We start from the raw sequence: 230,686 nt of genomic DNA on the forward strand, positions 1-230,686 counted from the left end.
AACCTTGCAGCAAAGGGGCAATAATCAAGCTCCAACTTAATACCGCTGTCGTCGACATAAAAATCGAAGCATCCAAAAAATATTGCATCAAACGAAAACTTTTGAGACGTTGATAGACAACAGTCAGCATTCCGATAAACAAAAATGCCCCTTGGGACACCCAAAAGAAATCAGCCAAGCCCGGAGAACTTAATGTGATCTGTGGTGAAATCGTATCTGCAAAAAGGAACACCAACGACATTAAATAAAAAAAGCTGCTTAATGTCGCAAACATCCAAAATATTCGATTTTGCGAATTTGAACGTAATGTCACCTTCAACAGAAGAAACGTACACAACACAACCGGTATGATATTGGAATGACCGAGCCAAGTTAACGCGGACCCATTCTCTCGATTTATCGTCAATAAGACAAGTAATAGAATGAGATAACCCGCAGAGAATCCATAAAAGAATTGTTTGTTTTTCATTTCTGCGGCCTCCATCAAAAAATTCAAGATATTGTATGTATCGGTTGCTATATGGATCTTGCTTAGTGTTTTTTTACTTTTTATTACAAAAGTTGATGACAAAGTAAGAAGTGAGCACAAAAAAAAGACCGATGCCTAAGCATCGATCTTTTTTACATCTATTCTGGATCAAAAATCAAGATTAGTTTTGGCTTGTATTGGCTGTTGTACCTAAAATACTCCGAATAGCGCCTAAATCGCCTGAAGACTCTTCCAACAATACTAAGATCGAACCGGCTTTCACCGCTTCATTGTATTTTTCCGCTTCTTCGTTGTCGAATCCAAGTGCAGTGAAATCTTCTTTCCAGCCGTTGCCACCATAATACGTGTCTGAACCCACGAATCGATGTGCCAATGGACCTACAGCTACATAAGGACCCACATTCGTGAACTCGCTGTCACTTGAAGAAGTGAACGTATCGCGAATGCTATGCAAAAATCCTTTGGATTCTTCTGGCTGGGTATTCGCTTCTGGAGATTCCAGATTTGTGTCTTCCGCAATCTGTTCAATCGGCTCGGGATTTTTTCCGATGACTGTAATCTGATCGTTTTCGACCCCTGATGTTTTCAATTGATGAATAGCGTCCAGCGCCGCCTGTTCGGTCGGGAATACGCCAATAATTGTTCGATTCGTCATGATGTCGTCCTCCTATATGTTTCTATTCTTGTCGAATGGCATCCTGCTTTCTTTTTCTTATTAACCGTTTTGAAGTTGTTCTAATCCCGTAGCTATTTTGAAAAGGCTTCGTTATAATAAATCGTCAAGCTTATTGAAGGAGGGCTTCTTTGTGGAAAAAATCAAAACGCTCGTCGTAGAAAACGAAAGTCAATTGCAGCGGTGTCTGGCTATTCGCCGAGAAGTTTTTATCGAAGAACAACAAGTACCTGAAGAACTTGAGATCGACGAATACGATGTGATCGGCTCTGCGACTTCTCATGTACTCGTGACCGATTCCGAGCAGGATATGGCGACCGGACGTTTGACAAAATATCCGGACGGTTCGGCTAAAATGCAGCGTATTGCGGTACGTTCTGCTTATCGCGGAACAGGGCTAGGTCGCGTGCTTGTACAAGCTATGGAACAAGCCGCTACTGCCATCGGTTGCCAACGTTCAGTTCTAGATAGCCAATGCCATGCGGAAGGTTTTTATCGTTCGCTTGGGTATCGTACGCTTCCCGGTGAACCCTTTTACGATGCAGGCATTTTACATGTACGCATGGAAAAAGATTTATAATCGATAGATGAAATGATCAAAGCCCCAAGATCGATCTGCTAGAGATCGTGATCTTGGGGCTTTTGAATTAGCGGTAACAAAGTGAAATGAATTATCCTCGAAACGAACGTACGATAAAGCGATGCTCTCTTTTTTCTAATACCGTGCCGTCTTCAAGGGTAACGGTCTGATCATTATGCTTCACTAGACGTGCTTTGGAAGAAAGCAACGTATTGCCGTGCCAAATCATCACTTCGGAATGAAATAATATAGCATGTTCAAATTGCCGCATCGATCTCATCACATATCCGATTGGATTCGAACGTCCTGCGGCTTCGCGAGTTTCTTGCGGAAGCACAGACAATTCTCGAATCGACATTATATCTTTCATGCCGATACGAACGCCACCCGGGCTTAAGACAATATATTGTTCTTTGTCGTTCCAGCGGATCAAGGTCCCGTAGCGCTTCGTCTGATACGGACCGCCGTTGTCGACAACCACTTTTTTTCCTATCCAATGTTTCAAAGCGCGCACCTCCGGGAAGTCGATTTAAAGCGGCGATATTTCCCAATTTATCGGCTGAATGCCGTGTGAACTCAAATAATCGTTTGTTTTTGAAAACGGTTGGCTGCCGAAAAATCCTCCGCGTGCCGATAATGGGCTCGGATGTACCGATTTCAATACCGCATGATGCTGGGTATCGATCAACGCTTCTTTTTTCTGAGCATGAGCCCCCCACAACAAAAATACAACAGGCTGATCGCGTTTCCCTACAGCTTCTATTACTGCATCAGTAAAACGCTGCCAACCTAGCTTTTGATGCGATGCCGCTTTGCCCTCTCGTACAGTTAATACCGTGTTAAGAAGCAAAACCCCTTCTTTCGCCCATTGAATCAAATAACCGTGATCCGGCGGCTGAATATTCAGATCCGTTGCCAATTCTTTATACATATTTCGCAAAGAAGGCGGAATTCGAACACCCGGTAGCACCGAGAAGCTCAATCCATGAGCTTGATTGGCTCCATGATAAGGATCTTGACCAAGTATTACCGCTTTCACATCAGCATATGGAGTTAATTTAAGCGCCTCAAATAAAAGCGGCTCCGGCGGATATACCGTATGGTTTTGATACTCTTCTTTTACTTTAGCCATCAACTCTTCAAAATAGGGCTGGCGAATTTCGTCTTTGAGCACCTCATCCCAATCGTTGCCAAACATTCGTTTCGCTCCTTTCCAAATTTCGATCATATGGTCAAAAAAGCCGACTCTCGCGCACACAAGAGCCGGCATGAAAGCCCGGTAAACGTTAGCCATTATACTAACATGTTTGGTTACAGGTCGCAATTTGATACGTCATTACGGACTTTATTTTCGACCATAATCGGCTTTGATCTCGCCCCAATCGCGCGTTTCCCATTTCATGATCTTCGTCCGATACGGATGACTTTCTAGCCATTGTACCGCTCGATCTACAAGTTCCCATATTTCTTCGGTAGACTTGTCACGCGGTAACGTCGAAGAAACTCTACGTTGCTTTACCCATTTCATGGCATTGACCGAGTCGCTATAGATCGATTTGTCGCTGCCTTGTTTTTGGATGTAAGCTAACGCATGAACAATCGCGAGAAACTCGCCCAGATTGTTGGTACCTTTGGCAATCGGTCCGTGTGAAAAAATCACTTCTCCTGTCGCCGTATCGACCCCTTTATATTCCACAGGACCGGGGTTTCCGCGTGTTCCTACATCGACCGATATGCTATTGTAGTCGATGTCGCTTGTAGATTTGGCGCCGGCTTTGGGAGTTGTTGCTTTTTTGGAAGTTCCGGCAGAACCGGAGCGTATGTAAGGTTTTGCACCTTCGGCGTATGCAGCTTCAGCTTCGGATCTGGATTCGAATGATTTGTACCTAGCACCGGGAAATCCGTCTACTTGAGCTTTACATTCTGCCCACGTTGCATAGATCCCAGGTTGTTGACCTTTCCAGACCACATAATATTTTGACTTACTCATGCGCACCTCCAACCTTTTGACACGTTTTGTGTAACACTTTATTATACGTGGTTTTTTTGTGCAAATGCAACCGGAAAGCTTGTTTTTATGGTTTGATTAAAGAGATACAAATATTCAAAAAAGTGGAGGGCTTTAGAATGTTAACTGCGGAAAATCGTTACACCCAACGATATTTAATTGTACATGCCGACGATTTCGGGATGTGTCATGCGACCAATCAATCGATTATTCAACTATGGGAACAACAAGCGATTACTTCGACTACACTGATGGTAAATTGTCCCTGGGCATTAGAAGCGGTAGTAGCAGCGAAAACCTCTTCGAATTGGGATATCGGCGTACATTTAACGTCAACAAGCGAATGGAACGTCTACAAATGGGGACCGATTCTGAATCAACCCGGCGCACAAGCGTTAACCGATACGCAAGGTCATTTCCCGGCAGATCCGTCTTATATGCCAGATGTAGATACGGACATTGTCCGCGCTGAAATGAATGCACAGATCACGCTTGCAAAATCAATGGGCATCGATCCGACGCATTTGGATAATCATATGGGCAGTCTACGTAATGTGCATCATCGTCTATTGATCGAATTAGGCGCTGAGTACGATTTACCGGTTCGGTTTTCGGTCAATCCGACTTATCCAACAGGGGATGAGAACGAAATGGCTGCATTGGCTGCTGAACTTGGCGTTTTGTATCCGGATCGCGTCATTGGTCTGCCTTTCACTTACGAGATGGATCAAGATTATACGTTCGCTCGAAATCTTCTCATTGATCACTTACGCAGTTTGCAGCCCGGTATCACAGAAATGTTATTTCACCCTTCCAGCGATACCGAAGAACTCCGAGCCATCACAGATAGCTGGCGTTCTCGTTTGTTCGATGCGCAGTTTTTTGTCGATTCGCAAGTCTTGAAAGTATTGAAAGAGCAAAATATTCAATTGATCGGTTGGCGCGAACTTCGTGATTTACAGAGAAAAAAAGACTGAGAAGCTTAACGCTTTGCAGTCTTTTTCCCATATCCAACTCTTGAAATCAATGAGCAGTAGGCGGCGACAAACGAAGCGTAAACACTTTGTCTACAGGCGTCATGACATTGACCAATACGACTTTGCAATTGCTTGGAAGATTCGCTTCGCGAACAGAAGTCGATCGATGTGCAGCTTCGCCGCCTTCTAATTCGATCCATTCTTCGCCACTTTCATAACGCAGTGTGCCGCCGCTCCATAGAGCGCGATCTTGTCCAAGATCTTCATATTCGCCAGAAACGATATGCCCTTCGCTACCGAATACAAAAGAAAGCTGCATCATCACATCAGCTGGTTCTTGAGCTTTGATATGCAGTTTCCATGTCTGAAGATCATCAGACGGAATCGCTTCAATCTCAACGCGGAAAGTCTGCTCGTGCGTTAGCTCGCGTTCTTGATGCGGCAATAAGTACCACGGGCTAATCGGCGTGCTTGCGGTAGCCGGAAGAAGCTCGGATTTAACAGGTCCGTAATAACCTTTTTTCTGCTCGCCATACAACACATAACTTCCGTCTTCGTTGACTTTCATCTCGTCCATCGGTACATATCCTGGATAGAAATACGAAGAGACTTGAAGCGCCAATAATCGCACGGCACCATGTCTCAAAGCGAAAAATGATGGCGTTTCAGTCATCAAGGTTACGCTGATCTCTTCTTCACGAATACGGGCGATCGGAGAACCGAAGTCCAAATGCAACCGGCTATGGAATATACGACCTTGATGACCTGCCGATTCGATCTGATCCAAATATTCACTACGCACGAAATCTTGGTTCAATATTTTTTTGTAACGCGTAGGTACGACCTGCTGCATCGGAATGCCTTCCGCTACAAAAGGACCTTGAAGCGCGGGGTCAAGCAGCATCTGCACCAATACATGAACCGAAGCAGCACCCGCATTCTCCAAAATTTTCCCAGAAAGTTCTGCCATACCCGCAAACAACGAATCATGATCTTGTACAGCTAACATAGCATACGGCAAGTAATACGAAGATAAGTCGTGAATATGTCCGAGATCTTGACGACCGGAATAATCGGTAACGACTTCACCAGAAGGGTGAATCAGATAGACCATCATACGCAAATTTTTACGCACGGGTTCTACTAATTCAGGTTTGTTCAACATTCGCGCTGCATAGATCAGCATAATGTCGCTCACCGCATTGTAAATACCGTTACTGCGCTCTGTCCATTCTCCGTCCGGTGTAATATCGATGCCTTCAGCCAACCATTGATTGGCACGCTCAATCAATCTTGGATCGCCGAACAATTCATACAAACATCCCAATGCCGCGCATAATACCCAGCGATGGTTCGGTGTATGACAGCCTCCTGTCAACATAACCGAGATACTTCGACTCAAAAATTGCTTCATATTATCGAGGGTCGGTTGCAAAGGTGCCCAGCCGGACTTTTCCAACACTTTGTACAGTTGCGAGTAGCCGACCACAACAAATGCGGTATCAGGCGGAGAATGATAATTTGTCCAGCCCGGCGAGATCGAACCATCTTCATGCTGCGCTCCGAGCACAAATTCCGAAGCTAACTGCAATCGCTCTAACAACGTCTCATCTTGATAAAAAGCTGATGCGGGATTAACCAAAGCGGTTCCCCAGTTGCACATATCTGTAGGCGTTCCAGTCGTATGGTTGACCCAAGCAATGCCCGTTGCCGGATCAAGCGTCCCCCCGTAATATCGGCTTTCTTTATCCAGCACTTGTCTCGGAAGCCCACTTCTCACTGCTTCATCGTTTTTCTGTACAATTTGTTCAAAAAGCATCTATTTGTCCCCCTCGTATGTTCCTGCTTTTGCTCCAATCCCGTTGCTTCTTATAAAAGTAGCCGTCAACCGATTTACGGCGACGGCATACGTTTGCGATCATTTTAAAGCCGCAAGTTTTTGGAGTAACAATTCGTGACTTTCGTGAATTTGCTGAGTCTCACAAGCCGCTTTCAGTTCGTACACTTTCACTCCAGCACGCTGGATCATTGGCAAGTAAGCATCGTAAAAGTGAGGATCGCCGCTATGTACATACGGGCACCAATGATCGGATAATCCGATCGTTTCGTGAATATGAACTCCGACGATATGATCCATCAATCCTTGCATTTCTCCGACGCTGTCATAAAGACCCATTCGATCCATCATAATGGCATGACCCGTATCGTACCAAATACCGACAGGCGCTCCTTTTAAAGCATCAATCACTTTTTTCGCTTCTGCGAGTGTCGGCATTTGATTAGGACGTGAACGCGTCTCAATCCCGAACTTCACATTTAACCCTTTGGAAGCGGACAAATTGCAGACTTCATCCAGACTATGAATGATACGCTGCAAATACCCGTCTGCCGCACTTTCCCGGCGTTCGATAAACGAAGCCCATGCTTCACGATAAGCTTGAGAGTCTTTACCTTCATCGTGATACAGCTGTTCAAGTACTTTGACATCTTCATGGGCAATTGGAACTTCGCCGGGATGTACGACGACAGCTTTTGCTCCATAACGATGTGCATATTCCGCAGAACGAACAAGCAATTCGACCGCTTTGACACGGCGTTCTTCGTCTTCGAATCCAAGCAGTACCGAATCTGTTCCATAGTCAGGATCGGGCGTATGCGGAAAAGTGTTGTGTACACTCGATACCCCGATCTCACCACGTTCGATCATCGGTTCGATCTCAGTCAGCATTTCTTTGGTTACATTGTAGTTCAATTCGACATAACGGAAACCAAGTTCAGAAATTTCGCGGATCATCGCAGCACCGCTCGGCTGCCGGCGAATATTCCAACAGGTAGAGAAGGAATATTCGCCTTTGTCTAGGTTCAAACTTTGACTCATTCGATGTACTCCTTCTGGATTTTTAGTTGTAGTTGCTTAACCTTTGACCGCTCCAAGCATTACGCCGCTAACGAAGTACTTTTGCAACCATGGATAAACCAGCAAGATCGGTACGGTTGCGAAGATAACCGTTGCCGCTTTGAGTGCTTCTGGAGTCAGAGCCGCACGGCTGCCGCCTTCCATTTGCGTAAGTTCCGATACCATGTTGTTTTGTACCATTTGGAACAGCTTCAATTGAAGTGGATAGATTTCCGGATTTGTGATGTAAATCAAGGCATCTTGGAAACCATTCCAACGTCCAACTGCATAGAACAAAGCAAGTGTTGCCATAACGGGCATCGACAACGGAAGAACGACTTTGAACAGCGTATGCAAATGCGAGCTGCCGTCAATCTCTGCCGCTTCTTCCAAGCTCGGCGGAATATTTTTGAAGAAAGTAATCAAGATAATCAAGTTGAACGGACTTACAAGCCCTGGCAAAATCAGTACCCAGACCGAGTTGATCAGATGAAGATCGCGCATCAACAAATACTCAGGAATGATACCGCCGCTGAAGAACATCGTAATGATGATGATGTACATGAAGAACTTACGGCCTTTCAAGTTTCCTTTTGTGAGCGGGTATGCAGCTGCAATCGTGAAGATCATACACAGCACTGTTGTAGCTACAGTCAACATCACTGTAAATCCGAGCGACTGCAACATCGACTGATCGGCAAATACTTTGCCATAAGCGTCCCAGTTTAATTCAACCGGCCACAGTGTAACTTCGCCCGACGTGATTGCCCGGTTCGAACTTAACGAAACGGCGATCATATGGACGAACGGAGCGAGACAGAAAATTACAAAGAGCGAAACGAATATAACGTTAACAATATCAAAAATTCGATCTGAGGCACGTGCAGTCATGATAAAACGCTCCCTTCTTCTGTAGAAAATCTACAAGATGCCGTCTCCGGTTACTTTTTTGGAAATGTAGTTGGAACCTAAAACGAATACCAATCCGACAACTGCTTGGAATAAACCGACAACTGTCGCTAGCGTGTATTGCCCGGATTCAAGACCGATCCGGTAAACGAACGTGCTGAGCACGTCGGAATATTCGCGAACCGCAGTATTACCGATGATATAAGGACGATCAAATCCGATACTTACCATGTTGCCCAAGTTGAGAATCAACAACGTTACGATTGTCGGTCTAATACTTGGCAATGTAATATGCCAGATTTTTCTCATTCTCGAAGCTCCGTCTACATCAGCAGCTTCAAACAACTCTCTGTTAACACCCGTTAGTGCAGCCAAATACAAGATGGTTCCCCAACCTGCGCTTTGCCATACGCCAGCGAACAAGTACGTAATCAGCCATGAATTTTTTTCAGTCAAGAACGGAATTGCTTGGAATCCTAATGTACGTAATACTTCGTTGACCATACCGGATTGTGTACCAAACAATTGATACACGATACCGCCGATGATCACCCAAGAAATAAAGTGAGGGATATAAAGAATGGTTTGCGAAATCTTTTTGAATCGTTTGGAACGAATTTCATACAACATGATTGCCAAAATAATCGGCGCCGGGAATGAAACGATCAGATCGAGAATATTAAGCATGAATGTGTTTCGAAGCGTCGTATAGAAGTCGTTCATTGCAAATACTTCGCGGAAAGCTTGAAGCCCGATCCATTCACTACCGTTGATTCCTTGGAATAAGTTAAAATCTTTAAACGCGATCTGCACGCCATACATTGGACCATAGCGGAAGATTAAGAAGTATACGATCGGCAGCGTAAGGAGCGCGTATAATTGCCAATACCGTTTCATATAAGACGAGCGACGTTTCATTTCACTCGTGCCGTTTAAGTAAGTTGCTTTCGCTTTGGTCACGTCATTCTCCTCCTGGCGGGTGAGGCCGCTCTGCCGCACCTTGATCTGGGTGGTGCGGCGGAGCCGTCTCCCGATAAAAATATAACCGAGGGTTGTACCGGGTAGAAACTGAGCTTCTACCCGGTACGTCAGGGGGAAAGCTCCATCCCCTTTCACCCCGGCTTGTTGATGTTGTGCTTAAAAGAAATTATTGTCCTTGCAATGCTGCTTCCAGTTCTTTTTTCAGCTCCGAACCGCCAATGTTCATGAAGTCTTGCATTTCACGATCATATACCGCTTCGAATTGATCTGTAGGAGCCATTGCGCTTTGAACGATCAGAACTTTAAGTTTATCGTTCAACGCTGTGCCGTATTTCGACTCAGCTTCGATCGGACGATCGAATACGATAGGACCTACAGTATCTGTGTTCGAAATTTCAAGCGATTTTTTCAGCATTTCTTGGTTGTTTACAGGGAAACCTGCAACCCAAGCTGCTTCATTTGTTGCTTCGTCGCCGATTGCTTTACCGTTAGAGATAATCGCCATATCGCCGCCGTTGTATACGCGGTCTTGCAGTTCTTTGCTTACATCCGGTTTCGTAACTGGGATACCGTCTTTCATGTCGTAGTTTTCGCCTTCAACACCGTTGTAGATCGTAATGATGTTGTTGCCTTGCGACATCCAGTTCAGGTATTTAACCGCTTCATCCGCACGTTCGCTGCTTTTCGGAATCATGATATACATACCATTCGAACCGTAGCGGGATTTGATGTGTTTGTTGCCTTCGTTCGGGTTGGAGTAAGCATCGATTGGTTCAACTTTGCTATCAGGTACGTTAGCAGTCAAGTTGTCGAGCGTTCCATCTTCATAGAACAAGTTGTCCACGTCTTCCGACCAGTAGCCAACGTTGCCGTTTTGAATATCTTTAGTCAATTGTTCTTTTTCTTCATCGATACTGAAGTCTTTGCTGATCAGACCTTCATTGTAGAGTTTGTTCATGAACTGCATTGCATCTTTGAATCCGTCATGCAGCGGCAGTTCATAGCGTTGACTGTAAGTCAGATCGCCTTTAATCGGTTTGATGAAGGAATAGATCAGTGTTTCGTACTGAGCTGGCGCTAAAGCCATACCCATAGGAATGTTTTTGTCACCAAGACCTGCTGGGTCTTTTTCTTTGAATGCTTTCAATGTGTCATACAATTCGTCGGTTGTTGTTGGAGCTTTCATTCCCACTTTGTCCAGCCAATCCTGACGGATATAAGAAGCATAACGTCCAGTGATTGCGCGTTTACCCGGAATCGCGAACTGTTTACCTTCTAATTGACCGAATTTCAGTGTGTCCTCACCCAGATACTTTTTGAGATCGGCGCCTTCTGTGTTCAGCAATTCGCCAACATCAGTCAAGCCGCCTTGTTGTGCATAACGGAAGAATACGCTGGAATCGTAAACGAATACGATATCCGGTACGTCGCTTGCACTTGCCATCAACACGTTTAGCTTGGTCGTTTCTTCGGAACGTTGTACAGGTACGAACTCGACGTCGATATTATTCGGATCGCCGAACTCCTTTTGTACATATTGCGTCAACCAGTTGTTCGTGATTGTGTACGGTGCCGGGCTGTTACCGCGGTCGAACACTTCCACCTTTAATGTAACGCGTTTCCCATCTGTGCCTGTTGCGCCTGTTGCTGCTGAATCATCTTTAGCAGCCCCGCTACAACCTGATAGTAGTGCAACGCCCATTACTGTAGCGAGTGCAGCCCCCATCGCTTTTTTCATGACCCCTCTGCGCGTGTTCCGTGTCATCGTCCCATCTCCTTTTTCTGTGGTATGGCAGGAATGCGGAAAAACTTGTACTCCGTGTGACTGACGTTTAATCGTTTGCCTGTCGATTAGGAGTGACCCAAGTATTCCACACGACTCGCAAATCTGGCAATAAACCTCTTTCGGATTTCGGTTTTTAGGCAAAAACTACCTTTCGGTTTATTGAGTTGCTCTTTTTCGTCAAACTGCTCTTTTTCGTAAAAAAGTGACTTTAGAAATCGCTTACATGATATGTGATCCTAAACAGAGCAAACTATTTTCGTCTAATAAACTATAATCGCATTACATTTTATGATAGATTTGTGGCACAAAAAAAACCGCATAGGTAAGGGTTTCTTAAAAAAGAAACACATCCTCTACGGTTTTTCTTCTTACGAAACGCGATTACACCTGCTTTTTCATGTCACTAATTAGTTAGCTTTCAAGTGGGGACTGATTTCGTTTTTGTCTGCGATAATCACCGGGTGTAATTCCCGATATTCGCTTGAATACACGTCCGAATGTGATCGCATTGGCGTATCCAACCTGAAGCGCAATATCTTGAAGCGGACAATCGGTTTCGACCAATAATCGCTCCGCTTCTTTCATTCGAAGCTCCGTTACGAAATCTACAAACTTCATATCAAACTCCGTTTTAAATAAATAACTCGCATACTTTCCAGAAATCTGAAAACGATCGCTAAGATGCTTCAAAGACAGATCTGGATTTGCAAAGTTCTCTTCGATGTACGTTTTCATTTCGCTGACCATCGCCCGATAACTTTTCGTTTCGCTTGCGGATACGTAGAGTCGGAATAGATCGGTCAGATGCTCTTCTAACGTGTCTTTGACTTCAGACAAGGTTCCTGCGTCTTGCACCCGGCGTTCAAGCTCTGCGACACGCTCACTCGATAATCCTTGTTCTAATTCTTCAGACATGACTGCGACTTCACGACCCAACATTTGCAGCAATGCTTGGATCAAGGAACGAATCGCTTCGTCTTTAACAAAATCTCGTTCGAACGCATCGAACAACAATTCCAATTGCTCGCGCCATTGTCCATTAGACATTCTAAATTGTTTGACGAGTTCAGCAATCGTTTGTAGATACCGATACGTTTCTAACAATTTAGGTGCTGAATCTTCGGCATCTGCTAACATTACGTCTTGATTCAACAATAACTTATGGCGCATCATCGATTCAGCAGCTTCATACGACGTTTGAATTTGTTCAGTTCCTTGAACAATCGGTCCGATTGCACAGCTCATCGATAAACGTAAATGTTCCGCTACCCATTCTCGATAACTTTCTGCGAGCTGACGCAGTTCTTCTTTGGTCTGAGTAGCCGCTTCTTCTGTTAACACGATGACAACCAGTCGATCACCGCCTACCCACTCCGCCCAAGCTTGAAGGTTAAATCCTCTGACTAGCTCTTGGAAAACGTTAATGAGTGCGTATTTCAGCGTATTTTGATCGCTTCTTGTATATCGTTCTTGAAAAACATGTTCGTATCGTTCGATCTCGTTCACTACGACTGCAAAACGCGAATCCGGTACAACCTGAATCAATGGTGAAAAATTCACCAATCGATCAATCGTTTGTTCAGAACTTTCGCCTCGAAGCAATTCGGTAAACAAACGACTTCGCTGTAGCAATTGATTCTCGCGGTTTTTCTGTTCGTAATCTTGTGTATGGTGAATTAAGTTTTCGAGTACATCGTCAATTAGCTTCAGTTCATCGGTTCGCTTGCCATTTTGATCCATCGCCCGAATTTGATACGCTTCGATCCGGTTCATAATGACTTGAACCGGCTTGTAATTACGGCGGGTAATATAAATAAGATATAAAATAGCGCACACGACGGTTCCGATCGCTACAGCAACCCAAAGATACGAGATCACCGATACCCATCCGAATAAGCCTGCCGCTTTGATTCCACTAGAGAATGTCCAACCTAATCGATTCAATTGCAATTCATTTAGCGGTTTACCATGTGAAGATTCTGAATGGGCTTGGTACACGGTTTCACCATTTGCATCTTTAATCGTGACAAATGACAATTGTTCGTTTACTCGATTGTCGACTAATTGTTCCAATGCACTCATTTTCAAGTTAATGACAAGTGCACCTTCCGTTCCGAACGGAAGAGGCATTCCTTTATTGATCGTGAGCACGCGAATCGGCCGCGATCCAAGTCCAGGCATATAGTCGCGAAGAGGCTGCCAACCACTTTTTAATTTGCCAGAGTCTATCTGTTTTAACCAATCGGCATCAAAAAATCCGGAAGCTTGCGTTCTTCCGCTTTGCGTTAAGACCATATTCTTTTTGGGATCATACAAATAAACAGACTCAATGTAATTTGAAGCATCGCTCAAATTGCGTAAATTACGTGCGATCGTATAAATATTTGTATCGATCGTTCCCGCACTTTGATTTTCGCTGAAATACATTTTGTATGCCGAGACATTTTCCACATTATCCAAAACAAGCATTTCGGTCTCACGTACCACTCGATCTATATTGTCTACGAGATAACGAGAAGCCACGGCATCTGCTTTTTTTGTTTCTTGCCTTGAAATATCGTTGACGAATACGAAAGAAGCAAAGATAAGAATACTTACAGTAAATAAAAAAATCGGAAAATAAGACAGCAGCAGCCGTCGATACCAAGTTTTAGACAAAGGTCGACTCCCTTCTGGCATGGTACGATCCAAATCCATTTGAATCGAAGACAGCGTCATATAGACGGCAAACCTTAAAGAAGACGAGAATAGCCAAAGCTTCGTCTTCTTTCTGAATAGGTTCCCGCCATTATATCATAACCATTTAAACCGTGGACAGTGACAAAAGGGGTAATCAGCTTCGGTACAGTGCTTCACCAAGCAAAGCAATGGTCAGAGCCTGGCCATATGCCATTGGTGCCGTAACGATGTTCGCATAATCTTCGCGAAGCTTACCGATCGGCGTGCCCGCAGAAACCCCTTCGACGGAACCATCTTCCCCGATTCTAGACATGACCGCCGACACGGTCTTCCATGCTGCTTCAGCAAATCGCTCATCTAGCAAGCCTCGGCGTACACCAAACAGCATACCTGCCGCTATAGCCGCAGATCCGGATGTCTCGGTATAACTACTTGAGTCATCTAACAAGGTTGACCACAAGCCGTCTTCATGTTGCAACGAAAGCAAGCCTTCACTTTGCGAACGGAAGGTTTGCGTTAAATACAGCAGCACACCTTCGTCTAAATATGGACGCATCAAGTCAATATATTCCGGTAGTCCTAGCGTAAACCAACCGTTACCGCGACACCAAAAAGCTTCGCTGAAATTATGACGCCCCGTGAAGTTCCAACCGTGGAAAAAGAGTCCGGTTTTGCGATCATACAAATACTTGATATGTAGCAGCAATTGATGGAGGGATGTTTCTCTCCAATCGGCGCGATCATACTTCACACCCATTCTTGCGGTGAACAAAATCGACATGAATAAGGTATCGATCCAAATTTCATTTTCATTCAATGTCAGTTCTTGCGCAGTAGCACCTGTAGTGACATGCTGGTAACCGTCTTCTTCGGTACGTGGTAGCGTGCTCATCAACCAGTTTACCCAATCCAGACTTAGCTCTTCGGCTTCTGGTAAATCCATTAACGATAATAGCGGCGCTGTCGTATTGATGTTACGGCTAGGAAGCCCTTCTTTTAGACGATCCGCCATCCACGGCTTGGCATAATTCGAAAAACGGTCGTCTTTGAAAAACACACCGACTTTAGATAATCCGTAAAGACCAATCCCTTGCGGCCAGTCCCAGACATCCATTCCAAAATCACGCGCAAAATATCCCCGCTTTTCCGGGTCTCCATCCATTGCTTTTAATTCTTCTTCGTTATCGGGACGTTGCAAATTCATGAGTCGTTGAGTGACTTTATCTAATGCGGCAATGATGGTTTGTTGATCGGTCTCGTTGGACGTACGTACTGAATTGAAGTTTTCCTGAGCATGGATGTCACGATTCATAATTAAGCTTTCATCCCCTTGTTCTATGTAATTAAGCGCTTTCTCACTTATTTTTATTATATCATTTTATTAGTTATTTCACACAAAAAAAGCGAAGCTTCCAAACTGTTTTTGATAAACAGTCTGGAAGCTTCGCTTACGAATTCGGATGCCGAGGACCGGACTCGAACCGGTACGGGAGTACTCCCGGCAGATTTTAAGTCTGCTGTGTCTGCCATTCCACCACCCCGGCTCACTCAAAACTTTCTTTGATCGCCGACTTCAAAGATCATATCACGTGGTTACTGACTATGTCAACAAAAAAACCATATCAATCAACTCTTGTTTTCAAAGAAACCATTATTGAACAAGAGTTGACTGATACAAATTCATTCAAACAGACAATTTTTAGATTTTAAAACGGCTTACGTTATTGTAAAGTTGCTCCGCCGTCTCAGACAAAGAAGACGACGAGGACGCGATTTCTTCCATCGAAGCCAATTGTTCTTGAGTCGCTGCGGATACTTGAGTCATTCCAGAAGAAGCTTCTCCTGCAATCGTCGAACTTTGCTTCACATAGTTCAAAATCTCAGTCGTGCTTGCGGACATTTGCTGCGCGCCCGCCGAAACTTCTTCGATGTCTCCGGCAACTTTGCCAACCGACTCCAAAATGTTTTCAAATGCTTCGCCAGCAGCCGAAACCATTTCGATCCCTTTGTACACTTCGCGGTCATTGGACTCTGCTGCATCAATAGCACTGTTCGTATCGGCTTGGATCAAGGAAACGAGATCCGTAATCCGTTTTGCCGATTCCGACGATTGTTGAGCCAACTTACCCACTTCATCCGCCACGACCGCAAATCCTCGTCCAGCTTCGCCAGCACGAGCGGCTTCAATCGCTGCATTGAGCGCAAGCAAGTTCGTTTGCGAGGAAATGGCTGTGATCTCATTCGTGATCATGCCGATCTCGCTTGAACGTACGCTCAGTTCTTTGACAACAGCACTCATCGAAGTAACAGACTCGCGAATCGAGTCCATTTGCGTGATCGCTTCACGAATCGCCGCATTACCACTTTCGGACTTCGTTGCGGCTTCAGCAGCAGAAGTAGATACCGTCTGCGCTCTTTCTGCGATTTGATCGGCTCCGATCGACATTTCTTGCATCGCTTGCGCAGATGTTTCCGCAATATCAACTTGACGCACCGTACCACTTGCTGTTTGCTGAATCGTAGCCGCAATTTGTTCAGAAGCTTGTTTGTTTTGCTCCGCGCTTGCTGTAAGTTCTTCCGAAGATGCAGCAACCAATTCAGAAGACGCCGCAACAGCTTCAAGTAAATCGCGCAGGCTTACACTCATCGCGTTAAACGATGTAGCCAATGCGCCAATCTCGTCGCGGCTGCGGACTTGGATCGGTTCCCCTGTCAGATCGCCATCTGCAATCCGCTCTGCGGCTTGTTGAACGCGTTTCAAAGGGACAGAAATCATTCGACCCAACACAACCGCAATCAATCCCGCAAGCACAATCGCAATGATGCTTGTGACCAAAATAATTACGCTTGCGGTAGCAGCTCTTTCAGAAGCGGCTTGCGTCATCTCTTGCGCTTTTGTGTTGTCTAATATAATTAACTCTGTAATCGTACTATTTGCCGTATTCCATGCTTCAAAAATTTCACGATGCGTATCGCGCGCTGCTTCTGCGTTATTGTTTTGCGAAGCGCTCATCAACCCAGGTACTGCATTGATATAAGCATCATAGTTTGTCGAAAACTTTTCGTATAATTGTTTTTCTTCATCGCTAATCAGTAGTTTTTGCAGTTGTTCTCTTTCTCCTGCGATTTTAGTCAAAAGAGCTGTGAATTGATCTTCAACTTCTGAATAATTGCTTGAACGGCTTTCTACCATCATATTTAATACCAATCGTTCTACGTCGGAAACGTCGCCGTTCATGGTTCCAAGAAGCGTAACGCTAGGCATCCACTTTTCATTGATTGCTTTCGATTGGTCGCCCAAATTATTCAAATTACTAATTGCCAAAACCCCAACCACAATAAGCAAGATAATAACGCCTAGAAAACCACTTAATAACTTCGTTTGAATCGAACGTTTCATTTGTTTCTCTCCCTTATTATTCTCTATTTATTCAACATAGACTTTATTTATTATCGACGAAATTCGTCATTTTTTTATAGCTACTTTCAAAAAAAGAATGAGTGTTGTTTGTTTATATGTATGTAATTCGTTCTATATACTTATTGTGAATTTTTCATCTTTTTACATCTTAATAGTTTGAACAAAATATTGGAAAACTTTATTAAAAAAAGGGTTGTTTTTTGTAGTCAGTATGGTAATATAACTTCAAACGAAAGGAGGTGCGTTCACATCTGTAACAGTATGCTGAGCGTATCCCTTACCCAAGCCGGAGCAGCTCTTTAAGTAGAGATCGCACGGTGGCGCGGGATACGAAAGCAAAGAAAGCAATAGCGCCACGGGTAGAAAGACCGTCCTCCGGGACGGTCTTTTTTATGTGTATCTATAGAATGAAGCTCTATTTACTTACCGCTACTTTTGGCAACTTGCCGTTGCCGAGTCTGTTCACTTCTTCGAAATGCGGAAGGTCGACAAGCCAAGATCCGATCTTGACGAAATGTACGACGTTCTCCGCTTCTTAAACAAGTTGAATATACTCGATCTCCTCGAATCCCATGCACCTCGATACGCCGCTGCGTTAACCGCCCTTCTTTGTCCATGTATACAATCTCTACGACTTCGCCTACATATTTCGTTGGCATCATCAACCCTCCGTTTCAATACGAACTTGTGTTCTACTTATATTATATGCGAACGTTTGTTCTTTTACAAGTTTTAAAAAAAGCCGCTGAACGAAGTTCAACAGCTTGCTTAAGATCATTTATTTGTGCAGATGGAAAGGAACTGTCGTTACAATGACGTCTTTATAATTCAGCAGATAAGCGCGCATCATGATACTGGTCTGATTGTGCAAAACAGCTTCCCACCAATGCTTCGTAATAAATTGCGGGATCAGCACCGTGATATTATCATGTTCGCCTTTTTTCCACTCTACGGTATCAATAAACTTACGCAGCGGACGTAAAATGCTCCGATAACGCGATTTGAGCACGATCAAGCGAATACCCGGGTCCCATTCTGCCCACTTTTCTTCCATCTTCCGAATCGATTCATCATCAAATCCAATATAGACGGCGACTACGCTGTCCGACAGTGTTTTGGCATAACTGACCGTATGACGAACAACTTGCGTAATGCCCGATACCGGAATAATGACCGTGTTGCCTTTTACACAAGGTTTGTCTACAGCCAGATCGATCCGAAGTTGGTCCGCAGTGTTCGCGTAATGACGATAAATTTTGGCAAATAGATAGACGACAATCGGCAAGAAAATAAAGATAACCCAAACCTGCGCAAATTTAGTGAATACAAAGATCAACGTAATCGACAAGGTTGTCAGCATCCCGATCGTATTGATGACAAGTTTCCCTTGCCAGCCTTTCGGCTTGTGTTTGATCCAACGGATCATCATCCCAAGTTGCGACAACGTAAATGGAATAAATACGCCAACCGCGTACAAAGGAATCAAACTATCCGTATTTCCTTTAAAAGCGACCACAAGAATCGCAGACATCACACTAAGAAAAATGATTCCGTTCGAAAATCCGAGACGATCGCCGCGCACCATAAACATATGCGGTAAATATTTATCTTTTGCCAACATAAAAGCAAGCAGCGGAAATGCCGAGTAAGCCGTATTCGCAGCCAAAAACAAAATCAATGCGGTTACGCCTTGTATCACGAAGTACATCCAGCCTCTACCGAATGTCGCTTCTGCAATTTGAGAAATAACCGTCGACTTTTCGTCCGGAGCAATTCCGTACCAATAAGCAAGTAACGTAATCCCTGTAAACATTCCGCCTAAGATCAGGCCCATCATAATCAGCGTTGAAGCTGCGTTTTTGGGTGCTGGATCGCGGAAGTTGGGAATCGCATTGGAGACTGCTTCTACGCCGGTCAAAGCCGAACATCCGGAACTAAAAGCTTTTAATAGTAAAAACAAACTGACATTCGATACCGTCGCTTCAATCTGCGGAGCCGCCGCTGCAGCACCTCCGGCCAAATAATTGATCGTTCCGACGATAATCAATAAGAAAATAGCAACGACGAACGCATAGATCGGAATCGCCAATACCGAAGCCGACTCCGTTACACCGCGTAGATTCATTAGAGTTAAAAATACAATCATCGCTAATGCGATCAGGACCCGGTCATCATGGAGAATTGGGAATGCCGAGGTGATCGCATCCGTTCCCGCCGAAGAACTAACCGCTACCGTTAAAATATAATCAACGAGCAACGAACCGCCGGCAATCAGACTTGAAAATTTACCGAGATTGTCTTTGGCAACGATATAAGCGCCGCCACCGGTTGGGTAAGCAAAAATTGTTTGACGATAAGACACGATGAGAATAGTCAATAAAGCCAGAACCGCCAATGCAATCGGCAGTGAGTACCAGAGCGCAGCGGCTCCAGCCAGAACGAGGACAAGCAAGATTTGTTCGGTTCCGTAGGCAACGGAAGATAATGCGTCTGACGAAAGAATCGCCAATGCTTTGAGTTTACTGAGTTTTTCGCCCTCAAGTTCATTCGACTTCATCGGTCTACCGATCAAAAGTCTTTTAATTTTGCCTGTCATGGTTCGTGACTTCCTTCTTTAGGTTGATGTTGTAAATTGTAGTGTGATTTTTGTTGAATCTACCGCTTTACTTTAAGGATTTTACATCTATTTAGCAATCTGAAAAGAAAGCCGTTTTCGCGCATTTTCGCCCCTTTTGTCACACTTTGAAACTAAGGGATATATTCTTCAAAGCCCAGCGCGTTCAATCTCATTCGCACGCGAGTATACGCCATTTGTAAAAAGACTGGAAACCATTTTTACATGATGTTTCATTAAAGCTTATAACGTGTATGGTTTTAATAATCCGTTAGAAAGGGTGAGGAACATGAGCAGAGATCCAAAAGCCGATATTATAGACAAAGGACCCGGTCCTGATGGTATTCCTGAAGCTGATCCCCGTTACGAGGATACCGATCCCGGCGCATTCCGAAAGTTGACCAAAGACAATATGACCAGCGATGAAAGCCTGATTGTCGATCCCGAAGATTCGGAAGAATACGATAAGTAAACTTTCATACGCAATACAGCCTCCTTTCCGGTATAATGAAGCTTCACTACCGGATAAGGAGGCTTATTCATTTGAGCAACAAAAGATCACGCAAAAAAAAGAACCGTGCCCCTTCGTTACTTACGATTGCACTGGCTATTGTACTCGCTATATTCGCGCCTCAACTATATAAAGTCATCGGTCCTATGTTGGATACTTCTATTGATTTCGGTGGATCAACTTCGCCAAGCGGTGAAGTCGTTACTGTTGAATTTCCGGTAGATCGCTATCCAAAAACAGCGGCTCATATTCAAAAAGCAATCCGTGAAGGCGAAGCAGCGGTATGTACGATCGATCGCAATGGTGCCAAGCAGAACCGTCAAGAGTCGCTGCGCGGCATCCCGACGAAAAAAGGCTATGACCGCGATGAATGGCCGATGGCAATGTGCGAAGAAGGCGGTACAGGCGCAGATATCGAATATGTCACGCCTTCAGACAATCGAGGAGCCGGTTCTTGGATTGGCAACACCTTAGAAGACTATCCAGACGGAACAAGAGTGAAGTTCAAGTTCAAATAATTTCTTAGTCTTATGCTTATTGCTTTAATCTTGACGCTTTTTTGGCTTTTACCCATAATAAATAGGAACGTATATTTTGATTTTCGGAAGGAGGTCGTTTCATGAATCGTAGGCGAAGCGGATTTGCTGTTTCATTTATTGTGATCTTATTATGCCTGCTTTTTGTGCTACTTCCGGATGTTCGTCTGTCCACTTCCGAAATCATTGCTTCAGAAGCTGAGTTTCATCATACCGCTTACACGAAGCATCATTACGATATGCCGTCCTCTTCTTATCCTCATCTGTTATCGACTATTATAAGCGAAGCTTCGACTTTAGTATGGCTTCTTGTATTTGGTTTTGCGTTGTTATGCAGCTATGCCGATTCGCGAATTCCGATCCTATATAAACACCGGATGCTCAGGCCACTGAAATTCAGGTGTTCTTTCCTTGATTTTTTTAGCGAAAGTCACCGAATTTAACTGCTCCGGAAAGGAGGAATTTTCGATGTCTAAAGGGACACTGGATCGTACAGAAGAACACCACAAGCAAGAAGGCCTGCTCATGTTCCGCGAGTTACGTACGATTATGTACTTCACTCTCGGCTCCGTTGCTGTAATTGTTGGTCTTTCATTCTTCTTATAAGTATTTTTCGATAAAAAAGCAAAAAAAGAGCCCCGGTGCCTAGGCATCGGGGCTAAAGTCTATGTTACAGAGGGGTTGTATCGTTAATATATCCACTTAAGCTTAAATCCACCTGATAGAAACCTGAAAATCCGATTAAAATTTAAAAGCTTGCTTTCTTTTTAAAAACTATTGACACTTACCTTTAATTTGTATACTATAATTAAGAAAGTTAATACAAAAGATATTGTTCAGGAGGAATTTATTCATGTCCCACGTTCTTTTCGTTAAAGCTAATAACCGCCCAGCCGATCAATCGGCAACGGTACAACTGTACAACAGCTTCGTAGAAAGCTATAAAGCTGCTCACCCAGAAGATATGGTTACTGAACTGAACTTGTTCGAAGCTGATCTTCCTTACTACGATAATGATATGATGACTGGTCTGTTCAAAGCAGCTCAAGGCATGGAAGCAACTGCTGAAGAACAACGCCTTGCGGGTCTGGCTAACACTTACCTGGATCAATTCCTGGGCGCTGACAAAGTCGTATTCGCATTCCCGCTGTGGAACTTCACGATTCCAGCTCAATTGCTGACTTACCTGTTCTACCTGAACCAAGCAGGTAAAACGTTCAAGTATACAGCTGAAGGCCCTGTAGGTCTGGTTGAAAACAAAAAAATCGCTCTGCTTCAAGCACGTGGCGGCGTTTACTCCATCGAGCCTATGAACGGCATGGAAATGTCTTTGAACTATGTTCAAAACGTTCTGGCATTCTGGGGTATCCAAAACCCAGAAGTTGTTGTGATCGAAGGACACAACCAATTCCCAGATCGCGCAGCTTCGATCATCGAAGAAGGCGTGAACAAAGCGGCTGAATTGGCTGCAAAATTCTAAGACCTCTTTTTTACAAAAAGCTCCGCTTCGGCGGGGCTTTTTTTGAGTTTTTATGTTTAGAAATCATAAAAAAAGCTTCGTTCATAAAGAACGAAGCTTTCAAAATAAAGCTGCATCTTCCCAAAAAAGATGTCGAGCTAACTATATAAGACAAAGGTGTCATTGAGTTTGTGAATTACAGGTGGCCAGGAATTTCTGTGCTAGAGATGTCTTCAATAGAAAGTTCCTTCAATTCTCCCCATTTGCCAATCGTCAGCTTGCCGCCTTCAAGATCGAGTTGCGTAATTTGTCCCACAAATAATTCGTCTGAATGAAAAACTCGAATCACGACGAAATATCCGTTCGTAAAAATGCGCTGCAAATCCGCGTGCACCTTCATTACGTTCCGTTCTTCAATTTCCATATGAGTCTCCTTAATAAGGATCCACAAACGGACAGTCCGAACTGTTGAATAAGCACGGCTATCAAGTTGTACTCCTTTTGCAATATCCTAACTGTAGCACTCCCTTACGACAAAAAGCAAATTTATTTCGTACGAAAAGCGTTTCGAACTTCTAAAATCGGGTATATTAATGGGTTATAATCAGCAAGCAACACACTCCAAATATTCTAAATCGACAGGAGCGAAAAGAATGAGCAGATGGGGATCAAGGCGACGTAGAGGTTACAAATCCGGAGAAGACGATCGCGTAGAATGGATCCAGCTCTTGATCGAACTTTTCATGTGGGCTCCTAAACTCATCTTCGGCATCTTTCGTCTGATTTTGAAGCTTTTCAATTAATTAACTTCTATTCATACAAAAAACCTGTATCTACTAGGATACAGGTTTTATTTTTATTTAATTTTGAAAGTTTTATTCGCTTTTGAGTTCGCGTACCTCAATAGGAATCAGCGATTGCACAAGTTGCTCGCGATACCGTTCGTATTGTGCCGGTAATTTCAATTCAGTGCCCATCGTCTCAAACGTTTCATCGTGAGCGAATCCCGGTGGGTCGGTCGCGATCTCAAATAAAATTTCGCCGTGTTCCCGGAAATAGACCGCGTTAAAATAATTGCGATCTTGTACCGCGGTCACTACGTATCCATGATCGGCAACCCAATCTTGCCATTCACGTTGGTTGGCATCGTCCGTCGCTCTCCAAGCGATATGATGTACCGTTCCTACGCCCATCGTACCTCGCGCAGCAGGAGTCAACTTCAAGTCGATCACATTGCCTATATCCGACGTTGCACGGTAACGAGCCAAATCTCCTTCTGCTCCGATATACTCAAGTCCCATCACCGAAGTCAATAATTCCGCTGTTTTCTGTGGTTGTGTAGAAAGTAGCGTTGCTCCGCCAAATCCTTTGATAGCCGTCTGCGGCGTTACGCCTCCGAATGTCCAGCTATTGAGTTCTCCGCCTTCCCGTTCTACCAGTTCCAGACGCAGACCGTGCGGATCTTCAAATTGAAGAACCTGCTCATTGAAACGCTCTTGTTCTTGGACTTCGATTTCGAAAGAACTCAATCTTGTTTTCCAAAAAGGCAACGAACCAACTGGCACGACAAACGAAGTGACACCTACTTGCCCTGAACCGATCTGCCCTCGATACGCATTCACCCATGGGAAAAAGGTAATGATCGTTCCCGGTTTTCCGCCTTCATCGCCAAAGTACAAATGATAAGTTTCGGGATCATCGAAATTGACCGTTTGTTTAACCAAGCGAAGTCCAAGTACTCCCGCGTAAAAATCAACGTTTTGCTGAGGATGCCCGACAATCGCTGTAATATGGTGAATCCCTGCAATCTTTTGTTCCATGTTCAAAACCTCCATTTATTTTTATATAAAGAATCTTTAATTAAAAGTATTATCTTTGTAATTATACTAGTACGAATCATAAACACTGTCAATACATTCCCCGGGAAATATAGGAAAATGTCGACAAACCCGAAAAATCGGCTTACAATTTACGCAGATCTGATTATAAAGGAGCAAATGACTGACTATGCTGGAATCTTCTATAGCTACACGTTTAAAACAAGCGTTACGTTCAAGTATTGAAAATCACGAAATTGCAGGCGCCAACTTGATGGTTCTTCAGGACGGCAAAGAAATCTTTTATCATGAAGACGGGTTTGCCGATCTTAGCGACCATACTCCGATTCGGCGCGATACGATTTTCCGTCTATATTCGATGAGTAAACCCGTTACCGCAACGGCTGTTATGATGCTGATTGAACGCGGACAACTTGATTTGTTTGATCCGGTGAGTCTATACATTCCGAGTTTTAAGCAGGTTAAGGTTGAAAAACACGGGCAAACGGTCGCTCCTATGCGAGAAGTTACGATTCAAGATCTACTACATATGACTTCCGGTTTAATGTACGGCGGAGAAAATCAAACAGGTCAGTATACCGAAGCTTTATTCCAAGATACGAATGCACGTCTTCGCAGCGATACACCGGTCAGCACGTTAGAATTCGCTTCGCGTCTTGGACAAGGAACATTGGCTTTTGAACCTGGTTCTAGCTGGACTTACGGGACTTCCGCTGACGTATTAGGTGCCGTCGTTGAAGTGGTAAGCGGACAGCGTTTTGGGGAGTTTTTGCAGCAAGAACTTTTTGAACCTTTAGAGATGAAGGATACTGGATTTTGGTTATCTGAAGAACAACGCAGCCGTTTAGCGAAAACGGTTCAAAATGATGGCTCAGGCAAACTCAAACTCTATAGCGACGACCATTTAGGGATCAATCATCATTTCGATCGCGAACCTGCTTTTGAATCCGGCGGTGCGGGTCTGGCTTCGACTTTAGGCGATTATGCGAAGTTTGCGACGATGCTGCTGCAAGAAGGTCGCTGGAACGGGCATACTCTTTTACAATCGAAAACGATTCAAAAAATGACAGCACCTAGTTTGACTCCTGCTCAGCAGCAAGCTTTTGACAGTGGATATTCGGCAATCGGACATAGTTATGGCAACCAGATGCGTATCTTGACCCATTCTGGGCAATCGGGATTGATCGGGCATCAAGGCGAATATGGCTGGGACGGTTGGTTGGGCGCTTATTTCACGAATAGCCCGCAAGAAAAGCTTACTTTCTTATTCATGATCCAAAAAAGAGATGCGGGTACGCTGCCGATCACAAGAAAGTTACGTAATATCGTGTTTTCAGCTTTTTAAAAAATCAGTAAAACGCAAAAAGCTCGCTATAAGAAACGTAACGTTTCCAAGCGAGCTTTTTTTATAAGTCTGAACGTTATTTCACCAATACACTTTGGTTACGTCCCGACTCTTTGGCTTCGTATAAGGCATGGTCTGCTTTTTCAAACAATCGATCGGCAGTTACTTCCTGATCGCGTGCGGCAACTCCTAAAGAGATCGTTATTTTTTGCGGAACCGGCATTTCGCTAAGCTCTACAATAAAACGAATCTGCTCGGCAAGAGCAAAAGCTTCAGCTTCGTTATCGTGTGAAAGCAAGATGACAAATTCTTCCCCGCCATAGCGGAAACAATGACCATGCAAACCCACTTGTTCAGATAAGATCATCGCGATTTTTTTAAGCACTTCGTCCCCTTTTTGATGCCCATACGTATCGTTGATCGATTTGAAATAATCAATATCGAGAAAAACGATATAAAACTTTTTGTTTTGCTGCATCCACTCGTTCGTTAAACCTTCCAACGTTCGACGATTTAACAGACCTGTTAACGGATCATGATTGGCTTCTTTGAGCAAAAAGGCTTCCGCTTCGCGAGTTTTATTTTCCGCAAGTAAGATTGCTTCTTTGAGCATTTTCGTCTCATAGTTCCAATCTTGCACGTTCGGTACTTCTTCCGGCGCTCGACGGTTCGCCATATGCTCGATATATCGGGCAAGTGTGTAGAGCGGCATCGACAACTTATGAGAAACATACAAAGTCAACAGTAATACGAGCACGATTCCAGGCAACATGTAGAGACTCGTCTCAAACGTCGAAAGTTTTGCCGCTTGCACGACATTCTCGTACGGAGTTTGAAAAATCACACACCACCCCGTCTGATCGATCGAAGCATGACCGGCTAAATATCGATTGCCATCTGACTGCACAATAGAAGATGAACCCACGCCACCGCTTGAAAAAATATCCTGAATCGCTTGATCTGTAATTTCTTTGCCAATCAGTCTTTCGTCGGGATGGTAAATGTATTTGCCGGAGTCGTCGATGACATAAAAATAAGAACCGTCGCCTTTGGGGCTTTGCGTGCCGAGAATTTCACCTAACCGATTTTCTTCTTTTAAATAGATCGAACCGGCAAGAATCCCTTGATATACCCCGTCTGTTGAAAATAAAGGCTCGCTTACGGTCACCAAATAACGTCCAGTCGGCGCGATATAAGGAACCGAGATGGTCGGAATTTTAGCAGATAATGCTTGTAAAAGTTGCGGCGTCTTGATCCGACCATCTGTAATTCCAAGATTGGGTGAACTGTACGTTAAAATCCCGCTTGCATCGATAATAACGACTGAATTAAAAAAACCGCTCGACTTTCTAAAATAATCCAAATTGCTTTGTGTCATCTCCGGTGTTAAAGGCATAGACATCGCATAAGAAGCCGATTCTGCTAAAGATCTTTGCATATTGGCAATCGATGTGGTTCCAATTCTCGCTAGTTCTTGAGCATGGTATTCGTTTAACTGCAACGTCTGCGTCGCCAAAGCATCTCGTCCATTGATGTAACTCACAAACGAACCGACTCCCGCTGCCGAAAGCAGAATAACTACCGATAATAACCCGATCACCGTAGACATTTTGATTCCTTGTGTGACTTTTCCCGAACCCCTTTTCATAATCACGTTCTCCTCGACAGCAAGATAGCCGCCAAAGCGGTCTTTTCTTATATATCGGAAATAAAAGGTGATTTAGTTCAGTAATAGAGGAAAAAATTTCTGAGAAGGTAGTTATAAATAAATAAAATTGTTGCTTCAAGAATAATATGTATATTGTCATGTATGGTTTAAATGATCAAGTTATCCAAAAACACAAAAAAACCCTTGCGCCGCAAGGGTTTTTACCATGATGGGCCCTACAGGACTCGAACCTGTGACCAACCGGTTATGAGCCGGTAGCTCTAACCAACTGAGCTAAGGGCCCTGGTTCCAAATGCGACTGCAAAGTCGATTTGGGACAGTCTAACTGTAATTGCGGGGGCAGGATTTGAACCTGCGACCTTCGGGTTATGAGCCCGACGAGCTACCGAGCTGCTCCACCCCGCGACATTGTACAAGCTGAACATTTTGAACAGCGACAATGAATAGTATAACTTTTTTTGCCAACTTGGTCAAGATTTTTTTGAGTCCTGTAACTGTAGAACTTGAATATTAGGCGATAACGGATCGACAAAGGTCAGTGTACCGTCATCGGTGAAAGGTCCTTTTAACCAACGACTTCCATCGTTTTCCCATTGTTCTAAAGCTTGTTTCGGCGAAATCTGTCCTTGCAATACGCGTTGGAACAATTCTTTGCCTGTATTGCCGATCTGCCATAGTTGCGAATTGCTTTGCACCGCTTCTTCTTCTCGTTTTGCAATCGGCTCGGACGGACGCAGCTGGGTAAATGCTTGGCTCCGGTACCCACGTTCTTCCGCTTCCAAATCAATCGCTTGCAAACGACTTGGCATCCGGTAGACGTCATGCAGCCCCATTTCCTGAATACGCTCGCTTGTCACGAACCGGATAAATTCCCATGCTTGTTCTTTGTGTGTACTGGATGAGGCAATCGAGAACGTATCGCCAAGTTGCACGCCTGAACCGATGCCTTCTTTGCCCGGATGTACAGGTAAAGTAACCGTGCCCCATCGGAACGGCTTAAAATCGGGTATCCGATCGGCATTACGCGTTGCGGTTTGTAGATTCGCAGCATAACTGCTATCTGCAATCGTCATTGCGGTTTTTTCACCTAAAAATAGATCTCCGCCAAAAACATCATAGTGATCCGGATCAGTGCCCGGACGCAATGCCAGCGGAATCGCGCCTTGTTGACTGAGATTAGTAAGCACTGTCCAAGCGTCCAGCCATTCCGGTGTATCTACCGTCATTTGCTCCGATTCCAGATCAAAAGTCGATAATCCTAAAGGATCGGTGTAGGCACGGATCGCCCATAACGGATCTTCTTCCAATGTCTGTGTAAAAGATAAACCATATAGCGGTTCTCCTTGCTCGTCTTCGCCACTCGCTGCTCTTGCCAAAGCAAAAGCTTCATCCCATGTCATTCCGTCTTCCGGTAATTTCACATTATTTTTTTCAAACCAATCGACATTGTAATACAAAGCCGACGAAGCGTAATCTGGCGTCAGCGCGTACAGTTCCCCGTCTCCGAGATCTTTAAGCCCATTGATTGCCGCAGGAGCGAAGTCCGATTCCGACTCGCCTGTACGCTGCATATAAGGAGCTAGAGGTTCTGCCCAACCTTTTTGCGTCACAGAACGAAGCATCTCAGGATCAAGAATCCATACATCGACTTGTCCGTCCGCTAGCTTTTGTAATTCGCTTAAAGGCGTTTCTTTTTTGTAATCTTGAGCATCCGGGTCCAAATAACGGTAACGATCCGTATCAATCGCAGGAACAATCTCTATGTTTAAGTCAGGATTCATATATTCATAAATATCGGTATAGGTTTCTCGGTAATAACGATCGTCGGCGGCACCCGTCAAAATCCCGATTCGTAGCGTGCCTTGTTCATTAGATGGTTTTTGCTCTATTCCATTAGACGGTTTGCTTGGCGTTTTCCCAGACGGTTGTTCGCTACCTCCCGAAAAGCATCCCGGTAGCAAAATTACTGTCGCAAGGGCAGCCGCAATTTTTTTCCAAGAAAAATTTTTCATTCTCTTCTGCCCCTTTCATCGTCTAGGTCACATCCCCTTCTATTGGACGCATTATTTAGCAAATTAGTTGCGTAGCGAAGAATTCCATAAAGTCAGCTTACCTGATCAAGAAGATAGCGTCCAGATACCGACTAACCAAAAAAGCCGAAATCTTAAGATAAGATTCCGACTTTGGGACTGTTATTGTAGATTCGCTTTTTATTTTCCAAATTCACTTGGATTTTCGCGCCAAGATTTTAGCAGATCCATTTGGCTAGCTTGAATGGTTCCTAGTTCGAGTGCAGTCTGCATCAGAGCCGTATAATTCGATAAGGTCTGAAGCGGAACTTGTTCTTCAGCGAAAGCTTGCGTCGCAATATCCAGCTGATAACTGAAAATCGCCAGTACCGCCAGTGGCTTCGCTCCAACTTCGCGTACAGCCAAAGCCGCTTTCAGCGAACTGCCTCCGGTAGAGATCAGATCTTCGATCACGACGACTTTTTTGCCGCTTTCGATGATGCCTTCGATCTGATTTTGCTTGCCGTGCCCTTTGGCTTTATCTCGAATGTATGCCATAGGCAAATTCATTTTTTGCGCAACCCAAGCCGCGTGAGGAATACCGGCTGTTGCCGTTCCTGCAATAATTTCTACATCCGGGTAATGAGTTTTGATCAATTGGGCAAAACCGTCTGCAATCCGATCGCGGACTTCCGGGTAACTCATCGTCAAGCGGTTATCGCAATAAATCGGAGATTTGATCCCCGATGTCCAAGTAAAAGGCTCATCCGGCTTTAAAGCTACGGCTCCGATATTCAGCAGATCCGCTGCAATTTTCGCTTCCAATGTAGACTGTGTATTCATCGTGATCATCCTCCGTTTGTCGATATAAGATTAGTTCAAAGCTTGGCTCATTTGCTCTAAAATCTGAAGCGTCGCTTCTTTTGGATCGGCGGCAGCGGTAATCGGTCGTCCGACTACGATATAATCGCTGCCTCCTGAGATGGCTTCGCCCGGCGTTTTGGTACGCGATTGATCGTCTGCCGCACTTCCGGCAGGGCGAATCCCTGGCGTTACCGTTAAAAAGTCTGCTCCGCAAGCTTTCTTGATCGCTTCAGCTTCCAGAGGGCTTGCGACCACGCCATTTAGCCCGGCTTGCGCGGTCAACTGTGCATACCGAATCACGGCGTCTTCCACGGTTCCCGGAATCCCGATTTCTTGATTCATTGTCTGCTGATTCGTACTCGTTAATTGCGTAACGGCAATCACCCACGGGCGATTCAGCAAAGGGTGCGCGGCAAGTGCTTCTTCTACGCCTTGCATCGCTGCCGACATCATTGCCGACCCGCCTGCCGCGTGCACGTTGAACATATCGACGCCAAGTCTGGTAATGCTATTTGCACCGCTTTTGACGGTATTCGGAATATCGTGCATTTTCAGATCCAAAAAGACCGAATAGCCTAACGATTTGAGTTCTTGTACAAAGGTTGGACCTGCTTGATAAAAAAGCTGCATCCCGACTTTCATATAACACGGAATGCCTTCCAATTTGCGAATCAGTTCGCGCGCGGATGTATCGTCCGGGTAATCAAGTGCAACCATTAAGCGCTGCGCCAGTTGCGTTGTCGATATTGAAGTCATCAGTACCTCCATTGAATGTAAAGAAGTTTTTGCGAAAACGGATCTCTATACGCATACGAGAGGCGCCCGCAATATGCTGCATGGCGCCTGTATTCTCGTTATGCAATTAAAGGGTTTAAGACTGAACGCCTACCGGCATCGCGCGGGATGTGAAGCTCACCGTTTCTAGCATATCCAGCAGTGCAGCAACCGTGTCAAGCGACGTCATGCAGACTACGCCGTTTTCGACCGCTTCACGGCGGATACGGAATCCGTCGCGTGCTGGCGTTTTGCCTTTCGTAAGCGTGCTGAATACGAAGTTGGCTTCGCCGTTACGGATTTTGTCCAAAATATTCGGTTCGCCTTCGCTTAGCTTGTTCACTCGCGTTACCGGAATACCTGCTTCTTCGAGAGCTTTAGCCGTACCGCCTGTTGCCATCAGCGAGTAGCCAAGCGTGTAGAAGCCTTGCATTAGCTTAACTGCTTCTTCTTTGTCTTTGTCGGCTACCGTCACAATGATCGAACCGGTAGAAGGAATCTTCATTCCGGCACCAACCAGACCTTTGTACAGGGCTTTCGCATAATGCTTATCGCGTCCCATGACTTCGCCTGTCGATTTCATTTCCGGTCCAAGCGTAGGTTCTACGCGGCGCAGCTTCGCGAACGAGAACACCGGAACTTTGACCGCGACTTGTTCGCTTTCTTTCCAAAGACCTTCTGTATAATTCAGATCCGCAAGTTTCACACCCAGAATCGCTTGAGTCGCAAGATTCGCCATCGGAATATCGGTCACTTTGCTCAAGAAAGGTACGGTACGCGACGAACGTGGGTTAACTTCGATCACGTAAACTTCATCTTGGAAGATGACGAATTGGATATTCACCAAGCCGATTGTTTTCAGTTCTTTTGCGATACGAATCGTAGTATCGACCACTTTGTCTTTCAGAGCTTGCGACAAGTGTTGCGGCGGATACACAGCGATAGAGTCGCCGGAGTGAACCCCTGCACGTTCGATATGTTCCATGATGCCCGGAACCAGTACCGTTTCGCCGTCGCAAATCGCATCGACTTCAACTTCTTTGCCCAGCATATAACGGTCGATCAGTACCGGATGCTCTGGGTTGACTTTAACCGCTTCTACCATGTAGCTCAGCAACTCTTCATCCGAGTATACGATTTCCATCGCGCGTCCACCCAAGACATACGAAGGGCGCACCAGCACCGGATAGCCCAGACCTTGAGCCGTTTCTACGGCTTGATCGATCGAAGTGACCGTTTTACCTGCAGGTTGTGCAATATTCAATCTTGAGAGCAGCGCTTCAAAACGTTTGCGATCCTCGGCTTCGTCGATGCTATCCAGCGAAGTACCAAGAATGTTCACGCCTGCGTCTTGCAGAGGCTTCGCTAAGTTGATAGCAGTCTGACCGCCGAATTGTACGATAACGCCGATCGGTTGTTCTTGCTCAATCACGTTCATTACATCTTCGAAGAACAGCGGCTCGAAGTACAGACGATCCGAAGTGTTAAAGTCTGTCGATACCGTCTCCGGGTTGTTATTGATAATAACCGCTTCGTAGCCGGCTTTGCGAATTGCCCATACCGCGTGTACCGTCGAGTAGTCGAATTCGATCCCTTGACCGATTCGGATCGGACCCGAACCCAGCACGATAATTTTCTTTTTATCGGTTTGAATGACTTCGTTTTCTTGCTCGTACGTCGAGTAGTAGTAAGGCGTCTCGGATTCGAACTCCGCTGCGCAAGTATCGACCATTTTGTATACCGGAACCAGTCCGATTTCTTTGCGGTATGCACGGATTTCTGCTTCTTTGGTGAACTTGCCGCCTTCGCGGTTTTGAGCACGCAGCTCTGCAATCGCGCGGTCGGTGAAGCCCATTCTTTTTGCGTCGTACAGTAATTCGTCTGTCAGTTCGTCTGTTTCTGCAAGGACAGCTTCGTAAGCAATGATGCGTTCGATTTTATCAAGGAACCACCAGTCGATTTTCGTCAGATCTTGAATCATTTCCAGGTTATAACCGCGGCGGAAAGCTTCGGCAACCAAGAACATCCGCTCATCGTCCGGTTTCATCAGGCGCGAATCCAATTCTTCTTGCGACAATTCGTTTGCGCCTTTGAGCAAGATGCGATGGGTTCCGATCTCCAGCGAACGAACCGCTTTATGAATCGATTCTTCGAAGGTACGGCCGATTGCCATCACTTCGCCGGTTGCTTTCATTTGCGTACCCAGTTTACGGTTGGCGCGAGTAAATTTATCGAACGGCCAACGCGGGATTTTCGAAACGATATAGTCCAAAGTTGGCTCGAAGCAAGCGTAAGTTTGACCGGTTACCGGGTTAACCAGTTCGTCAAGTGTGTAGCCCATCGCGATTTTCGCTGCCATTTTTGCAATCGGATACCCTGTTGCTTTGGAAGCCAGTGCCGAAGAACGGCTGACACGTGGGTTTACTTCGATGACATAGTATTGGAAACTGTGCGGATCGAGTGCGAATTGAACGTTGCAGCCACCTTCGATATTGAGCGCGCGGATAATTTTTAGCGACGCAGAGCGCAGCATTTGATATTCGCGGTCAGACAGCGTCTGACTTGGTGCTACGACGATGCTGTCGCCGGTATGTACACCGACCGGATCGAAGTTTTCCATATTACATACGACGATACAGTTATCGTTCGCATCGCGCATCACTTCGTATTCGACTTCTTTCATTCCTGCGATACTGCGCTCTACCAGACATTGTCCGATCGGGCTGTAACGCAGACCCGAAGCGACGATCTCGCGCAATTCTTCTTCGTTCGCGCAAATACCGCCGCCGGTTCCGCCCAATGTGTAAGCCGGACGAACGATGATCGGGTACCCAATCTCATTTGCAAAATCAAGCGATTCTTGAAGCGTAGTCACGATCACGCTATCCGGTACCGGTTGTTCCAATTCGCGCATCAGTTCGCGGAACAAATCGCGGTCTTCCGCTTTTTCGATCGAATGAAGCTGAGTGCCGAGCAATTTCACGTTCTCGCTTTCGAGTACGCCAGCGCGTGCTAATTCGACTGCCATGTTCAGACCTGTCTGACCGCCGAGTGTTGGCAGCAAGCCGTCTGGGCGTTCATGACGAATGATCTGAGTCACGAAATCCAATGTGATCGGTTCGATATAGACTTTATCCGCCATATTCGTATCGGTCATGATCGTAGCCGGGTTGCTGTTGATCAGAATAACCTCGACGCCTTCTTCTTTTAACGCCTGGCAAGCTTGTGTACCTGCATAGTCGAATTCAGCGGCTTGACCGATCACGATCGGCCCGGAGCCAATCACCAGAATTTTTTTGAGTTTATCATTTTTAGGCATAATTAACGTGCTCCTCTCATGGCTGCCATCATCACGGCTTGACGCGGTTGCTTCGGACTGCTCTTTTGATGTTCGTGAATCATATCGATAAAGCGGTCAAACAGATAGCTGCTATCAAAAGGACCCGGTGCTGCTTCTGGATGGTATTGTACAGAAAACGCGGGGAAGCGCTTGTGGCGCAATCCTTCAATCGTTTTGTCATTGTTATTAATATGCGTAACTTCGAATTCAGTGTTTGCCAGCGAATCTTCTTTGACTGTGTAGCCGTGGTTTTGCGAAGTGATGTAACAACGTCCGCTTTCCAGTTCTTTGACCGGGTGATTGCCACCGCGATGTCCGAATTTCAGCTTCTCGGTATCCGCACCGCCTGCCAAAGCCAGCAGTTGATGTCCGAGGCAGATTCCGAAGATTGGATATTCGCCAAGCAGTTCTTTGATCGTCTCAACCGCTTGTGGTACGTCTTTTGGATCTCCAGGGCCATTGGAAAGTTGAATCCCGTCCGGGTTCAAGCGACGAACTTGTTCCGCTGTAATATCTTGTGGAACTACGACGATATCGCATCCGCGTGCGCTAAGTTCGCGTACGATTCCGCTTTTTGCGCCGTAGTCGATCAGTACGATTCGTTCACCATGCCCAGGGCTGTTATACGTATGCGGAGTCGAAGTTTTTTGAACTTGATTGGTGACGATCTCCGAACTTTGCAGCATTTCTTTCAATTCTTCTACCGAATGATTACCAGCTGTCAAAATACCGCGCATCGTGCCGTGGTTACGCAATTTGCGGGTCAGCATCCGAGTGTCGATATCGCTGATTCCGACGATGCCATGTTCTTTAAGCAACTCGTCTAATGTGTATTCAGCGCGCCAGTTGCTTGGAACCGGCTCATATCGGCGTACGACGAAGCCGTTCACGAAGGGGCGAACCGATTCGAAGTCGTCGCGTGTAATGCCATAGTTTCCGATCAGCGGAAATGTCATGGTCACGATCTGATTGCAATACGATGGATCGGAAAGCACTTCTTGATAACCGGTGATGCCTGTATTGAACACAACCTCGCCAGTCGTGTTACCTTGAGCGCCGAACGAGCGACCTGTGAAAAGTGTGCCGTCTTCGAGCAGAAGTTTTGCCTGCATGGGTGAATCCTCCTCAGATATAGTTGGGTGGGAGCGGATGAAAGGTACTGATGAAAAACTTTTAGAGATTTAGTCAGCTTATTTATATAGAAGAAAAAATTCTTCGGGTGGTCGGTTGATGTAGCTAAAGGATCAGGTTTAGCAGATTCCTTGAGCAGATGACCAAACTTGAGTTGGCACGGTCGAAGATGATCGAACTTGTTCATCGACCGCGCTTCAAGCCGGTGGTTAAGCTTGTACCGGTTGCACCAGTTCGGCGCCATAGACTGGGCGACCGGCGACTAAGGTCATGACTGGCCAAGCGGAAAGAGTTCTTCCTGTGAACGGTGTATTGCGGCCTTTTGTTGCAAATTGATTCGGATCGACTGTTTTTTGTAGTTCCAGATCGATCACAGCTAGATCGGCGACTGCGCCAACTTCTAAGGTTCCGGCTTGTAGACCGAACACTCTAGCCGGGTCTTGCGTCATACGTTTGACTAGGAATTCAAGCGTCCAACGCCCGGTTTTGACAAACTCGGTATAGAGCAGTGGGAATGCCGTTTCAAATCCGACGATTCCGAAAGGTGCGGTTTCCATCCCTTTTGCTTTTTCTTCGGCGCTATGCGGAGCATGGTCGGTTACGATAATGTCGATCGTTCCGTCTTCCAGCGCTTCGATGCAAGCTGCGACATCGCGAGGTGTACGCAGCGGAGGATTCATTTTCCAGTTCGTGTCCATGCCCGGAATGTCTTCGTCGGACAAGACCAAGTGATGCGGGCAAATCTCAGCGGTTACTTTCACGCCGATCGATTTTGCCAAGCGAATCAGTCGAACCGATTGCTCGGTACTGACGTGGCACACATGGTAATGAGCGCCTGTCGCTTCGGCAAGCAGTACGTCGCGTCCGACATGAATCGCTTCGGACTCGTTTGGAATCCCTTTGATGCCGTGTTTCTTGGCAAAATTGCCTTCCGATACATACAGACCTTTGACTAGCGATTCGTCTTCGCAATGAGCGATAACCGGCATCCCAATTGCAGCAGCTCTAGTCATCGCGTCTTTCATCATTTGAGCGCTTTGTACGCCGACTCCATCGTCAGTGAAGCCGATTGCGCCTGCCGCTTTGAGCGCTTCAAAGTCTGTCAATTCAGCACCTTGCTCGTTTTTGGTAATCGCGGCGTAAGGCAGTACGTTGACCAGATTTGCTTCTTTCGCTTTATCCAGTACAAGCTTCACGGTATCTGGATTGTCCGTAACCGGATTGGTGTTTGGCATACAAGCGATTGTCGTGAATCCGCCTTGCGCCGCCGAACGTGCTCCAGTCTCGATTGTTTCTTTATGTTCAAATCCCGGTTCACGCAAATGAACGTGCATGTCGATCAGGCCCGGTGTTACCAGTTTTCCTTGTGCGTCGTACACGGTTAGTGCTTCTCCGCTCACTTCACTGGCTTGCGGACGCTGTTCTTTCGACAGAATCGCCAGCACCTTGCCTCCTCCGATCAAAATGTCGCGGCTTTCGGCTTCGCCTGTTACGCTAGCATTTTGAATCCATACCTCTACGTTTGCATAATTGGTCATGATTTACATTCCCTCCGGTTCAATTCGTTTAGATCTTGACTATCTCAAAGCCCGTTCAATGACTGCCATGCGAATCGGTACGCCGTTGCTCATTTGCGAGAAAATTTTGGAATTCGGTGCTTCGACCAAATCTCCGTCGATTTCTACATCCCGATTGACCGGCGCTGGGTGCATGATGATCGCGTGCGACTTCATCGTTTTGGCACGATCTACAGTCAGTCCGTATTGAGCGCGGTATTCGCTTTTCGATTTCAGCAGCCCTTCGCCGTGGCGTTCCAGTTGAGCGCGTAGCATCATGACGACATCTGCATTCAATGCTTCTTCCATCGAGACGTACGGTGCATAAGCTTCAAGTTCCGGTGCTTTCATACTGTCTGGTGAGCAAAACTGTACGTTCGCTCCCAGTGTACGCAGCGCCCAAAGGTTGGACCTTGCAACCCGGCTATGCTTCACATCTCCGATGATCGATACCGTCAGCCCGCGAATTTCGCCGAACTCTTTGCGCATGGTGTAGATATCCAGCAGCGCTTGCGTTGGGTGCTCGTTGTTGCCGTCTCCTGCGTTGATGAGCGGAACTCGCACTTGCTTCGCCAGTTCATCCAGTACGCCGATTGGTTTTAACCGGATCACGCCCGCGTCGATGCCCATGCTTTCCAATGTGCGTACCGTATCGTAGATCGACTCGCCTTTTTCCATACTGGAAGCGGCAGCCGCGAAGTTCAGCACTTGCGTACCTAGACGTTTTTGCGCCATTTCAAAAGAGAACCGGGTGCGCGTACTATTTTCGAAAAACATGTTGGCGATAAAACGATCTTCGAGAATCGGTGCGCGCTTTTCCGTATGGCTTTCCCAGTAAGCGGCGCGAAGCAAGATCGAGTCGATTTCTGCTGCGCTCAACTCTTTGAGTCCGAGCAATTCACGCTCGCGGATAGAAGAACGATATGCGATCATACCAACACCTCCCGGCGACTGCTAATGCGGACTTCTTCGCTACCATCAATCTCAGTCAACGAAACTTCGATTTCTTCGGTTTTGGAAGTCGGAACGTTTTTGCCTACATAATCCGCTCGGATCGGCAGTTCGCGGTGTCCACGGTCAGCGAGTACAGCGAGCTGAATCATTTGCGGGCGTCCGCAATCCATAAGCGCGTCCATTGCGGCGCGAATCGTGCGACCCGTATAGAGCACGTCGTCGAACAAAATAACTTTTTTATCTTCTATAGAAATTCCGGTTTCGCCGAACAACTCTTGGCAGTTCACAGTCGGTTCATTGTTTTTGCGATCGTCCCGGTAAGAGCTGATATCGATCTCTCCGCAAGCCACCGGCGTGCCTTCGATTTCGAAGATTCGTTTTGCGATTCGCTGCGCCAGCGGTACACCGCGTGTTTTGATGCCGACCAGAACGCAACCTTCGATCCCTTTGTTCTTTTCCAAAATTTCGTGGGCGATCCGGGTTAAAGCTCGGCGAATAGCGGCTTCATCCATAATGACATGGGTTTCGTTCATGTGTGTAGCCTCCTCAGGCAAAAGGTTGGTGTCACCTTTCGGCCCCGTGAACGTCGGTTTCTTTTTTCGCGCATAGACGCAAAAAGACTCCTTGCCCAGGCGGACAAGGAGTCGAAATCGACATGTTGATTCGACGAAGAGCGCTAAAAATCGTTCCGCTCTCGGCGGACGTATTTTCAGTGAATCGTCGTTCACGTTACCTTGCCAGTCTCACGGGACTGAATTAAAGGTGCTATTCATTGGGCGCAAGTTCCGCCTCTGTTGCAATGAATTATGACAGAAGGAATATAGCCTGTCAACCACCTTTGTGTTTTTCACACTTGTGTCATTAAAATTTGATGTTTGGACAAATATTTATTCGAGTCTTTTTTTATACACTTTTATTTATATTTTATACATGATTACTTTTATATAATTTATAATTATACACTTAATATAATATTCATTCAATGCTTTTTTGTCTTTTTGCTTCTTCTTTTCTTTTTATCCCGTAATGCTTGCTTTAGTTTTTTGCTTAAAAAACCGAAATACATAAGAGATCAAACAACAGAATCCGACTATGTCAGAAACGAAATATACAGAGAATAATCGTTTCTATTTTTTGCATAGCTACTTCAGAGAGGGGACTACTTCAAATGAATTTTTTCACTAAAAAACGCTTTTCATTATCTTTGGGCAACAAACTGCTGTTCTTTTTCACCGGAATTTTAATCGTGTCTTTGCTTACCTCCGCTGTCCTTTCTTATGAATCTGCCAAAACAGAACTCGGACGGGAATTGATGACAAGCGCTTCTTCCAGTGTCAAAACGATGAATGCGATTGTCGAACGCGATTTGCAATCTCGAATTGAAGCGATCAATTACTTGGCGGACGTATTGGATCGACAATCTTTTACGAATGCGGGTTCCAAAACGGGCGTAACGAACGCTTCGCTTGAAACCTATGATCTAGCGCAAAATGATGTCGATCTCGCTTATGCAGGTTCGGAAAATGGAGTCTATATCGCTTCGACTTATGATAATTTGCCTGACGGCTACGATCCGCGCACACGCGATTGGTATAAAGAAGCGATGCAATCTCCTGATCAAGCGATTGTCACCGATCCTTATATTTCGGCTTCGACGGGCACAACAGGCATTACCATTGCCAGACGTCTAGCTGACGGCAGCGGTGTAGTCGGGATCGACCTTTCTGTAGATTCATTGCTCAAAACAACAGAGTCGATTAACATCGGTTCAGAAGGATATGCGTTTATTACGACCGATACAGGGGCTTATATCTCTCATCCAACCATCGAACTGGGTTCTAGCGATAGTATCTCTACCCGCCTCGCCGGCGAACAAGCGACGACTGGAACTTTCGATTATTTATTTGAATCCCAACCTAAAGTACTGGTATACGACAAAAACGAAGTAAGCGGTTGGATTATCGCAGGCAGTTATTATGAAAATGAAATCCAAGCCGCTGCACAACCGATATTACATCGCATGTTGCTTGTTCTTGTAGGGGCATTGATTATCGGGGGTCTGATCATCTGGCTGTTCACACGTTCGATTGCTAGACGTCTTCGTCATGTCGCACAAGCTGCGGAAGCGATTAGTTCAGGCGATCTGACAGGTAAAGTTGAAGACAATAGCGGCGATGAAATCGGAAAACTTGCGGCTTCGTTCCGTGAAATGAATATTTCTTTAAGCGGTCTGGTACGCTCGATCACCGGATCGGTATCCGATGTTGCGGCTTCGTCGGAAGAACTGAGCGCAAGTGCCGAACACACGGGCAAAGCTAGCCGTCAGATTACAGGAGCGATTGAAGGATTTGCGGATGTCAGCGAACGACAAAGCGAAAATGTTCAAGCTAGCTCAGAGCGACTTGCTCAAGTATTTGATTGGTTAAAAGAAATCCGTGACGGTTCGGAACGGTTGGCACAATCTTCGCAACAATCCGCAGAAATGGCGGAAGAAGGCGATGTATTGGTAGACCGGACATTGGATCGGATTCGCGAGATCGATGGTTCGGTACGCGAAGGCGATCGGGTCATTTCCGGCTTGGCACAAAAATCGGAAACGATCACCGGGATTTTGCATACGATTGACGAAATTGCTTCGCAAACGAACTTACTTGCACTTAATGCGTCGATCGAAGCCGCAAGAGCGGGCGAAGCTGGTCTTGGATTCACCGTCGTGGCAAGCGAAGTGAAAAAGCTTGCTCAGCAATCCGCAGATTCTGCTAAAATGATCGAAACGTTGATTCAAGACATTGTTGCCGATATTCAAGCTTCCCTGCATACTTTCGTGAAGATTCGTGCTTCGGTAACAGGCGGATTAGAAAGCGCAGAACTCACAGCTGAAAATCTTCGTCAACTCAAAACGGTGTCCGAAGACGTAGCAAGCGATCTGGGCAGCATGAATGTTAGAGTCGGCGAGGTTGCAGGTCATGCCGAAGAAGTGGCTCAATCCGTACGCGAGATTGCCAAAGCTGCTGAAGCGAATCAGTCCGGTACACACGAAATTGCTGCCGCTGCCGAAGAACAACTGGCTTCGATGGAACAGATCGGCGAATCTGCTTCTTCGCTCGCCCATCTTGCTGAGCAATTGCAAGGCGAAGTGGAACGATTCAAAATTGATTAAGCTCGGTACAATTTAAAAATTCAAATCAAAAAAAGGCTGTTCATCTTCCCTCTTGTAGGGTGATGAACAGCCTTTTTATCAATCTTTATTTGCTTGCATTAAAATTCGAATTCAACGTCGCTCAGACGACTTTTGATTTCTTCGATCACGCGTTTTTCTTCGGCTTCGCCTTTTGCTTCAAAAGTAACGGAGAAACGTACGAACGAACCCGCATCATCCCACGGTACAGTCGAAATCAGCTTTTCGCGAATCAGGAATTGCGAGAATGCTTCGCCGCTTCCGAATGTCTCGCCGCCTTTGATGCCTTTAGGCGCTTGAACATACAAGAAGAACGAACCTTTCGGTTTGCTTGCTGTGAAGCCCAGATCGTTCAATGCTGCAACGAGCATATCGTGACGACGGGAATATTTTTCAGCGATTTTTTCAGTGATCGATGGATTTGCAAGCCCGTAAGCTGCTGCTTTTTGAATCGCGATAAATTGACCGGAGTCGTTGTTGTCTTTTACGTCGCTGAATGCTTTGACGATCAGTGGATTTCCGGCTACAAAACCGATTCTCCAACCTGTCATGTTGTACGATTTCGACAACGAATGAAGTTCGATACCGACGTCTTTTGCACCTGGTGTGCTCAAGAAGCTCAGTGGCTTCAAACCATCGTAAGTCAATGCCGCATACGGAGCATCGTGTACGACGATCACTTCGTTTGCTTTTGCCCATTCTACGACTTTTGCGAAAAATTCAGGAGTCGCGCTAGCGCCTGTCGGGTTGTTTGGATAGTTCAGGTACAGCAATTTTGCGCGCTTCGCGATATCGGCTGGAATCGAATCCAGATCCGGCAAGAAATCATTTTCTTTTGTCAATTGGACGTTGTACACTTCTCCGCCTACATATTTCGTATGCGTGCCCATTACCGGGTAACCCGGAACGGTCAGAATCGTTACGTCGCCTGGGTTGATAAATACCGATGGCAACATCGCCAGCGCCGGTTTCGATCCGATCGAGTGTACGATTTCAGTTGCAGGGTCAATACCTTCAACTTTGAATACGTCTGCCAAATATTGAGCAGCCGCTGCTTTAAATTCTGGAATACCGTTATCGGCATAACCACGGTTTTCCGGTTTTGCAGCTTCTTCCGCAAGTTTTGCTACGATGCCTGCATCTGCCATCTCATCCGGCTCGCCTACGCCCATATCGATCAATTCAACGTCAGGGAAAGCTTGGCGTGCTGCCGCTTTCGCACGTTTGATTTTTTCGAATTTGTAGATGTTGGTGTCTTTGCCGTAGTTGGCTCCGCCGATCCGCTCTGCGAATTGTTGTTGTACGTATGTGTTTTGGTAATGTTCAGTCGTCATGATTAAAGTCAGCTCCTTGGACAGTATGTTCTATATTCCATGATGCCTGAGATTCAGGCGGAGGAACATGGATTAAGTGGATGGTGATTTGTGTTGTGACGCAGTTGGGCTTGGGCTTCTTGCCGCTCTTGAGACGCTTCGGGGTGGAAGGGCCTGCGGATCGCTGTTGTTATTCGGTTTTCTCTGATTGGAATCAAACATTTTACTGGTGGTAGAAAACCGAATAACAAAGGCGAACGCTACGCTTCCTCCGGCTCCTTCCACCCCTCCGCTACGTCGCACGCATCCGAATCCCAACCAACAGCGTTGGTGAGATGGAGGGTGGAGAGAAAGGCGCAGAGTGCTCTGCCTTTTGGATAGGCAGAGTGGAAGGCAAATGCAAAAGAGGACTAAGGGCTCCGCTTTGCGAATCGCCAACACCCGGGAATCTACAAGCTTAAAAGAAAAGATTAGAAGAGCTCGATAAGTTTTGCTTTTATCGATTGCGCAAGTAGTTCAAGAGATCTTCCATGTCGTCTGGCATCGGAGCGGAAAACTCCAAGCGTTCGCCGCTTGTAGGATGTGTGAATCCAAGGGTAGCGGCGTGGAGAGCTTGACCTTGCATTTTAATACCGCCGCTATTGCCGTACATCGGATCGCCGACTAGAGGGTGACCGATAAATTTCATATGGGCACGGATCTGGTGGGTACGACCGGTTTCGAGTTTCAACTCAAGCAAGCTGTAATCGCCGAACCGCTCTACGACATTGAAATGCGTGATCGCGTGTTTGCCGCCGCTCGATACGACGGTATACATTTTGCGGTCTTTGGTATCGCGGGCAAGATTGGCTTCGACGGTGCCGTGATCGTGCGCGATATTGCCGCGTACCAAAGCTTTGTAGATGCGGGTCACGGAGTGTTCTTTGAGCTGCTCCGCGAGCGACGTATGCGCTTTGTCGTTTTTAGCCGCCATCAGCAGACCGCTGGTGTCTTTGTCGATACGATGTACGATACCGGGGCGGATTTCGCCGTTGATGCCGGACAGGTCTTTGCAATGGAACATAAGTGCATTGACCAATGTACCGGAAGAATGACCAACCGCAGGATGTACGACCATTCCTCGTGCTTTGTTGACGACGATCATATCGGAATCTTCATAAACGATTTCGAGCGGAAGATCTTCGGCGACGATATCGACCGATTCGGCTTCGGGAATACGGACTTCTACGTTTTCGCCTACAGATACTTTGTGATTGGATTTAACGGTACGATCATTGACGGTAACATGCCCTTGTTCGATCCAAAGTTGAATTTGCGAACGGGAAACTTCGTCATTCATCATTTCAGTTACATATTTATCGATACGTTGCTTGTTATACTCCGATGTGACTTCCCATTGCTGGGTTTCTTCTTCTAGCTGATCGTTCATGATTAATCCTCCGTGCGTTGTTCGGATTGCGCTACAGGTTGTGACTCTTTGGGACGACGCGTATCCAATAAAGTATCAAGAATAATGAGCGCGACCCCTACGACGATGCAGGCGTCTGCGACATTGAAAATCGGGAAGCTGTAACTGCCGAAGTTGAACAAAAAGAAATCGACCACTTCGCCCATACGTACCCGATCCAAAAAGTTACCTAATGCGCCGCCAAGTACCAAACTAAGCGCGATCGGTAACATCCGTGCTGAACCTTTGGCTTTTTTGACCCGTTGCAAATACCATACGATGCCCGCGACCACGATCAACGTGACGACGATAAAAAACCAACGTTGTTCTTGTAAAATGCCGAAAGCGGCGCCTTTGTTGCGGTGCGATGTCAAGACAAAGAAATCGCCGATGATCGGAATTTGATCCCGAATTTCCATCCGTGTGGCTACGAGATATTTGGTTCCTTGGTCGATCAGAAAAGCTACAAGCGCGATCACATAATAAATCACGTTAATCCGTCACCTCGTATTTAAGATACGTTCAACATTTGAGCCGATCAGGCGGCGACAAATGCTCTTTTTCCAGCCCGTCTATTGTATCACAGCGCTGAATCCAGCGTCTATTACGCCGGAGTATCAAAACTTACAACCTGCTTCTACACTCAAACAAAAAGTGCCTGTCTACCTCGCACAGGCACTTTTTGCTACGTCAATTGAACTTGTTTAATGAATTTTGATACCCACTTCTTTGCCGTTAAGCGTGACTTGCTCCATACCTTCTGCTTGACCGAACGATACGTTGTTGACCAGCACGTTTTCGCGAAGTACGGAATCGAAAGCATTCAAAGCCGCTTGCAGTTCAGCATCGACATCGAGCGTAAGGTCGACACGCTGCTCGACTTTAAGGTCCAGCTTTTTACGTGTATCTTGAACCGCACGCACGATTTCACGCACCCAACCTTCTTGTTCCAGTTCAGGCGTGACATCGGTGTTCAAAGCAACGGTAAGCCCGTAACCCGATGCGGAAGCGAAACCTTCTTTTGCTTTTTTCTCGATCAGCAATTCTTCGCTTGTGACTTGCAGTTCTTCACCTTCTGGCGACGCGATATGGAATTCACCTTTTTCGACCACAGAACGCGTTTCTTCGGCACTCATGCCTTTGAAATGATTTTGCAAAAATCCGACGTTTTTACCGTATTTTTTGCCGGCTACTTTCAAGTTCAGCTTGAGCGTGTAATCGACGAAGTCGCTGTCTCCGGTTTCGATACGAATTTCTTTGACATTGATTTCGTCTTTGATGATTTCCGCGTAGTCTGCGACATGCAATTCACCATCAATCGAAACGATCAGCTCGGATAATGGTTGACGGGTTTTGAGACTATTCTCGTTCCGTACGTTACGCGCAAGTTCAACGATCTGCTGAGACGTCTTCATATCGCGCTCAAGTTCTACATCAATCAGTGCTGCATCGGCTTCTGGATAATCGGTAAGATGTACGCTACCCGTACCGCCCAGATTGCTGTACAGATCTTCTGCCAATACAGGCATGAACGGCGCGATCAGACGCGACAACGTGCTAAGCACTTCTGTCAGTGTACGATACGCATCGAGTTTGTCTTCAGTCAGCCCGCTGCCCCAGAAACGGTCACGCGAACGACGGATATACCAATTACTCATACCGTCAACAAATTCTTCGATTGCTTTTGCAGCGGTCAAGAAATCATTGTCGGACAAAGCTTCATTCGCGATTGCCACAACGCTATGCAGTCTCGACAAGATCCAACGATCCAGACGTCCGGTTGGAACTTGGAATGGATGCGCAGCTGGATCGAAACCGTCGATATCCGCATACAACGTCAAGAACGCGTGCGTGTTGACGATCGTATCCACGACTTTCGACTTCGCTTCGCCAACGACTGTTTTCGAGAAACGTTTGGTATTCCACGGCGCGCTATCGGCAAGCATTACCCAACGGAACGCGTCCATCCCGTACTCTTCGAGCACTTCCCACGGATCAACGACGTTACCTTTGGATTTAGACATTTTTTGTCCGTTTTCATCCAGGATATGACCGGTTGCCATAACCGATTTGTATGGCGCTTCGCCTGTGATCATTGTCGATACTGCGAGCAAGCTGTAGAACCAACCGCGCGTTTGGTCAATACCTTCGACGATCATATCCGCCGGATATTGCGCTTTGAACGCTTCGCCGTTTTCGAACGGATAATGTTGTTGAGCAAAAGGCATCGAGCCGCTATCGAACCAGACGTCGATGACTTCCGGAGTACGCGTCATCACGGCTCCTTCAGCGAACGGCGATTTCAGCTTGATTTCATCCACATATGGCTTATGAAGTTCAATGTCTTCCGGTACGAAGTCCACAGCGCGCTCACGCAGATCGGCAATACTTTTCGGTGCGTACTGCTTGCCTGTTTCTTCGCAGACCCAGACGTTCAGCGGCGTGCCCCAATAACGGTTACGGCTGATATTCCAATCGATCAGATCTTCAAGGAATTTACCGAAACGACCGTCGCGTACATGATCCGGGTACCATTTTACGTTTTTGTTGTTTTCGATCAGTTTGTCTTTGACCGCAGTCGTTTGGATAAACCAGCTGTCTGTTGCATAGTACAGAAGCGGTGTGTGGCATCTCCAGCAGAACGGATAACTATGCTCGTATTTTTCTTTGCTGTACAGACGTCCTTTTTCGGACAAATATTTTACGATTTCGATATCGGTCTCGCCGTCTTTTACAAAACGACCTGCAAAGTCTGTCACTTCAGCAACAAAACGTCCTTGCGAATCAACCAGATTGATAAAGCTGATTCCGTTTTCGCGGCATACGCGGTAATCGTCTTCGCCGTGGGCAGGCGCAAGGTGAACGACACCTGTACCGCTAGAATCGGTAACGAAGTCGGCGCCCAAGACGATATGCCCTTTTTCCGGTGTAAAGTAATGGAACGGCGCGTCGTAGCTCAGTCCAACCAGTTCGGAACCTGGCAGCTCAGACAAAGTCTCGTACTCGCCTTTCAGTACACTTTCAACCAAGTTTTTCGCCAAGATCAGCACTTCGCCGTCTTGTTTCACTTTGACATAAGTCATGGTTGGATTCACTGCCAATGCGATATTCGAAGGCAAAGTCCAAGGCGTAGTCGTCCAAGCCAATACGAACTCGCCGTTTTCCAACTTGAATTTCGCTGTAGCGCTCAGGTCTTTAACATCTTCGTAGCCTTGAGCCACTTCGTGCGAACTCAGTGTAGTCTGACAAGAAGGGCAATACGGGCTTACGCGGTGACCGCGATAGAGCAAGCCTTTTTCGTGAATCGTGCCGAGCAAGTTCCAGACTGTCTCGATATATTGATTGTCCAATGTGATATAAGGGTTATCTAGATCTGTCCAATAGCCGATCGCTTCGGTCAGATCACGCCATTGTTTTTCGTAGGTGAATACACTTTCTTTACACTTCTTGATAAACTTCTCGACGCCGTACTCTTCGATCTCGTGTTTACCGGAAATGCCCAGTTGTTTTTCAACGCCCAATTCAACCGGCAGACCGTGAGTATCCCAACCGGCTTTACGCACGACATGGAATCCTTTCATCGTTTGGTAACGACCCACGAAGTCTTTGATTACGCGTCCAAGGACGTGCCCGATATGCGGAACTCCGTTTGCCGTAGGCGGCCCTTCGTAAAAGACGAAATTCGGTTTGCCTTCGCGGTTTTCGATCGATTTTTTAAACGTATCTTCTTCATTCCAACGGTTCAGTACACGCAGATCGCGTGCACGCGCTTTTTCTTTCACGTCGACTCTTTGCATCGTGATTGGCTCCTTTTTAGTTCAAAATAAAAACCCCGCCCCTGAAAAGGGACGAGGTTAGCTCGCGTTACCACCCTTGTTTCGCTTGTTGCACGTTCTGTCCGAAAAACGCCTGAGCAAGCCGCTTTTCGGGCATCGCGCAATAAAGCGACACCTTAGTCACCGTATCGATAAATACGGGTCCGAGATAACGGTCGGCTGCCGGTACGGCCTACTGTCTATTTGCATCTATGCGTTCATATATGCAAAAGAGTTCGAGCGTACTTCTCCGGGATGATATTCAGTCAACGTATCGGACGCCGGCTTTCAGCATAGAACTGCACGGCTCTCTGAAGAACGAATTGGATGACTTACTGTTCCCATCGTGGAATTTTCATATACATACCTGTATGTTGCTTATTACACGCCTGAGGCGTCTTTTATTTATAGCGTTATATTGACTTATTGTCAATAGTTAGCCGAACCCATACACCGATCCGGGCTTTTAGTATAATTCACTAGAGCGGCGCTCTGCTTGCGCTTGTTCCATTTCCCGATCCAGTTCGCGGCTTTGGCGATCCAGCGCATCCCAGCCGTCTTGAGCAAGCAGTTCAAGCTGTGCTTCGATCAGCGTACGGAAACGAGTGCGGTAGATTGAAGCTTGTTTTTTCAACTCTTCCATCTCTACAGCCACTTTGCGCGATTTCACGAGCGACTCGTTAATGATACGGTCCGCGTTTTTCTCCGCTTCTTTTACGACCAGTTGAGCTTCTTTTTTCGCATTGCTACGAACTTCGTCTGCCGCTTCTTGCGCGACAATGATCGTCTTGCTCAGCGTCTCTTCCAAGTTCATAAAGTGATTCAGACGTTCTTCCATCGAACTCATGCGGTGCAGCAGATCTTTGTTTTCCCGAATCACGCTTTCGTAATCTTTGATCACTTGATCCAAAAACTCGTTGACTTCATCTTCATCATATCCGCGAAGACGCCGGCTGAATTCTTTATTATGTATATCCAGCGGTGTTAATGCCATGCTATGCACCTCCAATGTATTAAGCACGCTGCCAACCCCTCGGCGAAAGCTTAGGCTGTATCACGTTCGTGCATCAGATCGCTGCGTAATCCACGCAAAACGAATCTTTTGGTTTTATCGGAATTTCGACGTCGAAACGTAAATCCCTTCTTTTCAAGCCGTAAATGATCAGACAAATTTGCCGACTCGGACACGGTAACGTCCTTTTTTTGTCAGATCGCCAACTTCCAATACGCGAAACCGCCCGAACCCTTGCAAAGAAACCGTATCTCCGGCTCGAAGCGTTTTGGAAGGATCTTCTTCCACTTTCCAGTTCACCCGGCAACGTCCCGCTTTGATCGGCGCCAATATTTTCGCTCGGCTGATTCGGTATACGTCGCTTGCAATCCCATCAAGTCTGGGTGAAGCTACGGTAAGCTCCATTTCTGCAAGCTCGGATTCTGACGACTGCAACTGATCAATCGGTATAATTTCGGTAAAAACGCTAACCCGATGAACTTGTCTCAGCTCCACATGAAGAAAATCCGCGATCTCGGCAGCTACCACGATATGGCAGCCGTCTTCGCGCGGATGGATATCGCCAATTTTGGAACGTTTCATACCGAGTCCAAGTACAGACCCCATATAATCGCCATGCGAAAGTTCAGTGAATTTGCTATCCGCAGGCGTGATCGACAATACCGCAAGTTTTGTATCTTCGTCATCAAGGTCGCGGTAATCCGGCGCAATCAGTGCTCGGCACCGCTCGGCGCCTGAACCGCCGCCGTCCAGACGAATCGTAACATCCGGCTCCGAATTGGCTAACATCGTTAACAGTTGTAGCTGACGCGGATCGAGAAAATCGGTCAACTTCATTTCGTGATAACGAGCCGCACCTTCTAGCCATTCGGAGGCACGATCCACAAACTCGCGTTCATCGGGATGAACATGCTCGTGTATAGGTTTGGACATGGTTTGCTCCTCTAACTAATCGCAAGTCTTAACAATTCAACCAGATACGATGCTCCGCCTGCCACAAAACGCAAAACGAAAAACGCAACGATTGGAGAAATATCCAGCATGCCGCCAATCGGAGGAATAAACCGACGGAAAATAGACAGATACGGCTCGGTTACTTTGCCTAACAATACGCCGACTTGGCTTTCACGCAGGTTCGGTATCCAAGACATCAAAATATAAATGATCAGAAGATAAGAATAGATCGTAAATAAAGCCGGAAGCCATTGAACTTGCAATTGCCACAAAAAGTTATCTAGCAAGCGATCTTCACCTCATTTGATTAAATTCGTGATCCTCTCGAATCAGATCCGCAATCGTTCCTTCAACTTCCACCGTATCCGGTGTACAAAGGAAAATATCGCCGCCGACTTTAGAGATATTACCGTTAATCGCATAGACCGTTCCGCCAAGAAAATCAATAATGCGTTTGGCATGATCACGGCGTACTTGTTGCAAATTCACAACGACAGAGCGGTGTGCACGAAGATGATCCGCAATCTGCTGAGCATCATCGTAAGTGCGTGGCTCCACCAAAATCACCTTGACACTTTTTTGCGAATGGATACTGACGACATTGTTGGCTTTGCCATTTTTACGCGAGTCTTGATTGGCTACAGCTTCATACGGTTGATCGTCCGCGTCTGCTACTTTTTCGCGCTCCACGATCTCCTCTTCTTCCTGCAGTCCGAGAAAATTCATAAAACGGTTCATAACACCCATCTTCAATCCTCCTCTTTTCCTACTAGAATAGAACCCAGTCGAATCCAGGTTGCGCCTTCTTCGATCGCGACTTCAAAATCGCCCGACATCCCCATCGATAAATGTTGGATCGGCTGCTCTTGAGCGCCTTTGGCATTCAGCTCGTCGCGTAGCTCTCTTAATTGACGAAACACAGGACGTGCCGATTCGGCATCGGAATCTAGCGGAGCCATCGTCATCAAGCCAATCACTTCGATATGAGGAAACTGCTTCATTTGCCCAATAAAATCAAACACGTTCTCCGGCTCCATACCGGACTTCGATTCTTCGCCCGACACATTGACTTGAACAAAAGCTTTAATGTGTATATCGGTTGCCGAAGCTTGTCGCTCCAGCTCTTTTGCCAAAGACAATCGATCCAGCGAATGAATATACGCGAATTTTCCGACGACTTCTTTCACTTTGTTGCTCTGGAGTTGACCGATAAAATGCCAAATGCCTCGACTTCCTAGCGCTTCCCATTTCGGTTTGGCAGTCTGCCAACGATTTTCTCCCAAATGTACGATGCCGCTATCCAGAACGTTTGACGTTTTTTCGACCGATACATATTTGGTTACCGCAACGATATTGACTTCTTCAGGCGATCTGCCTACACGTGCACAAGTCTCTGCTACGCTCTGATTGACTTGCGCGATCCGTTGTTCTAAGGTCACCGGAACGTGCCTCCTTCTTTCAGTCCGATCCAGCTTGCCATTCTTCCAGTCTTTCCATGCTCTTGCCTATGCGAAAAGAACAGATCGGTCCGGCTGCTCGTACACCATTGCGTACAGGCAATACTTTCTGGACTTATTCCTGATCTTATCATAAGGTGTCGATTCAATTCTTTCAAGTTTAGACGGGCTTTGCCGCCTCCTAAATCTACGGAAAAGTCCGATAAAGGACGGAAATCGTTAGATTTGTAGGCTTGAAGCACTTCTTCCACTCGATTTAGTACCGTTTCGTCGACTTCGTACCGATTTTCACCGATTGAAGGTCCAATTGCTGCTAACAGGTCTTGAGGACGACTGCCGTACTGCTCCGTCATTTTTTTGACCATAAGCCCTGCAATGTCTGCCACTGTCCCTTTCCACCCTGCATGCGCTAAACCTACAACTTGTTGAATCGGATCGAAAAAGTATAAAGGTACACAGTCGGCGTAAAAGGAAGTGAGCAGTATACCCGGCACATTGGTCAACAATCCGTCGGTATCTTGAAAAGCACTTTCCCGATCCAAACGTCCTTTTCCGCGATCTTCCGCAGTCACAATCGCAATATTGGCAGTATGGACTTGTTCGCCGCTTGTCCAATCTTCGAAACGAAACCCAGCGGCTTCGGCAACTTTGGAACGATTCATGCTTACATCAACTGGATCGTCTCCGACATGCAGCGCGCAATTGAGCTGGGCATGATACCCTTTGCTTACCCCTCCGGAGCGTCCGGTAAAACCAGAACTTAATGTATCAAAAGATTTCCACGGCTCAATCTCGAATATTTCGGCTCCATTATCGGCGATCCGACGTACAAATGGTTCTTGCAAAAGACTCATATCTTTAAATCCTCCTTGCATAGTACTTAATTGAAAAAAAGATCCGCTTCCGAATGACGAAAGCGGATCTGCTGTAATTCTAATCGTTATTTTGACGTGAACGATTACGTAAAAACGTTGGAATATCTAATTGGTCGCCGCCTTGTTGTGGATCAAAAGCCGGACGTTGTGGTTGTGAACGATCCGTTTGAGCTTCAGGCTGTTGCGCCGAAGGCTGACGTACCGAAGGTTTTAGTGGTGTAGGCTTGTGTTCGAATCCTGTTGCAATCACGGTGACTTTAATATCTTCTTTCATATTTTCGTCGATGATTGCACCGAAGATCATATTCACTTCTGGATCAGAAGCTTCGATTACGATCTCTGCGGCTTCGTTCACTTCATACAGCGACAGATTCGATCCGCCTGTGATATTCATGATTACGCCTCTTGCGCCTTCGATTGAAGTCTCAAGCAGTGGGCTCATGATCGCTTTGCGAGCTGCTTCGGTTGCACGATTTTCACCCGAAGCTTCGCCGATCCCCATCAAAGCAGAACCACGCTCGGTCATAATCGTTTTAACGTCGGCAAAGTCAAGGTTGATTAGACCTGGAACTTTGATCAAGTCAGAGATACCTTGTACCGCTTGACGAAGTACATTGTCCGCTTCGCGGAAAGCTTCGAGCATCGGCGTCTTTTTATCGACGATTTCGAGCAATCGGTCATTTGGAATCACGATCAGTGTATCGACTTTTTCTTTCAAAGCTTCGATACCCAATACCGCTTGACCTGCACGTTTGCGTCCTTCGAACGTAAATGGACGTGTCACGACCCCAACGGTCAACGCGCCGCATTCACGTGCAATTTCAGCAATCACCGGAGCTGCACCTGTTCCTGTGCCGCCTCCCATACCTGCGGTTACGAATACCATATCCGCGCCTTTTAGGGTGTTGCTGATTAACTCGCGAGATTCTTCCGCCGCTTTTTTGCCGACATCAGGATTAGCTCCTGCGCCAAGACCTCGGGTTAATTTATCGCCGATCTGTAATTTATGCTCCGACTTTGCCAAATGCAATGCCTGAGCGTCCGTGTTAACTGTAATAAACTCTACACCTTGCACGCCGTTCTCGATCATTCGGTTGACTGCATTACTACCGCCGCCACCTACACCAATTACTTTAATGCGTGCTAGGCTCTCCATTTCGAAATCGAATTCCAACATATTCCTCCATCTCCCCCTCGTTTTCCTTGGATGGGCTCGTTTTTGTGTAGATCATATAAATTCGCTAAACATATTTTTGAGCTTTTCTAGGAAACCGGTTTTCTCGCCTGTCTCCGGTTTAGGGCTAGACTGAGGGCGATTCACAGCTTTTTTGCTTGGAACTGTGTTGACACCCCGACCGCGATTTTTACGAATCACACTGTGTAAAATACCAATGCCGCTCGCAAAAGCCGGATCACGAACACCGATGTAATCCGGAACGCTAAGTCTGACCGAAGCTGCAAGTTCACTTTGCGCGACTTGTAAAACACCTGGCATTGCGACAGTTCCGCCGCTCAGTACATAACCTCCGGAAATATCCCGGTAACCCATACGATGAATTTCTTGATGAATCAGTTGGAATATTTCTTGAACACGAGGTTCAATGATTGCAGCTAAATCTTCTTGCGTATATTCCTTCTCTACGGAACTGCCGATTCGGTTGACTTTGAATACAACGTCTGCCGCAGCATCCGCCATCATTGCGCAACCGTATTTCAGCTTCACTTTCTCCGCTTGATCCGTTACCGTACGCAAACCGTAAGCAATATCGTTCGTGACATATTCTCCGCCTATAGGAAGCGTAGATACCGCAGCGAGATGGCCGTTTTCAAAAACCGAAATCGTCGCTTGTCCCGCTCCAATATCAAGCATAGCCGTGCGCATCGTTTTCTCATCTTTGGTAAGTGCCAGCTGGCCAGCCCCGAGGGAAATCAGCACCAGTTCTTTTGCCTTGAGATCGGCTTTCTCCACGCAACGCAAGAGGTTATGTATAGCCGTCTTGGCGCCTGTCACGATCGTTGCTTCTACCTCTAGGCGAGACCCGATCATACCACGCGGATCCTGAATTCCCTCCAAGCCGTCAACCACAAATTGCTTGGCAACGACGTCGATGATTTCACGCTCCGGCGGAAGGGCAATCACTTCAGCAGCTTTTGTCACGCGGTCCAGATCGTCTTCTCCGATCTCTCGATCTTCGTTCGATACCGTTACGACGCCGCGACTTGGCTGCAACCCGATATGACTACCTGATATGCCGACATAAACTTCCGATATTTGAATGCCGACCATACGCTCGGCGTGCTCAACTGCACTACGAATCGATTGGACGGTTTGATCGACGTCAACAATGGCGCCTTTTCGGATTCCTTCCGAATCGGCTGATCCAACTCCAATAATATTAAAGGTTCCGTTATTGACTTCCCCAATAATAGCACGAACTTTGGATGTACCGATGTCCAAACTAACAATGATGTCATTGTTGCTCAAGCCCCTGGCACCTCCCATGTACAAAAATTAATCAATTGGTTCGTTTAAAACCGGGCACTATTCTACTCTTATATAGAATAATTCAACACGGCTTAAACTATCCCTCTTTCATTTCGAATTTTTTTATGCGAATGATGTATATTTTTTATCCGAATACAGCACATAGTATAGCACCTTTTATAATCTGGGAGTAGCAGGCTTCAAAGCTTTTATTCGCTTTTTTCGGTATCGGTTTCTGTTTCCACAAAAGGAACAAAATTACTGCCGTCCAAAAGACTTACGAACCCTGGCGTCTGCGTTTCGGTGATTCCGCCCAAAATTTCCAAACGATCCTTCAGCAAGGAAACTGTGGTTTGTACTTCGAAACGAGACCTTGTATAGATCCGAATCTTATCTGGATAAGCAGCACTTGGTGACGGCGTGATCTCAGATAAATCTGCTAACAAGCTATCCGGTACACCAGCCAATATCCGACAAAGCTTTGCCTTCTCTTCTTCTTTCCCCTCCCATTCAGTCAACAACGGCTTTTCGGCAGACAGCCCTTGATCCCGAAGCGAAATCTCGGCGCCGCTCCCCAATAATGCCTGTATGCTACCGTCTTTAAGTAGCTCGTAGGCAACCGGACTGTACTCGTCGACGCGCAGCAGAATCTTCCCGGGAAACCGCTTCTCCACTTGGACCGATTCGATCGCATTCAAATTAGACACGATTCGCTGTTCCACACTGGTTGCGCTCGACGCGAAAAATTGTCCGCCTATTCGTAGCCCCGCCGCTTCGATAACCGCAGAGCGATCAACGTACACATTGCCTTCAACTTCGATCTGCTGAATCTGACTCAGCGTAGAGCGAAAAAATACAATGCTCAACGTTGCGACCAGAAGCACGATCAGGATCGTCCAAAGTTTCCAGCGTCCTCTAGGCTTAGGCTTGCGCGAATCTTGCTCTTGATTTTCGTTCGGTCTGACAACTTTTAGCATGACGATTCTCCATCCGGTCGCCAGGCATTCATCCGAAATCCAAAAAAGGACGAAGCCAAGCGTGTAATTGCGCAGTACTTAGCATTCACGTCTGCTGCATCGAAGCCCGATCGGATAACCGATTGCCTCCGCAACGTAAGTCGACGGAATTTTGTATTACGTTCATTATACACGTGGCAGGCTCGATGGCAAAGACAGAGCTGATTCACAAGGCGCCCCGCCTAATTGCTTGAGCACGTACCGACAATTTTCGAAGCTCTGCACTGATCACAGAAGCTGAATCAGGCTTGCCTAATTTAGAGGAGCACTCCGCCATTCTTTGCCTTAAATACTCGTCTCCAATTACGGCTTCTACGGCTTCAAGTAATTTGTCACCGTCTAATTCCGACTCCGTGATTACAATTGCCGCACCGTCGTCTTCCAACGCTCTGGCGTTCACTTCTTGGTGATTATTCGTAACGTTCGGCGAAGGAATCAACACAGCCGGAATACCAAGCGATGTGACCTCTGCCAAAAAAGAAGCGCCAGCTCGGCTGATAACAAGCATGGAAGCAGCCAATACTTCTGGCATACGTTCAATATACGGAAGCACATGCAGATTGGCTGGTGTCACCCACGGTGCTTCATCCAGCCCCCGCTTCGCTTCTTCGTAATACCGTTTCCCTGTCACATATACGAAATGAACATTCGGCATCCGAACAAGATCGGTCACCATATCCATAACGGCTTCATTGATCGCTTTGGCGCCGATACTTCCGCCCACGATCAAGACAATCGGTGTTCCTTCCGGTAGACCTAGCAATTGAAATCCTTCGCTTGCTTTTGCCCGGTGAACGGTAGTGGCTCTCGGATTACCGCTGTACATGACTCGTCTCGCTTTTGGAAACTGATCTTGCGTTCCGTCAAAGCTTACAGCAACGGTACTGACATACCGACTCAAAAATCGGTTCGTCAATCCCGGTATCGCATTTTGCTCATGAATCAAAGTCGGAATACGCAATTTATGAGCGGCATACACGACAGGCCCACACACATAACCCCCTGTCCCAACCACGACATCGGGTTTGAATTTCTCCAATAAACCGGAAGCGACTTGTACGCCTTTCATAAAACGCAATACCGTTTTGATATTATCGGCAGACAAACTTCGTTTAAAACCGGTAATATCCAACGTTTCAAAAGGAATTTCACTTTGAGGCACAATTGAATTTTCCAGACCGCGCTGACCGCCGATATATAAAAACTCAGTATCCGGTCGATCTGTTTTTAGTTGTTCGGCAATCGCCAGAGCGGGATAAATATGTCCGCCGGTTCCGCCTCCCGTCAATACGACGCGCATACGACGTCCTCCTGTCTTTTACGATATGGAATGAACGGCTTCTTTGAACACTTTTCCTCGCTCTTCAAACGACGCAAACATATCCCAGCTTGCACATGCCGGAGAAAGCAACACGGTATCGCCTTGGTCAGCGAGTCTTTGCGCTTCACGCACCGCTTTACGCAGCGTTTCGGAAGGGTCTTCCAAAGATTCGACTACTGCGATCTGCGAAACGCCCGCCTGTTTTGCGACTTCTGCAATTTTATGGCGCGTTTCGCCCAATGTCACAATCGATTTCACTTTGGTTTGCAGCGCAGGAATCAGTTCGGCGTAATCCGAGCCGCGATCCAATCCTCCTGCAATCAATATGACCGGATGATCGAAAGCAGACAATGCAGTCAGCGTTGCTTTGGAATTGGTAGCTTTGGAGTTGTTGTAGAACAACATGCCGCCATGTTCTCCCAAAGCTTCCAAACGATGCTCGACGCCGCCAAAGTCGCGCAATACGTTTTGCAGATCGTCAGGACGTACGCCTGCTGCAATCGCCGCCGCACAAGCTGCCATCGCGTTAGCCGCATTATACGCCCCGGGAATGCCAATATCCGCTGTGTCGATAATACGATGCACGTCTCCGGCAGCATCGCGATATACGATATAACGCTCCACCTTATCGGCTTCACCCTCGACTGGATAAGCCGGAGATGCGTAGACACTCTCCAACGTTAATTCTTCGGTCATCGAGAAGGGTACGACGCGACCTTTTAGATACGGAATCAAATCTCGGCAGTACGTATCATCCCAGTTGACGATACTGATGTCTTCCGGAGTCTGATTCGCAAAAATTTTCGCTTTTGAAGACGTATAATCCTCCATCGAACCGTGATAATCCAAATGCGTTTCCGCAATATTCAGCAAACATGCGATACGTGGCGCAAAATCTTGCGTGCCTTTTAATTGAAAACTGCTAAGTTCAACGACTAACCAGTTATCGGCTTCGGCTTCACGCGCCGCTTCACATAACGGCGTACCGATATTTCCGGCAACGATTGGCTTCAATCCGGCATGTTCCAACATTTTGCCGATCCATGTCGTCGTCGTCGTTTTGCCATTAGAACCGGTAATTCCGATCATTGGAGCTGAAGACAAATGGTACGCGACTTCGACTTCCGTAACGACTTCGATCCCTAGCTCTAAAGCTTTGGCAATCGGAGGAGCGGTGTACGGGATACCCGGGTTTTTTATAACCAAAGCAACGTCCGGTCGAATCAGATCATCGGGATGTTCTCCGCATATGACGGAAATCCCTAAATCTTCGAGGATACTCGCTTCCGGGCTTTCTTCGCGCGGCTTGCGATCGTTGACCGTAACTTTGGCTCCGAACTCGTACATCGTTTTTGCTGCGGACACGCCGCTTCTAGCAAGCCCCAATACGACAACTTCTCGATTTGCGTAATGTTTTGGATGTTCCATGTCTACAACCCCTTATTCAGATACAGTCCGAGTGCCGCCAATACAAGCGATACCGTGAAGAAAACAAAAACAATTCGCCATTCCGACCAACCGGATAACTCATAATGGTGATGGATCGGGCTCATTTTGAAAATGCGTTTACCGCGTGTTTTAAAAGAAAGCACTTGGATCACGACCGACAGCATCTCGATTACAAAAACACCGCCGATAATCACAAATAAAAATTCTTGTTTGGTTAAAATCGCAACCGTGCCGATCGCGCCGCCGATTCCAAGCGAACCGGTATCTCCCATAAACACTTTTGCCGGGTGTGCGTTGTATACGAGAAATCCAAGCGCAGCTCCCGCCATCGCTGATGAAGCAATCGCCGAAGGAAACTGAGTCGCCTGCATCGCAATCAGCGCATACGCACCGAATGCCGGAATACTCACTGTCGAAAGCAATCCATCTACGCCGTCTGTAAAATTCACAGCGTTCGAGATCGCAAGCAACATCAAGACGATGAACGGATAGTAGACCCATGCTCCTCCGTCAAAAGAAATCGAAGTTCCCGGAATCGATAAAGCGGTACTATGTTCGGCATCAATAAGGAACCAACAAGCGATTGCAGAGAAAAAGATTTGCCCGATCAGTTTTTGCAATGAAGTTAATCCCAGCGATCTTTTTTTGACCACTTTGATCAGATCATCCAAAAAACCGACGAACCCAAACCCAAGCGTAACAATAAGCAGAACATAAAATTCAGTATTAATAACCGAAAACTTAACGAAAGCCAGCGTAAAAGCCAACAAAATAATGATGCCGCCCATTGTTGGCGTTCCTGCTTTTTTCAAATGTTCTTGCGGCCCTTCGCCGCGCACCTGCTGTCCGAGCTTGAGCTTTTGCAAAAGCGGAATACATAAAGGCCCTGCTAACAGCGCAAGAACAAACGACACCGCAGCGGTCACAAATAAAAGCTGTAAATCCATAAGTCTGTTAAACCCCTTTTTCCAAAACCAACGGTTCGTCTCGTAGTGCATAGACGACTTCTTCCAGTTTCATCCCCCGCGAAGCTTTAACCAGTACAGCATCGTCCGGTTTTAAGTTACGACGTAGATGGTCAATCATTTCCGATTTATCCACAAAAGCATGAACGTGTCCGTTACTCATTTTTTCGCGCGCACCTTTTGCTGACTGCGCCGACAATGTTCCGTACGCGTAGACTGTAGTGATTCCTGCTTCAGCAGCGTATTGTCCAACTTCAAAATGATATTGCAGTTCTTGTTCGCCCAGCTCAAGCATATCGCCTAATACGAGCACTCTCGATGAATAACCGTCTAATCCAGCCAATACGTCGATAGCCGCACGTGCCGATGTCGGGCTTGAATTATAAGCATCATTTAAAATAGTAATTCCCGATACGCCAACCACACGCTCTATACGCATTCCGGTTAATTGCATATGTGCCAGACCTTTTTTCATTACTTCCGGATCAACGCCAAGCGTTCGAGCCGCAGCGATTGCGGCAAGTGCATTCGTCACGTTATGACTACCCAGCACCGGAAGCGAAAATAATGTCTCGTCTTCGAGTTGTGAAGAAAACATCATGTCACTACCTCGGCGCATCATCGCGATCGGATAATCGTCGTTCGTATTTTCGAGTCCGAATGTAAACTTACGCAGCCCTTCGGGCAGCGACGAATCAATTTCTTGCAAAACCAAAGGCAGCAGAGGTTCATCTCCGTTATAGATCAGCAGCCCGCCTGGCTTCGTTCCCGAAGCAATCTCAAGTTTGGCACGTGCAATGTTTTCGCGCGTCCCTAAATTAAGCAAATGGGATTCACCAATATTCGTGATAATCGAAATATCGGGCGGTGCAATTTGAGCCAATAAAGCAATCTCGCCCAAATCGCTCATGCCCATTTCAAGCACAACGATCTCGGTATCTTCCGCCATCGATAGCAATGTCAGCGGAAGCCCTAGATGGTTGTTAAAATTACCTTGCGTTTTGTGTACGCGAAAAGTCTCGTGAAGTAGCGCAAAAACCATATCTTTCGTTGTTGTTTTTCCGTTGCTTCCGGTAATCCCGATCACTTTGGCGCCACTTTCGATTAAATATGCCGAAGATAATTTTTGCAGCGCTTCAAGCACATCATCCACTTCGATCAAAGCTCCAGTAGGCGCTCCTTCTTTGCCGCGTTGCCAAAACGAACCTGCCGCTCCAGCTGCCAAAGATCCTTCTACAAAAGTATGACCGTCTACATTTGCGCCGCCCAACGGAACGAACAAAACATCCGGTGCGATTTTTCGGGAATCGATCTGAACTCCGGAAATTTTCTGATCCGAAAACGTGGCATCCCTTAACGTTCCGCCGCACATCGCAGCAATTTGGCTTAATGTCCGTTGAATCACTTGAGAACTCCCCTTACCGCTTCTGCCGCGACAAGTCGATCGTCGAAGTCCAGCACTTGTTTACCTACCAGTTGATACGTTTCATGCCCTTTACCCGCAATCAATACGACGTCGCCGGTTTGCGCTTCAGCAACAGCACGCTTAATCGCTTCTGCGCGGTCTACAACTAATGTATACCGAGAAGCTTCGACTCCTTCTTCAATCAAGCCGGCTTCGATATCTTTCAAAATCGCATCTGGATCTTCGGTACGCGGATTATCCGAAGTCACATAGGTTAAGTCGCTATATTTCACCGCAATTTTGCCCATAATCGGACGTTTGGTACGATCGCGGTCACCGCCGCAACCAAATACGCAAATCACACGTTTCTCGGCAAATTCGACGACTGTTTTTAACACATTTTCCAAACCGTCCGGGGTATGCGCGTAATCGACAATAATCGCAAACGATTGACCCGCTTCTACAGCTTCTACACGTCCATCTACGCCAGGAACAGACTCCAGGCTAGTTTTGATAGCTTCCAATGGAATCCCTTCGATCAATGTAGCGGCAATCGCTGCAAGAGCATTATACACATTGAACTTACCAACCATACGCAATTGAATATCTGTAGAACCTTTGAAAGTCTCCACATGGAACGACGTTCCTTTGGATGTAATCCGAATATTTGAAGCCCGTACATCACAGTCTTGATCAACGCCGTATGTAATCACTTCCGCCGATGTCACTTTGATATATTCAGCCGAGGCTTCATCGTCGATATTCAATACCGCATACTTACGCTCAGACAAATCTGCTGGCAAGTTGTTACCTAGACGCGAGAAAAACAATCCTTTTGCCGCTCTATATTCCTCCATGGAGTGGTGATAATCCAAATGATCTTGCGACAAGTTTGTAAAGACCGCTGTCCGATAATCGGTTCCTTTGACGCGACCTTGTTCCAATGCGTGCGAAGAGACTTCCATCACGCAAGATTTAACACCTCGGTTAACCATATCGGCAAGCGAACGTTGCAAGCCCAACGATTCCGGTGTCGTACCGGACATTGGGAAGGTCTCGCCGTCATATCGCATTTGAATCGTTCCGATCAGACCGGTTTTCACACCATGATCCAACATCACTTTTTCGATTAAATAGGTTGTTGTCGTTTTGCCGTTCGTCCCAGTAACGCCGATCATACGCATCTTGCGGCTAGGCTCATCGAAAAAGGTATTCGCGAGTACTGCCATCGCAACGCGGCTGTCGCGTACAACAAGTTGTGGAAGCGTCGTATCCAATTCACGTTCAACGACCAACGCGACGGCACCTTGCTTTTCAGCTTGCTGCGCATAATCGTGACCATCTACAGTAAAGCCAGGCAGACAGATAAACAAATCGCCGGCTTTCACTTGGCGAGAATCAATCTCTATCCCGGTAACTTCTGTTTCTCCATTTCCGATCAAGCGTGACGTAATCAATTGCTGTGCAAGTTGGTTTAATTGCATCGTATATTCGCTCCTTCTATTGAATTTACTTGTTGAATTTATAGAGTTCGTCTTCCTGATCTGCCCGAGCTGCAAAATGCCCGAGCCCGCCAATGGCAAGCCCGGGCATTACTTCCGCTAATTGAGCGGAGCCGCGTCGCTTTCCGGAGCAGGATCTGCCGGTGCTACGGTCCCACCATTGATTAACGGATCGCTACTTTTTGACTGCGTATCGTCGGTTTCTGAATCATCTGCGACGGCTTCGCCGCCGGTTGAGACATCTTCGTTTTCTGGATCTTCGATCCCGGTTGCCATCACTTTTGCAGATTTAAGCGTTAAGACGACAATGCGATTGCCTTCTGCATCTTTCGTCAACTTCTGCGCTGTAACAAATCCCGAACCTTTGGTACTAATCGATACGTCGAGCAGTGACAAAATATCGACCGCATCCCTTAGCGATAATCCAGTCAGATCCGGAATATTCATCGTGTCTTTCTTTTCCGTGAGCAGATAAATCTTCTGCCCGGCATACATCGCACTACCGGCAGACGGATACTGTTCTAACACGGTTGTCCCTGAACCGATCTGCTCGTAAGCGACGCCTTCATCCAACAATTTGGATTTGGCGTCTTCCAGATTCATTTTGACCAGGTTAGGAGCCGTGACTTTAAGCAAGACATCGCCCGTTTCGGCATCTTTGCTTTCACTTTGAATATCGGTATCCGAGAATTGCTTCGGAATGCCCATATACTCCAGTGTTTGCGACAAAATTTCTTTCGCGATTGGCGCTGCATGTCTGCCGCCGCTAGCATTTCCCTCAGGTACATTCGGTTCGTCAAGCATCACGAAGATCGCGACTTTAGGATTGTCGGCAGGCGCATAACCGATAAAAGAAACCGCGGAACGCGTTTTATCATACGCGTTGCCATCAGCATTCACCGTACCTGCTTTTTCAGCCGTACCTGTTTTGCCCGCTACGCGGTATCCTGGAATATAAGCATTACGTCCTGTACCAATCACTTGGTCAGACACGACTTGCTCCAGATAACCACTTACGATTTTTGCTGTTTCCGGCGAAATCACATCTCGAATTTTTTTCACTTCATTCTTTTTGATTACTTCTCCGGTTTGCGGATTGCTTTCGGATTTTACAATATGAGGGGTTAGTAGATGCCCTCCGTTTGCTACAGCCGAAATCGCTACGATTTGTTGAATCGGTGTAACGTCGACATTGTGCCCAAACGTGATTGCGGCTTGATCAATCAGTGGGCTATTCTCCGTTACGTTCATCGTACCTTTCAATTCACTAGGAAGCTCAATGCCCGTTTTTTCGCCAAAACCGAAGTTTTTAATATATTCGGTTAGTTTTTTCGTACCGACTTTTTCTAGCCCGAGCTTAACAAAAGCAACGTTACTGGAATGTTTTACGCCATCCAGATACGAAATAGTTCCCCAGTTACGACTAACGTCATGAACCGTGCTTCTGCCAACCTTGATCGCTCCGGATTGATATTGCTCATTTGGATTGAACTTGCCTTCTTGAACTGCCGCAGACAAAGTCACGATTTTGAACGTAGAACCCGGCTCATACATACCCGATACCGCCAAAGCGCGGTACGGATCGTTCTCCGGGTCCGCATATTGCGAATAGCTATTCGGATCAAAAGTCGGCATATTTACCATCGCTAAAATATCCATGGTGTTAGGATCAGCAACGACAACCGAAACGCTTTTTGGCTTATATTCTTCAAAAGCTTTTTTTGCTGCTTGCTCGGCATAAAACTGGATCGTGCTATCGATGGTCAACTCAATCGAAGTTCCGTCTTTTGGAGCTACGACTTCGCTTTTGCCTTCCGGAAGTTCTACACCTTTGGCATCGCGTTGATACGCGATTTTTCCGTCTACGCCTTTAAGTTTATCTTCATAAGACAGTTCCATTCCATACTTCGGCACACCGTCATTATCCACAAACCCCAGAATATTGGCTGCAAGCGTATGCTGCGGATAGAAGCGCTTGATTTGATCATCAAATACAATGCCTATATCTACATTTGAACTTAAGCCTTTTTCTTCGCGTACTGCGGCGATCGACGTTTCGATCTCGGCTTTGAGATCACCGTCGATTTTCCATCCTTGCGGACGAACTTCGACCCATACCGAATAATCGCCTTTTTTGTGTCCGCCTTTTTCCGTATCTTTTTCATACTTACGGACAACCAGTTCACGTAACTTTTCTTCCGATACGCCTAATTTTTCATGCAAAATTTTCACAACATCGTCTGCGGTTCCGCGCTGATTAATGATATTGGGTTCAACGACTACTGAATAAGCAGGCGAATCGACCGCAAGTTCTTTACCGTTGCGATCCGTTATAGCCCCGCGCTCTGCGCGCAATACTTTGGAAGCTGCCCATTGATCGACTGCCATATCATGCCAGTAACCATTTTGCACGACTTGCAGGAAAAAAATTCGTCCGACCAGAACGAGAAAAAAGAGGGTGATCCCCCCTCCAATTAACAATGTGCGCATTCGTACTCTTTTTGTCAGCATGGCGATAGAACCTCCTGCTTATTTCGAACCTTCTGTTCAAAACGCTAATTATTCGTATCTGTTGTCGGTGCTGTAGATGATTCGCCGCTTTGGCGTTTTACGAAAATAGGCTCATGATCGGTAGCCTGCACAAGTCCCATAGCCAGCGCTTGCGGTACGATGGTTTCACGCAGTTCTTGTTTTTCGCGCTCGGATTGAGCAATATTTTTATTGATTTGGTTGGTTTGAGTCTGAACCGATGCGATCTGATGATTCAAATCATAGATATGTACATAGCGCCAAGCTACGATACTACATAATACGACTGCAATCATTACGCTGGTGAGATATAGCATTTTTTCGCGCATCGGAAGCTCGGCGCGCCGAGTTACGACTGTCGTTTTTTGCCGGTACTGCTGTGAAGTTTGTTGCTTCTCCCGTTCCCGGATCGCCAGATTGCCGCGTGTCTGTGCCATTGACCAGTCTCCTCATCTTAAAATAAAATTCTTATTTGATTTTTTCTGCGATTCTTAGTTTCGCTGAACGCGCACGCTTGTTTTGCTCGATTTCTTCATCGGTAGGCAAAATCGGCTTGCGATTGACTAACTTGATACTGTTAGGTCCCTCGTACACTTCGACCGGAAAGCCGGGAGGCGCTACGTTTTTCCCTGTGTAGCCTAACAAAATCTGTTTACAGATTCTGTCTTCGAGCGAGTGGAACGTGATCACGCTGATCCGTCCGTCTTTTGCCAGACACTTTACAGATGAATGTAACGCATCTTCAAAAGCAGAAAGCTCGTCGTTGACGGCTATGCGGAGTGCTTGGAAACTACGTTTAGCCGGGTGGCCGCCTGTTCGTCTTGCCGCTGCCGGAATCCCGTCTTTGATAATTTCTGCAAGCTCTGTTGTCGTCTCGATCTGCTGTTTGGCGCGATATTGTCCGATTTTCCCTGCGATACGTCGAGAAAATTTTTCTTCTCCATACCGGTATAAAATTCGGGCAATATCTTCTTCCGACCATTCATTCACGATGATTTTCGCCGTAAGTTCGGAAGATTGATCCATACGCATATCGAGCGGTGCTTCAAGATTGTAGCTAAAGCCGCGAGACGCTTCGTCGAACTGTGGTGAAGAGACGCCGAGATCAAACAAAAAACCGTCTACTTGCGGAACGTCGTCTTCATTCAACGGAACGCCTGCTTGTTTGAGCGCTTGCTCAAGTTCTCGGAAATTGGTTTTGACGAGTGTGACGTTGTCGCTATAAGCTGCCAATTTCTCGCGAGCATTATCGAGTGCCCAATCGTCTTGATCCAACGCAATTAATCGTCCGCCTGCTTCGAGTTTCGAAGCAATCAATGCGCTATGCCCTGCTCCGCCTAATGTACAATCGACATAAATTCCGTCAGGCTTCATATTCAGCCCTGCGACTGCTTCTTCTTTGAGCACCGTGATGTGATGAAACAATTTCGTATCCCCCAGACGTACACTGTCAAATTAATTAAAATTCTGTTTAAAAGTCGATGTCAAAATCGGATAACTTCTCGGCAATTTCACCGAAAGACGCTTCGGATTGTGCATAATAGCGATCCCAACGTTCTCGGCTCCAAATTTCTACCCGGCTGCCTGCGCCGATTACCACGCATTCTTTGTCCAAATGCGCGTATTCGCGCAAGTTGGAAGGTAGATTTGCTCGTCCCTGCTTGTCCCATTCGCATTCCGCTGCACCTGAAAAGAAAAACCGGGTGAACGCTCTTACATCTGATTTCATCAAAGGCAGGTTGTTTAGCTTGCTTTCGAGAAGATTCCATTCCTGCTGAGAGTAAACAAAAAGGCACTGGTCCAGTCCCCGCGTAATGATGCAGGATGTCCCTAGCTGGTCGCGGAATTTAGCCGGCATGATGATCCGACCTTTGTCATCGATGTTATGCTTGTACTCCCCCATAAACATCTTCTGACCCACTCCTCGCCTTTTGTCCTCCACTTCATACCACTTTCCACCACCTACAGCATAATAGATTCGACAAGCAAAATCAAAGTCCTTCCGCAAATTTCACGTTTTTTCAGCGGATTTGACGTTTTTTTCGAATTTTTTGGTGGTTTTTTCAAAAAAAGACCGCTACTTCCGAATAAAACGGAAGTAACGGCATGTGTAGAGAACAATTAAACGTTCCAGCTTTGCAGATATTGCTTTTGCATATCACTTAATTCATCGATCTGAATCCCCATGCTTTCGAGCTTATACCGAGCGACTTGCTCATCCAATTCGAACGGAACTTTGATCATATGGTTGCCGATTTCTTCGTAATGCTCGTTCACGTAACGAAGCGACAACGCTTGAAGCGCAAAAGTCATATCCATGATTTCTGCCGGATGACCATCAGCTGCACCGAGGTTCACCAGTCGTCCTTCGGCAAGGAGATACATTTTACGTCCGTCTTTGAATTGATACTCTTCGATATTTTTACGCACCGTGCGAATCGAACTTGAACGTTCTTCCAGATCCGGTTTATTCACTTCGACATCGAAATGACCCGCATTGGATAAAATCGCTCCGTCTTTCATCACATCGAAATGTTCGCCTGCGATTACCGCTTTATTGCCTGTCACCGTAATAAAGAAGTCGCCGAGTGGCGCTGCTTCTTTCATCGTCATGACGCGGAAGCCTTCCATATGTGCTTCAACCGCTTTGATCGGATCGATTTCGGTTACGATAACGTTGGCGCCTAAGCCGCGAGCACGCATCGCCATCCCTTTGCCACACCAGCCATATCCAACAACGACAACTGTTTTGCCGGCTACGATCAGGTTAGTCGTACGCATAATGCCGTCCCATGCGGATTGACCTGTTCCGTAACGATTATCGAATAACGATTTGCAAAAAGCGTCATTGACCCCGATCATCGGAAGTTTAAGCGTTCCTTCATTTTCGAGCGAGCGCAGCTTAATGATACCTGTTGTCGTTTCTTCCGCGCCGCCGCGAATCGTTTCCAACAGTTCCGGACGTTCGCCATGCAAAATCGTTGCCAAATCTCCACCATCGTCGATAATCAGATCGGGCTTCGCTTCCAACGCTTTAATATTGAGAGCTTTCAGCTCACCTGGAGCAGGTTGGTATTTGGCGTAGACCGTAATCCCGTCTTCAACCAGTGCCGCACATACATCGTCTTGCGTAGAAAGTGGGTTACTGCCCGTAATCGTTACTTCTGCACCGCCGGCTTTGATGACTTGCGCCAGATAAGCTGTTTTTGCTTCAAGATGCAGACATACCGAGACTTTCAGCCCTTTAAAAGGTTGATCTTGCTCGAACTGTTCGCGAATCCGATTCAAGACCGGCATATGTGCCGCTGCCCATTCAATCTTCAAACGACCTTCCGGTGCCAAGTTAATGTCGGCAATGATGCTGTTTTGTTTGGCTAAAGTACTCAAGATAACGCCCCCCGTAGATAATAATCACATTTAAACTTCGATAATGCGATGCGCTCCTGTCAGATCTGGTTCTACACTCATCAACGTATCGATCCAATCCAACCCGAAACGATTCAACATATAAAAGACATTGTATACACGTTCTTGCGGCCGATCGAGCGGGAACAACGTTTTGTAAATCCGATCCCATCTGCGAAGTTCCGCTTCATTTTGCTGTGCAATCGTCTGCTTCGTTTTCGTTTGCAAAAAAGTGATTTGCTCAACAATTTTACTTTGATTTTTTTCCCCGAGCTGAGTAAGACCCGGTTGCAACTGTCCCAAGCGTTCCAGAAGAGGCGCATACAATTTTTCAAAATCGGCTTTGGATTGTTCGAATAACGTATCCATTCCAAGCGTATCTTGTTCTCGAAGCCAAGCTTCTTTACAAAGTCCAAAACGTTCCATCACATCTTCAAAAGTTAGTCCGTACTGCTGCATATGTTTTTTGGTGACCGGATCAAGCAATGTAAAGGACATACGCGGTAGCAAAATCGGCATTTGCATACCCGCGATATCAAAACCGTCTTTGGTACCTGCCCAGTAAGCAACCTCGCCTAGACCGAGTACCGCTTGCAGCACAGGGAATAAATAATCTTGCATCAGCGGACGAGTCAATACATTGTTGCTGAATCGCTCGGGACATCGTTCAACTAGATCAAGTAATTCTTCTTTGGTCAAAATCAATGTACCGCGACGATCCATAAACTTGCCGTCTTGTTTATAAAGCAGCAATCGCTGACCTTCGTGAATATAAAATAAGTTTGCAGCGCCTTCTACCGCTTGTGCTTGCTGATCATAGCCTGCCGCTTCGATTCGAGCCGCTGCGCTCAGATACGCTTGCTCAAACTCATCATTTCGTTCAATGAGTTCTTTGAACATCGGACGTTCCAACCGGCGCAGCGCCGGATCTGCGGAATCAACCAAGATCAAGCCGTAGCGACCAAATAAACGTCCTAACAGACGTGCAAATCCGTCGCTCAAGTTCAAAGCTTGCGAAAGTTCGCTGCGAAGAATATTCAAAATTTCGGTTTTGGATTCGGAATCCGCCAAGACTTTTTCAAGTTCCGTAATTACGTCTTGCCATTTTTGCGTAGGTACGTTCACTTGGCTCACCGAAGACTTGCCATCATGCCAAGCTTCCATGCGTACACGACGTACTTCGAGTTCTGAAGTCAATACATACGTATGATCGGCTTCGTCCCAGTCATGGTCTTCCCCAGCAATCCAGAACACCGGCACCACTTCACGACCTAGCTTTTGCGAAGAAAGACGAGCTGCATGAATGATCGTTGCTGCTTTATAGACAACAAGCAGTGAACCTGTAAACAATCCGCTCTGCTGCCCTCCTACAACGACAAGCGATGATTCCTTTTTCAGCGTCTCCAAAGACTGCTGCACAGCAGGATCATGATTATAGCTTTCATTGTAGGATCGCAAAACTTCAACCAACTCATGTCGATCTGCACTCGGTCGGTTGGCTGTATCCAACCATGAAGCACGGCGCTCAAGACTTTTCTGATCGCCTAGATCGTATTCATATAATTCATGTGCATGTTCTCCACGCACGTAATCTTCTCCCAAGACCGAACCCTTGCGAAGCGACTGCAAAATGACATTCATGTCTGGCCTTGCCTCCTGTCTAAATCTGCTTAAACCCTTCTTGATTGTACCCAATCGTTCTCAAGTCGTCAAAATAACTTTCATTCCTTATCAAAAGAAAGAGGATGAAATAAAAAAAGAAAAAGCCACCTTTTCGAACGTTATCCGTTCGAAAAGGTGGCAAAATGACTTCTGCTTGATTCGCAGATTAATGAGGCATAGCTACCCAGTGCCCCGGCGATACTTCGACAAGCGAAGTTTCTTCGGTTTTTTCGTCAGCCGAGCGAATCGGACCGCCGCCTTCTGCGGACAGTAAGATACGCTTTTTCTGCGACTCGATTTCCGGATCGGGAACCGGAATCGCAGACAGCAACGACTTTGTATAAGGGTGGATAGGATTGCTGTACAGTTCTTCACTGTCCGCAAGCTCAACCATTTTACCCAAGTACATTACCGCTACGCGGTCACTGATGTGTTTAACCATCGACAAATCGTGAGCGATAAACAGATAAGTCAATCCAAGGCGATCTTGAAGCTCTTGCAACAAGTTTACGACTTGGGCTTGGATCGATACGTCCAATGCAGAGATCGGTTCGTCGCAAATGATAAATTTAGGATTAACCGCCAAAGCGCGTGCAATGCCGATACGCTGACGTTGACCGCCGGAAAATTCGTGCGGGTAACGAGTCGCGTGGTCCGTGTTCAAACCAACCAAATCCAGCAATTCTTCGATACGCTTTTTGCGTTCGCCCGAAGATCCTGCCATTTTGTGAATATCCAACGCTTCTCCGATAATATCGGATACGGTGAACCGCGGATTCAGCGAAGCGTAAGGATCTTGGAAGATCATTTGCATATCGCGGCGCATTGCCTTCATTTTATTCGGAGACAATTTGTAGATGTCGGTTCCGTTGAAACGGACACTACCTGCTGTTGGCTCGTATAACCGAAGAATCGTACGGCCTGCTGTCGATTTACCACAGCCCGATTCACCTACCATGCCAAGCGTCTCACCTTCGCGAATAAAGAAATTCAAGTTGTCGACCGCTTTGAGAACTTTACCGCCGCCTACGTTAAAATACTTTTTCAGCCCATCGACTTCAATCAAATTCTTACCTGTCATGGTTCCCATGGCTGACGCCTCCTTCTTTATAAAATCTGCGAATTATTTATTTTTGAGCGATGGATCCAATGCGTCACGCAATCCGTCCCCAAGCAAGTTGAACGCGAGCATGATAATACTGATCAATACAGCCGGGAAGAACATCCGCCATGGATAGTACATCCAACCTGTCAATGCGTTCTCGACCATCGAACCGAGCGACGATACTGGAGCTTGTACGCCCAGGCCCAAGAAACTCAGGAACGACTCTGCAAAGATCGCACTTGGTACAGACAGGGTCAATGTAACGATGATCGGACCACTTGCATTCGGCAACAGGTGACGGAATAACAATCTGCCTGTTCCTGCACCCATCGAACGGGAAGCGAGTACGAACTCGCGGTTTTTCAACTTCATAATTTCGCCCCGTACGATCCAAGACATATTAATCCAGCCTGTAATCGTCAGAGCCAAGATGATCGTTCCCAAACTTGGTTTGAATACAACCAACAACAAGATTGTAACAAGCAAGTAAGGAATTGCATACAAAATTTCAGAGAATTTGTTCATGATCGTATCAACGCGGCCACCGAAGTAACCCATGATTCCGCCGTAAATAACACCAATGAACAAATCGATCAATGCTGCCGCCACACCGACAATCAACGAGATGCGTGCGCCAGACCAAGTTCTTACAAACATATCGCGACCCAGATCGTCTGTACCGAACCAGTGTAAAGCCGAAGGCTTTTGGTTCGTTGCAAGCAAATCATTCGTCTGATAATCATAACCATGCACCCAATACGAAATCCAAGGTCCAACGATCGAAGCAATAACGATCAGAATGAGAGCGAAAAGACCCGTCATCGCGACTTTATTGCGACGCAGACGTTCCCAAGTATCGCGCCAAGCCGTAAGACTTTCGCGCTTGATGACTTCGGATTCACGTTGATTCACATCAACTTGTTCGAAATCAGCCGCTGTCACAGCGGGAAGAGACTGCTTATTTATGTTGTCATTCGCCACTTGCTTAGCCCTCCTTACCCGAAGTCAGTTTGATCCGAGGATCAACTAATACGTAAACGATATCGGTAACAAAACGTGCAGCCATCAAAATGATGCCGTAGAACAACGTAATACCCATAATCAACGTATAGTCCCGGTTTGTGATACTTTCGACAAACACTTTGCCGATACCGCCAATACCGAAGATCCGTTCAACAACGACCGAACCTGTGATGATGTTAGCTGTCATAGGTCCAACATAAGTGACGACCGGAAGAATGCCGTTACGGATAACGTGCTTCCATAAGATCGCCGGCCATTTCAGACCTTTGGCTTTCGCCGTTTTGATATAATCGGCGTTCAGAACTTCAAGCATACTCGAGCGTGTCAGACGCGCAATATACGCAATCGGACCTGCCGACAACGCGGCTACAGGAAGCACATATCCAAGTGGGCTTCTTAAGCCTGTAATCGGTAATAACTTGAGTTCAAGACCAAATAAATATTGGAGTAGCGATGCCATAACGAAACTCGGCACGGCTATCCCGATGACGGCTAGCACCATAACTAAACTATCGATAAATTTCCTATGATACAATGCAGCGAGTAAACCTAATGCCACACCGACAATTGTCGATACGACAACCGCGATCATACCCAAGCGAAGCGAAACGCCGAAAGTTTGACCGATAATTTTACCTACGTCTTGGTTCAACTTTTTCATCGAAATACCAAGATCGCCTTGAACGATATTACCAAGATAATTGACGTATTGAGTCATTAACGGTTTATCAAGACCGTATTGTGCTTCCAATCTTGCTCGGATCGGAGCAGGCACTTCTTTTTCGGACATAAATGGATCGCCCGGGATTGCTTTCATTAAGAAAAACGTCGCTGTGATCAAAATAAACAGCGAGAGCAACGTATATATAAGTTTGCTAGTTATATAGCGTGCCATCTGCGAACCTCTCCTCCTCAATTGTGATTCTTAAATAGTAACCTACTTAATTTATAATTGCACATTCATTATTTTCAACCCTAATTATTAGACATTCAAGAGCAAAAATGGAAGTTTGACGAACATGCAAAAAAATCGGGATATATATGTGATTCCATATATATCCCGAGCTGTTATTAACTTGGGTTACACCTATTAAGATCTTCGATCTTAGTGTTCTTCCAGGTAAGCGCGAGTGAAGTTGATTGCGCCGGAGAAGTCAGTTGTTACACCTTTCAAGTAAGGCTTAGTCAGCGATGCTTGAGTGTAGTAGTAGACAGGCATGATTACCATGTTGTCTTGAACCAACATTTTTTCTGCTGCAGCCATATCTTGCATACGTTTTTCTGGGTCGTTACCGCCTTTGTAAGCTGAATCGATCAGAGCATCGTACTCTTTATTTGCGAAACCAGTGTTGTTGTTACCGCCACCGCTTACGAACATATCCATGAATGTCATTGGATCGTTGTAGTCAGCAGACCAACCTGCACGAGCGATTTGGAAGTTGCCTGTTTTTCTGCTTTCCAGGAATACAGACCATTCTTCGTTTTTCGTTTGAATTTCTACGCCCAATGTGTTTTTCCACATATCAGCTACAGCCAGAGCCAGCTTTTGGTGGTTTTCACTTGTGTTGTAGAGCAAAGTGATCGGAGGAAGAGTCGTGATTCCTTCTTCTTTCATACCTTCTTCAAGCATTGTTTTTGCTGCTGCTGCATCTTCTGTGAAGTAACCGGAATCCGGGAACTCATCACGGAACGATTGGTTGTTCAGACCTGCGATCGAAGTTGGTACGAAACCAAATGCTGGTGTTTGACCTGCTTTTGTTACGTTCTCGATCAAAGATTTACGGTCGATAGACATTGCAAATGCTTTACGGATTTTCTCGTTGTTGAACGGTGCTTCTTTTGTGTTGAACTCATAGTAGTAAGTCGAAGCGATGTCAGTCAATTTGAATTCTTCTGGCATTTGTTCAGACAGTGGTTGAATTTGGTCAGTTGGGATTTCACCAGTTGGTGCGCCCGCATAGTCAATTTCTCCACCTTGGTACGAAGCTGTTTCAGTTGCGCCACTGTTTACGATCGAAGCTGTAACGTTAGTCAGCTTGATGTTTTCAGCGTCCCAATATTTGTCGTTTTTAGTCCAATCCATCTCAGAACCTGTTGTCCAAGTTGTCAGAGTGAATGGTCCATTTGTAACCATTTTGCTTGGGTCAGAAGCCCATGCTTGGTCAGCTTCAACAGAAGCTTGGTGTACAGGGTAGAAAGTGTAGAACGAAGTCAGACCCAAGAAGTAAGGCGTTGGATTAGCCAGTGTTACTTCCAGTGTGTTTTCGTCAACTGCTTTAACGCCTACAGTCGAGAAGTCTTTTGTTTTACCTGTGTTGAAATCTTCAGCACCTTTGATGTAGTACAATTGGTAAGCATATACTGGAGCCGGAGTTGTTTCTTGGCTCAGTACGCGTTCCCAAGCATATACGAAATCATTAGCTGTTACAGGGTCACCGTTACTCCAAGTTGCGCCTTGACGCATTTTGAAAGTGTAAGTAAGACCATCTTCGGAAACTTCCCAGCTTTCAGCAGCGCCTGGAGCAGGGTTGCCGTCGCCGTCGATTGTTGCAAGACCTTCATACATGAAGCGCAGCGCAGTGTTCGACTGGCTGTCTTGAGCTTGTGCCGGATCAAGTGTCGGCGGCTCTGCACTCAAGTTCAGGTGCAGGGTTTGGTCAGCTGCTAAGTTAGCATCTGTCGGTTCGGTAGTTGTTTCTCCACCCGTCGAGTTCTCGGTTGGTGTTGTCGAACCTGTAGTTGGTGTTTCAGCACCACTTCCACATGCAGCCAAGACCATACTGATTACAAGAACCAGCGTTACAAGCATCATCCAGCTTTTCTTTTTCATCCTGCAACTTTCCCCCTAAAAAAGATTAATTTTTTTATTGATTATACCCCGCACTGCAAAAAAAATCTATAACCTTTTTTCAGAATTTTACGTTTTTTTTCATTTTTCGTTCTTTTTCTGTCACATTTCCTGTCTTGAAGCACGATTTTTCAGTAAAAAACGATCCCATTTCAAAATTATCTTTTATGTATATAACATCACAATGTCAGCTATTTATTAAATACGAAATAAAGCCGATTATCCCGAATAACACATAACAAGGAACCAATAATAAAAAACTGATTCGCCAAAATCCTTTCAACAAACGGCTCAACTGTACCTGTCCGCGCTTGCGGTTTTGCAAAGCTCCAAGAATGCCAAGTAACAAAAGCAAAATTAATAACCAAACATAAAATCCAATAGTAGAGTTAAATACGGTGTTATAAAGTGCAGCTACAGCCACAAAAAGAAAAGGCATCGTCACATTTATAGCTTGATAAAAAGATTGTTGCGAAGTTTTTTTAAGAATTTTTTCAAATATGTAAGTCAAAATAAACGGCACGAAAGGCAAAATGCATAAAGTAATCAATACGCTGGAAAAAGTTTGGATCATCTTTTGCCTCCTGCTCGCTTATTTTCAACAACTTTCTGTTTCGTTCATACCTTCAATTAAGTTCAATAATTTCTGATTCCAGGGAGCAGCTACGCCAAACCGATGAGCAAGTTTTACGATCCCACCGCTGATCCATGCCACTTCTGTCGAATCTCCACGCGTCACGTCTTCCAGCATCGAAGAACGATTGGCCGCTGTAGATTCACAGACTTGAAGCACATCATCCCACCAAGACAAAGGCGCTGACAGACCCGAAGCCTCATAAATCACTACAATTTCATCGAAAATTTCTTTCATGATCGATATTCGGTATTCATTATGTAGCAAAGCTCCGTTCTCAATCTTCCATATAGCCGTTAGCGGATTGATAATCGCATTAATCAACAACTTTCGATAAATAACCGTCTCAATACTATTCGACGTAGCCAGTGGTAATCCTGCTTTTGTGAAAACTTCAATCAAGAATTGTTCAGCTTGTTTATCTTCTTCCGAAGAAAAGCTTGTCGAGTTCGTTTGTCCAAATCTTGTTGTCCCGACCCCAGCCCTTCTGATGGAATAAGATTCTAATTTTCGAGCTCCTTCTGTCGTAATCGCTGCATACACCGGAATATGAGGTAATGCTTGACTAAGTCGTTCAATATGCCCGATTCCGTTTTGCAAACAAAATAGTCGATCTCCGATTCGCACATTTTGTTGTAACTTAGCAATCAGCTCAGCATCTACATGTTTTTGCTTAACCGCAAGGATGATCCAACGTCCTTCTTCATTAGACGGAGAAAATTCGTTTATAGCACGTGCTTCAAGCTTTATACCTTCCGTAACTAAGTCATGAGTGTCGTCTACATATTCGATCCCGATTCCTGAAGTCGAAATTTGCTCCGCCTGCTGAGAGGTTCGGGTATAGAGCAGAACGTCAGCACTTCCTTTTGCCGCTATGGCTGCAAATAACAAACCTAGCGAACCTCCGCCTATCACTTCAATCTTCATTGGTGTGCCTCCTGTTTTACTTTTTCAGTTCAACCTTCGTTTACATCAGAGCCGACAGCTTTATAATAAAGTATGAATCATTTTAGCCAAACTCATTTCACAAATAGCTTTATTTTATCATAGCAAAGCCAAATAACAGATGATTCTACATAAAATATGCCGAAAGACGTGCTGGAAAGCGAGGGATTTACATTGTCAAAACGTTTAACCGTCAGTCTGCTCGCTACAGCGTTATTATGCAGTGGAAGTTTACAAATGAGTGCTGCGCAATCTTTGCCTAGCGAATGGACGCCGGAGCAACGCCAATTGCTGCAAGACACCCTTTCTGTCAATGAATTAAAACGTGATACGGAGCGGATTGCGAATGAACAACAAGAATTAGCCAAACAGCGCGATCGATTGAACGAAGAAATTAAGGACTTAGAGACGCGTATTGCAGAAAACCAGGAACGTACAGGTACAGTCGTGCGCACTCAATATATGCAACAACAACGGCCTTTTTTGCTATCGTTACTGAATGCCCGATCATTCGGCGAATTGAGTCGAGTCTACATGTACTATCGCTTAGCGATTTCGCATGATCAACAAATCTTAGCCGGTTTTCAAAAAGATACGGATGAATTACAAAATCGTCGAAATCTTTTGGCAAAAAATTCAGAACGTCTGGCTCAAGTGAAAAGCGGAATCGAACAGCAACAACAACGATTAGCCTCTTTGCAGCAAGATATTGATGAAGGATTACTTTCAAGCGACGATCCGCAAAGTTTAACGCGTCTAGCCGATGAACTAAATGTGTATTGGAATAATGTCGGTCTTTATGAAGTAGATGAATATTTTGCTGAACTCGCTGCTGCCAGCAACGAATTGCCGAATTACTTACAAGAAAGCGGCAAAATGAAAGTCTCGGGATTCGGAACGAAATATACGATCGAATTGACGGATCAAGAACTCAATGAATTTTTACGTTCTCGAAATCCAGACTTTAAAGACTTTGCTTTTACATTCGAAAATGGTCTGGTTGTAGCCGAAGGACGGCGCGATCGATTAACGTTGCGAATTGAAGGTCGTTATACGTTAGAAAATGAACCTCAAAATGCTGTACTTTTTCATGTAGATCGCTTGGTATTTAATGGGTTGGAACTTCCTGCAACGACTACAACCGAGTTGGAACAAAAATACGACCTAGGTTTTTACCCTGGGCAAGTAGCTCCAGTCAAAGTCAACGAAGTCAATATGGAACAAGGGCATTTAACTATTGCTTTGCAATTAGTTTTATAATTTTATAAATCCACCGTACGCAAACAAACGCTCTGTGTCTATTGGACAGGGCGTTTGTTTATTTAAAGCTTTTAGGATTGAAAAAACCGTAGTAAACTTTGATAATTTTCGTCTCCAGCATAAAAACTTTTTAACGAACGGCTCCAGGAACTTTCGAAGTTCGCTGTTATTTGAGATTCGATCGCTGAACGTTCAATCGGTTCTGTAGGTAACCAACGTTGAAAAGCGGTAAAAGACGGTTGTTCATAAATCGCTCGTAAAACAGGAAGATGTCCCGTAGTTTCATACCACGATTGTTGCGTTTCTAACTTAGTCATGTAGGAAATCCATAAAGAAGCTTCGCGTGAACGATCGGTACTGGCGGTAATACTCAAACCACGCAAAGAAATTGTTTCTATAGAAGAAATCGGCATTACACGCATCGTGGAAGTTTCTTCATCCGATATTCGGGATAAAGGTTCTACAGCCAAACTCAATTCTCCAGACTGTACGGCATATTGAAAAGAAGAAGGCATTTGTCTTTCCTGAGCGGACATTTCTTCGAATTGCGTATACGGTCTTAATTGATCTGCCAATTCCAAAGCTGCTAATCCGGATTGCTTCGCTTCTTCTGATTTGTGATTGTTCCATAACGAAACCAAAGCTGCAAATGCACGCACGTCACCATCTGGAAAACCTAAAATCGACTTAGATACAGATTCTGACTGCGATTCTGATCCAGACTGTGCGAGCCGCGTCACTTGTTGCTCTGCCCACACGTTCCATGCTTCTGTATCTTCAGGCAAATCTCCGGAAGTTTCTGCAAAATGTTCAGGATTCCATATGACTCCGTAAGGATCGAGATCCAAGGGTACTGCCCAACGATACCCATTCCATTCTACCGAAGCATTGGAAACAGACAATGAATCCGAAGCGGCTGCCATTCCGCCTTCATACAAATCAATAGGCAATAGGCGACCCGATGAAGCAAAATCTGCGACCCAAGTTCCATCCAGCATCAAAACATCCGGTTCACGTCCAGCCGCAAAAGCTTCACGGTATGTTTTGTAAGCTTGCTCCGAAGCAATATTCACCAAACTCACGACCGTATCGGTTTGTTGCTCGTAATTTTTATTCAAAGTCTGTAGCGCTTGGAATTCTTGATCGTCCATCATGACATACACTTCAATATCACGTAACGGCTGTTCAGACTTTGCTTTTTGGATTTCGTTTTCTTTTTCAGATGGTTGTTGCCGTAGACCGGTTTGCGATTTATCCGGTAACGACGGTGACAGATTAATGAGTGCAAGTAATAATATGCCGAATAAGATGAAATGTTTTTTCCGCTTCAGATCTGTCCCCTCCATTCCTCACTTTCCCTATTGTACCAAACGATCCTTTTTTCAACCAAAAAAAGAATCCGGTAGCAACCCCGGATTCTTCATGTTTTTTCTTATCTATTTACAGCAAATCTGCCGCCAGTTGAGCAAGTTTCGAACGTTCTCCTTTTTCCAGATGAATATGACCGGCTAATTTTTGAGATTTGAATCGTTCCACTGCGTAGGTTAATCCGTTGCTTGCCGCGTCTAGGTAAGGATGATCGATTTGATCCGGATCTCCGACCAATACAATCTTACTGCCTTCCCCTACGCGGGAAATAATCGTTTTGACTTCATGCCGCGATAAATTTTGCGCTTCATCGATAATAATAAATTGTGCGGGAATCGAGCGCCCCCGAATATACGTTAACGCTTCGACTTGAATACTGCCCATTCCCATCAAAATTTTATCGATGTCTCCAGCATTTTTGGTATCGAATAAAAATTCCAGGTTATCGTAAATCGGCTGCATCCACGGACGCAACTTTTCATCTTTTTCGCCCGGTAAATATCCGATATCTTTGCCCATTGGAACGACAGGGCGTGCGACCAGTAACTTTTTGTATTTACGCTCATCTTCCACCTTCGTCAGTGCTGCCGCCAAAGCCAGTAATGTTTTACCTGTTCCGGCTTTGCCTGTAATCGTCACTAGCGGAATATCATCGGTTAGCAATAACTCCAATGCCATACGTTGCTGCGCATTACGAGCCATAATCCCCCATACTGGATCGTGCGCTTGGAATAAAGGTTCTAATCGTTTACCTTCCGCATTCAATTTTACCAGTGCCGATTTACTTTCGCTTTCGTCTCTCAAAATCGCAAACTCATGCGGATGAAGCGATGGTGCAAGCTCTCCCAGATCCGAGACGAACAGATATTTATCACGGTAAAATTGATCGACGTAATGATCCGGTGCTTTGAGCGGAATATAACCGGCGTAACCCGCATCGGGGTCTGAAGCACGATCAGTCATATAATCTTGAGCAACCAAACCAAGGACATCGGCTTTGACGCGAACCAGAACGTCTTTACTCACCATAATGACTTGACGCGCTTCTTCTTCTGGCAACTCTTCTTGTTCTTTATGATAATTAAGCGCAACTGCCAAAATACGATTATCGTTCGAAGCTTCTCCGAACATGTCCTGCATATTTTGGAAACTGCGGTGATTGAGTTCAACTCGGAGTGTGCCTCCCGATTCCAGTGGCACTCCGTCGTGCAAATGCCCTTGTTCCCGTAACGCATCTAATTCTCGGGATACACTGCGAGCATTGCGTCCAATCTCATCGGCAAGCCTTTTTTTCGAATCGATTTCTTCCAGCACCGTAGCCGGAATAATCACTTCATGTTCTTGAAACGAAAAAATGGATCGGGGATCGTGCAGCAGAACGTTGGTATCGAGTATAAATAGCTTTTTCACGAAAAATCCCTCCCGAGGCTTAATCAAACCGTGAGCCCTTAACGAACCGTCATGAGGTTCATTAAGTGTCTATACCAAGAATGCACCACCTCCTCTCGTGTTAAATGTGTACAAAAAAAGCCCGCGGTAAACCGCTAGGCTTTTTTCATGGCATTCATCACTTGGCTATCAAGCAGCTCGGCAGCATACGCATCAAGCTTCCGTGTAAATGCAGGAGGCGAAGACAGATGAGCGCCGTAAAACAAAGCATTTCTCACCGCTTCTACATCCATATCAAAACAACACATTTTAAAAGGAACATCTTCGAGCGGATTTTGCGTAACGCGGACGCTGCCGTTGATCGCAAACATTTTTTCTCCGCTAAAGACGGTTAAGGTTACTTTCGGATTGACTAACATATTACGAACCAGACGCGAACGATGATCGACCGCAAAACGAATGGTCGAAGGCGTCGCAGCGTACATCCATGAAATTGCCGTAGAAGTCGGACCGTTTGTTTCAGCATCAACGGTAGCCAGCAGCGCAAACGTATCGCTTTGCAGCTGCGTAAACAAAAATTCGGTCATTTGCGTAACGGCTTCGGACATCACATAGCCCCCTATACGGCGTCTGATACTACGATTAGACTGGATATACTTTGGATTATAGCATACCGTCAATCAAGCATTCAATCACTCGCTTGTCGCCGCAGCGGCAGGTTGGTGTTTACCCGCAAGTTCGTCTTGCAACGCTTGTTTTGCCGCGGCAAGCTCACTATCGCTAATATACACGTAAGGGCTTTTCCAATTTCCTGTGACTTTCGGGAAGCTGATATTTTCTTTGGGAATATCCCAATAGGTTTTAACCAAATTCAAAATCTGCTTATTTTCCAGATCGGTCTCGGTGTTATCTGCTACAGCATCAATCAACGAACCGGATTTAGTGAGTACGTTAAACGATTGAACTTTTTGCATAATCGCACCGATCACTTGCTGTTGACGTTGATTACGGCTGAAGTCGTCAGAAGGTGCCGTCGGCGGATTACAGTTCGTTTTCCGATAACGTACATAATCCAGCGCATTTTTGCCATCCAACTTTTGCGAACCGGCTTTCAAATTGATATCTGTACCGTCAGCGGTATCTTTGTAACACATATCCATCGTCACATCGACATCGATCCCGCCTACTGCATCTACGATGTCACGCAAACTTTGGAAATTCACGACGGTTACGTAATCGATTGGGATATCAAAATATTTGCCAAGCATCCGCTGCATCGCGCCTTTGGCTTCCGGTTCTCCTTTTTTCTCTTGCGCAAGGAAAGTTGGATAATACGCATTTACTTTACGAACTTTATAACCTTCAAGTTCGATCCGTGTATCCCGAGGAAGCGATACAATCGTAGCAGTATCCGTGTTCGGATTCATTGCAGCGACCATCACGACGTCCGTGAGATGCGAACCCGTTTCCGAACGGAAATCGGTACCGAGTAATGCCATCGCAATCGGTTGCGAATCAGCAGGTTTGACCGGTTCTCCGGCTGTGCCGATCGATTGCGTTTTTTGATATACCCATCCTAAGTAAACACCGCCTCCGACCAGCAAAAGAACAAAAAAGATCGCGAAAAATTGCCAAAACTTTTTCGCTCCGCTTTTTTGACGCTTGGGAGCTGATTTACGTCCTTTATTGTTACTGCCTGAACCTCCGTCACTTCGACGAGGCGCAGATGATTCTGTCGAACGTCCTCGGTTTCCAGTTGAACGCGGTGGCAAACCGCCACCTGTTGAGTTAGCCATATAATTTCCAGCTCCTTCTCTTGTACGATCGGCACGAAAAACGCAAGCGTTCTTTCGCACAAATGAAAACAGGGTCCGCACGCCACCCCGGCGGCGGACCCTGTTCACCGAACTGCGCTATGTCTTAAGACGTAGGCAGAACGGGAAAAGTTACCGATTGTTTGGATGATTTCAAAAAATTAAGCGTTAGCTTGAGCTTGTTTGCGTTGTTTCTCCGCACGTTCGCGCTCGCCTTTTTGCAGTACTTTTTTACGCAGACGAACGTTTTTAGGCGTGATTTCGCAATACTCGTCGTCATTCAAATATTCAAGCGCTTGTTCCAGTGAGAACAAACGAGGCGTTTTCATTTTGACTGTATCGTCTTTTGTTGCCGAACGAACGTTAGTCAATTGTTTTTCGCGGCAAATGTTTACTACGATGTCGTTATCGCGTGTATGTTCGCCAACGATCATACCTTCGTAAACTTCTGCACCCGGTTCTACGAACAAAGTACCACGATCCTCAACGCCGAGGATACCGTACAAGGTTGCATTGCCATTTTCAGTCGATACGAGTACGCCTTGGTGACGTCCACCTACTTGACCGCCGATCAGAGGACCGTAGCTGTCAAACGCGTGGTTCATTACGCCGTAACCACGAGTCAGAGTCAAGAAGTTCGTGCGGTATCCGATCAGACCACGAGCAGGAATCAAGAACTCAAGACGTACTTGACCTGTACCGTTGTTGATCATGTTGACCATCTCGGCTTTACGCATACCGAGACTTTCCATAACCGCGCCCATGCTTTCTTCTGGCACGTCGATCAGCAAGCGTTCGATTGGCTCCATTTTTTTACCGTCAACTTCGCGAACGATAACTTCCGGTTTCGATACTTGCATTTCGTAACCTTCACGACGCATGTTTTCGATCAAGATGCCCAAGTGAAGTTCGCCGCGACCCGATACGATGAAAGCATCCGGGCTGTCGGTTTCTTGAACGCGCAAGCTCACGTCAGTTTCCAATTCGAAGAACAGACGGTCACGCAATTTACGGGAAGTTACCCATTTGCCTTCGCGACCTGCGAATGGACTGTTGTTCACGAGGAACGTCATTTGCAGTGTAGGCTCATCGATTTTCAGAACTGGCAAAGCTTCCGGTTTTTGTGGATCGGCAATGGTTTCACCGATATTGATATCTTTGATACCCGCGATTGCAATGATATCGCCTGCGCCGGCTTCTTCGATCTCAACGCGTTTCAGACCTTGGAAACCGAACAGTTTCTCGATACGAGCTTGCTTCATGCCGCCTTCGCGCGTCATAACCGCAACCGATTGACCTTGACGAATCACCCCGCGGTTAACGCGACCAATCGCGATACGACCGAGGTATTCGTTGTAGTCCATCAATGTTACGAGGAATTGCAGCGGATCTACTGTGCTTTCTGTTGGCGATGGAATGTTTCCGATAATCGTATCGTACATCGCTTGCATGTTGTCGTCTTGTTGCGCTGGATCAAGACTCGAAGTACCGTTCAACGCCGAAGCGTAAACAACAGGGAAATCAAGTTGGTGATCGTTTGCACCGAGTTCGATAAACAGGTCAAGAACTTCATCGATAACTTCGGAAGGACGAGCAGCCGGACGGTCAATTTTGTTCACAACTACGATTGGAGTCAAGTTGTGCGCCAGTGCTTTGCCCAATACGAAACGAGTTTGCGGCATGCAACCTTCGTAAGCATCGACAACGAGCAATACGCCGTCAACCATTTTCATGATACGTTCCACTTCGCCGCCGAAATCGGCGTGTCCTGGAGTATCTACGATATTGATCAAGAAGTCTTTATAAGTAATCGCCGTGTTTTTCGCCAAGATCGTAATGCCACGTTCTCTTTCGAGATCGTTGGAGTCCATGGCGCGCTCCTGAACCTGCTCGTGGTCGCGGAAAATACCGGATTGTTGCAGCAGTTTATCAACCAGCGTCGTTTTACCGTGGTCGACGTGGGCGATAATCGCGATATTACGGATTTGTTCTCTAGAATGCATGAATGGAATGTTCCCTTCTCTATGAAAAATATTAAAAAACAAATTCAGGGGTTTCTCACAAAAGAAGCGTGCGGCACCTCCGCCGACGCTCCTCAATCCCTTTGATTATACATGGTTTTCATGAAATTTCAAGCTTTTTTACATTTTGCGCCACCCATTTTGTTTGCCGCTTTTTGGCGGAGGCCAAAATAACAGCCAAGCTCCTGCGAGAATCAGGATAACGGAGAACGCATAAAGAAAAAAGGGGCCAAGTAAACTGAAAATGAATAAAACAATCGACAAGCCAATCAAAGCGAGCGAAACGTAATACATCCCTTTCTGACGTTTGGCTTCTAAAAGCGAATATTCGCACAACCCTATACCAGGTCCCAGAATAAACGCCGGCCACAAAAACTCCACCAGATGAAATCCCCATGTATTAAACAAAGAAAAAACGATGCCGTATACAGTAAGCGTTCCTCCGGGAATCAATACCCAAGCAGGAAACGCCCGCGTCGCAAAAGCCAAATGCAATACAACGCCGGGAATGAAGATGAGAAGCGGCCAGAACACCTTACCCAGAAAAGTAAACACACCCCATTGCCCTAAAAGAATAATGAGTCCGGCAGTTAAAATAAAAATCCCGATCGCCTTTTTGTCGTTATTGGGCATCTCATTCTCTCCTTGCGGAATTCTCCTGTTACTCTGTGGATAAAAAATAATAGCTTTGCTGCTTTCAAGTTTGTTATCGGATTTTTGTCGTCATTTATGCAGTGATTCAGCAAACTTTACCGACAATTCTTAAAACCACTCTTGTTTGATCTCCGCTTTGGCATCTTCTTCTTCCCGGCGCTTGACGCTTCCTCCGGCAAACAGTTCTATCGTTTCTGTTCCGTCTGCCGCTTCTTGGATCAATTGTTCCAAAGTCGGCATCACCGATTCTACTTTATTTACAATCCGAAGGTTCGGGTTAGTCGTTGGTGATTTCGGGATAAACAATGTACAGCAATCTTCATACGGTAAAATAGACGTCTCATAAGTCCCGATCTGGCGCGACAAACGAATGATTTCGTCTTTGTCCGTCATGACAAGCGGGCGCAAAATCGGAAGTTCGGTTGCACGCTCGATCACGTTCATGCTCGATAAGGTCTGACTCGCGACTTGACCTAAACTTTCACCGGTAATAAGCGCCAATGCTTTTTCGCGTTCAGCCACTTTCGTCGAAATCCGCAGCATCGCCCGGCGCATAAGCGTAATCATCAGATTATCTTGCCCCATTTGGGTAAATGCCGTCTGTACTTCGGTAAAAGGAACGATATGCAATTTGATCTTACCCGCATACTCCGCTAGACCTTGCGCCAAATCGATGACTTTTTCTTTGGCTTTGTCGCTGGTGAACGGATAACTATGAAAATGAATACATTCGACTTCAAGCCCTCTACGAAGTGCCGACCAACCGGCTACAGGGCTATCGATACCGCCGGATAACAACAGCAATGCTTTACCATTCGTTCCAAGTGGGAATCCGCCAACACCCGGAATGACTTCGCCATAAATATAAGCGATATTGTCTCGAATTTCGACGCGAAGTTCGAATTCAGGATCGCGTACATTCACTTTAAGCAAAGGGAAACGTTTGAGCAGAGGCGTAGCAACCAACGGATTACTTTCTTGCGAAGAATGCGGGAAACCTTTCCAGACGCGGCGTACATTCGTTTTGAATGTCGTTTCTTTTTTCAACTCCATCGCTTCAATCAATTCTTCCGAAGCACGAACGATTTCGCCAAGTTCGGGTTGCACCGCTCGGACAGGGCTAAGCGAATTCATACCGAATACATTCGTCAAGATTGGAATCAAAGTCTCGACTTGTTGACTACCCGGATCGACATAAATACGTCCGAATTCTCGGCGCACTTTGACATCTGGATATGGACGAATTAAAGCTCGAACATGTTCGACCGCTGCTTTTTCGAATCTCGCGCGATTGCGCCCTTTTAATGAAACTTCGCCAAAACGAAGCAATAAATAATCGTATTTCTTTGTCATGTTATCTTTTTCTCCCCTCAAGCGGTTGCAATACATCTATAGCCTGATGCAGTATTTTCGATAATTGTTGAATATCGTAGGCTTCGTGTTCATCGCCCAGACTGATCCGAATGCCAGATAATGCTTCTTCGGATGTTCGACCCATCGAAAGTAACACCCGGCTCGGTTTTTCTGTTTTTGCTGAACAAGCAGACTGAGCCGATACATACGCGCCAAGCCCTTCCAGCGTATGCAGAATCACCTCGGATTTCAAGCCCGGAAATGTAAAATGTACGATATGCGGCGAAGGATGTTGTGGATTTGTTACAGTTAGGGTCGGATGTTGATTCACTGCTTCTATGATCTGTTCTCGCAGCAAATTCATTTTTGCCGCCCGTTCCGTTCGACTTTCAGACACTAAACGAAAAGCTTTGGCTGCGCCAACAATAGACGCAACATTTTCGGTACCTGCACGAAGACCTTGTTCTTGATCGCCACCAGACAAAAGCGGGAACAAAGTGATTCCTTCCCGAATATACAACAGACCTACACCGCGCGGACCCCGAAGTTTGTGTGCAGACAAACTATATAGATCAATGCCCGCTTCCCGAAGGTCAAGTGGAACTTGAGCAAAACCTTGTACACCGTCGACATGAAAACGGACATGCGGTTGAATCTTTTTGAGCTGGCGACCTATTTCTGTAACAGGCTGCACCGCTCCGGTCTCGTTATTAACGTGCATGACGCTCACAAGCACTGTATCTTTACGCACCGCAGCAAAAATGTCTTCGGGCGATAATGTTCCATCCAATTGGGGCTTTACATAAGTGACTTCAAACCCAAGCTGCTCCATTTGTTTGCAACTCTCATAGACGGAAGCATGTTCGATTGTAGTGGTCACTATATGTCGTCTGCCATCGCTTCGTCCAAGTAACATTCCTTTTACCGCTAGATTATTACTTTCTGTAGCTCCAGATGTAAATATGATTTCTTCGGGTTTCACGCCTCCAAGCGCCCCTGCACAAACTTCCCTTGATCGTTCAAGCAACTTGGCAGAAGCTTCGCCGTTACGATGAATAGAAGATGGATTTCCGTTATGCACTTGCATCACTTCGGCGATAGTGCGAATCACATCCGGATGGACCGGCGTCGATGCCGCATGATCGAAATTCAACATGCTTTGAACCTTCTTTCATTTCTTCGATTCCTCTAGCTTAACGCGTATCGATGATTTTTCCAAACAACAAAAAGATCAAAAAGGGAAGAAAACTCTTCTCCTTTTTGATCTTTTCCTCTGTGCATACGCTTAGATATATTTGGCTTGAGCCGATTCGACTCTACCGATATATTTCTGCGTTTCGCGTGGCAAGCTGTCGAATTTCGCATTCAGATCGGCTTCGGTTGAAATGCCAAGACGCTGCAATGTGCCAGGTCCCGCATTGTAAGCCGCCAGTGCCAATCGCTGCGAACCGCCAAAACGAATCAGCATCGAAGCGATATAACTGGAACCGCCATTGATATTTTGCTCGGGATCAAATGAATTTTTTACACCTAGACCCGCAGCCGTTCCATCCATCAATTGCATCAGACCTTTGGCACCTGCGCCAGACTGCGCATTCGGATTAAACGAAGACTCTGCATCGATGATGCCATTAATCAAGGATTGGGGAATCCCGTATTTGGCACTAGCGGCTTGTACCATATCCGCATACTGCGCAGCTCCGGAATTCGGTGTCCCTGAACGAACTGTAGGTTCCGATACTTGCGGCATTTCAATCTTCGCTCCGGAACTTTCGATAGACGAAGTAGCTGACGATGCACCGCCAAGCGATGTCGCGCCTTTCGTCAAAGAATCAACCTGATCCGCAGGAAGCGAGATTGCCGCAAGCGTTTTGAGCAATTCTTCCGCAGAGATCGAAGTGGTTCCCGACTGTTCCATTTTTTGCTGTAATAGCGATGCAAAAACCGACGAATCGATCTTGCCTTGCGCCATATTGTTTAGCGAAGATTTATCGAGATTCATACTATCGATCCATTGGAATTCAATTAACTGCTTGGCTGTCTTCGGTTCAATAATCATCTGTTCGCACTCCCTTTCTTCGGTGTTCAATCCAACTTAGCTCCGGTTAGCCGGATAAGCGAAAGGATCTAGGAACCGCTTCTCCGGGAATTCACTCAATTGATTAAGAACGCGGAGCGCTCATCCGGCGCTGACTCAAGTAATCGCTCTCGTAATAATCCAGATCGTCACGAAGTTCTTCATATGTTTTAGTTACGTCGAGAATGATCTCACGCGCCGGAGCGGCAACTTGTTTGCGGAAGCGAATCGCTTCTTGCCCCGTATACGCGTAACGTCCGTCTTCGGCATAGCACTCATTTTTTGGATAAAAGAAGCTATTAATTACGTTATGGTACACCTTGTACAGAGTATCTTCCGCAGAATTCACATCGAAATTGGCACGGCGAAGCAGCACTCCGATTTTTTCGGAGGACGTTTCCGAGAACACAAGTAGATGGCGAAGATCAGATAAAAATCCTTTGTAGTAAGCGACTTCTTCCTCGTCTTGTGACTGTGCAAGCTGAGGTAGCGAATACTCATTCAAAAAAGCTTCGACTTTCAAGATGGCGGCTTTCAACTTTTCTCTGGTCGATTCACATAATTTCTGTACGTTAGGCCCTGACATAACGGCGTTTCCCCCTTGATATTTGATCGCGCACTCGGCGCGAATCGAGCTTCCTTGCAAACCCAATTCTTGCTCCGTCCATCGTAGCATAAATTTAAACCAAAAGCATCCAAGTAGAAGCGTTTAAGCGTAAGTGATAAATAATAATGATCACTTGTATTTATGATCAGGATGCAAAACGGCGTCCGCTTTCTTCAAAAATGAAGAAAGCGGACGCCGTCGATCGGATTGTTCGTGCAAACAATTCTCACGTCTTCTGTATCAAAGCCGATTACTCGGTGATCCAGAATTTTGTTGGGTTGCGTTAGTTCGGAAAGTTTACCGTAAGCCGGGTTCTGTGCTACTTTGCGGTGCAGCCGGGAACTACCCTCCCGCTTTGAGCGACAATCATCTGTCTAGGCCGTTTATTGCTAAACGGCTCAAGCGACCAACCTAAACGCACCCCGAGCAAGGGCTGTCTTCGGCAAGCCGAAAACTGCGTTTCATTAGGTCTTGCTCCGGATGGGGTTTACCAGGGACGAAGTCACCAGCGCCCCTCGGAGTCTCTTACACTCCGGTTCCACCCTTACCTGTGCACGCCTTGCAGCGGCCATCGGCGGTCCATTTCTGTGGCACTAATCCTTCAGCTCGCGCTGACTGGACGTTATCCAGCATCCTGCTCTACGAAGCCCGGACTTTCCTCCCGTGCCGCCATTACGCGACACCGGCGATTGTCTGTTAAACTCCCCTTAAGCAACGGCACTTAGTATATCGCAAAAACCAACAGGTGACAAGTCTTTTTTCTTTACAGGAATCTAAAAGGTTCTGTATTCGGCTCCGATGCGTGAACGGTCGTTTCGCTACCGGTTGCCGCAAGATCTGCCGCGATTTTGTTCGCGACTCCAAGCTTCATGATTTTTTCGGAATTATGTCCCGGATCGATGATCGTAAGCCCCGCCATCAACGCATCATGCGCCGTATGATAGTCGATATCGCCCGTAATCAATACGTCTGCACCTTGACGAATCGCATGGTGAATATAGCGACTACCTGATCCTCCGAGCACGGCTGCTTTTTTGATCGTTCGCTTTGGATCGCCGACTACGCGTGCCATCGGGACGTCGAATCCTTTTTTCACGACGTCTGTCAATTCACCCAAAGTCATCGGTTGCTGCAACTTTCCGATTCTGCCAAGTCCAAACGATTTGCCTTTTTGCTCTAACGGATAAAGATCATAAGCGACTTCTTCGTAAGGATGAGCTTTCAGCATTGCTTGAATCGCTTTGCTGCGGATACTTTCCGGCAATACCGTCTCAAGTCGAACTTCTTCGACTTGTTCAAGCTTCCCTACGCTACCTTGAAAAGGCTTCGTAGACTCCCCTGGAAGAAACGTTCCTGTCCCGTCCGCGCTAAAACTACAATGCGAATAATCGCCAATGGCTCCGGCTCCTGCATTGAGCATCGCATTTAACACCTGCTCGGCATGAGTTTTCGGTGCATACACGACCCATTTATATAACGATTCGCTTTGCAATTCTTCGAGCGGCTTAGGTTCTACGATTCCAACCAGATCCGCCATCCAATCGTTAATCCCGCCCTCGGCAACATCCAGATTCGTATGACTGATATAGACCGCAATATCGTTTTTGATTAATTTTTCGTATAAAGCGCCCATCGGTGTATCGGTTCGCAAATGAGGCAGTGGACGGAAAATAATCGCATGGTGCGCAATAATCAAGTTCGCGCCTAGCTCAATCGCTTCATCCACAACTTCCGGTGTCACATCAAGCGCGACCAATACTTTTTTGATTTCTTTATTTAACGTACCGAGTTGCAAGCCAATTTTGTCATTGTCGACAGCTAGCGATTTCGGTGCGAATTTCTCCATTAATTGAATAACGGTTTGTCCTTTGGCAAACATGCCAGCACCTCCTTCAGACTTTCGATATAACGTTCAAGCTCTGCTCTTTTTTCTTTGGCGTCTTCATTTTCGGAGCGCTCCATCGAACGTGCTACACGCTCGAATTTCGCGATTTCTCCGATCCATTTTTCATGAAAAACGGGTGAAGCTTGTTGCACAAGAAAAGGCCCGAACTGAAGCAACTGTTCGCGGCTCAGCTTCACAGGCGGTTCTCCGATCGTCGTTTCCGCATACAGTTTGGCATTTTCGGATTCTGCAACTTTACTGCGGTCTCCCGTCAATACTTCGTAAATCTTACCGTCTTCATGCAAAATCTGTTCGCTTCGCAGCAACCAGCCTTCTTCCAGCAGCCAACGACGAACCAAATCTTCGCCGACATTAGGTTGCAAAATCAGACGTTGGACACCTATAAGCTTTTCGCGACCTTCGGTAAGGATTCGTACGATCAACGCACCGCCCATACCGGCAATCGTAATCACATCGACTTCTCCGGCTTGAATAGCGGCTAATCCGTCTCCAAGTCGAACTTCGATTTTGTTTTGAAGCCCCGCTTCGGCAACTTGCTTGGTTGCGGCATCAAAAGGCCCTTGGTTCACTTCTCCCGCGATTGCCGAAACGACAACTCCATTTTGCACCGCATAAGTTGGAAGCAGCGCATGATCGGAACCGATGTCCGCCAGACGACTGCCCGGCGGAATTAATTTGCAAATCGTATTCAAACGTTCAGATAATTTCATACAGACACCCACGCAATCCATTTTTTTCGCCAGATAAATAACAAAACAAACGCTACAGCCAATTTCCCCAAAATATATAACACAATACCTTCCGGCGCTTGTTGACGCAGCAGCAGATCATCGACTTCCGGCATAAACCATAGTGTAACACCGACTGCAAAATAAATCGAAGCAAACCGCTTTGCTTTGTGATGAGCCAGCCAACTTAACCAAAGCAGCAGCGCACTAAGCGGAAGCCAAAGCAATTGGAGCATCGACCAAGATACAGACGGATTCATTTGTCCGAAAAACTTAGCGTACAGCAAAATCAAAGCTCCCCAACCGCTGTAATGCAGCAGCCCACTCGGTACGATCATTCCAATCGCCAACCATACGACGGCACACACGGCGATTAAAGCAAGCATTGCCATCTCGGTCGGCCATCCGTTAAGTCGAATCATCCATGCACCCAGCGCAAGCAACACAAGGCTTCCGATTGCATACAAGATCTGCCCACCCATACCGCCCATCCAAGCTTTTCCTCTGGCGTATGTACCGAGCCCGTAACAGAATGAGACAAGCGCTGCAATCGCTGCTGTTTGAAACGGCCAATCCAAGATCGGAAAATAAAATCCGATCAGAAAAATCAACGCGATACTGACAAACGACAATGCCCACAATTTAAAATTGCCTTGCTGCAATGCCGAGACAGATAACGTGCTTTTTTTCTTTGGCTGCGTTTGTTCGTCATCATATAAGTTTAACAAAAAATCGCAGTAATGCTCGGGCAAAAGTTTACTTTTACGCCAATTTTCGATTTCCATAATGATGACTCTCTTTTTTTCCCGTTCCAAAAGTGCTCCTCCTTATAGAAACCCCGTGTTTGTATCGCAATCTATGCGGATACTCTTCTCATTTTTTATATCGGCAGGTTGCTTCACTACGATTACGCATACAAACGACTCAGCATCAATTTGTGTTTATTGTACCGAAAAAAAACGATTCCGACTATCCAATGATTCCCTATATGAACAAAAAAAGACCGCCGAAGCAACTCTTCGGCAGTCTGATGTCTAGTCTATTCAAGAAAATCTTTGAGTCGTTTGCTTCGACTTGGATGACGAAGTTTACGGAGCGCTTTGGCTTCGATTTGGCGAATGCGCTCGCGCGTTACGCCAAACACTTTACCTACTTCTTCAAGCGTACGCGTACGCCCGTCATCCAGACCAAAGCGAAGACGCAGTACATTTTCTTCCCGATCGGTCAACGTATCCAAGACGTCTTCCAATTGTTCTTTGAGCAGCTCATAGGCAGCGGCATCTGCCGGCGCTAATGCTTCCTGGTCTTCAATAAAATCACCGAGGTGGGAGTCATCTTCTTCGCCGATTGGAGTTTCCAGCGAGACCGGTTCTTGAGCGATTTTCATAATCTCTCGAACTTTTTCTACACTGAGTTCCATCTCGGCAGCAATTTCTTCCGGCGAAGGCTCACGTCCGAATTCTTGCAACAATTGCCGGGAAACCCGAATCAGTTTGTTGATCGTCTCAACCATATGAACCGGGATCCGAATCGTGCGCGCTTGATCGGCAATCGCACGAGTGATGGCTTGACGAATCCACCATGTCGCATACGTACTGAATTTGAATCCTTTTTCGTGGTCGAACTTTTCTACGGCTTTGATCAGACCCATGTTGCCTTCTTGAATTAAATCCAAGAACAACATGCCTCGTCCGACATAGCGTTTGGCAATACTTACAACGAGCCGAAGATTCGCTTCCGCCAAGCGGCGTTTCGCTTCTTCGTCGCCTTCTTTAATTCGTTTCGCCAATTCAACTTCATCGTTAGCCGACAGCAAAGGGACGCGTCCGATTTCTTTCAGATACATGCGGACAGGGTCGTTGATCTTAATGCCCGGCGGCAGTGCGAGATCGTCTTCAAATTCCGATTCTTCACTGCTGTCTCGGTCACCTCTTGAACGTGGACGTTCTTCTTCGTCGTCGCTTTCGTCTCCGACTTCGATCCCAAGATCCCCCAATTGTTCGTAAAACTCCTCGATTTGCTCAGGGTCTTGATCGAACGGCGATAACTTCTCAGCAACCTCTTTATAACTAAGATGCGATCTTTTTTTGCCCAGTTCGATCAGTTGTTCTTTCACCTGATCAAGAGTTTGTTCGCCTTCCAATCCCGTAAGTTCCTCGTTCGCCATTCTGAGACCCCCTCCTCCCTGGAATTTGAACCTAAGACTCGTTCGTTATTGCCGTTCCAGGGCTATGATTTCACTTGCGATTTGAGCAGCCAACAGAAAATCGCCGTCTTTTTCAGCACGTATCATCTCTTCGCGTTTACGCTCGATTCCTCGTAATTGAGGAACTTTGCGAACTTCTCTGATGCAATCGTCAAGAACCTGCTCATTCCAGTCGCGTGGACCTTCCATCATCGCAATTGCGCTCACTGTCTTCTCTAACTTCTCGTCTTGCAAAGAAGAAATAAAGCGACTGCTGTCAGGCTCGCGATCCTGTGCGTAAAAAGCATACAGGTAAGCCGATATCGCGGCATGTTCAGGCATATTGAACTCGTTGCCAAGCCTGCGCTCCACATAATCGGAAGCTTGGCGATCTTGAAGCATCAAGAACAGCAAGCGGCGCTCTGCGGTCTGATAAGCCGGTGACAGATCGCGATTGACACGTACACGACGTTCTTGAGGAAAGAAGTTATCTTCGGCGTTTTGCTGATTGCGATTGCCGCCGCCAAAGTTTCCTTTTTTCCCATATCCACCTTTGTTGGCATAATCGTTGCGTTCTCGGCTTTTGCCACTATACGATCCACCGTATCCTCCAGGTTCGGAGCCGGAATACATAGGGCCGGGATCTTCTTGACCCGGAGCCGGTCTACTCTGTTCTTGACGCATCAAATTGCAATCTTGTTTCAAACTTTCGAAAGAAACATCGACTTCGGAAGAAAGTTCGCGCAGGTAGACTTCGCGTTCAGTCGGTGAATTCAAAGCCGCAATGACCGGCAAAGCCGCTCTGACATAATCGACTCTTCCACCTTCTTCGGAAAGTCTTTGACCGCGCCGCAGATTCGATAAACGAAACTTTGTCGTCGATGCGGCTTCTTCTACGATTTGGCGCATAAAACGCTCGCCGCCGTTCGAACGAATATAATCGTCGGGGTCTACGCCGCTTGGAAGCATCGCAATCTTAACTTGTAGACCTGCCTGCTCCAAAATCGGAATACTTTTCAGCGTAGCTTGTTGACCGGCATTGTCTCCGTCATAACAAACCAGTACTTCATCTGCCGTGGTTTTGATTAATGCCGCATGCTGATCCGTGAGCGAAGTGCCCATCGTAGCGACACCGTTATGCACGCCGGCTTCCCACGCTGCGATCACGTCGCCGTATCCTTCGAACAATACAGCTTGCCGCTGCTTACGGATCGCGCTTCGCGCTTGACCGAAGTTGTACAACACCCGACTTTTATTGAACAATCGACTTTCCGGCGAGTTTACATATTTGGGATGCCCTTCACCGAGTATACGCCCGGCAAAAGCAATCGTTTTCCCGCTTCGATTGGCGATCGGGAACATGATTCGTCCGCGAAAACGATCGACGTATCCGTCTCCGTTTTGCTTTGCCGAAATCAGCCCGCCTTTTTCCATCTCCGTCAAATCGAACGAACGCTTATCCAAAAATTGAACCAGCGTATCCCAACGATCCGGCGCAAATCCGATACCAAACTGGTCGATCATTTTGTCGCCGATACCGCGCCCGCGCAGATATTCCAGCGCCGGACGGCCGTGCTCTGTGTTTTTCAACAAAAAATGATAGAATTTTTCGCTCCATTCATAAGCTTGAAGGAGACGTCCAGTTTCTCGGTCTTGAGGCGATTCCGCTTTTCCTTCACTGCTTTGGAAAGGGATATGAACCTCTTCTGCCATAATCTTCACAGCTTCGGGGAAAGAAAGTCCTTCGATTTCCATCCTGAATTTGATGGCGTTGCCCCCCATGCCGCAGCCGTAGCAATAGAAGATTTGGCGATCCGGTGTCACCGTAAAAGAAGGGGTCTTTTCGGAATGGAATGGGCATAGGCCTTTCATATACTTCCCTTGTTTGGTCAAATGTACATGTCTGCCAACCGTATCGACGATATCGTGCTGCGTGAGCACCGCATCAATCGTTTCCTCCGGAATATTTCCGTATTCCGTACTCATGATAACCACCTTCTAATGAAAATAATATTCGCTGTACCTAATGCTTATCCTGCAAATCATGTAAAAGTTTTAAAAATTTTTCCGAAAAAGTATCTCGATCTTCTGTCGTGAATTTCTTGGGACCCTTCGTTCTGCCACCTCCGCGCCGTATTTTAGCGCTAGTATGACGGCGATCGAGCAAAAATTCGATATTATCTGCATCGTAGATGACGCCGCGCTCGGATAACGCGTAAGCACGTTTTGCCAGCACAAGAGCAGCCAATCCATAATCTTGCGTGACGACCACATCGCCTGCCCGCAGATGATTCACGATATACAGATCGGCACTTTCTTTGCCGCGGTCGACTTTCACGACTTGAATCCCTTCTTCTTCGCGTAGTGCATGATCGTAAGAAGAAACGAGAATAACGAGGACGTCAAACTGCTTTGCCGCAATTTTGATTTCATTTTTGACCGGGCAAGCATCGGCGTCTACCAAAACGCGCATCTTTGGGCTGTCCAAAGCATCCTCCTTCCGTAATCTGCAAGTGCACGTTGAGCTATGCGAAAAACGGAACGTTTCCCGCTAACTGCCGATCCATAAGCGAAGAACACTTTCTTTGCTTTGAATCAGGCAAAAGAGAAACAGGGGTTCCGGTGCTGATGTAAAAACGCCGGTCTTGCTCTCTGCGCGGGAAAAATTCCGTATCGATTCATTATTCAATTGGCGCAAAAAGCAAGAGGCTACTTTTATTTTACACGGTTCTTACTGCCAAACCAACTTTCCAAAGTCAGCAAACTGCTTCAGATCGCGATCAATGTTCCCAAGCAGAGCCAGTCGATTGGCGCGTACTTGCGGATCTTCTGCCATTACCATTACCCGGTCAAAGAAAGCCGTAATCGGTTGCTTCAAGCTCGCCAGCGCTTCTAATTGCGACTTCGATTGATCTTTTTGTCCAAGCTTGCTTTCCATCGACAACTGCTTCGACACTTTTTCATAAGACTGATAAAGTTCACGTTCCACTTCTTCTTCGAACAGCTCCGGTTTCACTTCCAGATGCTCGGCTTTTGCCGCCAAGTTGCCGGTACGCGTAAAGGACTCGACCGTCGTTTTGAAGTCGTCCATATGCTCTACAGCGTCCATCAGCGCGTGACCGCGAGCCACGACTGCGGCAATATCTCCGAAGCCTCCAGCGATAACCGCATCAACTACGTCATAACGCAGCGAATCCGACAGCAATTTTTTCACACGAAGTTCGAAGAAATCATGCAGGTCTTGACGAACTTTATCGGCAGGATGCTTGAGGTTGCCCGCTTGTTCATGTACCGAAATCGAAATATCGAACAATTGATCCAGCGTCAACTCCAAGTGATGATCGAGCAAGATCTGAACGATACCTGCTGCTTGGCGACGGAGCGCGTAAGGATCTTGCGAACCCGTAGGAATGATGCCGATACCGAAAAATCCGACGATTGCATCCATTTTATCCGCCAAACTCACGACAGATCCGACGATCGAAGCCGGAACCGATTCGCCTGCAAAACGCGGCTGATAATGCTCAAATACAGCGCGAGCGACTTCTTCTTTTTCTCCCGCTTTGCGTGCATAATCTTCACCCATCATGCCTTGAAGCTCAGGGAATTCGTAGACCATTTGCGTAACCAAATCGAATTTGCAAATATCAGCAGCGCGGCTAACGGATTGCGCGGCATCTGCATCCAGATTCAGCTTCGAAGCGATCACGTCTGCGGTCTGGCGAATCCGGCGCACTTTATCGCCTGTGCTACCTAATTCTTCATGGAACACGACATTTTCAAGTTTTGCTAATGCGTCGCTAATCGCGACTTTCTGGTCTTCCTCATAAAAGAACTGAGCATCGGACAGGCGGGCGCGCAGTACTTTTTCGTTACCTTTTGCGATAATATCCAGCGATTTGGCATCACCGTTACGCACGGTTACGAAGAATGGAAGAAGCTTGCCTTCAGCATCCAACACCGGGAAATACCGTTGGTGTTCACGCATCGATGTAATCAGCACTTCTTGCGGAATATTCAAGAATGATTCTTCGAAAGTACCGAACAACGCTGTAGGCGTTTCGACCAGGAATAATACTTCTTCAAGCAGATCTTCCTTGATCGCGATATTCCAGTTGTTTGCTTCAGCAAGATCACGAATTTGTTTGAGAATCAAAGCTTCGCGTTCTTCCACATCGACCAGAACATGCTGAGTGCGCAGATTTTCGACATAATCGGAAGCTTTCGCAATCGAAGTCTCGCTTCCGAGGAAACGATGTCCGCGAGATACCCGATTCGTTTCTACGTCTGTAATTTCAAAAGGCACGATTTCTTCGCCAAATAGCGCTACCATCCAGCGGATCGGACGGATAAAGCGGAAATCGTAAGCGCCCCAACGCATATTTTTGGGGAACGTCAGCGACGAAATGATACTTTTCAGACCTTCTGGCAGCAACGCGGAAGCTTCTTGTCCATTCAGGCTTTTCGTTGCGTAAATATATTCAACACCGCTTAGTTCTTTGAACGTGAAGTCGCTGGCATCGACGCCTTGGCTGCGAGCAAAGCCCAGAGCGGCTTTTGACCAATCGCCGTTTGCATCTTGTGCAATTTTACGCGAAGGGCCTTTGACTTCTTCATTCACGTCTTCTTGCTTTTCTGCGACGCCGCGTGCCAATACAGCCAAACGGCGAGGCGTTGCATAAGCTTCGACTTTATCGTAACTCAGACGCGACGCGTCCAACCATTTTTCCGTTTTCTCGCGCAATTGGTTCATCGCAGCGCGCAGGAAGCGAGCCGGTACTTCTTCAAGCCCGATTTCAAGTAGCAGATCTTTTGCCATTACGCTTCCTCTCCTTTCTTAATAAGCGGGAATCCCAATTTTTCGCGTTCTTCCACATAAGCCGCAGCGACTTTACGTGCCAAGTTACGAACTCTTGTAATATATCCGGTACGCTCGGTGACGCTGATTGCGCCGCGCGCATCCAATAAGTTGAACGTATGCGAACATTTCAATACATAATCGTAAGCCGGGAACACCAGATTTTCGTTTGCCGCACGCGCCGCTTCTTGCTCGTACATATTGAACAACGTGAACAACATCTTCACATCTGACAGTTCGAACGTGTATTTGGAATGTTCGTATTCCGCTTGACCGTATACGTCGCGGTACGTCATGCCTTCTACATATTCCAAATCAAATACGTTTTCTTTGTCTTGAATATACGAAGCCAGCCGCTCCATACCGTACGTAATTTCGACAGCTACCGGATTTGTTTCGATCCCGCCGACTTGTTGGAAATAGGTGAACTGCGTAATTTCCATACCGTCCAGCCAGACTTCCCAACCGAGACCCGCACAGCCAAGCGTCGGGTTTTCCCAGTTATCTTCAACAAAACGAATATCGTGGATCAACGGATCAACGCCAAGCGCTTTGAGACTTTCCAAATACAACTCTTGGATATTGTCCGGCGAAGGTTTGATAATGACTTGGAATTGGTGATGCTGATACAGACGGTTCGGGTTTTCGCCATAACGTCCGTCGGAAGGGCGACGAGAAGGTTCAACATAAGCCACTTTCCACGGTTCCGGTCCAAGCGATCTCAAATACGTCATTGGGTTCATCGTGCCAGCGCCTTTTTCTGTGTCGTAAGGCTGCGCGTTAATACATCCTTGATCCGCCCAAAACTGCTGAAGCGTCAAGATCATGCGTTGAAAATTCATTATAAGCACTCCTTTGCAAATTGGATCGGCTGAGCAGACGGGTTAATTTTTTGAAAAGTTAAAAAATGCACAAAAAACTCCCGTCCTTACGCCTGATTAGACAGACGTAGGGACGAGAGTTGGTTGCATCTTCGATGCATTCCCTTTTGCTTAACTCCGTCACACGTTCAAAGTTGAACGCCAGTTCGGACTCAGTTAAGCAAATTACACCCGCGGTTCCACCCTACTTGAATGCGCGGTGACGATCAAACGTCACGATTCGCATTCCTCTTTTCCGTATGCCGTTATTTGACTCGCTCCTGGAAATGCCGAATCATAGAAATCACGGTTTGTCCGGGCTTACACTCTCCCCGGCTCGCTGCTCAAAACCGCAGTTCGATCTCTATGCTTTCCATTCAACGCGTTGCCAAACACTCAGCAATAATTTCTTTATTGTACGGTCGCAATGCTTATTTGTCAAAGCCGTAATTGTCCAGTTGATCAAGAAATCGCTTCGATTTCAAATTCATCCCGATATGCTCGCGCATAAACGCTTCCAGCACTTTTTTAAGCTCGGCTTTCGTTTCCGGTTTTACGTCTACATTCCCGAGACGCCGCAGATCAAGCTTGGCGAAAATACGCAACAAAGACAACGTTCGCGCTGTAACCGGAACCGCATACGGGTCGGCAGCTCGAAACGGCACGCTCAGCACACCGCCAAGCCGGGGACTGATATACGCATCGCCTTCGACAGGTCGTTGACTGGCTGCGCATATTTCAAGTTCAGGCGCATAACCCGAAGCTTGCAAAATCTTCATTTCAAATAGGCGAATCATGACTTCGGGGTCTTTGCCTTCACGCATTCCATTCAAAAAAGCATGAAGCTGCTCAAACCAGAAGCTACCGGTATCTTCGTCTTGCAAGCCGCGATCGATCAACTCACACGCATAAGCCCCGTGAGCCGCCATCACTAAATCTTCGCGAAGTTTATGATTGGATTCGAAGATTTCGCCGTCGTTCAACGTCCCCAGCCCGCTTCCGCCTCGAAAAAAACTAAAGATGCCGTACGTAAAAGGCTGCGTTAACGAAGCGTGACGACTTTTGACTTTTTTCGCGCCGCGTACCATCACGCCGATCTTGCCATGTGTTTGGGTACAAAGCGTGATGATTCGATTGGTTTCCCCATAGTCCATCGCCCGGATTACGATTCCTTCGAGCCGGTATAACATCTAGGCGTCCCGGTGGAAGCCCAGATCGCGGAGTACGCGGTCTTGGTTACGCCAATCTTTTTTGACTTTAACCCATAGTTCCAAGAAAATTTTCGAACCGAGCAAGTTTTCGATATCTTGACGTGCGCGTTTACCGACTTCTTTTAGCATCGCGCCTTGTTTGCCGATCACGATCCCTTTTTGCGAGTCGCGCTCGACGAAAATAACAGCACCTACATCGACTACGCCGTTATTTTGTACTTTCATGCTTTCGATGGTCACTGCGATCGAGTGCGGGATTTCTTCGCGTGTCATTTGCAGAATTTTTTCACGAATCAATTCGGCAATAACGAATTGCTCGGGGTGATCGGTAATTTGGTCTTCCGGATAATACTGAGGGCCTTGCGGCAAATATTTGCCTAATTGCTCCATCAACGTATCTACATTGCTGCCGAACTTCGCAGAAATCGGAACGATCTCCGCAAATTCGTACAATTTACGATACGTGTCGATCAGAGGCAACAGAGCTTCCGGTTCAACCAGATCGATTTTATTCAAAATCAAAAAGACAGGAGTTTTGATCTTGGCAAGCTGCTCGATAATGTAACGGTCTCCGCCGCCGATTCCTTCTGCTGCATCGATCAAAAACATCGCCGCTTCTACTTCACCCAGTGTATTCAGCGCCGTATTATTCATAAAATCGCCGAGCTTTGACTGACGTTTGTGGATACCCGGCGTATCGAGGAAAACGATCTGTTTTCCTGCATCGGTGTAGACCCCGTGAATTTTGTTACGTGTGGTTTGCGGCTTGTCGGACATAATCGCAATCTTTTGCCCGATAATTTGGTTCATCAGTGTCGATTTGCCGACGTTAGGTCGACCGACAATCGCGACGAATCCGGATTTGAATCCTTTTTTGTTTTCCATAATAGCCCTCCTTGTTATTTCTCTAAATCCCATGGTCCAAAAGCATCCGGCAACAATTCTTTAATCGTCGTTTGACGAGTATCGCCTTTTAGATTACTTAACCATACCGGCATATCCGGTTTACACAATTCCACCAGTACTTGCCTACAAACGCCGCAAGGCGCAATCGGGCCATCTGTATCTCCTACGACAGCAAGCATCGTAAAACTGCCTGGCTTATGACCGTGCGCAACCGCGCTGAACAATGCTGTTCGTTCTGCACAGTTGGAAGGGCCATAAGCTGCATTTTCAATATTACAGCCGTGATGAATCTGCCCTTGATCATCAAGCAAAGCTGCTCCCACTTTGAACCCTGAATAAGGAACATAGGCTTTTTCTCGAGCGAGAATCGCTTCTTGAATCAAAGCGTTTGAATCGATCGTCATAGTTGCGTTGCCCCTCTCGGCTTGTTGCTAAGCTTATTCGTCTTCCCGCTTTCGATCTTATGAAAGGGAACTCTATTGTACATCCGTACAGCGCCTACGACCAGTCTCTATTGCAACTTATCAGACCTTTAAACAGCATTCTTATCTGATTACATCCAATTCAATGCTTTTGCCAAACGCAAAAGAGGCGGAACAAACACAATTAAGCCGATCAGAGCGGCAAAAAACGCGGAAGCCAATACGGCTCCCGCGGCAGCGTCTTTCGCTTTTTTCGCTAGCGGATGAAGCCGATCTCCGACCGTTAGATTCACAGCCGCTTCTACAGCTGTATTCATCAATTCGGCAGAAAGAACAAGACCGATTGCCAAGCATAGCAGTCCCCAGTCCAATCGGGGGACACGCAGCAGCGCACCTAGAAGCAATACAGCTGCGCATAGCGCCAGATGCACTTTGAAATTCCGCTCTGTCGAAGCTGTTGCCCGAACCCCATCCCAAGCATTCCGGAATACATCTCCCCAAGTACGCCGCTTATCCATCAGCGTGTCAATCCAATTTGCTGGAGCACGGCTTCTTGCTTACCCATCATTACGGCTTCATCTTCAGCTGTCTGATGGTCATATCCAAGCAAGTGTAAAAATCCGTGTACGAACAAGAAACCCAGTTCTCGTTCAACCGAATGTCCATAATCTTCGCTTTGCGCAATGGCGCGCGGCACAGAAATAATAATATCGCCTAGCATTTCGTCAAATTCAGGACCCACTTCATCTTCTTGCTCGACTTCGTACGTAATTTCTTGCTCGTCTTCCATCGAATCGCGCATAGCAAACGAAAGTACGTCAGTCGGACGGTCGATATTCCGAAACTCTTTGTTCAAACGGTGAATTTCTTCATCATTGACAAAAGTCAAAGCGACTTCGCCCTCGGTCACGCCTTCCGCTTCACCTGCTGCAGTCAGCAATTGATTGAATTGGGCGATCAGCGCATCGCTGATTTCGTATTGATTTTGCTCGTTACTCCATTCCAGTTGCAGACCCATACGTCAGTTCTCCTTTGTTTTGGGTTTATCTTCTTCGGGATATTCGATCCGCGAATGGAAAATACCCATGACCGCTTCTTTAAGCGTTTTGGCGATCACGTCAAGTTCTTTGAGCGTAATATCACACTCATTGAACTGTTGATCGTCCAAACGGCTTTTGATGATTTTTCCGATCATCGATTCGACTTGATCAATCGTTGGTTTGTGCAGAGAACGCACCGCAGCTTCGACGCTATCCGCAATACCGACCACAGCCGCTTCTTTCGACTGCGCTTTTGGACCCGGATAACGGAAATCAGCTTCCGTAAAATCAGGTTCTACGCCGCGTTCTTCCGCTTGCTTCATCGCTTTTTGATAAAAGAAGTACAAGAACGTCGTTCCGTGATGCTGCTCGGCAATATCGCGAATCCGCTTCGGTAACTTGTATTCTTTTTGCATCTCGACGCCATCTCTGGCATGCGCGACGATAATCGACTTGCTCAGCTTCGGATCGATCGAATCGTGCGGGTTTTCAATATTATTTTGATTTTCGATAAAGTAGCTTGGACGCTTCGTTTTGCCAATATCATGATAATACGATCCCACTCGGCAAAGCAGACCATTTGCACCGATCGCTTCGGCTGCCGCTTCCGATAGATTCCCGACCATTACGCTGTGATGGTAAGTACCTGGCGTTTCGATCAACAATTTACGCAGTAGCGGATGGTTCGGGTTCGATAATTCGACCAATTTGAGTGCGGACAAAATCCCGAAAGTGACTTCGAAAAACGGCATCAAACCTATCGCCAAAATAGCTGTTAGCAATCCCGAAGCCAGTGCAAAAGCAACCGGATACAAGATCGTTTCGCGGTTCAAATCGGCATCTCCGATCAGCGATAACGCCAGCACGGTGATTGCGCCAAACAAACTTACCATAATCCCTGCTTTAAGCAAGGTTGAACGCTGACTGGCACGATGAACCGTGAAGATCGCTGCATACGATACAACCAATGTATACAAACCAAAATGGAAATCAAAGATTTCGCTACCGGACTGCCCGGCATTCAGCACGATACTGGATAAGATCGCAAAAATGATAGCGCTGAAATAAGCAAACGAATTGTTAAGCAGCAATGCGATTAACGTACAGCCAATCGCCACAGGAGCCAGATACCCGACGAACTTCGACGTGTCGCTTTGTACCAAAGCCGTTAAGTGCATCGCAATGAGCATAATAAAATAAATAAGCGCAATCATTAGCAGCTGCGGGTTTTCGTAACGGAATTCGGTTCCGCCTTGACGCGTAAATAAAAACAATCCAAACGAGAGCAATACAGAAAGAAGCAACAGACCGAATTGCGGCCAATAATTAATTTCGGTTTTGAGCATTTCGTTTTCTTTTAACAGATTGTACATATCTTGCGTAATCAACTCGCCGCGCTGCACCAATACCTCGCCTTGCTCGATATAGACGGTTTCGGTGTTTTCCCGAGCTTGCACCGCCGCTTCTTTCGTCGCTTCTTCATCGTAAAAACGGTTGGGTGTAATCGCAAGCTTGATAAGTTCTTGCACGACTTCGCGCGAAGTCCGATCCGTAAGCGTACTCCGACTTACAAACTCCGCCACTTGGGCTCTTGCTGTCTGCGCATCGGTAATTTGATCACTCATCAGACGAGAAACGATTCCGGTCGCTTCCGATTTCATCTGCTGGATCTGCGAAGACGTCAGCGAAGGAATCTTATAGAACGTTTCTTCCGGAATATCGTATTCTTGTTCATTGACACGTGTTCGAACTTCTTGCAGCAAAGCCGCGGAATAAGCGCCGTTATTACCGCTGTTCCGAATCGAATTCGTCATAAATTGACTGACTCGCTGCGGCAATTCTTCTTTGTAGATATCGATCTTGTTCGCTTCCGTCAATTGATCGTCTTGATTGAGTGTATCAATACGATCCAATAGCTGACTGACTAGCGTGTCGTTACGAAGAGAAAAAATCCGATAGACTTGTTGAACTTTGTCTGCGGCTTCTTCTTGCGCTTGCAACGTCGCTTTGCTATTGGGAATCTGGGAAGGAGCCAAAATTTCTTTATCGCTTGGCATGTTGACCTGAATATCGTATTTCTCAGGCATCAGCTTAGGATAAAGCCCTACAAAAAACATCAGCGTCAAAAGCAAAAATAAAATCAGTTTGAAAACGCCGCTGTTTTTCCAGCCAGTCGATGTAGGATTAGTTTTGCTTTTCCATTTTTCTTTTGAAGCCATAGGGAAGAACCTCCGGTATTAGACTCCTAAAACAGCCTTTTACTCGATGCTTTCTGCCGCTTGTTCATAAGCCACAATGATTTTTTGAACCAACGAGTGTCGGACAACATCTTCTTGAGCAAAACTCACAAAACCAATGTCCGAGATGTTATTTAATACCAGACGTGCTTCCACCAGACCCGACTTTTTGCCACGTGGCAAATCGATTTGTGTGACGTCGCCTGTAATGACCATTTTCGAGCCAAATCCAAGACGCGTTAAAATCATTTTCATTTGTTCAGGCGTCGTATTTTGAGCTTCATCCAAAATGATGAACGAATCGTCAAGAGTACGTCCACGCATATACGCGAGCGGCGCGATTTCAATCAGACCCCGCTCCAGTGCTTTAGCGACCTGATCCGTTCCCATGATGTCGTAGAGTGCATCGTAAAGCGGACGTAGATACGGATCGACCTTTTCTTGTAAATCACCCGGTAAAAAGCCTAAACTTTCGCCAGCTTCAACAGCCGGTCGACTCAGTACGATTCGCTTAACCAAGCCTTCTTTGAGTGCAGTTACTGCCAATACAACAGCCAAATATGTTTTACCCGTACCGGCAGGGCCGATTCCGAATACGATATCTTTTTTCTTGATTGTCGTTACATAATGCTTTTGACCGATTGTTTTCGGACGAATAGGTTTTCCACGGAACGTCACCGCAATCTCGCCTTTGAATAAATCCAGCAATTGATCGGCTCGGAAATCTTTTGCCAAATCAAGTGCATATTGTACATCGCGTTCCGTCAAGTTATAACCGTTGCGTACCAATTGAAGCAGTACGTCAAACAGATGCTCTAATTGATCTGTATCCTGCGCAGGTCCGTGCACCGAAATTTCTTCTTCTCGGCTGTCGATACGCGCTTCAAATTGACGCTCGATCAGCTTGAGATAGGTGTCTTGCGGGCCAAACAGGGCCAAACCTTCCCCCGCGTTGTGTAGCGGGATCTTAATACTTCTCGTCTGTTCTGTCAAAAGCTCTCAGTCTCCTTAATCGATGTAGTCAGTGTCGTTCCCCGTTTTGAGATAGATGGTTATGCTTCAACTTTACCATTGTCGGACTCCCCATGCAAAAGATTTCGGGCAGGCTTTTTAGCTTTGTGTAATAAAAAACCGACCTTTCCGTTCGTAACGGAAAAGCCGGTAAGCAAGCCATATCAAAATCGCAACTTTACCGTATTAGGTGCGTCCAGAGGAATGCTTCTTTTTGGCGCGTGGTTCGCCCAACACTTCTGCCCACAAAATACCTTTTCGAAGATCATTGGCTGTCGGATTAGACAGAAGCGATGAAGCTGGCGCTGTGTTGGAAGTCGATTCTTGTACTTTTAACTGAGAAGAAGCGCGACTCGTTAAGCTTGATGTTCGTTGATTTTGACGACGAGGACCTTCTTGCTCCGAGCGTCGTTGCTGCATCGAAGGCTGTTCGCGCAAGCGTTTTTCAACCTCATCATTCATTTGACGAGAAGCTTGCTCCAAGTTCGTACGTTCCGCGCCCATATTGCCGCGGTCTTGAGGCGCAGGGCGACGCTGATTACCTGTATTTGTCGGCGCACCAGAGAACGGCGATTGACGCTCGTTACTTGGAGGTTGTACACGTCGTTGTTGCGGATTGCCTGGATTTCGCGGTGTAGCATTACGACCTCCGAAAGGTTCTCCACCTCCGTTTGCCGGCTTGTTCTTTTTGCTAAACACTGAAAACAGCACACCGATAATAACAACGACGATAAAAAAGTTACTTGCGATCCATTCTAAGAACTGGGGCATGGTCTCCCCTCCTGTTCTGCCGTTTGCTTACTTCATATCTTTACTTGTTTGGATCTTGCTTGTCTACATGTGTTACATTCATCCCGCCAAGCGATCCACGCATTTCGGTGTCGGCTTCGATGTTTTTCATGTTCATGTAATCCATGACGCCGAGTTTACCGTTACGCAATGCTTCTGCCATTGCAATCGGAACTTCGGATTCGGCTTGTACCACGCGCGCTTTCATCTCGATTACGCGTGCGTTCATCTCTTGTTCTTCCGCTACCGCCATTGCGCGACGTTCTTCCGCTTTCGCTTGCGCGATCCGCTTGTCGGCTTCGGCTTGCTCGGTTTGCAAGAAGGCACCGATGTTTTTGCCTACATCGACATCCGCAATATCGATCGAAAGGATTTCGAACGCTGTACCTGCATCCAAACCTTTTTCCAATACCGTACGCGAAATTTTATCTGGATTTTCCAAGACTTCTTTGTGCGTGTCACTTGAACCTACAGTCGTAACGATACCTTCACCTACACGGGCGATAATCGTTTCTTCACCCGCACCACCGACAAGTCGATCGATATTGGCACGTACCGTTACCCGTGCAATAACGACAACTTCGATACCGTTACGTGCAACTGCCGATACACTAGGCGTCTCGATCACACGTGGGTTAACGCTCATCTGTACGGCTTGCAACACGTCACGACCTGCAAGGTCGATCGCCGCTGCGCGCTCGAATTCCAATGGAATATTGGCACGGTGAGCAGCAATCAATGCGTTTACTACCCGGTCAACGTTACCGCCTGCCAAATAGTGACTTTCAAGCTGGTTCAGCGTTAGTTTCAATCCTGCTTTATGCGCTTTGATCATTGGGTTAACGATTCGAGCCGGCGTAACGCGGCGCAGTCTCATTGCCACGAGCGTAATAATTCCGATTCTCAGACCGGAAGCGAGAGCGGAAATCCACAATGCCACCGGGAAAAAGCTAAAGAATACACTCAATACGATAATACCAACAACGATAATCAGCAGCGGTCCAATCCAAGCTGCATCTGCCATAAATACCCCTCCAAATGTACGGTTCAGGACGCGGTTAAGATATGCTCAACGTTCTGAACGCCTTAATAGTTTTCATCCTCACAATTCTGGCGGATCTGATCTTTTTTAGATTGGTTCGATAGGTCCCAGCCCACTGTGCCACTTTTCTTGTACCACAACGCGGCTTCCTTCGGTTTTGACAATGACAACCGCTTTGTCCCGTTCGATAAAAGATCCTTCGCTTACGACGTCGATTCGTTCGCCATCGATCAAGACTGTACCCGATGGGCGCAGTGGCGTTAACGTTACGGCGTCACGTCCAACCAGTTCATGCCGCGTTACCGCAGAATTATATCCGGCTTCCGACGTCAAACTGTCGCTAAGAATAAAGCGATTCCATATTCCGCGTTCTTTGAATACAAAGACGACGATACCTACCGCTGCCGCAGCCAGCACGAAAGCGATCCCGAGCGTTTGCATAGCATGTCCCGTTGCCCATGCTGCCATAACCACTCCCCCTATCAGCGAGCCGGCTCCAAGCAGGCCCAGTATGCCGAAACTTGGTACGAACACTTCGATTGCCATCAAAATAATCCCTGCCGCGAACAATAACCAAACGTAAGGCCCGGCAAGCTGTTGGAACGTGCTTGCGAAAAAGTACAGTACGAATGCACTTACGCCAAGCACCCCCGGGAAAATAAGCCCCGGAACGAGCAATTCGATCACAACACCCGCCAGTCCAATAAAGAGCAGCAAGGTCAGCATCACCGGTGTCGTTAGAAAATTAGAAACGTTGTCTAAAAATCCGGATTGCTTCGCAGCCACTTCCGTCGCTGCGGAAGCAAAAGCTGACGATGCAAACGACGTGAACATAACCATTGGAATGCCAACGAACCAAACGGCGCTCCACAGCGCTGCTGCCAGACCTACCCACCATTTGGAACGCGCTTGTGTATTCATCAGATCTCCCTCCTTCTTCTGAATGTTCTCACATGCACCCAAATCCTTTTGTCTAACTCCCTCTGTTTGTACACATGCGAAAGTGTCTCACTACTTATATACGCACAAACAAGCATCACGTTTCAAAAAAGTCAGGGTTTTTTAAAAAGAATTTCAAAAAGATAACAAAAACACCTTTTCGAAAGTTCGAAAAGGTGTTTGTTTATTTCTTTATTGCAGGTACTGCTGAACCACTTGGTTAACCAATTTCCCGTCGGCGCGTCCTTTGACTTTCGGCATCAGAGCTGCCATGACTTTGCCCATATCGGCTTTGGAAGAAGCACCGGTTTCCTGGATGGTCTGCTGTACAATGGCTTTAACTTCTTCCTCAGTGAGCTGAGCGGGAAGGTATTCAGCAACAATAACGATCTCGGCTTCGACAGTCTCAGCCAAATCGTCACGACCTGCTTTTTTAAAGTCTTGGAGGGAATCTTTGCGCTGCTTGATTTCACGACTCAGAATATCAAGCACTTCTGCATCATCCAAAGTCCGCTTCAAGTCGATCTCTTGATTCATGATCGTTGCGCGAATCATTCGTATGGTCGAGAGTTTGAATTTATCTTTACTCCGCATGGCTTGTTTCATATCTTCGTTCAATCGTTCGCTAAGATTCATTTAAAATAAAGCCTCCTACTCGTGATGTGTTTACTGCCGAATACTCGGCAGAAATGTTCCAAACACATCGCAATGATGCAATCGAATACATCTTTAGAACTTTCTTTTGCGAGCCGCCTCAGACTTTTTCTTACGTTTTACGCTAGGCTTCTCATAATGCTTGCGCTTTTTGACTTCCGCCAACACGCCGTCTTTTGCAATAGAGCGTTTGAAGCGGCGAAGAGCAGCATCAATAGTCTCATTTTTGCGAACTTTAGTTTCAGACACCAGTTTCCCCTCCCTCCGACCAGACCGTCCAAGAGCATAACACGGTTAATCAACTTTCATTATAGGCGAAAATTCAAGCCCGTGTCAATGCTTATAAAAAAGGTTATAAGGATATCTTTAAACTTATCGATGCGATTCGGAAATTCCGGTGAGCGCGCCTAGCTTCGCGCCGCCGAGCAAATGAAAATGGAGATGATGCACCGTCTGTCCGCCATCCGAACCGCAGTTGTTAATGACGCGATACCCGCTATCCGCAATTCCGAGTTCTTGAGCCAATTGCACCGCAACTTGGTGGATTTCTCCGATCACTGCCAAATCTTCTGCCTGAATGTCATTCAAAGACGGAATTGGCTTTTTCGGTACGATCAACACATGGACGGGAGCCGCTGGCTGGATATCGTGAAAAGCGTAAATCCGTTCGTTTTCAAAAACTTTATTGCTCGGAATACTGCCTTCGATAATTTTGGTAAAAATCGTCTCGCTCATGAGTATGCCTCCTCGATTATGTACACGTAACAAGTGCTGGAATAAAGCCATTGTACAAATAAATACGAAAAAAAACAAAAGTAGCCTCTTCGCATGCAAAGAGACTACTTAAGCTATATAATTTCGGAACCGTGATTATACATTCCGTTTACATTTTCTCTAAAACAACCGTGGAACCTGCGCCTGTCGCTTCCGCAGGTTGAATCAGAAGTCTTCGCGGCAATCGAGCACGCAACTCTTGCACGTGGCTAATAACGCCTACCGACAATTTATCGTTATGCAGGTGTTCGAGCGACGTAATAACGGTATCGAGAAGCTCTGGGTCAAGCGTTCCGAACCCTTCGTCGAGGAAGAAAAATTGCAGCGGATATTCGCCTCGCAGTTGAATTTGCGCAGATAATGCCAGAGCCAGCGACAAAGAAGTCAAAAACGTCTCGCCACCTGACAACGTCGATACAGGTCTGCGCACCCCGCCGTTCGCATCATCGCAAATCACAAATCCACCGCCGGAATCTACTTCAAGCGAATAACGCTGCTTGGTCAAAAAGCGTAATCGGTTCGATGCAGCCCGGCTGATTTGAATGAGTTGTTCTTCCGCTACATACTCGACAAACGCGTTGCCTCGGAAACAGCTTTGTAATTTGGATAATCGGTCTAGCTCCGTAGCCGTAATGATTCGCGATTGTTCCAATTGCGACCAACGACCATGTCTCGTCGATACGTCTTCCAAATCCCGCTCGGCTCTGGCTTTGCCCGCAAGTGCTTCTTCATCCAACACTTTCGCTTCTTGCAGCTTGGTGACGCAGTCTTCCCATTGTCGCTCCGAAATCTGCACGCCTTCAAGCAAGTTGTCCAGTTCGCGTAGACGAGCTGACCATTCATTTTCGCGTTCCCGATGAAGCCGGACTTGATTTTCGGCTTCGACCATCCGGTCTTCGTTCATATGAGCGGATTCGGCTTCTTCTGCATTTTGGAACACCGATACGGCAAGCGCAGTCTGCCAAGCCGATTCCGCTGAAGTCGCATATTCGGCTCCCGACAAAGCCGCCTGATCGGCAGTGGCGGACTGATTCCCTGCCGTCTGCCAAGCTTCTCGCGCCGATTCTTGCTTGCGGCGCGTTTCTTGCACGGCTGCACGTAAGTTAGCCAATTGCTGTTCAGCGCTTTTTAAAAGTTCGGCAACCGAAGATTGACCTGCGATTTCGCGTACACGGCGTTCTTTTTCTTGCAGCATCTCGGTTCGCCCTTCGGCTTGCGCCGTCCATTGAACAAGATTTCGCTCTGCTTCCGCAGCGGCTTCTTCATGAGATTTAAGCGTATTTTCCATACCTTGAATAACAGGTACGCTTTTATCTAAGCGAAGCTTTAATTCTTCGGCTTGCGCATCTCGTTTGCGGATCTCTTCGCGCTGATGTTCCAATTCGTTTTTTTGCAGCTGAGCAAACGATTGGTTCCACCGTTCTTCCGCTTCGCGAATCCGCTCTTCCAGCTCAGTGAGCCGCTCGGCGGCGCGCTGACGCTGCTGCATGGCGCCGTCCAGGCGAATGCGAGGCGCAGCTGCCTCTCTTGCAGCTGCGCTATAAGCGCGCTCCGCGCTTCTTGCCTGCGCTTCGAGCCGGCTTCCGGCTTGCTCGAAGCTCTCCGCCGCGGCTTGCAGGCGCGCCCATCGGTCGGCGCGAGCCTGCGGCGCAAGCCCTGCGAAGTCGCCGTCTATAATCGGCGACTTTGTAGCAGGCGCCGAAGAAGGCGCCTGCTCCGCGGCTTCGCCCGCGGGAGCGCTATTCGCTTGCGCCAGTTCTTCGCGCAAGCGAATAGCCAGAGCTTCGCTGCTTTGCCGCAAGCGAACAGCGGCAAGGCGCAGCTCGCGCGCCCCGACCTGCTGGGCGCGCAGCGGTTCAAGCTCCGCCGCAGCTTCGGCGGCGGAAGACTCATCATCCGCGAGCTGTGGATGATGAGTCGCGCCGCAGACAGGGCAAGGCTCGCCTTCACTCAAGCTATGCGCGAGTTCCGATGCCATACGGCGCTTCGCCGAATCTAGCTGGCTTTGCTGCAAGCGAGCTTCTTCTTCTGCAAGAACTTCGATCCATTGACTAAGTTCACTTTCGAAGGAAATCAGATCTTGAACCTGCTTTTCCGCTTCGGCAATACGTTGCTGCGTTTCTTTTTCGGTTTGCTGCTGATGCTCTAGTGCAGCACCAAGTTCCCGCTGCGATTCTTGCTCTTGCCGCTCTGCTTGCTCCAGATCTCGGCGAATGACGATGCGTTGTTCATCCAATCCGTTGATCGTATCGGCAAGTCGCCCAGCGGCGTCGAGCCGTAAACGATCCGCGCTTCGTACTTCGCAAGCATTCAACTGCTGTTGCAGATCATGACGCAGAGTATTAGCTTGTTCTAATTTTCGCCGAAGGTCACTAGCCTCTTGCCGTGCTTTTTCAAGCCTTGAAGAAGCTTCATTTCGACTATGTTCCAATCGCTGACTTTCTTCGCGTAGCGTATGTAGCTCGCTTTCCAGTTGCAACGCTTGTTCAAGCTCCGTCGTTCGGCGAAGCCATTTTGGTTCTTCATCGGACAAAGCTTGATAGGCAATCTGCTCGGCAGCCGCCGCTTGCTCGTGAACCGTTTTGGCTTGAGCCAGTGAAGCGCGTAAAGTCTCCGCTTGAGCATTCAGTTGCTCAGAGCGAGCAATCGCTTCGCGGAAACGTTGAAGCGACGGCAACAATGTCGCGGAAACCCGAGCGCGCTCAGCGCGGTTTTTCAAAGCCAGCATATCTTCATTCTGGGCTTGCAGTTGTTCCAATGTCGCTTTTACCGTATTGCGTTCTTGACTACGCTCGCGAATACGAGACAACTTTCCGTGTTCGTCGACTGCAAGTTCCAATGTTTTTCGCCGCTGATCGGCAAGTTTAACTTCTTCGCTTAATCGCTGCCTGGCTTGTTCGACCGCTTCGGCAGAAGCCATACCCAGCCCTTGCTGCTCCGCTTCCACTTCACGCAATCTATTTTCTGTATCGCGTGCGCGTTTATTTAGCTTTTGGATCAACCGATCTCCATACTGCTCTAAATGAAAAAGACGTTGCAGCATTTGTCTGCGGTCGCTACCTTTTAACGATAAGAATTCTGCAAATTTCCCTTGAGGCAATACGACTGCACGCGTGAAATCGTCCATTTTAAGCCCGATCCGTTCTTCGACTGCTCGCGTTACATCCGCAAGTTTGTCGGCAACGACATCGTCGCCTTCCGGCTTCACTTCGATAAATCGGCTTAACGTATTGCTAACCGAGACTTCTCCGGTACGTTTGAAGCGTCGCTCCACACGAAAACGCCGCGTCCCGGAAGACGACTCCAATTCGAACGTGAACGAGACGAACAACGTATCTTCCGAATGGTTCATAATACCTTGCGTTCCGCCGTAAGCACGTTCGACTTTGCCGTACATTGCAAGCGTGATCGCATCAAGCACTGTCGATTTTCCGCTTCCGGTCGGACCGAAAATACCGAACAGCCCGGTTTCGCACAACTCCGTAAAATCGACTTCTTGCATGTCCCGATAACTTTGCAGCCCCGATAATTTGAGCGTGATCGGCTTCATTCAGCTTCGCCTCCTTCCGCTGACAAATCAGCATCTTCAGAAGCGAGTTCCATAAATAGATTTACCAGTTCGTCTTCCGGGTCTGCACCGCCGGTTTGCTTGCGATAAAAAGTCTTGAACAACTCGTGCATCGGCAATCGTACTCGCTCTTCAGGAGTATCGGCTTGTTCCAGTTGCGGATACACCGGACGAATATGCACAAGCCCTTCGCAAGATTTTCTTAACGATTGAATATCGCCAAGCGACATCGCTTCGGTCAACGTGATTTTCAGATCGATAAAAGCTCCGGCATCCCGACCTTCTTCCAACCATCGATACACTTGCTGCACGCCTTCTTTGGCATGCCATTCCACTAATGATCGACCGCAAGACAAAAAGATTTCTTGTATTTCGGGTGGTTTACCCGGCTCAATATCCATCAACATGACCGATTTAGCTTGCCCGGCTTCAGAAAAACTGTAAGCGATCGGCGAACCGCTATAACGAATAATGCCTTCGCCTTTGACCGATTGCGGACGATGGAGATGCCCAAGCGCTGTATATTGAGCACCGCAAGACAATGCGGACGGATCGACCGTATACGCCCCGCCGACTTGGATCGGACGTTCGGAATCGGATTCCAATCCGCCCAATACATAAATATGGCTCATCGCCAAATTGACGGTTTTCGGTGAAAATTCGGCTGCGAGTTTGCGCATCAGCAATCCGACGCGCTCACTGTACGCACGGCGCAGCAAATTCTCATCGGTTCCGTCAAGCGTTAACAACTCATTTAGCCGGGCTTCGGATGGATAAGGAAGCGCTGCAATCACCGCTTGTTCTCCGGTACGAGCAATATCCATTTTCAACGCTTGTTCCATCGGTAAGCCAACTAATGAAATACCGCTACTTTGTACCAAAGGTCGTACAGAAGCGACCCGTTCTGGATGATCGTGATTCCCAGCGATTGCAGCAAGCTGACAACCTTCAGCGCGAATACGAGCGACACTTTCATAAAAAAGTTGTTCGGCCGCCGCTGGAGGATTGACGGTATCGTATACGTCCCCTGCCATCAAAATCAAATCCACTTTTTCGCGCCGCACGATATCGACCAGTTCTTCCATAAATTTTTGCTGTTCTTCGAATCGACTTCGACCTTCCAGCGTTTTGCCTAAATGCCAGTCCGCCGTATGCAGCACACGCATGGTTCGCGCTCCTTTCTGATCTTTATTTCTGTCTATCTACGGCTTACAATCGAACGCCTTGTTTGGCATCAAAGAAGTATAACCATTTTTCCGCAATCGGTTCGCCGATCATCTCTTCGACCGCTTGCGCATAAAAATCAAGTTGGAATCGGTAATGTGCCGATAATTCCTCAATTCCTTTTTGCGGAGAAAGACGGTCTGTTTTGTAATCGAGCAAAATTAATTTTCCGTTCTCGCGGAACAGACAATCGACCACGCCTTGAACGAGCACACGCTCATCTGACAATTGCTCGACTCGAAGTTCTTCACCTTTTGAAGAAGAATGCCCGATCGCGGTTTCCCAAGCTCCAGCAGCTTCCCGCCGAACAGGCAATACTAGCGAACCTAATGCTTCTTGCGTACCGATTCCGGTACTGAAAGGCAATTCACGGCGTAGCCACTTTGCAGCAATCATCCGCTGCCCAATTTCGCTTCGAATAAACTCTGCAATATCGGCAGGATTCACCGTATCGGCTTCGACTTGAAGTAAACTATTTTTTTCGACCAGCACAGCCAACGTCTCTGAAGCTTCTCGTTCTCCGGTCTGCGAATCCAACGGAATATGCTGCATCAGCGTATGATAAGCGGTTCCGCGTTCGGCTCCTGTCAATCGACTACGCTCCATAAAGCGTGGACGACGAAGTTGCAAGGTCGGAGAAGCCGCTGGTTCCGATTTTTCGGAATCTACAGGTCGCGTCGATTGTTCGGAAGAACGCAATGCGGCTTCTAACGCATCAGCAGCCGGATAATCGCCTCCGGTAAAACGAGATTTGATCTCGGTTACCGATGTTTTGGCTGCGGCTTTTCCTGCTTCTGCATAAGGGTATTTCCAATTAAAACGCTCTGTGTATGCTTTGCGAGTTCCTTCGACTTGCTCGCCGCTCAAGATCGCTTTGAGTTGCTGAATACGCTCTGCGTACAATTCTTCTTCGGCGATTCGTTCCGAAGGGGTCGTATGATCGCTGCTGCGGATCGCAAAGCTCCAACCCATATCGGAAATCGGCGTGCTGGCGTCTACGACCCCATCGACCGTTTCTCGAAGTTCTTGCGCCCCAGCTTCAAAAATCAGTGCAGGGCCAACCCAATCCAGATAAGAGCGCGCTTTTGCCAATGTATAGTCGGCTATACCTTCTGTCCCGCTTGCAGATTGCATCCAAGAAGCGATCCGCTTAGGAATATCTTTGACTGCTGCGGTCAAAATCATTTTATCGCGTGGGCGAGTTAACGCTACGTACAGCACTCGCATTTCTTCCGCCAACAATTCCATATGCGCACGTCTACGAATCGCAAGCGCAGGCAACGTCGGATAACTCACACGAACTTTTTCGTCGACAAAACGGGGTCCGAAACCTAATTCTTTGTGCATCATAAAAGGCGCGTTCAAATCTTGCATATTAAAGTTTTTGGAAAGCCCTGCGACGAATACGACCGGGAACTCCAACCCTTTGCTTTTGTGAATCGTCATGATCCTGACCGAATCTTGCCCGACTTCGGACGGAGCTTCTGCAAGATCGCCTCCGTTTTCTTTTAAGCGCTCCACAAATCGCAAAAAGCGGAACAACCCTTGCGCCGAAGTCGATTTTTCAAATTGTGTCGCGCGGTGATATAACGCGAGGAGATTCGAGCGACGTTGCACACCTCCCGGAAGACCCGCTACCCAGTCCGCATACCCCGTTTCTCGGTATAACGTCCAGATCAGTTCGCTTAGTTCACCGCTTCGAGCTTGATCTCGCCAACGTTCTAAATTTTGCCAAAAGACTTGTAATTGCTGAGTTAACGGCGAACCTTCGGATTGCGCCGCTGCATAGACGGCTTCGTAAAATGACGATTTCGGTTTCACTAATCGAATTTGAGCGAGCTGGTCTTCGTTCAAGCCTACAATCGGAGAACGAAGTACAGAAGCCAGCGGAATATCTTGCTGCGGATTATCGATGATTCGCAGCAGCGACATCATAATCTCAACTTCGGTCGCATCGAAATAACCGCGCGCCGCATCGCCGACAGCTGGGATTCCGGCAAGTTTTAATTCTTCGATCATCATGGGCGCCCATGAACTTGCTGAACGAAGCAGAATCACGATATCTCCGTAATGGACCGGGCGTAATCCTCCGGCGGCTTTATCATAGATCGACAAAGCTTCACTACCCGCCGCGGCACCTACCAATTCGTGAATCCGATTGGCGATAGCTCTCGCTTCGATCCTCGCTGTTTCTAGTTCTGCAACTTCTGCGGCAAGCGGGCTTTCTTCTGATTCTTCCGCATCTGCCGGGTCTTCGCGCTCAATCAATAATAGCTCCGGTGCGTATTCATTATGTGTTGCATCCGTATAAGATTGTGCGCCGTAGGTTAGCTCTGCACGGCTATCGTAAGCAATCTCCGCGACGCGTTCGTTCATAATCCGGCGAAAAATTCCGTTGACCGCATCGACTACTTCTTGGCGGCTTCGAAAATTTCGTGCCAAATCTATACGCAGACCATTCTCCGCAAAATCTTCTCCATACACTCGATATTTTTGCAAAAACAATCCCGGTTCAGCCAAACGGAAACGATAAATACTTTGCTTGACATCGCCGACCATAAAACGATTGCCTGCCCCTTCACGAGCAATCAGCGAAACAATCTCTTCTTGTACCGAGTTCGTATCTTGATATTCATCGAGTAACACTTCATCGAAACGTTCGCGATATTCCAAAGCAACGATCGAAGGAACCGAGTTTCCTGGTTCCGACGAAGGATCACGCAAAATCCGCAAACAATAATGTTCAAGGTCTGAAAAGTCGACCATCCCCCGTGCTTTTTTCGCTGCGGTATAACGCTCTCCGAATTCGATCGTTAATGTCGACAGTTCTTCCATTAGCGGCGCGGCTTCATTCAACTCTGCCAAAAAAGCTTCGGGCGAACGTCCGAAATAAAATTCGCGGATTGCGGTTAATTCTTCTTTGGCTGCGTCACGCAAAGCTTTGGTCTGATCTTTGATCTGCGGATCGCATTGATCTTTCCGCACGGCATTAAGTTTGCCAAAAGTAATATGTTCAAAATGGGTATATAGCTGTTCCCAAGATTCATGTTGCGCTGCTGCCTGTAATCGTCGTACTTGTTCCAGATCATTTTGCACCGTATCCAAATAAGGCGCTGGTCCCTCTGGCGATGCTGCCAAATCGTAAGCCCGCAGCAGCAGATTTTCCGTACCCGCCAAAGCCAGACGCGCATCGTAAATGAGGCTACGCGTCCACTCGGTATTTCCAAGCGACTGAATATCCGGCACCCGAAAATCATTAGCGGACGTCTTCAGCCAATGTTCCGGCCACGGATGACTACGAGCAAAATCGTATAGCCGCTGCACGAGTGCAAAAGCTGGATCGTCCGAACGTTCGCCGCCAAACCAATCAATAAACTGTCGGAATGTTTGTCCGTCTTCTTCGCGTGCATAATATTCTTCGAACAACTCTTCCAAAATTTCTTGACGCATGATCTCGCTCTCATGCTCATTCGCGATCCGAAAAGCCGGATCGAGTGGAATCAACGTATAATGCCGACGGATTACTTCAAGACAAAAAGAATGGAGCGTCGTAATCGAAGCTTGCCCAAGCAGCGATAACTGACGCCGAATAGATTCATTTTGCGGATCGGCGCTCAGTTGTTTATTCAAAGCATCCCGAATCCGTTGACGCATTTCGGATGCAGCCGCTTTGGTAAAAGTCGCAATCAACATTCGATCAATACTGGTGCCTTGATCGGAATCGGTGATTTTACGGATGATTCGCTCGACGAGTACAGCCGTTTTGCCTGAACCTGCGGCTGCCGCAACCAACATATCGCCGCCGGAAACAGCAATCGCTTTCCATTGGTCGTCACTCCATTGGCTGCCTTCAGGCTTCTGTGCGTAAGTCATGCCCATTTATGAATTCTCCTCCTTTTGCTCTTGTGGATCTTGCTCGTCGAACATCTGCCAAATTTTATCTTTGCCTGGTTTACCCAGATGATTGTATCCGGCATGGTCCAGACTTTCATCGAACTGACAAACAGAATGATAAGGACAAAAATCGCAAGCGGTCTCTTGTTGAATCCGGTACGGACGTGCTTCCGATTCACCTTCTGTAATCCGTTTGCCGATACCGACGATGTTTCTACGCACGCCTTTGAGCAAAGAATCCCATTGATTCGGATCGGCAACAGCGGAACTTGCGTAAAAACTTCCGTCTTTTTTGATTGCTACAGGAACGACTGGCGATTGACCGCTAGCCAGCGTCCGATCCATTTTGGCAACCACATCGGAATCGGCAAGCACCAACCCTTTCATTTTGAATCGTTTGAGCATTTCTTGGACTGCCGCATCTTGCGCCAACCCGTTCGAAGAATTTAGCAATGGATTTTGCACATGGAAATACAACGTTCCCGCTGGCAACGCAGGAGCTCCGATCCATGCTTCCGCATGCGTTAAAATCACATCCAGATACGTCAGCATTTGCAGCGATAGCCCATAATAGACTTCATGTAACTTCAAATCTTTGGAACTTGATTTGTAGTCGATGACTCGAAGCAACAATCCTTCTTCGCCTTCTGCGACGTCTACCCGGTCGATGCGACCGACGATTTCCATCGTACAGCCGTTATCCAATTGAAAGGACAATGCCGGAATATCTTTGCCGGGACCAAAATCGACTTCGATTCCGATCGGTTCAAAATCGCCTCGCCGCGCATGTTCGCCCAAAATAACCGAAGCACGTCCGACGATATCCATCAGCTTACGCGAAATATATCCGTATCTTTTGGTACTGAACAAAATCTCGCCTTGAAGACTTGGCGCAATCTTATCGACAGATTCCCGCGCTTCCGCCAGACATTCTTCAACGGAAAGCGACCCCCAGCTTCGATTTTCAAGACGCAACCGCGTCGCAATATCGCTCAGTGCCGCATGGAACAATTGACCGATATCCGGCGCGTTTAATTTGTACACTTGACGTTCTTTAAGCTTAAGTCCATGCGACGCAAAATGAGAAAACGCGCAAGCCGTAAATTTCTCCATGCGCGAGACGCTAGAGCGCACATGCGTACCGTACAATTGCACACTGGTACTTTGCGTCAAACGATCCGACTCATTCGTATATACAAGAGAAGCCAACCGGCTTTGCAGCAGCTTTTCCAATTCTCCGCGATCTTGATAAGCGCCAAGTACATCCCACCATAACGAATCGATCGAAGCACCCGTTTTCCATAGTCGAAGTTGCGAGAGCAAATGCGGCAAGGTCGATTCCGGCAACGTAATAAAACGCTCGTAATCGTCGCGATCCATACCCGCTACGGGCAAGCTATGTTCTCGGCACTCGCGAATAAAAGGGAACGCCGCTCGAATATTCAGCACGATTTCCGAAGGAAGTAACGGCTTATCTTCATCGTCATTAAGCGCGTAGCTCAACCATAACTTATCTTGCGCGCTGGTCAGCGTATGGTAAATCAACAACTGTTCATCGAGTAATCGACGCTCTGCTCCCGGAGACAACTCCAAGCCGCTCTCGGCAAGTCGCACACGCTCCGGCTCGCTCAGTAATCCACTTTGCACAGGAGGAAGCGGAACGATCCCTTCGTTAAGTCCCAATACAAAAGCATATCGAATATCAAGCGGACGTGTCCGTTCGAAATCACCGACCAGTACTTGATCCAGCGCAGGAGGAACAAGCCCAAGTGTCAATCCGGCAATCCCGGTTTCCAACATGCCTGCAAATTCTTCGATCGTCACTTCTTCGTCGTCAATCAGTTCCGCAATCTGATCCAGCAGATCCAACAAAGCTCCCCAGATTTGCCGATCAATATCACCGGCTTGCGGATCTCCGGCGGCTACCGCTACATTCGCCAAACGATCTAATCGCTGTGGCACTTCCGCTTGCTCCAACATCCGGTATACCGCTTCGCACATTTCGCGGGCTGTTTTGGATTGCTTCAGCTGTGATTCGAAAGAAGATAACGGCAACACGACTCGGTTGCGGCATGCTTCCAACCGATCCATACGCGCTTTTGATTCATCGGCGGCTTCTTGCGGAACCGGGCGACCTTCGTCATCGAGCGACAACTTCGGCGCTTCACGCCACGGATTTCCGTCTGTCCATCGACTTCCTCGAATCCCAGAAGCGAGCACAAAGTTTTCTAACGTATCCAGATCAGCGCGTGTGATACGATCGTCTTCCGGTAATAGCAGATCGGTTTTGATACAACGAAAAACATCTTCGTATTGCCAGCGACGTAGCACGACATCCAGCGCGGCACGTACAAATTCAGCGAGCGGATGATGCAAAACGCCTTTACGTCGGTCAGCAAAAACCGGAATGCCATAGTCCTCAAATACCGGAGCTACAATCGATTCGTAATCGTCTAGATTACGCACAAATACCGCCATATCCCCGTAACGGGCGCCTTTTTCTCTAGCGAGCCTTAACATCTCGCGCGCCGCCGCATCGACTTCCGCTCGTCGGTTGTCTGCCATATGGAGCGAGATTGCTTGTTCGCCTTCTGCATTTAGTTTTTCTTGCTCGTTAAGAACACGGCGAGCCAAACGAGGTTCTCCGCGCAGCTCATTTTCAAGTCTGCCGAGCAAAGGGCTGGTTGCAAATCTAGGCAGTTCTGATTGTTCGGGTACGATTACTTCGCATTCCTGCTCCAAAGCTTCAGCTAGCTGGCGTAATTTTCGGTACGTACTTGCTGTCTGATAAAACAAATTGAGATCGCTGAGCGTTTCGCCTTCGTCATAAGGACGATCCAAGGTCAACGAACAAACGATCGACTTCGCCGCTTCGAGCAAAGCTCCGATGACTTCATATTCACGGGGCGTAAAATAATCGAACCCATCGATCCAAATCTGTGCGCCTTGAACAAGCGAAGATTGACCGGCTTGCTGGGCCAAAGAGATCAGGGTATCTTCGGAATCGACATAAAGCTGCGATAATTTCTGTTCGAAATCTTGATAGATCGGCAGCGCGTCTTCCAATTTTTCGCGAAGCAGCGGCGAATGTCCGACCGAAATCAAATCTTGCATATGTTCTTGCAACGTTATCGAATCAATCTTATATCGTTTAAGTTCCGTATATAAATCGTTTAGTTTAGCGATAAATCCGGGTTGTTCGCTCGAAGCACCGAACAAGCGAAGATCGCTGCGGCGCTCACGAAGCAGACGGTACAACAACATCCGCTTTCCTTCGTCTCCGATCGCCGTAAGTGCCGAACCGCCTGTTTCTTGCATGACGCGGTAAGCGAGTCGATGAAAACTAGCGACTTGCGCACGTAAACTCCCGCTGCCTTGTTGCTTGGCAAACAGCGCATATTCACTTTGAAAAGTCGCTTGTTCAGGCACGATTAACAAGATCGGTGGTCCTAACGGGTCGGCTTTCATTTGGGTACGAATTTCTTCCATCATTGAAGTCGTTTTGCCGCTGCCCGAACATCCGAGTCTGATTTGTAGCGTCATCCGCCGATGACCTCCTTATTTTGCAAACTTTAGCAGTCGCTTTATATGGTTTATTATACCTGATTTGCACAAACAAAAAAAGAACATGCGTTCTTATCTTTCTTTTTACAGATTCTTTTTAGAAAAAAGAGCTTGCTCCCGCTTAAAAGCGAAAAGCAAGCTCTATCTTTTTCTTACCCATCAATGTCTACGGTAATTAGCGACTGCGAACTTCAAAAATCGCAAATTTCAAATAATGGCTTTCTTCGACGCCAAGAATTTGGGGATGGTCTTTACCCGCAGCGCGCCATTCGATCAGACGTAACGTTTTGCCTGCATCGCGGGCGGCTTCTTGAATCGTCTCCAAAAAGAGTTCAGGGCGCATATGGTACGAGCAGCTTGCTGTAACCAGATAACCGCCTTCGCTCACCAGTTTCATCCCGTGCAAGTTGATGTCTTTGTATCCACGAACCGCACCTTTGACCGCAGAACGGCTTTTGGCAAAAGCAGGCGGATCGAGAATCACAACGTCCCAACTACGACCGCCTCCTGCCGGAATCGGTACAGACGTATCGACTTTGGATAAACCTTCTGCGCGGCGTTTGCGTTCTTCAAGACCTTTGACATTTTCACGCAAATAATCAAAAGCATCGGCAACGACAAATTCAACGCGTTCATCAAAACCGTTCAAGCTGACATTTTCGCGTGCGCTTTCGATCGCATGTGCCGAAATATCCAGACACGTTACTTTTTTGGCGCCATATTCACAAGCATGAAGCGTAAAGCTTCCGGTATGCGAGAAACATTCCAGAACGGTTGCGCCGTCCCAATATGGGAACTCAACGACTTTGCCTTTTTTATTCACCGGGCGGCTTTCGCCTTCGATTTCTTGCAGTTCGATCCCGCTACGTTCGCCCCATCCTGTCATCAATGGAGCTATCGAAGCGCGGTTTTCGCGTTGGTCGAAAAAGTATCCGGTTTTCTGACCTTGCTCGATATCGACTTTGATCAGCAGACCGTTTTCTTTGACCGTTACATGACGCGGACATTCGCCGTATAGAACCCCTGTCGTTTCTTCCAATCCTTCGAGCTTACGTACCGATACGTCGCTACGCTCGTAAATGCCAACCGGACGCATCACTTCAACCAACGCATTCACGATTTCGGAGCGACGACGATCCATGCCGAGCGTCAAAATTTGAACCACAAGAATATCGTCGAAACGATCTACAATGAGTCCCGGCAAAAAGTCGGCTTCTCCGTATACCAAGCGATAAGCTGTTCCATTTACAAAACGATTGCGATGGCTGAGGCAAGCCCGGAAACGCGATACGAAAAATTTCTCATCCATTTGCTCGATCTGACCATGCGACAGTAAGCGAACCGTAATTTGCGATTGTTCGTTATAATATCCGTTTGCGAGATATTTGCCTCGATGATCGGTCACTTCGACCACATCACCGGGTGTGATTTCTCCTTCTGTACTTGCGATCTCGCTTTTATAAATCCACGGATGACCTTCTTCAAGGCGCTTTTTCCGATTTTTATCTAAAATAACTTTTGCCAACTTGCTTCCTCCTCTATATCTTCAACCCTAGCATCTCCATTGCCGATTTCAAAATCGGATGGTTATTTTCGTACCCTGACTTTTTATGCAAAACGAGCGCTTCTTCTGGCGAAAACCATTCGACGCCCCGAATTTCTTCTTGCTGAGCGCGAAGTTCGCCGCCTAATGCTTCAACTAAATAATAACGGACTTCTTTGTCGACCAGCCCGTACTTTTCGTTCTGGTATTGATAGCGGATGATGTCTACAAGCTGAACGATCCGCCCTTCGATCCCTGTTTCTTCACGGATTTCGCGCAATGCTGCTTCGCGAGGAGTCTCGCCCGGCTCCCGTTTTCCTTTTGCCAGCGAGACTTTGCCGTACCGATCTTGGATTAGTTGGATTTGCAGTTTGTCGCCTTCTGCGCGATAGACGACACCGCCTGCCGATATTTCCGTTCTGCTCACCGTCTTCTCTCCTTATCCTACAGTAACCTTGCCGCAAGCAAAAAGACTTCGCAGTGTTCGGCGAAGTCTACTTTGCCCACGCGCTGCACACGGTTTATCGAATTAAACTTAAGATACCGATGTCGCAGATACTCCGTCCAGAACGCGCAGTAATTGGCCGCGACATTCATTGGCGTTCGCTTCTGTAATTTTAACACGGCACAACTGACCTTGAAGTTCTTGCGAACCTTCGAAAACAATCGTCAGATAGTTATCGCTATGCCCACCGACAAAACCTTGCGGATACGTGCCTTTTTCATTTTTCTCAGGAATCACATCAACGACTTCGCCGACAAATTTTTGAGCATAAGTCAGCTGCATCTGTTCAGACAATTCGATCAATTCGTGTACGCGTTGGTTTTTGATTTCGTCATCCACTTGATCGTCCATCCGCGCAGCCGGCGTACCGGTACGTTGCGAATATGGGAAGACGTGCATTTCGGAAAAGCCGATCTGCTGCATAAAAGCAAACCCGTTGCGATACATTTCGTCCGTTTCTCCCGGGAAACCTACGATCACGTCGGTTGTAATCGCCACATCGGGCATCGCTTGGCGAATACGGGCAATCTTCTCCGCAAATTCAGCAGTCGTATATTTACGGCGCATTCTTTTGAGTACCGAATCATCGCCGGCTTGCAGCGGAATATGAAAATGACGGCACATTTTAGTCGAACGATTCAACACGTCCAGCATTTTGTCATCGATTTGGCTCGCTTCGATCGAACTGATTCGAATCCGCTCCAAGCCTTCGACTTTATCCAGTTCTTCCATCAGATCGGACAATCGATAATTTTCCATATCGTCGCCGTATCCGCCGGTATGAATACCAGTCAGCACGATCTCTTTGTAGCCCGCAGCAACCAACTGACGCGCTTGCGAAAGGACGCTTTGCGGCTCACGGCTGCGAGACAATCCGCGTGACCACGGAATGATGCAGAATGTACAGAAGTTGTTGCAGCCTTCTTGAATTTTCAAAAAAGCACGGGTATGCCCGTTAAAGCTAGGCACGTCGAGTTCTTCGAACGTACGGGTTTTCATAATATTGCGTACGGCATTAATCGGCTCGCGCTTCGCGTGAATCTCGTCGACAAGCGGCAAAATCTTCTCGCGGTCCTGCGTACCGATTACCAGATCAACGCCCGGAATTTCCATAATCTCTGCCGCAGACGTCTGTGCGTAACATCCGGTTACCGCAACAATTGCGTTCGGATTCCGGCGTACGGCGCGGCGAATAATTTGACGGCTTTTTTTATCGCCCGTATTCGTTACGGTACATGTATTAATCAGGTAGACATCGGCAGTCTGGTCGAACTCGACTTGCTCGTATCCTTCGTTTTTGAACAATTGCCAGATAGCTTCCGTATCATAAAAGTTGACTTTGCAGCCCAGCGTATAAAAAGCAACAGATGGCATTATTGATTTCCTCCCATTTCTCCAGACTCGTATAAGATACAAGACAATGCGGTCATGCCCGCTGTCTCTGCTCGTAAAATACGTTTGCCTAGACCTGTAATTGCTGCGCCCGCAGCTTCCGCTTCAAGTGCTTCTCGTTCCGAAAATCCGCCTTCCGGCCCTATAATCAGCAAAATATTCGCTCCAGCCTCCGTATGGCTTTGCGCAAAAGGACGCACCGCATCTCGCAGTTGTAATCCGTTTTCTTTTTCGTAGCAGAACAAGATCAGATCATAATCGCCGAACCTCTTAAGCAATTGCTTGTACGTAAGCGGCTGAGATACATTCGGAATCCGGCTCCGGTGACTTTGCTCTGCGGCTTCTTTGGCGATCTTGCTCCACCGCTGAAGACGCTTTTCTTCTTTTTTCGCATCGTATTGAACGACGGTACGCTCCGATAAAAACGGTATAAATTCATGGGCACCGATTTCGGTACACTTTTGAATAACCGTCTCTAGCTTGTCGCCTTTCGGCAAACTTTGAGCAATACTTACTCGAAAACGCGCTTCGCTTTTTTCTGCGATTTCTTCGATAATATCCGCGATGACTTCGCTTTGTTCGACGGTCTCAAGCTCGGCAAGCACGACGAGATCCGCTCCATCGCATACGATAATCTTGTCGCCTGGACGACCTCGCATCACGCGGCTGATATGACGTGCATCTTCACCGAGGATACGCACTTTGTTGGCTTCGACTTGCTCTTTTTCCACAAAATATCTTTGCATCGCTCATCACTTCTCTTCCGTTTTTGACCAGATTCCATCATACACAATTTGCTCTCTGCTGACCAGTAGATCGACGCAAAAACCGGCGATTCCCTTAGGGAACGCCGGTCTGTAATCTTGCGCAGATAAACTCATTATCATCCGAAAATAGCGGCGCCCCAACTTAAAAATAGCTGCATGAGATCGCCGATCCATACATACATCCGTCCAATCGTATTTTCCCGAAGCGGCGGGATAAAGACCACCAGCAAAAAGATAAAGATCGAATACGGTTCGATTTGTTGCAGTTTGCGGCGAATCCGTAGCGGAGCGATATCTTCAATAATTCGGTACCCGTCAAGCGGCGGCAGCGGAATCAAGTTGAAGAAGAACAGCAGCAGATTCAATTGAATCAGATAGTTGAAGAAAATCAGCCCAGCTTCGGCAAGGCGCGAAGAATCCGCGTTTAGGAAAACGCCGTTCATATTCAATGCTTGGAAAACTAACGCGCCGATCAACGCAATCAGTAGATTGCTGAGCGGACCGACTGCCGAAACGATAATGCCCATCAATCGCGGCTTGCTAAAATTCTCACGCGTAACCGGAACGGGACGTGCCCAACCGAAGCCCGCAATCAGAATCAAAATCATACCTAGAAAATCGACGTGCTTTGCTGGATTCAACGTGACGCGTCCAAGCAATTGAGCCGTTGGATCACCGAATTTGTATGCCGCATACGCATGGGCAAATTCGTGAACGGTAAAAGCAATAATCAATACAATAAGGACAAACGGAAGTACATCCCATGAAAAAGCCAGAAAATTCATTTAAACCACCTTTTCCGCTACAAACGCTAACCATTCTTCTTCGCGGTGTACGTGGCGGATTGTCAATCCTGCGGCAATCAATCCATCATGTACGGCTTGTTCTTTGTCTTTATAGATCCCTGACGCCAAATACAGCCCACCCGGTTGAAGTGCTTCATACACATCATTTGTGAACAGCAAAATGATTTCTGCCAAAATATTGGCTACCACAATCTGTACCGGAAGTTGAACGCCAATATCTGCCGATGCGCCGTGACCTTCCGGACGAAGCACAGACAACAGATCGCTTTCTTTGACTGTGACTTGCTCAGACAAACCGTTTAACGCTACATTTTCTTGCGCGCTTTTTACAGCTACAGGATCAAGGTCGAGTGCCAGCACTTGCTTCGCGCCCAGCTTCATCGCGCCAATCGCTAAAATGCCTGAACCGGTACCGACATCAATGACATCTTCGCCGCCTTTGACGATACTTTCGAGTGCGCGCAAGCACAAAGCCGTTGTCGGGTGAGTCCCTGTACCGAATGCCATTCCGGGATCAAGTTCGATAATACGCTCGCCTTCGGACGCTTCGTATTCTTCCCATACCGGCTTAATAGTCAGCGTATCCGATACTTTGAGCGGCTTATAATAAGCTTTCCATGCTGTCGCCCATTCTTCTTCGTCTACGACTCTGGTTTCATACGTAGGATTGCCTGTGTCGATATTGTACGTCGCAAGCTCGATCGTCCGCGTTTTTACTTCTTCCAACACATCTTCAATATTCACATCATCGGAAAAATAGCCTTTGATCTCTGCGCGACCTTCTGGAATATCGTTCAGCGGTTGGTCGAACCATTCGCCATACGGACGTTCGCGTTTTTTATTCAAATTGCCTGATTCTTCGATCGAAACGCCGCCAGCTCCTGCTTCGTGCAAGAAGTTCGAGATCGCTTCAGTCGCTTCCTCAGTCGTATGTATAGTCAGTTCATGCCATAACATCGTATATCGCTCCTCAATAGTTAACTTTCACACCACTTTCATTGTACTATAGAGTGAGAAACAGTACAAAACCTTAACTTTTGCGAAAAGAGGATGAGTGCATGATCTATTGTACACACTGTGGATCCGCCAATTCGGCAGATGCCAATTACTGCGAGAAATGCGGGAAGCCACTACGTAGCGAAGGAACGATTTTGCCAACCCAGTCTTCAAGTCCAAAAATCACACATCAAGATGACCATACGGAACAAATACTCTGGGAAGGTCGTCCATCGGATCTTGGCGATCAAATTCGCACCGGTCTACTGATGAACAATATCCGTTACAAAATTACAAGTCAGCGCCTTATTATTACGACTGGGTTAATGAATAAAAAAACCGAAGAAATCGAACTGGTTCGTATCAAAGATATTTCGATGGAAAAAACGATGATGGATCGTATGATGGGTGTCGGTACAATTACAGTCGTGTCCAGCGATCCGACTACGCCAGAAGTTCTTTTGGAAGATGTGAAAGACGTGGAGACCGTCAAAGATCTGCTCCGAGATGCGGTTAGAGTCGAAAAAGAACGGTATCGTACGCGATATCGTGAAGATTTGTAGATATGCGAAGGTTATAATAAGCAGATTAAAAAAGCCCGCTCTCCAGAGATTGGAGAACGGGCTTTTTTATATACTTTTTGAAATTATAGGCTGAATCTTAATTACGCTTTTGCATTTTCGGATACCGTCGTGTGCACTTTGCTTGGAACGGTTCCTTTACGCTCAATCGCTACGCGTTTGATAAAGAACGCGAGTACGAATGCAGCCGCAGTCATCCAAGTCGCAACGACGAAGGAATGGTTAATGCCTTCAACCATCGCTTGCATACCAACCGTTTGCATTTGAGCCGCATTTTGCGGATCAACGCCCATGCTTACTACGAGTTGCTTCGCGACTTCAGCCGATTTGTTCGACATAATCGATACAAGAAGCGCTGTACCCAAAGCACCGGCAATCGTACGGAGTGTGTTCGACATTGCGGTACCGTGTGCGTTCAGGCGAGCCGGAAGTTGGTTCAGACCTGCGGTTTGGATCGGCATCATCATCAGCGACATCCCGAACATCCGAATTGTATAAACGGTGATCAGATGTGCATAAGTGGTATCAACCGTCAATTGGCTAAATTCGTAAGTGGTTACGGTCATGATTGCAAGACCTGCAACCGCCAGCCAACGCGCACCAATTTTATCGAAAATATAACCTGTAATCGGCGACATAATCCCCATCAAAATTGCACCTGGCAACAACATCAGACCCGATTCGATCGGTGTAAAGCCGCGAACATTTTGCAAATAAAGCGGCAGCAAAATCATACCGGAGAACAATGCCATTGTCGCAATCACGTTAATGATTGTCGTTAAGGTGAAGACATCGTATTTAAAGACGCGCATTTCCAAAATCGGAATATCCGATCTCAGCTGACGGATTACGAAAATCAGAAGCGCTACAGCGCCAATCGCGAGTGTCCACAATACTTCAGCTGATTGCCAGCCTTGCGAACCTGCTTGGCTGAAGCCGTACAAAATACCGCCAAATCCGATCGTCGACAACACAACAGCGAACATATCGAATTTCGGACGGGATGTCTCCGTTACATTACGCATAAACAGAGCACCTAAAACAATCGACAAAATACCGAAAGGCAAGATCAGATAGAACAGGTAATGCCAGTTGTAATGCTCAATCATCCAACCCGACAGTGTAGGACCGATAGCTGGAGCAAAGATCATCGCTACGCCGACCAGACCCATTGCGGAACCACGTTTTTCAATCGGGAAAATCGTCAAGATCGTGAAGGTCATCAGCGGCATCAAGATCCCTGCGCCTGCTGCTTGTACCATACGTCCTGCGAGCAGCAATCCAAACGAATCACTGAATGCACAAAGTATTGTACCTAATGTAAACAAAATCATTGCGGTCATAAACAAATTTCTTGATGTGAAGCGTGCCATCAGATAAGCCGTTACCGGTACCATAACGCCGTTGACCAACATAAAGCCGGTACTCAGCCATTGGATGACGGTAGTATCGACTTGAAGGTCATTTGCCATAGTCGGCAATGCTACGTTCAAGAGCGTCTGGTTCAACAGAGCGACAAAGGCGCCGATCAACAAAGCAACAAGGATCGGACCTTTTTTCAAATTTTGAATGTCTTGCACAGCAGTTTTACTCATGGTGGTTTTCATCTCTCACTTCTTCTAATTTTTTGATGATTTTGCGATGCGCTTGAAGCATCACTTGCAATTCTTCGGGATCAAGTTCTTTCAAACCTGATAAATGCTTGCGGTAAGCCGTATCCGCATCATGGAGTACCTGACTGCCTCTTTCCGATAATTTCAATACCAAAATACGTCGATTATTGGCTGGACGTTCTCGAATCACGAGTTCGGCTTTTACGAGTCGATCAATCACACCGCTGACCGTACTGCTTCCAAGCCTCATATGATCCGCTAATTCTCCAAGCCCTATCTCTGGTCGATCCCGCAAAGCTTTTAGCGTCATCAGTTGAATCCCTGTCACACCAAAACGACACGACATATCCGACATCAGTTGAAAAAAGAGCTGCTTCACTTCCCGAAACGAATCGACAATCTCATGCAATTCGATTTCTGTATTCGTACTCAAAGGTATCGCTATCCTTTCTGGTAACTAAACCGTTCTTCTGCGAATCATTCGCCTGTAAACATTTCGTATACGAACTATTATACTGCAAATTTTAACAATGTCAACATATACATATAAGAGAGACGCAGGATTTTCTGTTCTTCGCTCCGGCTTGGTTTCTGCTCGGGACTCTGGGAGTCCGCGAGTAGAGGAAATTCAAAAGTCGCTCAGCCCAGAAAATCCTGCGTCCAGCAGGGGGTAGAGATGGCGAACCCTCGGTTCGGTTCGCCTCATAATTAAAGGCGAAAGAAAGGCAGCGGCTTTGCCGACTGCAAGGGCGCTGGTAGCGGCTTTGCCGGCTACAAAGGATAACAGCAAGAGCAAGTTCGTAGTCGGGCTCCATTGGCTACAAGAGAGCTTACATTTCAGTTTTCCAGAAGTGTAGCGCCCCAACCATAGCACCTTAACTAGCTCTAAAACATAAAGCTCATACACACGAATACACGGATTGCTAGCGTAAAGAGATCGTTTTCGGAAAGTTGTCGTACTTTATATTTAATCCAAATAGAAAATTTTAATCTCTTCTCCAAAAATCGTAACCCAAAAAGACCTCACTTTTTAGCCGGAGGTCTTTTGGGATTGGAAAGATTTATTTTCGAATGATGCGTGGTGGCGAAGGCGGAGGGGGAAATTCAGTGGAGGAATGGAATGTTCGCCTTTGAAATTGGGAATATACAAATAAAACTTCAATCTCTTTTCCCAATTTCAACAAGCGACCGAAACGAATTTTCCCCGTAGCCGTAGCCACCCTCTCCAACGCTTCATACAACAATAAAAACTTTCCAGACGAGAAAAAAGACCTCCGGCTATTAACCGGAGGTCTTCCCCCTCTAATCAGTCGCCGCGAAAAGCACGCTTCATCCGATCAAAGAAAGATTGTTCTTGCTCATGAGTGTGTTCACCGCTCAGACCTGAGAATTCACGCAACAAGTCTTTTTGCTCGTCTGTCAATTTGCTTGGCGTTACCAATACGACCTTCACATGCTGGTCGCCTTGACCGGTTCCGCGCAAGCGAGGAACGCCTTTGCCGCGCAAACGGAAATACGTACCCGTCTGTGTGCCCGCTGGGATCTTCAACTTTACTTTTTCCGTCAAAGTCGGGATCTCGATTTCATCGCCCAAAGCTGCTTGAGCGAAAGTCAAAGGCACTTCGCAATAGATATCGTCGCCTTCACGGTCGAAGAACTCATCCGCTTTGACGCGAATCACGATATACAGATCGCCCGCAGGGCCACCGCGTAGACCGCCATCGCCTTCGCCGCTCATCCGAAGTTGAGCGCCGTCGTCCACGCCGGCAGGAATACGGATATGCACTTTGCGTTGTTTTTTCACATTGCCGCTACCGCTACAAGTTGGGCATTTTTCTTTGATAATTTTGCCGTTACCGCCGCAGTTCGAACAAGCTCGGCGATTCACCATACGACCGAAAGGCGTATTTTGAATCACTTCTTCTTGACCGCTGCCGTGGCAGACCGAACATACTTCGGGTTTTGTACCTGGTTTTGCACCGCTGCCGTCGCAAGTATCGCAACTTTCGGTACGTGGAATCGTAATATCCAATTCTTTACCGAACACCGCTTCTTTGAATTCAAGCGTCATCGTGTATTGTAGATCGTTACCGCGCTGCGGAGCGTTCGGGTTGCGACTTCTGCCACCGCCTCCACCACCGAAAAACATATCGAAAATATCGCTGAATCCGCCGCCGCCGAAGTCACCGCCGCCGCCAAATCCTTGATTTGGATCTTGGTGTCCGTATTGATCGTATTGCGCGCGTTTTTGTCCGTCGCTTAATACGTCATACGCTTCTTTGACTTCTTTGAACTTCGTTTCAGCATCGTCCGCCTTGTTGACGTCCGGGTGATATTTACGCGCCAGCTTGCGGTAAGACGCCTTAATATCTTGATCGCTCGCGCCTTTATCGATGCCGAGCACCTCATAGTAATCGCGCTTGTCCGCCATTGCTGTACTCCAACTCCTTTGTTTGATCTCCTATCGCATATAAAGAAAAGACGCAAAGCGCCTTTCCGCTGCTTCCTCTAACGAAAAGGGAAGCCGGATCCGGGATGACCCGGCCTGACCTCCCCAGCCGGCCCGTCCACCGCTCGGTAGAATCGGGCTCTTGTTGTATTGAGTGACGCGATCGCTAGAAGCGATTAGTCTTTTTTGTCTTCGTCTACAACTTCGTAGTCTGCATCTACAACGTTGTCGCGATTTTGTTTAGCGCCTGCTTCTGGTTCGCCTTCAGCTTGCGCACCTTCTGCATTGGCTTGCTCATACAATTTCACAGACAATTGTTGTACGATTTCAGTCAACTCGTCTGTAGCTGCTTTGATTTCGTCCACGTTTTCGCCTTCCAGCGATTTTTGAACTTTTTCTTTTGCAGCATTTGCTTTTTCGATCTCCGAAGCGTCAACTTTATCGCCCAGATCTTTGATCGTTTTATCTGCTTGGTAAATCAATTGGTCAGCGTTGTTTTTCGTTTCAACCAATTCTTTACGTTTTTTATCTTCTTCTGCATGCAATTCAGCGTCTTTCATCATTTGCTCAACTTCAGCATCGCTCAAGCCGCTCGAAGAAGTGATCGTGATTTTTTGGCTTTTGTTTGTACCTTTGTCTGTTGCCGATACGTTAACGATACCGTTGGCATCGATATCGAAAGTAACTTCGATTTGCGGTACGCCGCGCGGAGCCAAAGGAATATCGCCCAATGTGAAACGTCCCAGCGTTTTGTTGCCAGCAGCCATTTCGCGCTCGCCTTGCAAGACGTGGATTTCTACGCTTGGTTGGTTATCTGCATAAGTCGAGTAGACTTGGGATTTGCTTGTTGGGATCGTTGTGTTGCGGTCGATCATTTTAGTGAATACGCCGCCTGCTGTTTCGATACCGAGGGACAGCGGTGTTACGTCGAGAAGAACGACGTCTTTCACTTCGCCTGTCAGAACGCCGGCTTGAACCGCTGCACCCAATGCAACAACCTCGTCTGGGTTTACGCCTTTATGCGGGTCTTTGCCTGTCAGCTTTTTGATCGCTTCTTGTACGGCAGGGATACGTGTCGAACCGCCTACAAGCACGATTTTGTCGATTTCATTAGACGACAGACCGGAGTCTTTGATCGCTTGACGGGTCGGAGCCAATGTACGTTCAACGAGCGAAGCCGAGATTTCTTCGAATTTCGCACGAGTCAGGTTCAACTCCAAGTGTTGAGGAACGCCGTCAACCATTGTGATAAACGGAAGCGAGATTGTAGTTGTCATAACGCCCGACAATTCTTTTTTCGCTTTTTCAGCTGCGTCTTTTAGACGTTGTACAGCCGCTTTATCTTTGCTCAAGTCGATGCCTTGTTCTTTTTTGAATTCAGCAACCAAATAATCGATAATCACTTGGTCAAAGTCGTCACCACCGAGGTGGTTGTCGCCGCTTGTTGCTTTTACTTCGAAGAAACCGTCACCCAGTTCAAGAATCGAGACGTCGAATGTACCGCCGCCAAGGTCATAAACGAGGATTGTTTGGTCTTCGGATTTCTCTAGACCGTAAGCCAGTGCCGCAGCTGTAGGCTCGTTGACGATACGCAGAACTTCAAGACCTGCGATTTTACCCGCATCTTTAGTCGCTTGACGCTGAGCATCGTTGAAATAAGCTGGAACTGTGATAACCGCTTGAGTTACCGTTTGACCCAGATATGCTTCTGCATCGGATTTCAATTTTTGCAGGATCATTGCCGAAATTTCTTGCGATGTATAGTCTTTACCTTCTACTGTTTCTTTGTGGTTCGTACCCATATGGCGTTTGATCGAAGCGATTGTACGATCCGGGTTTGTGATCGCTTGACGTTTTGCTGTTTCGCCGACGATACGCTCGCCGTCTTTTTTGAAGCCTACGACCGAAGGGGTCGTGCGTGCGCCTTCCGGGTTAGGGATAACGACAGCTTCGCCGCCTTCCATAACAGCCACACAAGAGTTTGTTGTTCCTAAGTCGATACCGATTACTCTACTCACAGTAAATATCCTCCTCGATTAAATACATTTAATTTTTTAAAAAATATAAGTTTTTCGCGCTGTGTCCTGTAAACAACCTGCGGACCCTACGCTTTATCATAACGGTTTGAGACGTGTTTTCAAACTTTGCGTCGCCGAACGCATTGTTTAACGACGTAAAGTTTTCGATCCGTATCAATTAACCGCTGACTTTCACCATTGCAGGGCGAAGCACTTTATCTTTCAACATATAACCTTTTTGAAGTTCTTCAACCACGATTCCTTCTTCATGCTCGTCGCTTTCGACTTGCATTACAGCTTGATGGAATTCAGGGTTGAAAGGTTCTCCAACCGTATTCATAGCCGTCAATCCTTCGGCTTGAAGCACACTTTCGAATTGACGATGGATCATTTGCACGCCTTTCACAAACGATTCAGAACCTTCGCCTTCAGCAGGCGTGTCCAGCGCACGACTAAAGTTGTCGATTACCGGTACAAGCTCAGAAATCAACTTCGACGACGCATATTTTCCGAGTTCTTCTTTTTCGCGAATCGTGCGTTTGCGGAAGTTATCGAAATCAGCGTGCGCACGCGCAAGACGTTGATTATAGTCTTCAAGCTGAGCGGTCAACGCTTCAATTTTGGCTTGCAGCTGGTCTGCACTTTCTTCAGTCAAAATTTCAACATTCGATTCCTCTGTTGTTTGTGCACCTTGCTCTTCTTCCATCACTTCAACCTCTTCGTTCTCTGTATGCTGCGTTTGTTCCTTACTCAAGATGCGTTCACCTCCTTGTATAAATACAATCTGACAACTGTCTATGCGTGATTACGTTCCGTATCGACCTGTTAATGCTCGGCTCATTGCACGCGATAACAAATCGAGTGTTCCAATAACTTTGGCATATTCCATTCGGGTCGGACCCAGAATCCCGATCGTACCAAATGATTCGCCTTCAAGCGAATACGTCGCAGTAATCAAACTACAATTGGCAAATCCTTGATGAATATTTTCGCTCCCGATTCGCACATGGATTCCTTTTTGTTCGGAATTGAGCAACCGGGTGAGCGTCGGCGTTTCTTCCAGCAGATCCAAGACTGTTTTCAACTTGCCAATATCTTTGAATTCAGGCTGGATGAGCATATTGGTTGTTCCACTAAGAAAGACCTTTTGATCTTTACCCGAAATCAGGGCATCGTCAAGCAGTTTCATCAATTGCTCATAATGTTCGGCATGACGCTGAATTTCTTGTCCGATCTCGGAATAGATCCGAGGTTTTAGCTTGTGCATGGGCACACCTGCGAGTTTCGCATTCAACAAGTTCGCTGTCCGTTCCATATCCGAAGCAGAAACGCCCGATGGAATCGAAATTGTCTTGTTTTCAACTTCGCCCGTGCTCGTCACGATGATCGCGACTGCCGTTGTTTCATTTAGCGGAAGCAACTGAAAATGTTTGAGCGACGTATTGAACATTTCCGGTCCCAGCAAAATCGATGTGTAATTCGTCATCGAAGCCAAGATCGTCCCGGCATGTTGCACGACTTCTTCGACCGCGTTTAACTTTTCGGCAGCTAACTGCTTCAATAATTTCAAATCTTCCGCTTTGAGCGGCTTCAAAGGCGCCAGATGATCAACATAATAACGGTATCCTTTATTAGAAGGAATCCGCCCTGCCGACGTATGCGGCTGCTCTAGAAAACCAAGCTCCTCCAAATCCGCCATCTCGTTACGAATTGTGGCAGGACTGAACGCTACATCGCCCCGTTTGGAGATACTACGGGACCCAACCGGTTCAGCTGAACGGATATAGTCGTCGACGATAGCGTTTAGAATCATACTTTGACGTTCGCTTAACACGAAATCCCCTCCTGTCGGATCGATAAGAGCCAATCGGAACATTCTTCCGTTAGCACTCTATCTGAATGAGTGCTAAACTCTAATACAAAAATACCAAACCATGCTCGACGTTGTCAAGTTTGGTTTGGCAAGGTTGAATCCATTTTAAAATTGAAATCGATACCATTTATCCGATCATTTTGAGCACTGCGATTTCATCGCAACGATCGCGTTTGGCGCAATGGATACAATCTGTCCATACTTTCTCCGGGAACACGTCCATCGGTACAACGGTAAAGCCGTTTTTGACAAAAAACGAGACTTCATACGTCAGCGCAATAATTTTAGGAATGCCTTGCTCAATCGCAAGTTCGATCAATCGATCGACTAATTTCGATCCAACGCCTTTTCCTTTATTGCCGTCCATAATGCCAAGCGAACGGATTTCAACCAGATCAGGGCCGAGCAAGCAAAGTGAACCGCATCCGATCACCTTACCGTCTTCTTCGGCGACGACGAAATTATGAATTTGGCGTCGCAGCACTTCTCTAGAGCGTGGAAGCATAATTCCTTTTCGCGCATATTCTTCAATCATTAAATATAGCGGTTCTACATCTTCGAGATTAGCTTGTCTGCATACAACGGTAACGGCGGGCATCTGCCGTTCACCTCCTTATTCATTAAATGACGTCTTCGCGTCAGATTATACATATTTAAGATTGGATAAATATACATCAATACGTATAGTATTTCAATAGTTTTAACGATAAATGTTCAAAAAACCGAAAATTTTTTAGCATTTATTCACTTAGATACCTTTTAAACGTCGGTAATTAAATCAAAATACGAAGCTTCTGTCCGAAAATAATTTAAATCTTTTTCATTAATTTTTTTGTGCTTCATTGCCCCATAGCCACAATTCAGTAATCAGAAGTCTTTTTCTTTTTAAATATATCGGAATTTAGTTGTTCATTTATAAAAAGAAAAAACCGCTGAATAAATTCAGCGGTTCAATGTATAGAAAAACTTCATAGTAGCTAGAATCAAGCCTCGACCGTCAAATACCCAATAAATTCACCAAACACATCATTCCCAAACAAAATCCCTTTTTCACTCAAACGATAACCTTCCAGATCGTCTCGACGTTCGATCAGACCCAGATTCATCATCTTGTTAAGCGGCGTAGCAAAAATCTCTTCCACCGGTACACCGAACTGTTCCAAAAAGCGTTGGCTTTCCATCCCGTCCAGCATCCGAAGCCCCACCATCATAAAGTCTTCCATCGCTTCTTCGCGCGGGACTTCGAATTGATCGAGTCTTGGCAGACCTTTGGCAGCCGCTTCGTTATAAGGGTTCACGCCTTTGATATTGATATGGCGTTTACGACCTACGTAACCGTGCGCACCTGCACCAAATCCGTAATAATCTTCGTTTTTCCAATACGTGATATTGTGCTGACTTTCTTTACCCGGTTTTGCAAAGTTGCTGATCTCGTATTGTTTATATCCAGCTCCGCGCATCCGATCCATCAGCAATTTGTACATCGCCAACTCGTCATCTTCATTCGGAAGCGGTAATTTGTTTTTATTAAAAAGAGTATGGAACAGCGTGTTTTCTTCAACTTTTAAGCTATAAATCGAATAATGCGGCAAATCCAACTCCAATGCTTTCGTAATCGTTTCATCCAGCATTTCAACCGTCTGGTTAGGCAAACCAAACATCAGATCGATCGACAGGTTATCCAGCCCGCTTTTATGAGCGTTCTCCAGCGAACGATAGACATCGTCCGTATCATGAATCCGTCCGATTTCGCCAAGCAGCTTGTTCTGGAACGCTTGTACGCCAAAGCTCACCCGGTTCACGCCGCCGTCTTTCATCACTTTCATTTTATCCAGATCCGTCGTACCCGGATTGGCTTCCATCGAAAATTCAATATCGTCCGACCAATTCGGAAAATGTTTGCGAACCGAAGCCAAGAAAAATGCCATTTCGTCAGGCTTCAATACGGTAGGTGTGCCGCCGCCTACGAAAATAGTTTTGATCACACCTGGCGGCGTAATCGCAACGGTCTGCTCCATCTCCAAATCAAGCGCCCGCAAATAATCCATCACCGGCTGATCTTTGAGCACATAGGAGTTGAAGTCACAGTAAAAACATTTATTCGTACAAAACGGAATATGAATATAAACGGCTTCCGGCGCCGAGCCCGAAGTTCCGTGATTTATCGTAGTCATGGTATTCCTCCTAAACAACCTCAATACTTCAAAAAGGAAGCCGGAGTCCGACTTCCCTGAGTAACAAACCAATCTCGATCTTGAATTTCACTTCCACCCATCCCTACAAGGGACGAGTCAAAGGTTTGTAAAATGCGGATGTGCCCTATTCGTCCAACTTCAACACAGCCATAAACGCTTCTTGAGGCACTTCGACGTTGCCGACTTGCTTCATGCGCTTTTTACCTTCTTTTTGTTTCTCCAGCAATTTCCGTTTACGCGAAATATCGCCGCCGTAACATTTGGCAAGTACGTTTTTACGCATCGCTTTAACCGTCTCACGCGCTACAACTTTTGTACCGACCGAAGCTTGAATCGGCACTTCGAACATCTGACGTGGAATCAATTCGCGCAGCTTCGCACAAATCACTCTACCACGTTGGTACGAACGATCCCGGTGTACGATAAATGACAACGCATCGACTTGTTCGCCGTTGAGCAAAATGTCCATTTTCACGAGATTCGATTTACGGTAACCGGAGACCTCATAGTCAAACGAAGCATATCCTTTTGTACCGGACTTCAACTGGTCGAAGAAATCGTATACGATCTCAGACAATGGAATTTGATACGTCAGCGTTACACGACTTGTATCGAGGTATTCCATGTTGACGAACTCGCCGCGTTTATTTTGACACAGTTCCATAACCGTACCTACAAAATCATTCGGCACGATAACGGCTGCTTTTACATACGGCTCTTCTACATAATCGATACGACCTACTTCCGGGTAATGCGAAGGGTTATCGATCTGAATCTCCGAACCGTCTGTCAGTCCGACTTTATAGATAACGCTTGGCGCAGTCGTAATGAGCGGAATATTAAATTCGCGCTCGATGCGCTCTTGAATAACGTCCATATGCAGCAATCCGAGGAATCCGCAACGGAATCCAAAGCCCAGCGCGCTGGATGTTTCCGGTTCAAAAGTCAGCGACGCATCATTCAATTGCAGTTTTTCCAAAGCTTCGCGCAGATCGTTATAATCCGACGATTCAATCGGATACAGACCGCAGAATACCATTGGGTTGATCTTGCGGTAACCCGGCATTGGCTCAAGTGTAGGATTTTTGGCATCGGTAATCGTATCGCCGACACGCGTATCGCCAACGGTCTTGATTCCTGCAACGACAAAACCTACATCGCCGACATTCAGTTCGTCTACAATCGTCATACGCGGCATGAATGCCCCAACTTCGATAACTTCGAACGTCGTATCTGCTGCCATCATTTTAATTTTAGAGCCGGCTTTGATCTTGCCATCGAGTACACGAATGTATACGATAACGCCTTTGTACGGATCATAGTGCGAATCGAAAATCAGCGCTTTCAAAGGTTGATTCGGATCACCTTCGGGTGCTGGGACTTTCGCTACGACTTGTTCCAAAATGTCTTTGATCCCGATGCCTGCTTTTGCAGAAGCCAATACCGCATCGCTTGCATCCAGACCAATCACGTCTTCAACTTCTTGCTTTACGCGATCAGGCTCTGCACTTGGCAAGTCGATTTTGTTGATCACCGGCAAGATTTCCAAGTTATTGTCGAGCGCCAGATACACGTTTGCCAATGTTTGCGCTTCGATCCCTTGCGCAGCATCGACAACGAGCAACGCGCCTTCACAAGCCGCTAGCGAACGCGATACTTCGTAAGTGAAGTCGACGTGCCCTGGCGTATCGATCAAGTTGAGCAAATACTCTTCGCCGTCATCGGCTTTGTACGTCAAACGTACCGCTTGAAGCTTGATTGTAATACCGCGTTCTCGTTCGAGTTCCATCTGATCGAGTACTTGTTCTTGCATCTCGCGAGAAGTCAAAGCACCCGTGTATTCGAGAATCCGATCGGCAAGCGTAGATTTGCCGTGGTCAATATGCGCTATGATGGAAAAGTTCCTTATCTTCTTCTGTCTTGCTGCAATATCAGTCATTCCTTACCTCCGCCTCAATTTGACAAGCCGAATCAATCCATTCATTATAGCAGTTGGTCGAAATCCCATCAATCCCGCATTAAGCGAAAGCTTGTACTTTGGTACATTTTTTGTTGCCAGATTTACGTTTTTTTATATGTTAGAATAGTTGCTTTTTTGTCGCTCTCATGCTAAGATACTTTAAGTTGTGAAACTTTCGATGTTTCGTATATGCTTTACAGGAGGTGAATGCAATGCCTAATATCAAATCCGCTATCAAACGCGTTAAAACGAACGAAAAGCGCCGTGCGCTTAACGCTTCGCAAAAATCCGCACTTCGTAGCGCAGTGAAAACTGCAACGACAGCGCTGGAAAGTAACGACGTGGAAACTGCACAAACTGCAGTTAAGAACGCTTCGCAGAAGCTGGATAAAGCCGTAACTAAAGGTCTGATCCACAAAAACGCGGCAGCGCGCAAAAAATCTCGTCTTGCTAAAAAAGCGAATGCTCTGAAAGCTGAACAAGCTTAAGAACCGCTATTTGCGATATAGTCGTATGACCCCGGGATCCTCAGGATATCGGGGTTTTAAATTTGTCCGCCTTTTTTTTCATACAAAAAAAGAGGCGGCTTTTTTCTGTCCGAAAATCCTCGCCTGTCCTCTTTCTCATTTTTTATTTTATGCGCCCAATCTCAATAAAAACATCTCTAACCCAAACACTTTATCTACTGCGCCTGTTTTAATTTCATGATCCAGTTTGGCGATCGACGCCAAAATATGCCGCAGACGGTTCGATTCAAAACGCTTCGCTTGTTCAGACGCAATTTTGACCGCATAGGGATGAAGCCCAAGTTGCCCTGCCATCTGCTGTTGCGAATAATTTTGTCCCGACATTTCTTTCACTTGAAGCATAATTCGAAATTGCCGAGCGATCAGCGATACGATCTTAATCGGTTCTTCGCGTTGCTTCAGCAGATCATAGAAGATTGCCATCGCTTGTTGAAGCTTGAGATTCGCGATATGTTCCACCAAAACAAATACACTTTGCTCCGTTCCAATCGATACAAGTTTTTCGACATCACTCGGTTCGATTGAACCGCCATTCCCTGCAAATAAAGATAGTTTCTCAATTTCCACGGATAGCCCTGCAAGCGAAGTTCCAGCCCGTTTCAACAGCATTTCTACGGCACTAGAGCCAATCGATACCGAGTGGTTACCAAACTGCTTAGTGATCCAACCCAACAATTCGTTTTCGTTCATGGGCGCAAAAGACAGTACAGGAGCCGCAGCTTTGAACGCTTTGACTACTTTTTTGCGTTCATCCAATTTATCCGCATAAGCCAGAAAAACAAGTACGCTATAATCGGTAGGATTGCCCAGATACTCTAACAACTTTTCGACGCGATGCTCGATCTTTGTTGATTCTTTCCCCGCTATAAAAATCGTACTGTCTCTCACTACAATCAATTTACGATCGGCTAAAAAAGGAGCCGTTTCTGCTTCTTCCACCACAAGTTCGACCGGCGTTTCTGCCAAATCATAATGAATGATTGCAAAATCACGTTGATCTTCTTCAATGAGTTCTTCTTCAAGCAGCGTCACGAATTCTTTGATTCTGTATTTTTCAGTGCCGTAGCATAAATATAAAGGAGCTACTTCTCCGGCACGTATTTGTTTGACTGCTGTTTTTGTATCTGTCATCGTTTTAACCTCTTTCTGCGCGATCAATTTGAATCTTGTACTTCGACATACCAAATCCAAGCGACTGCCGAATTGAACATCGCTCTTGTGTTTCTATTGTATCGAATTTTGCTGAAAAAGGCACAAAAAAAGACCAATTCCTTAATTTTCATCTCCATGTTAGGGATCGAAAACCAGCGAATCGGTCTATTTGATATTGGATTATTTACTGCCTTGCTCAAGAGAAACATCTTCGATGTTCCAAATTCCTTGTGCAATCGTACCATCAGGTTTCACCCAATCATAAGTGAACGTTTTGCCGTCAGCCGACCATACGCCGTCTATCACGTCGCCGTCTACTTTACGGGTACTGATTTCTTTGGCACGATCTCCCGAAAGCAACTTGAGCGTGTTACGCGAATACGTAACAAGATAAGTTCCATCCGCAGATTTCCAATCAGAAGGCATCATCGTGATTCCGAAAGTCGGATTCGGTGCATCCATACTTGCAGCATCATCGCCAGAAGTATCGGTACCTGTTTCGTTTTCTTTCGTAGAAAGAGTATTGTCTTCTTGATCAACCGGATTTGCTTCGTTACTTTCTTCCGATTGTGAAGTAGCCGCTCCCTTTTCTGGAGTCGTCGGCGCTACTGGAGCTTTTTGGATATTCGTGCCGGATGAAGTTTTGCCGTCTTTCGATGTATCGCTTGCTTTTCCGGTATCTTTTGCCGAATTGGTCGTTTTGTCCGAAGATGGAGTGTTCGACTTTTGTGTTTCTTTCGATTCTTGTGGAGCTTGGGTCTTATTCGACTTATTGCTCGCACTTTCAGACGGTGTATTCGTTGCAGTTGATCCAGCTTGCGGTTCGTTGCTGGAAGGAATGTCCGCAGCAGATCGATCTTGATTTTCGACTTTTTCTGAAGGGTCGTAAGAAGGGATCTGCGTATCAGCTGACGGTTCTTCATTCTGAGGTACCGTAGAATCAGGTTGCGCCTGCTTATTCATATTGATTTCGCTATCTTCTGGCGCCAGCCTGGTTTGCGGTTGACCTTCATCCATTTTTATACTTGGGCTTGCTGTGTCTGTTGTTGATTCTTCGGCCGATTCTTCATTCGAAGGAACTAAGGTACTGTCCATCGCTCCACTAACCGACGTGCTTGGAGACATTTCTGCATTCGGCATTTCTTTGGGTTCATAAGTGGCAACAAAAATACCCAATACCGCAGCAGCAACCGCAGTCCCGCCAACGGTACGTCCCAGCGTCGAACGCCAGAAAGTAGAAGCTTTGCGACGTTTCGGTACTTCTTCGCCAAACATTCGCTTACTTTCCATTTCAGATAATTTTTCGGGTTGTGGTGCTTCCGGCGCGGCAGCGCCTCCCAACCGATCGATTTCATTCAATCTAGGCAAGATCGAATCGACAAGACTGATCGGCGGCTGAACATCAGGAAAAGATTCTAATTTATCGGATAATGCTTTTAGAAAGTCAAAATCTTCCCGTGCTTCGGGAGACTCGCCGAGATGGCGAAACAGCGTATCCGTTTCTTCTGCGGTGAGATCGTGGTCTAGGTAACGGTTCATCATTTCTAACGCTTGCTCGCGTTTCATCTACAGCGCACCTCCTTTCTGATAATCTCCTAACAATTGTTGTAATTGACTTCGGGCTCTAAATAAATACGATTTTACGGTATTGAGCGGCAATTCTAACGAGTCCGCGATCTCGCCATACGACATATCTTGTACATAGCGAAGAATGACGACCGTTCGGTGATGTTCCGGTAGCCTATTTATCGCTCGATCAATATCTTCGCGAGTATAAGCACGCATGACTTCACCTTCTACACTTTCATTGCCTTCGAAAACCATCTCATGTTCTTCGATCGACACCGTAGGTTTGGCACGTCTAAATTTATCGATACAAATATTCGTCACGATCCGCTGCACCCAAGTCTTGAACTGCGCTTTCTCTTCGTAAGAACCGATTTTAGTGTAAATACGGATCAGCGCTTCTTGCGCCGCATCCATCGCGTCCTGTTCGTTGTTGAGCGTATAATAAGCCGTTTTGTAGACAGCCGGTTCAATCTCTCGCAATAGGGTGACAAGAGCGTCGCGATCGCCCAATTGAGCGGCTCTAATGAGTTCCTGCTCGACCACTAAGGGTCCCCCTCTCTTGCAACCTCTCTGACGAGTCTTCTTTCGAAAAGGTTGCATTCTTTTTCTGTTTTTTCAAAAAATCGTTTCAAATTCAATTTGATCGTTCCATTGAAAAGCAGGCTCCCCAAAAAGCGGCTTTTCCGGGGCTTGCGCGTATCTTCAATCAGTCTACCAGAAACCGATTTACTCGTCATCTGCGTCTTCTTTTCCTGATCAAAACTTACTTCGCACGTGTAGCGGTTCTCCCGGCAAAGCTTGAATTTGTATCTCTCCATTCTGGTCCGTTCGACGAATTTCCGACCCCGATTGTTCAAGGCGATCGATCACGTCTGAATTTGGATGCCCATATGTATTTTTGGCTCCGACTGAAATAATCGAGAGCTGCGGCAACCAGCGCCGAACCCAAGCCTCCGTCGTCGAATGTTTGCTACCGTGGTGCCCTACTTTTAACACTTCGATAGGCTGTATATCGTCTCTTGCTTGTAAACGTTCCAAAATATCTTGCTCAGCACTTGCGCCAATATCTCCTGTAAACAAAAAAGAATGATCGTTCATCATTAATCGAAAAGCAACCGAGTACTCGTTCTGGTCTTCGAATTCAGGTAAATGCCCGGTAAATACATCGGATGGATTAAAAAATTCAAGTTCCGTATGATCATCCAATTGCCAACGATCTCCGTCTTGAGGCGCATATACTTCAGCACCCGAACGAAGCGTCGCCGCAAATAACTCATCCAGATCAAGATTGCCGCTGCGCGTGCCATTCATAATAAATCGTTTGACCGGAATCTCATCGATTACGGCAAGTAAACCTCCATAATGATCCCGGTCGCCATGTGTCAAAACCAAAGCATCCAATCGATGAACCCCGCGCTTTTTCAAAATGGGAACAACGACGTCTTGACCCACTTCATAAGGATCGATTCGTCTTTTCCACTCTTCCCCGGGACGTTCAAATGAGACTGTACCTCCCCCGTCTACCAGTACGTGTTTGCCTTCCGGTGTCGTAATCAAAATCGCATCGCCTTGACCGACATCGAGCATTTGCACCCAACCAACTCCCGATGTTCGCGGGTGATAAGCCGCAACAAGCAGTACTCCAATTAAACTTATCGACACTGCAATGCCCCACGGTCTGAAGCGATGCCGGAATGTATCCGGTATGCCACCGTAACGAACAGCCGTCTGATTAACTGGTGTTGAAGTCAAAGGACTACGCTGTGCTAAAGAACGAATCTTCATACCTTTATCTAACGCAAAAATCGCGATGCACAGTAAGATCAGATACATCGCAATCCAAAAGACCGAAGGCGTCGCCCATAAGGTTCGCGCCCAAATGATCGAAGACGTATGATCCGCGCACCAAAATACGAAAGCATTAACCAATCGAACAGGATACGCGATCCACTCCGCGCCTTGTATCCAAAATGTACCGATAATAAGCGAGACCGTTCCTAATGGAATCGATACAAAAGTGATAAACGGGACCAAGATCAGATTCGCAGCAAGCCCCAATAACGGATACTGATTAAAGTAGTACAAGCTAAGTGGAAAAGACACCAGATCGGCAACAACAGAGATCGCGACTGCTGCTGAGAGTGCTGTAGGCAAAAAAGATAAAATCCGCTGCATCGGACGCGACAACAAAATAATTCCTGCGGTCACGGCAAAAGACAGTTGAAAGCTGATCGACGTCAAATAGTACGGATTCACCATCAACATCAATAAAGCTGCCAAACATAAAATATGTAGACCGTCTTTGAGCCAACCTCGCCTTGCCGCGTATAAAGCAATCATACTCATAATCCCGGCGCGAACCGCAGACGGTGACGAACCTGTCAAAAGCACATACGGAGGTACAAAACAAAGCGCGGCAACCAGCGACGTTTCTTTGGTCAGACCGATACGCCGCAAAACCAACAATAAGGCGCCTACGTACAAGCCGACGTGCATACCCGAAATTGCTAACACATGCGTCATGCCTAAGCGAGCAAATTCAGTAAATGTCTCTGGATCAAGTTCGTCTTGCAATCCAAGCAGAAGACCTTGCATATAGCCCGCTCCGACACCCGGATACAGCTGCTTTAATACATCTGCTAATCTTGCTCGCAAATCGTCGTTGCGACGCAAAATTTGCAGACTTCCTTCATTTTTTTGTATCGTCACGACATTAGAAATGCCTTTCACCCGAGCGACCCAATGAATTTGTTTTTCCCGCAAATAATGACGATAATCGAAAGACCCGAAGTTGCGCGCAGTTGCAGGTCGTTCTAAATCAGCGGTGATCACAACATGGTCTCCTCTTCCTTTTGAAGAAGCGAGATCTTGTTCGGCTTTTGCGGCTAGTTTCACACGAACCACGACTTTCTCGACTTTAGGCAAAGCAATAAATGAATCTAAAGACGTCGAAACTTGTTCGACTTTCATCTCAAACATCGCTAAATCTCCGTCGACTTTGACCGGATCTGCAACTACTCCTTTCAATGCAATGCCTGTATACTTTTCATCGATTGGAGCACCTAACCGATCGGGAAGTACGGATACGTTACCCGCATCGCGAAATGTAGCGTAACTGACCGAGATCCATAAAGCTAAACCAAAAAGAAGCAATAGCTTGCGTTGCAATCGACCCAAGATGCCAAATGCGGTTAGCAGCAAAGTCAGCCCGATAGATACTGCAATCATTTGTATCCCTTCATATAAATGGGCAACCGTAGTTCCGATGATCCAACATGCGGTAAATCCGACAAGAGTTCTTTTATTCATTCAAGCCCCTCCTTACAACGCTAGATACGGCATCATTTTCTCTAACATTTTGGCGCCGATTCCTTTTACTTTCACAAGATCGGTCACATTTTGAAAAGCCCCGTGCTGAGTGCGATAATCTAAAATAGCTTGCGCTTTCTTCTCGCCAATTCCCGGTAGTTCCATTAATAATGTACGATCGGCTGAATTGATATGAATTTTTCCGTCGTTTACTGGAGCTACAGGTGGAGATTCAGCGGCTTGAGCATTGGATGTAGTAGGCTGCAGTGTGGCTGAGACTTGTGGTTCAGTCGAAATAGGAGTAATAGTCGGTTCAGAGGCGACTGGCTGAGTTTGAGAGACTGGTTCTTGAGGTGGACTGATCTGTGAAACCTCTGCTTGAACAGGTTGCGGCAAAGAAGCTTTTGAATCAGAAAGCGAAGGTTCCAGTGTCTTTTCTTCCGTAGCCAAAGCAACGCTTAACTGATCGTTAAGCGCTGTCCACGGCTCGCCTTCTGCCTCGCGATCTCCTGCAAAAAGAAGCACGCCTACGCCAAGTGCCGCCGATACACAAGCTGCCCACATTAATTCTTTTTTCATTATTTCTACCTCCCAAGTTGATTTTTATCAAAATTAAAACCAAAAAAGCCTTGCGTCTCCGGCATAATCGCCGGGGACGCAAGGCTTTAATTCCTACGTATAACTCCCCAGTTCGCAGTCTAGCGTGCTTCGCAGACTGTTCCCTTTCATCCGATAACGGAGATGACCCGATACATGTTAGAGCTATTATAAAGAAAGCAAGCGAGCGAAGTCAATGTGGAGAAAAAGTAATTTTATGTATATATTTTTATTTATTCAAAAAAAGTATTTTATTCCTATAAAAAAAGACGTAAGGTATAACTATATTCTGTTTTTAAATCCATCAAAAGAGAGGACTTACACATGAAAAAATTTGGAATTCCCCTTTTAATCTTTTCATTACTTTTGACTATGACCTCATTTTTATTTCCTTCCTATGCAAAAGCAGCAGCTACAGCGGATCTTACTGATATTAATGGCGCTCAAGGAACGATAACAGTAAGCAATGCGGAACCCGGTCAACTTATTCGAGTCTACGATAGTAACGATAATTTTTTACTTGTTCAAAAAGCAGCAAATAGCAGTGGTGAAGCCACATTGGACTTTACATTCCGGAACTCAGACGGCGATCTAGTGATTAAAAGTGTATCCAATGATGTAGAGTCGTTAATTGTCAACCTTCCATATAGCGGTGTAGACATTCCAGATCCTCCTCAACCTACGGCAGCCTTAACCGATATCACAGGCGATCAAGGAACCGTAACCGTATCCAACGTCGCTTCGGGGCAAGTCGTTCGGGTTTATAGCGACGTTAACGTGGAGCTTGCCCAAAAAACTGCGGATAGCGGTGGTTCGGCGACGCTTACTTTCACCTTCCCAACAAGTAACGGAGAATTGTCGATTCGCACCGTAGCAAACGGAACTGAAACTGAAATTGCAGCATTACCTTATAGCGGTATTACGATTCCCGTCATTCCTCAACCTACGGCAGTTATAACTAATATCGACGGCGATCAAGGAACTATAACTGTATCTAATGTCGCTTCGGGGCAAGTCGTTCGGGTTTACAGCGACGCCAACGTGGAGCTTGCCCAAAAAACTGCGGATAGCGGTGGTTCGGCGACTCTTACTTTCACCTTCCCGACAAGTAACGGAGAATTGTCCGTTCGTACCGTGGCAAACGGAACTGAAACTGAAATTACTACATTACCTTATAGCGGTGTTACGATTCCCGTCATTCCTCAACCTACGGCAGTTATAAACAATATCGACGGCGATCAAGGAACCGTAACCGTATCCAACGTCGCTTCGGGGCAAGTCGTTCGGGTTTATAGCGACGCCAACGTGGAGCTTGCCCAAAAAACTGCGGATAGCGGTGGTTCGGCGACGCTTACTTTCACCTTCCCGACAAGTAACGGGGAATTGTCGATTCGCACCGTAGCAAACGGAACTGAAACTGAAATTACTACATTACCTTATAGCGGTGTTACGATTCCGGTGATCCCTCAACCTAATACTCCTACAGCTGTTTTAGAATCTATCAATAGCAACCAAGGAGTCATCAAAGTAACTTATGCGCTAGACGGTCAACGTGTTCGAGTCTACAGTGATACCAATATTAAACTTGCTGAAAAAGTAGCAGACATCGATGGAAAAGCTACACTATCATTTACTTTCCCTAGTGCAAACGGAGAATTGTCGGTTCGTGTAGTTGATCAAATTACTGAAGTCGAAACACAAATTAAAAAACTTACGTATACCGGTATTGTGTTCCCGAATCCGGTTCCAACAAATCCGAATCCTAGTGTTCCAAATCCGCCGATAACTTTTATTCCGCCAGTAACCGAATCACCTAACGTGACGCCACCTGTAGTCATTCCAAATCCACCAATCACTTTACCGCCGGTTGATCCAGAACCAACTACAGGTCCGAAATCGATCACACTAACAATGTCTAGCCCTCAACTATTCGTAGATATAAATGGGCACTGGGCACAACAAGATATTCAACGTCTTCAAAGCCTAGGTGTACTCGCTGGTATCGGCAATGGACAATTTGCACCTTCAGCTCCAGCCACGCGCGCTCAATTTGTGCAAATGATCGGCAACTTATTAAAACTACAAGCCGGTTCTTCATCTACTTCTTATTCGGATGTATCGAACGACGCTTGGTACCTCGGTGCGATTCAAGCAGCAAGCGCCGCAGGCATCATCTCTGGTTATGGAGACAATTCCTTCAAACCAAATCGTCTGGTAAGCCGCGAAGAAATGGTTCAGATCATTGGAAATGCAATTCGCTATATCGATACAAATGCACCTTTGTTAGCAAATGCTAATACACAATCTTTATCTACATTCCGTGATGCTTCATCGGTTGGTAATTGGGCACGTAATAATCTTTCACTGGCGATCAATGCTGGATTGATTCAAGGTAAATCAAGTACAACACTTTCACCAAAATCGAGTACAACACGAGCTGAAGCAGCGGCTGTTCTTTCCCGCTTGATTGATCGAATGAATAACTATTTTAATATCAATTGATTAGAAAAACAAAAAGAACCTTCAACAGACAATCATCACGTCTTGTTGAAGGTTCTTATTTCTAGTTGAACGAATCTCCTAAACTACACAACCGGCTCTGTCGCCGGAGCGGGAGGACGATAATGCTCGATGCAGCGGAATAGGATTCCTTTTTGCTTCATCATCGTATGCACTTTACCGCTATCTTTTGGATAAGCTCGGCAATAAACGACTTCCGTAATCCCACTATTCGCTAGCATATTGGCACAAGTCCAGCACGGCTCATCGGTCACATACACCGTCGAACCTTCACGATCGGCGCGATCGGTGAACAGCAACAAGTTTTGCTCGGCATGAATCGTACGCACGCAACGTTGCTTTTTGACCACAACTTGCTTGCCGCCTTCATGAACCAACTCATACTCTTCCGCAATCATACAACCGTCTTCCGAACAATCCGGTACACCCATAGGCGCACCGTTATACGCGGTACCGAGCAACTTTTTTCCTTGTACTAATACAGCTCCGACTTGACGCCTCGGACATTGAGAACGCGTTGACACCATAAAAGCAATATCCATAAAGTACGTATCCCAATCTTTACGTGGATGGGTGCCCATCGTAATCTCCCCCGTATTTCCGTGAATGACGATTAGTTCGCGACGATGTTGACTAACTTGCCTGGTACTGCGATCACTTTGCGGATCGTTTTGCCGGCAAGTGCTTGCTGTACAGGTTCCAGACCCATCGCATGATCTTCCAATGCTTTAGCATCCCAATCTTTTTGAACATTGGCACGTTGTACGATTTTGCCGTTTACTTGAACAACGATTTCGACTTCCGATTCGGTTGTCCAAGCTTCGTCGAATGAAGGCCAAGTTGCATACGTTAAGCTGTCTGTACGCCCCATCTTCTCCCATAATTCTTCGGCAAGGTGAGGAGCCAGCGGCGACAGCAATTGAATAAAGTCTTGCATCGCTTGACGTGGCAACGTCTCTTGCTTATACGCATCGTTGGTAAAGATCATCAATTGGCTGATCGCCGTGTTGAACCGAAGGGCTTCCATATCTTCCGTTACTTTTTTGATCGTTTTATGCCAAGTGCGTTTGAACTCATCTGTACCTGCATCATCCGAGATTTTAGCGCTCAATGAACCGCTATCGTCTACGAACATCCGGTATACGCGAGACAAGAAGCGGTGCGAACCTTCGACACCATTGGTATTCCAAGGTTTTGTCGCTTCCAGAGGTCCCATAAACATTTCGTAAATACGCAGGGTATCCGCGCCGAACTCGTTCACGATCTCATCCGGGTTGATGACATTACCGCGAGATTTACTCATTTTTTCGTTATTTGGACCCAAGATCATGCCTTGGTTCACCAATTTTTGGAACGGTTCTTTGGTGCTCACAACGCCGAGATCGTACAACACTTTGTGCCAGAAACGTGCATACAACAAGTGCAGTACCGCGTGTTCCGCACCGCCGATATACAGATCGACCGGCAACCAGTAATCGGATTTTTCTTTGCTGCACAGATCTTGATCGTTGGTTGGATCGATATAACGCAGGTAATACCAGCAGCTTCCCGCCCATTGCGGCATCGTGTTCGTTTCGCGGCGTGCTTTCATACCTGTTTCTGGATCAATCACGTTCACCCAGTCCGTCGCGTTCGCAAGTGGCGATTCGCCTGTACCGGATGGTTTGATTTCGTCCATTTCCGGCAGTACCAACGGAAGACTTTCTTCCGGTACAGCTTTCATTGTGCCGTCTTCCAGATGCAGAATCGGAATCGGCTCGCCCCAATAACGTTGGCGGCTGAACAACCAATCGCGCAGACGGTAAGTCGTTTTGCCTTCTCCTTTGCCGCCTTCTTCCAACCATTCGATCATTTTTGCAATAGCATCTTCTTTGTTCAAACCGTCCAAGAAGCCGGAGTTTACGTGTTCGCCTTCGCCGGTATACGCTTCTTGTTCAATATCGCCGCCTTTAACGACTTCGATAATTTGAATGCCGAACTTTTTGGCAAATTCCCAGTCGCGTGTATCGTGACCCGGAACCGCCATGATCGCGCCTGTACCGTAAGCCGCAAGTACGTAATCCGCAATCCAGATTGGCAATTTCGCTCCGTTCACCGGGTTGACTGCGTAAGCGCCTGTGAATACGCCGCTTTTGTCTTTATTCAGGTCGGTACGTTCCAGATCGCTTTTATGCGAAGCTTTTTCTTGGTACGCTTTTACCGATTCTTTTTCATGCTGCGTCGTAATCACTTCAACCAGTGGATGTTCAGGCGCCAACACGCAATAAGTGGCTCCGTATAGCGTATCCGGTCTAGTCGTGAACACTGCGATGCTCTCGTCGGTTCCTTCGACTTGGAATGTGACTTCCGCGCCTTGCGATTTCCCGATCCAGTTACGCTGCATATCTTTCAAGCTTTCCGGCCAATCCAGCTCGTCCAGATCTTCTAACAGACGATCCGCATAAGCGGTAATTCTGAGCATCCATTGACGCATCGGTTTGCGGATAACGGGATGACCGCCGCGCTCGCTTTTGCCGTCGATGACTTCTTCGTTCGCGAGTACCGTTCCCAGTGCCGGGCACCAGTTGACCGGAATTTCAGCCACGTAAGCCAGATCACGCTTGTACAATTGCAGGAAAATCCATTGCGTCCATTTGAAATATTCCGGATCTGTCGTACTGATCTCACGATCCCAATCGTACGAGAAACCAAGCGATTTAATTTGACGACGGAAGTTTTCGATATTCGTCAGTGTAAATTCGCGAGGATGGCCGCCTTTGTCGATCGCATATTGCTCCGCAGGCAGACCGAACGCGTCCCAACCCATCGGGTGCATAACGTTGTAACCTTGCATCCGCTTATAGCGAGAAACAATATCCGTCGCTGTGTAACCTTCCGGGTGACCGACGTGCAGACCTGCGCCCGACGGATAAGGGAACATATCCAACGCATAAAATTTAGGTTTACTTTGATCGGTATCATCCGTTTTGAACGTTTTTTCTTGATCCCATTTTTGTTGCCATTTCGGTTCGATCGTCTGAGCGCGGTAACCGCCTACTGCCGCGCCTTGTTGTTGCTCACTCATCGTCATCTGTCCCTTCGCTTCTGAAATCAAAAAAGCCTCTCGTCCTCCGGCGTCGTTAAAACGCCAGGGACGAGAGGCATTGCTTCCCGTGGTACCACCCTGATTAGCGGACAAGCCGCTCACTCCATATCCGATAGCGGGGATGAGCCGATGTGACCGAACGCGTTGCTTCACGCAGCTTCGTCTGTCTACATATATCTCCGAGGCGAGTTCGTACAGGGTTCGTTACCGGGCTTGCACCAACCGCCGGCTCTCTTCAAAACGTCTACCTGCCTACTGTTCCTCTTCATCGACAATTTAATCTTTAAATCTTCGCAATGCCCTTATTATATAGAAAACAAAAGGAAAAAGTCAATGACTACGCGCCTTCTTCATACAAGCTGTGGTATACTGATAGGCGCTCCCGGTCGTGGTTCTTTTCTTGATTTTTTTTAAAAAAAGCTACGCCTATAGCCGGAACAAGTCTGACACCACAAAAATCAGACTTTTTATTACGAGGAGGAATCTCAAGATGTTCAATCCCGATCAAGTCAAACCGTTTATCACGCATGCCGATCCTTTGGTTAGCAATGCAGCGATCCGGTTTTTGGCAGAAACGTATAAATACCCGCAAGATATTTCCGCATTGGTCTTAGAAAAATTGGTTGCCGCTCCGCGCAAAGAAGATGTCTATTTGCACCGCGCGACCGCTTTTCCGCAAACCAAAATTACGGTCCAAGCGATGCTTCATTTATTAAGCGCAGGTATGGTGACAGGAAATGCTCGAATTTTCTTATCACGTATGCTGCTGAGCAGTAATCCTGATTTACTTCAACCGGTGTTGGAGCAGATTCAATCGCTAGATGCAGATTGGTATGAAGAAGCCAAACAACGCGTAGAAATCTCCAACCTAAGCGATGCTGAAGTTCGGAATGTATTTAATGAAGAAACACAAAAAAATACAGGATTAGATTATGAAGATATCGACTATGATCTGCTTGATTTACTGCTGGGCGAACTGATCGAACGTGAAATCCTGCAACCTCGCGAAACGATGGACGAATTGCAAGAAAACTACACGTTAGATCCGGAATCATTGCGTACCGTTTACCTTATTCAAGCCGCAGGAAAACTGAAAATTTCTTACGCTCTACCTTTATTTTATGATGCGCTTACATCGGATAACGATCTGGTTGCCGAGCAAGCAGCGGACGCTTTGGTTCGAGTCGGTAACGAAGAAGTGATCGAGAAATTAGTGCAAATGTATGTCGAAGAAAAAGACGGATTTTTGCTGCTGAATATCATCGATATTTTGTCTCGTATCCTGCTTCCTTCTGCGGAAGAAGCTTTGATTGCGTTGCTTGAAAAAGAAGACCATTTCACCCGGATCGCCAAACTCGCGGATGGTCTATGCCGCCTCGGCTCCGAACAAGCTTTGCCAGTCGTACAAGAACTGGTCAAAATCGGATACGATAAAGATTACGTCGAGTTAAAAGAATCGATTTACGCGTGCTGCGTCATGCTCGGTCGCGTACTTCCGGAACTTGACGAATGGCGTAGAGAAATCGCCAAAGAAGACGAAGAACGCGCAAACAAACTGCGCGGTTAATATTCGTCTTCTGCTTTCTTCTTCACAAAAAAGCCCTGAGATTCCATATTGGAACCTCAGGGCTTTTTCTTTTACCGCTACGCTGCTAATTACTGCTGTGCGTCCATTTTTGCTTTGTAGGCATCCAATTGTTTTTGCAACTCTTCTTTGACTTTGTCGTAACCCGCTGTTTTCAATTTCGCGCGGAATTCTTCAACTGCTTGTACAGGGTCGCTGACTTTACCGAAGTTGATCGCTGGGCCCAATTCGCCCGCAACTTGAGAGATTGCTGTCAGTTCGCTTTCTACAGGTGTTTTGTCGAATACGAATTGACCGTAAGGATAAGGGATTTTGATTTTGTCGTATTCTGCATACAACGTATCGATCTTATCCCAAGTCGTGTCGCTTGGAATTTCGAACTTGTCTACGCGTCCACCCCAGAAGTCGGAATAGAATTGATCACTTGCTTCATTGTAGCTTGCCGGCAATGTACGTTTGCCGTCTTTGATCTCGTATTGTACGCCTTCCATACCGTAGTTGATCAAATGATAGATTTCTTCGTTGTTACGAATCAAGTCATAAGCCATCAGTGCACGTTCTGGGTTTTTGCTATGTGCGCCAAGCGATGTGCCGCCGTGTGTGATCGACAGTTCGGTCAAGTTTTTGCCGCCTGTCATATTGAATGGGAACATTTGCAGTTCCGATCCCGGTTGATCGCGATCCATTTCAACGCGAAGACTAGAGAACGTTTGCGTGTGATGCTGATCCAAGCCCGACAGACCGGCTTTCAGTGCTACGCGGTTATCGTTTTTGTTGTTCAGTGCATCTTCACGCCAGAATCCTTTGTCCGCCCATTCTTTCATAAGTTTCGCGTAGTTCACCATGGTATCGCTAAATACAGGCTCAGCTACCGTATACTTTTCGTCATTGGAGACAGCCGTGAATACCGGCATATAACCTGTCGAGATCGGCAGATCCAGATTATCCGTATAAGACTGAACATAACCGCCCCAAGTCATTGCGCCCGAAGCCATATCCCAAGGGATTACGTCTGGTTTGTTGTCTTTGATATATTGCAGGTAATCACCGATTTGTTCCCAGTTTTTGATCGGTTCAGTAATGCCAGCGGCTTTTGCCCAGTCTCCGCGATAGAAGAAACCGTGGTTAACCCACTGCGTGTAATCGTTTTCAGGAATCAGAACGATTTTGTCGTTGTACTTACTTTCGTTCCAATCTTCTTCTGGAATCGATTTCCATGTTTCCGGTGCATATTTCGGCAGCAATTCATCCAAGTTCATGAAAGCGCCGCGTTGTGCGTTTGCCCAAGTATCGAGCCAATCCGTACCGATCGTAATCAAATCAACCGGTTCGCCGGAAGCTAACAGCAAGTTGTATTTCGTTTGCCAGTCTGCCCACTCGACCCATTTCCAATCGAGTTCGGCATTGATTTTTTCTTTCATGATGACATTGACTTTTTCCATTACTTTTTCGAATTGACCATTTTGCGGCTTGTCGCCTAATACGACATAACTGATTTTGACGAATTTCGAAGTGTCGCCGCCATCAGCAGAACCCGATCCTCCTGAACCTGTTGTTCCACCGCCGCCACCTCCACAAGCTGACAACACAACCAACATCGTCGCCATCAATAAAGCCATACTCTTTTTCTTCCATTTAAACATCTGTATACCCCCTCTGAACGATTTGGTAGATGCCAAAATCTTAAAACGGGTTGCCGATGAATCTGTAAAACTTGAATCTGGATTACGGTATGACCATGTATATGACGGGGAAGCGATCAGCCTTTGACCGCACCTACCGTAATACCTTTGATAAAGTAACGCTGAACGAATGGATAGAACAAAATAACAGGCCCTGTCGCAATAACCGCTATCGCCATTTTCATCGTCTCGATCGGCACATCGCTGAGCGGTACGTTGGAAGCAGCGGCGGAATTTCGGATCGCATCGGCTTTGGTGACGACATTATACAGATACAGCTGAAGCGGCCTATACTGCATATCGGAGGAAAGGAACAACATCGAGTTGTACCATTCATTCCAGTAACCCAGTGCGATAAACAATCCGATTGTCGCAAGCGCGGGTGTCGTCATAGGCAAAATCAGTTTGACGAAGATCGTAAAGTCGCCAGCGCCATCGATTTTGGCAGATTCGGTAATCGCGTGGGGAATCGAACGAACAAAACTTTTCATCATGATGATTAAAAATGGACTAAGTAAACCCGGTAGCAGGACTGCCAGATAGTTGTCTTTCAAATGTAAGTATTGGGTAATCAGCAGGTAGAACGGAACCAACCCGCCGGAAAACAACGTTGTAAAGTAGATGAAGAACGAGATTTTGTTACGGAAAAGAAAATCGGGACGTTGCAGTGCGTAACCGGTCATCGCGACGATCAGCAGACCAATCGCTGTACCCACCACTGTGATTCCGATCGTCACGATATAGGAACCCAAAATCTGTGCCGGGTTTTCGAATACGATCTTGTACGCGAACGTACTGAATTCTTTTGGCCAAAAGTTAAAGCCGCTTTGTTTGACGGAAGCTTCCGATGTGAAAGAGGTTCCGAGTACAAGCAGAAACGGTAGTAAGCAACAAAGTGCAAATGCTCCGATAAACACGTAACTGAATCCGCGAATAAACAAACTGCTTTTATCCGTCGTTCGACGTGTGCTTTGCACTTTTTCATCCATAACGCCCATGGCATGTTCCTCCTTCTTCTAGAAGAGTGAATTTTCTGGTGAGAGTTTGCGTACCAACCAGTTGGCACCTAATACGATCGCGAATCCAAACAAGGACTGATACAAACTAACTGCGCTACCGAGTGAGAAGTTGAAGTTCGTCATCAGCGAGCGGAATACGTAAGTTTCAATAATATCGGTTGTTGCATATAGCGCGGTGTTGTTGGCGCCGACTAAGTTGTAGATCAGACCGAAGTTGCCTTTGAGTACACCACCGAGAGAGAACAGAAGCAAGATAATGAAAGTTGGTTTCAACCATGGAAGAACGATATAGCGGATACGTTGGAAAGCATTGGCTCCATCAATTTCGGAAGCTTCGACGACTTCGTTATCCAAGCCCATGATTGCGGCAAAGTAGATAATCGAACCGTAGCCTGTCGCTTGCCAAAGATACGTCAGTACGATGATGAATGGCCAAGCATTAGGCGTGGAGTAGACTTTGAGAGGTTCCATCCCCAGCGATTGCAGAATTCCGTTCAGCAGACCGTAATCGTAACTCAAAATGTTGTACGCGATCAGACCAATCAGAACAGCGGAGATGAAATGCGGTAAAAACATAAGCGTTTGCGAAATCTTTTTGAACCATTTGCCTCGAAGTTCGTTTAGCAAGACGGCAACCATGATTTGCAAAAAGTTACCCAGCAGGATAAATGCCAAGTTGTACGCGACCGTATTAAAAGTCAATTTCCACAAATCGCCGGTGATTACGAGGAATCGGAAGTTTTCGAAACCTACGAATGGGCTGTTGAAAATCCCGTCGGAGTAATTGTATTTGATAAACGCTAGATACAATCCCGGCATCGGCAGATACGCGAATACGACGAAAAATACGATAGCGGGCAGACACATAATCAGCAACGTGCGGTTATTTTTGAACTTTTTCCACCACGTTCCCGTCCGCTTATCGGCAAGCTCCATCGTCGATTCTTTTTCGGTCAATACGGACAATACAATCCCCTCCTTATGAGATCGAGCAGCATTTCTCAAAATGAAACCGATTACATTTTGCTGTGATAAAAAAGGGAGCTATCCGATTAGGTTTATGCGTTATGCTCATACAAATATACGAGTTAAGCGATATTCCTGGATAGCTCCCTGATCGATCACGGCTTTTAGTGAAATGGGTTTCACTACAATCCGAAAATGTAAGGGCTTTCTTTTGACAACAGAATAATACTACTGCGTTATGGATGTCAATCATTTTTCGAAAAATATCTGGAAATTTATTTATGGAACTTGCGCCGTTGTTTCTCGAATAACCAACTCCGGCATCATCGATTGGAACAACGGAACCTTTTTCCCTGCGATCATTTTGTCTAACGTTCGAGCCGCTTGGCGTCCGATTTCTTGTGACATCAAAGACACGGTGGTAAGTTCTGGGATACTATAAGTCGCTTGCGGAATATCGTCATAACCGACAATCGATAACTGCTTTGGCACTTCGATTCCGGCGCGATGCGCGGCTTTGAGCGCTCCGATAGCAAGTAGGTCGTTCATACAAAAAATAGCGGTCGGACGATTTTTACCACGTAACAGCTGAGCGGCGAATTCTTCTCCTTTTGCCACAGAAAATCCTTCGGTCAGTACCCATTCTTTGCGCACAGGAAGCCCGGCTTCTTTCATCGCACTCCGAAATCCGGCTAGGCGTTGCTGCGTATTGGTCATTTTGGAATAGCCGCCGATTACCGCGATATCTCGGTGTCCGAGTCCAATTAAATGCTGCACCGCAAGCTCGGCACCGAACTTTTGATCCGCAGAGACCCGATTGAGCTTTGTCTTGGGTAGACTGCCGTTCAATAACAAAATCGGTACACGCTTCGCAAATTCTTCTAACTCTTGCGTCAGCTCTGGAGCGGGTTTCGCCAAGTCGACGCGCCCTCCGATCATGACGATCCCATCGACCTGTTTTTCCATCAACAGACTCAAATATTGCGACTCGCGTTCATACTGCCGATCATATAGACGCTCATTTTCTTCATTCGTCGAGATCGTATCGCACAAAAAATAGGTGTATCCCAGTTTACGCGCTTCGTAATCGAACCCGGATAACACCTCAGGGAAAAATGGATTGGTGATGTCCGGCAAAATGAATCCTATCGTTCCGGTTTCTTTGCGTGTCAGACTTCGAGCGAGTGCGTTGGGTTGAAATTGGTACTTCCGTATCAGCGCGACAATTCGTTCTCTTGTTTCTTTTTTGACGGGCGCGGTGTTGTTCAACACCCTTGATACGGTAGCTACCGACACATTGGCTTCCCTTGCAATATCGTATACGGTCACCGTTCGCATCTGCATTCCTCTTTCCCCGTGGAATCATCGATTTGTGAAATGGGTTTCATTATGGCTCCGATTATACCTTTGGAACTTGCCGGAAGCAATTGAAATTGTTTAGGACTTTTGAAAGAGAGGAAAAGTTTGGATTAAAGGGCTTATGCCTAAATAAAAATAATTAGATTATCAAAAAAATGCTTGACGACTGGCTTTGCCACGCGTATAATCTAATTTTGTAGGAAATGACTTTGACGGGATGTAGCTCAGCTTGGTAGAGCACCTGCTTTGGGAGCAGGGGGTCGCATGTTCAAATCGTGTCATCCCGATATATAGCTACACAACGAAAACGCGATCCTTGGGGATCGCGTTTTTTCGTCTGTGTATTTGCTTATTTATACCGAGTTTTCTTGTACTTGCGCTGCCTTAATGCGATCAATCTGCTGGATATGCCGATCCACATGCGCGGAGAAACCTTTGACGATATCGGTAATAGTAACGGGGTTGCCTTGCGGATGAATCCCGCTTTTTTGCCAATGATCGGCTTCCAGGCGTTGTAGCAATGCTCCGTTATACGTAAGCTGTGCTTGGAAAAAAGCTAAAATCGACGCAGCAGACTGAGCATGGCTATGTTGGCTGGTTACCCATTTTTCTTGATCAAAAGCAGGCAAGATCGATTGCGATCCCGCCAGTACAGCGCGAATCCGAAACGATACGACAATGCTATGATCGGCAAGATGACCCAACACTTCGGTCACGCTCCAACTGCTTGGCGAAGCTTTCCAGGATACATCAGATTCATCCAGCCCTTCGATTGCTTGAAACAGACGATGATGGGTATCCAAAAAATCATCGATAATAGGTTGGCTCATGTAACTCTCCCCTTTTTCACCATTTGTATTTTTTTCTATTTCGAATTTTTCATCATCTGTTTGATGTTTGGGTGATTTCTAGATCTATAGTCTTTAAATCGTATAATTCGCTTCCGGCGTAATCCGGCGAAGAAATTGCTTTGTCCGTTCTTCTTTGGGTCTTTGAAATACATCGTCAGGTGTTCCTTCTTCGACGATAACGCCGCCGTCCATAAATACGACGCGGTTCGCGACGTCTCTCGCAAAGCCCATTTCATGCGTCACGACAATCATTGTAATGCCTTCGCGAGCGATCGAACGAATGACTTCCAGCACTTCACCGACTAATTCCGGGTCGAGGGCAGAAGTAGGTTCGTCGAATAAAATCACTTCCGGTTCAAGCGCCAAAGCGCGAGCGATCCCTACACGTTGCTGCTGCCCGCCCGATAACCGGCTTGGATATTCGTCCAACTTTGCTCCTAAGCCTACTTTTTCGAGTAATGCCACGCTGCGTTTGCGGGCTTCGGCAAACGAGATCTTTTTGACCACCAATAAAGCTTCCATCACATTTTCCAAAGCCGTTTTGTGTCGGAACAAATTATATTGCTGGAACACCATCGCCGTTTTGCGGCGCAATTGCAAAATATCGCTACGCCGAGCTTGCGCGCAGTTCACTTTGAAATCTCCTACCGCGATCTCTCCGCTACCCGGCTTTTCCAGATAATTTACGCAGCGCAGCAACGTCGTTTTCCCCGAACCGCTCGGTCCCAAAATTACGACAACTTCTCCTGTATTCACGGTCAAACTAATATTTTCAAGCACCTGATGGCGTCCGAATGATTTGGAAATCTGGTTCAATGCAATCATGACACGCCTCCTCGATTATACGCTCCGACTCTTTTTTCAATCCCGGCAGCGACTCGTTCGATCAAGATCGTAAGTCCCCAGAAGATCAAAGCCGCTGCTAAATATGCCTCAAAAAACTTCCAGTTCGTCGAAGCCACAATCTGTGCTTTGGCATTGATATCAACGACCGATACCGCAAAAGCGAGCGTCGAACCATGTAACATACCGATCACGGAATTCGCCAAATTCGGCAATGCAGCAGCTAAAGCTTGCGGAAAAATAATGCGGCGTAGCGATTGAAAAGTCGTCATGCCAACAGATTGCGCAGCTTCCACTTGACCGCGATCTACCGCAAGAATACCGGCACGTACCACTTCCGACATATACGCGCCTGCTGTAATCGAGAACGAAATATAAGCAAATCCGATCATTGGAATGTCTACCGAACGGAAACTCCAACCGAGTTGCTGCGAGATGCCATCGATCAATACAGGTAAGCCAAAATAAATAAGAAGCAGATGTGTAAGCATCGGAGTGCCTCTTATAAAGGTTACATATGCTGAAGAAATCTGCGCCAACACCGGCACCTGGTACATACGAAGCATCGCAGTGATCGCGCCGATAATCAGTCCTGCTGTTACGGACACGACCGTGATCGACAAAGTCGTCGGAATCGCGCCAAGCAGCTGCCAAAAGGCGCTTCCGATAAACGAAAAATCAAGCTGCATCAGCGTATCCCTCCTTTTCCAATATCGATATCTGCCATTACCGTGCGTAACGATCCTCGTTTTTTCAATCGGAATAGCGAATTTGATCTAGATTCACGTATTTCATGGCGCGTCAAATGCCGTTCGGCGACGACCAGCAATTTTTCCAACGTAAAGCTGATTGCCAGATAGATGAGTGCAAGAGCCAGATACGTCTCGATAAAATGCTGAGTCAATGTCCCAAGCGTCTGCGCTTTGCCCGTCATTTCCATGACTCCAAGCGTGAAAGCGAGCGACGTATCTTTGAGCAATGCAATCACCAGGTTTGAAAAGACAGGAACGGCAATCGCCAAAGCTTGCGGCAGTACAATCCGGGAAAAAGCTTGATAAGGCGTCATCCCTGCCGCGTAAGCCGCTTCCACCTGACCTCGGTCAACGGCTGCGACGGAAGCTCGAATCATTTCCGCTGCGTAAGCTCCAGTATGTAAGCCATAGGTGAGTATGACGAAAAACATCACAGGCGCACGCGTCAGATCAAGCCCGACAAGTTTTAAAATCTCCGGTAGACCGTAATAAAATAAAAACAATTGAATCAAAATCGGCGTTCCGCGAAAAAAAGATAAGTAAATTCCGGCTAGCGTTCTGAGCACCGGAATTTTGTACATACGCGGAAGCGCCACAAGAAAGCCGGCTAAAATCCCGTTTAATAGCGAACCTGCAACAATCATCAGCGTTACGCCTAGAGTATCGAGCAATTTTGGCAAAAATGAAAAGACGTAGCTGATGTCAAAAGGCGCACCCATTGAAACTCTCCTTTCTTTCTGTTGGTTTAGAACCAAAAATCATTTTATGTTATTGTTCGTCCTTATTTGTCACGTCGCTACCGAGCCACTCTACGCTTAATTTGCTGATCGTACCGTCTTCTTTCAATTCTTTGACTACGCCGTCGATCGCGTCGGATAATGCTTTCTCATCCGCGTCGTCTTTACGTAGAACATAAAGAATTTCGCCGGATGTAAGAGCTTTGCCCGTTTGTTTTAATTGTTTTTGCGGATCAATAATCGGCAATACAAAATCTGCGGCGAGAGTTGCTTCTACGCGTCCTGAAGTCACTTGGCTTGCTGTATCGTTGGCTTGCCCACTTTGATATACGATATCGATCTTTTTATCATGTTCGTTGTTATAATTTTCTAACAATTGCGCTTGAGCGCTTGTCGCGCTTGTTAGCACTTTTTTGCCTTGCAGATCGTCTAACGTCTGAATGGAATCATTATCTTTTGCCACGACAATGCGGTTGCTCCAGTACGCATAAGGCTCAGAGCTAAACGCATATTTTTGTTCGCGTTCTGGATTTTTCTCCATAACGTGAGCGACCAGGTCGATTTTGTTCGTTTCCAAGCTGAGAAGCAAGTTGCCAAAATCCATCGTTTTGAATTCAAATTCATATTGCGGCAAACGCTCGTCGATCTGGCGCAACAACTCCACATCGAAACCTGTCAACTTGCCATTTTCATCAATAAAGCACACTTGCGGAAACCCTGTGCCGGTTCCGATTAAAATCTTCGTTACTTTTCCATTCGAGCCCGAAGTTGAATCCGATGCTTGAGCAGTTGGTTCTCCGTTTGCTCCGCATCCCGAAACCAAAATCATCAGACCCAGTGCAGAAGCGATCAAGCGGTTTTTGTTTTTTTGAAGTTTCATTGTTTTATCCCCTTTTGTTTTTCTATTTTTTGAAATCTTATGCTTGATTCAAAACTCCGCCTGAATACGCGTAATCCGCTATATTTTTGCGAAGTAGATACATAATTCCGTCTCCATTTTGCGTATCGATCTCCAAGATGATTTCGTAACCTCGACGCTCGTACATATTGACAAGCCACGGATGTTTTTGTGCGGTAGCCAGTGTCACTTGACTATGCCCGTGCAGATTTTGAATAATTTCTTGTTCGACCCAGTCCAGCAATTTACCGCCGTAGCCTTGGTTGGAATAGCTTGGATCTACCGCAAACCATTTCATGAAAGGAAGATCGGTAATGACTTTAGCTTCTCCACTCGTCGAATACGTGACGGTCGCGACGACCACTCCGTCTTTTTCAAGCACGTAACACTCGTTGTCCTCCATATTTTGCAGCACCATCGGATAGTCCGCGTGAGCTGCGGGCCATTGCAATCCCAGCTCACGAATCAGTGCATAAGCGGCATACGTAACTTCTACCAAACGCTCAATATCTTTAACTTCAGCTTTGCGAAAAACCTCACTCATGTTTGGCACCACCTTTTAATTTTACATTACCTATTTGTTTACTCGGGATTGATTGCTGTTAACTTTATCACGTGAATTGAACTTCGACTAATAGAGTTTTTCGATGCACATATATAAAATATTGATAAGCAAATAAAAAAGCGGCAGTAAGCTTTCGCTCACCCCGCTTCGAGTCCGTCCAACATCTCCAAATACATCACTTGCAAAAACTTTTTGATACTGACTTTGGTACGGCCTTCGCTTTGTTCTTCGTCGATTTCTTTCATTTTGGCACGCACATCTTCAAAATCGAAATAGAGCGGCGCATAATGTTCGAACTTTGGATTGCCGTAATCGGTTAGCCCTATAGAAGCCATATGACTCAGCGCCACGATAACGGTACGCCGAATCCGCTGCTCGACCGCTTTGATTTCCCGTTCGCTTCCTTGCATTTCTGTACCACGCTGCGCAGCCGCTTCTTCATACAATTGGCGCAGCGGCGGAAAATCACTTTGCTCTCCTCGCTGCACCAAATACTCCATAATTGCGGTAACATCGGTGCAACCCGCTTCGCCAAGAATACCAAGATTCATATAAATCGGACGTAGCACTTCCGCTACGCTTCGTCGTTTGGCAACAGGTGTACCTGAACGCCCTGCGGCTCCAATCTGATCCAATCTCGACAACGACGTTTTGAGTTCGTTCAAATATTGACTCAGCTCTGCATGTTCGCTCACCCGAGACAATACAGATTCGACTTCGATCCGGTTGATTGGCTTACGGATAAAAAATTCAATTCCTGTCCGGTAAGCTTCACCCACCATTTCCCGATCTTCGATCTGCGAAATCATGACGTATTTGCCGCGAAAGCCTTCCGCTTGCAGTTGTTGCAATGTCTCTAACCCATCTTGGTCAGGCATTAACCAATCAATCAAGACGACATCCGCTGATGTTTCGAGCGCAACGCGAACACCTTCTTCTCCACCTTTTGCTGTGCCTACGACCTCGCCTAGTCCACTATGTTCGATAATATTCGTCAGCATGGCACGGACAGCCGGATCATCGTCGATAATACAAAAAGACGCCATGCGTCTATTCCCCCTTTTTTAGCTGATCCGTCGGAAAATTCGCTTCAAATGCTGTACTCCATACTTCGCCTTCCGGTTGAAACCAGCGAATGGCTCCGCCTAATTCATGCACAATATCATGCACGTGCGATAATCCGATCCCTGTCGCCGCGACTCCGCTATCCCCAAATTTCGTTGTAAAACCCGGATCGAAAACATGGTCGCGGTCTTTAATCGAAATGCCTCGTCCGGTATCCGTTACCGTGATCCACGTTCGATCGCCTTCTACGCGAACTTCCAATCCGATCGCTCCAGCCCCTTCAATCGCTTCTACCGCATTCGCAAGCAGATTGTTCAGTAAAGAAAGCAACGGCAAATGTTGCGGCGTAGCATAATCCGTATAGACTCGAACATCAAATACAATTTGCTTATTTAACATTAACGCATATTTTCGATTGCCACGCACCGAATAATGAACGACTTCTTTGAGTGACAACAACACTTTGGACTCTTGATCGAATAACTTGAGCAATCCTGCGGCGATCCGCTGCGAATCTTTTTTGACTTCGTGCATTTCTTGCGTGATTCCGAGTTGCCTTTTGCCAAATTCGTCTAGCCCTTCCCGCTTCAAGTCTGCATATAATCGATAACTATTGCCGGTAACACGTTCAATCGTATCCATCGACTTATGCAGATAAAAGACTTCGCCATACAGGCCGGAACTAATCGCCAACATCTGCTCCATACGTTTGTTTTGTTCTATATTTAAAGCTCGGATCTGACTGACTGCGATACTGCTGTATAGCCCAGTCATAAAAAAACCTCGAACTCCGCCAACCAAAACAATATAACCCCAAGTCGCCAGATTGCTGATATCCGACCCTCCAAGCAACCAACGCGCCAACATCTCAGTCGTATTCGAGCCAATATCGATACATGCACAGATCACGCCAAGCAATAGCAGATTGATTTGGTGAATCCGGCGTTGAACGGTAAGCATGCCGCAAGCAAACACGAGATAATATAGACCGCTCGACGTATGCGTGCGCAGACTTTCCAGCCAATCAAAAGACTGAACCGGAAACAAAAAATCGAGTAAGGTTCGAATACCGATCACTGCCACTGCGGTCCATAATCCGGCTTTGATATAAGACAACCGATTCATCAGCAGCAAAAACAACAAAAACGTACTGCCGCCTAACGCTATTCGAAATAAATCGCCAGGCACCGGATTGATCTTAAACTCTCCAGCCGCTGCTGTACCTAACGCTACCGCGAGCAATTGAATTTTTTCGTTGCGGAAAAAAGCATACACAGCCCGCTGTTCCTCCTCGTCGATCTTTTGCGTGTTTCGCTTAGTGTCTGTCATTTAGCATCTGTCTATTTTATCATACGTAGCCTGATGTGTGGAGCGTTTGCTTTTATACCGTGCGAGCTTCAAGTCTGCGCGACAGCAAAGACAATGTATAGTTGATCACAAAATAGACGACAGCGATCAACAGCAAGATCGGAATCGGATATTGGTGATTTTGCGCCATGACGATCTGCGCGTTGTGCATCAGCTCGGCAAGTGCGACAATCACCGCAAGCGAGGTGTCTTTTAACAATGAAATAAACTGACTGACTAACGGCGGAACCATCCGGCGAAGCCCTTGCGGCAACACGATATGAATTAACGTCTGCAAAACGCCAAGTCCCGATGATCTCGCGGCTTCCGTCTGCCCTTTTGGAATCGAGGTCAAGCCTGCACGCACAATTTCGGAAATCATCGCCGCTTCGAACAACGTTAATGCGGTAATTACGCCAGCGGTAACCGTAAATTTAAACCCGATCTCGGGTAAAGCAAATTGAATAAAGAAAATAATCAGGAGCAGTGGCAAATTACGTAATGTCTCGACGATCACTGCCAGGATTGGCGACAAGATCGGAACTTTCATATACCGAATCGTACCGACAATTGTCCCGAATACAAAGCTCAGCACAATCGATACCGCTGCCACGTACAACGTGATTTTTAATCCTTCTGTCAAAAAGCGCAAATTATCCGGTGAATAAGCTCCTACAAAATCCATTCAGCACCCTCCTTTTGTGTTCCAACGTCTACCGAGATTACTGCTTATGCACTTCGAGCCAATCTTTTTTCCAAAGCCAAAGCAGCAAAACTAAGAGGCAACGTCAGCACTAGATAAAAAGCAGCGGCAAAAATATAAGTACTGAATGTTACATACGTATCGCTACTGATAATATCCGCAAAGTACATCAGATCCAGCCCAGCAACAATAGTTAATACGGATGAGTTTTTGATCAGATTGATAAATTGATTGCTAAGCGGCGGTATAACCAATTTGATCGCTTGCGGCAAAATGACATGTTGCATCGTCTGCATATAGCTCATGCCCGAGGAACGCGCGGCTTCGCTTTGCCCTTGGGGTACAGATTGAATCCCTGCTCGTATCGCTTCGGCAATAAAGGCGGCGGTATATACGGTAAGCCCGAGTGTCCCGGCAGTAAACCCATCTAACCGTACACCTAACGAAGGCAGTCCGAGGAAGAAAAAGAGTACGACGATCAAGATCGGAATATTACGAATAAACTCGACATATACCGCTCCGACTGCCCGCAATACTCGATACTTGCTAATCCGCATGACCGCAATGATCGTACCGAGTATAAAACTACCGATCAAAGCGAATACGCTCGCTTTGATCGTGTTCAGGAAGCCTGCCATATAATCAGGAAAATGTTCGGTCAAAATGGAGAAGTCCAGCATCTTTCAGCACCACCTTTTATCCTTTTGCTTAGTTGGTTACAGGTTCTTTTCCAATCCATTTCTTATAGATTTCGTTGTATTGTCCGTCCGATTTCAGATCAGCAAGCCCTTTGTTGACCGCTTCGACTAATGTCGTTTCGCCTTTTTTGATCGCAATTCCGTAAGGTTCGTCCGAGAATGGCTCACCTACGACTTCGTAATTTGGATCTTGAGCTGCCATACCGTATAAGATCGCATCGTCTGTCGTCAGTGCGTCGCCTTGTCCAGCTTTTAAAGCGTTAAACGCATCTTGGTAGTTGTCGAACTGAAGGACTTTGACGCCCGGTACTTTCGCTTCGATATTGTCGATCGAAGTCGCGCCTTTAGCTGCCATAATCGTTGTATCGGCTGTCACGTCGTCGATACCCGTAATCGAGCTGCCTTTTTTGACAAGTAGCGATTGTCCGGCTTGGAAATAAACGTCCGAGAAATCGACTTCTTTTTTCCGTGCATCCGTAATCGTCATCGTGGCAATGACCATATCAATGTCTCCGTTGTTCAGCATCGGAATACGCGTTTTGGACGTCACTTCTTTCAACTCGACTTTGCTTTCATCGCCCAAGATACTTTTAGCGAGTGCATGTGCCATATCGATATCGAATCCTTCCACATCGCCGCTTGCCGGATCTTTCAAGCCGAATAATTTCGTATCGTATTTTACGCCAACGACCAATGTTCCGCGTTCTTTGATTGCATCCAGTTGCGAAGCGGCTGCATCTGTACTTCCACCCGAAGCCGAAGTTCCTCCACCTGTGGATGTACAAGCACTCAGTAAAGCTGTGACAGAAACAATACCGGCAAGTAGAGCGGAAGACATTTTTTTCGAACGTTTTTTCATAGTAAAAACCCCTTTTAAGTTAGATTAGTGGTTAAGCAATCGACGAAGAAACAATTGCGCCCGTTCTTCGCGAGGCTGTGAGAAAAATTGCTCAGGCGGTGCTTCTTCGACAATTTTGCCTTGATCCATAAATACGACTCGATCGGCAACTTCGCGAGCAAATCCCATTTCATGCGTGACTACGACCATCGTCATGCCTTCTCGCGCCAATGTCTTCATGACGTCCAATACTTCGCCGACCATCTCCGGATCAAGCGCAGATGTCGGTTCATCGAACAACATAATTTGCGGCTTCATCGCTAGCCCTCTGGCAATCGCAACACGTTGTTGCTGTCCTCCCGACAATTGAGACGGGAACGATTGGGCTTTGTCGGCAATGCCGACTTTTTCTAAATAATGTAGAGCGGTCTTCTCTGCTTCGGACTTGGACACACCAAGTGCTTTGATCGGAGCGAGTGTGATATTGTCGATGACTTTTTTGTGCGGATACAGATTAAAATGTTGAAAAACCATTCCGATATTTCGTCTGAGCTTATTAAGGTCGGTTTTGCGATCATCGACCCGTGTTCCATTGACCGTCAATTGCCCCTTGTTCGTTTCTTCCAACCGATTGATGCAGCGCAGCATCGTACTTTTCCCTGAACCGGATGGCCCTAACACAACGACTACTTCTCCCGTTTCTACATGCAGGTTAATATCCGACAAGACTTGAAAATCGCCATAAAATTTGTCAACTTTGTGGAAGGTTATCATCTATATCCTCCTTTTCTGTATGTAATCTAAATTTATTTGTTAGTTTATCTAACATTTTTATTCATCTTAAATAAAACCTACAGAAAACTAGAGTATCCGACGTAAAACCTTTTAAATTCAGGACTATCGTTTAAATTTTAAGTCAAAATATACAAAAAAAGACGAACTAAGAGTCCGTCTTCGGTAAAATAAAGTATATAAACTAACATTTATCTAACATCCGAATTAAGTTACTACTATTTCGGAAAAAAAGTTGGATTCTTGTTTTTCGCTTTCTCCGAACGGATCAAGCAAACCGTCGAATTCCAGTAGTATTTTTGTTCCGCTCGAATTGGTATACAAAAACATCCGATCTGCCGAAGCATACATGACGCCAAATCCCCGACCTAAAGAACGTTTACTGCTGTAACCAGATACGACGAACGTTTTCGGTAATTCATGCAAAGAAATGCCCGAACCTTCGTCACAGATCAAAATTTGCAGAGCATCTTCCTGAGTGAAAATCGAAACTTCTCCGCCCAGCGCATGCTTGAGTAGATTGGTTGCCGCTTCGGATACCGCCAGCTTCACTTGCATAATTCGCTTAGGTTCATGATGAGAAATATAACTTGCCGCCAGATCGCGGCTGCGCGAAATATCGCTTCGTTCGCTGATCACCATACTTTCGCTAAGTTGCCCAAGCCGTGCCAGCAATTCTTGCGGAGTTAAACAAAGCGAGACTTTCCCTTCGGACAAAGCCGACATAATGCCTTGATACGTATGCAACGTCTCACTATTGAGCTTGTCTCGATACCGAATCGCCGGCGTAATATCTGTCAAAGCAATACGAACTTCTCCGTTTTCCGGATAAAAATGAGCTTCGTACGTCCGTTCTTCGCTAGAGATCAGCTCGTAAAAAGAAGTCTGCTCGCTATCGGCACGCTTCGCTAACCGAACAATTGCAGCTTCGAGCGAAGGTTGCTCTAAGCCGTATAATAAGCCGTCCGATGCAAATTTAAGCATCATACTAACGCCGACAAAAGAACCTTGTTCTTCTTCTTCGATGTTGTCAGATTGTGCTTCAGCTGTTAAAAAATAGGTAAGTCTTTTATCGACTTCCGGAACTTCTTCCGGTGTCCATCCATGCTTCTCCAGCTTTTCTCGAACCAATTGAATAAAGCTTAGATCCACCACACTTGCAAATTCCGGATCGCTTTCACGTCCAGATAGTCGCTGAACATACGCATAGACGGCTTCATCATTGCTTTCTTTTTGCAACACATGATCCAGCCGACTCGCCAACGATAATAATCTTGCTTCATACGGGATATTTTTGCCTTTGAGCGCATGAGGGAATCCTTTGCCATCCCAACGTTCATGATGATGACGCACCCATGAAGCGATTCGCTCATCTTGGGTCAACGTCAACATGATTTCCGCTCCTTTTTCACTATGGGAACGGTATTCGTCTTCTTCGGACAATGACAAAGCGCCGCGTTTATTGAATAAATAAGCAGGCAACGTCGATTTTCCGATATCATGCTGAATCGCAACTTGCACAAGCAGCCTTTTTTTCTCCCGAGGATACGCCAATCGATCGGCAAGTTGTTCTGCGATGACGCCGCTTCGAATTCCATGCCCTTCCAGACCTTTGGACAGTCGAGATTCGAACAACACACTGAAACGCTCGAATGTCCGTCGCCATCCAGTAACTTCGCGAACATAGATACGAGAAAAGTATAAAATAAAAAATAGCAATAAACCGGTATAGATCATTTCGTAAAACGTATCGTCTTCCAATATATTTCCGAGAAAATGAGGAATCACGACCACACATAAAAGAATCGGAATAATAGTTTCCTTGAGACGATCCAAAATCCCTAACCACCACGACGTGCCGGTCATCGCTTTTAAAATACCCGAGTCTAGCGGAAGTTTTGCGGCTTTGTATGCCAATGCAGCTAATGCCGCTTGAGCATACAAAGGCATACCGGGAAACCAAGTGATTCCGATCCCTAATACGATAGCCGCGCCGCATGTACTTAGCGTACTGATCGCAAGCCGAATTAACCATCGCAGTGGATCGACGTTTTTGAATCGGAATTCACTTTGCCGGGCTTCGTTCACTACAGCGCTAATAAATACCCCAAGCAGAGCCGTGTACAGACCAAATCCGATGAGTAACGATAAAAATCCGATGATGCTGGCTCCAAATTCCGTCCCGCTAATCAATCGAATCGGAAACAAATCCAGCATCAGCGTCAGAATCAAAATCGGCAAAAGTTCGACCCAAGAAATATGCCCGGCGCCGACAGCAAGAACTGCCCCGTACATAAATCCTGCCAAAGCCAAAAATAGATAAGGCGTCGAATTATTTAGATTAGGTGGTGTGTTCAAGCTTATCGGTTCCTTTCTTGTGAAGTACGATCCTACATCTTTTATTCACACTTATTCAAAAATATCTTCGCCCAGAATATCTCGGATTTGCAATAAGTCGAACACTTCCATCACTTCCGGGCGTACGTTCTGAATGTTCACAAGGCGTCCGCCTTCTCTCAATTCATCCACGGTACGAATAATTAAGCCAATCCCCGAGGAGTCAACAAAATACACTTCGCTAAAGTCTAGACGTACATGCGGATATTCCGATACGACAGGCAAAATGTCTTCTTCTAACACTTCACCGCTTTCGATATCCAGATCGCCTTCAAATACCACGACCGCTTCTTCTTCCGTTTTATCGATCCGATAAGCAAACATCTTATGCCCCCTTTTGAAATAAAAAATAAATGATGATCTAAAACAACAACAGTTCGCCGTTATGATCAAGACGCGCATGAATATTCGATGCCGCTTCGATAAATTGGAACGAGCGACGACCAACTTGAACGACCGTACCTTCCATCACGACTTGTGCACGAACAAAAGCTTTTTCAGGAACTTGTAGTTTGGTCACAATACCGCCCGGCGCTCCTACTTCTTTGAGAATAATTCCTTTAGCCGCAAAATAAACGCCACCTCGAACCGTTCCTTTTGCCTCTAATTCGCCTTGACAATAAATCGCTGCGTTGTAAGCGCCTTTCGCGATACGCACATTGCCGCCGCACGAAACATGGCTATTTTGAACGTATTGAAGTTCCGCGAAAATAGGGCGATCTTCCGGTCCGATTACCGATTCTGCGAGCTGTAAAGTACGGAGCCGGAAAGCATCCAATTCGCGGACGTCTCGTAAGCCGCCTTGCCGAAGATCGAGAAATCCATACTTTAACGTATGTGCGTAACTTTTCCATTCTTCATCAAGCTGCGCTTCGTTTTGCGTCGCCTGTTCGGAAAAACGGGTTAAAGCAACCTGCAAGGTTTTGAATTTACCTCGAAGCAATACGCTGAGCAGTGCCCCAAGCCCTGTTTTTTGAAGATCATTCAGCTTAAACGCAGCAGTCTGACCTAACTGTTCAATAGCAGATTGAAGGGATTGAGTTTGCGACGAAATTTCTAACAGTAGCGGCTCAACTTGATCGAAAAATTCATTTCTTTTGCCTACGCTGACCTGTGTATGAATTAGATTACCTGAAGCGATCAGCGAATATGCGGCTTCCACAGTTGCCGATTCAACCGCACCTCGAATCGCAATACTTCCGGTCGCTTCGACTTTCATCCCGGGATGTACACCGCCTGAAATCTCAACATCTCCGCGAAAACGAATATTGCCGGATTTCATATCGACATCGCCGCGATGCGATAACTTTGGAAGCACCGACAAATGCAATCGAAACCCTTGTTGCTTCACGCGAGGCATGCCTGAACGAATAGCTACCGCTCGTCTACCATCTTCGGTAATCGACACACCTTCGCCTGCCGCCAACTCAATCGAATGTACCGCGATCGGCTGAATCGGTCGATCCATCAGATCGCGTCCCGGACGTCCCGGTTTTGCCGGTAAGGTACGCACCAACACTTGACCTTCGATAGAAGTCGGAAACTCGACGATTTCTCGGTAATCGATCGTTCCGTCTTCTCGGCTTTGCGGGCTCATACGCTTGGTTTCGGTTTCAAAATTAGTCGTAAAAGTACCGTTTGCACCTTGAACAGCCGGTGTACCTTCGGCGATCACGAACACGCCTGGTTGCTGGGATTGACAAGCTTGCCCAATCTCGCTTGGACGAATCCCGTAGACGACGCCAAGTTCTTTCAAAGTATCTACGACTTGAACTTGATCAATCGGCAAAAATCTTCGTTGCTCGGATACCGGAACGACAAGATGCGCTTGCAGCTTAGAATCTTGGAGCGTAAACGTTTTTTCGAACCCGGGTCTAATATGCAGTTTGGCTTTCAAGCAAGCATCGTCGATCTCGATTTTCCAAACCCCTTCTTCTCGGATCGGCTCCGATTCCAGTTCCAATTCATCATCAGGTGCAACCGATATTTTCCCTTCCACCGGCGAACCGTTCCGATATAAGACAGCACCTACTGGAGGCGTTAACAGCGGAAGACGGCTACCTGTCGCTTGAATCCAAAACTTGCCGCCGCGAATACCGATCCCTCCTTGCTCGATCGAAGTTTCTTCTGATGCAACTTTAGTCAAAGCAGCGGAAGACGATGAACTTACAGATTGGCTAGGGCTAGGCGGAATACTAGGCGACGAAACTTGATCGGTTTGGATATTCACGGGTTCACGGAATTCATCAGACTTGATCTCGGCAGACTCTACAGGAATCGATGCTGATTCCGATGAATTTCGCTCTTGCGATAACACGGTGACTTTCACCACAGTGAGACGCGCCCCTAATCCAAGCACACCTTTTCCGCCCGGATCTATCACTTCGATCTGTACCTGTTCCCTGGAGACGGCGAGTAGTTTGAGTGCTTCTTCTACCGCAAGTTCGGCATTTTTGGCTCTCGTAATAATCGATCTTTCCATCAGCATTCTTCCTTTCCTACTGACTTGCCATCCTTAATCGTTTAATTGAATCGATACGATACAGACATCGTCGCTTTTGCCTTGTCCAAATACCGCTAACTTTTCAGTAAACCGATCATTTGGCAAGTATCGAATACGAGAGGCGTAATTTTCCAGGTGTTCGATCCCGGCACTAATCGACTTTCGCGGCGTCTCGACCAAGCCATCGGTATATAATAATATCTTTCCGGAACCTGAGTAGGGACAAATACCGCTACGGCTCGTAATTTTTTTGCGAATGCCTAAAGGCACACCAGTCGTTTCCAAATAATGTGCTTTCTGATTTTCTGAAAAAAATAAACCTGGTGGATGCCCGGCGTTGAAATATCGAATTTGTTGCGCTTTTTGATCAATCAGCAGATAGATTGCGGTCAAATAAATCGATTCGCGGCTTCCGCCGAACAAGTTAAACATTTGCCGATTTAATTCTTGGCATACTTCCGAAGGTTCGGTAATTCGCTTGACCATCCTGTCCAATAACGAGCGCACCGACATACTGATCAAAGCCGAAGATAATCCGTGACCTGCCACGTCGATTAGCATGACGCCGCAGCGATGTTCGTCGATTCGTGTCCAATAAAACATATCGCCGGATACTTCATCCGATTGGATATATTGCGCATGAATTTCGATCTTCGGTTCTAGCATCGGTGAGGGAAGTACGGTTTTTTGTACTTTTTTGGCAAGTTGTAATTCTTTGAGCAATCCGATTTCTCGGCTTTTTCGAATATCGGTTTCTTTTTTGAAACGAATCGCCGATTGTACGCGTGTAAGCAGTTCGTAATCCGGCGCTCCTTTTTCGACAAAGTCTATTCCGCCCGCGCCGAACGCTTCTTTGAAATGCCTTCGGTCGCTGGTTAGAAAAATAATCGGTAAGTCCATATAAGGCGGACAAGCTTTGATTAGACCGCAAGCTTCGATCCCATCCATATCCGGCATGACGATATCCAGCAAAATCAGATCGAAAGCTGCTGCTTTACGCGGAATACGTCCACCTGTCATGCCTAGCCGCTCCAAAGCCTGTTCTGCCGAAGAAGCGGTCTCAATAGCTGAGTAACCGGCTTCGGACAACACCTGCTTGAAATACGCGAGATTCATCATCGAATCGTCGACAATCAGTATGCTCATGGCGTTTCTCCTCCAGCGCGGCACAAAATCGTAATGACTCCACTTTTTTGTTAAAATGAGCCAAGGTTAAATCGGGTTATCTATATCATCGACCGTAATCGCCAAATTGTTGAGGGTATGGAATTTGTTCATCTATAAAAGACAAAACTCCGTTTCCTATAGAGGAAACGGAGTTTTTTAGAATATGACGATTCCGGCTACCGCGGATAGTCCTAAGACCATCAAAGGATGCCATTTGTATTTAAGCAGAGCGAATAGTCCGCCGCCTACAATCAAGACCATGCCCAATGTCTGTCCGTTGAGCCATTCGCCTGAGCTCAATTGTTCGTCGAATCCGAATCGGATCGCGGCATAGAGAATCAATGCGGTGACTACAGGGCGCAATCCGTAAAAAGCGGAACGAACGCTTAAGCGATCTTGCAATCGCACGAAAAAAGCGGCGAACAAAATAACCAAAATCAAAGAAGGTAAAACCATACCGACCGTCGCAACGATCGCGCCGGCGATTCCGGCTTGTTGATATCCGATCAAAGTCGCACTATTCGTCGCAATCGATCCTGGCGCCATACTCGACAATACGCCGATATCCCGGAATTGACCGGTTCCGATCCATCCCATTGCGGTTGCTTCTCGTTGAATCGAACTCATGACCGCATAACCGCCTCCGAACGCCAGACAGCCAATTCGGAAAAACACGATAAAAAGATTCCATAATACCACGTTTTATTCACCTTCAAATATAATATTCCGGCAACATTGCTTCTTGCGACACTTCTGACTTCGGTTCGGTACGCACTTCCAGTTGGTTGACATGACGAATAAGAATGACGGTAATTCCGATGATCGGCGCTCCGATAATCAGCCAAATGGAACTCCAATTCGTAAATAACAAAATACCGAGTGCAATTGCTGCGATGCCAATCGTCAACGCATCAAATAAAGACGCTTTTGCCATTTTCCATGCCGCAACCAGAATCAACGCGATTACAGCTGCATGAATTCCTTTAAGCGCTGCTTGGACTTTGGCATAGTCTTTGAACAACGAATACGTAAGACTCAGCAGCAGCACGATTGCAAGTGTAGGAAGTGTAATGCCAAGTACGGCTGCGATCGCTCCAAGCACTCCGCCCATCCGGTAGCCGACAAAAGCCGCCGAGTTTACAGCTACACCGCCTGGTGCAGAACCGGCTACCGACACCATATCGCTCATCTCATCTGCGTTCATCCACTTTTTGCGCTCAACGACTTCTTTTTCGATCGTCGCGATCATGGCATATCCACCACCGAACGTGGAAGGCCCTATTTTGAGAAATGTCATAAATATCGCGAGCAACATCCGTAAAGGTTGTTCTCGGGTTAACATCTTATTCATTTGATTCACTCTTTTCTACAAACCTCTTTCTGAAGCTCTCTATAAAGGAGTCCACAATCTTTTCATTATACCACATCTTTTCAAACTGATATTAAGTCTACGTATTATTTCTACATGATTCGAGTTTTAAATCAAAAAGCTCTATAATGAAACTATTAAAATTCGGAAATGGAGAACTACTTATGATTGCTCGTCCTCAAGCTTCAATACGTAAACAGGTTTACCAGCGCATTCTTGAACTCGGCACTGTATCGAAAGCCGATCTGATGCAAGAATTCCCGTTAACCAGTAGTAGCATGACCCGTTTACTTGATGATCTGGTGGCTCAACATATCATTCAAATCTCCGGGCTTGGCAGTTCTACCGGCGGAAGAAAACCGATCTTGTTTCAAACCAATCCGACTTACCGCTATTTGCTTGGTCTTGAAATCTCACGGATCTATTCGACGCTTGCACTCTATGATATGCAGTTGAATTTGATCACTTCGACTCGTTGGCATATGGATGCTCAAATGACGCCGCAACATTTCGTTGAGCGTGTCGGCGTCGAAACGCAGCGATTTTTGGACAATTACTCGTTACAATCGGATTCGCTTTTGGGAATTGGAATAGGCGCTGTAGGCCCACTGAACCGCGAAGCCGGCTTGATTACGCAACCTGAATTTTTCAAAGCCGAAGGTTGGGACGAAGTGCCGATCTGCGAATTGTTAAAACAAAAATTGAATATCCCCGCTGTATTGGACAATGGTTCGAATACCGCTTTGCTTGGCGAAAACTGGGCACTACGCGGTCAAAATGTTCAGCATCTACTTTATGTACATACCGGTGTCGGACTGCGTGCAGCGATGATGTCCGAAGGGCGTCTGATTCGCGGAGCCGCCGATGCGGAGATCGGTCAGATGATTATCGCAAAAGGCGGGACTAACTTTGAAGATCACGGCAATCATGGAGCTTGGGAAACGTTCGTATCGGTACGGGCATTGCAGCAACGAGTTCGCGATCTATTGAAAAAAGGTCATGCCAGTCTTCTTCAACACAAACAACCGGAAGATCTGACTTTTGCGGACTTGACCGAAGCACTGCATCAAGGCGATGCGCTCGTCAACGAACAATTTATTGAAGCCGCTGCTTATTTGGGATTAGGGCTTGCTAATTTGATTCATGTGTTGCATCCTGACAATATCGTATTGGGAGGTCCACTGATCGAAGCGCATCCCCTTGTTTTGGAAACTGCGATATTCACGGCGATGCAAAATATTAATACCGGACGCTCTTATACGCCGACTTTTTCTGTAGCTAAACTTGGCGAACACGCCGTTGCTGCGGGCGCTGCTTTGATGCTTTTACAAGAATGGAACGTATAGACGGGAGAATGAATATGCCGATTCAATCGCGATTTAACGACTATCCACTGGATCACGTACGTATCGATGACGCTTACTTACAGCAAGCTTTTGACCAAGAAGTACGTTATTTGAAAAGGTATCAAAATGATCGGTTGTTAGCGGAATTCCGGAATACCAAAGGATTGATTCCTCTTGCTGAAAGTTATCCGGGTTGGGAAAATACCGAAATTCGAGGGCATACTCTAGGGCATTATCTCAAAGCAGCGGCTCAAGCTTATCACGTATCGCATGATGCTGAATTGTTGGAAAGGCTAAACGACTTGATCGACGAACTTGCATTATGTCAGTTAGAGAGCGGATATTTATCCGCTTTTCCGCAGGAGTTATTTGATCGGATCGAACAGCGTCAACCGGCTTGGGTGCCGTGGTATACGATGCACAAGATTGTTGCCGGCTTAGTTGCAGTATTTGAGCATACCGGAAATTTGAAAGCGCTACATATTTGTGAAAAGCTTGGAGATTGGATTGCGGATCGGACTGCAAGCTGGACACCGGAAGTTAGGCAGATTGTATTGTCGGTCGAATATGGCGGAATGAACGATTGTTTATACGATTTGTACAGACATACAGGAAAACCAAGCCATCTGGATGCCGCTCATGCTTTTGACGAATTAAGTTTGTTTGAGCCGGTTGCCGCAGGGCAAGATGTGTTAAAAGGCAAACATGCCAATACGACGATTCCTAAATTTATCGGAGCGCTAAACCGTTACCGGATCTTGGGCGAAAACGAATCTTTTTATCTGAAAGCCGCAGAACAGTTTTGGACGATGGTCGTGGAGCACCATAGCTATATTACAGGCGGCAATAGCGAATGGGAACATTTCGGAGAACCGGACGAGCTGGATTGCGAACGCTCTAACTTCACAGCCGAGACTTGCAACACTTACAATATGCTCAAGCTGTCACGCGAATTATTCAAGCTAAGCGGCGATATGAAATACGCTCATTTCTATGAAAATACGTTTTTGAATGCGATTGTTTCTTCGCAACATCCAGACACCGGCATGACGATGTATTTTCAACCGATGGCGACAGGCTATTTTAAAGTCTATAGTTCGCCGTTCGAACATTTCTGGTGCTGCACCGGTACGGGCATGGAAAGCTTCAGCAAGCTAAACGACAGCTTGTATTTCCAAAGTGAAGACGGCATTGCGGTCTTGCAATATTTTTCTTCGGAACTAGACGCCCCTTCTTTCGGGCTAAAGCTCAAGCAGCGCGCTGCTTTGCCGGAGTCCGATACGGTGTCTTTCACCGTATCGACTACAGCGAAGCAGCAAAATCAAGTTACGCTGCGCTTGCGTTTGCCGGATTGGCTGCACGGCGAAGCTTCGCTCACGCTGGGCGGCGAAAGTGTGCCGATCGAAGCCATTGACGGCTTCGCCGTGATTCGCCGCCTTTGGGCAGACGGCGACCGGATCCAGCTTCGCTTGCCGATGACGCTGCGCGCGATCGGGCTGCCGGACGCGCCGCATACGGTCGCTTTCCGTTATGGGCCTGCTGTGCTCAGCGCAGGGCTGGGCACCGCGGACATGACCGAGTCCGCGACCGGCGTAGCCGTGAGTGTCCCGACGAGAAGCATGCTCGTCAAAGACTTTATTACCGTAGAAGGCAGCCCCGAAGATTGGCTGGCTTCCCTGCCTTCGCGCTGGATCAAGCGCGAAGATGCCCTTGAATTTGTTCTTCAAGGAACCGATGAAGATCATCGGTTGGTCTTTACGCCGCATTATAAGCGGCATGACGAACGCTACGGGATCTACTGGCGAATCGTCAAAGCCGATTCGCGGGAGCTTCAGGCGCACATTTGCGAAAGCAAGCGAAAAGGACGCGTCGAAGACGCTACGATCGACAGCTTGCCGGTCGGCAACGACCAATACGAGCTGGAGCATCGGATTCAAGGCGACCAGACATTCGTAGATGTCTGGGACGGCAGTACGACCCGCCGCGCCGAGAACGGCGGATACTTTGGCTATACGCTCAGCACACGTGCTGGCGAAGATCACGTACTGGAAGTGACATATTTCTCCGGTCATCGCGGAGATCGACCGATTACAGTAAAGGTCAACGATGTGATCATCGCTGACGGTATTCCATCATCGACGGTTGAAGGTGAACGAGGTTTCCATCACCATCATTATTTGCTACCGGCAGATCTGATCGGTAACCAAGAGACACTGGATGTGAGATTTGAAGTTAACGGAGAAGAAACCGGCATATTCGATATTTTGAGAATCATGCGACCTTTCGGTACGGACGCTTCGCTGAATTTGTTGGAATTTGATACCGGCATATTAGAGCCGTCTTTTGATCCTGCAATCACGGATTACACTCTTACTGTTCCAGCGCATACCAACACTGTGTTTTTACAAGCTTCGCTACGATCCAAAAACGGATTGCTCGTAGTGAACGACATTTTGGTTGAAGAATCGATCCGTCGTCCAGTTTTTGTAGAAGACAACATGACTTCGCTGACGTTAACTACGTTCGCTGAAGATCATCAGACGTCGAAGACGTATACGGTTCAGATTATCAAAAATTAATACCTGCTTCTTAAAAAGACGACTCACTTCCCTAAGGAAATGAGTCGTCTTTTTGTAATATCGTTTAAATCTTTTACGAACCCGTAACTCTTTGTATTTTCGACGGAGTACCATCAGTTGGAGCTTTCGAAGGCGCAGCGATCTGTTGTTGAGCTTGCTCAATCGCTTGATGAGCAGCTTTGTATTCCTCTATAAGTTGCTGTTTCGCTGCATCCGATTGCGAAGAAGAAGCTTTTTTCGCTTCGGCTTCTTGAATTTTTTTAGTCGCTTCTTCGATTTTTGCTTGCTTTTCTTTCATTTCAGCCTTTATCGCTTCTTGGCTGATCTTGATCTTGGCTTTTTCATTTCCAGTTGAGGCTTCTTTCGTACTTACAGCGAGTTGAGCCAAAATCAGTTGAATATCGACACTTGATGTTGGCGCACCCAATGAGAGTTTGCCTACATCTGTAGGCAACGAAGCCGCTGAAGCCGAAAACGGAGCAATCGCACTTACGAGCAGCGCTGCCGAGAATAAGCCTGCCATCGATCTTTTTTTCATTATTTTTCCCCTGTCTTTTATAAATTTGCAATGCTGGATTGCTGCTTTATTATAGTGGGGTAATAGCGGTTCGTCTATTGAAATATCAGCCAAAAAAATTCGTTCAAAACAATGATTTTGGGTAAAGAGTAAAGATACGCAAGGTCAAAACTTCTTTATTTATCCGAAAGGAGCTGTGATAGATCGTGTTTCTGTTTTTTCTGATTTTGGTTGCGATCGGAGCTGTCAATGTGTTGACTCCGCAATGGGTCTGGCGGATACGGCAGGTGATCCCCAAATCCGAAACGTCGGAACCGAATCCTTCTTTTATGGTATGGAGTCAGTTAGCAGGAATGATCGCTTTAATCGGGGCGGTGTTGATTTTGTCACAAGGTTTGTAACATGAATATTTATATGCACAAAGGTTGGGGATCGACGGGAGAAATAAGACTAGCTTCTTTAACAAATTTCTCCCGTTGCCCAAGCTCAAACGACTTTTGATCAGAGAATATTATTTCACCGCTACAAAAAACACACGTTCCGTCTCTTCGTCTGCTTTTTCCCATCCAAAATCCGCATAATATTCTGCACTTGAAAATCCTGCATCCAGCAGCGCCTGTTGCAACCATGTCATTTCATAAGCACGTTCTACATGAATTTCGTCAAAACGATCATATAGCTCTGCCGACGACGAATCTTCTTCGCGACGCACAAATATCCGCAAATGATGCTCGATTTCGATCCGCTCTTCGTCTAACCCACAAGTCCAAATATAAGACACTTGATCTTCATCCAAGACAAAAGGCTGTTCTTCTTCATATCGACGAAGCGTATTTGGATGATGAACATCAAATAAAAAGGTGCCTCCCGGCTTTAAACCCTCATACGTTCTACGGAATGTATCTTCGATCTGCTGAGGCTCCGTCAAATAATTCAGGCAATCGCAAAAAGAAATGACCGAGTCTACCGGTTCCGGCGTTACCCACTCGGTCATATCTTGACAAGCAAAACGAAGACTGCCGGTACGCAGTAACCCTTGAAGCATAGGACGCTCACTGGCTTTATGATGCGCAACGGCGAGCATATCTTCCGACAAGTCGATTCCCGTCATATGATAACCTTGCTCGGCAAGCAGGGTCGTAAGCGTCCCCGTGCCGCAACCCAATTCTACAACCTCGCTAGGGTTGCCGTGCTTTTCCCAGGCATCGAGTGCAAACCGTTGCCACTTGCTATACGGCATATCCTGCATCAATTCATCGTAAATATAAGCAAATTTCCCATAAGACATCTGATACAAAACTCCTTTCTGTACATCTTCATCTTTCCATAAAAAAACGGCTCTTTCCTGTCCGGGAAACGAGCCGTAGATTTGAAGATCAACTATAAAAAACGATTATTCCGCGTCTGGCGCCGTTTCTTCTGTAGCTTTCAGACGTGTCCAGTTCTCGTCTTGTTCGATCATCCCTTGTTTCATCAGACGTCCAAGCGCGCGCTTGAATGCAGACTTACTGATTCCGAAACGAAGTTTAATAATATCCGGCGCTGTTTGATCGGAATAAGGCATCGCTCCGCCTTCGCGGCTACGCATATAAGCCAAAATTTTCTCTGCATCTTCATCCATGCCGATTTCTTTCGGCTGCGCCATCGACAGGTTCACGCGTCCGTCTTCTTCGCGAACGCGGACAACGCGAACATCGACAACTTCACCAAGACGAAGAGGACGCGGACGTTCGGAAGAATGGATCAATCCGATTGCGCCAAAGCCCAATACGCCACCTTCGATAATGACGAAAGTACCCATTTGAAGCGGGCGATAGACCGTCGCTTTCATCCATTGGTTTTTCCAAGATTCCGGCGCGTTAAAACAAAGCGGAGACAATTCTTCTTCCCCGGATGTACGGGCAAGCAGACGACCTTGTTTATCGCGATCCATACGGACGTAAATACGATCGCCCACTTCCGGTTGAAGCTCCGGCAATTCAGGCAATTCGCGCTTAGGCAGCAACAATTGACGACCGAGTCCCATTTCAAGGAAACATCCAAGACGCGGATGAATATCTGCAACTTCCAAAACGCCGATCTCTCCGAACGTCAACAAAGGCTTTTTCATCGTCGCGATCAATCGATCTTCCGAATCATGATGAATAAACACTTCGGTTTCTTGACCGTTACGGAATTTCATATTGCCTGTACGTTCCGTGTACGGAAGCAAGACTTCTTCTTCACCGTCCGTCATAAAAAAGCCGTGCGGCGATACTTCGCGAGCGACTTTTAACTTAACGATTGTGCCGGCTTCGAGACTCATACGGTTTCCACCACTTTCGCGTCTGACCAGACGCGCTCGATATTGTAATATTCACGCTCGTCGCGATGGAAAATATGCACGATTACGTCTCCAAGATCCATCAGCACCCAACGTGCCGAGTCCATCCCTTCGATTCCGCGGATTGTACCTCCCGCATCCAGTACACTTTTGCGAACTTCGCTCGCAATCGCTTGCACTTGCGTATCGGAATTACCATGGCAAATGACGAAATAATCCGCAACTAGCGAAATACCTGTCAGATCCAGCGCGACGACGTTCATCGCTTTTTTATCTGCTGCCGCTTCTGTTGCAAGGCGAAGCAATTGTTCAGGTTGTACACTCATTCGTTATCCTCCCTTATTTTCGGACATTGGCTTTGCATGCGAAGCTTGCTCACGCTGAGTTAGCTGGCGAAGCAGATCATTTCGAGCCAATACCGTTGTCGGAAATATTTGTTGATTGCGTTCGACCAATATTCGTAACGTCGAATCAAATCCGGCAATCAATCCTTCTTCAAGACTTAATTTCGCTTTTTCGCGGATCAAATCAACCCCCGGAAAATCACGTCCCGGTTCGATATAGTCGGCAAGACATACGATTTTATCAAGCAACGTCATGTTCTCGCGCCCTGATGTATGATACCGAATCGCATCGATCACTTCGCGATCTTCAATGCCGTATTCATATTCCGCGACATAAGCCCCGACTTCCGAATGCCACATAGGCGCATCGTAATTGAGCAGATCCACATTCAATTGATTTTCCGCGATGACCGAGGCTTGACGCTGTACCGGCCAATACTTGGCGACATCGTGAATAATTGCGGCAAGCTCGGCGCGAACCGGATCTGCGCCATAACGTTGGGCAAGTTCTATCGCCGATTGCATCACGCCAAGCGTATGACGCCAGCGTTTTTCCGGCATCTGCGACGATACATGTTTGATTAGTGCTTCGCGATCAAATTCCATGATGACCGCTCCTTTGTAAATATTCATAGACCGAATCCGGAACCAAATAACGAGCCGAAGTTCCGTTACGCAGTCGCTCCCGAATCTCAGTCGAAGAAATCTGAAGTTGCGGCATATCGACATCGTCGATCGCACTTGCCACGTCTTCTGGAAGTTGCGATTTGTCCAGCTTGTATCCTGCTCGACCTACCGCAGCAAAACGTGTCATTTTCGCCAATTCTTCGATTCGTTCCCATTTCGGCAAATAGTTCACCATATCGGTGCCTATAATAAAATGAAACGAATGTTCACGATATTGATTCGTCAAAATCTCCATCGTATCTGCACTGTAGGAGACTCCGCCTCGGCGCAATTCGATATCGAGTGTCCGAAAAGCCGGTTGCGATTGAATCGCTAATTCGACCATCTGCAATCTTTCGTCGCCAGAAAATCCGGCTTCCGCTTTGTGCGGAGGAATATGAGACGGCATAAACCAGATCTCGTCCAGACGAAGCACCTCTCGCACGGTTTCGGCAGCAACCAGATGACCGATATGAATCGGATCGAATGTACCGCCCATAATTCCGATTTTCAAAACCGTTCACTCCTCCGCTACCTTCATTACGGCAATTCGATTTGCTTGTTCTCTTTCGATTCTTTATACAAAATGATGGTACGCCCAATCACTTGTACCAATTCAGCTTCTGCGTCTTCTGCCAATTGCGCACCTAATACTTTAGGTTCTTCCGCGCAGTTGTTCAAAACCGAAATTTTCATTAACTCGCGAACTTCAATCGCTTCGTTGATATGGCGAACCAACTGATCGTTGAGTCCCCCTTTGCCAATTTGAAAAATAGCATCAAGATGATGCGCTTGCGAACGCAAAAAGCGTTTTTGTTTGCCTGTAAGCATAGATGAATAGACTCCTCTTTTTGTTTATTTAACCATTCGTACACGATGTACGATCAAAGCTTCATATCGGCAAGTACAGCGTTTCGCATCACTTCAATCGGAGCGGAGACACCTGTCCAATATTCGAACGCGTAAGCGCCTTGATAGACAAACATGCCAAGCCCGCCGTGTGCGACGCAACCTTTTGCTTTTGCAGACTGTAATAACCGAGTTTCTAGGGGATTATAGATCAGATCGCTCACGATCTCTGTTCCTTTTAGCCACTCTATATCTAATGGAATACTGTCCGTATGCGGGTGCATTCCAATCGATGTCGTATTGATCACAAGATCGGCATCTTGAATAGCTGTTTTGGCTTCGGTCATAGGCAGCGCCGAAATTTCGGCAAGATCGCTCCATTCCCGAGCCAAAGCTTCGGCACGTTCGACCGTCCGATTCAGTAGCGTAATACGCTGCGGTTGCTCCGCAGCCAGCGCGTAAATGATACCGCGAGCGGCACCGCCCGCTCCAAGCACGACGATTCGGCGACCTTGAAGTTCGCCCGCCGCTTCTTCTTTGAGCGATCGTACATAACCGATTCCGTCTGTATTTCTACCGATCAGACGCCCGGCATCATTAATGATCGTGTTCACTGCGCCTATCCGGCGAGCTTCTTCGCTCAGCTCATCCAAATACGGCATCACATGTTCTTTGTGAGGAATCGTTACGTTAATGCCGCGATACCCTTCTTCGCGCATCTTGGAGATCATCTCTTCAAGATCATGCGGCTTCACATGGAGCGCTGTATAATCGCCTGCGATTCCTCGCTCGCGTAGAGCCGCATTATGCATAATAGGCGATTTCGAATGGGCAATCGGATCTCCGATCACCCCGAGTTTCAACGGTTCATTCAACGTACTTCCTCCTCTATCCCGATTAAATCAGCGAATCTCGCATAATGACTTTGACGCCTTTAGGCGCATGGATCGCAACTTTCGCTCCATTTTCGCCGTTCGCTTTCACCCAGCCCAGACCTGAGATAAACAAGTCTTGAGCGCCGCCTTTAGGAATACGGAACTCATGCCTTGTCCATTCCGGCATTTTTTCCGCTTCTTCACGCGAAGGTGGAGTGAGCAGTTCTCCGATATGATCGGTATACAATTCATCCGCACGTTCTAACTTTGTGCGATGTAGATTTAATGCTCCGCTTGTATAGAACGTAAACGATTGACGCTCACCTTCGATAAAGTCGAATCGAGCCAGACCGCCGATAAACAAAGTCTGACCTGCATTCAATTGATACACAGCAGGTTTGAGCGGTTTTTCCGGCATCACTTTAACCAGATCGCCTGGCGTCACAAGTTCTGTATAACGGGACGGATAGACAATCCCCGGCGTATCCACGATAAAATGTCCATCGTCCAACGGAATATTCACCATATCCAGTGTCGTTCCCGGATAACGCGAAGTCGTCAATTCTTCTTCCAGATCGCTATAATCGGTAATCAGACGATTGATCAACGTCGATTTGCCTACATTCGTTGCGCCTACGACATAGACGTCACGGTCACCGCGACGATCTGCGACTTCTTGTAGCAGTCGGTCAAAGCCCAAGTTCTTTTTAGCGCTGCAAAGCACGATTTCTTCGGTCTTGAGACCAAGTTCTTTGGCTTGCTTTTGTACCCAGTTACGCAATTTGTTCCAATTCGTTACTTTTGGCAATAAGTCGATTTTGTTGACCGCGAGAATAACCGGATTGCTGCCAACAAAGCGTTGCAGTCCGGTAATTACGCTGCCTTGAAAATCAAACAAATCTACGATGTGAATAACCAAAGCTTTGCGTTCACCGATTTGACCGAGCATACGCAAAAATTCGTCTTGGTTCATCGCCACAGAAGCCACTTCATTATAGTTTTTAATACGGAAGCAACGACGGCAAATTTGCGCGCCGTCGTCTTTTAGTTTAGGAATATAACCGACTCCTGCCGGGTCTTCCGTTTGAAGCGGCGCTCCGCATCCGCTACAGCGAAGAACTGCGGAGCCTTCAAGTCTTTCTGTCATTTCTTTTTATCCTCCTCAAGCCATTTGCCCATTTTGCGTAAACGCCCAATTGCGACTTTTTCCACTCTACGATTGAATCGTGTACGCCAACCTTCGTCGCCGATCTCGATCGGCAGCACCAGTACGGTATACAAGCCTAATCGATTTCCTCCGAGCACATCGGTAAGCAGTTGATCGCCGACAACGATCGTCTGCTCTTCGCTCAGTTGCATCAATTTCATCGCTTTACGGAACGGTGCATGAGACGGCTTACGCGCCGCATATACAAATCGTAGATCGAGCGGCGTCGCAAATACAGACACACGGTTCATATTATTGTTGGATACGATCACGAGCTGAAATCCGATTTCTTTCACTTTCGCAAACCACGCGATCAGTTCAGGAGTCGCATTTGGCGCTTTCGCTCCAACTAACGTATTATCCAGATCGGTTACGATACCTCGGTAACCTCGGTTATACAAGTCTTCTAAATCAATATCGAATACGGTATTCACTTGAAGTTTTGGTAACATCGCTTCGAACAAGTTAGGGTCACCTCGTTGATCTCTATAGTGTTCAAACTCAAACTATATCACAGCGAACGCTTCACGTCAGCTACCGGATTGCGGTAAATTCGGCAAAACCGGATAATAGCCTTTCCAAGTTTTGCGAAGTTCGGCGCAATACTGCTGGATCTGTACCCATTCTTCCTCAGTTACACTTTCCGGGCTATAGCGCGCTTTTTCGAATTTTTTCAAAATCGGAGCCATCGCAGCATCGGTTCCGTTCACTTCTTTTTGCCAGCGTGCTACAGATTCACGCAGGGTTTCGTGTTCTTCGCGATGTAAGCCTTTGCGCTTCAAAAACTTCAAGAAGTTTTCGGTTTCCAGCACGACTTTTTGGCCTGCTGTTAATTTACCGCCCATACGCAGACCCATAATGAAGAAATAAATCGATTGACGACGTACCCAGAGCAAGTAAGCTCCCCAAGCTGCCACAACAACCGCCGCTGCAGATGCAATGATCGGCATCAGATTGGAATTGCCGCCTTGATCTTGCACAGCCGCAGGCGTATCTTCATTTTCGTCTTCTTGTTGCTGTTCAGGTTCTTCTTCCGGCTCTGGCGTTGTATCGGAAGCTTCCGGTGCGGATGCTTCTTCTAACAAAGGTACCGAGAAACCGCGCGTTGCTTCAACCGGAATCCAACCGTAATCGCCAAAATAAACTTCAGCCCAAGAATGGGCATTCGCATTCGTAACTTCATATTCCATACTATTTTGACTGAATTGATCCGGCGTTTCACCTGTAGAACTACCCGGCGCATAGCCTTTGACCCAACGAGCCGGAATCCCTTGCGAGCGAGCCATCATGACCATTGCGGTTGAGAAATAATCGCAGTAGCCTTCTTTAATATCGAACAAAAAGCTTTCTACAAAATCGTTACTTTCGCGACGCGACAATGCAGGGTTATTCGTATATTGATACTTTTGTTGCAAGTGCTGTTGAAGCAGATACACTTTTTCGTAAGGCGTTTTGCCGTTTTTGGTCACATCTGTCGCCAAATCGGTAACACGCTGCGGAAAGCCGCGCGGAATCTGAACATACCGATCTTCTACACCTTGCGGATACAATTCTTCGAACGTTGCTTTTTGAAGCTCGTCGACCGGTACGACTGGAACTTCAGAAGTAATCGTGTAGGTTTTTGGATAGATCGTGGTGCCGCGCCCTGCACGTTCTTGCCAATGCAGTTCGCTTTGCTCCGGTTTCCACTGCATCCGCGATTCGCCATTTTCGATATCGACATTTTCGACTGTATTGATTGAATACGCGCCGAACAATACCGGGTAGGTCGCATCGCTTTGCATCGTTACGCGCTGCGTTACCGTTTTGGTTGGCATCTTCGGTGCAGCTTCACGTTCCAAATCTTCTTCGCGAGCTACATTTTCCAATGTGCCCCAACCGCTATCATCATCCCAACCGCTTCCGGTATAGGTCATTCTCGTTTCACCACGCCAATAGCTGCGCTCTGTCGATTGAATCGTCATTACAGGCGTATAGTCGAAATTAAATCCGCCACCTAGCTGCCCATCTTCTCGGCTATATCCCGAAGCAGAAGCTTGACCTTGCAGCAGACCATTGGCATTAAAAGCCGTATTCGATGTGCCTTGCAACTGCCGCCACGCGGTATACGGATCTGTCAGAATCGGCTGAACAAAAGGCATATTTACGCCCGCCAAGATCACCAACGAAAATACAACAGCCGTATTGATCAACAATTTGAACGGATTGCGACGAATCGCTTTCCAGCCTTTAGGGAAACGCGTTTGGAATCTGCGAAAATGATCGCAAGCCAGCCAAGCCATGGTCGCAAACACGATCCAAGCGACAGGTTTCCAAAGCGGCACGACCGTAAAAGAATCCAATGCCGCAAGCGGTACAATATTGAAAAAAGCAAACATCAAAATCCGACGTTGGCTATTCACCGCTCGAATACAAAATTCAAAAATCAACCAAGCAATCAAAGCAAACCAAATATAAGGAAACATCGCTTGCGAAAATTGCTCGGCTCTCGAAAACAATAGGCCGCTCGGTTCAAAAATTTCATATCGTTCTAATGTCGTGTACGCGACAAAAATAAAGACAACCGCTTTTACACCGAGACGAAGCCACGAATCGTTTGGAAGCAACACATGGACAATCGCCACGGCGGTCAATACGCCCAGTACGAGCGCATTCGTTTCATCGAACCAGAACGTCCGGGTATACGTCAGCCATTGAATCGCAATAATCATTAACCAGATCGTAGATACAGCTGCGTACCACGACGATTTGAACGATTCTTTCCAATTCTTCATCGAACTCCTCCTTCCAATACCATCGGCAACTCATCGAGACTTCCTACGCGGTAAGTCGCAACGCCTTTGGTCCAAAGTGAAGATGCCCATTGCCGAGAAGCATTTGAACTTTCGGAATCCGACGTCGATGTTTCATCGATCTGAACGTGGCAAAAGCTCATTTGATGCGTTTGCGAAAAACGTACCAACTCCATAATAGAACCATCAGAAAGTGGCGTTACGACGATCAAAATCACACCTTTAGGCAAACGGTTTAATGCAGATTCCAATCCGGCAAGCAGCGTCCCTTGACCTTTGGGATCAAGATCAACCAAATGATCCATCATCGCGTGAATACGAGCTCGTCCTTGCACCGGTTCAAATACATGCGTTGTAGCTCCAAGCGAACAAAGTCCCATCGGAGTCGATTGACGTGCGCCGTATTCCAAGATCGAAGCCGCCGTCGATACCGCCGTCTCGAATTGCTTCGCGGAGCGGTAATGATTTTCGTAAGTGTCGAGTACAACCATTGTTTTGGGAATCGATTCGTACTCAAATTCTTTCGATTTCCATTCCCCTGTACGCGCTGTCGCATTCCAATGGATACGCGAGATTCGATCGCCGTAGACATAATCGCGAACACCGCCTACTTGATTCGTTTCACGACCGGATACATGCCCGACCGACTGCGGTCCAAGAAGCCGATTGCGCCGGTCCAGCAGTTGCCATTTTGCAATATGAGACGTTCTTGGCATCACCCGGAACTCCCCACGCGCCGAAAACGAACCCCGATGCTCGACCAGTCCAAAAATATCTTCGGTAACACATTCGGTTTGCGAAAAGGCATAACGCCCACGCTCAAGCGGCGGTGTCTGAAATAACAACTCACCGCTACCATTCATACTCGGAACCAAACTTTCTTCGAACGACCAGGTTTCCCCGCTATGCCGTTTGAGCGTTTCTCGAACAATCACATACGGAACAGGCAAAAAACCCGGAATATGCAGATGTAGACGAACGCGAATCTGATCCCCCGCATGAAGTACGCCGCCCCATTCTCCCGGTTCTCCGGAAAATTGACGTTCGCCGCGAGCGCGTGCGATTCCGTTCAATCCACCAAACAACAAATACACGCCGAATAACGTCACCATTGCGAATAACATGACCGACGTTTTGCCACCTTGAAAAAGCAAATAAAAAAGGCAACATACCCAAATCGAAATTAACATCGACAATTTGCCTGCAGAAAGTTTCGGTTTGAAAAGTTTCCAAATTTCCCGCATCGCTTAGCGTCCTATCGATACCGGCACGCTGCTGGCTGCCAGCAGATTACGAACCAACGATTCGGCATTCAAACTATCGAGGCGCGCTTCCGGACGAATCAAGATACGGTGCGGCAAAACAAATGGAGCCAGTTCTTTAATATCGTCAGGCAAAACAAAATCGCGCTCGTTGATAAACGCGTACGCTTTCGCAGCCAGTGCAAAAGAAATCGAGGAACGCGGGCTTGCACCTAGCAATACGGAAGGATGTTCACGCGTGGCGCGAATAATTCCAAGCATATAAGACGTTACGGCATCGTTCATATGAACATCGCGCACTTCGCGCTGAATCGAAGCGATCGTTGCCATGTCCGTCACGGCATGAAGCTGATCGGCAGGCTGCCCGATACGGTTGCTGTCGATCAGACTTTTTTCGGTTTCCATATCCGGATACCCCATATGCAGTTTCATCATAAAACGATCCAGCTGGGCTTCCGGCAATACATAGGTTCCTTCAAAATCAATCGGGTTTTGCGTCGCGCAAAGCATAAACGGATGCGGCAGCGGATGAGTCTCTCCATCGACAGTCACACTGCGCTCTTCCATCGCTTCAAGCAAAGCGGATTGCGTCTTCGTTGTCGCACGGTTGATCTCATCGGCAAGCAAAATATTCGACATGATCGGACCCGGGCGGAACTGGAAGCGTTCTTCGCGGGGATGATAGATCGACACGCCCGTAATATCGGTCGGCAATAAGTCGGGATTACACTGAACCCGGCGGTAACCGCCTTCCATCGAACGCGCCAATGCTTTGATCAACTGCGTTTTTCCGGTTCCCGGTACGTCTTCGATCAATACGTGACCCCCAGCGAGCAGCGCGGTCATTAGCAATTTTATTTCAAAGGTTTTACCCAGTATGCACGATTCAAGATTTGATCGGACTGAGGTAACAATCTGCATGGATTCGGAACTTACGGACATATGGATAACCTCCTAAGTCATTCTCCTTGTTTACGCCAAAACTTACTTTTTTGATGGTGCTTATATATTGTACATGATCAAAGCCCTCAACGCACATCCTGTGGTGCAAAAGACAATTTGTTTCCTTGACCGTGACAATTGAAAGATCAACCCGCATACTAGAAGGGTAGGAAACGCGAAGATTTTCGCGTTTCGGATTTCCAGACGAGGAGCGTGTACAGCATGAATAACGAAACATTGGCTTTGTTTAAAGAGTTAACGGAATTTCCGGCAGCACCCGGTTACGAGCGGGATTTGCGTGCCTTAGTGAAAAACAAACTGTCGGCGTATACCGAAGAATTCGTACAAGATCGAATCGGCAGTCTGTTTGGAGTAAAGCGTGGACCAGAAAACAGCCCAAAAGTCATGGTTGCCGGACACTTTGACGAAGTCGGTTTTCTTGTTAACGGAATTACCGAGACTGGATTGGTTCGTTTTCAACCGCTTGGCGGTTGGTGGAGTCAAGTCGTACTCGGTCAGCGCCTTCAGATCATTACCGAAAATGGCCCTGTAGTTGGCGTTGTCGGCTCTACACCGAAGCATTTGCTCGGTGAAGCTGAAGCGAGTCGCCCTGTTGATCTCAAAACGATGTATATCGACTTGGGTGCAGATGATCGCGCGGAAACCGAAAGCTTCGGCATCAAAATCGGTCAACAAATTTTGCCGATTTGCGAGTTCACTCCTTTATCCAATCCCAAAAAAATCATGGCAAAAGCTTGGGATAACCGTTACGGCGTCGGGCTTGCGATTGAACTCATGAAAGAACTTCACGGCGAGCAGCTTCCTAACACGTTGTACAGCGGAGCTACGGTGCAAGAAGAAGTCGGGCTTCGCGGAGCCAGAACCGCAGCGAATATGATCCAACCGGATATTTTCTTCGCGCTTGATTGTAGTGCGGCGAACGATATGACCGGTGATCGCAACTTGTTTGGACACCTCGGTCAAGGCGCTTTACTGCGTATTTTCGATCCTACGATGATTACGCACAAAGGCTTGCTTGAATATGTACAAGATACGGCTTCGACACATAAAGTCAAAGTTCAACCGTTCATCTCTCCAGGCGGCACAGACGCAGGTCAAGTTCATCTTAGCGGAATCGGCGTTCCTTCGACGGTGATCGGGATTTGCGGACGATATATCCATACGTCGTCTTCGATCATTCATACCGATGATTACGCAGCAGCCAAAGAACTTCTGATCCGTTTGGTTCGCGGTTTGGATCGTACAACCCTAAATACGATTATCGAACGCGCATAATGTCAACTGAAATCGTGTGAATGATTAAAAAATTTATTTTTTTTTAATCTTTAAGTCTAAAAAACTATCAGAAAAAGATCATCCCGTCCGATATAAGTCTTAAGGGGTGGTTTTAGTGGCAACTAAAGGACAAACGTTTTGCAAATACAGTTATGAAACCAAGTTAAAAGCTGTTCAAATGCGTATGGATGGAATGACGAAAAAGCAGGTGGCAAAAGAGCTGGGCATCTACGATCTCAATCGTCTAAAAATTTGGATGCGTAAATATAAAGCCCAAGGCGAACTAGGTCTAATAGACCACAGAGGTAGACGGGAAGATTCACTTATGGAGTCTGACTTTGCTGAAGCCGAGCTAACTGCGCAAAGCGTTTAATGACCGGTTCAACGATTTTTTTGGTGCGTCATGCGCAAAAAGCGGCAAACCCGAATACAAGCTGATCTCCAGCACGGGAACGCCGCTTTTTGGCGTGTCTGAAGGAGGTATCTCGATCTGATGTTGACGTCTTTTTTCTCTTCAAATGTTGAAGATCCGTTTTCCGCATTTTCTTCAGCCCATATTATCGCTTTGAGTTTATTTGTCGTAGCTGCTATCTTTATGTTTACTTTTCGACATACAATCCGTAATCATGCAAAATTCGCTTTTATTCTGCGCTGGGTGCTGATCGGTATTCTTGTCATCGCGGAAGTTTCTTTACATATCTGGTATATCGTCACCGATGTATGGAATGCTCGTTATACGTTACCTCTTGAATTATGCAGCCTGATGCTTCTTGCTTCGATTATCATGCTGATGAGTCGTAGCCAATTTTTAGCCGGTGTTGTCTTTTTTGCTGGTATTGGCGGAGCGCTTCAAGCTTTATTGACACCTAACCTTGCTTACGACTATCCGCATTTTCGTTTTATTCAATTTTTTGTTGCACATGCAGCTATTATATTGTCCGCGCTCTACATGGTCTGGATCGAAAAGTTCCGTCCGACTTGGCGAACGATCTTGACCGCAATGCTTTCGCTAAACATCATCGCTCTGATCGTATATGGACTGGATTGGTTATTGGACGCCAACTATATGTTTCTTCGTCACAAACCGGATACGCCGTCCATTCTGGATCTATTCGGTGAATATCCGCTTTATTTACTCGTTGAAGAATTGCTTGCTTTATTTACGTTCACAACGTTGTATCTCGTCTTTTTCGTGATTCCTGACGCATGGCGACGCAAATAGTTGGCTGATTACAGCAATGATTCTGCGCCGTCTACATAGACTTCGGTGCCACTTACATGCGAAGAATCATCCGAAGTCAAAAACAAAACGAGCTGCGCCACTTGTTCCGGTTTGCCAGGGCCTTTTTCGAGCGGATGACTACCTTCGGGATATTCAACCGGGATTCTGATTTCTTTCAGGTCATCGCTCGGGAATGTGTTTTTACTAATGTTCGTTTCGATTGCGCCTGGGCAGATCACGTTCACGCGGATTTTGTAACGAGCCAGTTCAAGCGCCGCCATTTTTGCAAAAGCGACTTGACCGGCTTTGGACGAAGAATAAGCCGAAAATCCAGTGCCTGAAAAGGTACGGTTACCGTTGATTGAACTGGTGATCACGACGCTACCGCCTTGTTTTTTCAAATATGGGATCGCATATTTTACCGTAGCGAAAGTTCCACGGAGGTTCGTTTCGAGCGTGCGGTTCCAATCTTCGATCTCCATCGTCTCGATCGGAGCTGCCGCACCATTGATTCCGGCATTTGCAAATACGGTGTCGATCGTTCCCCATAACTCTCCGACTTGCTTGATCGCGGCTTGTACGTCCTGTGGCTTGGAGACGTCACATTCGATCGCGATTGCTTCGCCTCCGGCTTGCTGGATCTCCGCTTGAGTTTCTTTTGCTGAATCGGTCGTGAGTTCGAGCAAAGCGACTTTGGCGCCTTCTGCGGCTAAAAGAATAGCACTTGCTTTTCCGATTCCTGATCCTGCTCCTGTAACTACAGCTACTTTGCCTGCCATTCTTCCTGTCGCCATATGGTGATCCTCCCCATTTTTCTAGAATAGATGGTTGAATTTGGTTTCCTCATGTATCGGTAACCTTTCTAGGTTGGTCTGAAACCGCTTACGAATACGTTTTAGGGAGGCGCGGATCGAATAATTCGTTACGGTCGCTTGTTGAACTCAGGAAAATGGATTGAAATTGTAAGGGATTTTCCCGAATAGCGGTGCAAATTTAACGGTAGACTACCGGAAAATCTGCACCACAAAGGCGAACATTTTAAGCCTATGCTTCCGAAGTATCTTTTCTTTGAAAAGATTTTATTGCACTAAATTTCTCTCTCCGCTTAGGTTGAGTTGGGAGTGAATTTTAGATCAAAAAATTTTAGGTCAAAACAAAAAAGGTACGGGACATTTTTTTGTCCGCACCTTTTTTATTAATTATTGAATACTTTTTCTTGGGAGTATTCGAGTCCAGAGCGGTAGGCTTGTTCTAGCAAAAGTCGATAGTGTTCGGGTTCATTGTCTTCTGTTTCATAAAGGAATTCGACTTTGGAATTGGATACGCCGCAGTAATCTGCGATGCCGATATTCAGGAGTGTCTGAATAGACTCGCCGTAATTGCGTTTATCCATCTGTTCTTTCGATACGCCTGCGAGAGCTAACCACAGGATCTTCTGATGATGAAGTTGGTTTGTACCATAGGCGAATCCGTTATTCATCACCCGATCGATATATCCTTTGAGCATGGCAGGAAGATGCCACCACCAGATCGGGAAAACGAATGTGATCGCGTCATGTTTTCTCAGACGCTCCATTTCCGCTTCGACTTGCGGCGAAAAGTTATGGTTGGGCGTATTATGCTGAGCAGGCTCATCGATCCCTTGTAGTAGGGGATCAAAGCCGATTCGGTGCAAATCGAGTATCTCGTACGTATGCCCCGCATCGGTTAAGCCTTGAGCAAAACGCTGCGCAGCCTGAAAAGTCAATGAGTCTGTTCTCGGATGTGAAACGACGATTAATACGTTCATATCGCTGTAACCCCTCGCTTTCTAAACCTGTTTGGATAGTCATCTTATCGCTCTGATGCTATTATAAACACGGCTAGAGTATCCCGGAAGTACGCACTTTAATGTGCCCTAGGAACATTAAAGTGCCCTAGGCATACAGGAGGAATGACCAATGAACGAACAGACAGAACCCCATTCACCGAAAAAATACCGAGTCGGCGTAGAAGCGGCACTGGAAGTCATGGGCGGCAAATGGAAGCCACTCATAATCTACCATCTGATAGATGGCGCCAAGCGAACATCCGAACTCCGTAGACTGATGCCCGATATTACGCAAAAGATGCTCACCGCCCAGCTCCGAGCGCTTGAAAAAGACGATATTATTATTCGCAATGCATACAACGAAATTCCGCCTAGAGTCGATTACGAACTCACGCCTTACGGTAAAAGTCTTAAGCCTGCGCTGGATCTGCTGTGTTATTGGGGCGAAGAACATCTGGATAAAGTACATGGCGATAAATCCAAAGTATTGGAAGACTTTTAAGTTAATCTATCCGCTCCGACTAAATGTTTTTCGTTATCGTTTTCGATAAACCAACGATTGATACGGAAGTAGATCAACCTTTATAGGGTCTTCTTTTTTAGAAAAAACAGAATGCGTCAATACATCGGCTTTAGGATGGCTAATCAGACATTCCCCTTCTTCCCAGACGAAAGACCATTTGGCGTCGATAAGGCAGGTCTGCGGTTGGTCGGAGAAGTTTAGGATAATCAGCCAAGTTTCTTGTTCGTAGGTTCGCGTATAAGCAAGAATCCATTCTTCTTCAATAGGCAGCATATCCAAGTCGCCTTTGGTGAGAATAGGCGATTCTCGGCGAAATTGAATCAGACGACGATAATGATGAAAAACAGAATGTGGATCGCTACGTTCGGCTTCCGCATTGAACTCTTTCCCTTGCGGGCTCATCGGAATCCACGGCTCTACCTCGGAAAATCCTGCGTATTCTCCTCCTGTCCAGTGCATAGGCGAACGTGCGCCGTCTCGACTACGCGCGTGAAAACTTGCCAAAATTTCTTTTTCCGATTCTCCGGCTTGGATTCGTCTGTGGTATGCCGATAATGTGCCTTTGTCTCGATATTGATCAGGATGATCATAATCGGCGTTTGGCATCCCAAGTTCTTCGCCTTGATAGACGATCGGCGTTCCGGGAAGCGTATGCAAAAAAGTTCCGATTGCTTTGGCGGCAGCTACGTTTAATGCTTTTCCTTCTGCCCCGCCTATTTCGGACACATCGCCGAATAGAGTACCGATCATGCGAGGATGGTCATGCGTATTCAAATACAGCGCATAAGCGCCTTTTCCGAATACGTTTTTGTACCAACGCACAATACTTTCTTTTAATAACTCAGGCGACCAGTGAGGATCGTTTTTCCACGGATGACCATAATCTTTGCCGATACGAATCATTTCCATTTGCAGCACCATATCCAGCTCTTTGCGCTCGGGCGCAGTATAAAGGATCACTTCGTCCATCGTCACTGTAGGCGCTTCGCCCAATGTTAAGGTTCCCGGAACCCGTCCGAATGTAGCTTCATGTAATTCTTGCAAAAACTCATGGATCTTCGGGCCGTTTTTATAAAACTGCTGACCTTTTGGATGTCTGGCATCGTCAGGCGCATCGGGGAAATCTGGATGTTTGGAGATCATATTGATCGCATCCAACCGAAATCCGTCTACTCCTTTATCGAGCCAAAAATTAATCATCGTATAGAGTTCTTCCCGCATCTTCTTATTTTCCCAATTCAGATCCGGTTGTTTTTTATCGAAAATATGTAAATAGTATTCGCCTGTCTCTTCCTCCCATTCCCATGCCGAATCTTCGGAAAAAGATCGCCAGTTATTGGGAGGTTCACCGTTGCTGCTTGGAGGTTGCCAAATATAATAGTCCCGATACGGATTGGTTTTGGACGATCGGGATTGTTCAAACCATGAATGTTCATCCGATGTATGGTTCAAAACAAGATCCATCATCAATTTGATGTCGTGTTCATGCAATTTTGCGATCAACTCTTCCAACTGCTCCATCGTGCCGTACGCGTCGTGAATTTTGTAGTAATCACGGATATCGTATCCGTTATCTTCCATAGGCGAATCGCAGATCGGACCGATCCAGACCGCGCTGATTCCCAGCTCAGCCAAATACTCCACTTGCGCAAGCATTCCTCCCAGATCTCCCCAACCATCACCGTTACTGTCTTTGAAACTAGGGGGATACAGTTGATAAATTACACCTTCCAGCTTTGCTTTTGCTTGGTCTGTTGATCCCATCTCTCTCCTCCTCGCTGTTCTTGTTAGGGGATAACCTTAAATTCGTCTCGCTAAACGTCGTGTCGTCATATTGAAGGTTAAATGTCGCAACGTTTTAGTGAATCTGGTAGTTGTGTATGCTATTTTAAGTAGGGAATGTCAGAATATTGGACACGACGCATAGGAGGGAAACATCTTGAAAATTCGTATAGGTAAAGTAAGTCTTTGGCATGTGCATGCTTGGGATTATATCGCTCAAGCGCAAGAACATCCGGATACCGAGATTGCAGCGGTTTGGGACGAAGTTCCGCAGCGTGGACGTGAAGCCGCTGAGCGACTAGGTGTACCTTTTCACGAAACTTTAGAAGATTTACTCGCTTCCGACGATGTAGACGCCGTCATTATCGATGCTCCAACAAACCGTCACGAAGAAGTCATTGTCGCTTCTGCTCGTGCAGGCAAACATATTTTCACAGAAAAAGTCATTGCTCAGACCGAAGCCGAAGTAGACCGTATCCTTGCAGAAGTCGAAAAGTATGGAGTCAAATTGACGGTCTCCCTGCCTCGATTGAACGATGGCTATACGCTCGCGATTCAAGATATTTTACAGCGCGAATTACTAGGCACAGTTACTTACGTTCGCGTCCGACTGTCGCATGACGGGGCTTTGGCAAACTGGCTTCCTGAACATTTCTATAACGCAGAACAATGCGGCGGCGGTGCTTTGATCGATCTGGGTTGTCATCCGATGTATTTGTCTGCGCTATTCTTAGGTCAGCCGATTACAGCGGTCAGCGCCAATTTCGGGTATATCACCGGCAAAGAAGTCGAAGACAACGCGCTTGCTACTTTGTTTACCGCTTCTGGCGCAATTGCTTCGGTGGAAGCCGGATTCGTCAATCCATACTCGCCTTTTACGGTTGAGGTTCACGGTATAGAAGGTACCGTACTGTATGGAACACCGGATAACCAATTGCTGCTGCGTTCGAAAAAAGATCCTCAAGCAACCGAATGGACGCCTCAATCGATCCCTGATCCTAAAGTGAGCGCTTTTGAACAATGGGTCTCCCATATCCAAAAAGATACAATCGCTTCGGAAAATATTGCGATAGCGGCGCAGCTTACCCGTCTGATGGAAGCTGCGAATAGATCGGCAAAAACCGGTAGCGCCGAACGTTTGATATGAACGTACGTTTTGCGCAGTCTCCTTTTCGATATGAAACGATGTTCGAAAAAAGCGATCTGTTAGAACGATTGGATATTACCGTGGTCTGGGGACATTATGAGATTCGCGTGTTGCGTTTTCATTTAACATCGTTCGAACCGGGCAGGGTGATCGGCTTCCATAATCATTCGACTTACGAGTTTCATTTTATTCCTCGCGGAGCCGGTCGGGTTATTCTTGGCGAACAGCCCTACTCCCTTTCCGAAGGAATGTTATATCTGACCGGTCCCGGCGTCATGCACTATCAAGAAGCGGATTCGCAGCAAGCGATGGAAGAACTTTGTTTGCATCTGGATATTACATCGAAATTCAATCCTTCTGCCGATCCGTGGGATGCCGCGGAAGCCGAAGAATGTATTCAAAAATTGAAGGCGCTTCCTACAAGACCGACTGCCGATACGCAAGGTGCAATGCCCTGCTTTTTGGATGCGTATCAAGCTTGCGAAAGCAAACGGATCGGCTACTATACCGATATTCGGATGCAAGTCATTTCGATTCTGCTCAAAACGATTCAAGCTTACGATTCCGGCGATATGACGACGCAAGCGCCAAGCAGAGATATGGTCGCTTATCGGTACGAGTATGCGGTGCGCTATATCCAAGCTAACTATGCCTCCGGGCTTCGACTCGAAGATGTAGCGGAAAAGTTGGACTTGAGCGCCCGTCAGCTTCAACGAATTTTTCGCGATATCAATCCCGATCGACCGTTCAGCCGGATCTTGGAAGATATTCGTCTACAAGCGGTATGCGATCGTCTTCGCACCAGCCGTTTGTCGATCGAAGCGATTGCCGAACTGGAAGGGTTTTCGACCGCTGCGTATTTGCATACGGTCTTTCGCAAACGCATGGGCATGCCTCCTTCCGTTTACCGGAAAAAGAAAGAATCTGAACTGCACCGTGAACCGTCGGAACTCTCTGAACCTTTGCTTGCCTATACCAAAAACGAGGTGAACCCTACATGACTAAAATCTATAAAATCGGAATCGTCGGCTGCGGCGGCATTGCAAACGGTAAGCATCTGCCTAGTTTGAGCAAATTGAAAAACGTTGAATTGGTTGCTTTTTGCGATCTCGTTGTAGAACGTGCAGAAGAAGCCGCTGCTAAATATGGTACGGAGGATGCGAAAGTCTACAGCGACTATAACGAATTGCTGAAAGATTCGACTATCGATATCGTACATGTATTAACGCCAAACGAATCTCATGCCAAAATCTCGATCGCGGCTTTGGAATCCGACAAACACGTCATGTGCGAAAAGCCGATGGCAAAAACAGCAGCCGAAGCCCGTCAAATGGTCGAAGCCGCTAAAGTCTCCGGCAAAAAGCTTACGATCGGTTACAACAACCGTTTCCGTCCCGATAGCCAGCATCTCAAACAAATCTGCGAAGCCGGTACGCTCGGTCATATTTATTACGCAAAAGCTCATGCGATTCGCCGTAGAGCCGTTCCGACTTGGGGCGTATTTTTGGATGAAGAAAAACAAGGCGGCGGCCCGCTGATCGATATCGGTACTCACGCGCTTGACCTGACGCTGTGGATGATGGACAATTACAAACCGAAAGTCGTACTCGGCACAAAATACCATGAGCTATCTCAACGCGAAAATGCAGCCAACGCTTGGGGACCGTGGGACCCGGCTAAATTCAAAGTCGAAGACTCTGCTTTTGGCATGATCGTGATGGAAAACGGAGCGACTGTCGTCTTAGAATCCAGCTGGGCGATCAATTCGCTCGATGTGGATGAAGCCAAATGCAGCCTGAGCGGCAGCGAAGGCGGCGCCGATATGAAAAACGGTCTACGGATCAATGGCGAAGAATTCGGACGCCTGTATACCAAAGAAGTCGATCTGTCCGCAGGCGGCGTTGCTTTCTATGAAGGCACGGCCGAAAGCGATGCGGATCTCGAAATGTATCGCTGGATCGATTGTATTGAGCATGATCGCACCCCAACCGTAACGCCGGAACAAGCTTGCGTGGTATCGGAAATTCTCGAAGCCATTTACGAGTCTGCTCGTACAGGCAAAGCAGTATATTTGTAAGTGTAAAACCTCGGACTTAGTGGGGGATGGATGAGGGCGCGGCGCTATGCGAGAATTTCGTTCAAACCGCTGTTTCACTCGGAAAGTGGATTGGATTTGAATAAAGGATCTTTCCGAGTTCAAAGGCGTTTTTCTCTGAAATTCTCGCTTCGCTTGGGTCCTCGGTTTTGGTAAAGCATTGCGGCTTTCTACGAAAGCGCAACTAGATCGAATAGCTTAAAAAGCCCCGTGAACGCCACGAGGCTTTTTAAGCTATTTAGATTCTGGAAGTTCTGAGTCAATGACCTCTTCGTCTTCGCTTGGATCGACAGGCTCCGCATTAGCGTCGGCTAAAGCAAGTTCTTCAGCTGCCGCACGTTCAGCGGAAGCTTGTTCCAACTGAGCGAACTTGGCTTGTTCAACCGAGATTTCCGATTCTTCGAGCGCTTCCGACGTTACGCGGAATTCGCCGCTGCGAATCCGAATTCGCACCCATCCTCCTTTGATCGCCGCAAGATCGATATAACGATCGGCTGCGATATCTTTCTTTTCCCATTCTTCGTGTCGAACGATAAAGCCCAAGCTGGCTACGTCAGGTGCGACTTCAAGTAACGCAGCCGCTTTGTTTTCGCTAATATCGACAAAATCAACCCGCCGACTACCGAAAGCTGCGCCCCATACCCATAAGTTCCAACCTGCGTAATCTTGATCTTCGCGTTCATATTCCACAATTAAAGTACGTGGTTTAAAATCGCGCACTTTCAGCGCAAGCTGTGCTTGTACGCCTTCGCCTATGACCGAAATGACTGCGCGACCGGGCTGCACCCCTGTTACTCTGCCGGCTTGATTGACCGTAGCGATTCCCACGTCGCTGGAACGCCATTCCAGCCTTGAAGCCGACATTGGATTGCCGAACGGGTCTTTCGGCTCCGCTTGAAGCTTTAAGCTGCGTCCGACATACAACCGTTGTACGCCAGGTTCCACCGTAAGCCCGATCTGATGAATCGTCCGACGCTCAATCAATACGGCTGTACTGCTGCGCATATCTCCGCATACCGCCGTAATCAGAGCACGACCCATTCCGATTGCCCACGCCGAACCGTCTCTGCGAATAATAATCTTCTCAGGATCAGACGAGTGGTAAGACACTTCGGCTTCAGGCATACGCCGTCCGCGTTGATCGCGTACCGTCGCTTGCAAAAATAGCTTTTCGCCCGGCTGCACAACGCCCGGCATATTTTCCCACTCCAGTAGCGCAGGTTCCGGCTTGTAATCGTCTTCTTCATCGTAGAGCACCATGCTCGATAATGCAGGAACTTGCACCGAATCCGAAGCTTCGCCCAACACTTCGATACCCGCTTGCTGATGATTCACGACAATTTTCCACGGACGAACACGCGCAGGAAGTTCAATTCTTTGCTCCGATTCTGAAGCATTATGCACAACCGCTATCGTTCGCCATAAATCGCCGCCGGCATGATCATTAAGCGTAAACCCAACGACACCTCCGTGCATACGGAACACATCCATATGCCGCTCAATATCGCCACGTGTTTTCAAACGGAAAGCCCGATGCGAACGACGAAGCTCAATCAGCCCTTGAATATAATCGTTCACGCCATAAAACCGATCTTTGTTGCTCCAACGAATCGCATTCACCGCATCCGGGCTTCGGTAACTGTTATGATCGCCGTATTTACTGCGCAACATTTCATCGCCCGCTCCGATAAACGGAACGCCTTGTGCAGTCAAGACAAGACCATAAGCCAAAAGTTGCCTTTTCACCAGATCATGCTCTAACGGATTTTCACCTAAGATTCGATAAGGGTCGCATTGCTCCACCGCTTCCACTGCCGAAATGCCCGAAGCCGGTTTTCCGTTATCAAATTCGATGAGCCCTGCCGCTTCCCATTGTCCGCGTGATTTCACAAGCTTATCCCACAAAATCAGGTTATCGTGCGCCGTGACGTAATTGATGCTTTCCGCAGGTTCCGCTGCAAAATCGTGCACCGCTCCGCGCAGCCCTTGCGCAATTTCGCCTTCTTTACCGGGAGCGCCGGTAATAAAGCCGGTTCCCCAACCGTCGCCGTCGCCTTTTAGCGCGTTACGGAAGTTATCATTGAATACGGCGAAGCCTCCGCCTTGCTGAGCGCCTTTGAGCGTCAATTCGCGAAGCGGCGAATCCAGCGCTGTCCACGGCTCGCCGTAGATTAAAATCGTGGGATCGACTTTCTCATGGAGTACCGACGCAATCGTACGCATCGTCGTTGTATCGATCAGACCCATCAAGTCGAACCGGAATCCGTCGATATGATATTCTTCTGCCCAATAGAGCAGCGAATCGAGGATGTACTTCCGTACCATCGGGCGTTCGGTAGCCAGCTCATTGCCTACGCCAGAACCGTTGCTGAGTTGACCGTATTTATTGATTCGATAAAAGTAACCGGGTACGACCGGATCAAAAGGTCCGTCTTCAACGGAAAACGTATGGTTGAACACGACATCGACGACGACGCGGATTCCTTTGGCATGAAGCGCTTGAACCAGCTGCTTCAATTCGCGGATACGCGACTCCGGGTTATGCGGTTCGGACGCGTAAGACCCTTCGGGCACATTATAATTTTGCGGATCGTAACCCCAGTTGTACGATTCGGGCGTGATTTCGCATTCATTCACGGTGCAAAAATCATACACCGGAAGCAGATGCACATGCGTAACGCCGAGTTCTTCCAAATGATCGATCCCGATTTTCCGACCTTCTTTGGTTGTAATATGGTGTTCGGTAAACGCTAAATACTGCCCGGAATGATTCATTTTCGCATCTTCCGAAGACGAAAAATCGCGTACATGCAGCTCGTAAATAACCGAATCGACCGCGTGTCTGAGCGGCGGACGCATATCGTTTTCCCAGCCTTTGGGATCGGTACGCTTCATATTGACGATTGCGCCACGCTGACCGTTCGCCGAAGCGGCTTTCACATACGGATCGACCACATAACGGCTTTGGGTGTGATCGCCGATTTTATACGTAATATGGTACAGATAATAATGACCTTCAAGATCGCCGGGTACGACGATACTCCAGACGCCATACTCGTCTTCTTCCATCTTCAGTTCGCGCCCGCCGGAGTGGTCGGTTACTTTTCCGGCTTTATCGTATTGACCTTCGTCATCGTAGATGACAACCTGAACTTTTTCCGCACCGGGAACCCAGACTTTGAAAGTGCTATATTGCGGAGAAAAGGTCAACCCCAGATCGCCATAAGGATAAGCTTCGAAATCGGGACAGTCTAATGTATCGTTAAAGTTCAAAATATTCGACATCTTGGTTCACCCCTCTGATTTCTTTTGATGCTTCTTTTCCATACTTGGACGAGAATAGGCAAACGGACGCAAAAAAGTTTACTTTTATGATCCATTTTCGCATTTTTTTGACCAATCGAAAAAACGGAGCGTCGGTGACACTCCGTTGCTTGTGTAGATCTTTTCCGAGTGCGTACGTTGTAACTGTGACTAGGCTAGGCGCAAGCCCAAAATGATCAGATCGCGTTCGATTCCGTCCAATACGGCAACCCGCGGCAAATTCCCCCAAGATTGAAAACCGTACTTTTGTAGCAATCTCAAACTTGGCTCATTATGACCAAATACAAAACCTAGCAATGTATTTACGCCAAGTGCCGGGCTTTCGTCGATCGCTTTTTGTAACAAACGACTCCCTGCACCGGTTCCTCTTAACGATTCGTCCACATACACGCTCACCTCAGCCGTAGCATCGTAAGCCGGACGACCGTAGAAAGACTGCAAACTGATCCAAGCGAGTACACGCCCGTCTTGTCTCATCACCCATAATGGACGACGTGACGGCACATGTTCTTCAAACCAAGCATGACGACTTTCGACTGTGATCGGTTCAAGATCAGCAGTCACCATGCGTCCGGCAATCGTGGAGTTATAAATATTAACAATTGCCGGCAGATCTTCCATAGTTGCAAGCTCGATCTGTGGCAATGCGTGAGAGGTCTGATTATTAACTGTCGTCATGTGGTTTTCCCCCGTTATCTTGATCTGATTCGTTAAATTATTTGAACGTGAATCCGACTTCTTTTTCGCTCCATGCCCATAACTTAGCCGCAACTTCGTCATCCTCCGCTTTTGCTTGTAAAGATTGCGGTTGACTCCGGTAAAAGTATTCGCGCGAAATCCCTTCAACTTCAGCGCTATCGGCAAGATAAATCGCAGTCGAAGCGCCTTCCGCCGGAGTCTGGAACGAAGGCAATTTGCCGAGCGCCCGGTACACGCCTTGTCCGAATCCAGTCCCGCGATCAATCCCGAGCTGCGTTAAGACGGCTCCCGGATGAAGCGAATTCACCGAAATTCCTGAATGATAAGTGCGTAAAGCGAGTTCTCGCGCGAATAAGATGTTGGCTAGTTTCGATTGCCCATAAGACTTCACGACGTTGTATCCTTTTCGCAAATGGGGATCTGCAAAATGAATACGTCCGGCTTTATAAGCACCCGAAGCCACGACTACGATTCTTCCGTGATCTGATGCTTGCACGAGATCAAGCAACAGATTTGTAGATAAAAAATGCCCTAAATGATTGACGCCAAGCGCAAGTTCGAATCCGTCTGTTGTTTCTTGTCGTTTTGGACTAATTACACCTGCATTATTAATTAGGACATCAAGATGAGATACCCGTCCATGAATATCGTCTGCAAAATTTCGGATCGAAGATAAGTTGCCTAGATCGCCCAAAACCAGTTCAGCTGAACCGCTTCCTCCGGCAGCTTCGACTTGATGCAAAGCTTGTTCACCGCGCTGCGCACTCCGACAAAGCATCAGAACCCGGTACCCACGCTGTACCAATTCAATCGTAGTTGCGAGCCCCATTCCTGCGTTCGCGCCTGTAACCAGTGCCGTTTTCCCGTTCACTCTCGGTTCCTCCTTGAGGTCATCGTTTGATCACTTTTTTCGATACGTTAACTTACCCTCCATCATAAACCAGCGCCTTGTGAACTGACAATGCAAGCTTTGAACAAAACATAAAGAAAAGTCTTTTTGCTTGATAGCTAACTTCCTTATAACGTCAAAATGGGCAGCGATCTGCGCTGTGTTTTTCACAACGCGGATCGCCGCCCTTTTCTGGTTTAACCGTTGATGTTAGTCTTGTTGCTCCGCTTCGTATTGCTCAGGAGTCAGCAGACCTGCTAGCAGCGCATCGGCTTCACCGTCTGGCTGAATCTCAATCATCCAACCGTCGCCGTAAGGTGCGCTATTCACCAGTTCCGGTTCGCTTTCGAGCGCTCCATTCACCGCTGCAATCGTACCCCCAACAGGGCAGAACAGATCCGAGACCGTTTTAACCGATTCAATCGAACCGATACTTGCTTCTGCTGCGACATCTGCACCTTCTTCCGGTAATTCAACGAAAACGATATCTCCCAGTTGATGCTGGGCAAAATCGGTAATACCGAGGCGCAGATTACCGCTTGGCAGCTTTTCCACCCATTCATGATCTTTGGTATAGTACAGACCTGCTTTAACTTCGCTCATTGTGTAATTCGCTCCATTTCGCTGTATTTCCGAATATTCGGCTGATTTAAACTTTGTGTTGTTCGGGAATTTTCCGCGCTTTTAGCTTAAAGCAGCTTATTTAACGTGTCAATGTTCCTCACAATATTTTTGTTAAAATACAAACTTTTGTTGACAACACGCAGTCATATCCCTTAATAATTAGGATAAAGCATTTGAAGTGCATTTTGCAAAAAAACGAACATTTCCATTTAAACCTATAGGCGAGTGAACGCACAGGGAGAGAGTACCGGACGCTAAAACGTCGCAGGTGCCGCCGAAGGAGTAAACCGATTGATCGTTTGGAACAAGCGATACCGGTGAATCTCTCAGGCAAAAGGACCTTTGCTGGACGCCACTCTGGAGAGCATTCGCGCAGAAGTCGATCAAGATCGCGACTACTGTAGGCGGATCACCCAAGGTGTAACCTGCTTGAATCTTAGGCGGGGTAACTCTCAGGTATCAAGGACAGAGCCCTTAAGATCAGACCCTTCTTTTTTGTTTTTCAAAAAAAGGGTTGGTCTTTGGGCTCTGTCCTTTTTTGATGATTTTCAAACTAAAATTGCATGAATAAGGAGACTTTGAACCGATGACTTCTCTCAAACGAACTCCGCTTTATCCGCTCTACGCGGAAACGGGCGAACCTCGCTGCATCGACTTTGGCGGATGGGATCTGCCTGTTCAGTTTTACGGGATTCAAAAAGAACACGAAGCGGTGCGTGAGCGTGCAGGGCTGTTCGATGTATCGCATATGGGCGAATTTTTGTTGAACGGCGAAGAAGCTTGCGCGGCAATCAGTCGCCTGACGACAGGAGACATTGAATCGCTGCAAGACGGGCAAGCCCTCTATACCTTTATGTGTTACGAAAATGGCGGAGTTGTAGACGATCTGCTCGTTTACCGTCTGAGTCAAAATCGGTACATGTTGGTTGTGAACGCAGGAAACTTGGATAAAGACGCGGAATGGATCACTTCGCATCTGCCTGAATCGGTGCAATTCCTTAATGTATCGGACGACACGGCGTTGATTGCTCTTCAAGGCCCTGCGTCGACTTCGATTCTTCGTAAAATCAGCGACACGCCTAGATTGGAAGATTTGAAGCCATTCCATTTTATCGAAAAAGGTTCGGTAGGCGGTAAATCCGCTATCTTGTCTCGTACGGGATACACTGGCGAAGACGGATACGAATTGTATGTTTCTGCTGAAGATGCTGCGGCGATCTGGCGCGAAATCATTACAGCTGGCGAAGAATTTGGTCTGCTGCCTTGCGGATTGGGTGCACGCGATACGCTGCGTTTCGAAGCCAAGCTTCCGCTTTATGGTCAAGAATTGTCGCAAGACATTACGCCGCTTGAAGCAGGTCTGGGTTACTTCGTTAAACTGGGCAAAAACGACTTTATCGGACGGGAAGCATTGGCAGCGCAAAAAGAAGCCGGCGTGCCTCGCAAGCTGGTGGGTCTTGAGATGATTGATCGCGGGATCGCCCGGTCGCATTATCCGGTCTTTGCTAGAGAACGCCAAATCGGCGAAGTGACGACGGGAACGCAATCTCCGACGCTTAAACGCAATCTTGCTTTGGCTTTAATCGATACGGAGTTTGCTCCGATCGGTACACAAGTCGAAGTCGAAATTCGCGGCAAAAAGTTGAAAGCGGAAGTCGTTAAAGCACCTTTTTATAAAAATACACCCGCTCATAAAGCTCTGATTCAACAATCCGAAAAGGGAGTGAACACGCCTTGAAGAAACACCGTTATATTCCAATGACCGAACAGAACGAACGCGAGATGCTTGCCGTAGTTGGCGCCGAAAGTATGGAAGATCTATTTGTCGATATTCCGAAAAATGTTCGTTACCAGGGTACATTGCCAATGTCGTCTGCTTTGGACGAAGCGGGTCTACTGCGTCATATGACGCAACTGGCTAGCAAAAATGCGGACAGCGACCGTTACGCAAGCTTCCTCGGCGCTGGATTGTACGACCACCAAGTTCCGGTCGTCATCAACCATGTGATCTCCCGCTCGGAATTTTATACGGCATATACGCCTTATCAGCCGGAAGTCAGTCAAGGCGAACTGCAAGCGATCTTCGAATTCCAATCCTACATTTGCGAACTGACAGGGATGGAAGTCGCAAACGCGAGTATGTATGACGGCGCGACGGCTATGGCAGAAGCAGCTTCGCTCGCAAGCGCAGCGACTCGCCGCAAAAAGATCGTCATCTCTTCGACCGTGCACCCAGAGACGCGCGAAGTTGTTCGCACGTATGCTTACGGACTGGGTATCGAAGTGGTTGAAGTCGGCTTCGACAACGGCGTGACTGATCTGACTCAGCTAGAATCGTCGATCGATGGCGATACGGCGGCGGTACTTGTTCAATCGCCGAACTTTTTCGGCGCTGTAGAAAACGTGCGTGCGATCAGCGATCTGATTCATGCTCAAAAAGGATTGCTTGTCGTAAGCGCGAACCCGATCTCGCTCGGCTTGCTGGAAGCACCGGGTAAACTCGGCGCAGATATTACGGTTGGCGATGCACAGCCACTCGGGATCTCCGGCTCGTTCGGCGGCCCTACTTGCGGATACTTCGCGGTGTCCAAAGCGTTAATGCGTAAAATCCCGGGTCGTATCGTCGGTCAAACGACAGATAAAAACGGCAAACGCGGCTTCGTATTGACCTTGCAAGCTCGCGAACAACATATTCGCCGCGATAAAGCGACTTCGAATATTTGTTCCAACCAAGCGCTGCTGGCACTATCGGCTTCGGTCTACTTATCGATCATGGGTCGCCAAGGTCTGATCGACGTCTGCGACCTGAACTTGAAAAAGTCGCATTACGCGGCTAAGCAGCTGAGTGCGATTCAAGGCGCAAAGCTTGCGTTCTCTTCTCCTTTCTTCAATGAATTTGTTCTGCAATTGCCGGAAAATACAGATCTGCATGCATTGAACGAAAAGTTGCTGGAAGAAGGATTTATAGGCGGCTACGATCTGTCCCGTCAATATCCAGAACTAGGCCCCGCGATGCTGATTGCTGTTACAGAAAAACGTTTAAAAGAAGACATCGACCGCTTCGCGGAAATTTTGGAGGGAAGTCTATGAATACCACTCTTGATCTGACCACACCAACCATGCTCGATGGCAAAGAAGATTGCGCATTGATCTTCGAACTCAGTCAACCTGGACGCGTTGCGTATTCGTTGCCGGAATGTGATGTTCCATCCAGCGACGAAGAAATGTCTTCTTGGCTTCCAGCCGAATTCAAGCGTAGCGACGCAGCGGCACTTCCCGAAGTGTCCGAAGTCGATGTGATTCGTCATTATACCGGTCTTTCCCGCCGCAACTTCGGCGTAGACAATGGCTTCTATCCGCTCGGCTCTTGCACGATGAAATACAACCCGAAAATTAACGAAGATGTAGCGCGTTATGCAGGCTTCGCTAAAATTCATCCGTATCAACCGGTATCGAGCGTACAAGGTGCGCTGCAAATGATGTACACTTTGCAAAACGATCTCGCGGCGCTGACGGGTATGGATGCGGTGACGTTGCAACCCGCAGCAGGTGCTCACGGCGAATGGACAGGTCTGATGATGATTCGCAGTTATCACGAAGCTCGCGGCGAACACCGCACGAAAGTTATCGTTCCCGATTCTTCGCACGGTACGAATCCGGCAAGTGCGACTGTAGCCGGATTTGAGACGGTTACGATTCCTTCGAATGCCAAAGGCATGGTTGATCTTGATAAACTGCGTGAAGTGGTAGGTTCGGATACAGCAGCACTGATGCTAACCAATCCAAGTACATTGGGATTGTTCGAAGAACAAATCGTTGAAATTGCCGAAATCGTCCACGAAGCAGGCGGTCTGCTGTATTACGATGGTGCGAACTCCAATGCGATCATGGGAATTACACGTCCAGGCGATATGGGCTTTGACGTCGTTCACCTTAATCTGCACAAAACGATGAGTACCCCTCACGGTGGCGGCGGTCCCGGCGCAGGTCCAGTCGGCGTAAAATCGATCTTGATTCCGTATCTGCCAGCTCCGACGATTGAGAAAAAAGCAGACGGTTCTTATGATTTTGCCGAAGCTTCCAAAGATTCGATCGGACGCGTCAAAGCGTTCTACGGTAACTTTGGTATTCTTGTTCGTGCTTACACGTATATCCGCACTTATGGACCTGACGGTCTGCGCCGCGTATCGGAATGTGCGGTACTGAACGCAAACTATATGATGGCACGTCTGAAAGGTCATTACGAAGTGCCGTTCGCGGGACCTTGCAAACACGAATTCGTGATGAGCGGAAGTGGGCTTAAGCAATATGGCGTTCGTACGCTTGATGTGGCAAAACGATTACTCGATTTCGGGTATCACCCGCCAACAATCTACTTCCCGCTTAACGTCGAAGAATGTATCATGATCGAACCGACCGAAACGGAAAGCAAAGAAACCCTAGACGGCTTTATCGATACGATGATTCGGATTGCGGAAGAAGCGAAAACAGATCCAGAGTTGCTGCTTAACGCACCGTATACAACACCGGTCACTCGCCTTGATGAAACAAATGCTGCACGTAAACCTGTTCTGAACTGCGCTTGCAGCTAATTTTGATCTCAAAGCAAAAAGCCGCTTTCCCGGATTTTTCGGCAAAGCGGCTTTTCTTTTTGTTACGATCACTTCATAATAGAAAAAGGTCTATTTGCGCGTAGTCAATTAAATGTTGCAATGATCAGGTATATCTACAAATATTCAGGAAGTTGAGGGGTATTCAAATGGCATTGACCGATAAAAATTACCGAATCATGATGGACGATATTGTACGTGAAGGACATGAGATTTTGCGCCGCAAAGTCTCCGAAGTGAAATTCCCGCTATCCGATGAAGATCGGAATGCAATGGACGCGATGATGCGTTATTTGCACGAAAGCCAAGACGATGAACTTGCCGAAAAATACGAGCTACGTGCAGGCGTTGGTATTTCCGCCAATCAAGTCGGTTTAGATCGCCGCATGTTCGCGGTTCTATTCACCGATGTAATGGAAGACGAAAATCCAACGCTATACGAATACAAATTATTCAACCCGAAAATCGTCAGCCATTCCGCTGCGATGACATATTTGCCGGACGGCGAAGGTTGCCTGTCGGTCGACCGCTCCGTCGAAGGCATCGTTCCTCGTTACGAAAAGATCAAGCTCAAAGCTTACGACGAAAACGGCAAAGAGTTGCTGCTCAAACTCAAAGGCTACCCTGCTATCGTAATGCAGCACGAACTCGATCACTTGAACGGCGTCATGTTCTACGACCATATCAACGAATCCGACCCTCAAGCCGAACCCAAAGGCGTCAACATTCAAAGTCTTTGGTAGGTCTGTAGATCTCGGTTAGATTCTCAACTCGCCCACCTCATCATAGCCTTCTGTATTTGAAGTCTTGAGAGATCGAGAAAATCCAACGTAACTAGAAGCGAAAAGGTGGAGAATAATTCAGTGAAGGAATGAAATGTTCGCCTTTGAAATCGGGAACATACAAATAAAATTCCAATCATCTTTTCCCGATTTCAACAAGCGACCGCAACGAATTTTTCGGAACCTTTTCGCTTCCCCCACATAAGCAACTTTCTCGACAAAAAAGCCTTCCACTTACGGAAGGCTTTTTTACATATAAAAAAATCCGGTCCCTCAAAGGAACCGGATGGACGCAGCTTCGGCGTGCCAAGATGCTCGGCGCACACGCCAAAGCGACAGAGATCAAACAATCAAACGAATCACAACATACGTATTACGTTTGAATTCAAATTAGATACTTTCAACCAAAGCCACAACTTCTTCAGCAGTCGAACATTCCAAAGCTTTAGCTGCCAACTCTTGCATGTCCGCACGGGACAATTTGGAGATTTGGCTGCGCGCTGGCAAGATGGAAGTTGCACTCATACTGAATTCATCGAGACCCAGACCAAGCAGCAATGGAATTGCGACCGAATCGCCCGCCATTTCTCCACACATACCCGCCCATTTGCCTTCTTTATGCGCAGCTTTGATGACCATGTCAACAAGGCGCAAGATTGCAGGGTTATAAGGTTGGTACAAGTAGGATACGCGTTCATTCATACGGTCGGCAGCCATTGTGTACTGGATCAAGTCGTTTGTACCAATGCTGAAGAAATCGACTTCTTTTGCGAACTGATCAGCCAATACAGCAGTCGAAGGAATTTCGACCATGATGCCGAGTTGGATATTGTCCGCAACTTCGATGCCTTCATTTTTGAGGTTCGTACGTTCTTCTTCCAACAAAGCTTTCGCTTCGCGGAATTCCATCAGCGTTGCGATCATTGGGAACATGATGCGCAGATCGCCATGCACGCTTGCGCGCAGCAAAGCTCTCAGCTGAGTGCGGAAGATGTCTGTACGGTCCAGACAAAGACGAATCGCACGGAAGCCCAGGAATGGGTTCATTTCTTTTGGCAGATCGAGATAAGGAAGTTCTTTGTCGCCGCCGATGTCTAGCGTACGAACAACGACAGGTTTTCCTTCCATTTTCTCAAGTACCGTTTTGTAAGCATTGTATTGAACGTCTTCGGAAGGAAGCTTGTCGCGACCCATATACAAGAACTCTGTCCGGTATAGACCCACGCCTTCGCCGCCATTATCCAGAACGCCCGCTACGTCGTTAGGCGTACCGATATTTGCCGCAAGCTCTACGTGAACGCCATCCGTCGTAACGGTTGGTTCTTCACGCAGTTTGCGCCATTCCGCACGTTGCTCGTCATATTTGACTTGCTTTTCGCGGTATTCGGCAACCACTTCGTCGCTTGGATTGACAATGACATTACCTTCAAGACCATCAACGATCACGAGATCGCCTGGTTCGACTTGTTCAAGTACGTTCTTCGTTCCGACGATAGCCGGAATTTCAAGCGAACGTGCCATGATCGCGGAGTGTGAAGTACGTCCGCCGATATTCGTAGTGAAGCCTTTAACGTATTTACGGTTCAATTGAGCCGTATCCGAAGGCGTAAGGTCTTCGGAAATTACGATCACTTCTTCACTGATTTCAGCAGGGTTTTGTACATTCAGACCAAGCAAATGCCCCAAAATACGCTTTGTTACGTCTTTCATATCGGCTGCGCGTTCTTGCAGGTACGCGCTTTTCATGTTCTCGAACATGGATACGAATTGTTTAGACGTCTCGCTCAGTGCGTAGTCCGCATTAACTTGATCGTTCACGATCATGTCTTTGATCGGACTAATCAGCTCGGGATCGTTCAGAATCAGCAAATGCGATTCGAAGATCTCTGCTTTTTGCGCGCCGAGTTCTTTCAAGGTATTTTCTTTGATGCGCTCAAGCTCAACTTGCGATTTTGCAAGTGCATCGTCGAGCTTCGCGATTTCTGCTTCAGCATTTTGAACATGTTTTTGGGTTACGGTGTAATCCGGATGTTCAAGACGAAAAGCTTTTGCAATTGCGATGCCGGCCGAAGCCGCGATGCCAGAAATATTAAGCATTGACTTCGCCCAGACCTTCTCCGACCATAACATCTTCAAGAGCTTTGAGCGCTTCAGCTTCTTCTTCACCTTGAGTGATCAGTGTCAATGTCGATCCTTTTTCCAGACCCAGCGACAGAACGCCCAGAATGGATTTCAACGTTACACGTTTGCCGTTAGCTTCTGCGAACGATTCAGTCGATTTGAATTTGTTAGCTGTATTTACCAGCGCTGTTGCTGGACGTGCGTGGATACCGTCTTCGTCTACGATTTTAAATGTTTTTTCCATGAGTAAATTCCTCCAATAGGTTCTGTTTTTAAAGATACATACTTATTATAACTGACTCACCTTCATTTTGCACGCTTGCCTGGTTTTTGCTGTTTTGGCTAGTTTTGTGTGCCTATCTATATAGCTTTCCGAATTACTTAATCGAGATGATGTTTTCTTCGCCGGCTTTAACTGTGCCAGTTTTGAGCAATGTCACTTTTGCACCTTCAGGCAAATTAGAGAAAATGACTGGAGTCATAATCGAAGGTGCATTCTCTTGTACATAACTCAGATCGACTTCAAGAATAGGTTGACCTGCCATCACAGCATCACCTTCCGCTACCAATACATTAAACCCTTGACCTTTAAGTTTAACGGTATTCACGCCAATATGGACAAGAATTTCTTTTCCGCCTTCTGACATGATCCCGATTGCGTGCTTGCTTGGGAACACATTGAAGATCGTTCCGTTCACCGGAGACACAATCAGACCGTCCGAAGGAAGAACTGCGAATCCATCGCCTGTCATACGCTGCGAGAATACCGGATCAGGAACATTCGAAATATCTTGCAACTCGCCGCTTACCGGAGACACGATGATTTCTTCATCGATCACGTTCACGGCTTGCTGAGCGTCGGATTTTTCTTCATTCTTTTCAGGTAATTCGACAGCAGCGGCAGGCGCTTCAACCGGTGTACGACCCGACATGATGTCTTGAATTTGCGACTTAATCGTATCGGATCGTGTACCGAAGATCGCTTGAACATTGTTACCCACTTCAAGCACCCCTGCGGCACCCAACTTTTTCAGACGCTCTTTGTCGACATTACTGATGCTGTTTACTTCTACGCGAAGGCGCGTGATACAAGCATCCAGATTCGAAATGTTTTCGCGTCCGCCAAGTGCCGACAAAATATTCTGTGGCAATTCGCCCGCTGAATTTGCAGTTGGCGAACTATCCTCTGATTCCTCGGTCGGCTCTTCGCGTCCCGGCGTTCTCAAGTTGAACTTGCGAATCGCAAAGCGGAAACCGAAGTAATAAATCACGGCAAGGACAGCACCGACAATAATGACATACCACCAAGGCGTGCGGTTTTGCAGAACTCCGAACAACAGGAAGTCAATCAATCCGCCCGAGAATGTCATCCCGATGTGTACATCCAAAATCTGCATCAACATAAACGAAAGCCCTGCGAATACAACGTGAATCCCGAACAATACAGGAGCTACGAACAAGAACGAGAATTCAAGCGGTTCTGTAATACCGGTCAAGAACGAAGTTAATGCGGCGGAACCCATGATCCCTGCCACATACTTTTTATGTTCTGGACGAGCTTCGTGATAAATCGCCAAAGCCGCCGCCGGAAGACCGAACATCATGAACGGGAATTTACCGGTCATGAACATCCCTGACGTAAACGGTGCGCCGTCTCTCATTTGCGCCATGAAAATACGTTGGTCGCCGTGGAAGACTTCGCCTGCGCTGTTTACGTATTGACCAAATTCATACCAGAACGGCGAATAGAAAATATGGTGCAAGCCGAATGGAATAAGTGCACGTTCGATCATCCCGAAAACAAATGCGGATAACGCAGGTTGACCGTTGATCATCACGTTAGACAAAGCATTCAGTCCGTGTTGGATTGGAGGCCAAATAATAACGAGCAGCAGCCCGACCAGAATCGAAGTTACGGCTGTCATAATTGGAACGAAGCGTTTCCCTGCAAAAAATCCGAGATACGAAGGCAATTCGATTCGGAAAAACTTCTTGTACATCGCAGCGGCTAATATACCAATAATGATACCGCCGAATACGCCGGTCGATAACGTTGGAATACCTAGCACACTGGCATATCCCATACCTGCTTCGCTAGTCATTTCAGGAGTTACCCCAACGACTACGCCAAGCGTAACGTTCATAATCAAGAAACCGACAATCGCTGCAAGACCCGCGACGCCTTCACCGCCACTCAAACCAACGGCTACGCCGACTGCAAATAGCAACGGCAAATTGGTGAATACGATGTCCCCTGCTTTCATCAGTACAGTCGCAACAGATTGCACCCACTGTACATCAAGTGCAGGAGCCAATTCTAGAAAATCAGGACTGACGAGCAGTGTACCGATCGCCAGCAGTAAACCCGCTGCCGGAAGAATCGCTACCGGAAGCATTACAGCTTTACCCACTCGTTGCAGCAGTCCAAAAAGTTTTTTGAACATGAATGTAAACTCCCTCTAGGTGATATTTGATTTTGTTCCCTACATGATCTTCTGTAACGTGTACAAATAAACGCAAAAAAGGCATGAACGCACGAAAAATAAAAAACACGCTCAACAAGGATTCCCGGGTACAGCTTCGCCCTTGTGAGTACACTTTTTATCTTACGTATCGATTCATGCCTGATCGTATCAGTAACACATCGTTAGAAAGATCGTTTTCAGTTAACTTACGTCGCTCATTATAGCACCGCTTTCATGACTTGACAAGCTCTTTTCAAAAATAAATATTATCCGTGATCTCGCTCTGCCAAACGTTGCAAATGAACGGTCAAATAACTGGCTTCCGCTTTGTATACCGGTAACCCCAATCGCTTTTCCATGACTTTGGTCAGTTTCCACGCAAGCGAATACATTTCCGGATACTCATGTGCCAGCAATTCCGATAACCGGTCGGTCGCTTTTACTTCTTCGCCGCGATAAATCCGTTCTATAGCGAAACGAAGATGCGTCAGCAATCTCGAATAATCAAGACTGCTCCGATTCAAGCCGCCTTCCAGATTCTGTTCGATCAGATTCACTAAATCCGAGATCAATTCCGAATGCCCCCGAACTTCGTTGATCGGTCTGTTCGTAATCGCGCTATGAATATGCAGCGCGACAAAACCGATCTCATCGGCATCGAGGGACGTCCCGATTCGTTCTTTGATCAACTGCACGACATATGTCGCCAATTCATATTCTTCGGGATAAATCTCTTTCGTTTCGTACAAAAAAGGATTTTGGAACGAGATTCCTTTTTCCATCCGTTTGATCGCAAAAGCAATATGGTCGGTCAACGCGACGTGAATATGTTCGTTGAGCGGCGAAGCAATACGGCTACTGATGGTGCGAATCGCTTCATTCATCACTTCGATCAGTTGTTCATCGACTTGCGGAAGCAATTGCTTGTACTGCTCTTGTTCACGGCGATTCCGCAAAATAAACATTTTTTCGGCAGCTTCCGCGTCGATGATATCTTTTTCCGCGCGACCAAACCCGATTCCTTTTCCAATTACGACGACTTCCCCATAATGCGGATCGTCCGCAATAATCACATTGTTGTTCAATACTTTGGACACCAGCATCCGCTTTTTTCCGCTCCTCTTTACTTCGAAATATCGACAAACCCTTCTCCAAACACGTCGCGTACATCATGAATCGTCACAAAAGCGTCTTTATCCGCACCTTTGACGATTTTTTTCAATTGAGATACTTCTTGCTTACTAATTACGATATAGAGAACTTCTTTGGCTTCTTTTGTATAAAATCCATGCCCGGACAATACCGTTACGCCGCGATCCATCGCTGTAATGACTTGTTCCGCTATCGTATGTTGATGTTTGGAAATAATCATGACCGCTTTTTTCGGATTTAGGCCTTCGACGATAAAGTCCATCACTTTCGTTCCGACATAAAGGAGTACGATCGTAAACATAAAGTTTTCAACTTCAATCACGAGCAGCGAAGCGACAGCTACGATCACATCGAAAAACAGCAACCCGTAACTAATATTCCAATCCAAATATTTATTTGCCAAACGTGCCAAAATCACGGTTCCGGCAGTCGTTCCGCCTACTCGAACGATCATCCCGATTCCGACACCCGCAAAGATACCGGCGAAGATCGCATTGACTGTTTTTTCAGTGGAATGAATATCCCAACCTTCGGTAAGATGCAAAAATAGCGAGTTGAACGCAACCGCCAAAATTGTATAAATAATCGTCTTCCGATCCAAAAAACGATACCCGATAATGAGCAAAAATCCATTAATAATTAAGTTGACTAGCCCCGGTGACCATTGCAGCCAGTAGAACAAAATAATCGTAACCCCTGTTACCCCACCTTCGCCAAAATCATTCGGAATAACAAACAAATTGACTGCCAGCGCAAATATAAAGGCGCCAAGCGCGATAAACGCAACATCGGTTATCGTTTTGGTGACTACTTTTTTTCTCATCGTTAGTTTTCCCGTCCTTTTTCCGCATTTCACTCTAGGTAACGTTTATGTACAAAGTCGTGAAACCCTATGCAATCCCTTCATTCTATCCCATAAAAAAAAGGACCGTCAACCTGCATTTTCGCTGAGAAAACACAGGGTTCGGTCCTTTTTGCATACTTATTCGAAAACGATGTCAAAGACGTTCTGGATCAAAGTCGATTTTTAAGCTTGCTCTTCAACTTGAGAGCGATTCGAACGCGCTAATTCTTCGCTTTTCGCTGCTTTTTCGGCGGTTAAATTCGCTTCGATCTGAGCATCGGTTATGCCTTGATTTTTGTTGCCGCCGGTCAGATTTTGAATCATCTGTTCCAGATCAAGCCCCGATACGCTTTTGAGCATTTCCGGCGCTGTCGCCATCAGCTCCGTTACATAATTGCTGACGCGAGCGGCACCGCCGCCTTCGCCGCGACCTGTATCGACCACGGTAATCTTGTCGACCGCTGCAATCGGCTCCGCAATTTTGCCTGCAAGTTCCGGCAACATATTAACGATAATATCGAGAATCGCCGCTTCGCCATAGCTTTTGAAGGCTTCGGCAAGTTTTTCTTTGGCTTCCGCTTCGGCAAGACCGCGCAGGCGAATAACGTCGGCTTCGGCTGTACCTCTTGCACGTTCGGCATCGGCTGTCGCGATACCATCGAGTCGTTTTTGCTCCGCAGAAGCTTTGGCTTGCGTCTCAATCGAATATTGAAGCGCGTCGGCTTCGCGCATCCGGCGTGCTTTGTCCGCTTCCGCAGCCACTTCGACCGCGTAACGATCCGCATCGGCTTTTTTCTTCACTTCAGCGTCGTATTGTTTTTGACGAACTTGAATTTCTTTTTCTTGCAAATCGATCTCGCGGTCTTTACGTACCATCTCAACTCGCATCTGTTCTTCGACAGCGGTCTGCTTGGCACGCGCTTCTTGAATCATATAAGCCTGATCGGCGTCGGCTTTTGCCGTATCTTGGTCGCGTTTGAACGCGGCGATCTTCAATTCTTTTTCTTTTTGACCTTCGGCGATATTCGTATCTCGAATCAATTCGGCTTTTTGGCCTTCTTCTTCGGCACGCGCTTTTTGGATACGAGCATCTCGCACCGCTTCGGCTTCCGCGATCTCGGCGTCACGCTTAACCGCCGCGATACGCGGTTTACCTAGGGACTCCAAATATCCGTGCTTATCACGAACGTCTTTGATCGTGAAGGATACGATTTGCAGACCCATCTTTTTGAGATCGCGAGCCGCTACGCTTTGTACTTCTTGCGCGAACCGGTCACGGTTGCGGTACACTTCTTCGACCGTCATCGAACCGAGAATCGAGCGCAAATGACCTTCCAATACTTCTTGCGCTTCGGACTTCAGAGCTTCAATCGGCTTGCCCATAAATTGTTCGGCAGCTGTCGCTACGTCTTCTGTAGAACTGCCGATCTTGATAATCGCGACGCCGTCTGCCAAAACGGGAACGCCTTGCTCTGTGTAGACTTCGGGTGTTGTAACATCCAATTTGTGCGACAATAACGACAGATATTCGGCTTTTTGGAATACCGGTAGGATAAATGCACCGCCACCGCGTACGATCTTGATCTTGCGACCTGCTTCATCATCGGCAATATTTTTGGTACCGAGGAACGAACCTGTCACTACCATCGCCTCATCCGTGCTAACCGTCTTATAACGAGCCCAAAAAGCAAGACCCAGTACGAGCAGCACGGCTATGACGATACCCGGAATCAATAGATAATCCGGAATCTGATCGAAAATGTTCATTTTACTCCAACCCCTCTTCTTTTTTTTCGAGTTCGCTTACACCTAATGTGCCGTCAGCAATATCGATCACGACGACTCTGACACCTGCCGGAATCCATTCTCCATCGAAGCTGAATGCCGTATGTAGCGTGTTGCCTGACCCGCCCATGCTCACTAACACTTCGCCGTAGCCTTTTTCCGGGACAGGCACGGTCACTTCACCGATTTTGCCTGTTAGGTCTTTGATCGAGTAGCCTACCGAATTTTCGCTGCCGCGCATCGGCTTCACATAACCGAAGTAAAGCAAAATGCCAGAGAATAATGCACACAGTATAGAAGCCGATAAGCTCCATACCGAAGGCAACCCTGCATAACGCTCGATCAAAATACCCGCTCCGCCAAATACCGTCACCATACCGGCAAGTACGATCGGTTGCAGGAACTCGAGCGACACTGCGTCGAATACGCCTCCCAGCGCATCGCCGATCCAGTCCCCGAACACCACGCTTATCAAAGCAAATAACACGCCACCGACCAAACACCCTAAATATAACGCTTCCATAACCGCATCACTCCTTCGTTTTTTGGAAGCTATCTTTACCCTGTTTCGATATTTGGCGATTCTTCAGTCTAATCGCTGAAGAATCGCCGGAAATCGAAACGTAACTGAATGGGTATATGATTACATACGGATAGTTAGTGATTTGGTTTCAACTTTCTCTAAATTTATTCATTTTCCCTCTGAATGAGAAGCTTGTGCTAAAATTTCCAAAAGCTTTTCTTCTTCATATCCAGAGTTTGGAGTCGCTTGTAGCGTGTATGTCACATCATCAGGTCTTGCCGTTGCATAAAACAGATCATTCCCCGGATGCGCCAATTCAATATCAGTACCGTCTATCGACGTTTTATCCGCACCTTGAATGGTAGAAGGAAGATCGCTGAGCGTCAGTAGTACAACGCCATCTCCTTCGTAAGGACCGTAAAGTACCTTTTCAAAAGCCATTGAATCCTCAGACACCGCTTCTTGCAGTTCACCTTTTTCACGCGAATAAACAAGTACAATAGAATCTTTCTTTTGATCTGTAGAGTCACTTTCGCTGCTTTTTAACACATCGGGTAACGAAAAAGCTTCGCCTTGATACGCTAAAGTTAATTCCAAGCCATCGATCTTAGGTATATTGGCTTCTGGATATATGTTCTGCACTTCTTGCTGTGCTTTTGCCAATTCATCCGATTGACCTGCGGGTGATGAACACGCCGCCAGTACCCCCAGACCTAAAGCGCATCCAACCATATAAGACAGTTTACGAATTTTTTTCATGTTTTATTCAACCCCTCTCTATATAAATAGACGTAGCAAGCTTAATATTAGTTGGGAAAAATATTGGAAGGACTTATTCAGCATATAAAAAAGACGACCCGGATTAGAGATCCAGGTCGTCTTCCACGTCATTTCGTAGACGAATATAGCGGATTTTTCAGTTTACAGCGAAGCTTTGTAGATTGCGACTACATCTTCGCGTTGCAGTTTATTGAAGTTACCGAACGGTCCGAATTTCATTGCTTTGTCTGCCATTTCTTCGATACGGCTATCGTCGATTTCGTAATCGGCAAGGGTATTTGGTGCACCAATCGAGTTCCAGAACGCACGCAAAGCTTCGATGCCTTCCAGACCGACTTCTTCAGCCGATTTGCCGCTTGGGTCGATACCGAACACATTTACCGCGAGCTTTTTGAAACGCTCTGGGTCCACGCTCAAGCTATGCTTCATCCAGTTCGGGAACAAGATCGCGAGGCCGCCGCCGTGCGGAATATCGTAGACTGCCGATACCGCGTGCTCGACATTGTGCGTTGCCCAGTCACCTGTGCTGCCCATGCTCAGAACACCGTTCAGCGCAAGCGTACCGCTGTACATTACCGTTTCGCGCAGCTCGTAGTTTTCCAGATCGTCTACAAGTTTTGGACCTGCTTCGATCACTGCACGCAGTACCGATTCACAGAATCCGTCTTGCACAGGCGTATTGCTTTCGAGATGGAAATAAGTCTCCAAGACGTGCGACATCATGTCGACGATCCCGTAGACCGTTTGGTCTTTCGGCAGCGAATACGTGAACTCTGGATCGAGAATCGAGAAAGTCGGGAACGAATACGCGCTACCCCAGCCGAGTTTTTCCATCGTTTGTTCATTCGTGATGACCGACCCGCTGTTCATTTCCGAACCTGTAGCTGCCATTGTCAACACGACGCCTAATGGCAATCCGTCTTTGGCAACAGCTTTACGCTCTGCGAAATCCCACATATCGCCATCGTATTTTGCGCCAACCGCAATAGCTTTCGCGCAGTCGATAACGCTACCGCCGCCGACAGCCAGAATCAGATCGATTTGTTCGCTTTTGCACAGATCGACGCCTTTGTGTACGGTCGACAGACGCGGGTTCGGTTCAACGCCGGAAAGTTCGGTTACGTTCGAACCGATTTCTTTAAGCAGCGAAGTTACGCTCTCGTACAGACCCGAGCGCTTGATGCTGCCTCCTCCGTAAACAAGCAATACATTTTTGCCGTACTGAGGAACCAACGTGTTGAGTTGTTCCAGTTGGCCTTTACCGAAAATAAGACGTGTCGGATTATAGAAAGCAAAAGATTTCATAAGTAAATTGTACCCCTTCCTTTTCATAAGTTCGTATTCATTATATACCGTCTTCACGCAAAAACAAAAAAGCTGCCGCATCCACGTTCGGACACGGCAGTTTGATGATCATTTTCAACTATTGTTTGACCCAATTCAGATGATTCACATAACGGAAAAAGGCTTCGCGGCCGCTTGTATCCGTCTTGTATACGCCGGCATGACCCAAAATTTCTGTGAATTTTGCCCCGACTTCATGCTGAACGTATTCGTTTGCAGCTTCCGGTGTCAGATTCGATCCATATTTGGCGATCAATTCATGTACCCACGGCAAATGTTGATTCAGTCCGTGCGAAGCATTTTGCTCAGCCGCAGACAATACTTCTTGATCTCCGCTCAAGACACGTACCACTTGTTCCAGTTCGTCTTTGAGACGTCCCGGTAAAATCGCCAGCCCCATCACTTCGATCAGACCGATATTTTCTTTTTTCAAATGGTGCATGTCGCGGTGAGGATGGAAAATCCCTTCTGGATGTTGCTCGTTTGTACGGTTGTTCCGCAATACGAGATCCAATTCATAAGCACCGTCTCGGCGACGCACAATAGGCGTTACAGTGTTATGACGAACCTTCGCGCCATTTTGCTCACTGGATGCAAGAATCTCTACACGGTCGTCGCTATACGTTTTCCACGTTTCGTAGATTTCGTCTGCGGCTTCGAGCAATTCGGCTTGATCGCTACCCGTCAGACGAATAACCGACATCGGCCAACGAACAATCGATAACTTCACCGAAGGATACTGAGCATGAGCGAAGACCGCTTCCGTTGGTGCCTTTTCAATCGCAAACGTATGCTTGCCGCCTTGGAAATGGTCATGCGTCAAGATCGAGCCTCCGACAATCGGCAAGTCCGCATTGGAACCGAGGAAATAGTGCGGGAAACGATCGGTAAATTGCAGCAAACGACGCAGCGTGTCTTTCGTCAGCTTCATCGGAACATGATCGCGGTGCAGCACGATACAATGCTCGTTGTAGTAAACATACGGCGAATATTGGAATAACCACGGCTCATCGTTCAATTCCAGCGGAATCACGCGTAAGTTTTGACGTGCAGGGTGATTGATCCGTCCGGCATATCCGACATTCTCACGACAAAGCTGACATTTCGGATACAAAGGCGGTGGCAGCAGACGAGCTTGCGCAATCTCTTCCGATGTTTTTTCCGGTTTGGACAAATTGATCGTGATTTCGATCGAACCGAATTCCGAATCATACGTCCAATAGCGGTTTTTCGCAACGCGATCCATCCGAATATAGTTCGAATCGATACACCATTTGTAAAAACGATCGGTAGCTGCTGTAATTCCGTTCTTTTGTTCGGCTTCCAAAAACTCGCGTGTCACTTCCGAAGGACGCGCAAGCAGCAGTCCCATTAGCTTTGCATCCAACAAATCACGGTGGGTATCTGTATTTTCTGGAATCATCCCGATTTGCAATCCGTAATCGATTAACGTATCCAACATTGGCTGAGGGCCTTCCGGCAATGCTTCAGCTAAAGGATCTAACGAAGCTTCAATAGACGATGGGTCCGCTCCGTAAGGTTCGTCAAAAGAAAATTGCTCCAGCAAACGGTTGCGTCCGTAATCGTAATCGGCTGGTTCCAGCAATTTTTCGCGCAGCGCAAATGCGGTGAGACGATCAATCGCTCTCAAAACTTCTTGCTTGGTGACGTTCTCCGAGAATGCTTCCCCCGCCGAATGTGGTTGAACTTCGTTTGTGAACTTTTCGCTCATGGACACTGCCCCCGTTATCTTTTTTTGAAGCTAAAGTAAAGCTTAGTCGTTGTAACCGTTCGGACGAGATTGATGCCAGCTCCAAGCGCTTCCGATAATCGTCTCGATCTGCTCGCGGGATGGATTCCAACCGAGTACGCGGCGTGCTTTTTCCGAAGACGCGATCAATACAGCCGGGTCTCCTGCTCGGCGCGGTTCGGTCTGAACCGGGATTTCTTTGCCTGTAACCGTGCGAGCCGCTTCGATAATTTCGTGTACCGAAAATCCGCTGCCGCTACCGAGGTTGAATACGTCGCTTTCCCCGCCGTTTTTCAAGTAATCGATCGCGCGCAAGTGTGCGTCGGCAAGATCGCTCACATGCAGGTAATCGCGGATACAAGTCCCGTCAGCTGTCGGGTAGTCGTCACCGAATACCGAAATATGCGAACGTTGTCCCAGCGCTGTCTGAAGCACGATCGGAATCAGATGCGTCTCCGGACGGTGGTCTTCGCCGATCTTGCCGCTATCGTGTGCGCCTGCTGCATTGAAGTAGCGCAAAGCGACATAACGGATATCCAGTACGCGGTCATACCAACGAATCATGCGTTCCATCATCAACTTCGTTTCGCCGTATACATTGGTTGGCTCTGTACGGTCGGTTTCTTCGATTGGTGTTTTTTCTGGTTCGCCATACGTAGCTGCTGTCGAAGAAAAGACGATTCGGCGTACGCCGGCTTCGTTCATCGCTTCGAGCAAGCACAATGTGCCGTACATATTGTTATCGTAATATTTGCCGGGATTTTGCATACTTTCACCGACCAACGAATTGGCTGCGAAATGAATAACCCCTTCGATTTCATTTTCTGCGAATAATTTTTTTAGCAGTTCTTTGTCGCGAAGATCGCCTTCGTACAGTTTGCCACCGAGTAAAGCTTCTTTATGACCCGTTTGCAGACTGTCGATTACGACAACTTCGTCCCCACGTTCCAGCAAAGCCGCTACGGTATGGGAACCGATATATCCTGCGCCACCTGTTACTAAAATCGCCATTGTTTGTTCCTCCTTAAAATGTGTAGATTGCGTTTGTTTTTTGAAAATTCATACTGACTTAGCTCAGTTCTTCTACGCCTTCGCCTACGCCGCATACATAAAAGTCTCCGGTTAGCCCGGTGCGTGCCTGATAACGCTCTCCGACTTGTTTTACAAATTGCTCCACATGATCTTCATGGACGAGCGATACCGTACATCCGCCGAATCCCGCTCCCGTCATCCGAGCGCCGAGTGTTCCCGGAATTTGACGCGCTTCTTCGACCATGACGTCCAACTCTTCGCAGCTTACTTCGTATAGATCGCGAAGGGAGTCGTGAGACTGGTTCATCAGACGTCCAAATTCTTCGAGATCCCCTGCGGTTAAAGCTTCGACCGAAGCCAATACCCGTGCGTTCTCTTCGATAACATGCTGCGCCCGGTTACGTACGGTCTCATCCGTCAACGCGGATTTGAAATCCTGGAATTGCGAAGGCGTCACTTCTGCCAAATAATTCAGATCGGCTTTGCAACTTCTTAAGCGATCCAGAGCCGCTACGCATTGCTCGCGGCGTTCATTGTATTTCGAATCGACCAAGCCGCGGCGTTTGTTCGTATTGCCGATGACCAATTTGTAGCTGCCGGTCTGAAACGGAACATGTTTGTATTCTAGCGTATCGCACATCAGCAGGATGGCATGATCTTTTTTGCCGTTTGCGACAGCGAATTGATCCATGATGCCGCAGTTCACGCCGACAAAGTTATTTTCCGCTGCTTGCGAGAGCAAAGCGATCTGTACGGTATCGCGATCGTACCCACCGACCGCTAACAGACCATAACCCGTTACGACCTCGATCGAAGCGGAAGAAGAAAGCCCGGCTCCGTTCGGAATTTCGCCGTGGTAGAACAGATCATACCCTTTCGATACCGGAAAACCGCGCTCAGCCAGCTCAACCATGACGCCAACGGGGTAGTCTGTCCATTCTCCGCTTTTGTCAAGCCCGATCTCGCCGATTTTGATTTCGGCTTCTTCCGGCATGTTGGTCGAAGCCAAACGAATGATGCCGTCCTGACGTTCGCGAATAACAAGCGTTGTGCCAAACTCCAATGCTGCCGGAAGAACGTATCCTCCGTTATAGTCAATATGTTCGCCAATCAGATTCACGCGTCCGGGTGCATGGAACCATAAAGGTTCGATTGTAGACTCGCCAAACTTTTGTATAAACATTTGCTTGATTTGTTGCGTATCCATTAAGAAACCACCTCGTGATTGATTTGATTAGGTTGTGCTCTCAGTATAAAAGACAGCTCTTACTTTGATAATACATGAATGTGCGTATCACATGGACTTATATGACTTTTCTTTAAAAAGGCGTATACTGGATCAAAAAGGTTTTGAATCGGAAAGCGAGGATCAAATATGAATAACATTCTGCCTGAATTTTCGTATACCGTAGCTCCTAACCCTGTTTATGACGATACAGGAAGTTTACATGTATTGTTCGCCGGAGAAAGCCAGACACTGCCTGAGCACAAAATCGGCCCTAAAATTTACGATTACTTTTTGATGCACATGATTGAGTCGGGCTGTGGAATTTTTGTACACGAAGGTCAGGAAGTTCGATTAGAAGCCGGCGATGCTTTTTTGATCCGTCCCGGACGCTTGGTGAGTTATATTTCCGATAACCATCAGCCGTGGCGTTACCGCTGGATCGCATTTGCCGGTTCTTCCGCCGAAAGTCTGGTGCAAGGCGCGGGACTAACGCCTGAGCATCCCGTATTTCGCCCTGCCCCTCAATCGAATATCCCTCGTTTGCTTTCGGATACGTTAAATGCGTTTCGCGCTAGACGATCTGCGGCGCAGTTGTCTTCGCTCGGTAATCTCTATCTGATTTTGGCTTCTGCGGAAGATGTGGTGCGCGGCGACTATTCGTTGCCCGCTGCCGATACAGCAGGAAGTCTTGCCGTCAAGCAAATGATTCGGTATATGACCGATCAGTACGCGCATCCTGTATCGATTGAAGATATGTGTCAAAGTCTGGGGTATAACCGGGCTTATTTAGCGAGATTGTTCAAAAAAGAAACCGGCGTCGCGCCTGTCACTTATCTGCTTCGTCTACGCATCGATAAAGCACGC

At 46.8% G+C, this 230,686-nt stretch carries 196 protein-coding genes, 4 tRNA genes, 1 other RNA gene, 1 riboswitch and 1 other annotated feature (2 of these 203 running past the window's edge); of the genes, 30 read left to right on the top strand and 171 right to left on the bottom strand.

What is annotated here, in order from left to right:
• Positions 1 to 469: the 5' portion of a putative bifunctional diguanylate cyclase/phosphodiesterase gene (locus NOM90_RS04200; protein ID WP_255940206.1), read on the bottom strand. Its footprint begins 1,841 nt before the window's first position; the window shows 469 of its 2,310 coding nt (coding positions 1-469); the start codon lies at positions 467 to 469; its stop codon lies beyond the left edge, outside the window.
• A 181-nt stretch (positions 470 to 650) separates the two neighbouring features.
• Positions 651 to 1,145 (bottom strand): YflT domain-containing protein, encoded by a 495-nt coding sequence (locus NOM90_RS04205; RefSeq protein ID WP_255940208.1) that lies wholly within the window; start codon positions 1,143 to 1,145, stop codon positions 651 to 653.
• A 151-nt stretch (positions 1,146 to 1,296) separates the two neighbouring features.
• Between NOM90_RS04205 and NOM90_RS04210 the strand changes: the two genes are divergently transcribed.
• Complete coding sequence (locus NOM90_RS04210; RefSeq protein WP_255940209.1) at positions 1,297 to 1,743, top strand: GNAT family N-acetyltransferase; 447 nt, start codon at positions 1,297 to 1,299, stop codon at positions 1,741 to 1,743.
• Between the two features lie 91 nt (positions 1,744 to 1,834).
• Here the strand turns inward: NOM90_RS04210 and NOM90_RS04215 are convergent, their stop codons facing one another.
• The 3 genes from NOM90_RS04215 to rnhA all read right to left on the bottom strand — a co-directional run bounded on the left by NOM90_RS04215 (position 1,835) and on the right by rnhA (position 3,733).
• The gene (locus NOM90_RS04215) at positions 1,835 to 2,248 is read right to left on the bottom strand and encodes a hypothetical protein (RefSeq protein WP_255940211.1); all 414 of its coding nucleotides are present in this window, start codon (positions 2,246 to 2,248) and stop codon (positions 1,835 to 1,837) included.
• 24 nt (positions 2,249 to 2,272) lie between these two features.
• Complete coding sequence (gene ung, locus NOM90_RS04220) at positions 2,273 to 2,941, bottom strand: uracil-DNA glycosylase (protein WP_255940212.1); 669 nt, start codon at positions 2,939 to 2,941, stop codon at positions 2,273 to 2,275.
• A gap of 147 nt (positions 2,942 to 3,088) precedes the next feature.
• Positions 3,089 to 3,733, bottom strand: a complete 645-nt coding sequence (gene rnhA / locus NOM90_RS04225) for a ribonuclease H (RefSeq protein WP_255940213.1) — start codon at positions 3,731 to 3,733, stop codon at positions 3,089 to 3,091.
• Between the two features lie 137 nt (positions 3,734 to 3,870).
• Between rnhA and NOM90_RS04230 the strand changes: the two genes are divergently transcribed.
• Positions 3,871 to 4,728 (top strand): polysaccharide deacetylase family protein, encoded by an 858-nt coding sequence (locus NOM90_RS04230; protein ID WP_255940215.1) that lies wholly within the window; start codon positions 3,871 to 3,873, stop codon positions 4,726 to 4,728.
• A gap of 46 nt (positions 4,729 to 4,774) precedes the next feature.
• Here NOM90_RS04230 and NOM90_RS04235 read toward each other — a convergent pair whose 3' ends face one another.
• From NOM90_RS04235 to NOM90_RS04285, 11 genes are all read right to left on the bottom strand, one after another.
• Positions 4,775 to 6,547, bottom strand: coding sequence for a prenyltransferase/squalene oxidase repeat-containing protein (locus NOM90_RS04235; RefSeq protein WP_255940216.1), 1,773 nt, complete (start codon positions 6,545 to 6,547; stop codon positions 4,775 to 4,777).
• Positions 6,548 to 6,646: 99 nt separating this feature from the next.
• Positions 6,647 to 7,606, bottom strand: a complete 960-nt coding sequence (locus tag NOM90_RS04240) for a sugar phosphate isomerase/epimerase family protein (RefSeq protein ID WP_255940217.1) — start codon at positions 7,604 to 7,606, stop codon at positions 6,647 to 6,649.
• Between the two features lie 36 nt (positions 7,607 to 7,642).
• The gene (locus NOM90_RS04245) at positions 7,643 to 8,515 is read right to left on the bottom strand and encodes a carbohydrate ABC transporter permease (protein WP_255940218.1); all 873 of its coding nucleotides are present in this window, start codon (positions 8,513 to 8,515) and stop codon (positions 7,643 to 7,645) included.
• Positions 8,516 to 8,545: 30 nt separating this feature from the next.
• A complete protein-coding gene (locus tag NOM90_RS04250) occupies positions 8,546 to 9,451 on the bottom strand; it encodes an ABC transporter permease (protein ID WP_255940555.1) in 906 nt (301 codons plus the stop codon).
• Between the two features lie 229 nt (positions 9,452 to 9,680).
• Positions 9,681 to 11,279 (bottom strand): extracellular solute-binding protein, encoded by a 1,599-nt coding sequence (locus tag NOM90_RS04255; RefSeq protein WP_255940219.1) that lies wholly within the window; start codon positions 11,277 to 11,279, stop codon positions 9,681 to 9,683.
• A 432-nt stretch (positions 11,280 to 11,711) separates the two neighbouring features.
• Positions 11,712 to 14,018: a helix-turn-helix domain-containing protein gene (locus NOM90_RS04260; protein WP_255940220.1), complete on the bottom strand. Its 2,307-nt coding sequence runs from the start codon at positions 14,016 to 14,018 to the stop codon at positions 11,712 to 11,714.
• 115 nt (positions 14,019 to 14,133) lie between these two features.
• Positions 14,134 to 15,291 carry a glycoside hydrolase family 88/105 protein gene (locus tag NOM90_RS04265; protein WP_255940221.1) on the bottom strand — a complete coding sequence of 386 codons (1,158 nt, stop codon included), beginning with the start codon at positions 15,289 to 15,291 and terminating at the stop codon, positions 14,134 to 14,136.
• Positions 15,292 to 15,440: 149 nt separating this feature from the next.
• Positions 15,441 to 15,523: transfer RNA gene (locus NOM90_RS04270), tRNA-Leu, on the bottom strand.
• A 155-nt stretch (positions 15,524 to 15,678) separates the two neighbouring features.
• A complete protein-coding gene (locus NOM90_RS04275; RefSeq protein WP_255940222.1) occupies positions 15,679 to 17,379 on the bottom strand; it encodes a methyl-accepting chemotaxis protein in 1,701 nt (566 codons plus the stop codon).
• Between the two features lie 440 nt (positions 17,380 to 17,819).
• On the bottom strand, positions 17,820 to 18,062 hold the full coding sequence (locus tag NOM90_RS04280; RefSeq protein WP_255940223.1) for a hypothetical protein: 243 nt from the start codon (positions 18,060 to 18,062) through the stop codon (positions 17,820 to 17,822).
• 116 nt (positions 18,063 to 18,178) lie between these two features.
• The gene (locus NOM90_RS04285; RefSeq protein ID WP_255940224.1) at positions 18,179 to 19,996 is read right to left on the bottom strand and encodes an APC family permease; all 1,818 of its coding nucleotides are present in this window, start codon (positions 19,994 to 19,996) and stop codon (positions 18,179 to 18,181) included.
• A 307-nt stretch (positions 19,997 to 20,303) separates the two neighbouring features.
• Here NOM90_RS04285 and NOM90_RS04290 point away from each other — a divergent pair, with 307 nt between their 5' ends.
• The 5 genes from NOM90_RS04290 to NOM90_RS04310 all read left to right on the top strand — a co-directional run bounded on the left by NOM90_RS04290 (position 20,304) and on the right by NOM90_RS04310 (position 22,541).
• A complete protein-coding gene (locus NOM90_RS04290) occupies positions 20,304 to 20,486 on the top strand; it encodes a hypothetical protein (protein ID WP_255940226.1) in 183 nt (60 codons plus the stop codon).
• A gap of 185 nt (positions 20,487 to 20,671) precedes the next feature.
• On the top strand, positions 20,672 to 21,043 hold the full coding sequence (locus NOM90_RS04295) for a NucA/NucB deoxyribonuclease domain-containing protein (protein ID WP_255940556.1): 372 nt from the start codon (positions 20,672 to 20,674) through the stop codon (positions 21,041 to 21,043).
• Between the two features lie 101 nt (positions 21,044 to 21,144).
• A complete protein-coding gene (locus NOM90_RS04300; protein ID WP_255940228.1) occupies positions 21,145 to 21,504 on the top strand; it encodes a hypothetical protein in 360 nt (119 codons plus the stop codon).
• A gap of 25 nt (positions 21,505 to 21,529) precedes the next feature.
• On the top strand, positions 21,530 to 21,667 hold the full coding sequence (locus NOM90_RS04305) for a hypothetical protein (protein ID WP_255940231.1): 138 nt from the start codon (positions 21,530 to 21,532) through the stop codon (positions 21,665 to 21,667).
• 247 nt (positions 21,668 to 21,914) lie between these two features.
• Complete coding sequence (locus NOM90_RS04310; RefSeq protein ID WP_255940232.1) at positions 21,915 to 22,541, top strand: FMN-dependent NADH-azoreductase; 627 nt, start codon at positions 21,915 to 21,917, stop codon at positions 22,539 to 22,541.
• A 175-nt stretch (positions 22,542 to 22,716) separates the two neighbouring features.
• Here the strand turns inward: NOM90_RS04310 and NOM90_RS04315 are convergent, their stop codons facing one another.
• Together NOM90_RS04315 and NOM90_RS04320 are read right to left on the bottom strand one after the other, a co-directional pair.
• The gene (locus NOM90_RS04315) at positions 22,717 to 22,944 is read right to left on the bottom strand and encodes a hypothetical protein (protein ID WP_255940233.1); all 228 of its coding nucleotides are present in this window, start codon (positions 22,942 to 22,944) and stop codon (positions 22,717 to 22,719) included.
• Positions 22,945 to 23,395: 451 nt separating this feature from the next.
• Positions 23,396 to 24,340, bottom strand: a complete 945-nt coding sequence (locus NOM90_RS04320) for a ring-cleaving dioxygenase (RefSeq protein ID WP_255940235.1) — start codon at positions 24,338 to 24,340, stop codon at positions 23,396 to 23,398.
• 187 nt (positions 24,341 to 24,527) lie between these two features.
• Here NOM90_RS04320 and NOM90_RS04325 point away from each other — a divergent pair, with 187 nt between their 5' ends.
• On the top strand, positions 24,528 to 25,703 hold the full coding sequence (locus tag NOM90_RS04325; RefSeq protein ID WP_255940237.1) for a serine hydrolase domain-containing protein: 1,176 nt from the start codon (positions 24,528 to 24,530) through the stop codon (positions 25,701 to 25,703).
• 76 nt (positions 25,704 to 25,779) lie between these two features.
• Here NOM90_RS04325 and NOM90_RS04330 read toward each other — a convergent pair whose 3' ends face one another.
• The 11 genes from NOM90_RS04330 to pyrR form a co-directional block, all read right to left on the bottom strand.
• The gene (locus NOM90_RS04330; RefSeq protein ID WP_255940239.1) at positions 25,780 to 27,351 is read right to left on the bottom strand and encodes a sensor domain-containing diguanylate cyclase; all 1,572 of its coding nucleotides are present in this window, start codon (positions 27,349 to 27,351) and stop codon (positions 25,780 to 25,782) included.
• Positions 27,352 to 27,581: 230 nt separating this feature from the next.
• Positions 27,582 to 27,655: transfer RNA gene (locus NOM90_RS04335), tRNA-Ile, on the bottom strand.
• A gap of 48 nt (positions 27,656 to 27,703) precedes the next feature.
• Positions 27,704 to 27,777 (bottom strand) — tRNA-Met (locus NOM90_RS04340).
• A gap of 65 nt (positions 27,778 to 27,842) precedes the next feature.
• Positions 27,843 to 29,384 carry an ABC transporter substrate-binding protein gene (locus NOM90_RS04345; RefSeq protein WP_255940240.1) on the bottom strand — a complete coding sequence of 514 codons (1,542 nt, stop codon included), beginning with the start codon at positions 29,382 to 29,384 and terminating at the stop codon, positions 27,843 to 27,845.
• 198 nt (positions 29,385 to 29,582) lie between these two features.
• Positions 29,583 to 30,224, bottom strand: a complete 642-nt coding sequence (gene pyrE / locus NOM90_RS04350) for an orotate phosphoribosyltransferase (protein ID WP_305120897.1) — start codon at positions 30,222 to 30,224, stop codon at positions 29,583 to 29,585.
• Between the two features lie 30 nt (positions 30,225 to 30,254).
• Complete coding sequence (gene pyrF / locus NOM90_RS04355; RefSeq protein WP_305120898.1) at positions 30,255 to 31,001, bottom strand: orotidine-5'-phosphate decarboxylase; 747 nt, start codon at positions 30,999 to 31,001, stop codon at positions 30,255 to 30,257.
• Between the two features lie 115 nt (positions 31,002 to 31,116).
• Complete coding sequence (gene carB, locus NOM90_RS04360) at positions 31,117 to 34,338, bottom strand: carbamoyl-phosphate synthase large subunit (protein WP_255940242.1); 3,222 nt, start codon at positions 34,336 to 34,338, stop codon at positions 31,117 to 31,119.
• Between the two features lie 2 nt (positions 34,339 to 34,340).
• Positions 34,341 to 35,471 carry a glutamine-hydrolyzing carbamoyl-phosphate synthase small subunit gene (carA, locus tag NOM90_RS04365; protein WP_255940244.1) on the bottom strand — a complete coding sequence of 377 codons (1,131 nt, stop codon included), beginning with the start codon at positions 35,469 to 35,471 and terminating at the stop codon, positions 34,341 to 34,343.
• Positions 35,472 to 35,699: 228 nt separating this feature from the next.
• On the bottom strand, positions 35,700 to 37,028 hold the full coding sequence (locus tag NOM90_RS04370) for a dihydroorotase (RefSeq protein WP_255940246.1): 1,329 nt from the start codon (positions 37,026 to 37,028) through the stop codon (positions 35,700 to 35,702).
• A gap of 39 nt (positions 37,029 to 37,067) precedes the next feature.
• Complete coding sequence (locus NOM90_RS04375; RefSeq protein ID WP_255940247.1) at positions 37,068 to 37,979, bottom strand: aspartate carbamoyltransferase catalytic subunit; 912 nt, start codon at positions 37,977 to 37,979, stop codon at positions 37,068 to 37,070.
• Positions 37,976 to 38,533, bottom strand: coding sequence for a bifunctional pyr operon transcriptional regulator/uracil phosphoribosyltransferase PyrR (pyrR, locus tag NOM90_RS04380; RefSeq protein ID WP_255940248.1), 558 nt, complete (start codon positions 38,531 to 38,533; stop codon positions 37,976 to 37,978). The genes NOM90_RS04375 and pyrR overlap by 4 nt, the downstream gene beginning before the upstream one ends.
• 635 nt (positions 38,534 to 39,168) lie before the next feature.
• Between pyrR and NOM90_RS04385 the strand changes: the two genes are divergently transcribed.
• A complete protein-coding gene (locus tag NOM90_RS04385; RefSeq protein WP_255940249.1) occupies positions 39,169 to 41,160 on the top strand; it encodes a methyl-accepting chemotaxis protein in 1,992 nt (663 codons plus the stop codon).
• Positions 41,161 to 41,258: 98 nt separating this feature from the next.
• Here the strand turns inward: NOM90_RS04385 and NOM90_RS04390 are convergent, their stop codons facing one another.
• From NOM90_RS04390 to NOM90_RS04535, 30 genes are all read right to left on the bottom strand, one after another.
• Entirely contained in the window at positions 41,259 to 42,512 is a 1,254-nt protein-coding gene (locus NOM90_RS04390; RefSeq protein WP_255940250.1) for an LL-diaminopimelate aminotransferase, read from the bottom strand.
• A gap of 475 nt (positions 42,513 to 42,987) precedes the next feature.
• Positions 42,988 to 43,920: an RluA family pseudouridine synthase gene (locus NOM90_RS04395; RefSeq protein WP_255940251.1), complete on the bottom strand. Its 933-nt coding sequence runs from the start codon at positions 43,918 to 43,920 to the stop codon at positions 42,988 to 42,990.
• Positions 43,921 to 43,922: 2 nt separating this feature from the next.
• A complete protein-coding gene (gene lspA, locus NOM90_RS04400) occupies positions 43,923 to 44,429 on the bottom strand; it encodes a signal peptidase II (RefSeq protein WP_255940252.1) in 507 nt (168 codons plus the stop codon).
• Between the two features lie 213 nt (positions 44,430 to 44,642).
• Positions 44,643 to 47,735, bottom strand: a complete 3,093-nt coding sequence (gene ileS, locus NOM90_RS04405) for an isoleucine--tRNA ligase (RefSeq protein WP_255940253.1) — start codon at positions 47,733 to 47,735, stop codon at positions 44,643 to 44,645.
• A gap of 484 nt (positions 47,736 to 48,219) precedes the next feature.
• Positions 48,220 to 48,747 carry a DivIVA domain-containing protein gene (locus NOM90_RS04410; RefSeq protein ID WP_255940254.1) on the bottom strand — a complete coding sequence of 176 codons (528 nt, stop codon included), beginning with the start codon at positions 48,745 to 48,747 and terminating at the stop codon, positions 48,220 to 48,222.
• A gap of 168 nt (positions 48,748 to 48,915) precedes the next feature.
• Positions 48,916 to 49,698 carry a YlmH family RNA-binding protein gene (locus tag NOM90_RS04415; protein WP_255940255.1) on the bottom strand — a complete coding sequence of 261 codons (783 nt, stop codon included), beginning with the start codon at positions 49,696 to 49,698 and terminating at the stop codon, positions 48,916 to 48,918.
• Between the two features lie 11 nt (positions 49,699 to 49,709).
• Positions 49,710 to 50,006 carry a YggT family protein gene (locus NOM90_RS04420; RefSeq protein ID WP_255940256.1) on the bottom strand — a complete coding sequence of 99 codons (297 nt, stop codon included), beginning with the start codon at positions 50,004 to 50,006 and terminating at the stop codon, positions 49,710 to 49,712.
• A gap of 7 nt (positions 50,007 to 50,013) precedes the next feature.
• Positions 50,014 to 50,466, bottom strand: coding sequence for a cell division protein SepF (locus NOM90_RS04425; RefSeq protein WP_255940257.1), 453 nt, complete (start codon positions 50,464 to 50,466; stop codon positions 50,014 to 50,016).
• Between the two features lie 2 nt (positions 50,467 to 50,468).
• Positions 50,469 to 51,158: a YggS family pyridoxal phosphate-dependent enzyme gene (locus tag NOM90_RS04430; RefSeq protein ID WP_255940259.1), complete on the bottom strand. Its 690-nt coding sequence runs from the start codon at positions 51,156 to 51,158 to the stop codon at positions 50,469 to 50,471.
• A complete protein-coding gene (pgeF, locus tag NOM90_RS04435) occupies positions 51,155 to 52,030 on the bottom strand; it encodes a peptidoglycan editing factor PgeF (protein WP_255940260.1) in 876 nt (291 codons plus the stop codon). Before pgeF ends, NOM90_RS04430 begins: the two co-directional genes overlap by 4 nt.
• A 79-nt stretch (positions 52,031 to 52,109) precedes the next feature.
• Entirely contained in the window at positions 52,110 to 53,228 is a 1,119-nt protein-coding gene (gene ftsZ / locus NOM90_RS04440) for a cell division protein FtsZ (RefSeq protein WP_255940261.1), read from the bottom strand.
• 51 nt (positions 53,229 to 53,279) lie between these two features.
• Positions 53,280 to 54,536, bottom strand: a complete 1,257-nt coding sequence (ftsA, locus tag NOM90_RS04445) for a cell division protein FtsA (RefSeq protein WP_255940262.1) — start codon at positions 54,534 to 54,536, stop codon at positions 53,280 to 53,282.
• Between the two features lie 209 nt (positions 54,537 to 54,745).
• Positions 54,746 to 55,513 carry a cell division protein FtsQ/DivIB gene (locus tag NOM90_RS04450; protein WP_255940263.1) on the bottom strand — a complete coding sequence of 256 codons (768 nt, stop codon included), beginning with the start codon at positions 55,511 to 55,513 and terminating at the stop codon, positions 54,746 to 54,748.
• 205 nt (positions 55,514 to 55,718) lie between these two features.
• On the bottom strand, positions 55,719 to 56,852 hold the full coding sequence (gene murG, locus NOM90_RS04455; RefSeq protein WP_255940264.1) for an undecaprenyldiphospho-muramoylpentapeptide beta-N-acetylglucosaminyltransferase: 1,134 nt from the start codon (positions 56,850 to 56,852) through the stop codon (positions 55,719 to 55,721).
• Positions 56,853 to 56,870: 18 nt separating this feature from the next.
• Positions 56,871 to 58,301, bottom strand: a complete 1,431-nt coding sequence (gene murD / locus NOM90_RS04460; RefSeq protein WP_255940265.1) for a UDP-N-acetylmuramoyl-L-alanine--D-glutamate ligase — start codon at positions 58,299 to 58,301, stop codon at positions 56,871 to 56,873.
• Between the two features lie 2 nt (positions 58,302 to 58,303).
• A complete protein-coding gene (mraY, locus tag NOM90_RS04465) occupies positions 58,304 to 59,269 on the bottom strand; it encodes a phospho-N-acetylmuramoyl-pentapeptide-transferase (RefSeq protein ID WP_255940266.1) in 966 nt (321 codons plus the stop codon).
• A 7-nt stretch (positions 59,270 to 59,276) separates the two neighbouring features.
• Positions 59,277 to 60,689, bottom strand: a complete 1,413-nt coding sequence (locus NOM90_RS04470) for a UDP-N-acetylmuramoyl-tripeptide--D-alanyl-D-alanine ligase (protein ID WP_255940562.1) — start codon at positions 60,687 to 60,689, stop codon at positions 59,277 to 59,279.
• On the bottom strand, positions 60,689 to 62,176 hold the full coding sequence (locus NOM90_RS04475; protein WP_255940267.1) for a UDP-N-acetylmuramoyl-L-alanyl-D-glutamate--2,6-diaminopimelate ligase: 1,488 nt from the start codon (positions 62,174 to 62,176) through the stop codon (positions 60,689 to 60,691). The genes NOM90_RS04470 and NOM90_RS04475 overlap by 1 nt, the downstream gene beginning before the upstream one ends.
• Before the next feature lie 117 nt (positions 62,177 to 62,293).
• Positions 62,294 to 64,705: a penicillin-binding transpeptidase domain-containing protein gene (locus tag NOM90_RS04480; RefSeq protein ID WP_255940268.1), complete on the bottom strand. Its 2,412-nt coding sequence runs from the start codon at positions 64,703 to 64,705 to the stop codon at positions 62,294 to 62,296.
• A 44-nt stretch (positions 64,706 to 64,749) separates the two neighbouring features.
• The gene (locus NOM90_RS04485; protein WP_255940270.1) at positions 64,750 to 65,160 is read right to left on the bottom strand and encodes a hypothetical protein; all 411 of its coding nucleotides are present in this window, start codon (positions 65,158 to 65,160) and stop codon (positions 64,750 to 64,752) included.
• Between the two features lie 31 nt (positions 65,161 to 65,191).
• Entirely contained in the window at positions 65,192 to 66,148 is a 957-nt protein-coding gene (gene rsmH, locus NOM90_RS04490; RefSeq protein WP_255940272.1) for a 16S rRNA (cytosine(1402)-N(4))-methyltransferase RsmH, read from the bottom strand.
• 46 nt (positions 66,149 to 66,194) lie between these two features.
• Positions 66,195 to 66,632 carry a division/cell wall cluster transcriptional repressor MraZ gene (gene mraZ / locus NOM90_RS04495; RefSeq protein WP_255940273.1) on the bottom strand — a complete coding sequence of 146 codons (438 nt, stop codon included), beginning with the start codon at positions 66,630 to 66,632 and terminating at the stop codon, positions 66,195 to 66,197.
• A gap of 212 nt (positions 66,633 to 66,844) precedes the next feature.
• Positions 66,845 to 68,110, bottom strand: a complete 1,266-nt coding sequence (locus tag NOM90_RS04500; RefSeq protein ID WP_255940274.1) for an adenosylhomocysteinase — start codon at positions 68,108 to 68,110, stop codon at positions 66,845 to 66,847.
• 30 nt (positions 68,111 to 68,140) lie between these two features.
• Positions 68,141 to 69,769: a bacillithiol biosynthesis cysteine-adding enzyme BshC gene (bshC, locus tag NOM90_RS04505; RefSeq protein ID WP_255940275.1), complete on the bottom strand. Its 1,629-nt coding sequence runs from the start codon at positions 69,767 to 69,769 to the stop codon at positions 68,141 to 68,143.
• Between the two features lie 187 nt (positions 69,770 to 69,956).
• The gene (locus NOM90_RS04510; RefSeq protein WP_255940563.1) at positions 69,957 to 70,871 is read right to left on the bottom strand and encodes an ABC transporter ATP-binding protein; all 915 of its coding nucleotides are present in this window, start codon (positions 70,869 to 70,871) and stop codon (positions 69,957 to 69,959) included.
• Positions 70,872 to 70,913: 42 nt separating this feature from the next.
• Entirely contained in the window at positions 70,914 to 71,837 is a 924-nt protein-coding gene (locus tag NOM90_RS04515; RefSeq protein WP_255940565.1) for an ABC transporter permease, read from the bottom strand.
• A 43-nt stretch (positions 71,838 to 71,880) separates the two neighbouring features.
• Entirely contained in the window at positions 71,881 to 72,813 is a 933-nt protein-coding gene (locus NOM90_RS04520; protein WP_255940276.1) for an ABC transporter permease, read from the bottom strand.
• Positions 72,814 to 73,023: 210 nt separating this feature from the next.
• A complete protein-coding gene (locus tag NOM90_RS04525; protein WP_255940277.1) occupies positions 73,024 to 74,748 on the bottom strand; it encodes a peptide ABC transporter substrate-binding protein in 1,725 nt (574 codons plus the stop codon).
• A gap of 205 nt (positions 74,749 to 74,953) precedes the next feature.
• Positions 74,954 to 75,340, bottom strand: coding sequence for a DUF3397 domain-containing protein (locus NOM90_RS04530; protein ID WP_255940278.1), 387 nt, complete (start codon positions 75,338 to 75,340; stop codon positions 74,954 to 74,956).
• Between the two features lie 24 nt (positions 75,341 to 75,364).
• On the bottom strand, positions 75,365 to 76,327 hold the full coding sequence (locus tag NOM90_RS04535; protein WP_255940279.1) for a ketopantoate reductase family protein: 963 nt from the start codon (positions 76,325 to 76,327) through the stop codon (positions 75,365 to 75,367).
• 192 nt (positions 76,328 to 76,519) lie between these two features.
• Here NOM90_RS04535 and NOM90_RS04540 point away from each other — a divergent pair, with 192 nt between their 5' ends.
• Positions 76,520 to 77,605: a coiled-coil domain-containing protein gene (locus NOM90_RS04540; RefSeq protein WP_255940281.1), complete on the top strand. Its 1,086-nt coding sequence runs from the start codon at positions 76,520 to 76,522 to the stop codon at positions 77,603 to 77,605.
• 71 nt (positions 77,606 to 77,676) lie between these two features.
• Here NOM90_RS04540 and NOM90_RS04545 read toward each other — a convergent pair whose 3' ends face one another.
• From NOM90_RS04545 to prmA, 42 genes are all read right to left on the bottom strand, one after another.
• The gene (locus tag NOM90_RS04545; protein ID WP_255940282.1) at positions 77,677 to 78,951 is read right to left on the bottom strand and encodes an extracellular solute-binding protein; all 1,275 of its coding nucleotides are present in this window, start codon (positions 78,949 to 78,951) and stop codon (positions 77,677 to 77,679) included.
• 94 nt (positions 78,952 to 79,045) lie between these two features.
• Positions 79,046 to 80,383: a PhoH family protein gene (locus NOM90_RS04550; RefSeq protein ID WP_255940283.1), complete on the bottom strand. Its 1,338-nt coding sequence runs from the start codon at positions 80,381 to 80,383 to the stop codon at positions 79,046 to 79,048.
• 134 nt (positions 80,384 to 80,517) lie between these two features.
• Positions 80,518 to 80,970, bottom strand: a complete 453-nt coding sequence (locus NOM90_RS04555) for a pyridoxamine 5'-phosphate oxidase family protein (protein WP_255940285.1) — start codon at positions 80,968 to 80,970, stop codon at positions 80,518 to 80,520.
• 84 nt (positions 80,971 to 81,054) lie between these two features.
• The gene (locus NOM90_RS04560) at positions 81,055 to 82,158 is read right to left on the bottom strand and encodes an LCP family protein (RefSeq protein ID WP_255940287.1); all 1,104 of its coding nucleotides are present in this window, start codon (positions 82,156 to 82,158) and stop codon (positions 81,055 to 81,057) included.
• Positions 82,159 to 82,337: 179 nt separating this feature from the next.
• Positions 82,338 to 84,179, bottom strand: coding sequence for a translational GTPase TypA (gene typA, locus NOM90_RS04565; RefSeq protein ID WP_255940289.1), 1,842 nt, complete (start codon positions 84,177 to 84,179; stop codon positions 82,338 to 82,340).
• Between the two features lie 138 nt (positions 84,180 to 84,317).
• A complete protein-coding gene (locus NOM90_RS04570) occupies positions 84,318 to 84,830 on the bottom strand; it encodes an intracellular growth attenuator family protein (protein ID WP_255940291.1) in 513 nt (170 codons plus the stop codon).
• Positions 84,831 to 84,959: 129 nt separating this feature from the next.
• Positions 84,960 to 86,204 carry a tRNA uracil 4-sulfurtransferase ThiI gene (gene thiI / locus NOM90_RS04575; protein WP_255940292.1) on the bottom strand — a complete coding sequence of 415 codons (1,245 nt, stop codon included), beginning with the start codon at positions 86,202 to 86,204 and terminating at the stop codon, positions 84,960 to 84,962.
• Between the two features lies 1 nt (position 86,205).
• Positions 86,206 to 87,360, bottom strand: a complete 1,155-nt coding sequence (locus tag NOM90_RS04580; RefSeq protein ID WP_255940294.1) for a cysteine desulfurase family protein — start codon at positions 87,358 to 87,360, stop codon at positions 86,206 to 86,208.
• Positions 87,361 to 87,489: 129 nt separating this feature from the next.
• Positions 87,490 to 88,263 (bottom strand): lytic transglycosylase domain-containing protein, encoded by a 774-nt coding sequence (locus NOM90_RS04585; RefSeq protein ID WP_255940295.1) that lies wholly within the window; start codon positions 88,261 to 88,263, stop codon positions 87,490 to 87,492.
• 103 nt (positions 88,264 to 88,366) lie between these two features.
• On the bottom strand, positions 88,367 to 88,867 hold the full coding sequence (locus NOM90_RS04590; protein WP_255940296.1) for a DUF3907 family protein: 501 nt from the start codon (positions 88,865 to 88,867) through the stop codon (positions 88,367 to 88,369).
• 309 nt (positions 88,868 to 89,176) lie between these two features.
• Positions 89,177 to 89,593, bottom strand: an RNA gene (gene rnpB / locus NOM90_RS04595) — RNase P RNA component class A.
• 58 nt (positions 89,594 to 89,651) lie between these two features.
• Entirely contained in the window at positions 89,652 to 90,767 is a 1,116-nt protein-coding gene (locus tag NOM90_RS04600) for a Nif3-like dinuclear metal center hexameric protein (RefSeq protein ID WP_255940298.1), read from the bottom strand.
• Positions 90,734 to 91,504 (bottom strand): tRNA (adenine(22)-N(1))-methyltransferase, encoded by a 771-nt coding sequence (locus NOM90_RS04605; RefSeq protein WP_255940300.1) that lies wholly within the window; start codon positions 91,502 to 91,504, stop codon positions 90,734 to 90,736. Before NOM90_RS04605 ends, NOM90_RS04600 begins: the two co-directional genes overlap by 34 nt.
• Positions 91,501 to 92,337, bottom strand: a complete 837-nt coding sequence (locus NOM90_RS04610; RefSeq protein ID WP_255940302.1) for a hypothetical protein — start codon at positions 92,335 to 92,337, stop codon at positions 91,501 to 91,503. The genes NOM90_RS04605 and NOM90_RS04610 overlap by 4 nt, the downstream gene beginning before the upstream one ends.
• A gap of 224 nt (positions 92,338 to 92,561) precedes the next feature.
• Positions 92,562 to 93,689 (bottom strand): RNA polymerase sigma factor RpoD, encoded by a 1,128-nt coding sequence (gene rpoD, locus NOM90_RS04615; protein WP_255940303.1) that lies wholly within the window; start codon positions 93,687 to 93,689, stop codon positions 92,562 to 92,564.
• A 45-nt stretch (positions 93,690 to 93,734) separates the two neighbouring features.
• On the bottom strand, positions 93,735 to 95,693 hold the full coding sequence (gene dnaG / locus NOM90_RS04620) for a DNA primase (RefSeq protein ID WP_255940304.1): 1,959 nt from the start codon (positions 95,691 to 95,693) through the stop codon (positions 93,735 to 93,737).
• 37 nt (positions 95,694 to 95,730) lie between these two features.
• Positions 95,731 to 96,180 (bottom strand): YaiI/YqxD family protein, encoded by a 450-nt coding sequence (locus NOM90_RS04625; protein WP_255940567.1) that lies wholly within the window; start codon positions 96,178 to 96,180, stop codon positions 95,731 to 95,733.
• A gap of 258 nt (positions 96,181 to 96,438) precedes the next feature.
• A complete protein-coding gene (glyS, locus tag NOM90_RS04630) occupies positions 96,439 to 98,526 on the bottom strand; it encodes a glycine--tRNA ligase subunit beta (protein ID WP_255940306.1) in 2,088 nt (695 codons plus the stop codon).
• A complete protein-coding gene (gene glyQ / locus NOM90_RS04635; RefSeq protein WP_255940307.1) occupies positions 98,526 to 99,407 on the bottom strand; it encodes a glycine--tRNA ligase subunit alpha in 882 nt (293 codons plus the stop codon). The genes glyS and glyQ overlap by 1 nt, the downstream gene beginning before the upstream one ends.
• A gap of 449 nt (positions 99,408 to 99,856) precedes the next feature.
• The gene (gene recO, locus NOM90_RS04640) at positions 99,857 to 100,615 is read right to left on the bottom strand and encodes a DNA repair protein RecO (RefSeq protein WP_255940308.1); all 759 of its coding nucleotides are present in this window, start codon (positions 100,613 to 100,615) and stop codon (positions 99,857 to 99,859) included.
• A complete protein-coding gene (era, locus tag NOM90_RS04645; RefSeq protein WP_255940310.1) occupies positions 100,616 to 101,521 on the bottom strand; it encodes a GTPase Era in 906 nt (301 codons plus the stop codon).
• 14 nt (positions 101,522 to 101,535) lie between these two features.
• Positions 101,536 to 101,946, bottom strand: a complete 411-nt coding sequence (locus NOM90_RS04650; protein ID WP_305120899.1) for a cytidine deaminase — start codon at positions 101,944 to 101,946, stop codon at positions 101,536 to 101,538.
• A 149-nt stretch (positions 101,947 to 102,095) separates the two neighbouring features.
• On the bottom strand, positions 102,096 to 102,482 hold the full coding sequence (locus NOM90_RS04655; RefSeq protein ID WP_255940312.1) for a diacylglycerol kinase family protein: 387 nt from the start codon (positions 102,480 to 102,482) through the stop codon (positions 102,096 to 102,098).
• A complete protein-coding gene (gene ybeY / locus NOM90_RS04660; RefSeq protein ID WP_255940314.1) occupies positions 102,482 to 102,982 on the bottom strand; it encodes an rRNA maturation RNase YbeY in 501 nt (166 codons plus the stop codon). The genes NOM90_RS04655 and ybeY overlap by 1 nt, the downstream gene beginning before the upstream one ends.
• A 3-nt stretch (positions 102,983 to 102,985) precedes the next feature.
• The gene (locus NOM90_RS04665) at positions 102,986 to 105,223 is read right to left on the bottom strand and encodes an HD family phosphohydrolase (RefSeq protein ID WP_255940317.1); all 2,238 of its coding nucleotides are present in this window, start codon (positions 105,221 to 105,223) and stop codon (positions 102,986 to 102,988) included.
• Positions 105,224 to 105,262: 39 nt separating this feature from the next.
• Entirely contained in the window at positions 105,263 to 106,234 is a 972-nt protein-coding gene (locus NOM90_RS04670) for a PhoH family protein (RefSeq protein WP_255940318.1), read from the bottom strand.
• A gap of 204 nt (positions 106,235 to 106,438) precedes the next feature.
• Entirely contained in the window at positions 106,439 to 107,023 is a 585-nt protein-coding gene (locus NOM90_RS04675; protein ID WP_255940319.1) for a polyadenylate binding domain-containing protein, read from the bottom strand.
• A gap of 40 nt (positions 107,024 to 107,063) precedes the next feature.
• Positions 107,064 to 108,065 (bottom strand): flotillin-like protein FloA, encoded by a 1,002-nt coding sequence (gene floA / locus NOM90_RS04680; protein WP_255940320.1) that lies wholly within the window; start codon positions 108,063 to 108,065, stop codon positions 107,064 to 107,066.
• A gap of 105 nt (positions 108,066 to 108,170) precedes the next feature.
• On the bottom strand, positions 108,171 to 109,004 hold the full coding sequence (locus NOM90_RS04685; protein WP_255940321.1) for an NfeD family protein: 834 nt from the start codon (positions 109,002 to 109,004) through the stop codon (positions 108,171 to 108,173).
• A 210-nt stretch (positions 109,005 to 109,214) separates the two neighbouring features.
• The gene (locus NOM90_RS04690; protein ID WP_255940322.1) at positions 109,215 to 109,658 is read right to left on the bottom strand and encodes a GatB/YqeY domain-containing protein; all 444 of its coding nucleotides are present in this window, start codon (positions 109,656 to 109,658) and stop codon (positions 109,215 to 109,217) included.
• 93 nt (positions 109,659 to 109,751) lie between these two features.
• A complete protein-coding gene (gene rpsU, locus NOM90_RS04695) occupies positions 109,752 to 109,925 on the bottom strand; it encodes a 30S ribosomal protein S21 (RefSeq protein WP_005547957.1) in 174 nt (57 codons plus the stop codon).
• Positions 109,926 to 110,048: 123 nt separating this feature from the next.
• Positions 110,049 to 110,411 carry a histidine triad nucleotide-binding protein gene (locus NOM90_RS04700; RefSeq protein ID WP_255940323.1) on the bottom strand — a complete coding sequence of 121 codons (363 nt, stop codon included), beginning with the start codon at positions 110,409 to 110,411 and terminating at the stop codon, positions 110,049 to 110,051.
• A 148-nt stretch (positions 110,412 to 110,559) separates the two neighbouring features.
• Positions 110,560 to 114,000, bottom strand: coding sequence for an AAA family ATPase (locus NOM90_RS04705; RefSeq protein WP_255940324.1), 3,441 nt, complete (start codon positions 113,998 to 114,000; stop codon positions 110,560 to 110,562).
• Positions 113,997 to 115,184: a metallophosphoesterase family protein gene (locus NOM90_RS04710; RefSeq protein WP_255940325.1), complete on the bottom strand. Its 1,188-nt coding sequence runs from the start codon at positions 115,182 to 115,184 to the stop codon at positions 113,997 to 113,999. The genes NOM90_RS04705 and NOM90_RS04710 overlap by 4 nt, the downstream gene beginning before the upstream one ends.
• Before the next feature lie 43 nt (positions 115,185 to 115,227).
• Positions 115,228 to 119,121: a helicase-exonuclease AddAB subunit AddA gene (addA, locus tag NOM90_RS04715; RefSeq protein WP_255940326.1), complete on the bottom strand. Its 3,894-nt coding sequence runs from the start codon at positions 119,119 to 119,121 to the stop codon at positions 115,228 to 115,230.
• Complete coding sequence (gene addB, locus NOM90_RS04720) at positions 119,122 to 122,679, bottom strand: helicase-exonuclease AddAB subunit AddB (RefSeq protein WP_255940327.1); 3,558 nt, start codon at positions 122,677 to 122,679, stop codon at positions 119,122 to 119,124.
• Positions 122,680 to 122,875: 196 nt separating this feature from the next.
• Positions 122,876 to 124,225, bottom strand: coding sequence for a class I SAM-dependent rRNA methyltransferase (locus NOM90_RS04725; RefSeq protein ID WP_255940329.1), 1,350 nt, complete (start codon positions 124,223 to 124,225; stop codon positions 122,876 to 122,878).
• 13 nt (positions 124,226 to 124,238) lie between these two features.
• The gene (locus tag NOM90_RS04730) at positions 124,239 to 124,670 is read right to left on the bottom strand and encodes an NUDIX hydrolase (RefSeq protein ID WP_255940331.1); all 432 of its coding nucleotides are present in this window, start codon (positions 124,668 to 124,670) and stop codon (positions 124,239 to 124,241) included.
• Positions 124,671 to 124,778: 108 nt separating this feature from the next.
• The gene (gene mtaB / locus NOM90_RS04735) at positions 124,779 to 126,122 is read right to left on the bottom strand and encodes a tRNA (N(6)-L-threonylcarbamoyladenosine(37)-C(2))-methylthiotransferase MtaB (RefSeq protein WP_255940333.1); all 1,344 of its coding nucleotides are present in this window, start codon (positions 126,120 to 126,122) and stop codon (positions 124,779 to 124,781) included.
• A complete protein-coding gene (locus NOM90_RS04740; RefSeq protein ID WP_255940335.1) occupies positions 126,122 to 126,886 on the bottom strand; it encodes a 16S rRNA (uracil(1498)-N(3))-methyltransferase in 765 nt (254 codons plus the stop codon). The genes mtaB and NOM90_RS04740 overlap by 1 nt, the downstream gene beginning before the upstream one ends.
• Positions 126,887 to 127,023: 137 nt before the next feature.
• Positions 127,024 to 127,692, bottom strand: a complete 669-nt coding sequence (locus NOM90_RS04745; RefSeq protein WP_255940336.1) for a site-2 protease family protein — start codon at positions 127,690 to 127,692, stop codon at positions 127,024 to 127,026.
• Positions 127,693 to 128,670: a 50S ribosomal protein L11 methyltransferase gene (prmA, locus tag NOM90_RS04750; RefSeq protein WP_255940338.1), complete on the bottom strand. Its 978-nt coding sequence runs from the start codon at positions 128,668 to 128,670 to the stop codon at positions 127,693 to 127,695.
• A gap of 101 nt (positions 128,671 to 128,771) precedes the next feature.
• On the opposite strand from prmA, the gene NOM90_RS04755 reads away from it, so the two are divergent.
• Positions 128,772 to 129,272 carry a PH domain-containing protein gene (locus NOM90_RS04755; RefSeq protein ID WP_255940339.1) on the top strand — a complete coding sequence of 167 codons (501 nt, stop codon included), beginning with the start codon at positions 128,772 to 128,774 and terminating at the stop codon, positions 129,270 to 129,272.
• Positions 129,273 to 129,373: 101 nt separating this feature from the next.
• Here the strand turns inward: NOM90_RS04755 and NOM90_RS04760 are convergent, their stop codons facing one another.
• From NOM90_RS04760 to lepA, 9 genes are all read right to left on the bottom strand, one after another.
• Positions 129,374 to 130,897 (bottom strand): DHA2 family efflux MFS transporter permease subunit, encoded by a 1,524-nt coding sequence (locus tag NOM90_RS04760; protein ID WP_255940340.1) that lies wholly within the window; start codon positions 130,895 to 130,897, stop codon positions 129,374 to 129,376.
• Positions 130,878 to 131,336, bottom strand: coding sequence for a MarR family winged helix-turn-helix transcriptional regulator (locus NOM90_RS04765; RefSeq protein ID WP_255940341.1), 459 nt, complete (start codon positions 131,334 to 131,336; stop codon positions 130,878 to 130,880). The genes NOM90_RS04760 and NOM90_RS04765 overlap by 20 nt, the downstream gene beginning before the upstream one ends.
• Before the next feature lie 873 nt (positions 131,337 to 132,209).
• Positions 132,210 to 133,334 (bottom strand): molecular chaperone DnaJ, encoded by a 1,125-nt coding sequence (gene dnaJ / locus NOM90_RS04770; protein ID WP_255940342.1) that lies wholly within the window; start codon positions 133,332 to 133,334, stop codon positions 132,210 to 132,212.
• Between the two features lie 194 nt (positions 133,335 to 133,528).
• Positions 133,529 to 135,370: a molecular chaperone DnaK gene (gene dnaK / locus NOM90_RS04775; RefSeq protein ID WP_255940344.1), complete on the bottom strand. Its 1,842-nt coding sequence runs from the start codon at positions 135,368 to 135,370 to the stop codon at positions 133,529 to 133,531.
• A 178-nt stretch (positions 135,371 to 135,548) separates the two neighbouring features.
• The gene (gene grpE / locus NOM90_RS04780) at positions 135,549 to 136,124 is read right to left on the bottom strand and encodes a nucleotide exchange factor GrpE (RefSeq protein ID WP_255940346.1); all 576 of its coding nucleotides are present in this window, start codon (positions 136,122 to 136,124) and stop codon (positions 135,549 to 135,551) included.
• A 51-nt stretch (positions 136,125 to 136,175) separates the two neighbouring features.
• Positions 136,176 to 137,204, bottom strand: coding sequence for a heat-inducible transcriptional repressor HrcA (gene hrcA / locus NOM90_RS04785; RefSeq protein ID WP_255940347.1), 1,029 nt, complete (start codon positions 137,202 to 137,204; stop codon positions 136,176 to 136,178).
• Between the two features lie 166 nt (positions 137,205 to 137,370).
• Positions 137,371 to 137,841 (bottom strand): N-acetyltransferase, encoded by a 471-nt coding sequence (locus tag NOM90_RS04790; protein WP_255940348.1) that lies wholly within the window; start codon positions 137,839 to 137,841, stop codon positions 137,371 to 137,373.
• A 385-nt stretch (positions 137,842 to 138,226) separates the two neighbouring features.
• Positions 138,227 to 139,417 (bottom strand): radical SAM family heme chaperone HemW, encoded by a 1,191-nt coding sequence (gene hemW, locus NOM90_RS04795; RefSeq protein ID WP_255940350.1) that lies wholly within the window; start codon positions 139,415 to 139,417, stop codon positions 138,227 to 138,229.
• A 145-nt stretch (positions 139,418 to 139,562) separates the two neighbouring features.
• Positions 139,563 to 141,377: a translation elongation factor 4 gene (lepA, locus tag NOM90_RS04800; RefSeq protein ID WP_255940351.1), complete on the bottom strand. Its 1,815-nt coding sequence runs from the start codon at positions 141,375 to 141,377 to the stop codon at positions 139,563 to 139,565.
• A gap of 233 nt (positions 141,378 to 141,610) precedes the next feature.
• On the opposite strand from lepA, the gene rpsT reads away from it, so the two are divergent.
• Positions 141,611 to 141,886: a 30S ribosomal protein S20 gene (gene rpsT / locus NOM90_RS04805; RefSeq protein ID WP_087796584.1), complete on the top strand. Its 276-nt coding sequence runs from the start codon at positions 141,611 to 141,613 to the stop codon at positions 141,884 to 141,886.
• Between the two features lie 147 nt (positions 141,887 to 142,033).
• Here the strand turns inward: rpsT and holA are convergent, their stop codons facing one another.
• From holA to NOM90_RS04830, 5 genes are all read right to left on the bottom strand, one after another.
• Positions 142,034 to 143,056 carry a DNA polymerase III subunit delta gene (holA, locus tag NOM90_RS04810; RefSeq protein WP_255940352.1) on the bottom strand — a complete coding sequence of 341 codons (1,023 nt, stop codon included), beginning with the start codon at positions 143,054 to 143,056 and terminating at the stop codon, positions 142,034 to 142,036.
• A gap of 201 nt (positions 143,057 to 143,257) precedes the next feature.
• Positions 143,258 to 144,643, bottom strand: coding sequence for a hypothetical protein (locus tag NOM90_RS04815; RefSeq protein ID WP_255940353.1), 1,386 nt, complete (start codon positions 144,641 to 144,643; stop codon positions 143,258 to 143,260).
• Positions 144,644 to 145,189, bottom strand: coding sequence for an RNA polymerase sigma factor (locus NOM90_RS04820; RefSeq protein ID WP_255940354.1), 546 nt, complete (start codon positions 145,187 to 145,189; stop codon positions 144,644 to 144,646).
• A gap of 213 nt (positions 145,190 to 145,402) precedes the next feature.
• Positions 145,403 to 147,955, bottom strand: a complete 2,553-nt coding sequence (locus NOM90_RS04825; protein WP_255940355.1) for a DNA internalization-related competence protein ComEC/Rec2 — start codon at positions 147,953 to 147,955, stop codon at positions 145,403 to 145,405.
• A gap of 12 nt (positions 147,956 to 147,967) precedes the next feature.
• Entirely contained in the window at positions 147,968 to 148,534 is a 567-nt protein-coding gene (locus NOM90_RS04830; RefSeq protein ID WP_255940356.1) for a ComEA family DNA-binding protein, read from the bottom strand.
• Between the two features lie 342 nt (positions 148,535 to 148,876).
• Here NOM90_RS04830 and NOM90_RS04835 point away from each other — a divergent pair, with 342 nt between their 5' ends.
• Positions 148,877 to 151,054 (top strand): S-layer homology domain-containing protein, encoded by a 2,178-nt coding sequence (locus tag NOM90_RS04835; RefSeq protein WP_255940358.1) that lies wholly within the window; start codon positions 148,877 to 148,879, stop codon positions 151,052 to 151,054.
• A gap of 83 nt (positions 151,055 to 151,137) precedes the next feature.
• Here NOM90_RS04835 and NOM90_RS04840 read toward each other — a convergent pair whose 3' ends face one another.
• Both NOM90_RS04840 and leuS read right to left on the bottom strand, forming a co-directional pair.
• The gene (locus tag NOM90_RS04840) at positions 151,138 to 151,653 is read right to left on the bottom strand and encodes a deoxycytidylate deaminase (protein WP_255940360.1); all 516 of its coding nucleotides are present in this window, start codon (positions 151,651 to 151,653) and stop codon (positions 151,138 to 151,140) included.
• A gap of 32 nt (positions 151,654 to 151,685) precedes the next feature.
• Complete coding sequence (leuS, locus tag NOM90_RS04845) at positions 151,686 to 154,136, bottom strand: leucine--tRNA ligase (protein ID WP_255940361.1); 2,451 nt, start codon at positions 154,134 to 154,136, stop codon at positions 151,686 to 151,688.
• 62 nt (positions 154,137 to 154,198) lie between these two features.
• Positions 154,199 to 154,435: a binding site (T-box leader), on the bottom strand.
• Positions 154,436 to 154,647: 212 nt separating this feature from the next.
• On the opposite strand from leuS, the gene NOM90_RS04850 reads away from it, so the two are divergent.
• Positions 154,648 to 155,724, top strand: a complete 1,077-nt coding sequence (locus NOM90_RS04850) for a HEAT repeat domain-containing protein (RefSeq protein ID WP_255940362.1) — start codon at positions 154,648 to 154,650, stop codon at positions 155,722 to 155,724.
• Positions 155,725 to 155,813: 89 nt separating this feature from the next.
• Here the strand turns inward: NOM90_RS04850 and NOM90_RS04855 are convergent, their stop codons facing one another.
• The 4 genes from NOM90_RS04855 to NOM90_RS04870 all read right to left on the bottom strand — a co-directional run bounded on the left by NOM90_RS04855 (position 155,814) and on the right by NOM90_RS04870 (position 160,753).
• Positions 155,814 to 157,385 carry an ABC transporter substrate-binding protein gene (locus NOM90_RS04855; protein ID WP_255940364.1) on the bottom strand — a complete coding sequence of 524 codons (1,572 nt, stop codon included), beginning with the start codon at positions 157,383 to 157,385 and terminating at the stop codon, positions 155,814 to 155,816.
• A 116-nt stretch (positions 157,386 to 157,501) separates the two neighbouring features.
• A complete protein-coding gene (locus NOM90_RS04860; protein WP_255940571.1) occupies positions 157,502 to 158,413 on the bottom strand; it encodes a carbohydrate ABC transporter permease in 912 nt (303 codons plus the stop codon).
• Positions 158,414 to 158,440: 27 nt separating this feature from the next.
• Positions 158,441 to 159,379: an ABC transporter permease gene (locus NOM90_RS04865; RefSeq protein WP_255940572.1), complete on the bottom strand. Its 939-nt coding sequence runs from the start codon at positions 159,377 to 159,379 to the stop codon at positions 158,441 to 158,443.
• A 309-nt stretch (positions 159,380 to 159,688) separates the two neighbouring features.
• On the bottom strand, positions 159,689 to 160,753 hold the full coding sequence (locus tag NOM90_RS04870) for a LacI family DNA-binding transcriptional regulator (protein WP_370866565.1): 1,065 nt from the start codon (positions 160,751 to 160,753) through the stop codon (positions 159,689 to 159,691).
• Positions 160,754 to 160,981: 228 nt separating this feature from the next.
• On the opposite strand from NOM90_RS04870, the gene NOM90_RS04875 reads away from it, so the two are divergent.
• A tRNA-Pro gene (locus NOM90_RS04875) sits at positions 160,982 to 161,055 on the top strand.
• A gap of 66 nt (positions 161,056 to 161,121) precedes the next feature.
• On the opposite strand, the gene NOM90_RS04880 is transcribed toward NOM90_RS04875, so the two are convergent.
• The 18 genes from NOM90_RS04880 to NOM90_RS04965 form a co-directional block, all read right to left on the bottom strand.
• Positions 161,122 to 161,598, bottom strand: a complete 477-nt coding sequence (locus NOM90_RS04880; RefSeq protein ID WP_255940366.1) for a DinB family protein — start codon at positions 161,596 to 161,598, stop codon at positions 161,122 to 161,124.
• Positions 161,599 to 161,691: 93 nt separating this feature from the next.
• Complete coding sequence (locus NOM90_RS04885) at positions 161,692 to 162,444, bottom strand: amino acid ABC transporter ATP-binding protein (protein WP_255940367.1); 753 nt, start codon at positions 162,442 to 162,444, stop codon at positions 161,692 to 161,694.
• Positions 162,441 to 163,151, bottom strand: coding sequence for an amino acid ABC transporter permease (locus tag NOM90_RS04890; RefSeq protein WP_255940368.1), 711 nt, complete (start codon positions 163,149 to 163,151; stop codon positions 162,441 to 162,443). Before NOM90_RS04890 ends, NOM90_RS04885 begins: the two co-directional genes overlap by 4 nt.
• Positions 163,151 to 163,933 (bottom strand): amino acid ABC transporter permease, encoded by a 783-nt coding sequence (locus tag NOM90_RS04895; protein WP_255940369.1) that lies wholly within the window; start codon positions 163,931 to 163,933, stop codon positions 163,151 to 163,153. Before NOM90_RS04895 ends, NOM90_RS04890 begins: the two co-directional genes overlap by 1 nt.
• Positions 163,934 to 163,982: 49 nt before the next feature.
• Complete coding sequence (locus tag NOM90_RS04900; RefSeq protein WP_255940371.1) at positions 163,983 to 164,831, bottom strand: transporter substrate-binding domain-containing protein; 849 nt, start codon at positions 164,829 to 164,831, stop codon at positions 163,983 to 163,985.
• 37 nt (positions 164,832 to 164,868) lie between these two features.
• On the bottom strand, positions 164,869 to 165,393 hold the full coding sequence (locus NOM90_RS04905; RefSeq protein ID WP_255940372.1) for a GNAT family N-acetyltransferase: 525 nt from the start codon (positions 165,391 to 165,393) through the stop codon (positions 164,869 to 164,871).
• Positions 165,394 to 165,551: 158 nt separating this feature from the next.
• The gene (locus NOM90_RS04910; RefSeq protein WP_255940374.1) at positions 165,552 to 166,460 is read right to left on the bottom strand and encodes a response regulator; all 909 of its coding nucleotides are present in this window, start codon (positions 166,458 to 166,460) and stop codon (positions 165,552 to 165,554) included.
• Between the two features lie 4 nt (positions 166,461 to 166,464).
• The gene (locus NOM90_RS19300; protein WP_255940375.1) at positions 166,465 to 167,754 is read right to left on the bottom strand and encodes an ATP-binding protein; all 1,290 of its coding nucleotides are present in this window, start codon (positions 167,752 to 167,754) and stop codon (positions 166,465 to 166,467) included.
• Positions 167,755 to 167,860: 106 nt separating this feature from the next.
• Positions 167,861 to 168,511, bottom strand: coding sequence for an amino acid ABC transporter permease (locus NOM90_RS04920; RefSeq protein WP_255940377.1), 651 nt, complete (start codon positions 168,509 to 168,511; stop codon positions 167,861 to 167,863).
• 44 nt (positions 168,512 to 168,555) lie between these two features.
• A complete protein-coding gene (locus NOM90_RS04925; RefSeq protein ID WP_255940378.1) occupies positions 168,556 to 169,209 on the bottom strand; it encodes an amino acid ABC transporter permease in 654 nt (217 codons plus the stop codon).
• Positions 169,210 to 169,237: 28 nt separating this feature from the next.
• A complete protein-coding gene (locus tag NOM90_RS04930) occupies positions 169,238 to 170,086 on the bottom strand; it encodes a glutamate ABC transporter substrate-binding protein (RefSeq protein ID WP_255940380.1) in 849 nt (282 codons plus the stop codon).
• Positions 170,087 to 170,110: 24 nt separating this feature from the next.
• The gene (locus NOM90_RS04935; RefSeq protein ID WP_255940382.1) at positions 170,111 to 170,839 is read right to left on the bottom strand and encodes an amino acid ABC transporter ATP-binding protein; all 729 of its coding nucleotides are present in this window, start codon (positions 170,837 to 170,839) and stop codon (positions 170,111 to 170,113) included.
• A gap of 225 nt (positions 170,840 to 171,064) precedes the next feature.
• Complete coding sequence (locus NOM90_RS04940; RefSeq protein ID WP_255940383.1) at positions 171,065 to 173,215, bottom strand: HD domain-containing phosphohydrolase; 2,151 nt, start codon at positions 173,213 to 173,215, stop codon at positions 171,065 to 171,067.
• Between the two features lie 51 nt (positions 173,216 to 173,266).
• Complete coding sequence (locus NOM90_RS04945) at positions 173,267 to 173,578, bottom strand: STAS domain-containing protein (protein WP_255940384.1); 312 nt, start codon at positions 173,576 to 173,578, stop codon at positions 173,267 to 173,269.
• A gap of 37 nt (positions 173,579 to 173,615) precedes the next feature.
• On the bottom strand, positions 173,616 to 175,736 hold the full coding sequence (locus NOM90_RS04950; RefSeq protein WP_255940385.1) for a FapA family protein: 2,121 nt from the start codon (positions 175,734 to 175,736) through the stop codon (positions 173,616 to 173,618).
• Between the two features lie 33 nt (positions 175,737 to 175,769).
• A complete protein-coding gene (locus NOM90_RS04955; protein ID WP_255940386.1) occupies positions 175,770 to 176,903 on the bottom strand; it encodes a PP2C family protein-serine/threonine phosphatase in 1,134 nt (377 codons plus the stop codon).
• A gap of 177 nt (positions 176,904 to 177,080) precedes the next feature.
• Positions 177,081 to 177,623, bottom strand: coding sequence for a chromate transporter (locus NOM90_RS04960; RefSeq protein WP_255940387.1), 543 nt, complete (start codon positions 177,621 to 177,623; stop codon positions 177,081 to 177,083).
• Between the two features lie 13 nt (positions 177,624 to 177,636).
• Positions 177,637 to 178,275, bottom strand: a complete 639-nt coding sequence (locus NOM90_RS04965; protein ID WP_255940388.1) for a chromate transporter — start codon at positions 178,273 to 178,275, stop codon at positions 177,637 to 177,639.
• A gap of 182 nt (positions 178,276 to 178,457) precedes the next feature.
• On the opposite strand from NOM90_RS04965, the gene NOM90_RS04970 reads away from it, so the two are divergent.
• Both NOM90_RS04970 and NOM90_RS04975 read left to right on the top strand, forming a co-directional pair.
• Complete coding sequence (locus NOM90_RS04970; protein ID WP_255940389.1) at positions 178,458 to 179,639, top strand: ROK family protein; 1,182 nt, start codon at positions 178,458 to 178,460, stop codon at positions 179,637 to 179,639.
• Positions 179,640 to 179,653: 14 nt separating this feature from the next.
• On the top strand, positions 179,654 to 182,218 hold the full coding sequence (locus tag NOM90_RS04975) for a beta-L-arabinofuranosidase domain-containing protein (protein WP_255940390.1): 2,565 nt from the start codon (positions 179,654 to 179,656) through the stop codon (positions 182,216 to 182,218).
• Positions 182,219 to 182,291: 73 nt separating this feature from the next.
• Here NOM90_RS04975 and NOM90_RS04980 read toward each other — a convergent pair whose 3' ends face one another.
• On the bottom strand, positions 182,292 to 182,756 hold the full coding sequence (locus NOM90_RS04980) for a hypothetical protein (protein ID WP_255940391.1): 465 nt from the start codon (positions 182,754 to 182,756) through the stop codon (positions 182,292 to 182,294).
• A 185-nt stretch (positions 182,757 to 182,941) separates the two neighbouring features.
• Between NOM90_RS04980 and NOM90_RS04985 the strand changes: the two genes are divergently transcribed.
• Complete coding sequence (locus NOM90_RS04985; protein WP_255940393.1) at positions 182,942 to 183,136, top strand: DUF6199 family natural product biosynthesis protein; 195 nt, start codon at positions 182,942 to 182,944, stop codon at positions 183,134 to 183,136.
• Between the two features lie 110 nt (positions 183,137 to 183,246).
• Here the strand turns inward: NOM90_RS04985 and NOM90_RS04990 are convergent, their stop codons facing one another.
• From NOM90_RS04990 to NOM90_RS05045, 12 genes are all read right to left on the bottom strand, one after another.
• Complete coding sequence (locus tag NOM90_RS04990; protein ID WP_255940395.1) at positions 183,247 to 184,023, bottom strand: class I SAM-dependent DNA methyltransferase; 777 nt, start codon at positions 184,021 to 184,023, stop codon at positions 183,247 to 183,249.
• A 105-nt stretch (positions 184,024 to 184,128) separates the two neighbouring features.
• Positions 184,129 to 185,040, bottom strand: coding sequence for a CvfB family protein (locus NOM90_RS04995; protein ID WP_255940396.1), 912 nt, complete (start codon positions 185,038 to 185,040; stop codon positions 184,129 to 184,131).
• Positions 185,037 to 185,384: a ribosome silencing factor gene (gene rsfS, locus NOM90_RS05000; protein WP_255940397.1), complete on the bottom strand. Its 348-nt coding sequence runs from the start codon at positions 185,382 to 185,384 to the stop codon at positions 185,037 to 185,039. The genes NOM90_RS04995 and rsfS overlap by 4 nt, the downstream gene beginning before the upstream one ends.
• Before the next feature lie 3 nt (positions 185,385 to 185,387).
• Positions 185,388 to 186,008, bottom strand: a complete 621-nt coding sequence (gene yqeK / locus NOM90_RS05005; protein ID WP_255940398.1) for a bis(5'-nucleosyl)-tetraphosphatase (symmetrical) YqeK — start codon at positions 186,006 to 186,008, stop codon at positions 185,388 to 185,390.
• A complete protein-coding gene (locus NOM90_RS05010) occupies positions 185,998 to 186,582 on the bottom strand; it encodes a nicotinate-nucleotide adenylyltransferase (protein WP_255940399.1) in 585 nt (194 codons plus the stop codon). Before NOM90_RS05010 ends, yqeK begins: the two co-directional genes overlap by 11 nt.
• Before the next feature lie 26 nt (positions 186,583 to 186,608).
• Positions 186,609 to 186,899 (bottom strand): ribosome assembly RNA-binding protein YhbY, encoded by a 291-nt coding sequence (gene yhbY, locus NOM90_RS05015; RefSeq protein ID WP_255940400.1) that lies wholly within the window; start codon positions 186,897 to 186,899, stop codon positions 186,609 to 186,611.
• 53 nt (positions 186,900 to 186,952) lie between these two features.
• The gene (aroE, locus tag NOM90_RS05020; protein WP_255940401.1) at positions 186,953 to 187,792 is read right to left on the bottom strand and encodes a shikimate dehydrogenase; all 840 of its coding nucleotides are present in this window, start codon (positions 187,790 to 187,792) and stop codon (positions 186,953 to 186,955) included.
• Between the two features lie 22 nt (positions 187,793 to 187,814).
• Positions 187,815 to 188,939 (bottom strand): ribosome biogenesis GTPase YqeH, encoded by a 1,125-nt coding sequence (yqeH, locus tag NOM90_RS05025; RefSeq protein WP_255940402.1) that lies wholly within the window; start codon positions 188,937 to 188,939, stop codon positions 187,815 to 187,817.
• Positions 188,936 to 189,463, bottom strand: coding sequence for a YqeG family HAD IIIA-type phosphatase (locus NOM90_RS05030; RefSeq protein ID WP_370866566.1), 528 nt, complete (start codon positions 189,461 to 189,463; stop codon positions 188,936 to 188,938). The genes yqeH and NOM90_RS05030 overlap by 4 nt, the downstream gene beginning before the upstream one ends.
• 66 nt (positions 189,464 to 189,529) lie before the next feature.
• Positions 189,530 to 191,773, bottom strand: a complete 2,244-nt coding sequence (locus NOM90_RS05035; protein WP_255940403.1) for a transglutaminase TgpA family protein — start codon at positions 191,771 to 191,773, stop codon at positions 189,530 to 189,532.
• On the bottom strand, positions 191,770 to 193,035 hold the full coding sequence (locus NOM90_RS05040; protein ID WP_255940404.1) for a DUF58 domain-containing protein: 1,266 nt from the start codon (positions 193,033 to 193,035) through the stop codon (positions 191,770 to 191,772). The genes NOM90_RS05035 and NOM90_RS05040 overlap by 4 nt, the downstream gene beginning before the upstream one ends.
• A gap of 3 nt (positions 193,036 to 193,038) precedes the next feature.
• A complete protein-coding gene (locus tag NOM90_RS05045) occupies positions 193,039 to 193,995 on the bottom strand; it encodes an AAA family ATPase (RefSeq protein ID WP_255940405.1) in 957 nt (318 codons plus the stop codon).
• 222 nt (positions 193,996 to 194,217) lie between these two features.
• On the opposite strand from NOM90_RS05045, the gene NOM90_RS05050 reads away from it, so the two are divergent.
• The 3 genes from NOM90_RS05050 to NOM90_RS05060 all read left to right on the top strand — a co-directional run bounded on the left by NOM90_RS05050 (position 194,218) and on the right by NOM90_RS05060 (position 196,513).
• Entirely contained in the window at positions 194,218 to 195,291 is a 1,074-nt protein-coding gene (locus NOM90_RS05050; protein ID WP_255940407.1) for a M42 family metallopeptidase, read from the top strand.
• Positions 195,292 to 195,406: 115 nt separating this feature from the next.
• A complete protein-coding gene (locus NOM90_RS05055) occupies positions 195,407 to 195,664 on the top strand; it encodes a helix-turn-helix domain-containing protein (protein ID WP_255940409.1) in 258 nt (85 codons plus the stop codon).
• 120 nt (positions 195,665 to 195,784) lie between these two features.
• A complete protein-coding gene (locus tag NOM90_RS05060) occupies positions 195,785 to 196,513 on the top strand; it encodes a YwaF family protein (RefSeq protein ID WP_255940410.1) in 729 nt (242 codons plus the stop codon).
• A gap of 8 nt (positions 196,514 to 196,521) precedes the next feature.
• On the opposite strand, the gene NOM90_RS05065 is transcribed toward NOM90_RS05060, so the two are convergent.
• Together NOM90_RS05065 and NOM90_RS05070 are read right to left on the bottom strand one after the other, a co-directional pair.
• On the bottom strand, positions 196,522 to 197,307 hold the full coding sequence (locus NOM90_RS05065) for an SDR family oxidoreductase (protein WP_255940411.1): 786 nt from the start codon (positions 197,305 to 197,307) through the stop codon (positions 196,522 to 196,524).
• Positions 197,308 to 197,708: 401 nt separating this feature from the next.
• The gene (locus NOM90_RS05070; RefSeq protein ID WP_255940412.1) at positions 197,709 to 198,302 is read right to left on the bottom strand and encodes an NAD(P)H oxidoreductase; all 594 of its coding nucleotides are present in this window, start codon (positions 198,300 to 198,302) and stop codon (positions 197,709 to 197,711) included.
• A 151-nt stretch (positions 198,303 to 198,453) separates the two neighbouring features.
• Between NOM90_RS05070 and NOM90_RS05075 the strand changes: the two genes are divergently transcribed.
• Complete coding sequence (locus tag NOM90_RS05075) at positions 198,454 to 198,825, top strand: winged helix-turn-helix transcriptional regulator (RefSeq protein ID WP_255940413.1); 372 nt, start codon at positions 198,454 to 198,456, stop codon at positions 198,823 to 198,825.
• 33 nt (positions 198,826 to 198,858) lie between these two features.
• Here the strand turns inward: NOM90_RS05075 and NOM90_RS05080 are convergent, their stop codons facing one another.
• On the bottom strand, positions 198,859 to 200,610 hold the full coding sequence (locus NOM90_RS05080) for a glycoside hydrolase family 13 protein (RefSeq protein WP_255940414.1): 1,752 nt from the start codon (positions 200,608 to 200,610) through the stop codon (positions 198,859 to 198,861).
• 175 nt (positions 200,611 to 200,785) lie between these two features.
• Between NOM90_RS05080 and NOM90_RS05085 the strand changes: the two genes are divergently transcribed.
• The 3 genes from NOM90_RS05085 to NOM90_RS05095 are packed head-to-tail and all read left to right on the top strand — an operon-like array spanning position 200,786 to position 203,852.
• The gene (locus tag NOM90_RS05085; RefSeq protein ID WP_255940415.1) at positions 200,786 to 201,775 is read left to right on the top strand and encodes a Gfo/Idh/MocA family protein; all 990 of its coding nucleotides are present in this window, start codon (positions 200,786 to 200,788) and stop codon (positions 201,773 to 201,775) included.
• Positions 201,772 to 202,776 carry an AraC family transcriptional regulator gene (locus NOM90_RS05090; RefSeq protein ID WP_255940416.1) on the top strand — a complete coding sequence of 335 codons (1,005 nt, stop codon included), beginning with the start codon at positions 201,772 to 201,774 and terminating at the stop codon, positions 202,774 to 202,776. Before NOM90_RS05085 ends, NOM90_RS05090 begins: the two co-directional genes overlap by 4 nt.
• On the top strand, positions 202,773 to 203,852 hold the full coding sequence (locus NOM90_RS05095; protein WP_255940417.1) for a Gfo/Idh/MocA family protein: 1,080 nt from the start codon (positions 202,773 to 202,775) through the stop codon (positions 203,850 to 203,852). The genes NOM90_RS05090 and NOM90_RS05095 overlap by 4 nt, the downstream gene beginning before the upstream one ends.
• 252 nt (positions 203,853 to 204,104) lie before the next feature.
• On the opposite strand, the gene pulA is transcribed toward NOM90_RS05095, so the two are convergent.
• From pulA to gcvH, 4 genes are all read right to left on the bottom strand, one after another.
• Complete coding sequence (pulA, locus tag NOM90_RS05100) at positions 204,105 to 207,155, bottom strand: type I pullulanase (RefSeq protein ID WP_255940418.1); 3,051 nt, start codon at positions 207,153 to 207,155, stop codon at positions 204,105 to 204,107.
• Positions 207,156 to 207,344: 189 nt separating this feature from the next.
• Positions 207,345 to 207,872, bottom strand: coding sequence for a GNAT family N-acetyltransferase (locus tag NOM90_RS05105; RefSeq protein ID WP_255940419.1), 528 nt, complete (start codon positions 207,870 to 207,872; stop codon positions 207,345 to 207,347).
• 37 nt (positions 207,873 to 207,909) lie between these two features.
• On the bottom strand, positions 207,910 to 208,764 hold the full coding sequence (locus NOM90_RS05110) for an SDR family oxidoreductase (protein WP_255940420.1): 855 nt from the start codon (positions 208,762 to 208,764) through the stop codon (positions 207,910 to 207,912).
• 228 nt (positions 208,765 to 208,992) lie between these two features.
• Entirely contained in the window at positions 208,993 to 209,385 is a 393-nt protein-coding gene (gene gcvH, locus NOM90_RS05115; protein ID WP_255940422.1) for a glycine cleavage system protein GcvH, read from the bottom strand.
• 246 nt (positions 209,386 to 209,631) lie between these two features.
• A riboswitch (glycine riboswitch) is annotated at positions 209,632 to 209,758 on the top strand.
• 234 nt (positions 209,759 to 209,992) lie between these two features.
• On the opposite strand from gcvH, the gene gcvT reads away from it, so the two are divergent.
• The 4 genes from gcvT to def all read left to right on the top strand — a co-directional run bounded on the left by gcvT (position 209,993) and on the right by def (position 214,759).
• Positions 209,993 to 211,144: a glycine cleavage system aminomethyltransferase GcvT gene (gcvT, locus tag NOM90_RS05120; RefSeq protein WP_255940423.1), complete on the top strand. Its 1,152-nt coding sequence runs from the start codon at positions 209,993 to 209,995 to the stop codon at positions 211,142 to 211,144.
• Positions 211,141 to 212,496 (top strand): aminomethyl-transferring glycine dehydrogenase subunit GcvPA, encoded by a 1,356-nt coding sequence (gene gcvPA, locus NOM90_RS05125; protein WP_255940424.1) that lies wholly within the window; start codon positions 211,141 to 211,143, stop codon positions 212,494 to 212,496. Before gcvT ends, gcvPA begins: the two co-directional genes overlap by 4 nt.
• A complete protein-coding gene (gene gcvPB / locus NOM90_RS05130; protein ID WP_305120901.1) occupies positions 212,493 to 213,998 on the top strand; it encodes an aminomethyl-transferring glycine dehydrogenase subunit GcvPB in 1,506 nt (501 codons plus the stop codon). Before gcvPA ends, gcvPB begins: the two co-directional genes overlap by 4 nt.
• Before the next feature lie 167 nt (positions 213,999 to 214,165).
• On the top strand, positions 214,166 to 214,759 hold the full coding sequence (gene def, locus NOM90_RS05135; protein WP_255940425.1) for a peptide deformylase: 594 nt from the start codon (positions 214,166 to 214,168) through the stop codon (positions 214,757 to 214,759).
• A 429-nt stretch (positions 214,760 to 215,188) separates the two neighbouring features.
• Here the strand turns inward: def and ptsP are convergent, their stop codons facing one another.
• The 12 genes from ptsP to NOM90_RS05195 all read right to left on the bottom strand — a co-directional run bounded on the left by ptsP (position 215,189) and on the right by NOM90_RS05195 (position 229,801).
• Positions 215,189 to 216,895, bottom strand: a complete 1,707-nt coding sequence (ptsP, locus tag NOM90_RS05140; RefSeq protein ID WP_255940426.1) for a phosphoenolpyruvate--protein phosphotransferase — start codon at positions 216,893 to 216,895, stop codon at positions 215,189 to 215,191.
• Positions 216,888 to 217,163: an HPr family phosphocarrier protein gene (locus NOM90_RS05145; RefSeq protein WP_037290224.1), complete on the bottom strand. Its 276-nt coding sequence runs from the start codon at positions 217,161 to 217,163 to the stop codon at positions 216,888 to 216,890. The genes ptsP and NOM90_RS05145 overlap by 8 nt, the downstream gene beginning before the upstream one ends.
• 133 nt (positions 217,164 to 217,296) lie before the next feature.
• The gene (gene ptsG / locus NOM90_RS05150; RefSeq protein WP_255940429.1) at positions 217,297 to 219,363 is read right to left on the bottom strand and encodes a glucose-specific PTS transporter subunit IIBC; all 2,067 of its coding nucleotides are present in this window, start codon (positions 219,361 to 219,363) and stop codon (positions 217,297 to 217,299) included.
• Positions 219,364 to 219,650: 287 nt separating this feature from the next.
• A complete protein-coding gene (gene glcT, locus NOM90_RS05155; protein ID WP_255940431.1) occupies positions 219,651 to 220,487 on the bottom strand; it encodes a glucose PTS transporter transcription antiterminator GlcT in 837 nt (278 codons plus the stop codon).
• A gap of 20 nt (positions 220,488 to 220,507) precedes the next feature.
• Positions 220,508 to 221,359 (bottom strand): YitT family protein, encoded by an 852-nt coding sequence (locus NOM90_RS05160; RefSeq protein WP_255940432.1) that lies wholly within the window; start codon positions 221,357 to 221,359, stop codon positions 220,508 to 220,510.
• 204 nt (positions 221,360 to 221,563) lie between these two features.
• Positions 221,564 to 223,147 carry a flotillin lipid rafts scaffold protein FloT gene (locus tag NOM90_RS05165; protein ID WP_255940433.1) on the bottom strand — a complete coding sequence of 528 codons (1,584 nt, stop codon included), beginning with the start codon at positions 223,145 to 223,147 and terminating at the stop codon, positions 221,564 to 221,566.
• Position 223,148: 1 nt separating this feature from the next.
• Positions 223,149 to 223,688 (bottom strand): NfeD family membrane protein, encoded by a 540-nt coding sequence (locus NOM90_RS05170; protein WP_255940434.1) that lies wholly within the window; start codon positions 223,686 to 223,688, stop codon positions 223,149 to 223,151.
• Between the two features lie 168 nt (positions 223,689 to 223,856).
• Positions 223,857 to 224,447: a hypothetical protein gene (locus NOM90_RS05175; protein WP_255940435.1), complete on the bottom strand. Its 591-nt coding sequence runs from the start codon at positions 224,445 to 224,447 to the stop codon at positions 223,857 to 223,859.
• Between the two features lie 162 nt (positions 224,448 to 224,609).
• Positions 224,610 to 225,773 carry an iron-containing alcohol dehydrogenase gene (locus NOM90_RS05180; protein WP_255940436.1) on the bottom strand — a complete coding sequence of 388 codons (1,164 nt, stop codon included), beginning with the start codon at positions 225,771 to 225,773 and terminating at the stop codon, positions 224,610 to 224,612.
• Between the two features lie 118 nt (positions 225,774 to 225,891).
• Positions 225,892 to 227,544 carry a UDP-glucose--hexose-1-phosphate uridylyltransferase gene (locus NOM90_RS05185; RefSeq protein WP_255940437.1) on the bottom strand — a complete coding sequence of 551 codons (1,653 nt, stop codon included), beginning with the start codon at positions 227,542 to 227,544 and terminating at the stop codon, positions 225,892 to 225,894.
• Between the two features lie 42 nt (positions 227,545 to 227,586).
• Positions 227,587 to 228,573 (bottom strand): UDP-glucose 4-epimerase GalE, encoded by a 987-nt coding sequence (gene galE / locus NOM90_RS05190; RefSeq protein ID WP_255940438.1) that lies wholly within the window; start codon positions 228,571 to 228,573, stop codon positions 227,587 to 227,589.
• Between the two features lie 58 nt (positions 228,574 to 228,631).
• Positions 228,632 to 229,801: a galactokinase gene (locus tag NOM90_RS05195; protein WP_255940439.1), complete on the bottom strand. Its 1,170-nt coding sequence runs from the start codon at positions 229,799 to 229,801 to the stop codon at positions 228,632 to 228,634.
• Positions 229,802 to 229,969: 168 nt separating this feature from the next.
• On the opposite strand from NOM90_RS05195, the gene NOM90_RS05200 reads away from it, so the two are divergent.
• Positions 229,970 to 230,686: the 5' portion of an AraC family transcriptional regulator gene (locus NOM90_RS05200; RefSeq protein WP_255940440.1), read on the top strand. The gene runs 147 nt beyond the window's last position; 717 of the gene's 864 nt are visible here — the first part of the coding sequence; it begins with the start codon at positions 229,970 to 229,972; its stop codon lies beyond the right edge, outside the window.

Origin of the sequence: Saccharibacillus sp. JS10, from assembly GCF_024436065.1 — a bacterium.
In the GTDB taxonomy this organism is placed as follows: Bacteria; Bacillota; Bacilli; order Paenibacillales; family Paenibacillaceae; genus Saccharibacillus.

Excerpts from the sequence above, each read along its gene's own strand:
- NOM90_RS04990 (WP_255940395.1), bottom strand. The coding sequence starts at position 184,023 with ATGTCTTATGGGAAATTTGCTTATATTTACGATGAATTGATGCAGGAT.
- NOM90_RS04280 (WP_255940223.1), bottom strand. The coding sequence starts at position 18,062 with ATGATGCCAACGAAATATGTAGGCGAAGTCGTAGAGATTGTATACATG.
- pyrR (WP_255940248.1), bottom strand. The coding sequence starts at position 38,533 with ATGAACGAAACCCATGTCATTATGGATGAAGCCGCTATTCGCCGAGCT.
- glyQ (WP_255940307.1), bottom strand. The coding sequence starts at position 99,407 with ATGAATTTTCAACGCATGATCTTGACGCTTCAGCAGTTTTGGGCGGAT.
- gcvPB (WP_305120901.1), top strand. The coding sequence starts at position 212,493 with ATGAATACCACTCTTGATCTGACCACACCAACCATGCTCGATGGCAAA.
- NOM90_RS05165 (WP_255940433.1), bottom strand. The coding sequence starts at position 223,147 with ATGAACATTTTCGATCAGATTCCGGATTATCTATTGATTCCGGGTATC.
- NOM90_RS05065 (WP_255940411.1), bottom strand. The coding sequence starts at position 197,307 with ATGGCGACAGGAAGAATGGCAGGCAAAGTAGCTGTAGTTACAGGAGCA.
- lepA (WP_255940351.1), bottom strand. The coding sequence starts at position 141,377 with ATGACTGATATTGCAGCAAGACAGAAGAAGATAAGGAACTTTTCCATC.
- NOM90_RS04710 (WP_255940325.1), bottom strand. The coding sequence starts at position 115,184 with ATGCGTGTGCTGCATACGGCGGACTGGCATTTAGGCAAAACGCTGGAA.
- galE (WP_255940438.1), bottom strand. The coding sequence starts at position 228,573 with ATGGCGATTTTAGTAACAGGTGGCGCAGGATATATCGGTTCCCATACC.
- rsfS (WP_255940397.1), bottom strand. The coding sequence starts at position 185,384 with ATGAGTGTACAACCTGAACAATTGCTTCGCCTTGCAACAGAAGCGGCA.
- holA (WP_255940352.1), bottom strand. The coding sequence starts at position 143,056 with ATGACAGATACAAAAACAGCAGTCAAACAAATACGTGCCGGAGAAGTA.
- NOM90_RS04580 (WP_255940294.1), bottom strand. The coding sequence starts at position 87,360 with ATGTTGAATTTCGATCATGCGGCATCGACGCCGGTCCATCCGGATGTG.
- NOM90_RS04930 (WP_255940380.1), bottom strand. The coding sequence starts at position 170,086 with ATGAAAAAACGTTCGAAAAAAATGTCTTCCGCTCTACTTGCCGGTATT.
- pyrF (WP_305120898.1), bottom strand. The coding sequence starts at position 31,001 with ATGACTTCAATATCGACAACGCAACTGGCGCAGCGCTTAATGGTTGCA.
- NOM90_RS04900 (WP_255940371.1), bottom strand. The coding sequence starts at position 164,831 with ATGAAACTTCAAAAAAACAAAAACCGCTTGATCGCTTCTGCACTGGGT.
- NOM90_RS04995 (WP_255940396.1), bottom strand. The coding sequence starts at position 185,040 with ATGAGTCTCGAAGCCGGCACAATCGTTAAGTTAAAAGTCGCTCGCGAA.
- NOM90_RS04510 (WP_255940563.1), bottom strand. The coding sequence starts at position 70,871 with ATGACAGGTAAGAATTTGATTGAAGTCGATGGGCTGAAAAAGTATTTT.
- dnaJ (WP_255940342.1), bottom strand. The coding sequence starts at position 133,334 with ATGGCGGACAAGCGCGATTACTATGAGGTGCTCGGCATCGATAAAGGC.
- NOM90_RS04315 (WP_255940233.1), bottom strand. The coding sequence starts at position 22,944 with ATGGAAATTGAAGAACGGAACGTAATGAAGGTGCACGCGGATTTGCAG.
- NOM90_RS04860 (WP_255940571.1), bottom strand. The coding sequence starts at position 158,413 with ATGGATGAAAAAGTGCAAAGCACACGTCGAACGACGGATAAAAGCAGT.
- NOM90_RS04830 (WP_255940356.1), bottom strand. The coding sequence starts at position 148,534 with ATGAAAAAAGAATTAATGTGGGCAGCTTGTGTATCGGCGGCACTTGGC.
- NOM90_RS04485 (WP_255940270.1), bottom strand. The coding sequence starts at position 65,160 with ATGGCACAGACACGCGGCAATCTGGCGATCCGGGAACGGGAGAAGCAA.
- NOM90_RS04825 (WP_255940355.1), bottom strand. The coding sequence starts at position 147,955 with ATGAATAAAAGAACTCTTGTCGGATTTACCGCATGTTGGATCATCGGA.
- NOM90_RS05090 (WP_255940416.1), top strand. The coding sequence starts at position 201,772 with ATGAACGTACGTTTTGCGCAGTCTCCTTTTCGATATGAAACGATGTTC.
- NOM90_RS04745 (WP_255940336.1), bottom strand. The coding sequence starts at position 127,692 with ATGAATTTTCTGGCTTTTTCATGGGATGTACTTCCGTTTGTCCTTATT.
- NOM90_RS04260 (WP_255940220.1), bottom strand. The coding sequence starts at position 14,018 with ATGACGCTGTCTTCGATTCAAATGGATTTGGATCGTACCATGCCAGAA.
- NOM90_RS04905 (WP_255940372.1), bottom strand. The coding sequence starts at position 165,393 with ATGAGTGAGGTTTTTCGCAAAGCTGAAGTTAAAGATATTGAGCGTTTG.
- NOM90_RS04880 (WP_255940366.1), bottom strand. The coding sequence starts at position 161,598 with ATGAGCCAACCTATTATCGATGATTTTTTGGATACCCATCATCGTCTG.
- NOM90_RS04650 (WP_305120899.1), bottom strand. The coding sequence starts at position 101,946 with ATGACGATCGATTCAAACGCTTTGATTCAAGAAGCGATTCTCGCTCGA.
- NOM90_RS05170 (WP_255940434.1), bottom strand. The coding sequence starts at position 223,688 with ATGGAAGCGTTATATTTAGGGTGTTTGGTCGGTGGCGTGTTATTTGCT.
- NOM90_RS04310 (WP_255940232.1), top strand. The coding sequence starts at position 21,915 with ATGTCCCACGTTCTTTTCGTTAAAGCTAATAACCGCCCAGCCGATCAA.
- NOM90_RS04520 (WP_255940276.1), bottom strand. The coding sequence starts at position 72,813 with ATGGCACGCTATATAACTAGCAAACTTATATATACGTTGCTCTCGCTG.
- NOM90_RS04970 (WP_255940389.1), top strand. The coding sequence starts at position 178,458 with ATGATTGCTCGTCCTCAAGCTTCAATACGTAAACAGGTTTACCAGCGC.
- pulA (WP_255940418.1), bottom strand. The coding sequence starts at position 207,155 with ATGTCGAATATTTTGAACTTTAACGATACATTAGACTGTCCCGATTTC.
- ybeY (WP_255940314.1), bottom strand. The coding sequence starts at position 102,982 with ATGGGTCTGCAACTGGAATGGAGTAACGAGCAAAATCAATACGAAATC.
- NOM90_RS04240 (WP_255940217.1), bottom strand. The coding sequence starts at position 7,606 with ATGAGTCAAAGTTTGAACCTAGACAAAGGCGAATATTCCTTCTCTACC.
- NOM90_RS04475 (WP_255940267.1), bottom strand. The coding sequence starts at position 62,176 with ATGCAATTAAACCAACTTGCACAGCAATTGATTACGTCACGCTTGATC.
- NOM90_RS04330 (WP_255940239.1), bottom strand. The coding sequence starts at position 27,351 with ATGAAAAGGGGTTCGGGAAAAGTCACACAAGGAATCAAAATGTCTACG.
- gcvH (WP_255940422.1), bottom strand. The coding sequence starts at position 209,385 with ATGAGCGAAGTTAAAGCAGGTCTGTACTATACCAAAGATCATGAATGG.
- pgeF (WP_255940260.1), bottom strand. The coding sequence starts at position 52,030 with ATGAGTCTTTTGCAAGAACCATTTGTACGTCGGATCGCCGATAATGGA.
- mtaB (WP_255940333.1), bottom strand. The coding sequence starts at position 126,122 with ATGCCATCTGTTGCTTTTTATACGCTGGGCTGCAAAGTCAACTTTTAT.
- NOM90_RS05105 (WP_255940419.1), bottom strand. The coding sequence starts at position 207,872 with ATGACGACAGTTAATAATCAGACCTCTCACGCATTGCCACAGATCGAG.
- NOM90_RS04945 (WP_255940384.1), bottom strand. The coding sequence starts at position 173,578 with ATGTTTGCTTATCGGATCGATAAAACGGAAGAAGAAGCGGTCGTGGTA.
- carA (WP_255940244.1), bottom strand. The coding sequence starts at position 35,471 with ATGCAGGCAAAACTTCTGCTCGAAGACGGCACACTTTTCACAGGTCGC.
- NOM90_RS04910 (WP_255940374.1), bottom strand. The coding sequence starts at position 166,460 with ATGGCGTCTTTTTGTATTATCGACGATGATCCGGCTGTCCGTGCCATG.
- NOM90_RS05045 (WP_255940405.1), bottom strand. The coding sequence starts at position 193,995 with ATGTCCGTAAGTTCCGAATCCATGCAGATTGTTACCTCAGTCCGATCA.
- glyS (WP_255940306.1), bottom strand. The coding sequence starts at position 98,526 with ATGGCAAAAGATCTGCTACTTGAAATCGGGCTTGAAGAAGTACCGGCT.
- NOM90_RS04545 (WP_255940282.1), bottom strand. The coding sequence starts at position 78,951 with ATGGAGGGGACAGATCTGAAGCGGAAAAAACATTTCATCTTATTCGGC.
- NOM90_RS04885 (WP_255940367.1), bottom strand. The coding sequence starts at position 162,444 with ATGATTGCATTGAACCAGATTTCCAAATCATTCGGACGCCATCAGGTG.
- addB (WP_255940327.1), bottom strand. The coding sequence starts at position 122,679 with ATGACGCTACAAATCAGACTCGGATGTTCGGGCAGCGGCAAAACGACT.
- NOM90_RS04815 (WP_255940353.1), bottom strand. The coding sequence starts at position 144,643 with ATGAAACGCGAGCAAGCGTTAGAAATGATGAACCGTTACCTAGACCAC.
- bshC (WP_255940275.1), bottom strand. The coding sequence starts at position 69,769 with ATGAATGTCATTTTGCAGTCGCTTCGCAAGGGTTCGGTCTTGGGAGAA.
- NOM90_RS05175 (WP_255940435.1), bottom strand. The coding sequence starts at position 224,447 with ATGAAAAAAATTCGTAAACTGTCTTATATGGTTGGATGCGCTTTAGGT.
- rpoD (WP_255940303.1), bottom strand. The coding sequence starts at position 93,689 with ATGGCGAACGAGGAACTTACGGGATTGGAAGGCGAACAAACTCTTGAT.
- NOM90_RS05160 (WP_255940432.1), bottom strand. The coding sequence starts at position 221,359 with ATGAGAAAAAAAGTAGTCACCAAAACGATAACCGATGTTGCGTTTATC.
- NOM90_RS04655 (WP_255940312.1), bottom strand. The coding sequence starts at position 102,482 with ATGGATAAGCGGCGTACTTGGGGAGATGTATTCCGGAATGCTTGGGAT.
- NOM90_RS04955 (WP_255940386.1), bottom strand. The coding sequence starts at position 176,903 with ATGAGCATACTGATTGTCGACGATTCGATGATGAATCTCGCGTATTTC.
- murD (WP_255940265.1), bottom strand. The coding sequence starts at position 58,301 with ATGGAACATCCAAAACATTACGCAAATCGAGAAGTTGTCGTATTGGGG.
- NOM90_RS04385 (WP_255940249.1), top strand. The coding sequence starts at position 39,169 with ATGAATTTTTTCACTAAAAAACGCTTTTCATTATCTTTGGGCAACAAA.
- NOM90_RS04560 (WP_255940287.1), bottom strand. The coding sequence starts at position 82,158 with ATGGCTAACTCAACAGGTGGCGGTTTGCCACCGCGTTCAACTGGAAAC.
- NOM90_RS04675 (WP_255940319.1), bottom strand. The coding sequence starts at position 107,023 with ATGCCCCAGTTCTTAGAATGGATCGCAAGTAACTTTTTTATCGTCGTT.
- ftsZ (WP_255940261.1), bottom strand. The coding sequence starts at position 53,228 with ATGTTGGAATTCGATTTCGAAATGGAGAGCCTAGCACGCATTAAAGTA.
- mraY (WP_255940266.1), bottom strand. The coding sequence starts at position 59,269 with ATGGATTTACAGCTTTTATTTGTGACCGCTGCGGTGTCGTTTGTTCTT.
- NOM90_RS04555 (WP_255940285.1), bottom strand. The coding sequence starts at position 80,970 with ATGTCCGAAGCCGTTACGCAAATGACCGAATTTTTGTTTACGCAGCTG.
- NOM90_RS04570 (WP_255940291.1), bottom strand. The coding sequence starts at position 84,830 with ATGCCCAATAACGACAAAAAGGCGATCGGGATTTTTATTTTAACTGCC.
- ileS (WP_255940253.1), bottom strand. The coding sequence starts at position 47,735 with ATGCAAAGAGTCGACGTGAAAGAAAAAGCGCGTGCACGCGATCTGCGT.
- NOM90_RS04605 (WP_255940300.1), bottom strand. The coding sequence starts at position 91,504 with ATGAAATTATCTGAACGTTTGAATACGATTTGCAAATTAATTCCGCCG.
- NOM90_RS04230 (WP_255940215.1), top strand. The coding sequence starts at position 3,871 with ATGTTAACTGCGGAAAATCGTTACACCCAACGATATTTAATTGTACAT.
- NOM90_RS04920 (WP_255940377.1), bottom strand. The coding sequence starts at position 168,511 with ATGGATTTTGTAGGAGCTTATTCACCGGATAATTTGCGCTTTTTGACA.
- gcvT (WP_255940423.1), top strand. The coding sequence starts at position 209,993 with ATGACTTCTCTCAAACGAACTCCGCTTTATCCGCTCTACGCGGAAACG.
- NOM90_RS04235 (WP_255940216.1), bottom strand. The coding sequence starts at position 6,547 with ATGCTTTTTGAACAAATTGTACAGAAAAACGATGAAGCAGTGAGAAGT.
- NOM90_RS05050 (WP_255940407.1), top strand. The coding sequence starts at position 194,218 with ATGAATAACGAAACATTGGCTTTGTTTAAAGAGTTAACGGAATTTCCG.
- NOM90_RS04255 (WP_255940219.1), bottom strand. The coding sequence starts at position 11,279 with ATGACACGGAACACGCGCAGAGGGGTCATGAAAAAAGCGATGGGGGCT.
- NOM90_RS04895 (WP_255940369.1), bottom strand. The coding sequence starts at position 163,933 with ATGGGTGCGCCTTTTGACATCAGCTACGTCTTTTCATTTTTGCCAAAA.
- addA (WP_255940326.1), bottom strand. The coding sequence starts at position 119,121 with ATGGGCATGACTTACGCACAGAAGCCTGAAGGCAGCCAATGGAGTGAC.
- NOM90_RS04865 (WP_255940572.1), bottom strand. The coding sequence starts at position 159,379 with ATGGAGCTTGCCGATAAGCGGACGGGAACGTGGTGGAAAAAGTTCAAA.
- NOM90_RS05185 (WP_255940437.1), bottom strand. The coding sequence starts at position 227,544 with ATGAGCGAAAAGTTCACAAACGAAGTTCAACCACATTCGGCGGGGGAA.
- NOM90_RS04375 (WP_255940247.1), bottom strand. The coding sequence starts at position 37,979 with ATGATCGCATATCGTTCTTCTATCCGCGAGCGTGAATTGCTCGGACTC.
- NOM90_RS04425 (WP_255940257.1), bottom strand. The coding sequence starts at position 50,466 with ATGGGTGTTATGAACCGTTTTATGAATTTTCTCGGACTGCAGGAAGAA.
- NOM90_RS04285 (WP_255940224.1), bottom strand. The coding sequence starts at position 19,996 with ATGACAGGCAAAATTAAAAGACTTTTGATCGGTAGACCGATGAAGTCG.
- NOM90_RS04245 (WP_255940218.1), bottom strand. The coding sequence starts at position 8,515 with ATGACTGCACGTGCCTCAGATCGAATTTTTGATATTGTTAACGTTATA.
- NOM90_RS04950 (WP_255940385.1), bottom strand. The coding sequence starts at position 175,736 with ATGGAAAGATCGATTATTACGAGAGCCAAAAATGCCGAACTTGCGGTA.
- NOM90_RS04890 (WP_255940368.1), bottom strand. The coding sequence starts at position 163,151 with ATGCAGCTTGATTTTTCGTTTATCGGAAGCGCCTTTTGGCAGCTGCTT.
- NOM90_RS05145 (WP_037290224.1), bottom strand. The coding sequence starts at position 217,163 with ATGGAAAAAACATTTAAAATCGTAGACGAAGACGGTATCCACGCACGT.
- NOM90_RS04850 (WP_255940362.1), top strand. The coding sequence starts at position 154,648 with ATGTTCAATCCCGATCAAGTCAAACCGTTTATCACGCATGCCGATCCT.
- dnaG (WP_255940304.1), bottom strand. The coding sequence starts at position 95,693 with ATGAGTACGGAATACGGAAATATTCCGGAGGAAACGATTGATGCGGTG.
- NOM90_RS04925 (WP_255940378.1), bottom strand. The coding sequence starts at position 169,209 with ATGCTGGACTTCTCCATTTTGACCGAACATTTTCCTGATTATATGGCA.
- NOM90_RS04855 (WP_255940364.1), bottom strand. The coding sequence starts at position 157,385 with ATGTTTAAATGGAAGAAAAAGAGTATGGCTTTATTGATGGCGACGATG.
- NOM90_RS04265 (WP_255940221.1), bottom strand. The coding sequence starts at position 15,291 with ATGAATCGTGACATCCATGCTCAGGAAAACTTCAATTCAGTACGTACG.
- NOM90_RS04585 (WP_255940295.1), bottom strand. The coding sequence starts at position 88,263 with ATGATTATTGAACCGAAGACAGCCAAGCAGTTAATTGAATTCCAATGG.
- NOM90_RS05035 (WP_255940403.1), bottom strand. The coding sequence starts at position 191,773 with ATGAAGAATTGGAAAGAATCGTTCAAATCGTCGTGGTACGCAGCTGTA.
- NOM90_RS04305 (WP_255940231.1), top strand. The coding sequence starts at position 21,530 with ATGTCTAAAGGGACACTGGATCGTACAGAAGAACACCACAAGCAAGAA.
- ptsG (WP_255940429.1), bottom strand. The coding sequence starts at position 219,363 with ATGTTCAAAAAACTTTTTGGACTGCTGCAACGAGTGGGTAAAGCTGTA.
- NOM90_RS04530 (WP_255940278.1), bottom strand. The coding sequence starts at position 75,340 with ATGATCCAAACTTTTTCCAGCGTATTGATTACTTTATGCATTTTGCCT.
- NOM90_RS04410 (WP_255940254.1), bottom strand. The coding sequence starts at position 48,747 with ATGGCATTAACACCGCTGGATATACATAATAAAGAATTCAGCCGGCGT.
- pyrE (WP_305120897.1), bottom strand. The coding sequence starts at position 30,224 with ATGAATACACAGTCTACATTGGAAGCGAAAATTGCAGCGGATCTGCTG.
- NOM90_RS05095 (WP_255940417.1), top strand. The coding sequence starts at position 202,773 with ATGACTAAAATCTATAAAATCGGAATCGTCGGCTGCGGCGGCATTGCA.
- recO (WP_255940308.1), bottom strand. The coding sequence starts at position 100,615 with ATGTTATACCGGCTCGAAGGAATCGTAATCCGGGCGATGGACTATGGG.
- NOM90_RS04600 (WP_255940298.1), bottom strand. The coding sequence starts at position 90,767 with ATGTTTGCCAAAGGACAAACCGTTATTCAATTAATGGAGAAATTCGCA.
- mraZ (WP_255940273.1), bottom strand. The coding sequence starts at position 66,632 with ATGTTTATGGGGGAGTACAAGCATAACATCGATGACAAAGGTCGGATC.
- NOM90_RS04835 (WP_255940358.1), top strand. The coding sequence starts at position 148,877 with ATGAAAAAATTTGGAATTCCCCTTTTAATCTTTTCATTACTTTTGACT.
- leuS (WP_255940361.1), bottom strand. The coding sequence starts at position 154,136 with ATGAGTGAGCAACAACAAGGCGCGGCAGTAGGCGGTTACCGCGCTCAG.
- NOM90_RS04755 (WP_255940339.1), top strand. The coding sequence starts at position 128,772 with ATGATCTATTGTACACACTGTGGATCCGCCAATTCGGCAGATGCCAAT.
- prmA (WP_255940338.1), bottom strand. The coding sequence starts at position 128,670 with ATGTTATGGCATGAACTGACTATACATACGACTGAGGAAGCGACTGAA.
- NOM90_RS04690 (WP_255940322.1), bottom strand. The coding sequence starts at position 109,658 with ATGAATCTTAGCGAACGATTGAACGAAGATATGAAACAAGCCATGCGG.
- thiI (WP_255940292.1), bottom strand. The coding sequence starts at position 86,204 with ATGACAAAGAAATACGATTATTTATTGCTTCGTTTTGGCGAAGTTTCA.
- NOM90_RS04760 (WP_255940340.1), bottom strand. The coding sequence starts at position 130,897 with ATGAAAACCACCATGAGTAAAACTGCTGTGCAAGACATTCAAAATTTG.
- yqeK (WP_255940398.1), bottom strand. The coding sequence starts at position 186,008 with ATGGAATTTGATCGCGAAGCACTAATCAAACATGTATCGTCGCAGATG.
- NOM90_RS05060 (WP_255940410.1), top strand. The coding sequence starts at position 195,785 with ATGTTGACGTCTTTTTTCTCTTCAAATGTTGAAGATCCGTTTTCCGCA.
- NOM90_RS05180 (WP_255940436.1), bottom strand. The coding sequence starts at position 225,773 with ATGAAATCTTTTGCTTTCTATAATCCGACACGTCTTATTTTCGGTAAA.
- NOM90_RS04965 (WP_255940388.1), bottom strand. The coding sequence starts at position 178,275 with ATGAATAAGATGTTAACCCGAGAACAACCTTTACGGATGTTGCTCGCG.
- NOM90_RS04535 (WP_255940279.1), bottom strand. The coding sequence starts at position 76,327 with ATGAAGATTGAAGTGATAGGCGGAGGTTCGCTAGGTTTGTTATTTGCA.
- carB (WP_255940242.1), bottom strand. The coding sequence starts at position 34,338 with ATGCCTAAAAATGATAAACTCAAAAAAATTCTGGTGATTGGCTCCGGG.
- NOM90_RS05195 (WP_255940439.1), bottom strand. The coding sequence starts at position 229,801 with ATGGATACGCAACAAATCAAGCAAATGTTTATACAAAAGTTTGGCGAG.
- NOM90_RS05075 (WP_255940413.1), top strand. The coding sequence starts at position 198,454 with ATGAACGAACAGACAGAACCCCATTCACCGAAAAAATACCGAGTCGGC.
- NOM90_RS04480 (WP_255940268.1), bottom strand. The coding sequence starts at position 64,705 with ATGCTGACAAAAAGAGTACGAATGCGCACATTGTTAATTGGAGGGGGG.
- NOM90_RS04935 (WP_255940382.1), bottom strand. The coding sequence starts at position 170,839 with ATGATAACCTTCCACAAAGTTGACAAATTTTATGGCGATTTTCAAGTC.
- NOM90_RS04525 (WP_255940277.1), bottom strand. The coding sequence starts at position 74,748 with ATGAAAAAGAAAAGCTGGATGATGCTTGTAACGCTGGTTCTTGTAATC.
- typA (WP_255940289.1), bottom strand. The coding sequence starts at position 84,179 with ATGCATTCTAGAGAACAAATCCGTAATATCGCGATTATCGCCCACGTC.
- NOM90_RS04625 (WP_255940567.1), bottom strand. The coding sequence starts at position 96,180 with ATGCGCGTTTTGGTAGACGCCGATGCTTGCCCGGTCAAAAATGAAATC.
- NOM90_RS04370 (WP_255940246.1), bottom strand. The coding sequence starts at position 37,028 with ATGACCAATTATGCAAACGTAGAGGTATGGATTCAAAATGCTAGCGTA.
- rnhA (WP_255940213.1), bottom strand. The coding sequence starts at position 3,733 with ATGAGTAAGTCAAAATATTATGTGGTCTGGAAAGGTCAACAACCTGGG.
- NOM90_RS04295 (WP_255940556.1), top strand. The coding sequence starts at position 20,672 with ATGTTGGATACTTCTATTGATTTCGGTGGATCAACTTCGCCAAGCGGT.
- NOM90_RS04685 (WP_255940321.1), bottom strand. The coding sequence starts at position 109,004 with ATGAATACACAAGCGCGTTCCAAATGGTGGGTAGGTCTGGCAGCAGCG.
- NOM90_RS04205 (WP_255940208.1), bottom strand. The coding sequence starts at position 1,145 with ATGACGAATCGAACAATTATTGGCGTATTCCCGACCGAACAGGCGGCG.
- rpsT (WP_087796584.1), top strand. The coding sequence starts at position 141,611 with ATGCCTAATATCAAATCCGCTATCAAACGCGTTAAAACGAACGAAAAG.
- NOM90_RS04320 (WP_255940235.1), bottom strand. The coding sequence starts at position 24,340 with ATGGAACAAAAGATTGCAGGGATTCACCATATTACAGCGATTGTCGGG.
- NOM90_RS04250 (WP_255940555.1), bottom strand. The coding sequence starts at position 9,451 with ATGAAACGTCGCTCGTCTTATATGAAACGGTATTGGCAATTATACGCG.
- NOM90_RS04870 (WP_370866565.1), bottom strand. The coding sequence starts at position 160,753 with ATGCAGATGCGAACGGTGACCGTATACGATATTGCAAGGGAAGCCAAT.
- hemW (WP_255940350.1), bottom strand. The coding sequence starts at position 139,417 with ATGACTACGATAAATCACGGAACTTCGGGCTCGGCGCCGGAAGCCGTT.
- murG (WP_255940264.1), bottom strand. The coding sequence starts at position 56,852 with ATGCGCGTCGTATTGACGGGAGGCGGAACCGGCGGACATATTTATCCC.
- glcT (WP_255940431.1), bottom strand. The coding sequence starts at position 220,487 with ATGCTGGTGTCCAAAGTATTGAACAACAATGTGATTATTGCGGACGAT.
- NOM90_RS05070 (WP_255940412.1), bottom strand. The coding sequence starts at position 198,302 with ATGAACGTATTAATCGTCGTTTCACATCCGAGAACAGACTCATTGACT.
- NOM90_RS04705 (WP_255940324.1), bottom strand. The coding sequence starts at position 114,000 with ATGAAGCCGATCACGCTCAAATTATCGGGGCTGCAAAGTTATCGGGAC.
- NOM90_RS04790 (WP_255940348.1), bottom strand. The coding sequence starts at position 137,841 with ATGCCCGCCGTTACCGTTGTATGCAGACAAGCTAATCTCGAAGATGTA.
- NOM90_RS05040 (WP_255940404.1), bottom strand. The coding sequence starts at position 193,035 with ATGCGGGAAATTTGGAAACTTTTCAAACCGAAACTTTCTGCAGGCAAA.
- NOM90_RS04275 (WP_255940222.1), bottom strand. The coding sequence starts at position 17,379 with ATGAAACGTTCGATTCAAACGAAGTTATTAAGTGGTTTTCTAGGCGTT.
- NOM90_RS04975 (WP_255940390.1), top strand. The coding sequence starts at position 179,654 with ATGCCGATTCAATCGCGATTTAACGACTATCCACTGGATCACGTACGT.
- NOM90_RS04290 (WP_255940226.1), top strand. The coding sequence starts at position 20,304 with ATGAGCAGAGATCCAAAAGCCGATATTATAGACAAAGGACCCGGTCCT.
- NOM90_RS04325 (WP_255940237.1), top strand. The coding sequence starts at position 24,528 with ATGCTGGAATCTTCTATAGCTACACGTTTAAAACAAGCGTTACGTTCA.
- NOM90_RS05080 (WP_255940414.1), bottom strand. The coding sequence starts at position 200,610 with ATGGGATCAACAGACCAAGCAAAAGCAAAGCTGGAAGGTGTAATTTAT.
- era (WP_255940310.1), bottom strand. The coding sequence starts at position 101,521 with ATGGAAAACAAAAAAGGATTCAAATCCGGATTCGTCGCGATTGTCGGT.
- NOM90_RS04300 (WP_255940228.1), top strand. The coding sequence starts at position 21,145 with ATGAATCGTAGGCGAAGCGGATTTGCTGTTTCATTTATTGTGATCTTA.
- NOM90_RS04980 (WP_255940391.1), bottom strand. The coding sequence starts at position 182,756 with ATGAAAAAAAGATCGATGGCAGGCTTATTCTCGGCAGCGCTGCTCGTA.
- yhbY (WP_255940400.1), bottom strand. The coding sequence starts at position 186,899 with ATGCTTACAGGCAAACAAAAACGCTTTTTGCGTTCGCAAGCGCATCAT.
- NOM90_RS04840 (WP_255940360.1), bottom strand. The coding sequence starts at position 151,653 with ATGGGCACCCATCCACGTAAAGATTGGGATACGTACTTTATGGATATT.
- NOM90_RS04390 (WP_255940250.1), bottom strand. The coding sequence starts at position 42,512 with ATGACGACTGAACATTACCAAAACACATACGTACAACAACAATTCGCA.
- NOM90_RS04395 (WP_255940251.1), bottom strand. The coding sequence starts at position 43,920 with ATGAACGATCAGCTAGAAGAAGAAACCCAGCAATGGGAAGTCACATCG.
- NOM90_RS04665 (WP_255940317.1), bottom strand. The coding sequence starts at position 105,223 with ATGGCTTCAAAAGAAAAATGGAAAAGCAAAACTAATCCTACATCGACT.
- NOM90_RS04345 (WP_255940240.1), bottom strand. The coding sequence starts at position 29,384 with ATGAAAAATTTTTCTTGGAAAAAAATTGCGGCTGCCCTTGCGACAGTA.
- NOM90_RS04415 (WP_255940255.1), bottom strand. The coding sequence starts at position 49,698 with ATGTCCAAACCTATACACGAGCATGTTCATCCCGATGAACGCGAGTTT.
- yqeH (WP_255940402.1), bottom strand. The coding sequence starts at position 188,939 with ATGACAGAAAGACTTGAAGGCTCCGCAGTTCTTCGCTGTAGCGGATGC.
- NOM90_RS04740 (WP_255940335.1), bottom strand. The coding sequence starts at position 126,886 with ATGCAAAGATATTTTGTGGAAAAAGAGCAAGTCGAAGCCAACAAAGTG.
- def (WP_255940425.1), top strand. The coding sequence starts at position 214,166 with ATGGCATTGACCGATAAAAATTACCGAATCATGATGGACGATATTGTA.
- ung (WP_255940212.1), bottom strand. The coding sequence starts at position 2,941 with ATGTTTGGCAACGATTGGGATGAGGTGCTCAAAGACGAAATTCGCCAG.
- ptsP (WP_255940426.1), bottom strand. The coding sequence starts at position 216,895 with ATGCTTAATATTTCTGGCATCGCGGCTTCGGCCGGCATCGCAATTGCA.
- floA (WP_255940320.1), bottom strand. The coding sequence starts at position 108,065 with ATGGCAGATGCAGCTTGGATTGGACCGCTGCTGATTATCGTTGTTGGT.
- NOM90_RS04450 (WP_255940263.1), bottom strand. The coding sequence starts at position 55,513 with ATGCTAAAAGTTGTCAGACCGAACGAAAATCAAGAGCAAGATTCGCGC.
- NOM90_RS04700 (WP_255940323.1), bottom strand. The coding sequence starts at position 110,411 with ATGAGCGAGACGATTTTTACCAAAATTATCGAAGGCAGTATTCCGAGC.
- NOM90_RS04590 (WP_255940296.1), bottom strand. The coding sequence starts at position 88,867 with ATGTCAGGGCCTAACGTACAGAAATTATGTGAATCGACCAGAGAAAAG.